Genomic DNA, 222852 nt, shown 5'->3' on the forward strand with positions numbered 1-222852 from the left:
AAGACCTCCGGGTTGAGGAATGGGACCTAGACAGCTCCACCCTCCACCGGAGGTCTTCATCATTTCAAGGGATCACACATCAACCAACGTCCCTGGGCAGTACAACTAGTGATGCGCATCCGCCCGGCCGCCGAATAATCTGCGGCCGCCGCCCGCACGGCAGGCCCCGGCGCACGGAAATCGAAACGCCTGAAACCAGTTTTTTCGTGATTCTTCGGTCGAAACGTGCAGGAAACGTTAAGCCACCACTATTTCCTGCAGGGAGCAGTTGATTGTTCGGGCTGAACCCGCATCCCTCACCTTCTTGAACTGGAGCCATCATGCGCGTCGGAGTCCCCACCGAAATCAAGAACAACGAAAACCGGGTGGCCATCACCCAGGCGGGAGTGTCCGAACTCACCCGCCGCGGCCACGATGTTGTCATCCAGCGCGGCGCCGGACTGGGCTCCTCGATCACCGACGACGCCTACGCGCTGGCGGGCGCCACCATCCTCGACACCGCGGCGGAGGTCTGGGCCACTGCGGACCTGCTGCTCAAGGTGAAGGAACCCATCGCGGCCGAATACGGCCACCTCCGCGCCGACCAGGTGCTCTTCACCTACCTGCACCTGGCCGCCGACCGCGCCCAGACCGACGCCCTGCTCGCCTCGGGCACCACGGCGATCGCCTACGAGACCGTGCAGTTGCCCAACCGCACCCTGCCGCTGCTCTCGCCGATGAGCGAGGTCGCCGGGCGCCTGGCCGCGCAGGTGGGCGCGTACCACCTGATGAGCGCCGCCGGCGGACGGGGCATCCTGCTCGGCGGCGTGCCCGGCACGCCCAAGGCCAGGGTCGTGGTGATCGGCGGCGGCGTCGCCGGCGAGCACGCCGCGGCCAATGCGCTGGGCATGGGAGCCGACGTCACCATCGTCGACCTCTCGGTGCCGCGACTGCGCGAGCTGGAGGCCCGCTTCGAGGGCAAGATCCAGACCCGGGCGTCGTCGGCGTTCGAGATCGCGGCCCAACTCGCCGATGCCGACCTGGTGATCGGCTCGGTGCTGATTCCGGGAGCGGCCGCGCCCAAGCTGGTGACCGACGAGATGGTCGCCGGCATGAAGAAGGGATCGGTGCTCGTCGACATCGCCATCGACCAGGGCGGCTGCTTCGAGGGCTCACGGCCCACCACCCACGATGAGCCCACCTTCGCCGTGCACGGCTCCGTCTACTACTGCGTCGCCAATATGCCCGGCGCGGTGCCGGAGACCTCGACCCGGGCGCTCACCAACGCCACACTGCCGTACGTGATCGCCCTCGCCGACAAGGGCTGGGAACGGGCGATCGCCGAGGATGCCGCTCTGGCGGCCGGGCTGAACATCCACGCCGGCGCCGTCACCAACGCCGGTGTCGCCGCCGCGCTCGGCCTGCCGCTGGCCACCGCCCGGCGCTGACGCGCCGGCGGATGCGTCCGCGTGCGGCGTGCGGGGCAGGCGCCGCTATGCGGGTGGCGCGCCACCCGCATAGCGGCGCGGCACCCGCGGAGCGCCCATCGAGGCTCGCAGGCGGGGCACATGCCACTGCGCGGGTGGGGCGCCACCTCGGCGCACTCCCTGCGCAATGGCGCGCACCCCACCGATCGAGCCACCACCGCGAGCAGCCGGAGGGCCGGGTGCCGGCCGGATGCCTAGACCTTCATGCGCAGCGCGGTGACAAAGGTGGGGATGGTGAGGATCAGCTGCCAGGAGATCACCGGGATGATCACCATCACCTCCATCGGAGCGGCCCACCAGGGGCTCTGGGCCAGGAGCATCAGCGCCACCGTGATCACGAAGACCACCGAGAGCACCCGGTACGACTGCGCATAGACCAGACCGCGGATCTGCGCCTGCCGTTCGTCGAGCACCTCGGGCGACAGCTCTTCGACGCCGCGGGTGGACGCCTTGAGACCACCGAGCGTGAACACCAGCGCGATGCTGAGCACCACCATGCCGCCGACGAAGACACCGATGGGCATCAGGGCGACGAAACCGATGATCACCCCCTCGGCCACCAGCACGGCGAGGAGCCCGGCTGCCAACAATCGGCGCGCGCGGGGGTTGCGCAGGCTCTCCATCGAGGGGTCATCGAGCCGGGCCGCGCGGCGTTGCTGGGAGGTCGGGGAGGCATTCATCGGTGTTCTCCTTCGGTGTTGTAGAGCTGGTCGGCCATGCTGGAAAACGGCGTCAGCGAGAAGACGGCGTCCAGCGGAACGGCAAGCGCCGCCGCGATCCGCAGGGCGAGCACCAGGCTCGGGCTGTACTCGCCGCGCTCGAGATAGCCGATGGTTTGGTAGTGCACCCCGGCCAGCTCGGCGAGCTCCTTGCGGCTGATACCGCGCTCGGCGCGCAGCACGGGCAGCCGCGTGTAGAACTGCGGCTGTTCATCCGCAACTTGCTTCTTCATGTAGTAAATATACTACATTCAACTGCAAACGCACAACTGATACCCCCGGGCACCGTTCGTTACGGCGCCGCGCGTCACGGCGCCGTAATCCGCGCAACGGCATCCACGGTGCGGCGCGAATCGGTCGGTTCGGTGTCGAGCGCCCGGTGAATGGAGAGGCCCTCGATCAGCGCATCGAGCTGGGCAGCCGCATCCGGCGAGAAGTGCCGCTCGAGGGCGGCACGGCTGCGGCGCATCCATCGGTGCGTGATCTGCCGATACTCGGGACTGCGCGCAGCCAAGGCATAGAGCTCGTGCGTGAGCACAAGGTCCCGGGGCGAGGCCAGGAGATCATCGTGGATGATGCCCACCACGGCCGCGCGCGCCTCGGCCACACTGCCGGCTGCCCCCAGTCGCTCTTCGAAGACGGCCACCACGGTGTCCGAGAACCGGGTGAAGGCCTCTCGTAGGAGCTCGTCCATGCCGGTGAAGTGGTAAGTCATCGAGCCGAGCGGCACATTCGCCCGCTCGGCGACTTTGCGATGCGAGGTGCCGGCCACCCCGGCCTCCGCGATCAGCTCCAGGCAGGCGTCGATGATCCGGTCGCGCCGGTCGGGGTCGAGTCTGCGGGTCACCGATCGTCGTCCGGCAGCGCACGGATGACCCGGGCCGGGTTGCCCACGGCGATCACGTTCGCCGGCACGTCCCTGGTGACCACGGAGCCGGCACCGATCACGCTGTTGTCGCCGATGCTCACGCCGGGCAGCACGATGACGCCGCCGCCGAGCCAGACGTTGTCGCCCAGCACGATGGGCAGCGCGGCCTCGAGCTTGTCCCGGCGGGGCTGTGCGGCCAGCGGATGCGTGGGGGTGAGCAGTTGTACGTTCGGGCCGAGCTGGCAGTCCTTGCCGATGGTGATCGTGGCCACATCGAGGGCGGTGAGGTTGTAGTTGATGAAGGTGCCGGCGCCCACGGTGATGTGCGATCCGTAGTCCACGAAGAGCGGCGGCTTGATGAAGGCTCCCTCGCCCAGATCGCCGATCAGGTCGTCCAGGATCAGCCCGGCCGCAGCCGCATCGGTCGCGAATGCCGCCTGGTACTCGGCGGCCAGCCGCACAGCGCGGTGGGCCGCATTCTCGAGGTCAGGATCGTCGGCGACATAGAGGTCTCCGGCCAGCATTCGCTCCCGGTTGGTGCGGTCGTCTCCCGCGAAATAGTCAATCATGCGTACGAACGTACACTAGTTGCGTGCGCAGCGCGGTCACGAAGGTGGGCATAGTGCGTAGACCAAACCGCGAATCTGCGCCTGTCACTCGTCGGGCACCTCGTTCAGTTCAGCGCGGTGTGCACGCAGATGGCGATCTGTACCCGGTTGGCCACCGCGAGCTTGTCCAGGATGCGCCCGACGTGGGTCTTCACGGTGGTCACGCTCACGAACTGGGCCAGGGCGATCTCAGCGTTGGAGAGCCCCTGGGCGATGGCGACCGCGACGTCCCGCTCGCGCGCCGTGAGCTGGTCGAGTCGCGCCCTCGCGTCGGCGCCCACCTGCCGTTCGGGCTGCCCGGCGACGGCCTGGATCAGCTGGGCGATCACAGGTTGCGACAGGGCGGTGCGGCCGGCGGCGACCTGGCGCACCCCGTCGATGAGCTCCGCCGGCGGGGTGTCCTTGAGCAGGAACCCGCTGGCGCCGAGGCGGAGCGCGGTGAGCACGAGTTCGTCGGTGTCGAAGGTCGTGAGCACGATGATCTTCAGGTCTGGCTGCCGCGCCAGCAGCTCCCGGGTGGCGGCCAGGCCGTCCAGGTGCGGCATCCGGATGTCCATCAGGATCACATCGGGGTGGCACTCGGCGATGAGCAGCATCCCGGCGCGGCCATCGCCGGCCTCACCCACGACCTGCAGCTCGGGGTGACCCTCGAGGATCAGCCGGAGCCCGGTGCGCACCAGGACTTCGTCGTCGACGAGGACGATACGGACGCGGGTCACTGCGTCCACGGCAGCCACGCAGCCACGGTGAACCGGCCCGGCCCGGCGGTATCGACGCTCAGTTCGCCGCCGGCCAGGCGGGCGCGCTCGCGGAGGCCGCCCAGACCCATTCCGGAGCGCGGCTGCCCGCCCGGCGCGGGCGATCCGGGCACAACGGTGTTGTCCAGGCGCAGCGTGACCCTGGTGCCCGGCGCCCCGCCCAGGTGCACCACCACGGTCTGCCCCGGAGCATGCTTCCGCGCGTTGGTCAGGCCTTCCTGCACAAACCTGTAGAGGTGCCGGCTGGTGGCCGAGTCGAGAGTATCGAGCTGCTTGGCCACCGCATCGTCGATCTGGAGCACGGCAGGCGTCCCCGCCAGCCGGCTCTCCTCGAACAGGGCGGGCAGGTCGGCCAGAGTCGGTTGGGGTTGCGTCCGCTGCTGGCCGGTGGTGTCTGGATCGTGGAGCACACCGAGGACGTCCCGCAACTCGCTCAGCGCGCGGTGGGCGTTCTCCCGCACGATGGTCACGGTGGCTGCCCGCTGCGCCTCCGGCAGATCGGGCCGGGACTCCAACACGCCGGCGTGCAGCGCCACCAGCGACAGGCGGTGAGCGAGAACATCGTGCATCTCCCGGGCGATGCGGGCCCGCTCAGCCGACTGCGCCTGGTCACGCTTGGCCTGCTGTTCCCTGCGGGCGCTGTCGGCCTGCTCCCGCAGGGTCGCCAGCAACTCCCGGCGTCCGCCGATATACATTCCGGTGATCGGCAGGATGCTGCTGAGCGCGGCGGCCACCAGGACGAGCTGCCAGGTGGCAACGGAGTCCCGCACCGGCAGCAGCAGATCGAAGAGTACCGTCGCGGCGACGAACAGCACAGTGGCCGCCGCCGTCTCGGGCCAGCGCCGCCGGGTGGACAGCGATACCAGCACCAGAGCCGCGGCTCCCGTGGCTGTCGCCGACACCGCGGCGACCGCGATGATGCCCAGCAGCACGGCCAGCGGTGCCCGGCGGCGCAGCGGGATCAGCCCCACCGCCACGAGGCCCAGCACGACGTCCAGAACCAGCCGGCCGCCCAGCGCCAGCGACTCGGGCGCGGTCGGATCCGTGGCCTCGAGCGCCGGTCCGTAGCTGAACAGCATTGCGATGAGGCCCGTACTCAGGGCCAGGGCCATCCGCCACAGGGTGCCCCAGAGGGCCGCGCTACGGCGGAGCGGCCTGATCGAGGGTGACGCTGTGCTCATCGCACCAACCCTAGTTCCGCCGCTGAACCCCGGGCACCACCACCGGGAGGAGCCCAAGGTCATCCTTTCGGTCAGCGCTGTCGGCGCCGACAGGGGATGCGACCGCCCCGCTTTCCCGCGAACATTGGATTCGTGACCCACCCCACTCAGACCGAAGCCCAGCCAGAGCTCCCCCTGGCCGCCCACACTGCCTACCACCGCCTCGGCCGCACGTCGCCGCGGTACCGCTGGTGGAAGCCGCTGCTCGTCGGCATTGTCGGATCGGTGCTCTACCTGCTCGCGCTCCTGGTGCTCTTCACCGCAGCGGTGGTCACCTCACTGATGGTGCCCGATGTCGCGCGCGTCTTCGAGGACCTCGGGGATGCGTCGCTCAACTTCGACATGTCCGACCCGGTGACCTTCACTCTGGTCATCCTCAGCATCATCCCGATGCTGCCTGCGCTGCTACTCGCCACCCGGATCATCGGCGCCCAGCGGATCGGGCTGCTGTCGTCGGTCCGGGGCCGGCTGCGCTGGGGGCTGCTGCTACAGAACACCCTGTTCGCGCTCGTCGTCTACGCAATCGGCTACCTGACCATGTTCTCGACCAGCGCGCTCACCGGGGGCACCGTGACCCTCGAGGTCGTGCAGCCACAGCTGCCGCTGATGCTCCTCCTCATCGTGCTGCTCATTCCGGTGCAGGCGGCCGCCGAGGAGTACGTGTTCCGGGGCTACCTGGCGCAGACGATCGGCGGCTGGCTGCGACACCCCGCCTTCGCCATCCTGCTGCCGATCCCGATCTTCGTGCTCGGTCACGACTATGGGCTGCTCGGCTCGATCGACGTCGCCTTTTTCGCGGCCGTGGCCGGCTGGCTCACCTGGCGCACCGGTGGCCTGGAGGCCGCCATAGCCCTGCACATCGTGAACAACGCGACGATATTCGGACTGGGCACCATCGGCCTGGTCGACCCCAACGCCACCGACGCGGCCCTGCCCGACCTGATCTACTCAGCGCTGATGACCGCCGCCTTCGTGCTCCTGGTGGAGCGCTCCCGGCGCCGCGAGCTCGCCGAGTGAGGTACTCGTAAGCTAGGCCCGTGGGGGACACCAGAGAACGCGCAGTGGTAGCCGGGGCATCCGGATTCATCGGCCAGAGGCTCGTTCGCGAGCTCCGCGACCAGGGGTACCAGGTCGCCTGCATCGGCCGCTCCGGTCCCGACGCGAGGTGGGGTGACGATGCCGCCGTGCGGTCGCTGGTCGACGGCGCCGACCTGCTGGTGAACCTGGCCGGGAAGATCGTGAACTGCCGATACACGGATGCCAATCGCACCGAGATCCTGCGCTCCCGGGTCGACACCACCAGAGAACTCCACGCGGCTGTCGCCGCGAGCGAGCGGCCGCCACGGCTGTGGCTGAACGCGAGCACGGCGACCATCTACCGGTACGCGCTGGACCGCCCGATGACCGAGAGCACCGGGGAGATCGGCTCGGGCTTCTCGGTGGACATCGCCCGTGAGTGGGAGGACGAGTTCTTCGGCGGCGACCTGCCCCAGACCCGGCGGGTGGCGCTCCGGATGGCGATCGTGCTCGGCGACGGCCCGGCCACCGCGATCCTCGAACGCCTGGCCAGGGTCGGGCTGGGCGGGCCCCAGTTCGACGGCCGGTGGTTCCCGCACCGGCGCTACCGCGGCATCGGCGCCCACCCCTCCGGCAACGGCAGCGCGCCGTCCCACCGCTCCCGCGGGCGGCAACGTTTCAGCTGGATCCACATCGACGATGTGATCGGAGCCGTCCGGTTCATCGTCGTCCACCCGGAGATCGCCGGGCCGGTCAACCTGGCCGCGCCGCACGCCAGCGACAATCGCACGCTCATGGCCACGCTGCGCCGCAAGGTGGGGGCTCCGATCGGTCTGCCGGCATTCCGCTGGATGCTTGAACCTGCCATGTGGCTGCTTCGCACCGAACCCGAGCTGGTGTTGAAGAGCCGTTGGGTTCAGCCGGAACGACTGCTCGCCGCCGGGTACACCTTCGTCTGGCCGCGCCTCGACCCGGCGATCGACGACGTCGTGCTGCAACGACGTGCCGCGCGTCGCACCAGCTGAGGCCGCCCGCGACTAAACACCGGCTATCTCCGCGAAAACGGTAATAGAGTGGCTTTCATGTCTCAGATACGGATCAAAGACGCCGCCGCGTTCCTCAGCGTCAGCGACGACACCGTACGCCGTTGGATCGACAACGGTACTCTGCCCAGCTCGAAGGATGCCTCCTCCCGCACCGTGGTCGACGGCCTCGCGCTCGCCCGGTTGGCCCGCACGAACGCCGTACTGCCCGAGGACCCGTCCGGGATCGGCCGGTCCGCCCGCAACCGGTTCGTCGGCCTGGTCACCGACATCGTCATGGACACCGTCATGGCCCAGGTCGAGATCCAGTGCGGCCCGCACCGGGTGGTGTCCCTGATGAGCAGCGAAGCCGTGCGCGAGCTCGGCCTGGAGCTCGGCTCCGTTGCGATCGCCGTCGTCAAGGCCACCACCGTCATCGTCGAAACCCCGGCGGGCAAGGCCTGATCGTGACCCGTCCCCTCCGGGCGCTGACACTGCTGGCCGCGCTCGGCATCCTCAGCGCCGGCCTCACCGGATGCGCCGCCCCGGCCGAGACCGCGCCACCCGCTTCGGCGTCCGCCGACATCCTCGAGGGCAGCATCACGGTCTTCGCCGCGGCCTCGCTCACGACCACCTTCACCGAGCTGGCCGACGCATTCGAGGCCCAGCACTCGGGAACCACGATCTCGCTCAACTTCGCCGGCTCCTCTGACCTCGTCACCCAGATCACCGAGGGCGCCCCGGCCGACGTGTTCGCCTCTGCCGACACCAAGAACATGACGAAGCTCACGGATGCCGACCTCCAGAAGACCGACCCGGTCGACTTCGCCACGAATGCGCTCGAGATCGCGGTCCCACCGGGCAACCCCGCGGGCATCGCCGACTTCGCCGACCTGGCCACGCCGGGGCTGAAGCTGGTCGTCTGTGCCCCCGAGGTCCCCTGCGGGTCGGCCACCGTCGCCATCGAGAAGTCCGCCGGCATCACGCTCAGCCCGGTGAGCGAAGAGTCGTCCGTCACCGATGTGCTCGGCAAGATCACCTCCGGCCAGGCGGATGCCGGCCTGGTCTACGTCACGGATGTCACGGCCGCCGGCGACGCCGTTGAGGGCATCGAATTCGCCGAATCCGCCGAGGCCGTGAACACCTACCCGATCGTGGCTCTGAAGGATTCCACCTCCCCCGATGTGGCCCAGGCCTTCATCGAGTACGTCACCGGCAGCGCCGGCCAACGCGTTCTGGCGGCCGCCGGGTTCGGGGCGCCGTAGCCGCATGAGCCCGGCAGCGAAGCAGTATTCAGGCGTCCCCGCGTGGGTCGCCGCCCTCGCCGTGGTCGGCGCGACCTTCGTGCTCTTGCCCCTCGCGGCGATGGTGCTGCGAGTCAACTGGGCCGAGTTCATCCCCCTGATCAGCTCGGAGTCCTCGGTCGCCGCGCTGCTGCTCAGCCTGCGCACCTCGCTCGCGGCCACCGTCCTGTGCGTGATCTTCGGCGTGCCCATGGCCCTCGTGCTGGCCCGCACCGATTTCTGGGGCCAGAAGCTACTCCGGTCGCTGGTGTTGCTCCCGTTGGTGCTGCCGCCGGTCGTCGGCGGCATCGCCCTGCTGTACACCTTCGGCCGGCGGGGCCTGCTGGGCCAGACGTTCGAGGTGCTGGGCATCGACATCGCGTTCACGACGACGGCGGTGGTGCTTGCGCAAACGTTCGTCGCGCTGCCGTTCCTGGTGCTCAGTCTGGAGGGGGCGCTGCGCACGGTGGGTACCCGTTACGAGGCGATCGGCGCCACCCTCGGCGCCGGCCCGTCCACGGTGCTGCGCCGCATCACCCTGCCCCTGGTGGTGCCGGCCGTGGTGTCGGGGGCCGTGCTCTCCTTCGCCCGCGCCCTCGGCGAGTTCGGCGCCACCCTCACCTTCGCCGGCAGCCTGCAGGGCAGCACCCGCACCCTGCCGCTGGAGATCTACCTGCAGCGGGAGACCGACCCGGACACCGCGGTGGCGCTGTCGCTGGTGCTGGTTGTCGTGGCGATCGTGATTGTGAGCCTTGCCCACCGCACGGGCCGGCCCTCCCTGCGCCGGGCACGGGAGCTGTCGTGACTTTCTCCGTCGACCTGCACGTCACCGACCGCGACGTTCGCCTGCACCTCACCGTGGCGGCCGGCGAGACCGTCGCCGTCCTCGGACCCAACGGCGCCGGCAAGTCCACCCTTCTCAACAGCATCGCCGGGTTGATCAGACCGGATAGCGGGCGGAGCCAGCTGGGCGGCACCGTCCTGTTCGACCTGCCGGCCGCCGGGTCCGGCCGCCGCGTCTGGCGGCCGGCGCACCGGCGGGGGGTCTCGCTTCTCGCACAGGAGCCGCTGCTGTTTCCGCACCTGAGCGTGCTCGACAACGTCGCGTTCGCGCCGCGGAGCGCGGGAGCGTCGGCGCGTCACGCCAGGGAGACCGCGATGCACTGGCTCCGTCAGGTGGATGCGGAGCCGCTCGCGGCCCGCCGCCCGGCCGAGCTGTCCGGCGGGCAGGCACAGCGGATCGCGGTCGCGCGCGCCCTCGCCTCCGACCCCGGCCTGCTACTGCTCGACGAACCGCTGGCCGCCCTCGACATCTCCGTAGCGCCGGCGGTGCGGCGGATGCTGCGCCGCGTACTTGTCGATCGCAGTGCCATCATCGTGACGCACGATGTGCTCGACGCGTACACCCTCGCCGATCGGGTGATCATCGTCGAAAACGGTCGGATCAGCGACGAGGGCACTCCTGCCGAGGTCTTCGACCGCCCGCGCGGCGCCTTCGCGGCCGGGCTGGCCGGGCTCAACCTGCTCACCGGCATCCGCCGGGGCACCACCCTGATCACGGCGGATGCCGTAGCCGCTGTCGCGAACCTCCCCGAGCCGGGCGTAACCGAGGGGTCGCCTCTGTCACTGGCGGTGCGTCCGGCCGCCGTGGCGGTGTCGATCGCGCCGCCGACCGATCCCCGGCTCATCAGACTCCAAGCCGAACTGATCGACCTCGAGCCCCGCGGCGATTTTGTTCGGGCGCGGAGCGCCGTGCTGGCCGCTGATGTGAGCCCGAAGGAGGCGGCGCAGCTCGACACCGCCGTGGGTTCGCCGGTCTGGTTCTCCTTTCCGACGAGCGCCGCCACGCTGTATCCCACCGTGCCCTCCGAGAATTCGGCACCGTAATACCGGCACCGTGATACCGGCACGGGGCAGGCGCGCTATTGTCGTGGCGAACCGTGGCGCCAACCGAGGAGGCCGCTCATGAGCGTCGGACTGACCATCACCCGCACGATCGCGGCGCCACCCGAGCGCGTGTTCGCCGCCTGGACCCGGCCGGAGGACTTCTCGGTGTGGTTCGGCGGCAACGCCGTCGACGTGCCCACCGAGTCCGTGCTGATGGACGTGCGGGTGGACGGCCGGTGGACGGCCGTGATGCACGTGCCCGACGGCAGCGAGATCTACTGGCACGGCCGGTACACCGAGGTCGACCCGCCCCGGCGGTTGGCCTTCACCATGGACGACGACCCGGCCTCCGACACCCTCGAGCCCGTGGTGGTGACGTTCGCACCGGCCGCCGGCGGCACCGAGATGCGGCTCACCCAGCCACGCGACGATCTCACCAACGAACAGCTGGCGCAAACCTTGCTCGGCTACAACTCGTTCTTCGACACCATGGAGATCCTGCTCGCCGGTCGCGATTGATCCGCCCTACTGAACTGCGGTGGTGATGAGGCCGCCCGGCGGCACGGATGGGTGTGTCAGGAGACGGCCACGATGCGGTCCGTGATGCTCTGAGCCATCTCAGCGCTGACAGAGTCGAGATTATGCACCTTGCTGGCATGCCGGGCGACAAGCACGAGAATCTCGTCGTCGGTGGAACTGACCCAACTCGCGGTGCAGCCGGGCACAACATCTCCACATGCAAAAGACTTCAAGACACTCTCCCCTTGTTGTCGTCGCCGGCAGGCGACTTCCTGACCTGGTCCGCTTCCGAGTGTAGTTCGGGGGCGACGCGGTTCGGGTTTGGAGCTAGTAGCGCACCTCGTCGACCGGCCCGCCGCCGGCGAGGTCTTCGAGCAACAGCTCCGGGTGGTCGCGCACGGTGTTGCGCAGCCGCCACGGGGTGCTGAACAGGGCCAGCAGGGTTCCGTCGCTGCGGCGGAGCACCTCCACCTGACGGTCGTGGCCGAGGATCAGCGCGCTCTCCTTGTCGGTGCGGCGGGCCAGCTGGTACGGCAGCACGTCGCTGCGGATGGCGGCGCCGAAGTCGTGCGACATCCGCTCTTCGACCACTTCGAACTGCATCGGGCCCACTGCACCGAGCACCGGAGCCTGGTCACCGCGGAGGTCGGAGCGCATCACCTGGATGACACCCTCGTGGTCAAGCTGGTCGATGCCGCGGCGGAACTGCTTGTGCTTGCTGGTGTCGGCAGGGCGCACGGCGCGGAAGTGCGCGGGCGCGAACATCGGCAGCGGCGGGAAGGTGACCGCGGGGGCGCCCTCGTGGATCGAATCGCCCACGCGCAGGGCTGAGGCGTTGACCAGGCCGACGATGTCGCCGGGCCAGGCTTCCTCGGCCACCTCGCGGTCCTTGCCGAACAGCTGCTGGGCGTACTTGGTGGCGAACGGCCGGCCGGTGGCGGAGTGGGTGACCACCATGCCGCGGCGGAACTGGCCCGAGCAGACCCGCACGAACGCGACGTAGTCGCGGTGCGAGGAGTTCATGCCGGACTGCACCTTGAAGACGAAGCCGGAGAACGGGCTGGTCACCGGGCGGTGGCCGCCGTCGGCGTCCAGGCGGGCCTCGGCGGGCGGGGCGAAGTCCACCAGGGTGTCCAGGATGTGCTGCACACCGAAGTTGAGCACGGCGGCGGAGAACAGCACCGGGGTGGTGATGCCGCCGAGGAAGGACTCTTCGTCGTGGTTCTGGCCTTCTTCGGCGAGCAGTTCGGACTCTTCGGCGGCGGCGACCCAGGCATCGCCCTCTGCTGCGGCGGCTTCGTCGGCGGTGGTGCGCTCGGAGTCGGCACGGGTGGCGCCGCCGGCGGTGCGGTTGAAGCGAATGAAGTCGCTGGTGCCCCGCTCGATCACACCACGGAAATCGCCCGCGATACCCACCGGCCAGGTGAGCGGGGTGGGGATCAGGCCCGTGCGGGTGCGGACCTCGTCCATGAGGTCGAGCGCGGCTGAGCCGGGCCGGTCCCACTTGTTGATCACGGTGATGACGGGCAGGCCCCGCTGCTTGCACACCTCGAAGAGCTTCATGGTCTGCACCTCGAGGCCCTTGCTGGCGTCCACGAGCATGACCGCGGCATCCACCGCGGACAGCACCCGGAAGGTGTCCTCGGAGAAGTCGGCGTGGCCGGGGGTGTCGACGAGGTTGATCACGCTGTCGCGGTACTCGAACTGGATGGCGGCGGAGGTGATCGAGATGCCACGCTCCTGCTCCATGGTCATCCAGTCGGACACGGTGCCGCGACGGCCGGCCTTGCCGTGCGTGGCGCCGGCGGTGGTGATGGCGCGCGCATGCAGCAGCAGCGCCTCGGTGAGCGTGGACTTGCCCGCGTCAGGGTGGGAGATGACGGCGAAGGTGCGCCGGCGAACGGCCTGAGCCTCGACCTCTTTCGGGGACACCTCGGTGCCCGGGGTCACGGTTGCTTCAGCCACTTGCTCAGTTTCCTGCCTGTATACGTCTGTCAATACGGCGCTTGCGCGCACGCGTCCTTCAAACCTAACCTGCGCGGCTGTTCAACTCCTCCCCGCTAATTGTTACCGTCCTTTACAAATAGCGCCGGCACATGGGATAATTTCGGTACCTACCGCTGAGGAGCCCCCCGCCATGACCGACGTGACCCTCACTTCGGTTGTCGGCCAGGCCCTCCCGCTCGGCAATGGCGAGGCCGTGATCGCCGTTGATGTCGGCGGCACCGACACCAAGGCCGCCCTCTTCGACACGTCCGGCCGCATGCTCGGCCTCAGCCGCACGCCGACACCGGTGGATGGCGAGCGCACGGCGTTCTCGGTCATCGCCCGGGTGCAGGAACTCACGCTGCAGTTCGCCGCGCACTTTCCCGATGTGCAGCCGCGCGCGGTGGGGCTGCTCGCCCCGGGGGTCGTCGACGACGACGCCGGCATCGGCGTGCTGTCCACCAATCTGCACTGGTCGAACGTGCCCTTCAAGAAGCTCACCGAAGACCTCATCCACCTGCCCACCACGTTCTCGCACGACGTGCGGGCTGCCGGCGAAGCCGAATTCAGGCTCGGCGCCGCCCGCCCGTATCGCAACGTGGTCGTGCTGGTCATCGGCACCGGGATCGCCGGGTCGCTGTTCATCAACGGCCGGGCGCACACCGGCGCCGGCTATGCGGGCGAAATCGGCCATTCGATCGTCGACCCGGCGGGCCCCCTCTGCGGCTGTGGGGCTCGCGGGTGCCTGGAGAGCATCGCCTCGGCCGGCGCGCTCGTGCGGCGCTACACCGAACTCACCGGCAGCCGCCCGAGCGGAGCCCGCGAGGTGCTGGCCCTCGCCCAGGCCGGCGATGCCGCCGCGACGGCGATCTGGAGCGATGCCCTCGACGCCCTCGCCCTGAGCATCGCCCAGCTGGCCGCGATCCTCGCCCCGGAGGCTGTCGTGATCGGTGGCGGGCTGGCGCAGGCAGGCGACCGACTGTTCGTTCCCTTGCGTGAGCGGGTGAATGCCCTGCTGAGCTTCCACCGTCGACCCGTGATCGTGCCGGCGTCGATCGGCGAGAACGCCGGCCTGCTCGGCGGCGCCCTGCGCGCCCGCGACCTGGTGAGCTAGGCCGGCGTAGCCACCAGCAGCTCGAGCAGCGCCCGCCCGGCCAGCCGGGACGCACCGAAGGTGGCGATGTCGGCGTAGGCGAGGTCATCCGACGGCCAGCCCATGTCGACCACGAGCACATCACGGCGCTCGGCCCGGAGGGCATCAACGAGGTCGCGAATGAACGGATGCCGGTGGTTGTCTTTGCCGATCACGACCACGGCTGACCGGTCCGAGATTTCCGGCGCCTCATGGTCGGCCGCCGTGCGGCTGACGAGAGGCCTGGCCCGCCACGCGGCCGCGAGGCCTGAGTCCGGGTGGGCTGCCACCTCGGCGAACGGCCCCCAGGGCGCGGCGCCGACGGCGATGTTCGTCACGGTTTCCAGCCGCACCACCGAGTAGGTTTCCGGTGCCGCCGCGAGCCACCGCTTCGCGTGGTCGCTGACGGCGAAGGACGCGATGATGCGCCCGGTGTCGAAGCGGGGTTCGGTCGCGGCCAGTGCGGCATCCGGCACCGGGATGTTCAGTGTCGCCGCGCTGATGCCGGCGGCCAGGCGGTGCACCCGGCCCGCGGCCTCGGCGAGCCGGCCCTGCGGGAGGGTTCCGTTCTCGACGGCGGCGAGGATCGCGGCCTCGATCTGGTCGAGCTGTTCGGCGGTGTTCTCGGTGCCGATGCAGAGCAGATCGCAGCCGGCCGCCAGCGCGGCGGCGGCGGCTCCCGGGATGCCCAGGATGCCGCTGGCACCCTTCATGTCCAGGGCATCGCTGACGATGACGCCGGTGAATCCCAACTCGGTGCGCAACAGGCCGCCGAGCACCCGCGGCGAGAGCGTCGCCGGGTTCTCCGGGTCGATCTGGGGCAGCAGGATGTGCGAGGTCATGATGGTCTGTGCGCCCGCGGCGATCGCGGCGCCGAAGGGCACCAGTTCCCGCTCCCGCAGGGTCGCCGTCGGCAGGTCGACGACGGGCATGGCCAGGTGGGAGTCGAGGGCGGTGTCACCGTGGCCCGGAAAATGTTTGGGGCAGGCGGCGACCCCGGTGGACTGGACTCCGCGCACCCAGGCGGCGGAGTGCAGGCCCACCCGGGCCGGGTCGACGCCGAAACTGCGCACACCGATCACGGGGTTGTCGGGGTTGGAGTTGACGTCGGTGTCCGGGGCGAACGTGAGGGTGCAGCCGGCCTTGCGCAGTTCCCAGCCGACCAGCCGGCCGACCTCCTCGGTGTAACCGAGGTCGTCGATCCGGCCGAGGATGGCGTTGCCGGGGTAGGGCGAGCCGGAGTGGAAGTAGAGCCGGGTGACGTCGCCGCCCTCCTCGTCGATCGCGATGACCGCGAGCGGGTTCGCGGCGCGGATCGAATCCGTCAGGGCCCGCAGCTGGTCGATCGAGACGATGTTCTGCCCGAACAGGCACACGGCGCCGAGACCGTCCCGCAGGCGCTGGCGCAGCCAGCCCGGCAGCTCCGTGCCCACGAAGCCCGGCATCAGGGTGGCCCGGATGTGGCTACGCACCGGGGTCTCGTCGCCGAGCAGGCCGGTCATCCCTTGACCGCCCCGCTGACCAGTCCACTGGTCATTCGGCCCTGCACGAAGAGGAAGAAGATGATCACGGGAATGGCCACCATCGTGGAGGCCGCCATCACCTGGCCCCAGTCGGTGGCCCGGCTGGCGCTGGCCTGGATGAACCCGCGGAGCCACAGCGGAAGCGTCTGGCTGGAGTTGTCCTGTAGCAGCACCAGGGCGACCGTGAACTCGTTCCAGGCCTGCAGGAAAGCGTAGACACCCGACGCCACCAGACCGGGAGCGAGGAGCGGGAAGGTGATGCGCATGAAGGCCTGGGTGCGGCTCAATCCGTCGATCATGCCCGCTTCCTCGAGGTCGGCGGGCACACCGGCGACGAAGCCGCGCAGCATCCAGATCGTGAACGGCACGACGGCGGCGATGTAGATGATGCTCACCCCCACGATCGAGTTGAGCATGTTCAGGCTGCCCATCAGCTTGTATTGGGCGATGAAGAGCCCCTCGGCGGGCAGCATCTGGATCAGCAGCACAGCCAGGACGAACGCCTTGCGCCCGCGGAACCGGAACCGACTGATCGCCAGAGCCCCGAGGAACGCGAAGAGCAGGCAGAACACCACGGTGATGATGGCGATGGCCGTGCTCATACCCAGGGCGGGCAGGAAGGTGCCGCCGGAAAAGACCGCAACGAAGTTGTCGAGCGAGCCGCCGAACGGCAACCAGGTCGGGGTGGTGCTCTGCAACACCACATTGGGCAGCAGCGACGAGTTGAGCATCCAGTAGACCGGGAACACCCAGATCAGCGAGACCACGATGCCCACAACTCCCAGCACGATCCGTCCGGGCCGGATGCGGCGGGTACCGCTCCGGCCACCCGGTCGCCGGGCCGGCGGAGCGCTCGGTCGGGACAGGGAGGCGGCCGAGGCGGTCTGGACTGTCGAGGTCATGATTCGTCCTCCTTGAGCATGCTGCGTACGTAGAACCAGCTCAGCGCCACGGTGAGCACGAGCACGAAGATCGAGACGGCGCTGGCCATCGCGAAGTCGCTGGAGCCGACGCCGAGTTGGTAGATATAGGTGCCGAGCAGGTTGGTCTCCGAGGCGATCGAGCCGACATCCTGCAGCAGCCGGATCTGGGTGAACACCCGCAGGTCCCAGATCACCTGCAGCAACAGGATGATGGCCAGCACCGGCCGGATGATCGGAACGATGATGAACCGGAGCCGCTGGGAGAGCGTGGCGCCGTCCAGCTGGGCGGCCTCGAGCACCTCGGTGGACACCTGGGTGAGACCGGCGTAGATCGAGAACGCCACGAACGGAACACTCATCCACACCACGATGACCATGGCGACGACGAAGAACGACAGCGGGTCGGCCAACCAGTTGTGGTTCTGGAAATCCAGGCCGATGCCGGTCAGGACCGAGTTCAGCACGCCGCGGCGCCAGTCGATGAGCCAGTTCCAGACCGTCATCGCCGCGACGACGGGCATCGCCCAGGCGAGCAGCATCGAGATCTGCAGGGTGATGCGAACGGCCGAGTGCACGGCGTTCATCAGGAGCGCCATGAGCGTACCGATGGCCATGGTGACCGCGGCCGTGACCAGACAGAAGGCCAGCGACCGAGCCACCACGGTCCACATGTACGGGTCGGTGAACAGGGTGACGTAGTTGTCGAACCAGACGAACTCCGGGGGCTGGCCGAACTGCTGGGAGAGTCCGAACCTCTGCATAGAGGTGATGAACTGCCAGACCAGCGGGTAGCCGAGCGCCAGGATCAGGATGCCGCAGGCCGGGATGACCAGCAGGTACGGCGTTGATCTGCCCTTTTTGCGGGGCCTGGCCTGGCGCGGCGGATCAGCCTGGCCCAGCACGAGGTTCTGCGTGGTCACGCCGGCCCTCCTTTCGTTGTTCGTCCGGTTCGACAGGTGCTTGTTACTCGCCGTTCAGCATCGGCGTCAGCTTCGCGTCGTATTCCTTCGCGAGGGCCTTGAGGTCGGTTGCACCCTCGATCTTGCTGAAGAACTCCTCCATCACGAGCGAGCCCTCCACCGTGGCCCAGCCTGGCGCCGCCGGGGTGAGCTTCGAGTTCGAGGCAGAGGCGATCAGCGCCTCGGCGAACTGGTCGTCACCGAGCGAGTCCACGTAGTCGCTGTTCGCCGGGCCGAGGCCGTTCTGGCCGAGCATGGTCTGGTAGTCCCCCGAGTAGATGATCTTGAGCAGGCTCTTGGCCAGCTCGGGGTTCTTGCTCGTCGCGGAGATACCGATGTTGGATCCGCCGGCGAAGACCGGGGCAGGTTTGCCGTCGTTGCCCGGCAGAGCGAAGACCGCGTTCTTGGTGTCATCCCAGGTGCGGGTGGCCTTGCCGTCGGCGTCGGTGCCGAGTGTTCCGATTGACCAGTGCGCCCAGGTGGGCGCCATGATCGTGGCGGCGGACAGCGAGGTGTTCGACGTGACCGCGCCCTCGGCATCCTTGATCTCGTCGCTGTCGTTGAGGTAGATGTACTGGTTGGAGTCCTTGGCGTCGTTGGGCGCGTTGGAGGCGGACTTGTACAGCTCCTGCAGCTGGGCGAGGCCCTTCAGGGTGTTCTCGGAGGCCAGCGTCGAGGTCCAGGTGCCGTCCTTGACGGTGGCGAGGTCGCCGTCGTTGGCGAAGATCCAGGAAATGCCGTTGCGCCAGTCCTGGCCGCCGAGGTAGAAGCCCGAGAAGTCGGGGATGCCCAGCGGGTCGGCGGCGTTGATCGCGGCGACGCCGGCATTGAACTCGTCGAGGGTCGTGGGCTGCTCGACGCCGGCTGCCGCCCAGACGTCGGCCCGGGTGAACACGGCGCGCGAACCGAAGTAGTACGGCAGGGCATAGTTCTTCTCGCCCACCTTGCCGGCGTCGACGAAGGACTGCAGCAGCTTCTCGCCGCCGAGCTCCTCGTACAGGTCCGAGATGTCCAGGAACGCCCCCACGTTGGTGAAGGTCGACGACTGGGTGTTGCCCAGCTCGGCGACGTCAGGCGTGTTGTTGGCGTCCGGCAGCGAGGTGGTCAGCTTCGTGACGAGGTCTCCCCAGTCCTGCTGCTGGATGTTCAGCGTGGCGCCGGTCTCAGCGGTGAATTCCTTCTTGAGGTAGTCGCGCAGTTCATCGGGGGTGTCACCGCCGGCGAGCCACAGGGTGATGCTCTTGTCGCTGTTGTCGGAGGAGGCGTCAGCGCCGTCATCGGCCGCGGATGAACATCCCGCCAGCACGAGCGCAGAGGCGGCGGCCAGTGCGGTGAGAGATACGAGCTTTCTCTTCATGAGCTTTTCCTTTCGTGGATTGCCGACGTTGGCGGGCGCCACATCGTTGGTGCAGGGGAAGCGTTGGGGCTAGGAGACTCCGAGTTGTGCGGAGAGAACCATGACGGCCGCGCCGCGGAGAACGATGTCCTCCCCCTGTGCGGTCATGCGCAGGGTGAGATCGCCGGTTTCGGTGGCCATGGTCCGGGACCGGAGGGTCTCGACGGTGGCCGTGGAGAGCGGGCCGTCGAGAAGTTCGGGTGGCCCGCTCAACACGATCTCGAGCAGGTTGAGGGCTCCGACGACGGGAGCGAGGATGATGCCGAGGCGGCGGCCCGCTTCGGTGAGGATGTCGGACACGGCGCGCTCGGCATCCGCCGGTGTGGCGGCCTGGGCGGTGGCGTCGTGGATCGCCGCGGTCAGCCGCGGGACCGAGAGCCACGCCTCGAGGCAGCCGGACTTGCCGCAGACGCAGAGCGGGCCGTCGTCGGTGCCGATGACGACGTGGCCGATCTCACCGGCGGCGAAGCGTTCACCGAAGATGGCCCGACCGCCGATCAGCAGGCCGGCGCCGACACCGTGGCCCACCTTGACCAGGAGCAGATCGTGGTCGGCGCCGCCGAAGCTGTGTTCGGCGAGCACGGCGGCGTTGGCGTCGTTGACCACCCGCACCGGCAGGCCGGTCGCATCCTGCAGCCTGGCCTGGAGCGGCTGGTCCCGCCAGCCCAGGTTGGGCGCGTTCCGCACGACGCCGGCCCGGTCGACGATGCCGGGGGACCCGATGCCGACACCGAGGATCGGGGCGGTGGCCCGGGCGATCACCTGGGCGAGGAGTTCGGCGACCTTGTCGAAGGCGGCCTCGCCGCGGGCTCCGGCCAGCTCGACCTCCGAGCTGGAGAGCACCGCACCGTCGAGGCTGAGCACGGCGCCGCGCAACCGGGTGTGCCCGGAGAGGTCGAGCGACACGATCTGGAACGCGACCCGGTTGATGTCCAGCAGGGTGGCCGGTTTGCCGGGGCGCGACTCCTGCCGCTGGCCGAGCTCGATGACGAGGTTCTCCCCCATCAGCTCGCTGATCAGGTCGGACACCGTCACCCGGGTCAGGCCGGTTTCCCGGGCCAGGTCCGCGCGGCTTTGCAGGCCGGAGCGATACAGCGTCTGCAGCACCAGGGTGCGGTTGTTCAGGCGGATGTGTTCGGGCAGGACCTTCGTCGTGGGACGGAGGGCCCGGTCCTGGATCATCCGCGGGGCGCCGGTAGCTGTCATGTTTGTTAGTAAACCTTACGAACGAAACGCGCGCAAGGGAGAACAAACTATTGGCCGAGTGTTTACCAAGTCGTGACGCGGCAGGGCCACCGCCCGCCGGGCCGGCCGTCCAGGCTCAGCGCGGCAGGCCGCGAAAGTGCGTGCGCTGCGAGGCCGATGAACACATCACCCTCGGCATACTGCCCCGGAGACCGACAGATCGGCCCGGACCCTGGTCTGCTCGATCAGGATCGCGTTTGCGCCGTCCACCGAGCTCGCCCAGGCGTCGGCCGCCTCGGGGCTCCGGCCGTGCCGGGTATGCCGGTCGACCAGGCGGGAGTGCCGTTCTTCAGCGGCGGTCCGGCAGAACCAGGTCTCGGCGAGAAGCCCCGGGATCCGGTTCCACGGTTCCTGGTCGACGAGGAGGTAGTTGCCCTCCGCGATCACGATCCGGGTGCCGGCCGGAATCGCGATCTCGCCCGCTATGCCCTCATCGACCGTGCGCCCGAAGCTCGGCGCGTAGACCGTGTGGTCCTGCTCGTCGAGCACCCGGTTCAGCAGGGCGACGAAGCCCCACCCATCGAAGGTGTCGATGGCGCCCTTACGGTCGTGGATGCCGAGCCTGTCCAGGGTGGCGTTGGCCAGGTGGAAGCCGTCCATCGGCAGGTACACCGCTCCCGGCTGCCCGTCCCCCTCGTTGAGGCGGTCGACGAGCTGTTTGGCGAGAGTGGTCTTGCCCGCGCCGGGACTGCCCGTGATGCCGACGATGATGCGGCCATGCTCGGCCGGCAGGTCGAGGACGCGCCGGGCAAGGTCCTCCAGGGTGAGGTCGTCCACGTCGTCCTCGTCGATGTTCATGTGACAACTATCCAGGTTGATGAGCACATTGTCCTGCTCGATGTCGTCGGCAGCGCATCCGCCGTCGGCTCAGTACGACCGGCCGCGTGCCCCTTCTCCCTGCGCCGAAGCGGTGGCACGATTGGCCTGAGCCGAACTGGAGGTGGCCCGTCGTGATCGTGGCATTCGGCGCGGTGCTGCCCGTTGCGGTCGCGGTCGCACTGAGCCCGTTCCCGATCATCGCCGTCGTTCTTGTCCTGCTCTCCCCGTCCGGACGCTCCGCCGGGCTGGCATTCCTGGCTGGTCGGGTCGTGGGCGTTGCGCTGATCGTTGTGCTCGTCGCCGCGATCTCGGACCTCCTGGAGCGATCGGAGGATGCCGCACCCATAGTCGCGCTGCTCCGCCTTCTCGTGGGTGCCGCCCTGGTGGTGCTGGCGGTGTGGAAGTGGCGGGGCCGGCCCAGAACCGCGGCCGACTCGGCCCTGCCCGCCTGGATGGGCGCGATCGAGGGCAGCTCGCCCGCCGGGGCCGCCAGGCTGGCGTTCCTGCTCTCGGTGGCCAACCCGAAGGAGCTGCTGCTCGGAGTAGGGGCCGGCGTCACCATCGGCAGCGCGGGCCTCCCCCTGGCCGCGACGCTCACGGTGGCCGCCGGGTACACGGTGATCGCGTGCCTGAGCGTCCTCGTCCCCGTGGGCGTCTTCGTCGTTGCCGGCGAGCGGATCCGGGAACGGCTGAACGAGGTCAGGGAGTTCCTGGTTCGCCACAACACAGCGATCATGAGCGTGGTGTTACTCGTGATCGGCGCCGCCCTCATCGGTGGCGGCCTGGCCGATCTGTGAGCTGACCTGACCCGGAGCGTGATCACCGGGCGCCGCTTCGCGATTCCGGAGCGACGTATTCACGCGCGCGGGCGGCAGAACACGGTGATTCCCTGCGAATCCCCGCATGAAAACACCGCCGAGCCCCGGATACGCTGGTGGCGGCGCGCACCGATGCGCGTCAAACCCGCCGCGCTCGCGGCATTCACGAGGACGGGAGGTTCCCATGTCGAATTACATTGCAGATGCACTGGTCGGTGAGCCCGAGGTTCTCGAAGACGCTGGCACCACCGGCCTGGTCGGATCCCCCGCTTGGCTGCGGCTGAAGAACGCCGCCACGGCCCTCCAATCGATGCAGGCGCAGGACGGCTCGATCCCCGAGCCCGGCGCTCACCGGGATGCCCGCGCATCCGTCGCCGAGATCACCACGGCAATCACCGAGCTCGCCGCAGATTTCCCGCACGACGCCGAATACCTGGCCGCCGTGGTGGTCGACTTCGACCGCTGGGCGGCCGAGAACTTCGGCGTGCCCGACTTCTACGACTCGCTGATGGCCTTCCAGCCTCAGCAACAGCGGGCGAACGGCATGCGGCACCTCGTGGTGTTCCCGATGTACACACAGAACGGCAGCACCAACCGGCTCGTGGAGGCGGTGCTGATCGAGGTGATCTGGCCGGAGTTCGTGGCCGAACTGGAGCTTGAATACACGAACAAGCTGTTCGTGCCCATCAGGTTCCTCGACTTCACGGCCGGTTACGACACCAATTCGGCTGTGCTGTTCCCCGAGACCGTCGCGATGCGGCAGATCCCCACCTTCACCTGGGGCGCGATCTTCGCCGACCGGGAGGCCGCGAGGTTCCGCCGCGTGGTGCGGGCCGCCGCCGAGATCACCAGGCTCGAGCTGCCCGCCGACGCCGCGGCGCTGCTGGACGATCAGCACCTCACCGAAGAGACCTTCGTGATGTGGGACCTCATCCACGACCGCACCCACATGCGAGGTGACCTGCCGTTCGACCCGTTCATGATCAAGCAGCGGATGCCGTTCTTCCTCTACTCGCTCGAGGAGCTGCGCTGCGACCTCACCGCGTTCCGCGAATCGGTGAAGATCGAACGCGACGACGCCGCCAGCCCCGAGGCGCGCCGGCACGCCAAGCTCGTGCAGTACGCGGTGATCTTCGACCGGATCTTCAGGTTCGCCATCACCGGCACGAGGGTGCGCAACTACGACGGCCTGGGTGGCCAGCTGCTGTTCGCCTGGCTGCACCAGCACCACGTTCTGCACTGGACCGACACGGCGCTCTCCTTCGACTGGGAGGCGGTGCCCGACGTGGTGATCGCGCTCGGCGCCCAGATCGACGAGCTGTACTGGGAGTCGATCGACCGGCCGAAGAAGGCGCACTGGCTGGCGGCGTACCAGATGCTCACGAAGACCCTCACGCCCAACCCGGCGTCGACCTGGGCGCGCGGGCTGCCGCTCGAAGTGCTCGCCGGGCCGCCGAAGGGCTACACCGACCTCGTCCTCGATGACGAGTTCCCGCTCTCGATGTTCTTCGAGGCGCTCGACAAGAAGATGAAGCCGGTCATCGAGTCGACCGTGGGCATCACCGCGGATGCCTGATCCCGTGGGTGATACGCGCGCCGTCGCCGGCCACACCGTGCTTCTAGCCGGGGCCACCAGCGCTGCCGGGGTGGCCGTCGCGGCCGCCCTGGCCGGCGCCGGCGCCCGGGTGCTTGCCGTGGGTTCCGACGCGGGTCGCCTGGAGCGGGTGCGCGCGGCGGCGCCGGACGCATCCGTGTACGTGTGCGACCTGGCCGATTTCACCGCTGTGACGGCCCTGGCCGCCACGGTGCACGCCGAGCACGGACCGATCGACGCTCTCGTGCACCTGGTCGGCGGCTGGCGCGGCGGCGGCGGACTCGACGGCCAGACCGACGAGGACTGGGACTTCCTGCACGAGCGGGTGATCGGCACGCTGCGGAACACCACCCGCGCGTTCAACGCCGACCTGCTCGCCTCCCTCGCCGGCCGGTTGGCGATCGTGTCGTCGGTGTCGGTGACGGCGCCCACTCCCGGCGGCGCGAACTATGCCAGCGCCAAGGCCGCCGCCGAAACCTGGACCAGGGCGGTGGGGCACGGCTTCGCCAAGTCCGGCAACACCGCCGCGGCCGTGATCTTCGCGGTGCGCGCCCTCGACGGGCTCGAATCCCGGCTGGCCGCCGAGGTCGTGGCCCTCTGGGACTCCCCCGCGGATGCCCTGAACAACACCCGCCGCATCCTCACCCCCTGACCGCGCCGCCCGACCGCGCCGCCCTCCCGAGTGGCTACGGCGCGTTGTGCGGGTGCCGCGCCGCTATGCGGGTGGCGTGCCACCCGCATAGCGGCGCCTGACCCGCACAACGACGACGCGGCCCAGTCCTGGAGAGGACTGGGCCGCGTAGGGTCAGCGTGGGCTGCGGTCTCGCCGGCTAGCTCCGCGGCGCCGCCACGGTCTCCTGCTCGGGCTCGTCCACCGGGTGCACCGGGTGGGTGCGCTCGAGGGACGCCCCCTCCACGTCCACGTTGGGCAGAATGCGGTCCAGCCACTTCGGCAGCCACCACGCCGCGTCACCGAGAAGGTGCATCACGGCGGGGATGATGAGCAACCGAACGACGAACGCATCCAGCAGCACGCCGATTGCCAGGCCGAAGCCGATCGACTGGATCATCACCGAGTTCGAGAACACGAAGCCGGAGAACACCGAAGCCATGATCAGCGCGGCAGCGATGACGACGGTGCGTCCGGCGTGGAAACCACGCTGCACAGCCAGCCGCGCCGGTGCGCCGTGCGCGTACGCTTCACGCATCCCGCTGACCAGGAACAGCTGGTAGTCCATGGCCAGCCCGAACAGCACACCGACCACCAGGATCGGCAGGAAGCTCAGGATGGGCCCCGGATCGTGGATGCCGAACAGGAAGCCGAGCCAGCCCCACTGGAAGACCGCCGTGATGGCGCCGAAGGAGGCGAACAGCGACAGCACGAAGCCCAGCGTGGCGGTGACCGGCACCAGGATCGAGCGGAACACGAAGATCAGGATGATCAACGAGAGTCCCACGACCACGAGCAGGTACAGCGGCAAGGCGTCGGCGAGCTTTTCGCTCACATCGATGTTGCCGGATGCGTTGCCCGCGACGCCGAGGGAGCTGACGCCGTCGATGTCGAGGCCCCGCAGGTCGCGCACGAGTTGTTCGGTCGACTCGCTGGTCGGCCCCTCCGCGGGGATGACCTGGAAGGCCAGCAGCAAGTCGTCGTCGGACGCTCCGATCGGCGCGACCGCGACGACGTCGTTCTCCGCCTTGAGCGCGGTTCCGATGCGTACCTGTTCGGCGATGAGGTCGTCGTCGGTTATGGCGGTGTCGAGGTCGGCGACCACGAGTAGCGGGCCGTTGATGCCGGCGCCGAACTTGTCGTCGACGAGCTTGTAGGCCCGGTACGCGCTCGAGTCGAGCGGCTCGGACGAGCCGGCGGGCAGGCCCAGCCGCATCGACAGCGCCGGGATCGCCACGATCAGCAGCACGACGATGCCCGCGATCACGGTGACGACGGCGCGCACCGTGTTCATCGGCTTGTCGGGCGCCACGACCTTCGCGTGCGGGGTGCCGATGTGCGCGCGGGCCTTCTTGGTGAGGATCTTGGTGCCGACCAGGCCCAGCAGAGCCGGTGTCAGGGTGATCGCGATGAGGATCGCGACGAAGACGCAGACGGCGCCGACGGTACCCATCAGCCCGAGGAACGGGATGCCGGTGAGGTTGAGGGCGAGCAGCGCGATGAGCACCGTGGCGCCGGCGAACACGACGGCGTTACCCGAGGTGCCGTTGGCCAACCCGATCGACTCCTGCATCGGCACGCCGTTCCGCAGCTGGGTGCGGTGTCGGTTGAGGATGAACAGTGAGTAGTCGATGCCGACCGCGAGGCCCAGCATCACACCCAGGACCGGGGTGACGGAGAGCATCTCGACGGAGCCGGACAGGGCGAGCGATGCGAGCACGCCGACGCCCACGCCGACGAGCGCGTTGATCAGGGGGAGTCCTGCACCGATCAAGGTGCCGAGCATGACGAACAGCACGACGGCCGCGATGATCACGCCGCCGATCTCGCCCGGGCCGAGGATCTCGGGAATGCTCGCGGCGATGTCGTTGGAGACCTCGGCCGTGACGCCGTCGATGCCGGCGTTGTCCATCTCCCCGACGATCGCCTCCTTCGACTCGGCGGGCACCTGGTTGAGCGAGGTGTCGAACTGCAGGCTCGCGACGGCGGTCGTCTCGTCAACCGAGACCTGGCGGATGCCCGCTGCCAGGTCGAGCAGGTCGGAGCCCTGCTCGAGCGTGACGCTCTGGGCCTCGAGTTCGGTGCGACTCGCATCCAGGGTGGCCTGCTGCGCGGCGATCGCCGCGGCGCCCGCGTCGATCTGGGCTTGCTGCGCGTCGAGGGTCGGCTGGGCGGCTTCAAGCTGCCCGGCGGCCTCGGCCTGGCCGCGGGCGGCGTCGAGCTGCGCCTGACCGGCCGTGAGCTGTGCCGTGGCCGCATCGATCTGAGCCTGACCGGCGTCGATCTGGGCGGTGCCGTCGGTGATCTGTGCGCGGCCGTCCACGATCTTCTGGGCCTGGTCGTCGATCTGAGCCTGGGTGTCGAAGGGGTTCGTGCTCGACTTCACGTTGTCGAGCCCGACGGTGTCGGTGAGCAGGTCGCCGATCGCGGTCTTCTGCTCGGCCGTGAACGCCGAGTCGTCGGTGGTGGTGAAAACGACGGTCCCCCGACCGCCGCTGGCAGCCGGGAACTTCTCGGCGAGCTCGTCGCTGACGGCCTGAGTGGCAGTACCGGGGATACTCACGGCGGAGGTGAGCGTGCCGCCGAACAGCGCGAACGCACCGCCGGCGAGGCCGAGAATGACCACCCAGGCCACGATGATCAGCCAGGCTCGGCGGGCGGAGAACCGGCCGAGTCGGTAAAGGAGGGATGCCATAGTCCTAGAGGTTCTTTCTTGATGTCGGGTTACTGATGGTGTCTCGCATCACGTCATCGGGAAGAGAGTTGGTGGTGGGGCAGGGAAAGGACGAGGTCAGGCCGCGGTGTAGCCGGCGCGAACCGAGGTGATGAGGCGGTCGAGCAGGTCGTCCCACACGGCCCGGGAGCGCTCATCGAGCGCGCCCTGCGTGCGGGTGATCCAGTGGCCGGAGACCACGGCGACGCCGTTCATCAACGAGCTGACCAGGACCGCCACCTCGAACTCGTCGATCGCGGGGTTGCCGGCGGCAATTTCGATGGACAGCTGCTCGGTTGCCCGCGTGAAGACATCGCCGAGGGCGTGCGGCGAGCGTCCGGTTTCGCAATCGGCGTCGAGCACCCCCCAGAGGTAGGCGACCACGGTGGGCAGGTCCATGGCTCGCACGGCGGAGGTGATCTTGTTGAAGAGTGCGACGAGGCTTCCGTCTCCCGAGGGAGTCGCCTGCGTCGCCGCCCGGAATTCGTCGACGACGGAACTGAGCAACCGTGTGCAGGTTGTCATGATCACGTCGTCCAGCGAGCCGAAGTGGTTGAACACGGTGCGCCTGGAGACATCCGCACGCTCGGCGAGCTCGTCGACGCTGAATTGCGGCCTGCCGCGCTCGCGAATGAGCGAGTCGGCGGCATCCAGGATCGCCTCGCGGTGACGCGCCTTGAGTTCGGCGCGGCGATCGGGGGCAAGGTTCACGGATATCACGTCATTACACTAAGTGCAACGACGCACGAAGTGCAAGCCAAATTTGTCCGGAGTTCGTGCGGGCCTTCGCCCCCGCTCCAGCGCGGAGCTGAGGCACCCACTCGCGGGCGGCGCTAGCGTGGTGACATGAGTACCGACGTCCACACCTTCAGGTCCGCCGACCCGCTGGCCGACGGATGGCTCCGGCCGCGCGGTCCCCGCTCCGGCTACCGGGTGGATGCCTGGGTGGCGCTGGCGCTGGCCGGCGGGACCGCGCTGAGCCTCACCCTCACCCGCAGTGCCGGCATCATGGACGACTCGCCCGTGTGGCTCGCTGTTTCGTGGGTGGCTCTGATCGCCCTGCCGCTGGCGGCTAGGCGGCGTTTCCCCGAAATCGTGGCGCTGACGGTAGCGGTCGTTTTCGGCGTCTTCGGGTCGATCGGCCTCACGGATGCCCTCTTCTCGAGCATCTGCCTCTACGTGGCCATCTACTCGGTGGGAGCGTGGAGCCACCACCGAACGGTGGCCAGGTGGTCCCGGTTGGGCATCATCACGGGCATGTTCATCTGGCTGTTCTGGACCTTGATCGAACAGGCCAACCAGGCCACCACCATTCCCGAGTTGTCCAGGGAGGGCTTCTTCTCGCCCTACGCTGCCTACGGTCTGCTCCAGGTGCTGATCAACCTGGTCTACTTCTGGGCCGCGTATTACTTCGGTGACGCCGCATGGCATGCCGCCCGGCGCTCCGCGGCGCTCGAGGCACGCACCCAAGAACTCGCCGAGGAACGCGAACGCACCGCCGCGCAGGCCGTGACCCTGGAGCGGTTGCGCATCGCCAGGGAACTGCACGATGTGGTCGCCCACCACGTATCGGTGATGGGCGTGCAAGCCGGCGCGGCACGACGCATCCTGGACCGCGACCCGGACGGCGCCGGCCGAGCGATCGCGGTGATCGAAGAGAGTGCCCGCACCGCTGTGGACGAGCTGCGCACGATGCTCGGCGCCCTCCGCGCCGACGACACCGACTGCGACGCCGCCCAGCCCGCCCATCAAAGCACCAGCACCCGCGGGGTCGACCAGCTGGCTGAGCTCGCCCAGGAGAACACTGACGCCGGTCTGAAGGTGCGGCATCAGGTGATCGGCGACCCACGCCAGGTGCCCGGCACCATAGGCCTCAGCCTGTACCGCATCGCGCAGGAGGCCCTCACGAACACCCGCAAGCACGCCGGCGCCGGCGCGACAGCCGACCTGCGGCTGCGGTACGAACCGGATGCCGTGGAAGTGGAAATCACCGACACGGGACGGGGATCCGTGCAGGCCGGGGCAGCGGCCGGAGGGCTCGGCCACCAGGGCATGCGCGAGCGCGTCGCCGCGGTCGGCGGCACCCTCGAGCTGGCCAACCGCCCGCGCGGCGGATACCTGGTGCGTGCCCGGGTGCCGCTCGCGGGCGCTTCCGCACCGAGCACCGCCGACGAGCTTCTGTCGACGTCCGAGCGGGCCGCCGAATGAGCGCGCCGATCCGGGTGCTCCTCGTCGACGATCAGGCTCTCGTGCGCGCCGGGTTCCGCATCATCCTGGAGTCCGAGCCGGGCATCCTGGTCGTGGGCGAGGCCGCGGACGGGGCCGCCGCGATCCGTCTGGCGGCCGCCCTGCAACCCGACGTGATCTGCATGGATGTGCAGATGCCGGGTATGGACGGGCTCAGCGCCACCTGCGCGATCGTCGCGGACCCGGCCAGCCGCGCTGCGGTGCTGGTGCTCACCACCTTCGACCGGGAGGACTACCTGTTCTCCGCCCTGCAGCACGGGGCCAGCGGATTCCTCCTCAAGAACGCCACCCCCGAGGCCCTCGTGGAGGCCGTGCAGGTGCTCGCCCGCGGTGATGCGTTGCTCTCGCCCGAGATCACCCGGCGGGTGATCGAACGGTTCGCCCGCGGCGCGCTGCCGTCCGCGCGGGCGCTCCTACCGGAACCCGCCGAGGTGGGCGAACTCACCGACCGGGAACGGGAAGTCTTCGAGCTGATCGCCCTGGGCCTCGCCAACGCCGAGATCGCCGCGCGGCTGTACCTCGGTGAAGCCACGGTGAAGACGCACGTGTCGAAGGTTTTGCAGAAACTCGAACTGCGGGACCGGATCCAGGCCGTTGTGTACGCCTACGAACACGGCATCGTTGTGCCGGGGGCGTCGCACCAGCGCTGACCACGGTTGTGCCGGCGCTCGGCGCACGGCTCTCGGGGCGCACCCCTCCTCCACAGGCGAGTATTCAAGTACTTTCCCACAGGTATCTTCTCGGGCCTAGGACTGCCGGTGGCGGGTGATTCACTGTCCCTATGGCCACCTCAGATGCCACACCCGGAGTAGACCCGATAGCGGCGGCGATCAGTGCGGTGATCGACCCGCTGATCGAGAACGAGAAAGTGATCGCCGCCGGTTATGCGGAGCGCACCCGGCTGCTGGCCGAGCTGGACCGGCTCGGCCACGAGCCGCGGATCATCGCGGGCCTGTGCGGTGACCCGGTCGAGTCCGGCCGGAACGACCCCGACACCGGCGCGCACGGCCCCGCCTGGGACGACGAAGAACTGGCCCGCCGATGCATGGCCGCCGAAGCCGCCGGGGCGTTGCGGGTGAAAGCGAGCACCGCGGGGATCCTGGTGTTCAACGCCGTCCGCCTCACCGACCAACTACCCCAGTTCCACGCCGCGTTGGCTCGCGGCAGCATCACCTGGGGTCACGCACTGAAGATGCTCGATCTCACCGACGGGGTGCCCGAGGAGATCCTGCCCGCGTTCGAAACGAAGGTGCTGCCCGCAGCGGAGAAACTCACCTCCACCCAGTTCGTCCGGGTCGCCGGCCGGATCTTGGAGCGGATGCACCCGGTGCCCTTGCAAACCCGCGCCGACGCCGGCTTCGTCACACGAAGGCTGCTACTGCGGCCCGACGCCGACGGCATGGCGTGGCTGAACGCCTACCTGAAAGCCGAGGACGCCCAGGCGATCTACGACAGGCTCAGCCGCATCGCCGCCACCCTCGACACCGACAGCACCCCAGCACCGGGCGCTGACCCAGCCAGCGCAGACCCAGCCAGCACTGACCCGACCGGCACCGGCCCGACCGGCACCGGCGAGCCGCGCACCAAGGACCAGCGCCGCGCGGACGCCTACCGCGACCTGCTCCTAGACGGCGTCGGACCGGCCGGGCTCGGCCACGGCATCCGCGGCACCGTGCACCTCACCGTCCCCGCACTGACGCTGCTGGGTCGCAGCGACGAACCCGCCATCCTCGAAGGCTACGGCCCGATCGACCCCGAGACCGCCCGCCGCATCGCCGGCACCGCGACCAGCTGGAGTCGTATCCTCACCCACCCCGAGACCGGCTGCCGACTCAGCATGGGCCGCGACCAATACACCCCACCGGCGGACATGCGCCGCTACCTCGACGCCCGCGACCAAACCTGCCAAGGCATCGGCTGCACCCGCCGCGCCACCCTCAGCGAAATCGACCACACCAGGCCCTGGAACACCGGCGGACCCACCGACGTGGACAACCTCGTCCACCTCTGCACACCCTGCCACCGCCTCAAACACCAATCCAGCTTCAGCACCAACCAAGGCCCCGGCGGCACCCTCACCTGGACCACCCCCAGCGGCAGAAAATACACCTCCGCCCCCGCCAACACCGACCCCACCACCTACGACCCAGCCACCCTCGGCACCGCCACCAACGACCCGGCGACCAACACCCCCACCACCTACGACAGCCCGCCGCCCACCCCGATCAACCCGGCACCCTCCCCACCACAGCGAAGCAGCTCCGACGCCCCTCCCCCGTTCTGACCGGTCCTGTCGACGATTCGTCGCCGTTCCACGGGGGCATCCCGGCTAGGGTCGGAGGAAGAGCCCGGCACCTGGGGAACGGCGCCGGAGCCCTTCGTCGCAAAGGAGCAGCCATGGTGCGCACACCCCCGCCCGTCGTCGTCGGTGTCACGCCAGGTCAGCCTGATGCCGTGGTCCTGGCCGCATCGGAATTCGCCGCCCAATTCGACGCCGAGCTCATCTGCGCATCGGTGGACCCGAGCCGTTACATGCTCGAAGAACGGCCCGACGGCAGCATGACCAGCGCATCGTTCGACCCGGACGCCCTCGAAACGGCCGTGGCCGAGTTCGATCCCGGCCTGCGGGCGCAAATCGAACGGGTCCTGCACGGCAGGCCCGTGGTCTGGTCCACCAGAGCCCTCGCGGGCGAGCCCGCCAAGGCACTCGGTCACCTCGCCGGCACGGTGCGCGCCGTCATGATCATCGTCGGATCCCGCGAACCGTCCATGCGGCACACCCTGCGCACATTCTTCATCGGGTCGGTGGCCGTGCGCCTGGCCCACGGACAGCAACGACCGGTGGTCATCATCCCGCTCAACCCGGTGCCGTTCGGCACCGAATTACCCTGGAACGAGGAGTAGACCGGCGACTGGGTAACCCGGCGGCTGCCTCACCCAGTGGCAGTCTCACCCTGTGGGCGGAGGCATCCGCTCACCCCGCAGACGGATGCGGCACCGGCGCCGCATGCCTAGCGTGGACATACGCACAGAAGGGGCAGACATGCTCGAGATCAGGGACATCAACAAGCACTACGGCACCCATCAAGTGCTCACCGATGTGAGCTTCACCGTGGGTGCCGGCCGCATGACCGGTTTCGTCGGGGCCAACGGCGCCGGCAAGACCACGTCGATGCGGATCATCCTGGGCGTGCTCTCGCCCGACTCCGGCAGCGTGCTCCTCCACGGCCGGCCGCTCAGCGACGGCGACCGCCGCCGGTTCGGCTACATGCCGGAGGAACGCGGCCTCTACCCCAAGATGAAGGTCGCCGAACAGCTGGTCTACCTGGCCCGCCTGCACGGCCTCACCACCAGCGCCGCCAAGCGCAACGCGAGCGAGCTACTCGAGCGCCTCGGCCTGGGCGAGCGCGCCAACGACCTCGTCGAGGCGCTGTCGCTGGGCAATCAGCAGCGCGCTCAGATCGCGGCTGCGCTCGTGCACGACCCCGAATTCCTGGTGCTCGACGAACCGTTCTCCGGCCTTGACCCCATCGCCGTCGAGGTCGTGCTCACGGTCCTCAAGGAGCGCGCCGCCGCCGGCGCCCCCGTGCTGTTCTCCTCGCACCAGCTCGACCTGGTCGAACGGCTCTGCGACGACCTCGTGATCATCGCCGCCGGCGAAATCCGCGCCAACGGGTCCCGCGAACGCCTGCGCGACCAGTTCAGCACCCCCAGGTTCGAGATCCACACGGATGCCGACGCCGGCTGGATCCGCGGCGTGACCGGCATCACCGTGATCGACTTCGACGGCGGCGAGGCCGTCTTCGAAGCCGACTCCGACGCCGCCAGCCAGCAGGTTCTCCGCGAGGCCCTCACTCGCGGCGCCGTGCACTCCTTCGGCCACCTCAGGCCGTCCCTCTCCACCATCTTCAAGGAGGTCGTGCAGTGAGCACCGAAACAACGCCGGGCACCCAGACCGGGTCCCAGCCCGACTCGGCCATGGCCACCCACACCGCGCCCAACTTCTGGGCCAGCGTCTGGCTGGTCGCCACCCGGGAGATCGTCTCGCGCCTGCGCAGCAAGGCGTTCCTCATCTCCACCGGCATCCTGCTACTGATCGCGGTCGGCTCCGTCGTCGCCGGCGGCCTGATGAGCGCCAACCCGTCCACCACCCAGGTGGCCGTGGTCGGCTCGGCCGGCGCCGTCGTCGGCGAGTCCCCCGGCCTCACCATGGTCTCCGCCGACAACGTGGCGGCCGCCGAAGAGCTCGTGCGCGACGGCACGGTCGAAGCCGCCGTGATTCCCAGCGACTCGCTCCTCGGCGTCAGTGTGATCGCGCTGGACTCACCGCCGAGCTCGGTCATGAACGCGCTCAGCGTCGCCCCCACCGTCGAGCTGCTCGAGCCGGCCGAACAGGGCGGATTCCTCGTCTACATCGTGGCGCTCGGATTCGGCCTGGTGTTCTTCATGTCGGCACTCACCTTCGGTTCCACCATCGCGCAGAGCGTCGTCGAAGAGAAGCAGACCCGGGTGGTCGAGATCCTGATGTCCGCCATCCCGGTGCGCGCCCTCCTGGCAGGCAAGGTGGTGGGCAACTCCATCATGGCGCTGGGCCAGATCGTGGCTATCACGCTCCTGGTGGGCATCGGCATGGCCGTCACCGGTCAACGGGTGCTGCTGGCCGACCTTGGGCCGGCGATTGGCTGGTTCGCGGTGTTCTTCGCCTTCGGCTTCGTGATGATCGCGGCCCTGTTCGCCGCGACGGCGTCGATGGTGTCCCGTCAGGAAGACGTCGGCTCCACCACCGCACCCGTGACGTACCTGGTGATGATCCCCTATTTCCTGGTGATCTTCTTCAACGACAACCCGGTCGTGATGGCCATCATGTCCTACGTGCCGTTCTCGGCTCCCGTGGGCATGCCGGTGCGCATCTTCCTGGGCTCGGCCGAGTGGTGGGAGCCGGTGCTGGCGCTGGGAATCCTCGCGGTGACCACGGCCGAGGTGATCGTCGTCGGCTCGCGCATCTACCGCAACTCCCTGCTGCGAATGGGCGGCCGCGTCACCATCAAGCAGGCCCTGCGCGGCTGATCGACCCGCGCAAGCGAATCCGGGCCTGACCCGGGGTGCACACACACTATCCGTGCGGCACCCCGGGGCAGACGCACAGATTCGCTACAGCGGTTTACGCCAAGATGGAGGGGTGACCTCCCTCCATGACCTACTCTCCCGCGGCTTCGCATCCGACAACTACTCCGGCATTCACCCGGAGATCCTCGACGCGATCGTGCGGGCCAACGGCGCCCACCAGATCGCCTACGGCGACGACGTCTACACCGCGGAACTCCAGCGGGTCTTCGCGCGGCACTTCGGCGAGGGAGTGGAGGCATACCCGGTGTTCAACGGCACCGGCGCCAACGTCACCGGCCTGCAGTCGATGCTGCCGCGCTGGGGAGCGGTCGTCTGCGCGAGCACCGCGCACATCAACACCGATGAGGGCGGCGCTCCAGAGCGGGTCGGCGGGCTCAAGCTGCTGCCGGTCGAGACCCCCGACGGCAAGCTCACCCCGGCACTGATCGACCAGGAGGCTTGGGGGTGGGGCGACGAGCACCGCGCCCAGCCACTGGTCGTGTCGATCACCCAGACGACCGAGCTGGGCACGCTGTACACCCCGGCCGAGGTGCGCGCCATCGCCGACCACGCGCACGCCAAGGGCATGCTGCTGCACATGGACGGCGCCCGCATCTCCAACGCCGCGGCCGCCCTCGGAGTACCGTTCCGCGAGTTCACCAGCGACGCCGGCGTCGACATGCTCAGCTTCGGCGGCACCAAGAACGGCATGATGCTGGGTGAGTGCATCGTGGTGCTGAACCCCGACGCATCCACCGGCCTGAAGTACCTGCGCAAGATCAACATGCAACTCTCGTCGAAGATGCGGTTCATCTCGGCTCAGCTGATCGCCCTGCTCGACGGCGACCTGTGGCTGCGCAACGCCGACCACGCCAACGCCATGGCCGCACGCCTGCGCGGCGCACTCGAACAGGGCTTGGCGGATGGTTCGGTGACCGGACTCTCCTTCAGCCAGCCCACCCAGGCCAACGCGATCTTCGCCGTGCTGCCCGCCGGCGTCGCCGACAAGGTGCGCGAGTTCTACAGGTTCTACGACTGGAACCCGGCCACCGGCGAGGTGCGCTGGATGTGCGGCTTCGACACGACCACCGACGACGTCGACGACTTCGTCGCCGCCCTGAAGAAGGAACTGATCAGCGCATGAACGTCTTCACGACCAAGCCCTGGTTGAGCTCTTACGCCGCGGGCGTGCCCAACACCATCGCGGACCCGACCGAAACCCTCGTGGACATGATCGAGGGCTCCACCCGGCGGTTCGCCGACAAGGTGGCGTTGGACTTCTTCGGCGGCACCATGACCTACGGCCAGCTGGGCGAGGAGATCTCCCGGGTGGCCAACGGTCTGCGCCGACTGGGCGTCAAGCCCGGCGACCGGGTCGCCCTCGTGCTGCCGAACTGCCCGCAGCACATCGTCGCGTTCTACGCGGTACTGCGCCTCGGCGCGATCGTCGTGGAGCACAACCCGCTGTACACCGAGCGGGAACTCCGCCACCAGTTCGAAGACCACGGCGCGAGCGTCGCCATCGTCTGGGACAAGGTCTACTCCATGGTGCGTGGTTTCCCCCGCGACATGGGCCTGCACACTGTCGTGGCCGTCGACGTCACCCGGTCGATGCCGTTGGCCACCCGGTTGGCGCTGCGGCTGCCGATACCCAAGTCCCGCACCGCCCGGGCCGCCCTCACCGTGGCCCAGCCGCTCAAGGATGCCATCGAGTGGAGCGCCCTGGTGGGCTCCCGCCGGCTGCGCACCGCGCATCCGCGCCCGCTGCTCGGCGACACCGCCGTGCTGCAGTACACCAGCGGCACCACGGGCTCGCCCAAGGGAGCCATCCTCACCCACTTCAACCTGCAGGCCAACGCGCAGCAGAGCGAGGCCTGGGTGCCCGGCCTCGAGCGCGGCAACGAGGTGTTCTACGGCGTCCTGCCGATGTTCCACGCCTACGGCCTCACCCTCTGCCTCACCGTGGCGATGTCGATCGGCGCCCGCCTGGTGCTGTTCCCCAAGTTCGACGAGGGCCTCGTGCTCAACGCCGTCAAGCGCACCCCACCCACCTTCCTGCCCGCGGTCCCGCCGATCTACGACAGGCTCGTCACCGCCGCCGCCAAGGCGAACATCAGCCTGCGCGGCACCAAGTACGCCATCTCCGGGGCGATGAGCCTGCCCTTGGCCACCGTGGAACTGTGGGAGACCGCCACCGGCGGCCTGCTCGTCGAGGGATACGGCATGACCGAATGCTCCCCCATCGCGGTGGGCAACCCGATGGGCCCGAGCCGGCGCCCCGGCACCGTGGGGGTGCCTTTCCCCAGCACCGAGATCCGGGTCGTCGACCCGGCCGACCCGTCGGTGGACCGAGGCTTCGACGAGGAGGGCGAACTGCTCATCCGCGGACCGCAGGTCTTCTCCGGCTACTGGGATCGCCCCACCGAGACCGCTCAGACGCTGCTGCCGGATGGCTGGCTGCGCACCGGAGACATCGTCAAGGTATCGCCGGACGGCTTCGTCACCATCGTGGACCGCATCAAGGAACTGATCATCACCGGCGGGTTCAACGTGTCACCGTCGGAGGTTGAGGCGGCCCTGCTGTCGCACCCCGACGTCGCCGATGCCGCCGTCGTGGGCCTCAAGAGCGAGCACGGCGGCGAGGATGTCGTGGCCGCTGTGGTGCTCACAGCCGGCGCCACCCTGGACGTGGCCGGACTGCGGGAGTACTGCCGCACTCGCATCTCCGCGTACAAGGTGCCCCGCCGCATCGTCGAGGTCGACGACCTGCCCCGCTCGTTGATCGGCAAGGTGCTGCGCCGCAAGGTGCGCGACAACCTCGAAGCGGCCGCCTGAGCAGCACCCCCGTTTCAAATATGTGAATGCATGGAATATCTCGGCGCGCCCAGCGTTGACTCGACTGGGACGATGATGCCCCGCCCCGATATCGGAATCACGCACGAGAGAAAGCCGGGCATCATGACCCTCATCACAGACACCCACAGCCGCGCCGCCGACACCACGGCGCCGATCCTGCCGGCGATGGCCGAGCGGTGGAGCCCCCGAGGCTTCGATCCGATCGCCGTCATCGACGAGGACACCCTCACCACCGTGCTCGAGGCCGCCCGCTGGGCTCCCTCCGGCAACAACAACCAGCCGGCCCGCTTCATCGTGGCCCGCCGCGGCTCGGAGAGCTTCCGCAAGATCCACTCCAACCTGATGGGCTTCAACCAGGCCTGGGCCGACAAGGCGTCGGTGCTGATCCTCAACATCGCCGAGGGTGACAACCCCTGGGCCCAGTACGACCTGGGCCAGGCCGTCGCGCACCTCACCATCCAGGCGCAGCACGAGGGCCTCGCCACCCACCAGCTCGGCGGCATCGACCGCAAGGCCCTGGCCGACGCGTTCCACCTCAAGGCCAACCAGGACGCCGTCACCGTGACCGTGCTCGGTGTGCTCGGCAATGCCGGAGACCTCACCCCGGAGCTTCTCGAGCGCGAGATCGCCCCGCGCACCCGCAAGCCGCTCACCGAGGTCCTGCTCGTCAACGACTGAGCATCCGCGGTCTCGCACAAACGCCCCCTCGCGCGAGCGAGGGGGCGTTCGTCGTTTGCGGTGCGGGCTACGGGCGCAGCAGCACCTTGATCGCGCGGCGTTCGTCCATGGCTGCGTAGGCCTCGGCGACCTCGGTCAAAGGCAGCTGCAGGTCGAAGACCCGGCCGGGGTTGATCGCACCCGACAGCACCTCGGGCAGCAGTTCCTCCACGTAGGCGCGCACGGAGGCGACACCGCCGTTCACGCCGACGTTCCGGCCGAACAGTGCCTTGATCGGCAGTTCCGCGCCGCCGTTCGGCACGCCGACGTAGCCGACCATGCCGCCGGGGCGAGCCGAGCGGATCGCCTGGTCCATCGACTCCTGGGTGCCGACGCATTCGAGCACGCAGTCAGCGCCGACACCGTCGAACATCTCGTGGATGCGGTCAACACCCGCATCTCCCCGCTCCTCGACGATGTCGGTGGCGCCGAACTCGCGGGCCACGGCCTGCCGGTCGGCGTGCCTGGACATGGCCACGATGCGGGATGCACCGAGGCGCTTGGCGGCGATGATCGCGCAGAGGCCCACGGCTCCGTCGCCGACCACCACAACGGTGCTGCCGGTGGTGACGCCGGCCGAGACGGCGGCGTGGTGGCCGGTGCCCATCACGTCGGCCAGGGTGAGAAGGCCCGGAACCTGGGCGTCCGTGGGCTGCACGGGGGTGGCGACAAGGGAGCCGTCGGCGTGCGGAACCCGCACGCGCTCGCCCTGGGCGCCGTCGGCGAAGCCGCCGAGCCTGTCATCGGAGCCCCACCAGCCGCCGTTCAGGCAGGAGGTGCTGACGCCGTTCCGGCAGTTGACGCAGGTGTTGTCGCAGTCGTAGAACGGGGCGATGACGAAGTCGCCCACCTTGATCGTGGTCACGTCCGGGCCGATCTCGTCGACGATGCCGACGAACTCGTGGCCGATCCGGTGCGGTTCGTCGGTGGGGGTCACACCGCGGTACGGCCACAGGTCTGAGCCGCAGACGCAGGCAGCCACGACCCGCACGATGGCGTCGCCGCCGGTGGAGAGGACGGGGTTGGGTACTTCATCGAGTCGGATATCCCGCTCGCCGTAAATCACTGTTGCACGCATCCCAAAAGCCTACGCCGTCTCGCGAACTGTGAGCTTTGCCCCTTAATTTCGTGATTTTTGGGGCTTTTCTCACAGTTCGCGGGCTGGTTGAGAACCCGCGCGGATGCGTCAGTACCAGTCGGTCGAGCTCAGGAGCCGCGCGACGATGACGGGAGAGCCGCCCATGCGGGCTGACATCACCGTGGCCTGGCCCACGGCCCCGCCGATCGAAGAGAACAGCTGCACTCTCAAGTGGCTGAAGATGGAGCCTTCGGTGATGGCGAAGTATCCTCCGTCCCGCGGGTCGAGCGCCGTTTCGTACCTCAGCGGCCAGAGCCGCGCGACCTCGCCGGACACGATGACCGCGCGCTTTTCGAAGAGACCCAGCACCGTCCGGTCCGGGGGAATCGACTTTCGCGGCTGTTCCGGGTCGAACTGACCGAGGATGGTCGGCGAGACGCCCGAGTTCGTTTCGTAGAGGCGAGCGGTTTCCTGGTGCTGGACGTCGAAGGGCGACGGTGCGTCGCTCAACCACTCGCTGTCATAGATGCAGCTGCGCAGCTTCGCGTCGATCTGTGGCAGCACATCCGCGTGCCATTCGTTGCTGTCGGTGAGGGAATAGCTCGGTGGCAGGGCCGTCATCTCTTCAGTCAACAGCACGTCACGGTGGTTCGGGGAACTCACGTCGACGCGACGGCAGGATTCGAACCTGCGAATACCGGAATATGAAACCGGTCCCTTAGTCCACTTGGGTACGCCGCGATGACGTCAACGCTAGGCCGGACCGCCGCCGGGCGGGGCCCAGATGTCGCCGGTTGACGCCATGTAACCGACTGTGTCGGCCCGACCTGGACCGGGCGCTGACCTAGCCGCGAACGCGCAGGGGCAGCCGCACCGTCACCGTGGTGCCCTCGCCCAGCGCGCTGGCGAGCTCGACGGTGCCGGAGTGCGCCGTCACGAAGGACCGCACGATCGCGAGGCCCAGGCCCATCCCGGGGATGGCCAGTTCGGTGGAGTTGCGGGCGCGGAAGAACCTGTCGAAGACCTGACGTTGATCTTCGGCGCTGAGTCCGATGCCGTCGTCGGAGACCCGCAACACCGCATCCGTGCCATCGTGGTCGACGCTGAGGGTGACCGTGCCCTGCGCACGGGAGAACTTGATGGCGTTGGTGAGCAGATTGTCGATGACCTGTTCGATCGCGACCGGGTCGATGTCGGCGCGCACGTCGGTGTCGGCGACGGCGCTGATGGAGACGCCGGCGGCCTTCGCGTGCGGCCGGGCGGTGTCCAGGCTGGAGCGCAGGATCTGGCCGAGATCGGAGTCGACCCGGCGGATCGGCGGCTGGCCATCGGTGGCGCTGAGCAATTGGGCGATCACCGACAGGAGGCGTTCGGCGTTGCGCTCGATCACGCGGATCTCCATGGTGATGCCGAGCTCCTCGGCGTCGATCAGGCCGAGGTAGCCGATGATCGAGGTCAGCGGGGTGCGCAGCTCGTGCGACACCGTGGCAAGGAAGTCGTCCCGCACCGCGATGGCCTCCACCAGCGGGGTGACGTCGGTGGCCACCACGACGGTGCCCAGCGGATACCCGGACTCCCGTTCGACCACCCCGGACGAGGCGATGATGGCGCTCTGGTCGTCATCGCCGCCGACCCAGTACACCCGCCCGGCGACCAGGTCGCCGCGCATAGCCCTGGCGGCGATCTGATCGTCCAGGGCGACCAGGGTGGTACGGTCCACGTCGAACACGAGCGACGCATCCCGGCCGTACGAGCCGGTGGCCGAGTCGGTGCGCACGGCCAGCGCGCGGGCGGCCGCGTTGCTCAGGATCACCTCGCCCTGCGGGTTGTACAGCTCGATGCCGGCATCCACGGTCTCCATCACCGCTTCGAAGGTGGCCTGCCTGTCGGTCGTCTCCAGCAACGCCGCGCGGAGTTCGGCGGACACCATCACCAATTCGCGTTGTTGCGCGCGCAGGGCGTTGGCGGCGACTCGGGCCGTGATGGCGATGAACGCCGTGATGGTGGGCAGCAGCAGCACCGAGCCCCAGCCGGCCGCGTCGGTGGGCCAGACGCCGGCCTGCACCAGCGGGAAGGCGCTCACGAAAAGCGCTCCGATCAGGGCCAGGCCGAGCGCCCACCAGGCGAAGCCGTAGGCCAGCCAGAGCACGGGCAGCACGATGAGCATCCCCACGGCGGGGAAGATGTCGCGCACCCCGTCACGGAGGAACGCGACCACAACCACGTCGAGCAGCGGAACGACGACCAGCCACTGGTGCCCGTGCCGGCGCCAGGGCACGAACATGCTCACCAGGGTGGCCACGACGACCAGGCCGAGACCCACCTGGAAGCCGGTCTCGAGCAGAGTGTCCGGCGCACCGGCGAGGACGAAGCCCAGCAGCACCGCCACCGCGGCCAGGAACGGTAGCTGGGAGTACGGGAACTCCCGGATACTCCGCGGGCTGACCGGCGGGGGTCCCTCGCGTAGCTGCGGCACTCGACGATCCTCACGGTCAGTGAGGCGTCACAGGCTCAGTTGCCGGCCCTCCCCTGAATTCAAGCAGGTCCGCACCACAATGTCCCCCATTGCGGGCACATGTCGCCCGATGGGGTCAGGCGTGCCCGATCGGAGTTGCCGACACTGTCAAGGAGTCACCGTCCTCATCGAGGTCAACCAGAACCGTCTCGCCGTCACGGATGGTGCCGCCGAGCAGCGCCGTGGCCAACCTGTCGTCGATCTCGGTCTGCATCAGCCGCCGCAACGGCCGGGCCCCGTAGATCGGGTCGTAGCCGCGCTCGGCGAGCCAGGCGCGGGCATCCGGCGTCACCGCCAGCTCGAGCCGGCGTTCGCCCAGCCGGCGCTGCAGCCGGTCGACGTAGAGCTCAACGATCTGCGCGAGGTCGTCGGTGGACAGCGCCGAGAACACCACGATGTCGTCGAGCCGGTTGACGAACTCGGGTTTGAACGCCTGCCGCACCATCTGCTGCACGGCCGCCTCCTTCTCCTCCCAGCTGAGGGTGGGGTCCACCAGGTACTGCGAGCCGAGGTTGGAGGTGAGCACCAGGATGGTGTTGCGGAAGTCGACCGTACGGCCCTGCCCATCGGTGAGCCGGCCATCGTCGAGCACCTGCAGCAGCACGTCGAACACCTCGGGGTGCGCCTTCTCCACCTCGTCGAAGAGGATCACCGAATAGGGCCGGCGGCGCACGGCCTCGGTGAGCTGGCCGCCCTGTTCGTAGCCGATGTAGCCGGGAGGGGCGCCGACGAGGCGGGAGACGGAGAACTTCTCGCCGTACTCGCTCATGTCGATGCGCACCATGGCCTTCTCGTCGTCGAAGAGGAACTCGGCCAGCGCCTTGGCGAGCTCGGTCTTGCCCACGCCGGTGGGGCCGAGGAAGAGGAACGAACCGGTGGGCCGGTCGGGGTCGGAGATACCGGCGCGGCTGCGGCGCACGGCGTCGGCCACGGCGCGCACGGCCTGCTTCTGGCCGATCAGCCGGTGGCCCAGCTCGCCCTCGAGGTTCAGCAGCTTCTCAGTCTCCCCCTGCAGTAGCCGGCCCACCGGGATGCCGGTCCACGCGGCGACGACGGCGGCGATGTCCTCGGCGGTGACCTGGTCGCCCACCATCCGGGCACCCTCCTGCTCGGTCTGCTCGGCCTCGGCGAGTTCGCGCTGGATCACCGGGATGTCGCCGTAGAGCAGCTTCGAGGCCTTCTCCAGGTCACCACGGCGTTCGGCCACCTCGGCCTGGCTGCGGGCGCTGTCCAAGCGCTTGCGCAGGTCGCCGACCCGGTTCAACGAGGACCGTTCCTTGTCCCAGCGGGCCTGCAGCTCACCGAGTCTCTCCTGGCGTTCGGCGAGGTCGGCGCGCAGTTTCTCCAGCCGCGCCTTGGAGGCGTCGTCCTTCTCTTTCTTCAGGGCCAGTTCCTCGAGCTTGAGCCGGTCGACGCTGCGGCGCAGTTCGTCGATCTCCACCGGTGAGGAGTCGATCTCCATCCGCAGCCGGCTGGCGGCCTCGTCAATGAGGTCGATGGCCTTGTCGGGCAGTTGCCGGGCGGTGATGTATCGGTTCGACAGCGCGGCCGCGGCAACGAGCGCGGCATCCGCGATAGAGACCTTGTGGTGCGCTTCGTAGCGTTCCTTGAGCCCGCGGAGGATGGCGACGGTGTCTTCGACGGTGGGTTCGTCCACGAGCACGGGCTGGAAGCGGCGCTCGAGCGCGGCATCCTTCTCGATGAACTCGCGATACTCGTTGAGGGTGGTGGCGCCGATCAGGCGCAGCTCGCCGCGGGCGAGCATGGGCTTGAGCATGTTGGATGCGGCGACGGAGCCTTCGCCGCCGCCGGCGCCCATCAGGGTGTGCAGTTCGTCGACGAAGGTGATGATCTGGCCGTCGGCGTCGTTGATCTCCTTGAGCACGGCCTTGAGGCGTTCCTCGAACTCGCCGCGGTACTTGGCTCCGGCCACGAGTGCGGCCAGGTCGAGGGCCACAAGCTGCTTGTCCTTGAGCGAGTCGGCCACGTCGCCGGCCACGATGCGCTGGGCCAGGCCCTCCACCACGGCGGTCTTGCCCACGCCGGGTTCGCCGATGAGGACCGGATTATTCTTGGTGCGCCGGGTGAGCACCTGGCTGATCCGGCGGATCTCCGCGTCACGCCCGATCACGGGGTCGAGCTTGCCGCTCTTGGCGATCTCGGTGAGGTTCACGCCGTATTGTTCCAGCGCGGTCTTCTGCTTTTCGTCGGTTCCGGGGGCACCCTGCATGTTGGCCATCAAAAACATCCTTCGCAAATACTTGAGTGGACTCGACTCAAGTTTAGACGTAGGAGGGCAGATGCGCTACCGGCTGCCTGGCAGCAGCCGGATGCTGTGGCCAGTTCAGTTGACCTCGTCACCCTAACCGGATGATGCGCGTGCGCTAGCGCCAAGCTGGAATGAAGGTCCAGCGAGGCGTGCCATCCTCGATTTTTGTCACGGGGTGCGACACATCGACGGCGACAAGGGCAGGGAGAAAACAGATGACCGCCACGACCGACGGACGGGGGAAGCCAGACGGCATCCTCGACCGCATCCAGAACTTCTCGGACCCGAAACAGGAATGGCGCCGGTTGTTCTCCGAGTTGTACGGCACGTTCCTGCTCGTCATCGTCGCGGCCGGTGGCGGCATGATGAGCCAGGCCTTTCCCGGAGTCATCAGCCGGCAGGCTGCCGTCGTGGCGCCGGGACTCATGGTGCTCGGCGTCATCCTCTTCATGGGCAAGGTGTCGGGTGCCCACCTGAATCCCGCCGTCAGCATCGCTTTCGCGTTGCGCGGTGACTTCCCGTGGCGCCGCGTTCCGGGCTACATCCTCGTGCAGCTCATCGGCGCAACGCTGGCCAGCTTGGTCCTGGCGGCAATCATCGGGGTGTCATCGAGCTACGGGTCGAACTACCCGGCCACCGATTACTCGGCCGGTGCGGCGTTCTGGATGGAGGCCCTGCTGACCCTGGGCCTCGTCAGCGTAATCCTCGGCACAGCCTCCGGCGCGCAGAACGTGGGGCTCTTCGGCGCGTTCGGTGTCGGCGCCTACATCGCCCTGGCCGGGCTGTGGGGCAGCCCCATCTCGGGAACCTCGATGAACCCCGCCCGCACGTTCGGCCCCGACCTCGTCAGCGGTAACTTCACCGACTACTGGGTCTACGCTGCCGGCCCCATCGTCGGCGCCGTCGTCGCCGTCGGCGCAGCCTTCGTGCTGCGGGGCCGCGGTGGCGGGAAGTCCGGTTCGGGGGCTGCCCAGGGCGCTCTTTTCACTGAAGTGAGGTAAAGCCGACGGACCCGGGGCTAATCCGTGACCGTCAGGCCACGTCACGCAGGGATGGTACTCACACCGACGTGCTGGGTGAGGAATTCACGCACGTCACCGAGCTCGGCATCGTTGATCCCGTGCGCGAGGCCCGGGTAGACCCGTTCCACGAGAGTGGCGTGCTGCGGCAGGTAGGCACTGGTGCGGGTGATCGCGGGCTCGCCGATCACCTTGTCCAGGGCGCCGCGACCCCAGAAGACGGGCGGGCGGCTGCCTGCGAGGGCCTCGTCGCCGGGCTGCGCCGCGCCCAGCACGAAGCCGCCGAGCACGACGGGGGCCAGCACCCGATCAGGCCGGGTGCGCAGCAGCTGGCTGACCATCAGGCCGCCCTGTGAAAAGCCGATCGGCACAACGAGGGTGCCGGCGGCCAGGTGCGTGTCGATCCAGGCCCAGATCGTCTCGGTGGCCGCGGCGACCGGTTCGACTCCGGGGTTTCCGGGGGTGGTGATCGGGAACCACGCCGCGCCGCCGTTGCCAAGCTCGACCGGTGCGCGCAGGGATGCCCACGGCAACGTGAGGCCCAGCGCCGGCATGAGGCCGGTCAGGTCGTGCTCGTTGGAGCCGTACCCGTGCAAGAGGATGACCACGGCGGGTGCCGCGGTGGTGCCGGCCGGCCAGTCACGGGAGCGCACGTCCCGCAGCGGCTGGCTCATCGGGCGATCAGTTCGTCGGTGGAGAGGTCGGGCAGCGAGACGGTGACCTGGGTGCCCCATGGGTCGGTGACCGAGACCGAGCGCCCGTCTCCGGCGAACGGAATCGACCGGGCCGTCAGGCGCGCGGTGAGGGCCTGCAGGTCTGCGGCCGCGGGCACCGTGACGGCTACATCGCCGAGCCCGAGGCTTGCCGCGCGGGGGCCGGAGCCACGGCTGTTCCAGGTGTTCATGGCGATGTGGTGGTGGTAGCCGCCGGCCGAGGCGAAGAGCGCGCCCGGGTAGTTGCCCTGGGTCGCCTCGAATCCGAGCGCGTCGACGTAGAAGGCGCGAGCGGTCGGGATGTCACCGACCTGCAGGTGCACATGACCGACCGCGCCGGGCAAGGCGGGGCCGGCATCCAGGATCATCTGGTCGAGGTGGCTCTGCAGGTAGGCGTTGGGGTCGAGGTACTCTGTGGCCATCCGGATCTGCTCACCGTCGTGGATCCAGGTGCTGCGGTCACGGTCGGTGTACAGCTCGACACCGTTGCCCTCCGGGTCGGTGAAGTAGAACGCCTCGCTCACCAAGTGGTCGCTGGAGCCGATGAAGCGGCTGCGCGGGTCCTGCGCGGCGCGGTAGACCGTGGCCGCGAGGCTGCCGGGGGTCTCGAAGAGGAACGCGGTGTGGAACAGGCCGGCCTGACGCGGGTCGACGCCGGGCAGGTCGGGGGTGTGGATCAGCCGGACGAGCGGCGTCGTGCCGCGGCCGAGCACGCGGTGCACTTCGCGGGCACGGCTCTGCTCCTCGAGGGGCTCCATCGCGAACGCGCCGGAGTAGTAGTCCGACATGGTCTCGAGGTCGCCGACCCGCAGGGTCACGGCGCCCATCGACGTGTCGGCATTGAGGATCTGCTCGGCGGATGTGTCGCTCATGACTGCCTCCCGGTAGTGCGATTAATTGCTTGTAGCTACAACCTTACAGCATGTGCACGCGCCTCGGTCCCTGCCGGTCGCGGAATAGCCCGAGTGCCCAGGTCGTTTACCTATGCGTACGCATGAATTTCAAAGCAGAACAGTAAGGAAGTGCTCCTCATGACCAGGTTCAACAACAAGGTAGCGATCGTCACCGGCGGCGGAAGCGGCATCGGCGCGGAGATCTCCCGTGAGCTCGCCGCCGAGGGCGCCTCCGTGGTGGTCACCGACATCAAGATCGAGGCCGCCCAGAGCGTTGTCGATGAGATCGTCGCCGCCGGCGGCCACGCCGCCGCCTTCAGCCAGAACACCGCCAAGTGGGAGGACTCCGAAGCGGTCGTGGCCTTCGCCCAGAAGACCTTCGGCGCCCTGCACCTGGCCGTGAACAACGCCGGCATCGGTGCCGCGCCCCAGAAGATCGGCGACTACGACATCGCCGCATGGGACCGCGTTCGCGCCGTGGACCTGGACGGGGTCTTCTACGGCCTGAAGTTCCAGCTGCCCGCCATCGTCGCCGCCGGTGGCGGCGCCGTGGTCAACATGGCCAGCGTGCTCGGCTCGGTCGGCATCGCTGAGAACGCCGCGTACGTCACCAGCAAGCACGCCCTGATCGGCCTCACCAAGGTCGCCGCCCTCGAATACACGGCGGATGGCGTGCGCACGAACGCCGTCGGACCCGGCTTCATCGACACCCCGCTGGTGCGCTCGAGCCTCTCCCCCGAGGCGCTGACCGCGCTCGAGAGCCAGCACGCGTCCCGCCGCCTCGGCACCGACAAGGAGGTCGCCGCGCTCACCCTGTTCCTGCTCAGCGACGCGGCCTCCTTCATCTCGGGCAGCTACCACCTCGTCGACGGCGGTTACTCCGCCCAGTAGTCGGCTCCATATCGCGGTGCGCCCGCACGATCTCGTCGAGGCGATAGACCCGACCTGACGGCGCCCGGGCGCGGCCGGCCGCGACGGCGTCGGCTTCCAACCGGGCGTTCAGTCCGTTCCGCGGCGCAGAATCAGGTTCATCATCACCTGGGACATCACGAGCTCACCGGCCTGATTGCTCAGCTCGATCTGGGTGCGCACGAGGCCCCGGTCCGGCTTAGACCCTGAGACGCGAGCGGACAGCACGGTGAACCGGGCCGAGAGGACGTCGCCGGGGCGCACCGGACGGTGCCAGCGGAGTTCGTCCACGCCCGGAGAGCCCAGGCTGGTGCGCTCGTTGAGGTAGTTGTCCACCATGATCCGCATCATCAGGGCCGTGGTGTGCCAACCGCTGGCGATGAGACCGCCGAACGGTCCGGCGAGCGCGGCGACCGGATCCATGTGCATCAGGTGGGGGTCGAACGTGGCGGCGAAGGCCACGATGCTCTCGCTGCTGATCCGCATCGCGCCGCACTCCACCACGACACCGGGTCGGTAGTCCTCGAAATAGCGGTCGATCAGGGGCACGGCCAAGAAATCATCCATAGGAGTACCACTGTAGGCACCGGACCGGGTCTGGATGCTCACGGCGTTTCTGGCGATTGTTCCGCCCGGCGGACCTTCGTTCCGAAAAATGCGTCCTGGAGTCACTTTTAGTGCTAGCGTCACTATGAAACGATTCAAAAGGGAATTGTTTAGCAGTTTCGATCACGACCGTACGTCCCCACGGGACAGGTTCGGTCCCTCGCCATTGGCGCCGAAGGAGATCTGTACATGAGCACGACAACAGCCGGGGAAGTCCGTCCCGAAGCCAGCATCGGGAAGCGCGACCCGAAGAAGGCCGCGATGAGCGGGTGGATCGGCAGCGCACTCGAGTACTACGATTTCGCGCTGTACTCGCAGGCCGCTGCCCTGGTCTTCCCCACTGTCTTCTTCCCGTCGGGAAACGCGACAGTCGCCATCATCGCCTCCCTCGCGACGTACGCGGTGGGCTACGTCTCCCGCCCGATCGGGGCCATCGTCCTCGGCGCGTGGGGAGACCGGCACGGCCGCAAGAACGTGCTCACCTTCGCGATGTTACTGATGGGCTGCGCGACCTTCCTCGTCGGGCTGCTGCCCACGTTCGGCCAGATCGGTATTCTCGCGCCCATCCTGCTGGTGGCGCTCCGCCTCATCCAGGGCTTTGCGGTCGCCGGCGAGCTCGGTGGCGCCAGCGCCATGATCGTCGAGCACTCGCCGGACTCCCGACGCGGTTTCTTCGCCAGCTTCAGCCTGCAGGGCACCCAGTTCGGCTCCATCCTGGCCACCGGCCTGATGCTCCCCCTCGCCGCGATCCTCAGCGACGAGCAGTTCCAGACCTGGGGCTGGCGCATCCCGTTCCTGCTCAGTGCCCTCGTCATCCTGGCCGGCTGGATCATCCGCCGCCGGGTGCAGGAGCCCCCGGTCTTCCTCGCCCAGTCCGACGCCGCCATGGCCAAGCGCCGGCTCCCCATCGTCGAGCTCGTGCAGACCCACCTCTGGGTCCTGATCCGCTGCATCCTGATGACCCTGACCAACGTCATCGGCATGGCGACCCTCGTCTTCGGCGTGGCCTTCGCCACCCAGGAGGGTTATGGCAACGGCTTCACCACGAGCGAGTTCCTCTGGGTCACCCTGGTGGCCAACGTCGTCGCAATCGTCACCATCCCGATCTTCGGCGCCCTGTCCGACAAGATCGGCCGGCGCACGCTGATGCTGATCGGCGGGATCGGCGGTGGCCTCCTCGCGGGGGTCTACCTCTGGGCGATCGAACAGGGCAGCCTGGCGCTGGTCTTCGTGTGCGTCATCGTCATCCAGGGCGTCTTCTTCCAGATGTGGAACGCGACGTTCGCGACCTTCTACCAGGAGCAGTTCCCGATGCGCATCCGGGTCACCGGCTTCGCGGTCGCCCAGAACGTCGGCCTGATGATCGCTGCCTTCTTCCCGAGCATCTTCACCGCGATCGCGCCTCCAGGAACGACGAACATCCCGCTGGTGATCGGATCGTTGGCGTTCGGCATCTGCCTCGTTGCTGCCGTCGCCGCGTTCCTGTCCGATGAGACCAAGGGCACCTCGCTCGAAGACCTGGAAACCAAGTCGATCAAGCTCCCCTGACCATCAGCGCCGATCCAACTGCACCACGAACGGATACCCCATGACGATCGCTCCCCAGAAGACCTGGCCGGTGAAGCACAGTGCGCTACTGCGGGCACCCCAGCGGCTCATCTCCCGCGAGGGTATCGATGACCTGGTTCACCGATTGTGCGACAACCTGGTCAACATCAGCGACGAGACCGGGGAGTTCCTGCTCCGTCTGGACGACGGCAGGGTCATCGACACCAAGGGCTGGGCGGGGTGGGAGTGGACCCATGGGATCGGCCTGTACGGCATCTGGCAGTACTACAACCAGACCGGCGAGCCGGGGATGCTGGACATCGTCGACTCCTGGTTCGGCGCGCGGCTGGCCGAGGGCACCACCAAGAACGTCAACACCATGTCGCCGCTGCTGACCCTCGCCTACCGGTACGAGGAGACGGGCGACCGCACCCTCCTGCCGTGGCTGGATTCCTGGGCAGAGTGGGCGATGCGGTCGATGCCGCGCACCCCGCACGGCGGCATGCAGCACATCACCCTGGCCGAGGAGAACCACCACCAGCTCTGGGACGACACCCTGATGATGACCGTCCTGCCGCTGGCCAAGATCGGCATGCTGCTGGGCCGGCCGCAGTACGTCCAGGAGGCGACATTCCAGTTCCTCACCCACGTCGCCTACCTCATGGACCGCGACACCGGACTCTGGTTCCACGGCTGGTCGTTCGACGGCGAGCAGAACTTCGCCCGGGCGCGCTGGGCGCGGGGCAACTCGTGGCTGACCATGGTGATCCCCGACTTCATCGAGCTGCTTGACCTGCCCGAGTCCGACCCGGTGCGCCGGTTCCTGACCGAGGTCCTGCGGGCCCAGGTCGCCGCCCTTGCCAGGCTGCAGGACGACTCCGGGTTGTGGCACACGCTGTTGGACGACCCGTCGTCCTACCTCGAAGCGTCGGCCACGGCGGGATTCGCCTACGGGATCCTCAAGGCGGTGCGCAAGGGCTACCTCGACGCCGGGTACGCCGCCACGGCCGAGAAAGCTGTGCGGGCGATCATCGCCAACGTCTCCGCTGATGGCGAGCTGCTGCAGGTCTCGTTTGGCACCGGCATGGGGTCGAGCCTCGACTTCTACCGGGAGATCCCCTGCACCTCGATGCCGTACGGGCAGGCGATGGCCATCCTGTGCCTTGCCGAGTACCGGCGCACCTATTACTGATGACACCACCGAAGGAACACCAATGAGACTCGTCAGCATCGACATCGACGGCATCGAACGACCCGGCGCCGTGCTGCACGGACCGGACGGCGTCGACCGCGTTCTGGATCTGGGGGCCGGCACTCCAAGCGCGACGCTGGTGCAGCTCCTCGCCGACGATGCCGCCCTCGCCACCGCCAGGGCCGCGATCGACCGGGCCGACCCGGTCACGCTGCCCCGACTGGCCGACCTGCGGCTCGCGCCACCGGTGAGGCCGCTCACCATCCTGTGCCTGGGCTACAACTACGGCGGACACATCGAGGGTCACACCGAAGGCCTCGTCGAGGGAGATCAGGGTGAGGAGGCTCCGCCCTACCCGAACGTCTTCATCAAGACGGCCAACACGATCGGCGGCCCGCACGACCCGGTCGTGATGCCGCCGGCCGCGACCGACGTGGACTACGAGGGCGAGATCGCCGTGGTGATCGGCCGCACGGCCCGCAACGTCGCCGAAGCGGATGCGCTGGCGCACGTGGCCGGTTACACCCTGTTCAACGACGTGTCAGATCGCGGCTGGCAGGACCGCTCGAGCCAGTGGGCCCTCGGCAAGAGCGTCGACGGCTTCGGCCCGCTCGGCCCCTGGATCGTGACCGCCGACGAGGTGCCGAGCCTGGCCGGCCGGCAAATGGAGGTCGAACTGAACGGCGTCGTGACGGTGCGAGCCAGCACCGACGCGATGGTCTACGGCGTCGCGTTCCTGGTTCACTACCTGTCCCAGATCATCACGCTGCAGCCCGGCGATATCATCTCGACCGGCACCCCCGCCCGGTCGGTGCAGGCGCAGTCGGCTCACCGGCCGCTCGCCGACGGGGACACGGTGACGATCCGGGTGACCGGGCTGGGCGAGCTGACCACGACGTTCGTGCGCTAGCTGTCCTGGGCCACCCCGGGCTCAGTTCCGCCGGCTGAGCAGGTCGGCGAGCAGGTGCAACTGCTGCGGGTCTTCGAGGGCGGAGCCGACGGCAACCACGCGCACCCCGGCATCCAGGAATTGCTGGGCGTTGGTGGCGTCCATGCCGCCGGTGGCCACGAATCGCAGCTGCGGGAACGGCCCGCGGATGTGCCGGAACCAGCCCGCGCCCAGCCACTGCGCGGGGAAGGCCTTCAGCCAGCCGAGCCCGAGTTCACTGGCGATCTGCACCTCGCTCGGTGTGGAGACGCCGGGCAGGATCGGGATGCCGTGCTCCTGGGCGGCGAGCACCACCCGGGGGTCGAGGCCGGGCGAGACGAGGTACCGGGCACCGGCGGCAACCGCGAGCGGGATCTGCCGGGGCGAGACGATGGTGCCCGCCCCCACGATCTTGCCGCGCAGCTCGGCCAGGCGCACGACTTCGCGCAGGGCCCGCAGGTCCTCGTCGGACTGCAGCGTGACCTCGACGGCGTCGATGCCGAGGTCCCAGGCGGTGGTGGCCAGCTGCACCGCCCGCTCGACGCCGGTGCCGCGGAGGATCGCCATCAGCGGCGCTGTGGAGAAGGCCTCATCGAACCAGGCGGCCGTCGAGGCCGGCGTGGGGCTGGTGATGCTCATGACAGGACTCTTTCGTCGATGGAATCTCCCGTGGTCAGGAGGGTGAGTGCTGCGCGCCGGTGCCCGGCCCGCAGTCGTTCGTCGGGCGACGCGCCCTCGAGCAGGGCGGCGAGGTAGCCGCCGGCGAAGGCGTCGCCGGCGCCGACGACATCGACCACGTCGACGACGAGGGCCGGCTCGAAGATCTCCCGGCCGTTCAGGTAGGCCGTCGCGCCCACGGCGCCGTCTTTCACCACGAGCTCGGGAATGTCCGTGAAGAGGGCGCGCACATCGCCGGCCCCTTCGGTTCCCCAGAGGCTCTCCGCCTCGTCGCGGCCGGTGAACACGAGATCTGCGCGACGGGCCAGCGCGGCGAGGGCATCCGCCGCCGTGGCGCAGTCCCAGAGAGCGACCCGGTGGTTGACGTCGAAACTGACCAGCACACCGGCGTCGCGGGCGCGGTCGATGATGCGGGAGAGGAACCCCGCCGCCTCTGATGAGATCGCCGCCGTGATGCCGGAGACGTGCAGAATACGCACGCCGGTCAACTCGACCCGGTCGGCGTCGGCAGCCGAGAGGTGCGCCGCGGCCGAACCTGCACGGTAGTACTGCACACCCTGCCCGGGATCCTTCACGTACAGCCCGGTCGGATGCGCCGGGTCGAACAGGACCCGTGACACGTCGACACCTCGTGCGGCCAGTTGTGCGTGCACCCGGTGGCCGAGCGCGTCGTCGCCGAGCCGGCTGAACCACGCGGCCCGGTGGCCGAGCGCGGCCACGTGGGCGGCGACGTTCGACTCCGCACCGCCGGCGTCGAGCCGGAACTGCTGCGCGTCGATCAGTCGGTCGCCGGTCTGCGGCGCGACCATCGCCATCGTCTCGCCGATAGCGAGTAGCTCGGTGGGCATGCCGGCGCTCATTTCAGGTCGGTGACCGGGGCGGCATCCATGTCGTCGAAGGCCTGGTTCTCACCGGCCATCGCCCAGATGAAGGAGTATGCGGCCGTGCCGACACCGGAGTGCAGCGACCAGCTGGGCGAGATGATCGCCTGCCTGTCGGCGACGACGAGGTGTCGGGTCTCGTCCCGCTCGCCGAGCAGGTGGATGACGCGGGCGTCGGCCGGCACGTCGAAGTAGAGGTAGCACTCGGTGCGCCGGTCGTGGGTGTGCGCGGGCATGGTGTTCCACATCGAACCGGGGTGCAGCTGGGTGACGCCCATCACGATCTGGCAGGACTTCACGCCGTTCTCGTGGATGTACTGGTTGAGCGTGCGCCGGTTGGAGGTGACCTGGTCGCCGAGCTCCCGCACGGTGCCCTCGCCGGGCGCCACAAGGGCCGCGGGGTAGCTGGTGTGCGCGGGAGCCGAGAACAGGTAGAACTGCGCGCCGGCATCGGCGGCAGCTTCCGGCGCATCGGCGAAGACGACGTCGCGGATGCCGCGGCCAAGATACAGGCACGCTCCGGTGGCCAGCTCGTAGACGTGGCCGTCCGCGGTCACGGTGCCCGCTGCGCCGACGTTGATGATGCCCACCTCGCGGTGTTCCAGGAAGTACTCGCTACGGATCTCTGGGTAGCCAGGCAGCACCAGGTCGGCACCGGCCGGCACGGCGCCGCCGAGCACGATGCGGTCGTGGTGGGTCAGGGTGACCCGCACTTCACCGGGCACGAAGAGGTCGGGCACGAGGTACTGGGCGCGCAGGTCGCCGGTGGTCATACCCGGGATCTGGGTCGGGTTGGTTGCGTATCGCTGTTCCATGGTTGCTCCTTGGTGGGTATCTGGTGGGCTCAGCGCACGAGCCAGCCGCCGTCGACCGGCACGATGGTGCCTGTGACGTAGGCCGACGCGTTGGACGCGAGGAAGACGAATGCGCCCTGCAGGTCGGCGGGGGTGCCCCAGCGGCCGGCGGGAATCCGGGCCAGGATCGCCTTCTCGCGCTCGACGTCGGCGCGGAGGGCCGCGGTGTTGTCGGTGGCCATATAGCCGGGGGCGATGGCGTTGACGGTGACGCCGGACGCCGCCCACTCGTTGGCGAGGGCCTTGGTCAGGCCCGCGACGGCGTGTTTGGAGGCCGTGTAGGCGGGCACGAAGACGCCGCCCTGGAAGGACAGCATCGACGCGATGTTGATGATGCGCCCGTGGCCCCGTTCCACCATGTGCCGCCCGGCGGCTTGGGAGAGGTGGAAGACGGCGTCGAGGTTGATCGACAGCACGTCGTTCCAGTTGTCGGCGGGGAAGTCCACGGCCGGCGCCCGGTGGATGATGCCGGCGTTGTTGACCAGGATGTGCAGGTCGCCGAGCTCGTCGATGACCTCGGTCACGGCCGAGGCGATCTCGGCCGGACTGGCCTGCACCAGGTCGCGTTGCACCAGGTGCACCCGGCGGCCGAGGGCGCGGATCTGCTCCGCGGTCTCGCTCGCGTCGGCGCGGTCGAGCAGTGCGACGTCGGCGCCCGCTTCAGCGAGGGCGATGGCGGCGCCCTGGCCGAGCCCACGGGTGGAGCCGGTGACGAGGGCGACCTGCCCGTCGAGGCGGAAGGAATCAAGAATCATGGGGGTCCCCGATCGGGTCGGTGCTCGTGGGATCGATGAAGGTGGTGGTCAGTTCGCCCAGGCCGGCGACGCGGATGGTGACGGCGTCGCCGTGCGCCAGCGCACGGTGGGTCTCGAGGGCCTCCGGCAGTTTCTGCGGTGTTCCGGTCGAGATGATGTCGCCCGGCTCCAGGGTCATCACCTGGCTGAGGTAGTGCACGATGAACGCCATCGAGAAGATCATCGTGGAGGTGCTCTGCGAGACCGTCACGACGCCATCCCGAACCACCTCGACGAGCAGGTCCTGAGGGTCGGGTACCGCGTCCGCGGTGACCAGTTCGGGCCCCAGCGGGCCGAAGCCGTCGAAGCACTTGCCGAGCTCCCATTGGCTGGACCGGCCCTGCCAGTGGCGGTCGGAGACGTCGTTGAACAGGGTGTAGCCGGCGACGTGGTCCAGGGCGGACTCCAGCGGAACGGCGTGGGCGCGTCGGCCGATCACGAGCGCGATCTCGCCCTCGTAGTCCACCTCGCTGCTCGCCACCGGCAGCAGCACCGGGGTTCCGGGCGCGCCGAGCACGTTCGGGGTTTTGACGAACACGTCGGGGTAGGCCGGGTCGCCGGCAGTCGGGTCTTCTCCGGCGGCCACGTGCCCCCGGTAGTTGTAGCCGAGGCAGAGGATCTTGCCCGGTCGCACCGGCGGGAGCAGCTGAACGTCGGCCAGCAGCGGCAAGACCTCGGGTGACGCCGTGGCACGCTCGACGACCTCGCGGGCGGCGGCGAGAGCCTTGGCATCGCTGATGATCTCCACAACGGTGAAAGGGGCCAGGGACACGATGCGGTCGCCGGCGCTGGAGGCGATGACGGCGCCGGCCTGCTCGCCACCGGACCGGTCGCCACCGGGCTGGGCGTAGCTGACGAGCCTCACCAGAACGGCTTCCGGCCCGGGAGGGCGACTCTGGTGAGGGCTTCGAGGTAGAAGTAGTCGCCCCACAGGGTGCCCTCGTCGACACCGTTGTTCTTCGGCAGGTCGTAGACGCTGTGCAGCAGCAGCGCGTCGGAGTCCTCGGGGCGCTCCGGAGTGTAGTTGTCGATGAGGGAGGCGAGCATGGTGTGCGCCGCGTCCGCGGCGCGCTCGGCGCGCTCGCCCGTGCCCTCGAGCTCGGCCAGTTCGAGCAGGCCGCAGACCGCGATCGCGGCCGAGGAACTGTCCCGGGGGGCGTCACTGCCGTCGACGTAGACGAGGTCCCAGAACGGGACGGAGTCGGCGGGCAGGTGCGCCAGGAAGTAGTCGGCGCAGCGCCACGCGGCGTCGAGGAGGAGCGGGTCGCCGGTGGCGCGGTAGTTGAGCGCGAATCCGTAGATCCCCCAGGCCTGGCCGCGGGCCCAGCAGGAGTCGTCGAACGCGCCCTGTTCGGTAGCCCCGCGCAGAGCCTCGCCGGTCTCGATATCCCAGTAGAAGGTGTGGAAGGTGGAGTTGTCGGCGCGCACGATGTGCTCGCGCAGCTGAGCGGTGTGCCGCTGCACGGCATCCGGGAAACGCGCCTCGCCGGTCTGTTCGCCGGCCCAGGTGAGCAGGGGCATGTTCATCAGGCTGTCGACGATGGTGCGGCCTCGCTGGCGGGGATCGGAGAGATCGCCCCACGCCTGGATGATGCCGGCCGGTTCGAGCAGCCTGAGCATGAGATGGTCGGCGGCGAGCAGCGCGGCTTCTCGGCCGTCGGCGTCAGCCAGCAACCGCCAGGCCGGCACGGTGGACAGGGTATAGAGAAAGCCCAGGTCGTGGGTGTCCAGGTCTTCGCCGGCCCGCACCCGCCGGGCAAAGTCTGCCGAGTGCGCCAGGGCGGCGTCACGGAAGACCTCCTCCTGGGTCAGTTCCCAGGCCAGCCACTCCATGCCGTTGAAGAAACTGGTCGTCCAGCCCCGGTTGCCGCCGAGCGGGAATCCGGCGGTGGCCGGACGCGGGAGGTACCGACCGTTCAGGGTGGTGTCGTCGGGGTAGCCCGCACCGAACGTTGTGCTGTTGCGGCGCACGGTTGCGAGCGCCGCTGCTAGCGCCAGGTCTACCGCGGTGGCGGTCGTGCCCGGCGTGGGTGAGGTCGTCATCGGTTGTGTCCTTAGCTGCGTCCCGGCGCCAGCGCCGGGACATCGTCGATGGTGAGAACGGGTCGAAGGGTGTACCGGGAGTTGGCCCAGGCGAGGTAGAACGCGGGCGCCATGGTCAGGCCCAGCGCGATGGCGGGCATGCTCGTGAACAGGGCGATCTGGGTGCCGATCATGAGCAGGGAGACCACGGTGAGGTACCACCGGCGCACGCCGAGGTAGAGGCTCGCCCTGATCACGTCGCCGAGGCGGGCACCGGGGGTGTCGGCGATGGCGACGAGGCTGATCAGACCGACGGCGATCACCAGTACGGTGAGCACCCCGAGAACGGGGACGACCGCGACCGAGATGGTGCTGTCGGCGAAGAACTTCAGGTCGACGAGCAGCACCACGACCACGGCGGTGACCAGGGCGCCGAGCTGGAACGCCCGGCGCCAGGTGGTGAGCCAGCCGGCGAGGAACGCCCGAGCCGGGGTGGCTCCGCCGCGGCTGAACTCTCGGAAGGTGGCGAATGCGGCGCTGACCCCGGGGGTGCAGAACGGCGCCGTCAGGGCCAGCAGGGGCCAGGACCGTGCCGGGTCGGTGGTGATGAGCAGTAGGACCAGCGGCAGACCGGCGACGACGAGCAGCACATTGGTGATCAGGGCCAGATAGAGAACGCCGGTGATCATGGTGAACGTGCCGTGCGCGAGAGGTTTCACCGGATCATCCCTTCATCCCGCTCGTGGCGAGTCCTTCGACGAAGTACTTCTGCCCGAGCAGGAAGATGATCGCGATCGGGATCACCGAGATGGTGAGTCCGGCGAACAGCAGGGCGTAGTTCGTGTCGAAGAGGTTGCTGACGAAGCTCTTGAGGCCGAGCTGCACCGTCCACAGGTTGGGGTCGCGCAGGTAGATGAGCGGTCCGAGGTAGTCGTTCCAGGTGTTCACGAAGGTGAGCAGGCCCAGGCTGGCCAGCGCCGGCACCGACAGGGGCAGCATGATGCGACGCCAGATGCCGTATTCGCTGAGCCCGTCGAGGCGGGCGGCCTCGGAGAGCTCCTCGGGGATGGTCTCGTAGAACTGCTTCATGAGGAACACCCCGAATGCGCCGAACGCCTGCAGCAGAACGATCGACCACAGGGTGTTCGACACCTTGAGCTCGCTCATCAGGATGAACTGCGGAATCATGTAGGACTGCCACGGCACCGCGATGGTGCCGATGTAGACCAGGAACAGGGCGTCGCGGCCGGGGAACCGGATCCGGGCGAAGCCGTAGGCGGCGAACGACCCGGTGAGCACCTGCAGGAACGTGACAACCACCGCGAGGAACATGGTGTTGCGGATCCAGGTGAGCATGTCCGACTTCGTCCAGATTTCGACGTAGTTGTTCCAGACGAAGATCTCGGGGAACCAGGTCACCGGCACCGAGAACACCTCGTTCGAGGTTTTGAGCGAGCTCAGCACCATCCAGATGAACGGTGCGAACAGCGCCAGCGCGGCGACGATGAGCACCGTGTAGCCGGTGACCCGGCCCGCCCGCTTGAGCGGCGACCCCGAGCGTGGGCCGCGCGGCGTGGCTTCGGAGTCGGCGAGCTTGCGTAGCCCGCGACGATCCTCGATGGGAACCATGAGACCGGTCATCAGGCACTCCTTCTCTTATTGGCGAGAAACTGCGCCACGGTCACGGTGATGCAGAGGAAGAACAGGGCAACGGACGCGGCCGAGGCGTAGCCGAACTGGCTCTCCTCGAACCCCTTGGTGTAGATGAACTGGGACAGCACCAGGGTCGACTGTCCGGGTCCGCCCTCGGTCATCACCAGGATCAGGTCGAAGATCTTGAACGAGTTGATGGTGAGCATCACCGTGACGAAGAAGGTGGTGGGCCGCAGGCACGGCATGGTCACGTTGAAGAAGCGCTGGATGGCGTTGGCGCCGTCCATGCGGGCGGCTTCGTGCAGTTCGCGCGGCACGGTCTGCAGCCCGGCGAGGAACAGGATCATGTAGTAGCCCATGTCGCGCCAGGTGCTGACGATGACCACGGCGGGCATCGCCCAGTCGGAGGAGGTGAGCCAGCCGGGCGGGTTGGCGAAGCCGAAGGCGCGCAGGATCTCGTTGATCGGGCCGTAGTCGGGGCTGAAGAGCAGGTTCCAGACGATGGCGATGGCCACGATGGACGTGATGTACGGGAAGAACGCGGCGGTGCGGAAGAACGCGACGCCGCGCAGCTTGCTGTTCAGCAGCAGCGCGAGGCCGAGGGCCACGACGAAGGTAAGCGGGATGTGCAGCACCGAGTAGTACAGGGTGTTGAACAGGGCGATGCGGAAGCTGCCGTCGCCGACCAGGCGCTGGAAGTTCGCCAGGCCCACCCAGTTGGCGGTGCCGAAGACGTTCCAGTTCGTCATGGACATGTAGAACAGCACCAGGATCGGCACCAGGGTCAGCAGGGCGAAGCCGAGGAAGTTCGGCAGGATGAAGCTCCACCCGATCAGGGCGTTTCTCCGGGCGAGCCGGGAGCGCCGGCGACGCAGCGACGGCGACGGTCCAACGGCGACGTCTGTGGCGGTTGTGGTCGCCATGGGTGGATCTCCTTCGATGAGGGGGAGGTGCTGGGGTGGCCGGCCGGCCCGGGTGAAGCCCAGGCCGGCCGTCCGGAGGGGAGTTAGTCGAGCCCGACTTCGTTCTTCACGCGGTCTTCGGCGCCCTTGATGGCGCTGTCGATCGGCTCTGAACCGGACATGACGGCCGTGTGCAGGTCACCGAGGATGCCCTGGATGGCCGCCGTCTTGGTGGACGTCGGGTTCTCCGGCAGGGTCTCGTGGGTGGAGATGGCGAACTTCGACAGTTCGTCGGTGGGGCTGCCTGCCACGGAGAAGTAGGTCTCGACGACACCGTCGTTCAGCAGGGCGGGGGTGATGCCGATGGCGGCCAGGGCCTGCGCTGCCTCTTCACTCGCCGCGTAGGCGAGGAAGTCCTTCGCCGCCTGCACCTTGTTGTCGGCGATGGCGGCGTTGATGCCGAGGCCGGTCGGGTCGCCGAAGGTCACCGGGACGTTGTCGGTTCCGGTGGTCTTCTTGTCGTACTGCGGCGCGGGAGCCACACCCCAGTCGAAGGTGTCGGCCTCGCCGGACGCCTGCTGGGCGATGAGGGTGGCGACGTACCAGGAACCCATCGGCAGCATCGCGGCCTTCTGCTTGCCGAACTCACCCTGGTAGGTGAGCTGGTTGGCGTTGCGGGTGTTGAAGTCCACCTGTCCGCCGTCAGATTGCATGCCGAGCACCCGGGTGTAGTAGTCCTCGAGGTGACCGAAGTCGCCGCTGAGAATGTCTGCCTTGGGCGTCTGAGCGTTGGCGAATCCCTGCACCGTGGACTGCCAGCTGTGCTGGTAACCGCCGAAGGCCGGCTTGGCCGACAGCGCGGTGGACAGCTCAGACTCCAGGTCGGCGTAGTCGTCCCAGGTCCAGGTTCCGTCGGGGTAGGCGACGCCGGCCTCGTCGAAGAGCGCCTTGTTGTAGTAGACAACCCAGGAGTCCTGGCGGTACGGCACCGCATAGCTGGCGCCATCGATCTCGTAGGCCTGCGTGCCGCCGATCCCGTCTGGCACTTCCACGTCGGAGACGTCGAGGAGCTGGCCGCCCTCCTGGTAGGTGGAGACGAACTTCACCTCTTTCTGGGTGATGATGTCGGGGCCGGACCCGGCCGCGAGGTCCGCGGTGAGCAGGGTGTTGTAGTTGACCGGGTCGTACTCCTTGAGTTCGACCGTCACGTCGGGGAACTTCTTCTCGAACCCGTCCGCCAGAAGCTGGAACTCCGGCGTGGTTGCGACGCTCCAACCCGAGACGCTCAGCGTCACCGGCCCGCTCGCTTCGGCGGTGTCGGCCGCCGGACTGGCGCTGCAGGCCGCGAGTGCCAGCGTGGCTACCATCGCCACGCCCGCTGCGGCTACAAACTTGCGCTTCATTGCTGCTCCTTTGTCATTTCTTTGTCTTTGCTGGGTGATTGCTCTCAGATCCCGCAACACGGGTTCTGTCGTTCTACCGTTCTGCCCAGGCGGCAGTGCGGTGGTCGGTGAGGCGGCTCGACGTGTGGGCGCCGTCCGGCCAAGTGATGTCGGTCGTCCAGGACTGCCCATCGGCGACGAGCTGCACCGAGATGTCGGGCTGAAGGCCCTGCCGCACCCCGGTGAGTTCGAGGACGGCTCCGGTCCACTGGCCGATCGTGACGGGGTAGTCGATCGCGGGCACGGCCGTCACGCCGGCCAGAGGGGTGGCGTCGGGGCGGATCGACACGCTGGGGACGCCCGCGCCGATCGCGGTACGGATGGTGCTGCTCAGGGTTCCGACGGCGGCGCGCGCCTCCTGGCCGAACGCCGTCGCCACTGGTGCCGGGCCGGTGACCGGCCAGCCACCGATCCGCAGGCGCAGGGTGTCGGCGGCGATGTCGGCCCCGAGCGACTCCACCCGGGCGAGGCGCACCTCCCACGCACCGCGCACCAGCGAGTGCACGGTGAGGCGGCCTGCCACGGTGACCACGCCGTCGAGGCCGGAGCCGTGCCGGCGGCCGGTGGTGTCCGCGGTGAGCCAGTGAGCGGCCGAGGTGGAGGCGCTGATACCCAGGGTGCCTGCGGCATCATCCTGGATTCGTACCTCGATGAGTTCAAGGGCGGCACGATGGCTGGCCCGGCCGGCCGCGTCGACGAGGGCAACGGACTGGTCCAGCGGGTACTCCCAGGCCTCGGCGTCGAGCAGGGGGCTGGTGGCGGTCGAATAGCCGATCCGGGCGTAGAGCGGCGAGTCGCCGACCAGGCTGTACTCCGTCGCGTGGTCGGTGCCGTGGTTGATGACACGCACGATACCGTCGGCCCGGGTGCCGGAGATGATCCAGCCGGCGGCACGCACTGTGCGCAGGGTGTCGCCGGTTTCCACGGGGAGGGGCTCGGCAGGGGCCGCCCAGACCGGATGATCCGCCGGGAGCAGCACGCCGATCAGGCCCTTGACCGCCCAGTAGGGCGAGCCGGGACCCGAGTAGGACTGCGCGAGGGCCCGCCATTCTTCGTGCCAGCCGAGCGTGAGCAGGCCGGCGGCGTTGGGCACCTCGTGGTCGTCGAAGTGGGCGACGATCCGGTTGGCCGCGTGGCGCAACAGGCCGGCGGAGAGGGAGGGCACCTCGGCGAGCACGCCAACCCAGAACGGTGCGGCCGCGGCAAAGCGGTAGATGAGGCTGCGGCCCTGCAGCAGCGGCGAGCCGTCGGCACCGATCAGCGCGACGGCGTCGAGCAGGTAGCGGTCCAGGGCGACGATGTCGGCGGCGGTGCGGCCGTCGGCGAGTTCTGCCGCGCCCTGCATCCGGGACCACAGCACCGGGTAGAGGTGTAGCGCCCAACCGACGTAGTGGTCGAAGGACCTCTCGTCGCCGTCGGACATCCAGCCGTCGGCCCGCGCGAACGAGTCGTGCCGCGCGAGGTCGTCGGCGATGTCGTCGGCCGACCAGGGCCCGCCGACCGAGCGGAGGAAGGTCTGCACGACAAGGCGGAACCACACCCAGTTGGTCTGCGGGTAGGTCGTGTCGCCCACCACGGGCGAGAAGTAGTCGATGACCCGCTGCTGGGTGACGGCGTCGAGGCGATCCCAGATCCACGGTCTGGTCAGGTCGAGGATCAGGGCGATCGAGGCCGCCTCCACCTTGGCCTGGGGATGTTCGTCCAGCCGCACCCAGCGGTCGGGTGCGTCGGGGTCCACCCCGGCGGTGATGCCCTGCAGGTAGAACTCGATGAGGGCGTCAAGGCCCGCTCCGCGTTCGCCGGCGATCCGGAATCCGGCCAGCAGGAAGGTGCGGGCAAAGCCCTCGAGTCCGTCGACCGCGTGGCCGTAGCCGCCCTCGGCCCCTGGCGGGGTGATGCGTGCGTGGCCGGGCGAAGCCCAGGCCATCGCTCCGGCGAGAACCCTGTCGGCATAGGCGACCCACTGGTCACGGGTCCAGTCGGGTTCGGTGATCACCGGGTTCTCCTTTGAATGGTGCGGTCCTACGCTTCAACGTGACCGTTGTGCGAACATATCAACCTTTTTCGTTCATTACAAGCTGTTTTTGATTGGGTATGATCGGTTATGATCGGTTTGTGATCACAAGCAAGGAAACGCAACCGTTCCGCGGGCCGCTCACCGCGCTGTTCGAGGAGCAGACCACGGCGCCTGTCGGCCGCCTCGGCCTCGTGCTGCCGACCGTGCTGCTCCCGGCCGCGTCGTGCCTTCCCGTGCCGCCGGCGACGGTACGCGAGGCCTGGTCGGCGATGGCCGACGGCGTCGATGCGGTCACCCTCGCCGACATCCTGACCAGGGCCGACCGGGATCTCGCCATGGACTGGCCCACCCCACTGGCAAGTTCGGCCGCCCGGGTGCACCGTGACGGCAACCGCGACGTCTGGGAAGCTGCGGCCTTTGCCCGTCAACACCGCCTGAGCCGGGCCGCGGTCGCCGCCGCCGTCACTCTTGACGAGCGCTGGATCGACGAGGTCGCCGACGGGATCGTGCTGCTCTGTGAGCAGAGCTCCTGGTGCTGGCCCGCCCACGACGACTCCAAGCGCGCGCACGGCGCCATCCTCGCCACGGTCACCGACCCCTATCTCGACCTCGGCGCCGGCGAAGTGGTGGGCCAGCTCGCCTGGATCGACCAGCTGCTCGCCGACCAGCTCGATGCCCGTTACCCGGGGCTGCGGGCCCGGATGCGCCACGAGGCCAGCACCCGGGTGCTGGCGCCCTTCGTCAACCGCCGGGACTGGCACTGGCTCGGCCTTGACGGTGACGTGCACAACTGGAGCCCGTGGATCCAGGGCAATGTGCTCGTCGCGGCGCTTCGATTTCTGGATGCCCCCACCGAGCGAGCCGAACGCGCCAAGGTCGTCGAGCTCGTCATCGAGGGCATCGACAGGTATGTCGCCGCGCTCCCGGCCGATGGCGCCATCGACGAGGGCTACTCCTATTGGTGGAACGGCGCCTGCCGGGCGCTCGAGGCCCTGGACGTCCTCACCTATGCCACCGGTGGTCGGTTGGATGCCGCCGCCCTGATCCCGGCGCTGCGCGAAACCGTGGCCTTCCCGCACCGTATGCACCTCGGCGGCGCCTGGTACGTCAACCACGCCGACGGCCAGGCCAGGCCGTCGGCCGACCAGCCGTGGCATTCCCTGTTCCGTGCGGCCCAGCGGGTCGGCGACCCGGCCGCCCTGGCGCACGCGGCGTCGCACCGCGTGGCCGGCCGGCCGGTAGCGAGCGAGGCCGAGGGCCTCGGGAGGCTGCTGCGGGGCCTGACCGACCCGGCCTGGATCGCCGCGGGCGAGGCTGACCTGCCCGTAACTCCCCCGCTGCCGGCCGCCGTGTGGTTGGCATCGGTGGAGGTATTGGTCGCCAGGGAGCACGGCGGTTCCTCGGCCGGCCTCACCGTTGCCGCGAAGGGCGGCAGCAATGACGAGCACCACAATCACAACGACGTCGGTTCCTTCCTGGTGGCAGCCGACGGCGTGCCCGTGATCGTGGACGCCGGCCGGCCCACCTACACGCTGGCAACGTTCGGACCCGATCGGTACTCGACCTGGGCGATGCAGAGCACCTGGCACAACGTTCCCGAAGTACGCGGCGTGCCGCAGCCCGCGGGGCGCCAGTACGCGGCGGCCGCTGTCGTCGCCGACCTGACGGCCGACCGCTCGGCCCTGTCCGTCGACCTCACCGCGGCCTATCCGGCACCCGGCCTGGTGTCGTGGCGGCGCACCGTGCAGCTCGACCGGGGCGCGGCTCTCGTCACCATCGCCGACTCCTGGACCCTCGAGCCGTGGGAGCACGGTTCGGCACTGAGAACCGCCGAACCCCCGACCTCGGTGCGGCTCCTGCTGGCCGGCGATGTCGTGCTCGACGACGGCACGGCCCTGATCTTCCCACTCGAAGGCGGCCCGCCCGTGCGGCTGCGATGGCCGGCGCAAATTCCAGCCATACTGACCATGCGTCCACTGGACGACCCCATGCTTTCCGACGTCTGGGGGAAGAGCCTCACCCGGCTCGACCTGGACGTCACCGGCCGTGACACCATCTCCGTCACGGTAGCCCGCGATCTTCCGACCACAGGGGACGAACGATGACCGACCAGATTCAGCACCCGCCGTTGGCCGCCCGCCGCCGGACTCACGTGCTTGACGCGCTGTCACGCAACGGCGTCGTTCGGGTGTCGGAGCTGATGGACGAGTTGGGAGTCGCCCCGGTGACGCTCCGGCGCGACCTCGCCCAGATGGAGCGCGAAGGCCTGCTCGTGCGTGTGCACGGCGGGGCAGTGCCGGCGGGCAAGGATGCCGCGGGCCGAGCCCGCGCGCCCATCGACGGAGGGCCGGATGACGTGGCGCCGGCGATCCCCGGATCGATCGCGGTGCTGGTGCCGTCGCTGAACTACTACTGGCCAGGGGTCATCCGCGGCATGGAGACCGAGGCGGAGAAGAACGGCATGCGGGTGCTCCTGCGCGGCGCGTCCTACGAGCTGCAGGACGAACGGCCGGTGCTGCAACGTCTCGTGCTGCGCGACGACGTGCTCGGGGTGATCCTCGCGCCGAACACCGAGACGATCCACGCCCAGGACGTGATCCAGTGGCTGGCCGACTGCGGCAAGCCCAGCGTGCTCGTGGAGCGGGACGGCCTGGTGCTGCCGGAGGGCACTCCGGTCGAATCGGTCACGACCGACCACGCGCTCGGCGCCATGCTCGCCGCCAGGCACCTGGCCGGCCTCGGCCACCGCAAGGTGGGCCTGATGCTGTCGCGGTTCTCGCCGACCTCGCGCAAGATCGCGGCGGGTTGGCAGGCCGCGTGCATCGAACTCGGACTCACCCCCACCGACCACTTCGAGCAGATGCTGCCCGACCGCAGCAGCCCGGACTTCTCGGCGGCCGTGGACGCCACACTGGACATGGCCCTCCGCACGGGCATCACCGGGCTCCTCGTGCACTCCGACCCCGAGGCCATGGCCTTCGTCGACCTGGCACTCACCCGGGGAATCTCGATTCCCGACGACCTGTCGATCATCGCCTACGACGACGAGGTCGCTCAGCTGTTCACGCCCGCGCTCACCGCCGTCAGCCCGCCGCGCGGGGCGGTCGGCGAGACCGCGGTCGACCTGCTGCTGCGGCGCATCAACGAACCGTCGCGGCCGGTGCATCGCGTCACCCTCAACCCCCGGCTCAACGTGCGCGGTTCCACGGCACCGCCGCGAGCGTCGTCGTGATCGATCCGCTCGACTACTCGCCCTGGAACTTCTGGTCCACGGCCGACGACGCGGCCCGCCGGCACCAGCTCGACGCCCAACGCGACGCCGCTGCCGCCCGGCCCGGCTGGTCGTTCGGTGCGGAGTGCTTCGTCTCCGAGCTCGCCTCGGTCGACAACGACGAGCTCCGGCTCGGTGACCGCAGCTACATCGCGGCGGGGGCGTACCTCACCGGCGCGTTCCGCACCGGGCGGGACTGCAGCGTGAACGCCTACACCGTCATCCGCGGCGACGTGCAGATCGGCGACGCGGTGCGGATCGGCGCGCACACGTCGATCATCGGTTTCAATCACACGATGACGACCACGGACATCGAGTTCTTCCGGCAACCGCTGGAAAGCCTGGGCATCCGGATCGGGAACGACGTGTGGATCGGATCGCACGTCGTGGTCCTCGACGGCATCACCGTGGGCGACCATGCAGTGCTCGCGGCCGGCGCCGTAGTGACCAAGAACGTTCCGGCCGGGGCGATCGTCGGCGGCAATCCGGCCAGGCTGATCCGGTCCCGCCTCACTCAGGCGGCGCCGACCGGGCCCGCTCCCGCGGCGCTCGGCCCGCGGGTCGCGGCCTTCGGCGACACCGCCAGGGCGCAGGCGCTCGACCTGCTCGATCGTTCCTTCGATGCCGCATCCGGCCTGTTCGCCGACCGCCCCGGTGTCGCCCCGACGGTGCGCGCCCAGTGTGACGCCGTGGAGATCGCCGACCTCCTGCTCGGCAGCGCTCCCCCGCAGCTGCCCACCGGGCTGCAGGTGGATCGCCTGCGCGGCTGGCAGGACACCGCCACCGGAGCCGTCGTCGGTCCGCTCGCGGATCCCGACCCGGCCTACCACGTGCTCTGCGTCGGCTACGCGCTGCGATTGCTCGGCAGCGGGTTCGACCGAGAGCTCGCCCTGGTCACGGAGGTCTCCGCCGCCGAGACCGCCGCGATCCTCGATGCCCTGCCGTGGCACACCGAAGCCTGGTCGGCCGGGCACCAGGTGGATGCGATCGGCACCGCGATGTATGTCAGTCAGTTACGCGGCGACCCGGTACCGGCCGGCGCCGCCGACACCCTGTTCGGCTGGTTGCTCCGGCACGCCGATCCCCGCACGGGCATGTGGGGCAGCCCCAACCCGGAGGACGGCCTGCTCCAGCTCGTCAACGGGTTCTACCGCACCGCCCGGGGCACCTTCGCGCAGTTCGGGCTGCCGCTGCCCTACCCTGAGCGGGTCATCGACACCGTGCTGCAGCATGCCGGCGACGACCAGTTCTTCACATCCGGGCGGCAGAACGCCTGCAACGTGCTCGACATCGTGCATCCGCTCTGGCTGACCCGGGCCACCGGGTACCGCGCCGACGAGGTGCGCGCACTGGCACTCCGTTTGCTCGAGGATGCCCTGGGCCATTGGACGGACCGGGCCGGCTTCGCCTTCCGCGCGCCGGGCCGGGAGACCGCCGGGCTGGCCGAAACCGCGCCGGGCCTGCAGGGCACCGAGATGTGGCTGGCGATCGTCTGGTATCTGGCCGACCTGGTGGGTGTGGCCGAGTCGCTGGGCTACCGCCCGCGCGGGGTGCACCGGCCGGAGCCGGCGCTGTGACCCGCGCTCTCATCCTGTCGGGCGCGGGGCGGTACGCCGACCCGTGGCATCCGTTCGCCCAGACGAGCGCCTGCCTGGCCGAGATCCTCACGGGCTGCGGGGTCAGCGTGACGATCGCGACGGATGTCGATGCGGCGATGACCCTGCTTGACGGCGTCGACCTGCTCGTCGTCAACGCGGGCGACCCGTCCCGGAACGACCTGCCGGTTCCCGACCTGAGCGCGGCCAGGGCCGGCTTCGCGGCGGCGCTGGAGCGCGGCATCGCGGTGCTGGGCACGCACACCGCGGCGGCCAGCCTCACGGACTACCCGGAGTGGGAGTCTGTGCTCGGCGGCCGGTGGTCGCCCGAGCGGTCGATGCATCCGCCGATCGGGCCGGCCCGCATCACGCTGCACGCCGACCGGCACCCCGTTGTCGCCGGGCTCGGGGACTTCGACACGGTCGACGAGCGCTACAGCCACCTGCGGGTGGCGGCGGATGTGGTTCCCCTGGCCGCACACACCCTGGACGAGGTGGAGCACCCGCTGCTCTGGGCGCGCACCGCCGGGTCCTCCCGCGTGGTCTACTCCGCCCTGGGCCACGACGCCCGCGCCTACGAGTCCGCCGAGCTGCGCGAGCTGCTCGCGCGCGCCACCCGCTGGCTCACCGGGCGCTGAGACTCCGCGAACTATTTCGCGTCGATGGGGAGCAGGATGCCCTTCACTGTGGGGTCGGTCGCCAGGAATTCCTGCACGGCCGGGTCGGCGAACGCGGCGACGAGGTTCTTGATGTTCTCGGTGTCGGCGAAGTCACTGCCGATGGTGAGCTGGCCGGCGAAGTCGTCGGGCGCGGCCGGGGCGAAGATCTGCTGCTCGATCGGGATGTTCGCGGCCAGGTAGTACTCGGTGTAGCCGGCGGCGAGGTCGAGGTCGGGCAGCGCGCGGGACTGGGCAGCGAAGTCGAGCAGCGTGAACTTCAGGTTCTTCGGGTTGGTGGCGATGTCGTCCTGGGTGGCCGTGCCGGGAGTGGTGCCGTCCTTGAGAGTGATCAGGCCGGCCTCCTTGAGCAACCAGAGGCCCTGCGCCTCGTTGGCGGGGTCGGAGTACAGCGACACGGTGCCGCCGTCCGGTATCTGGTCGACGCTGGTGTACTTGTCGCTCCACAGGCCGAAGCCCCAGCGGAAGACGGGCACAGCCGCGGTCTCCTTGAAGTCGGGGTTGGCCTCGAGCACCTGGCTCAGCCAGAGCTTGTGCTGGTACACCGTGCCGGCGATCTCACCCTCGCTGACCGCGCGGTTGATGGTGTTGCTGTCGGCCAGTCCCTTGAATTCGACGGAGATACCGTACTTGGGCGCCACTTCCTCGGCGACGAAGTTGACCAGGGCCTGCTCGGCGGCGTTGCCCTCCGCGGTGGCGACAACGAGGGTGGCGCCCTCGGTGGCGTTGGCGGAGGTGGGCGGGTTGAGCAGCGGGATCGTGATCGCAGCGGCGGCGCCGACGGCCACCACGGCGATACCGGCGATCCAGGGCCAACGGCGGCGCTTCTTGAGGGCGAAGCCGTGCGGTTCGGCGGCGGGGGTGGAGTTGCTGGGGGTGCTGGGAGTGCTGGGCGTAGACATGGGGATCCTTCGGGGTGAGGTCTGCGTGCTGTGCAGGAGGGAGGGGTGGGGGCATGGCTGACGAGCTCATGCGACAGAGCGGGAAAGAGCGGGGGCAGACGAGCGGGCGAGTCCGGCGTCAGGCCGGACAGGTCGCCTCGGGCATTCGGCGTGGCGCGGCGGCGGGCATCACACCAGGCTCGTTTCGCGGCGGCGGACGCGCGGCGCGCGGGCCTGCGTTCGGGCGTGCGGGGTGGTGAGTCGCACCAGTCGGTCGCCGATCAGCTGCACCGACGCCACCGTGGCCACGAGGATCACGATGGTGGCGAGCATCACGGTGTTGTCGAAGCGCTGGTAGCCGTAGGTGACCGCGACGTAGCCGATGCCGCCGGCGCCGATGGTGCCGGCGATGGCGGAGTACTCGATCATGGCGATGGTGTTGATGGTGAGGCCGCCGATGATCGACGGCAGCGCTTCGCTGAGCTGGGCGGTGCGGATGATCTGCAGCGGCGAGGCCCCTGAGGCCTTGGCGACCCGCACCAGGGTGGGCGGCACCCCGCGCAGGGAGTTCTCCACGATGCGGGTGAAGAACGCGATGCCGGCGATGGCCATGGGCACCACGGCGGCGGCGATACCGATGTTGGTTCCGGTGATGAACCGGGTGAACGGCACGATCGACGCCATCAGGATCAGGAACGGCAGCGACCGGCCGATGCTCACGATCCAGCTGAGCGTGGTGTGCAGGGGCGGGTTCTCGAACAGTCCGCCGGGGGCGAGGTTGTGCACCAGGGCTCCGAGCGGGATGCCCACCAGCACCACGATGAGCATGACGATGCCGACCATGATCAGGGTGTCGAGCAGTGCGGGGAAGACCAGGGCGGGGATCTGGTCGATCGGCACATTCAAGCTGCGGATGCTCATGCGACCTGCTCCAGGATCTCGGCAGGCGCGGACTCCCCGGCCGGTTCAGGGCGGGCATCGAGCCCGAGGCTGTGGGCCACCGCGATGAGGTGTTCGCGGTCGGCGCCGGTGACGCCGATGCTGGCGTGCCCCACGGTGGCGCCGTCGACGGTTTCGATCGACGCGCCGAGCAGCGACACCGTGGTGCCGAGCTGGTCGGCGAGGCGGCTGAGCCAGTCGGTGGGCACAGCGGCGGAGGTGTAGCTCACGAACCACTCGGTGGCGTCGGCGGCCGCACTCTCGTGGGAGCGCGCCGGGCGCAGGGCCCGGCCGAGCCCTGAGGCGGGGTCGCGCAGCAGTTCCACGATGCGACCGCTCTCGACGATGCGGCCGTGGTCGAGGCGTGCGACGGAGTCGGCGACCTGCAGCACGGTGTCCATCTCGTGGGTGATGAAAAGGATCGACAGGCCCAGGTCGTCGCGCAGTTCTTTGAGCAGGGCCACGATCGAGCGGGTGGAATCGGGGTCGAGGCCCGACGTGGCCTCGTCGCTGAGCAGCACGCTGGGGCGCAGGGCCAACGCACGGGCGATGCCCACCCGCTGCCGCTGGCCGCCGGAGAGCTGGTGCGGATAGTGCCCGGCCTTGTTGGAGAGCCCGACCCGGTCGAGCAGCTCCGCGGTGCGGGCGCGGGTCTCCGCGGCCGTCACACCGAGGTACTCCAACGGCAGCGCCACATTCGCAGCGGCGGTGCGCCGGGAGTAGAGGCCGTCCGACTGGAAGATCGTGCCGATGCGCCGGCGCGCCACCCGCAGCGCCTTCTCGCTGAGCTGGGAGAGGTTCTCGCCGTTCACCAGCACCGACCCGCTGGTGGGCCGCTCGAGCAGGTTGACGCACTGCGCCAGGGTGCTCTTGCCGGCCCCGCTCGGGCCGACGACGGCGAAGATCTCGCCGGCGTCGACGCTGAAGTCGAGGCGGTCGAGCACCACGGTTTGCGCGTCGCCATGGCCGTAGACCTTGGTCAGCTGTTCGAGGCTGATCATGCGGGGGCTCCTGTGTGCGGGTCGGTCAGACGGCGGGCACGCCGACGCGGTAGTTCGCGCCGCGGTGCTCGTCGGGCAGGCGGTCGCCGCGGCCGTGCAGCTTCTGCCGCAGGGTGCCCTTGGCGTACTCGGTGGGGTACACGCCGCGCTTCTGCAGCTCGGGCACCACCCAGGTGACCACGTCTTCGAAGGTGCCGGGCGTGATGGCGTAGGCGAGGTTGAACCCGTCCACGTCCGTCTCTGCGGCCCATTCCTCGAGCTGGTCGGCGATCTCCACGCCGGAGCCCACGATGAACGGGCCGAGGCCGCCGATGGCGCCGGCGCGGGCGATGTCGCCGACGGTCCATTCCGAGCCGTCGTGGTTCGCGGCCTGGAAGTTGGCCACGGTGGACTGGATGGCGTTGCTCTTGACGTTGCCGATCGGCTCGTCGAGCGCGTAGGCCGACAGGTCCACGCCCATCCAGCCGGACATGAAGACCAGGGCGCCCTCTTCGCTGGCATAGCTGAGGTAGTCGAGGTATTTGGCCTGGGCCTTCTCGCTGGTCTCGTCGGTGATGATCGTGAGCAGCGTGTAGATCTTGGCGCTGTAGCGGTCCCGGCCGGCGGCCTCGAGGGCGTCGCGCAGCTTGGTCACGGTGTCCTTGAGCACGTGCTTGGTCGATGCGGCCACGAAGATCGCCTCGGCGTTGCCCGCGGCGAACGCGATACCACGGCTGGACGCGCCGGCCTGGTAGATCACGGGCGAGCGCTGCGGGCTCGGCTCGGAGAGGTGGATGCCGGGCACCTGGAAGTGCTTGCCGGAGTGGCCGATCGAGTGCACCTTGCTCGGGTCGGTGAAGACGCCGGTCTCGGTGTCGCGCACGACGGCGTCATCCTCCCAGGAACCTTCCCAGAGCTTGTAGAGCACCTCGAGGTACTCGTCGGCGTAGTCGTAGCGGTCGTCGTGTTCGAGCTGGTCGTCCTGGCCCATGTTGCGGGCGGCGGAGGGCAGGTAGCCGGTGACGACGTTCCAGCCGACGCGGCCCTTGGTGAGGTGGTCGAGCGTGGACATGCGGCGCGCGAACGGGTACGGGTGCTCGTACGCGGTGCCGGCCGTGACGCCGAAACCGAGGTGCTCGGTGACATATGCCATTGCGGGAATGACCAGCAGCGGGTCGGCGACGGGGATCTGCGCGCCGTTGCGGATGGCCGCCTCGTTGGTGCCGCCGTAGACGTCGTAGGTGCCGAGAACGTCGGCGAGGAAGATGCCGTCGAAGCGGCCCTTCTCGAGCAGCTTGGCCAGCTCGGTCCAGTAGGCAAGGTCGGTGTAGCTCTGCGACCGGTCGTCGGGGTGGCGCCACAGGCCGGAGGACTGGTGGGCGACGCAGTTCATGTCGAAGGCATTGAAGCGGATCTGTCTGGGCATGGACCTATGCTCACCTTTTCAGAGGCCCGGCACATCCCCTGGTGAAACACGGCGTCACACACGGATCTGCCGCAGCATCTTCGAGATGACCTCACTGACCGATCGTCTATGCAAGATCCTGCACCGGGCAGCTGCGTCCCTGTGGCATTCTGCCGGAATCTCAGGGGTGCCTTTTTTCCCGGCCAAGTGCCATACTGGGCCCGAAACACCGCTCTTCTGCCCACCCGTAAACCGGTCCGCAAGACACAACCACTCGACGATCCACTCAACGATGAGGAGCACCGTGAGCACCCCGATCCTGTCCAATTTCATCGATGGCCGATTCGTCACTCCGGCCGGCACCGGGCTGCTCGACATCGTGGATCCGACGACCGGAACCATCGTGGCCCGGGCACCGGTGTCCACCGCCGGCGACGTCGACGACGCCATGCGCGCCGCCAAGACTGCCTTCCCCGGCTGGAGCCGGCAGACCCCTGGCGAGCGCCAGCGGGCCCTACTGCTGCTCGCGGATGCCGTCGAGGCCAACAGCGACGCCATTGTTGAGGCCCAGCACCGCAACACCGGCCAGCCGCGCGCCACGATCGCCGCCGACGAGGTGGCCGCCGGCGCCGACCAGCTCCGCTTCTTCGCCGGCGCCGCCCGGCTGCTCGAAGGCAAGTCGGCCGGCGAGTACCTCGAGGGAATGACCTCCTGGGTGCGCCGGGAGCCGATCGGCGTGGTCGGCCAGGTCACCCCGTGGAACTTCCCGTTCCTGATGGCGATCTGGAAGATCGGTCCGGCCCTGGCCGTTGGCAACACTTTGGTGCTGAAGCCCAGCGACACCACCCCGGAATCCACCCTGGAACTCGCCCGGATCAGCCAGGGCATCCTGCCCGACGGCGTGATGAACATCGTGCTCGGCGACGCCACGACCGGCGCGTTCATCGTGGAGCACCCGGTACCGGGACTGGTGTCGATCACCGGCAGCGTGCGCGCCGGCATCGCCGTGGCATCCGGTGCGGCACACACGCTCAAGCGCGCCCACCTCGAGCTCGGCGGCAAGGCCCCAGCAGTGGTCTTCGGCGACGTCGACGTGGCCAAGGTCGCCTCGGCGATCGCCGACTTCTCCTTCTACAACGCCGGTCAGGACTGCACCGCCATCACCCGGGTGCTGGTGCACGAATCCATCCACGACGAGTTCGTGTCGGCGTTCACGGCCGAGGCGGAGCTGCGCATCACCGGGTCGGCCGACGACGCCGAGAACTACTTCGGCCCGCTCAACAACATCCGCCATTTCACCGACGTCGTCGAGAAGGTGCAGGCCCTGCCGGCGCACGCGGTGGTCAGCACCGGCGGCCACCAGGTGGGCGATGCCGGCTTCTTCTTCGAGCCCACCGTGGTCACCCAGGTGCGTCAAACGGATGCGATCGTGCAGGACGAGACGTTCGGTCCGGTGATCACCGTGCAGAGCTTCGGCACCGAGGAGGAGGCCGTCACCATGGCCAACGATGTGCGCTACGCGCTGGCCTCGAGCGTGTGGACCCGGGACCACGCCCGCGCCCTCAGGGTCTCCAGGGACCTCGACTTCGGGGCCGTCTGGATCAACACGCACATTCTGCTCACCGCCGAGATGCCGCACGGCGGCTTCAAGTATTCCGGCTACGGCAAGGACCTCTCCATGTACGGCGTCGAGGACTACACGCGTATCAAGCACGTCATGAGCTCGCTCGAATAGCTCGCTCACATCGACAGAACGGGAACCCGATGACCTTCCATCCCCTCGACCCCCTGACCGGCCCCGAGTTCACCCAGGCGGCGGCCGTGCTCGCCCGCGAGCACGGCGTTGGCGAGGGGTGGCGGTTCGCCTCGATCGAACTGGTCGAGCCGGCCAAGACCGCCCTGGCCGAGTTCGAGTCCACCGGTGTGGCTCCCGAGCGCCGCGCCCGTCTGGTGGTGCTGCACCGCGCCGAGAACCGCACCTGGGTGGCCGTGGTCTCCCTGGACACCGACACTCTGCTCGAGTGGGGGCAGGTGGCGGGAGTGCAGGCGAACTTCACCGTGGACGAATGGGAAGAGGCGGACGCCGCGCTTCGGGCGCATCCGGAGGTCATCGCGGCGCTGGCCAAGCGCGGCATCACCGACCTCGACAACGTGTTCATCGACACCTGGACCTACGGCGACGCCGTGATCCCCGACGTCTACCGGGGGCTCCGCCTGGGGTGGGCGGATGTGTGGGTGCGCGCCCAGGCCGGAGCCAACCCCTATGCGGGGCCGGTGAGCGGGCTGCACTTCGTGATCGACGTGAACACCATGAACCTGCTCGAGATCGAAGACAGCTTCACCGTCGACCCGCCGAACGGGATGGGCGAGTACGTGCCGCACCTGGTGCCGGAGCGCATCCGCAACGCCAGCACCCGACCGCCGTTGAAGCCGCTGGACATCGTGCAGCCGGAGGGCCCGAGCTTCACTGTCGACGGCAACCGGGTGCAATGGCAGAACTGGTCGCTGCGGGTGGGCTTCAACTACCGCGAGGGTATGACGCTGCACCGGGTGACCTACACGGATGCCGGCCGGGAGCGCCCGATCGCCAACCGGCTGTCGTTCTCCGAGATGGTGGTGCCCTACCGCGACCCGAGCGTCGACCACTTCCGTCGCACCGCGTTCGACATCGGCGAGTGGGGCCTGGGGTTCATGACCACGTCGCTGGAGCTCGGCTGCGACTGCCTGGGCGAGATCCGCTACCTCGACGCGGTGCTGCACAACAGCGCCGGCGAGCCGTACACGATCCCCAACGCGTTCTGCATCCACGAGGAAGACAACGCGGTGCTCTGGAAGCACGTCGACCACGACGGCGGCGCCGAGGTGCGGCGGATGCGCCGGCTGGTGGTGTCGTTCCACGTGACAGTTGCCAACTACGAATACCTCGTCTACTGGCGGTTCTACCAGGACGGCAACATCGAGTGCGAGGTGCGCGCCACCGGCATCATGGTGGTCACCCACCTCGAGCCCGGCCAGCCGCACCCCAACGGCACCCTCGTCGACGAGCGCACCTACGCGCCGTTCCACCAGCACTTCATCGTGGCCCGGATGGACCTCGACATCGACGGCCCGGCCAACACCGTGTACCGCAGTGAGACCCGGATCGAACCGATCGACGCGGCGAACCCGCTCGGTCTGGCCATCACGCAGCAGAACACCCCGATCGAGACCGAAGGCTTCGATGACTTCGACTGGAACACCCAGCGGGCCTGGAAGGTGGTCAACGAACAGACCAGGAACGGTCTCGGCACCCCGGTGTCGTACAAGCTCGTGCCTGGCGGCGCCATCCCGTCGTTCTTCTTGCCCGAAGCCCCCGCGCTGCTGCGTGCCCAGGTGATCGGCCACACCGTGTGGGTCACCCCCAACGACGATGCCCAGCGCTGGCCGTGCGGCGAGTTCGTGAACCAGAGCGGTGTCGACCACGGCCTGCCCGAGTGGATCACGGCCGGCCGCAACGTGCGTGACACCGACCTGGTGCTCTGGTACACCTTCGGCATCCACCACATCACCCGGCCGGAGGAATGGCCCGTGATGCCCGCCGACATCGTGTCGTTCTGGCTCAAGCCGGTGGGCTTCTTCGACCGCAACCCGTCGCTCGACGTGGAGCCGAGCGCCCTGCACTGCGCCCCTGGCATGGACCACACCGAGCACGCCGGCCATGACCACGCCGGACACGACCACGAGCCGGATGCCGCCGGCACGGAACCGAGGAGAACAGCGTGACCCGAGTAGCGAATTATGTGGTGGCCTACGAAGCCACCGCCCAGGGCCGCGAGGCCCTCGAGCTGGGCATCGCAATGGCCAGGAGCACCGCGGCCGAACTGCGCATCTGTTTGGTGCTTCAGCGCCTCACCGCCGCTCCCGCCAAGATCCACGCCGCCAGCGGCGACTTCGAGGTTCTCCTGGCAGACCAGGCCAAGAAGTGGCTCGACCAGGCGGCCGGTTGGGTACCGGCCGACATCACGGCCACGACGCACATGCTCTGGGCCGATTCCACCTCCGAGGGCCTGATCCAGGCCGCCGCGGACCTCGAGTCCGACCGGATCGTGGTGGGCGCCGCCCGCGGCGGCCTGTTCAACAGGTTCACCATCGGCAGCGTCGCCAACGCTCTGCTGCATGCCTCGCCGGTGCCCGTGGCGCTCGCGCCGCACGGCTACCACGCCCCCGCCGAGTTGACCCGGATCACCTGCGCCATCGGCACCCGGCCGGGCTGGGAGACCCTGCTCGACTCCCTGGTGGCGTTCACCGACGGTCTGGGCATCGAACTGCGCTTCGTGACCCTGGTGGAGGTCGACGCGGCTAGGGAGAAGCACTCGCCGGTCGCCGCCGGCAGCACGGCCCACCTCGACGCCGTACTCGCCTACTACGAGCGGCACTCGACCAGCCACGGCATCATCACCACGGAGGTCGGCACCGGCAAGAGCGTCGAGGACGCCGTCGAGGCGCTCGACTGGCGCCCGGACGAACTCGCCTTTGTCGGCTCCAGCCGGTTGGCCGCGCCCCGCACGATCTTCCTCGGCATCACCGCACACCGGATGCTGCACGCCCTGCCGGTGCCCCTCGTCGTGGTTCCGACCTCCCCCGCCCGCAGTTGAACCGCACTCGCTGATTTCGACCCGTAGCTGATCCGATCAAAGGACAGGTCCATGGCACAGTCATCCGCATCCGGCGCCACGCCGGACACCACATCGACCAGCGCGGGCGGGCTTTCCGCGAAGGGACTGAGCGCCGGATCTGTCGGTCTGCTCGGCGCCACCGTGATCGGCATCTCCTGCATCGCCCCCGCCTACACGCTCACGGCCTCGCTCGGCCCCACCGTGGCCGCAGTGGGCACCCAGATGCCCGGCATCTTCATGGTCGGGTTCATCCCGATGCTGCTCGTGGCACTCGGTTACCGCGAACTCAACAACGCCATGCCGGATGCCGGCACCTCGTTCACCTGGGCGACCCGCGCGTTCGGGCCGTGGCTGGGCTGGATGGGCGGCTGGGGTCTGATCGTTGCCACGGTGGTGGTGTTGTCCAACCTTGCCGGGGTGGCGGTGGACTTCTTCTACCTGATGCTCGCGCAGCTGTTCGCCAACCCGTCCTTGGCCGACCTGGCCGGCAATGTCTGGATCAACATCTTCACCTGTCTGGTCTTCATGGTTCTCGCCTGTTACGTGTCCTACCGGGGCATGGAGGCCACCAAGATGGTGCAGTACGTGCTCGTGGCCTTCCAACTGATTGTGCTGGTCTGGTTCAGCGTTGCGGCGCTCGTGCACTTCTCCGACGGCACCGCGTTCGACGCGCTGGGCTTCAGCGCCAGCTGGTTCAACCCGTTCCTCACCCCGTCGTTCTCGGCGTTCGCCGCCGGGGTGTCGCTGTCGATCTTCATCTACTGGGGCTGGGACGTCACCCTCACCATGAACGAGGAGACCAAGGACCCTGAGCGCACACCGGGCCGGGCGGCCACCCTCACCGTCGGCATCATTTTCGTGCTGTACATCCTGGTCGCGGTCTCGGCGCTGATGTTCTCCGGTGTCGGCACCGGCGAGTTGGGCCTCGGGAACGAGGATATCCAGGGCAACGTCTTCGCCGCGTTGGCGGGGCCGGTGATGGGCCCGTTCGCGATCCTGATGTCGTTGGCCGTGCTGTCCAGTTCGGCGGCGTCGCTGCAGTCCACCTTCGTGGGACCGGCGCGCACGATGCTCTCAATGGGCCACTACCGAGCCTTCCCCAAGCGGTTCGCCTCGATCAGCCCGCGGTTCAAGTCGCCCGGCTTCGCCACCGTCGTCGCCGGCGTGGTGGCCTGGGGCTTCTACGCGGTGATGCGGGTGCTGAGCACCGACGTGCTCACCGACACCATCCTCACCCTGGGCATCATGATCTGCTTCTACTACGGCGTCACCGCGTTCGCCTGCGTCTGGTTCTTCCGCCGGGAGGTGTTCTCCAGCACCCGGGCGTTCCTGCTCAAGCTGCTGGCTCCGCTCGTTGGGGGCATCATCCTCGCGGTGATCTTCGCTACCACCCTGATCGACAGCACCAACCCCGACTACGGCAGCGGCTCGGAGATCGGTGGGGTCGGCCTGGTGTTCATCCTCGCGATGGTGCTCTTCCTCACCGGCATCGTGCTGATGATCATCATGCGCAGGGTCGACCCTGCCTTCTTCCAGGGCAAGACCCTCACGAAAGGCACCTCGCGCGACCAGTAGTCCTCAGCCGAGCTTCTCGGTCAGGCGCGCCAGCACGTCGCGCTGGGCCGGGTTGAGGGTGTCGGCCTGGTAGGCGTCAAGAAGGGACGTCGCCGCCGCCTCGTCGAGGAAGGCGATGCCTGGGGCGGCGCTGAGCTCCGTGATGAGCGGAGCGAAGAAACCGATGAAATCGGTGACGAGGCCTTCGATCACCGGCGCGGCCGCATCCGCGGGCAACAGATCGAACCGGGTGGCGAGCCGGGCGGTGTCATCCTGGAGGTGGGTTTCGGAGACGCGGTCGTAGACCTCGACCAGCCGATCCATGCCCCGCTCCCCCACCAGGTGAGCGAGCAGGAGCACCTGGTCCCGGTCCATCCTGGCCATCGCCGGCGACACCCCCAACCCGGCGTACATCGCCATGGCCCTGGCCAGCTGCGGCGGGAAATCGGCGGCGCCCTCGTTCTCCCTGATCAACGTGATGAGCGCTTTCTGAGCCTGCAGCCTCACGATCTGGGCGTCGACGTCGGTCTCGAGCTGGCTGAGCATCGAGGCCTGGTCGGCCGGGTCGGCCTCGAACATGGCGGGCATCCGCTCGAGGGGGATGCCGAGCGCGGCCAGCCGCTTGATCCGCAGCAGGCGCACCAGGTCGTGCACCGAGTACTCGCGGTAGCCGTTGGGACTGCGTTCGGGCTCCGGAAGCACGCCGACCTGATGGTAATGACGCAGGGCGCGCACGCTCACCTGGGCGAGCGAGGCGAGGTCACGGCTCTTCAACGACCAGGGTCCCTTCCTTCTCGGCAGCGGGTGCAGGTGCGGGTGCGGTTGTCTCCAGGCTACGCAGCGCGGGCTCTATCAGGGCCGCGCACGCCGCAAGCAGCCACACGGCGGCCACGCCGATACCGGCCGCGCGCAGGCCGAACTGTTCGCCGGCCAGGGCCACAGTCACCATGCCGATCGGGGCAGCGATCATCATCAGGGAGTTCTGGGTGCCCATGATCCTCCCCCGCATCTGCTCGGGGATGCCCTCGAGCATCAGCACCCCGATCAGGCTGGAGAACAGCCCAGACGACAGCCCGAACAGGAACGCGCCGCCGAAGAGCACCGGCAGCACCGGCAACACGGCGACGACGCCGATGCCGGCCACCGTGCCGACCAGCCCCACGACGAACCAGCCGCGGCGCCTGCCCCTGGCGCCGAAGACGGCGTAGAGGCCGCCGCCCACGATGGTGCCCGCGGCGATCGCCGTGAGCACGAAGCCGAGTAGCCCCGGCTGGTTGATGAAGGCGAAGTGCGCGGGTAGCAGCATGCCTTGCAGCGCGGTCAGCACGGCGACCATCGCCAGGCTGAGCAGCGTGACCGCCCGCAGGGCGCGGTTGCTCTGGAACAGCACCCGCCAGCCGGCCAGCAGCTGTGCCCAGACCGACAGTCCGGCGGGGGCAACCTGCTCGCCCCGCTGCGGGGCCGGCAGGTGCGCGCCGACGCTGCGCGGAATGAGCAGCGTCAGCAGTGCGGCGGCCAGGGAGGTGGCGGCGGTGATCCAGAGCACCGTCGACCCCTCGAAGAGCACCATCAGGGTGCCGGCGGCGGCAGGCCCGATGATGATCACCAGGGCGGCCAGGCTCTCGCGGAGGCCGATGAGCCTTTCGGCAGTGAGGGTGGAGTGGCGCATGATCGCCGGGAGCATCGCCTCCCTGGCGGTCATACCGGGCACGTCGCCGAACGCCCCGAGTATGCCGAACAGGATGAACCAGCCCAGGTCGAGCCCGGTGATCAGGTCCACGATCGGCAGGGCGGCGATGGATGCTGCCGAGATCAGGTCGGCCACCACCGAGGAGGTGCGCCGGTTCACCCTGTCGATCACGACACCGGCGAACAGGCCGGCCAGGAACGCCGGAAGAGCGGTCGCGGCCACCAGGATGCCCGTGGACAGCAGACTGCCGGTGAGCTGGAGCACGATCAGGGGGAACACGACGGCGGCGATCGAGTTGCCCAGCAGGGACAGGGTGTATGACGCGAGGTACAGCACGGGAATGGGTCTCATGGTGCCAGTCAAAACTATGACGCTACGACGGGGTCAAGCCCGGCTCCCACCGGCATCCACACCCGCCCCCTGAACGCACTCTCAGGCGCCGGCGCCCCGCGGACAGCTCCTGGTTGTTTGCCTTTCACCTTGGATTCGTACACTCCCCAGTGATCCGCCACTTGCGGGTGCGCTCCGGGCTCCACAAATCTGTGTCTGTCGAAAGTGATGTGTGCGATGTCGTATTTCGTCGAGCTGGTCGATCACCGCCTGACCAGGCTGCTCACCCCCGCCAGACGGGACTGGCTGCGAAGCCCCCGCACGCTGCTGCTGGGCTTCCTTGGTTTGCATGTGCTCTTCCTGTTCGCGCTGCTGCCCACCATCCTCACCGGCAGGGTGCTGGGCGACCTGCCGCTCTATCGGGTCTGGGCCGAGCAGGCCCTGGTGAACAACGTGTGGCAGGGCATCGACGTTGAGTGGGTCTACCCCATCGGCGCGATCGTGCCGATCGTGTTGGCGGATGCCGCCGGGCCGCTGCTCTACCAACTGCTCTGGTTCGTGCTGACCATGGCGCTGAACGGCGCAGCCATCGGCATCCTCACCGATTGGGGTCGCGATCGGGCCGGCTACCGGGCGGCCTGGTTCTGGTTGGCCTTCAGCCTGGTGCTCAGCCCGGTGGGGCTGCTGCGCCTCGAGGGGCTCAGCGCCCCGTTGGTGATCATGGGGCTGGTGCTCGTGGCCCGCCGACCCGTCGTGGCCGCTGCCCTGTTGACCGCGGCGACCTGGATCAAGGTCTGGCCGGCTGCGGTGATGCTCGCCGTCGTGGCGGCCAGTCGCCGCCGGGTGAGCGTGCTGATCACCGGCGGGCTGATCACGGCCGGCATCGCCGCCGCCGTCTGGGCCGCGGGCGGCTTGCGCTTTCTCACCGGCTTCGTCACCATGCAGTCCGACCGGGCCCTGCAGCTCGAGGCGCCCGTGACGACCCCGTGGGTGTGGCTGGCCGCGATGGGCCAGTACGGCACCACGATCTACCAGAACCACGCCATCGCCACCCGCGAAGTGAGCGGGCCGGGCTCCGCGTTCGCGGCCGCCGCGATGACGCCGCTGATGTTCCTGGTCATCGCGGGCATCTTCGTGCTGCTCCTGGTGGCGCTGCGGCGCAGCCGTGACAACGCCAGGCTGGTGCTGATGGGGGCGTTGGCGCTGGTCACCACGTTTGTGGTGCTCAACAAGGTGGGTTCCCCGCAGTACATGCTGTGGATCGCTCCTGTGGTGGCCGTCGGCGTGGCCAACGACTGGACGCACTGGCGGGCTCCGGCCTACCTCAGCCTGGTGATCGGCGGGTTGACCACGCTGATCTTCCCGATCTTCTACCTCCCGCTGGTGCACGGGGATGCCGGTGCGATCCTGCTGCTCACGCTGCGGAATGCTCTGCTCCTGGTGCTACTCGGCTGGTCGGTGCTGGCCCTCTGGCGGGCGGCGTTCGCGGGCTCGCCGGCATCCGCTTTCGGGCGTCAGCGCGCCGGTTCGCGGGGCCTGGCGGCCCACTGACGGCACCCGTTTGCGGGGCGGACCGGAAAGCACACGGCAGAATGGGGAGGTGACTGCTACAACGACCTTCGCCCTCGTCCGCCACGGCCAGACCGACTGGAACGCCGCCGGGCGCATCCAGGGGGCCACCGATGTGCCCCTGAACGACGTGGGTCGCGGCCAGGCCACCGAGGCCGCGGCGCCGCTCTCGCGGTTCGAATGGGACTTCGTCGTGGCGTCCCCGCTCTCCCGGGCTGCCGAGACGGCCGACATCATTGCAGCGGACCTCGGCCTTGAGGTCACCCGCCATCTGCCCGGTCTGGTCGAGCGCAACTACGGACCGGCCGAGGGGCTCTCTGCCGGACCGAAGCTCGACGCGCTGCGGGTCGAGGGCAGCTACGGCAACTTCCGCGGCGCCGAGCCCGAGCTCAGCGTGTCCAACCGCGGCCTGGGCGCACTGCGCCTGCTCGCCGAGGACTACCCGGGCGCCCGCATCATCGTCGTGTGCCACGGCACCCTCATCCGCCTCAGCCTGATGGCCGCCCTGGAGCGAGAGATCCCGCCCATTCTGAACGCTGCGATGTCGGTGGTGCAGTTCAGCCCCGAGGCCGGCTGGACCGCCTCGGTCATCAACAACGAGCTCCTCGAGGACGACGCCCTGGACGCGGTCGCCGCGCTGTAGCCGCCGCGCTTGGCGCTTGGCCCTTGGCCCTTGGCCCTTGGCCCTTGGCCCTTGGTACCGTAGCCGCGATTCCGTCGGTCGAGCCATCTCATCGGCAAGCCATCTCGTCAGTCGGGCCATCTCGTTGGTCGAGCCTGTCGAGACCACGTCAGCCGACCCCTCAACTCGAAGAAATCTCTGAAATTTTCCTGTGCACAACTTGACATTTCCTCACATTTATCTCTGATTCGTGAGAGAATGGGGTTATGGATGAAGAGCTACTCGGCTCCACCGCACCGACGGGAATCCCTCCCACCGGTCCGAATCCCCATGACTGGAACACCGCTCTGGCCGCTCCGGCGCCGGATGTCACTGGCCTGGGCGCCACTAGCCCGGGTGCAACTGGCCGAGCCGCCGCCAGCGTAGGCCACAGCACCGACACCGGGGTCGGTGCTGCGGACAGCTCTGGGACCGCAGTCGCCACCGGCACACAGGGTCGCGCGCGGGCCCGGGGTTCCCGCGGGACCCAGCCCGGTCAGCCGCGGAGTGGCCCGAGTCTGGGGCAGCCCGAGTGGCGGGATCCGGCCGAACTCCCCGGGGTCCAACGCGCCCACACCGGTGCGTTCGGTGACAAACTCCGGGTCCTCGAGGACGCGGCGGGGATGGTGCAGGCCGTGCTCGCGTCGATCGACCTCGACGCGCTCAGCGACGCGGAGGTGGTGGCGTTCACCCAGATGGTCGAACACGCCGGGCGTCCCGTGGACGCGGCCCGGGTCGGTGCCGCGACGGTGGTCGGCTACCGGTCCCGGGCCGGGTTGGGCCGGGACTCGATGGCCTGGCGGCTGGGCGCCTCGCACCAAAACGACCTGCTCACCCGGCTGACCCTCGCCTCACGCCAGGAGATGAAACGACGACTGGCGTTGGGCGAGAAGGTCGCCCCGAGGGTGCTCGGCGGTCAAGTGCTCGAGCCGGAGTTCCCCGCGGTCGCCGCCGCGCTCACAGCCGGCGAACTCGGGGTCGATGCAGCGGAAGCCATCGTGAAAGGGCTGACCGACTACAAGGTGCACGGCCGCTTCGACGCCGACCAGGCCGACGTCGAATCCGCCGAGATCAGCCTGGTCGAACGAGCCACCGGGTCGGTCTTCGACCGCATCCCCGGCCCTGGCGAGAGCGAGCCCGATACCGATACCGAGCCCGGCGTGGGCGGCGGTGTCCCGTCTGGGTTCACCGGGCCGATCCGCCGGCTCCGCGACTCGGACGGCTTCACCTACCCGGCCGATGACCTCCGGCCCCTGGCCGTGCGGATGCAAGCGCTGCTCAACCCCGACGGGCTCGCCCCGAACGAGACGACCCTCGAAGCCACATCCACCATCTCCTTCGGTGAGCTCGCCCGGGGCCTCCACCCCCTGCGCGGTGGCGTGACGCCGGAGTTGAAGGGGGTGATCCAGAACCTGTTCAACACCTTCCAATCGGCCCGCTCCGCACCCGCCTTCCCCTCCGCCGAGGAACAGCAGCGGATCGAGGCCGGAGAGTTGGTGCCGGGCGAAGTGATCGACGAGCGCACCGGCGGCGAAAAGCGCGCCGATATCCTCCGCGGCATCCTGGTCCAGGTCGCCCAGGACCCCCGCACCCCCACCATGGGCGGCATGCCACCCACCGTGATGGTGCACGTGAACGCGACCGACCTACTCGCACAGGCCGGGGTGGGCTGGATCGACGGCATTGACGGGCCGATCTCGATGAGAACCATCAACCAGATGATCGACAACGGCGGCTTCCAACCCATCTTCTTCGGCGGCACCGGCGCGGTCCTCGGCCTGGGCAACAAGGCCCGCTGCTTCAGCCCGATGCAACGCAAACTGATCACCGCCCGAGACGGCAGCTGCATCATCCCGGGATGCGACTGCCCACCCCAATGGACCGAAGTCCACCACGTCATCCCCTGGCAAACCGGTGGCACAACCGACGTGGGCAACGGGGTCCTGCTCTGCTGGTACCACCACCACACCATCAACACCGCCGGATGGAAAATCCGCATGGTCAACGGGCTACCCCAGGTGAAAGCACCACACTGGATCGACCCGACCGGACGATGGCGCACCCCCGAGAAACACCGGGCCCACGACCCCCAAACCCGCCGGCAAGACGAGTAGACCCACCGGCACGACGAGTAGACCCGCCATGCAGACACCCAGCCACGCCGCGCGAGCGCGTTACCCCGTCGGGATGCATTACCCCGCGAAAACGCATTACCCCGCGAGGACGCGTTACCCCGCAAAACCAGGGCTAGCGGCGGGTGGACACCGTCACGGTGAACTTGGTGTTCCGGCCCACCTGGTGGGTCGGGCCGACAATACGGGTGAGCGCCGGACGGTAGCCGAGGTGGGTGTTCCACACCGCCCACAGCTCGCCACCGGGACGCAGAACCCTGGCCGCATCCTCGAAGAGTTTCAGGGCGATGCCGGCATGCACCGAGGATCCGATGTGGAACGGCGGGTTCAGCATGATCAGTTCAGCGGAGGCGTCCGGCTGTGCGCTCAGGGCGTCGTCGCGGAGGACCTGCACCCGGTCCGCCACGCCGTTGGCCGTCATGGTGGCCGCGGCCGATGCGACGGCCGCGGCGGATTGGTCCGTCGCCAGCAGCTGCAGACCCGGGCGGCGCCGGGCCAGGGCGGCGGCGAGGACGCCGGTCCCGCAACCCAGGTCGATCGCGGTGGTGGCATCGGGCTTCATCCGGCCCTGGAACTCGAGCAGGTAGCGGGTGCCGATGTCGATGGTGGTGCCGGCGAAGGCGGCGCCGTGGGCGCAGACCGTGAGGCCCAGGTCGGCGTGCTCGACTGCGCGCGGCCAGGACGAGCCACCAGAGACTTTCGGCTGCGTGGCGATCAGGACCCGCGACTTCTGGCGCGCCGGAGTCACGTTCAGGTCACCGAAGTGCCGGAGCAGCACCGCGTTCATGGCCACGCTCATGTGCTTGACCCGGCCGCCGGCGACCACGGTCACGTCGCCAGCGGCGAAGCGGGCGATGGCGCCGGCCAATTCGTCGAGCGCGGCCAGGCTGCGCGGCAGCTGCATGAGCACCAGGCGGGCCCCGGCGAACAGCTCGGCGCCGAGCGGCAGGTGCCGGTACGCCCCGGTGAGACCGGCCAACCCGGCGACCGTGCCCTCAAGATCGGCCGCGTTGTGATCGAGGGCACGCTCGCCGGAGAGCGCATCCTGATTGACGCGAACATCCGGCCGACCGCTCAGCAGCGCCGCCGCCGCGAGCGTCAGGGCGCCGTAGTGGTCTTCGAGCACCACGACCTCGCCCGGACCGGCCTCGGCCAGCCAGACCGCAGCCTCATCCAGGATCAACCGGTCGCTCGCGTCGACCGCGAAGAGATTGGTCGCCTCGACGTCGGGCCAACGGCGCAGACGCTCGAACGGAAACTCAGACATCCGCTCAGAATAGCCGCCCAGCGTATCGGCTCAGGGAGGCCGGCGTGACGTGGGACAATAAGAGACCCCTTCACCCAACCGTCTCGGACACCGCACCTCATGGCCCACAACCTCAGCGATCTGCAGATCGCGCGCCTCGTCGGGCCACAGGCGTATTCGCGCGGGGTGCGGTACGCCAAGGAGGGCCGGGTCGAGGACCAGGTCTGGCAGCTGGGCGGCAGCCGCCTGCTCGGCACCGTCGGCGGCACCCAGGCCCGGCCCTACGACGTCATCGTGACCTTCCAGCAGGATTCCAACGGCACCGTGGTGCGCGCATCCGGCACCTGCAGCTGCCCGATGGGACTGAATTGCAAGCACGTCGTCGCCCTGCTGCTGGCCAGCCGGTCCACGGCTGCCGACCTCGCCCGCTCGACGCGTTCGGCGGATTCACAGCGATCCCGCACGGCTGCACCCGCCACCTGGCAGAGCGCACTCGCTCCGCTCACCCGGGCGCCGGAAGCCGAACCCACCACGGGCACCGCCCTCGCCCTGCAGTTCGAGTTGCTTCCGCCGCCGCGGGCCGCACGCCTGCCCACCCCCGCTGTGTCGCTCGCCCGCCTGGGCGTGCGCCCGATGGTGCGCGGCAAGAAGGGCAAGTGGATCAGGGGCAACCTCACCTGGGACAACCTCTCCTACTCCCGCGGCATGCTCAACCGCGCCCAGCTGCGAGTGCTCTCGGCGATCTTCGAGCTCTACTCCTCCGGCCAGCGCTACCACGTGACCACGGACCCGTGGCTGCACCTGGACGGCTTCGCCAACCGCGCCCTCTGGGGCCTGCTCGGCGAGGCCCGCGAGGCCGGCATCCCGTTCATCAGCACCACCCCGGGCCAGGACCCGGTGACGGTCCTGGACGAACCCGCCGACCTGTCCCTCGACATCCGCCGCGATCACGGCGGCCTCACCCTCTCCCCCATCGTCTCCCTCGACGGCCGGGTGCTCGACCGCAGCGCCCTGGGCTACATCGGCGACCCTGCGCACGGCCTGTTCACCTGGACGACCAGCAGCACCGACGTGCGCCTCACCCTCGCCCCGCTCGCCCGCCAGCTCGGCCGTGACCTGCGGGTCCTCGCCTCCGCGCACACCCCGATCACGGTTCCGCCCGACGAGGAGAATGTCTTCCTCGCCGACTTCTACCCGTTCCTGCGCGGCCAGCTCTCGCTGATCAGCACCGACGAGTCGTTCGAGCTGCCCGACACCGCCCGGCCGGTCCTGGCCCTCTCGATCAGCGCGCAGGCGGATGCCCGCATCAACCTGCACTGGGACTGGCAGTACACCGGCGGCGCCGGCAGCACCGGCGAACCCGCCATCGCACCACTGCGCGGCCCGGCCACCGAGGACGCTCCGGCCGGCTACCGGGACACGGCCGACGAGGCGCGCATCCTGCAGGTCGTGAGCGGCATAATCGCTGGATTCCCCGCGCACCAGCCGGCGCTGTTCGCCGCTGAGCTCACCGGGTCCGCCAGCGTGGCCGATTCCCCGGGCATTCTGCGCGCGGACGCGACGCTCGACGGCGCCCGCATGATCGAGTTCCTGTCGAACGTGCTGCCGGTACTCGAGGCGGAGGACGACCTGCTGGTGCAGTTCGTTGGTGATGCCCCGGAGTACCGCGAGGCCGCCGAGCCGCCCACCCTCACCTTCGCGACCTCGGCACGGGCCGAGAGCCGGGACTGGTTCGACCTCTCGGTGCGAGTCACCGTCGACGGCGAGGATGTGCCGTTCGACGAGGTCTTCCGCGCCCTGGCCACCGGCCAGGAACTGATGATCCTTCCGGACGGCACCTACTTCAGCCTGGACCGGCCCGAACTGCAGCAGCTCCGCCACCTGATCGAGGAGGCCCGCGGTCTGCAGGACTCTCCGAACGATTCGCTGCGCATCAACCGGGCCCAGTCCGACCTCTGGGAAGAATTGCAGGATCTCGGCAGCGCCGAAGCCGAGGCCGCGGCCTGGCGCGTCACCCTCGCCGGCCTGGCCGATGGTGCCGAGATCGCCCACCGGGAGCTGCCCGCCGGCGTGCAGGCATCGCTCCGGCCGTACCAGCAGACCGGGTTCGACTGGCTGGGTTTCCTCTACGACACCGGCCTCGGCGGCGTCCTCGCCGACGACATGGGGCTCGGCAAGACCCTGCAGGCCATCGCCCTCATCGTCGACGCCCGTGCCCGGCAGACCGAGCGCCGGCCGTTCCTGGTCGTGGCCCCCACCAGCGTGGTGCACAACTGGGCCACCGAATGCGCCAGGTTCGCCCCCGACCTCTCGGTCGCCGCCATCACCGAGACCACCGCCAAGCGCGGCGCCTCGCTCACCGAGGCCGTGACAACGGCGGATGTCGTGATCACCTCGTACACCCTGTTCCGCCTGGACTTCGACGAGTACGACGCCGTCAGCTGGGCCGGGCTGCTGCTCGACGAGGCGCAGTTCGTGAAGAATCACAAGTCCAGGGCGCACCAGTGCGCCAAGCGCCTGCAGGCGCCGTTCAAGCTCGCCATCACCGGCACCCCGCTGGAGAACAACCTGATGGAACTGTGGTCGTTGCTCTCGATCACCGCTCCGGGCCTGTTCCCCAGCGCCGCCCGCTTCTCCGACTACTACCAGCGCCCCATCGAGACCCAGGCCGACGGTGACAGGCTCGGCCAGCTGCGCCGCCGCATCCGCCCATTCATGCTGCGCCGCACCAAGGACCAGGTGGCCAGCGACCTGCCCGCCAAGCAGGAGCAGGTGCTCGAACTCGAGCTGCACCCCCGGCACCGCCGGGTGTACCAGATGCACCTGCAGCGGGAGCGCCAGAAGGTGCTCGGCCTGCTCGGCGACCTCAACCAGAACCGGTTCGAGATCTTCAGGTCCATCACCATGCTGCGCCAGCTCAGCCTGGATGCCAGCCTGTACGACGACAAGTACGCCGACATCCCCTCGAGCAAGCTGGATGTGCTCATGGAGCTGCTCGATGACGTCGTCGCCGAGGGCCACCGCACCCTGATCTTCAGCCAGTTCACCGGCTATCTCGCCAAGGTGCGCGCCCGCCTCGACGGCGCCGGCGTGAGCTACTCCTATCTCGACGGCCGCACCCGCAACCGGGCGGCGGCGATCGACGGGTTCAAGAACGGTGACACCTCGGTGTTCCTGATCAGCCTGAAGGCCGGCGGGTTCGGCCTCAACCTCACCGAGGCCGACTACTGCATCCTGCTCGACCCCTGGTGGAACCCGGCGGCCGAGGCCCAGGCCGTTGACCGGGCCCACCGGATCGGGCAAACCAAGAACGTGATGGTCTACCGCCTGGTGGCCACCGACACCATCGAAGAGAAGGTGATGGCCCTCAAGGCCGTCAAGGCCAAACTCTTCGACAGCGTCATGACCGATGGCGCGACCCGCGGAACCGGCCAGGGGCTCACCGCCTCCGACATCCGCGAACTGCTCGAGTAGCCCGGGTGACCGACCTTCCCGCAGACCCGGTGGCCGACCGGGTCGTCGAGGCGCGTGAGCGCATGAAGCAGGCCGCCCAGCGCGCCCACCGCAACCGGTCGGTGCGGGCGTCCGCCCGGATCGGGCTGCTCGCCAACGGCCTGGTGCACGCCCTGATCGGCGGCATCGGGCTGCGCATCGCGAACGGCCAGCCGGGCGAGGCCGATCAGCTCGGCGCACTGAGTGCCATCGCCAACGGCCCCGGCGGTCTCGCCGTGCTCTGGCTGTCCACGGTGTCGCTCTGGGGCCTGGCGCTCTGGCAGGGCACCAACGCCGCGTTCAGCGTGGCGCCGAATCGGCGCATCCTGGTGTTCCGCCGCTGCCTCAATGTGGGCAAGGCCCTCGGCTTCGCGCTGCTCGGCCTGGTCACCTTCGCGGTGGCGCTGGGTGCCCGCTCCGGCGGACCTGAGGTTGTGCGCGAGGCCGATGCCGCGATCGTGGAGAGCCCGGTGGGCCTGTTCCTCCTGCTGGCCATCGGCACCACGGTGGGCATCATCGGCGGTGGTCTTCTCTGGCGTGGTCTGCGCCGCAACTTCCGCGAGGAGCTGCGCTACCTCTGGGGTCCCACCAAGGTCGTGGTGCTCACCCTCGGCGTCTTCGGCCACGTGGCCAAGGGCATCGCCTTCCTGGTCACGGGTTCGCTGCTGGTCGCCGCGGCCGTGTTCGCCGACTCACGCTGGGTGGGCGGCCTCGACGCCGGGCTGCGCTACCTGCTCACGCTGCAATCCGGCCCGGTGCTGCTGAACGTGGTGGCCGCCGGCCTCATCGCCTTCGGCCTCTACCTGGTGGCCCGGGCGGCGTTCCTGCGGCACTGACGGGTCGCGGTCAGGCTGGGAGTTGGATGCGGACCGAGCCATCTGCTTCAATTTCGAAGTACTCTGTGGGTATGAACAACTCTGTGGGCATGAACATTCGCGAGATCCCGCTCACCGCCGCCGACGGCTCCACCACGTCGCTGGCCGCGTACGCCGACAAGGTGGTGCTCGTTGTCAACGTGGCCTCCCGCTGCGGCCTCACCCCGCAGTACGAGACCCTCGAGCAGTTGCAGCGCACCTACGCCGAGCAGGGCTTCACGGTGCTCGGCTTCCCGTGCAACCAGTTCGCCCTCGGCGAGACCGGCAGCGCCGAGAAGATCAGCGAGTTCTGCTCCACCACCTACGGCGTCACCTTCCCGCTGATGGAGAAGACGAAGGTGAACGGCGGCTCGCAGCATCCGCTCTACGCCGAGCTCACCCAGACGCCGGATGGCGCGGGCAAGGCCGGCAAGGTGAAGTGGAACTTCGAGAAGTTCGTGATCTCACCCTCCGGTGCGGTCTCCCGCTTCCGCCCGACCACGCTCCCCGACTCCCCCGAGGTCATCGCGGCGATCGAGTCCGGCCTGGCCGAGCTGCACCCCGCGTCCTAGCGGGTGGCGGGTTCGGCCGCGACAGCGATGCGGGCGCCGGCGTAGGTGCCGGCCACCGTGGTGATCTCGGTCGTGCCGGCCGGTTCGCTCTGGTAGCGGATGACCGGCTGGACGTCGACGGGCGCGCCGGCGGCCCAGGCCGGCCAGGCCGGCTCTCCGCCGGCGATGAAGGCCACCGCGTTGCCGTGCACCTCGTCGGCCAGCCGCTGCGACGGCGCGGGGCCGGCCAACACCTGAACCCGCGGCGCGTCCAGCGCGTCGAAGAAGAACGGCAGGTCGAGGCAGTGCAGCGCCCCGCCGAGGGTGGGCGAGCGCCACGCGAACGCCCAGAGCCAGGTGAGCGCGGCAACCCGCTTGGCCGCGAACGCGCTCCTGGCCTCGGCGACCTGGAGCATCACGCCGCGGATGGCGCGGTCTGAGGCGAACTGGCCGAGCAGATCCGCGGTGCCGAGTTGGTCGTGCGCCGAGGCATAGACGCGCGCGGCCGGGGCGGCGACGCCCAGCCGGACCAGCATCTCGGCGGCGTCTTCGCCGGCGAGCTCGTCGGTGAGGTCGTTCATGGCGAAGTTGAATTCGTGGTCGGTGCTGCCGAGCATCAACGGTTTGTCGGCGCCGAGACCCGCCAGAACGGCGTCGAGAGTGGCCAGCGGGATCAGGTCGCCGTCGACGACGGGGCCGAACGGCAGCCCGCCCACGAGGGTGTTCGCGATCTCGCCCAGCGGCCCGGCGGGGCTGTCGGCAGGCAAGGCCGTGGCCCGCGGCTGCTCGGCGAGGATCTGTTCCTCGGTGAGCGCACCGAGGCCGGCGCGAGTGGGCGCCACCCCGGCCAGCCCGGCGAGGCGGCGACCGGTCTGCTCGGCCTGGGCCGGTGTGAGGTGGGTGGCCACCCCGGAGATCACGATGGCCCGCGCGAACAACGGGTGTGCGCGCGGCATCGACAGCAGGGTGAGCACGGCACCGCCGCCGGCGGATTGCCCGGCGATGGTCACCCGGGCCGGGTCGCCGCCGAACCGGCGGATGTTGTCCCGCACCCACTCGAGCGCCAGCAGCCAGTCGAGCACCCCGCGGTTCAGCGGCGCATCCTCGATCCAGCCGAAACCGTCGAAGCCCAGCCGGTATGACACGTTCACGGTGACCACACCGTTCCGGGTGAAGCCGGCGCCGTCGTACCAGGGGCTGGCGGCCGACCCGGACGTGTAACCGCCGCCGTGGATGTAGACCAGCACGGGCAGGCCCTGCCCGGCTGGCACCTCCACGGGATCGGGCGTGAACACGCTCAGGTTCAGCGTCGAGTCGCCGGGGAAGCTGGGCTCGGGCACCAGGGTGGTGTCGCCGCCGTCGATGCGCTGCGGGGTGGCGCCGGGGCTACCGGCATCCAGCACACCGTCCCAGGCCGGATGCGGCACGGGCGCGGCTAACCGCAACTCGCCCACCGGCGGGGCTGCGTAGGGAATGCCGAGGAAGGCCGCGGAGCCGGATCGCCGACGGCCGCGGACGACCCCCGCTGTGGTGCTGACGTCGACGGTGTCCATCTGCGGCCTTTCCTGAATGGTGCGCTGCTGTGGGCTGCTGCTGCGCGGAGGCGACCAGAGTACCCGACGCCCAGGCCGGCGGATTGCACCGTCCGCCCTCTGGCTTCCACGGCGCCACTGCGAGCAGAATGGGTGCATGGCCAACCTGATCGCCACCTTCATCACCTCCCTGGACGGCTACGTCGCCGACGCGGAGGGCAAGTTCGACTGGAGCACCCCGAGCGACGAGGTGCACACCTTCGTCAACGACCTCGAGCGGTCGGTGGGCACCTACCTGTACGGCCGGCGCCTGTACGAGGTGATGGTGGCGTGGGAGACCATGCACCACGGCGACGACGACCAGCCCGCCGTGATGCGCGACTACACCGCGATCTGGCAGGCCGCAGACAAGGTCGTCTACTCCAGCACCCTGGCCGACGTGTCGAGCCGGCGCACCCGCATCGAGCGCGACTTCGACCCCGAGGCCGTGCGGGCGCTCAAGGCCTCAGCCACCGCCAACCTGTCGATCGGCGGGCCGCACCTGGCCGCGCAGGCCTTCGCGGCCGGGCTGGTCGACGAGTTGCACCTGCTGGTTTCCCCCGTCATTGTCGGCGGCGGCACCCGGTGCCTTCCGGACGGCCTGCACCTCGCTCTCGAACTGAAGGACGAGTACGCGTTCCGGAACGGCGTGGTCTACACCAGCTACACGGTTCTTCGATGACGCGCGCTCCGGGGACCCGGGCCCTCGTGATCGGGGAGGCTCTCATCGACATCGTGCGCCGCCCCGGCGCCGAGCCGGTCAGCCACGCGGGCGGCAGCCCGATGAACGTGGCTTACGGGCTGGGCCGGCTGGGCGTGCCCACCACCCTGGTCACCCAGATCGGCGCCGACCCATTCGGCGAGATCATCGCGGAGCACCTGCGCGTGGCCGGCGTCGACCTGCTGCCGGGGTCGGTCACGCCCGGTGCCACCTCGAGCGCCACCGCCATCCTGGATGCGACCGGAGCCGCCAGCTACGACTTCGACCTGCGCTGGGAGCTGCCGCAGGTGTCGCTCCCCGCCCCGTGCACCCTGATCCACACCGGATCGATCGCCGCGATCCTGCAGCCGGGCGGGCAGGCCGTGCTCCACGCGTTCACCAGCGCCCCGGCCGGCACCCTGCTCAGCTACGACCCCAATGTGCGACCGGGCATCATGGGCAACCGCGACGACGTAGTTCGGGCCGTCGAAGAACTCGCCAGAGCCGCACACGTCGTGAAGATGAGCGATGAGGATGCCGCCTGGCTCTACCCGGGGCAGAGCCTCGATGCGATCCTGCGGGACTACGTCGCGGCCGGGGTGGCGCTGGTCGCCATCACCCGGGGCGGCGACGGCGCCCTGTTGCGGACCGGCGGGGTCACGACCGAGCTGGCGGCGCATCCGGTGACCGTCGTCGACACCATCGGGGCGGGCGACTCGTTCATGTCGGGCCTGCTCTACGCGATCCTCGCCGGCGACGCCACCGAGGCGGTGCTGCAGAACGCTCTCGGTGCCGAGGACCTGGCCCGGCTGGGCCGGACCGCCCTGGCGAGCGCCGCGATCACGGTGTCGCGCGCGGGCGCCAACCCGCCCACGGTCGCGGAGCTGTTCCCGGGCTGATGCAGACGGGGTTCGGCAAGTCAATCCCCTTGAACACGGCACCCTCTTTGGCTTTACTGTGCGTACGTTGTCCCCATTGAGTGGGTCTCTGGCAACGGGTTACAGGAAGTTTGGTGCGACATGGTGGTCACAACAACCGATACGGCCGTGCAGGTCTCGGTGGAACTCACTCCCGCGGACGGCGTGGTGATCGAGGGAAATTCGCTGGGGGTCACCATCCGGATCAGGGCGCTCCGACCCGCGTCGATCGAGCACGCCGAGCTGACGCTGATCCGCAAGGTGAACTACACCTATGGTCGGGGCAACATCTACGGCGGCGTCTTCCCCGCCCGGGAACGCAGCACCGAACTGATCTCCTCGGTCACCGTGCCGGCGCCTGGCGCGATTCCGGCCGGTCAGACCCGGGTGCTGTCGGGCAGCCTGAGCATCCCCAGCGACGGCCCGGCATCGGTGCGCGGCGACCTGATCGATGTGGGCTGGTCGGTGCGCTGCGTCCTGCGGGCAGCCGGCGGGCAGATCATCAAGCGCGAACGCCTGATCGACGTGCAGTCCTGGGGCCAGACCAGCGCCACCGATATCGGCCATCCCCCCGTGGGCGAACACCTCGGCCAGGTCGCGCTGGAGTTCATCGCGCTGTCCTCCCGGGTGCTCGAACCCGGCACCCCGCTCACCGGCATCCTGCGGGTGCGCCCCCGCGAGGAAGTCACGACCAGGGGCGTGCGCGTGCAACTGGTGCGCTGCGAGGAGGTCTGGGGCGGACCCGGCCAGCTCGCCGACCCGGATGCGAGCGAGTCGGAGGGCTACCGGCATTCGGAGGCCGTGACGGCCGCCGTGACGCTCGGACCGGCCGGCCAGCTCACTCCCGGCAACGTCATCGATCTGCCCTTCACGGTCGAGACGCCCGCCGGCCTGCCCGCCCCGTCGCTGTCCATCGGCAACCTGCACGTGCGCTGGGAGATTCGGGCGATCGTCGACCTGCCTCTGCGCCTTGACCCCCGGCTGTCGCTCGACCTGCTCGCCGTCACGGCCAGCCGGCAGCCGAGCGAACCCGGGCAACGCGGGGACCTCGACACGGATTGAGAAACCGGATTGAGAAGGTGGAGTGCTGGATAGCATCCGGTTCTCCTGTTGGACAGTGGCCGCCCGGCGGAGCAGCCTGAAGGTATGGAATACACACACCTCGGTCGGTCCGGCCTCTCAGTCTCGCGCTTGTGCCTCGGGACCATGAACTTCGGGCCGGAGACCGACGAACCCACCTCGTTCTCCATCATGGACGCCGCCCGCGCGGCGGGCATCAACTTCTTCGACACCGCCAACGTCTACGGCTCCAAGCTGGGTCGCGGTGCCACCGAGAGCATCCTGGGCCGCTGGTTCGCTCAGGGCGGCGAGCGCCGCGAGGACACCGTGCTGGCCACCAAGGTCTACGGCACGATGTCCGACCGCCCCAACGACGGCAAGCTCTCGGCGCTCAACATCCGTCGCTCGCTCGACGAGAGCCTGAAGCGCCTGCAGACCGACCACATCGACCTGTTCCAGTTCCACCACGTGGACCGGGACACCCCGTGGGACGAGATCTGGCAGGCCATGGAGACCGCCGTGGCGCAGGGCAAGATCCTCTACGCCGGCAGCAGCAACTTCGCCGGCTGGCACATCGCCACCGCGCAGGCCGAGGCCCGTAAGCGGGGCTTCACCGGCCTGGTGAGCGAGCAGTCGTTGTACAACCTGCTCAAGCGGGACATCGAACGCGAGGTCATTCCGGCGGCGCAGGCCAACGGGATGGGCATCCTGCCCTGGTCGCCTCTGGAAGGCGGCCTGCTCGGCGGGGTGCTGCGCAAGGAGAGGGACGGCAGCCGCCGGGTCTCCGGGGCGAACGCCGAGAAGCTCGAGAAGAACCGGACGGCCATCGGCGCGTACGAGGACTTCGCTGCCGAACTCGGCCATGAGCCCGGCGACCTGGGCCTGGCCTGGCTGATGCACCAGAAGGCGGTGACCGCGCCCATCATCGGCCCGCGCACCATGGCGCAGCTCGAGGCCGGGCTGCGCGCCGTCGACATCACACTCGACGACGCCGCGCTGAGGCGGCTCGATGAGATCTTCCCCGGTTACAAGACCGCGCCGGAAGACTACGCCTGGTGAGCCACGCCTTGAACGTTCTTTTCATCGGCGGCAGCGGCGTGATCAGCGCGGCCGCGGCCGAGCTGGCCGTGGCCCGCGGCCACAAGCTCACGGTGCTCAACCGTGGCGAGTCGGCCCTGCGCGCGGTGCCCGACGGCGCCGAGGTGCTCACCGCGGACGTGCGGGATGCTGCCGCTCTCGGCAGCGTGCTCGGCGACCGCTCCTTCGATGTCGTCGTGGACTTCGTGGCGTTCACGCCCGAGCACGTGCGGGCCGACATCGCCCAGTTCGCCGGTCGTGCCGGCCAGTACCTGTTCATCAGCTCGGCTTCGGCGTACCAGAAGCCGCCGGCCGCGCTGCCGGTGCGGGAGTCCACGCCGCTGCACAATCCGTTCTGGCAGTACTCCCGAGACAAGATCGCCTGCGAAGACGTGCTGCTGGCGGCCTACCGCGAGCAGGGCTTCCCGGTCACGATCATCCGCCCGTCGCACACCTACGATCGCACCCAGATCGCGCTTCTGAACGGCTGGACCGATATCCACCGGATGCGCACCGGGCAGCCGGTGGTGGTGCACGGTGACGGAACCTCGCTCTGGACCCTGACCCACAGCACCGACTTCGCCAAGGCGCTGGTCGGACTGTTCGGCCGCTCCCAGGCGATTGGCGACAGCTTCACCATCACCTCGGACGAGTACCTGCCCTGGGACGCCATCTACGCCGAGTACGCCCGCGCCGCCGGGGCTCCGGCGCCCACGATCGTGCACGTGTCCAGCGACACCATGGCCGCCGCGAATCCCGAGTGGAGCGGCCCGCTGCTGGGCGACCGGTCGCACTCGGTGATCTTCGACAACACCAAGGTGAAAGCCCTCGTACCCGACTTCGTCTGCAGCACCCCGGTTGCCCTCGGCTTTCGCGAGGCGATCGCCTGGTACGACGCGCATCCGGAGCAGCAGGTCGTGGACGCGGTGTTGAACGCCACCCTCGACCGGCTCGTCAGCGCACACTCCACCCTCTCCTGACACCCCAGATTGGACACCCTATGAAGACCCGACTCATCGGCGACCGCGCCGTCAGCTCCATCGGCCTGGGCGGCATGCCCATGTCGATCGAGGGCCGGCCCGACGAAGCCCGCTCCATCGCCACCATCCACGCCGCCCTCGAGGTGGGCGTGACCCTGTTCGACACCGCGGATGCGTATCACCTTCACGCCGACGAGGTGGGGCACAACGAGTCCCTCATCGCCCGCGCCATCGCGTCCTGGGGCGGCGACACCAGCCAGGTGATCGTGGCCACCAAGGGCGGACACCTGCGACCCGGCGACGGCAGCTGGTACGTCGACGGCCGCCCCGAGTACATCAAACGGGCCGCTCTCGCGTCGCTGAAGCGGCTCGGCGGTGACGCGATCGACCTGTACCACCACCACCGGCCCGACCCGGCGGTGCCGTACGCCGACTCCATCAGCGCCATCCGGGACCTGCTCGACGAGGGCGTCATCCGCCTGGCCGGCATCTCCAACGCCAACCCCGAGCAGATCCGCGAGGCCTACGAGATCCTCGGCGGCCGGCTCGCCAGCGTGCAGAACCAGTACTCGCCCGCGTTCCGCAGCAGCCAGCCCGAGCTGGACCTCTGCACCGAACTCGGCATCGCTTTCCTGTCCTGGAGCCCGCTGGGCGGCATCAAGTCCGCCGCCGATCTGGGCACCAGGTTCGCCCCGTTCCAGCAGGTGGCGGATGCGCACGGCGTGAGCCCGCAGGTCGTCACGCTGGCCTGGCACCTGGCCGCGTCGCCCCGGGTGATCCCCATCCCCGGGGCGAGCCGGCCGGAGAGCATCCGTGATTCGGTGCGGGCAGCGGAGCTGACGTTGTCGGCGGAGGAACTGGCCGCGCTCTCCGAAACGGTGACCGTATGACGGCCATCGTGCACCTCGACCTGCGCCTCGACCCGGCCAGACTCGACATCGTCCCGGCCCTCCTCAACGAGGTGCTCGCCGCGACCCGCGCGTGGCCGGGCAACGAGGGACTCGAGGTCATCGTCGACGACGCAGACCCCGCCCATGTGATCGTCGTCGAGCGGTGGGCCACCGCCGCCGACCACGACGCGTACGCCGCCTGGCGGAACACTCCCGAGGGCGTCAGCCGGTTGGGCGAGGTGCTCGCTGCCCCTGGGGTGAAGTCCGTCTTCTCCGGGCGTATCCCGCTGGACCTCTAGGCCGTTCAGTCGCCGAGCGGTCAGGCCGCCGAGCCGAAGGCGTCTGCCGGTATGCCGGTCGCGAGCGCGTCGGAGGCAGCCTGCGCGGCGGCGACGTCCTCGAGCAGCTGCGCGAGGAACGCCGACGCGGCCGGGCTCGGCTCGTCGGCGACCGCAACGGCCACCGTCCACTCGGGCACGCTCGGCGGCAGCGGCACCGCCACCAGGTCGTCGGGGCGCTTCTGCGCGAAGCTGGTGGGCACGATCGCCACACCCAGGTTGTAGCCCACCAGTTCGAGCAGCGGATGCACGTCGTTGACCTCCATCGCCGCCCGGTACTCGAAACCAGCGGCCGCGAAGGCCCGGCGGGCGAGCATGTGCGCGCCCCAGCCGGCCTGGAAGCCGATCAGCTCCTCGGCGCGCAGGGTCTCCAGGTCGGCCTCGGCCAGGGCCGCGACCGGGTGGTCGGGGTGGCAAAGCACCACCATCTTCTGGCTGCTCAGCGGGTGCAGCCGCACCCCGGGCGGGGTGTCCCCGGTCACCACGACGAGGGCCACATCGGTGGTGCCGCTGGCCACACCCTCGATCAGTTCCACGGAGCCCAGCTGGCGCAGCCGCACCTCCACACCCTGGTTGGCGGTGCGGAAGCGGGCCAGTTCGGCGGGCAGGTCCACGGAGCCCAGGCACGGCTCGGCGCCCACGGTGAGGCGTCCGCGCATGAGGCCGCGGACCGCCGCGACAGCGTTCTGGGCCGCCGCGGCGCTGGCCAGGGTGCGCAGCGCATCCGTCAACAGGGCCTGGCCGGCGGCCGTGAGCTCGACCCGGCGGGTGCTGCGGATGAACAGCGACGTGCCCAGCTCGATCTCGAGCGCCCGAATGGAGGCGGACAGACCCGACTGCGAGATGTGCAGCAGCTCGGCCGCCCGGGTGAAGTGCCGCTCGTCGGCGACGGTCACAAAATGCTCAAGCTGGCGCAGTTCCATTCAGCAAGCGTACAACTCAGTCACCCGATGGCCAGAAGGCCGCGCACTGGCTCTGCTACTTGTCGAGGGGGCGCCAGATCACGATTTGGTTGGATCGGCGGGTGCGGGTACCGGCGCGCATCGAGATGACGTCACCGGCCGAGCCGGCCGCGAAGACGCGCCGGCCCGGACGGTTGAGCAGTTCGTCGGCCAGGGCCGCTTCCAGATCCCCCACCCGGCTTTCCAACGCCCGCACGGTGTCTTCCAGCGCGAGAATGCGCCGGATGCCTTCCAGGCTGACCCCTTCGGCGCCCAGGTCCGCGATCTCCCGCAGCCGGGCGACGTCGCGCATCGAATACCGACGCGAACGGCCCGGCGTGCGCCCGGGGCTCACGAGCCCCAGCCGGTCGTACTGCCGCAGGGTCTGCGGGTGCATACCCGCCAGCTCTGCGGCACTACTGATCACGAAGACCCGGGAGTTCTCATCCATGGTGGAGCTCAGCCCTTGGCCCTGGCGAGGAGTTCGTCACGCGGGTTCTCCTTGGGCAGCGCCTCGTTGAACGCGAGCAATTTCTCCTCGGCGTCCTTCGAGAGGTGTGACGGCACGGCCACCTGAACCTCGGCGAGCAGGTCGCCGGTGCCCTTCGGGGTGACCACACCGCGGCCCTTGACCCGCAGCACACGCCCGCTGGGGGTGCCGGGGGCAACCCGCAGCTTCACCGGGGGCCCACCCAGGGTAGGCACCTCGATGGTCGCGCCGAGGGCGGCCTCGGCGAAGGTCACCGGCACGTTCACCCGCAGGTTGAGACCATCACGTTCGAACACCGGATGCTTGCGCACGGTGACGGTGAGCACGATGTCGCCGTTCTCGCCGCCGTCCGGGCTGGGTTGCCCCTGCCCGCGCAGCTTGATCTTCTGGCCGTCGGCGACGCCCGCGGGGATCTTGACCTTGATCGGCCGACCCTCCTGCGTTTGCAGGGTGATCTGATCGCCGTGGGTGGCGGTGATGAAGTCGACCGTGGTCGACGCGATCACGTCGCGCCCCCTGGTCGGCCCGCCGGCGCCCCGGAAGCCGCCGGTGGAGGTGCCGAACCGGCCACCGCCGCCTTGAGCCCCGCGGCCGAACATGCCGCCGAGGATGTCGTCGAAGCCGGCCTGCTCGTAGGAGTAACCCTGTTGCCGGGCTCCCCCGCCGAACATGCCGCCGAAGACGTCGTCGAAGCCGCCCTGCTGGCCGCCTTGCCCGGGGGCGGTGAAGCGAGCTCCACCGCCCATGGCGCGCACGGCGTCGTACTCCTTGCGCTGTTCGGGGTCACCGATGACCGAGTGGGCCTCGCTGATCTCCTTGAACTTCGACTCCGCCGCAGGGTTGCCCGGGTTGGAGTCCGGGTGGTACTTGCGGGCGAGCTTGCGATACGCCTTCTTCAGGTCGGCCGCCGAGACGTCTTTCGACACCCCGAGAACCTTGTAGAAGTCCTTGTCGAACCAGTCCTGGCTAGCCATCGCTCGGTACCTGCACGACGACCTTGGCTACCCGCAACAGCGAGGATCCGAGGTAGTAGCCGGTCTCGACGACGTCGCCGACGGTTTCCACGTCGATGTCAGGAGTTGGCATCTGGAAGATGGCCTCGTGCACGGTGGGGTCGAACACGTCGCCGACAGAGCCGTAGGGCTTCAGGCCGATGCGCTCGGTGCTGGCGCGCAGCTTCGCGGCGATGGTCGCGAAGGCGGTGTCGCCCTCGAGGTCGCCGTGCTTCTCGGCCCGGTAGAGGTCGTCGAGCACCGGAAGCAGCACCTTGACGACCTCGCCGGTGACGCGCTCGCGCTCGATCTCCCGGTTGGCCTCGGTGCGCTTGCGGTAGTTGGCGTACTCGGCGGTGACCCGCTTGAGGTCGGCCAGGTGCTCGCTGGAGGGATCTGAGGCCTCGAGGTCGGCCGCGTCCAGGATGTCCTGCACGGTCAACTCGTCTTCCTCGATGCCCTCGGCAGAGGCCGCGTCGGTGGCCTCCGCGTCAACGAACTCGGCCTCCACGGCCGGGTCGGAGTCGGCCCCGCCCGCCGCGGGGGCACCCGATTCGGGTGCTCCCGCAGCAGCAGCGGCGTCTTCAGGACGGTTCTCGTCCGGGCGGTTGGCGTCTGTCATTACTTCTTCGCTTCGTCCTCGTCGTCGACAACCTCGGCGTCGACAACGTCTTCGTCGGAGTTGGCCGACTCGGCGGTGGGCTCGGCGGGCTCGGACGTGCCGGCCGCGGCATCCGCCTGGCTGGAGGCGTAGATGGCCTCGCCGAGCTTGCCCTGGCTTTCGGTGAGTTTGTCGAACGCGGTCTTGACCGCGTCGTCGTCGTCGCCGGCGAGGGCGGACTTGAGGGCGTCAACGTCACCCTGAACCTCGGACTTGACCTCCTCGGGGAGCTTCTCGTCGTTCTCCTTGATCAGTTTCTCGATCGAGTAGGCGAGCTGCTCTGCACCGTTGCGGGTCTCGGCGGCCTCGCGGCGGCGCTTGTCCTCTGCGGCGTGCTCTTCACCCTCGCGCACCATGCGCTCGATGTCTTCCTTGCCGAGCGCGGTGCCGCCGGTGATGGTCATCGACTGCTCCTTGCCGGTGCCCTTGTCCTTGGCGGACACGTGCACGATGCCGTTGGCGTCGAGGTCGAAGGTGACCTCCACCTGCGGGATGCCGCGCGGCGCCGGTGCGATGCCGGTGAGCTCGAAGGTGCCCAGGTTCTTGTTGTCGCGGGTGAACTCGCGCTCGCCCTGGAAGACCTGGATGGCCACGGACGGCTGGTTGTCGTCGGCCGTGGTGAAGGTCTCGCTGCGCTTGGTGGGGATGGCGGTGTTGCGCTCGATGAGGCGCGTCATGATGCCGCCCTTGGTCTCGATGCCGAGGCTCAGCGGGGTGACGTCGATGAGCAGAACGTCCTTGCGCTCGCCCTTCAGCACGCCGGCCTGGAGTGCGGCGCCGACGGCGACGACCTCGTCCGGGTTGACACCCTTGTTCGGGTCCTTGCCACCGGTCTCGGCCTTGACGAGCTCGTACACGGCGGGCATGCGGGTGGAGCCACCGACGAGGACGACGTGCGCGATGTCCTCGACCTTGACGCCGGCTTCACGGATGACGTCCTGGAACGGCTTCTTGGTGCGGTCGAGCAGGTCTTCGGTCATCTTCTCGAACTGGGCGCGGGTGAGCGTCTCGTCGAGGTTGGCCGGGCCGTTCTCCGTGAGGGAGAGGTAGGGCAGCTGGATGCTGGTGGACATGCTCGAAGAGAGTTCCTTCTTGGCCTGCTCCGCGGCTTCCTTGAGGCGCTGCTTGGCGATCTTGTCCTTGGAGACGTCGACGCCGGTGGAGTCCTTGAAGCGCTTGATCAGGTGATCGACGATGCGCTGGTCCCAGTCGTCGCCGCCGAGGCGGTTGTCACCGGCGGTCGAACGCACCTGGATGGTGCTGAAGTCGTCGTCCTTGCCCACTTCGAGCAGGGAGACGTCGAAGGTTCCGCCACCGAGGTCGAAGACCAGGATGAGCTCGTCTTCCTTGCCACGGTCCAGGCCGTAGGCGAGGGCGGCCGCGGTGGGCTCGTTGATGATGCGCAGCACGTTGAGGCCGGCGATCTCGCCGGCTTCCTTCGTGGCCTGGCGCTCGGCATCGTTGAAGTAGGCGGGAACGGTGATGACGGCATCCGTCACCTTGTCGCCCAGGTACTGCTCGGCGTCGCGCTTGAGCTTGGCGAGGATACGAGCGGAGATCTCCTGCGGGGTGTACTTCTTGTCGTCGATGCCGACGGTCCAGTTCGTGCCGACGTGGCGCTTGACCGACGAGATGGTGCGGTCCACGTTGGTGACGGCCTGACGCTTGGCGGTCTCGCCGACGAGTACTTCGCCGTCCTTGGTGAATGCCACGACGGAAGGCGTGGTGCGGAAGCCTTCAGCGTTTGCGATGACGGTGGGTTCTCCACCCTCGAGAACGGCCACCACCGAGTTGGTGGTTCCGAGGTCAATTCCGACTGCACGAGCCATGTGAGAGTATCTCCTTCAAAAGATTGGGTTCAAGGCGTATTTCTAAGACTTGAGTGTTGCTGACTCAAGTGTGGCACCGCCCGAAAACCGAGTCAAGCTGAGGCCGGCAAAGTTGAGTCGATGAGGCTCAACTCTCAGCATTCTCCCAAGATGGGAGGAGGACAAGATGGTGGGAGAATAACGTGTGCCACCCTCTCCGTCCCCCTCCTCCGATCCCTCCGCGGACTCCGTGCGCCGGCGGGCCGTGCTGGCGAAGCTGCCGCGGATCTCCCGGCTGGACGGCTCGGCCATCCGGGTTCTGCTCGTCGACGACGAAGCCACCCTCACCAACCTGGTCAGCCTGGCGCTCAGCTACGAGGGGTGGCTGGTCGACGTGGCCCACACCGGTCAGGCGGCCCTGCAGTCCTACCGGGACAACCGGCCGGATGTGGTGATCCTCGACATCATGCTGCCGGATACCGACGGCCTGAGCGTGCTGCGGCACCTGCGCTCGGCAGGCTCCACCACGCCGACCCTGTTCCTCACCGCCAGGGACTCCGTGGACGACCGCATCATCGGCCTCACCGTGGGCGGCGACGACTACATGACCAAGCCGTTCAGCCTGGAGGAACTGGTGGCCCGGCTGCGCGGGCTGCTCCGCCGCGCCGTGCAGGCCGTGCCCGACGAGCAGGTCGCCCTGGTGGTGGGCAACCTGACCCTGGACGAAACCAGCTACCAGGTGCGCCGCGGCGAGACCGACATCATGCTCACCACCACCGAGTTCGACCTGTTGCGGTTTTTCATGCGCAACCCCATGCGGGTGCTCAGCCGGGCCCAGATCCTCGACGAGGTGTGGAACTACGACTTCGCCGGCCGGGCCAGCATCGTGGATCTCTACGTGTCGTACCTGCGGAAGAAGATCGACGCCGAGCGCACCCCGATGCTGCACACAGTGCGCGGGGTCGGCTACATGCTGCGGCCCGCAGAGTGAGCGGGATGAGCACGGTCGAGCCGGACGCCATCGCCCTCGGGCGCGGGCCGGCGCCCTGGACGCTCCGCCGGCGCCTGGTGGTGGGCATCGCCGGCGTCGTGGCCGCCGTACTACTCGGCACGGGGCTCTTGAGCATCGTCGTCCTGAGCACCTCCACGAACACCGTGGCCGACACCCAGCTCACGGCCTCCCTGTCGGCGTTGAGCCGGTCGGTCGACAAGTACCGCGGATCCCCCACCGTCGGCGGGCGCGAGCACGTGCACGAGCACGGCGGCGGCACGGTCAAGACCTTCGTCGATTTCGTCGGGCACGGCCGCGGCACCGTGATCGCGGTCGTGGCCGCCGAAAGGGTCGCCGACTCCGCCCTGTTCTCGGACACCGGCGCCGTCCCGCTGACCACCGAGGTGACCCGGGCGATCGAGCTGATGGCCGCCGACCCCGACTTCACCGAGGCCAATCGCAGCCTGGACCTGGGCGAGCTCGGTACCTACCGGGTCGCCACTGTCGTCAACGACGGCGAACTGCTGGTGGCGGGAGTGCCACTGGAGGCCGCCGAAATGGCGCTGCTGCGCCAGGGCCTGGGCATCGCGATCTTCGCGGTGCTGGCACTGGCCGGCACCGTGGTGGGCACGATCCTGGTGGTGCGCCTGGCCCTCCGCCCGCTGGCCCGCGTGGTCGACACCGCCGTGGAGGTCACCGCGCTGCCGCTGGACGTGGGCGATTACGGCATCTCCACCCGCGTCGCGGCCGCCGACACCGACCCGCGCACCGAGGCGGGCAAGGTGGGCGAAGCCCTCAACCAGCTGCTCGACCACGTCGACACGGCGCTCACCGTGCGGGCGGCGACCGACCGGCGGATGCGCCGGTTCGTGACGGATGCCTCCCACGAGTTGCGCACGCCGCTCGCGGCCATCCAGGGGTACGCCGAGCTGACCCGCCAGGACAGCGCCGAGCTGCCCGAGGTCACCGAGTACTCGCTCGCCCGCATCGAATCCGAGGCCCGACGGATGAGCTCGCTGGTGAGCGACCTGTTGCTGCTCGCCCGCCTCGACGAGGGCCAGGACCTGCACGTCGAAGACGTGGACCTCGCCGACCTGCTGTTGACCGCGGTGAACGACGCCAGGGCCTCGGCGCCGGCGCACACCTGGCTCGCGGCAGTGCCGGACACCGCGGTGGTCGTGCGCGGCGACCGGGAGCGGCTGCACCAGCTGGTGGCGAACCTGCTCTCCAACGCCAGGGTGCACACCCCGCCCGCCAGCACTGTGACCGCCCGGCTCCGGGTGGGCGCGCCGGGCATGCCCCTGCAGCTGAGCGTGCAGGATGACGGGCCGGGCATCTCCGACGCCCTGCTGCCGGTGATCTTCGAGCGGTTCGCCCGCGGCGACGCCTCCAGGGCCCAGGGCTCAGGCGGCACCCCCAGCACCGGCCTCGGCCTGGCCATCGCCCTGTCGATCGCCGAGGCGCACGGCGGCACCATCCGGGCCTACTCCACCCCCTCGGGCACCATCCCCACCGGCACCACCTTCACGGTCACCCTCCCCACCCCCGCCCCCTCGTCCCCGCCCTCCCGCGAGCTGTAAAGTTTGGGCCATGCCCCGCCTTGTTGTTGTGCTCCCGGTCGAGCCGCTGCGAGTGGGTGACAGTTTCGCGGTGGCCGAGTGGCCCCTGCACGTGACGGTGCTGCCCCCGTTTCTCACGGATGCCGCCCCCGGCGACATCATGGACGCCATCCGCGCCGCCGTTCTCGGCCGGGAGCCCCTCACCGTCGTCGCCGGCGACGACGCGCTGTTCGGCCGGCGGCACAACATCCCCGTCACGCTGATACTGCCGCACGACGGTCTCACCGGGCTGCACCGCACCTTCGTCGAGGCCCTGCGCCCGTTCGCGACCGAGCCCGACGAGCCCGCGTTCACCGGCAGCGGCTTCCGCGCCCACGTCACCCACAAGCCCCCGGCCCGCCTCCGCCCCGGCGCCCAGGTCACCCTCACCCAGCTCGCCCTCGTGGACATGCTCCCCCGCGCCCACACCTCCGGCCGCACGGTCCTGGCCACCCACGCCCTCTCCGCCTCGCGAGCTGTGAGCTGAGCCCCTAAAAACCCGTGTTTTCGGTGCTTAAGTCACGGTTCGCGGAACGGTAATTTGGGGGAATGGAAATACGGGAAGCCCGCGAGGGCGACTGGGCCCAGATCTGGCCCTTTCTGCGGGACGTCGTGGCGGCGGGCGAGACCTATTGCTGGCCGCGGGACACCACCGAGGAGGCCGCGAAGGCCTGGTGGATGGCCAAGCCCGGCGGCCGGGTCTTCGTGGCCGACGACGGCGGGCGGGTGCTCGGCACCGCCGAGCTGCACCCCAACCAGCCGGCGGCCGGCGGCCACGTGTGCAACGCCGGATTCATGGTGGCCCAACGGGCCGCCGGCCGCGGCATCGGCCGCGCCCTGGCCGAGCATGTTCTCGATCAGGCCCGGAACGCCGGCTTCCGTGCGATGCAGTTCAATGCCGTGGTCGAGACCAACCACAACGCCGTGCGCCTGTGGCAGTCGCTGGGCTTCAGCATCCTCGCCACGGTTCCCGGCGCCTTCAGGCACCCGGTGCACGGGTTCGTGGGGCTGCACGTCATGCACCGGTCCCTCGAGGCGGAGACGCACGGGGTCTGAATCCGTCGCCCATTGTTCACCGCCCGGCCGTAGGGTGAACGCATGACCGAGACACTCGACGGCGAGGGCGCCGCCCACACCGGCTCAGCGCCGACTCCCACCCGCGGCGCCGTGCTGGCCTGGAGTCTGTGGGACTGGGGCTCGGCCGCGTTCAACGCCGTGGTCACCACCTTCGTCTTCGCGGTGTACCTCACCGGGTCGTCGTTCGGTGACGAGGACGCCGTGGCCGCCCAACTGGGCTGGGCGCTTGCGATCGCCGGGTTGCTCATCGCCGTGCTCGCACCGGTCACCGGCGCCCGTTCCGACTCCTCCGGCCGGCGCAAATTCTGGCTGGGCGTGAACACCTTCATCGTCGTGGCGCTCACCGCCGGCATGTTCTTCGTGCTGCCGAGCCCCGAATACCTGCTGCTCGGCCTGGTGCTGCTGGCGGCCGGCAACGTGTTCTTCGAACTCGCCGGGGTGAGCTACAACGCCATGCTCGCCCAGGTGTCCACGCCGCGCACCATCGGCAAGGTCAGCGGCTTCGGCTGGGGCATGGGCTACATCGGCGGCATCGTGCTGCTGCTGATCGTGTACTTCGGCTTCATCAGCCCCGAGGTGGGTCTGTTCGGCGTCACCAGCGAGAACGGCCTGGCGGTGCGGGTGACCATGCTCATCGCGGCCGCCTGGTTCGGTCTGTTCGCACTACCGTTGCTGCTGCGGGTGCCCGAGTACCGGGCGCCGGATGCCGCGGCGCGCGCCAAGGTGGGCTTCTTCCAGTCCTACGTCGAGCTCGGCCACGACGTGGCCAGGCTCTGGAAGACCAACCGCCAGGTGGTCTACTTCCTCGTCGCGAGCGCCATCTTCCGCGACGGCCTGGCCGGCGTGTTCACCTTCGGCGGGGTGCTCGCAGCCTCGGTCTTCGGCTTCTCCCCCGGCGAGGTGATCATCTTCGCCATCGCCGCGAACGTGGTCGCCGGCATCGCCACCATCAGCGTGGGAGTGCTCGACGACAGGCTGGGCGCCAAACCCGTCATCGTCACCGCCCTGGTGGGCCTCATCATCAGCGGCAGCCTGGTGTTCCTGCTGCACGACGGCGGTCAGATCGTGTTCTGGACCGCCGGCCTGGCGCTGTGCCTGTTCGTCGGCCCGGCGCAGTCGGCCAGCCGCACCTTCCTGGCCCGGATCATCCCGGCCGGTCGTGAGGGCGAGGTGTTCGGCCTGTACGCCACCACCGGTCGCGCCGCGAGCTTCCTGGCGCCAACGGCGTTCGCGCTCATGGTGACGTTCTTCGGCGCAACCTACTGGGGCATCCTGGGCATCGTGCTGGTGCTTGTCATCGGCCTGCTTCTGCTGCTGCCGGTGAAGGCCAGGCAGAACCAGATGGGCTGATCCGGGCTACGGCGTCGGCAGGATGGCGAGCACGGCCGCCCAGACGACCGGATCGTCTCCGCTGCCCGTTGCGGTCAGCGTGACTTCGGTGTCCTCCAGGGAGTACGGCGCCGTCTGAGTTCGCTCGTCGCAGGGCGCCGTGAGCACCGCCGGCCCGGTACCGGCGGATACCGCGGTGATCGTGATGGAGCTGTCGGCGCCGCCTCGACAGGCCAGTCGCAGCTCGTAGCTGCCGGGATCGGCCTCGGTCGTCACCCCGGTATTGCTGTCCTCGGCGACCGTGAGTTGGCCGTTGTTGTAGACCATGTACTGGCCGGTACCGGTGAGCGGGAAGACCTCTTCGGCGAAGTCCGGCGCCGCGTCGGGATCAAAGGTCGCGGTGGGGGTCGGTGGGGTCGTAGGCGTCGGGGCGGCGCTGGCGCTGGATGTCGGCGGGGAGCTGTCGTCGGCGCCCGGGCTGCCGGCGCTGCAGGCGGTGAGGACGGCAAGGACAGCGACCACCGTCAGCCCGGTGGCCAGGGCGCGGCGGGTGGATTCGGTCACGGTCTCAGCCCTCCGCTCGCGGCAGCCGGTCGGTGACGGCGAGTGCCCACTCCACCGGCTGGTCGCTGTCGCCGAGCAGCGTGAAAGTGGCACCGTCGGCGGGCAGGGAGAGATCCATACCCTGCGACTCACCCACACAGCCGCCGGCCAGCGTCGCCGGCTCGGCGTTGTCGATGGTGAGAGTGAGGGTGGTGTCGGCGTCACCGCGGCAGGCGAGGTAGACCGAATAGCTCCCGGCCGCCAGGGTCGACGCCGTGAGCGTGAAGGAGCCGGGTGCGCCGGCCTGGAATGCTCCGCTCTGGGCCATGACGAACCCGTCGGCTCCGCCGGTGGGCACGGCCTCGGCGGCCCAGGCCGCCGTCACGGCGGGGTCGACGGTGGGGTCTGCTGCGGGGTCGACGGCGGGCGTCGGGCTGGCTGTCCCGGTGGCGGTGGCGGACGGCGGTGGCGTGCCGCCCGCGGCCTCGGGCCCGGCCGCCGTGCAGGCGGCCAGTCCGGCAACGAGGGCCACTCCCCCTAGAACTCTCAGGCCGCTTCGACAGGTCTTCGGTGTGTTCCCCATCGATTCAGTCAAGCGCAGTCGGGCAGCCGAAGACAGGGTCGGCCGAGCCCGGGCGTGTCGGCTGGGCCTGATCCGCGGCACATGGGCGTGCTGCGCGCCGCACCCGGTGGCACGACCGAAACCCTGACGTCCGCGGTCAGATGGCGCGCAAATTGCATACACCGGCGGCGGCGACCGGCCCGGCTAGAAGTCGAGGTCGTCCGCGGCGAGCCACGGCACCGGCACCGACGGGTCGATGATCGCGCTCGGGTCCACCTCGTGGGTCTCGAGAACCACGCTGACGCCCGGCGACACGAGCACCTGAACGCTGACCTCGCCGACGACGGGCAGGTCGACCATGCCGCCGCCCTGCCGCACCGCGGCAGTGAGAGTGGCCGCGAGCTCTGCCACGTCGCACGAGGAACGCAGACGAAACAAGCGCTCGCCGATTGTGAGGGTATGCGCCTGCATGAAGCCTCCCTCGGTCGCCCCCTCAGGCTAGGGCTAAAGTCCGTACGTGTATACACAGTGACAGGGCGCCGTCATTGTCTGAAATCGTCCAGCTTTCACCCCGCCACAGCGGGCACACTGGACCGATGACAACCACACTGCTCCAGAAAGCCGAACTCCTCAACGCCCTGCACGTGCCAGGCACGCCGCTCATCGTCACGAATGTGTGGGACGCGATCACCGCGAAGATCGTCGCAGAAGCGCCCGGCGTGAAGGCGCTGGCCAGCGCGTCGCACTCGGTCTCCAACGTGCGCGGCCTGCAGGACGGCGAAGGACTCAGCGTCGACGAAGCCATCATCGCCGCCCGGATCATCACCGGCGCCACCGACCTGCCCGTCTCGATCGACTTCGAGAAGGGCTACTCCGCGGATGCCGCGGGGGTGGCCCGGAACGTCCGCCGCCTGATCGAGGAGGCCGGGGCCGCCGGCATCAACCTTGAAGACTCCGTGGGCGCCGCGAAGGCCCCGCAGTTCGACATCCCCACCGCGGCCGCCCGGGTTGCCGCCGCGCGTGAGGGCGCTCAGGCGGCCGGGGTGCCGCTGGTCATCAACGCCCGCGTGGACACCCTCGCCGGTGGCGGCGAGTGGGCCGAGGCCGTGCAGCGCGCCAACGCCTACCTCGACGCCGGTGCCGACGTGATCTTCTTCCTGGGCCTCTCCGACGAAGACAAAGTCAAGCGCGCCCTCGATGAGGTGAACGGCCGCATCTCCGTGATCGGGCACCCCGGCGCCGTGCCGCTGACGCGCCTGGCCGAACTCGGCGTCTCCAGGGTCAGCTTCGGCCCCGGCACCCTCGGCCTCGCGCTGGCCGCCCTGCAGCGTGCGGCGACCACCCTCACCGGCCTGGGCGACTACCCGGAGGACCTCGGCTTCCCGTTCGAGCTCTAGACCGGTTCCGCCGCCGCCCGTTCCGCCGAACGGGCGGCGGTGACAGGATGCTCCGGACACAACCCGCGGACCTGGAGCGAACATGACGACGTTCGGCATCGAGGAGGAGTATTTCCTCGTGGATCCCCAGACGTTGCGGCCGGTCAACCTCGCCGACCCCGTCCTGGACGATCTCACTCCGGGTCCCGGCGTGGTCACCCGGGAGTTCCTCGCCTCGCAGCTGGAGCGGGCCACGGCGGTCTTCACCGAGCTGGCCGAGGCCGAGGCCGACCTGACCAGGTTTCGCGCCGACCTCGCGTCGGCCGCCGACAGGCACGGCGTGCTGGCGATCGGCGCCGGCACGCCCTTCGACGCGCATCCGGTGCCGACCCTCACCGATGCGGCCCGGTACCACCGGATCGAATCGGGGGTGCGCGGCGTGGTGCGGGATCATCAGATCTGCGCCACCCACGTGCACGTGGGCGTGCCGGACCGGCAGTCCGGGGTGCTGGCGCTGAACACCGTGCGCCTCTGGCTGCCCACGCTGCTGGCGCTCACCGGCAACTCGCCGTTCTGGCGCGGCCGGTCCACAGGTTTCGACTCCTGGCGGGCGGTGATCATGCGTCGCTGGGCGACGACAGGATGCCCACCGGCCTTCATCGACGCCGACGACTACGATCGGCGCCTCCGACGCCTGATCGGGGTGGGTGCCACCGTCGACACGGCCACCGTGGCCTGGTACGCCCGGCTCTCCGAGGTGCATCCGACGTTGGAGGTGCGGGTGGCAGACGCCCAACTCGACCTGGCGCCCACCCTGCTGCTGGCCGCCCTGACCCGGGCGCTGGTCGTGTCCGCGCTGGCCGAGCCGCGGGCCCGCCCGCTCGAGGTGGAGCCGGAGCTGTTGGACGCGGCGTTGTGGCAGGCCTCGCGCGACGGGATGAACGGGCAACTGCTCGATCCGGCCACCCGCACCCTTCAGCCGGCCGGGGCTGTGGTCGCTTCGCTCCTCCGGCAGGTTAGCGGTGCGCTGGAGCAGGCCGGGGACCGGCCGCAGGTCTCAGCCCTCCTCGACCGGGTCGGGCAGACGGGCACCGGCGCCAACCGGCAGCAGCAGGCGTTCCGGAGCGGCGGGCTCACCGGGCTGCGCGGGTTGCTGGCGAGATCGTTCACCCAAGCGGCGATCTCGGGTGGCTAGGGTGAGGCATGCCCACCTTCGCCAGCCACGACGGCACCGCCCTGCACTACGACCTGCTCGGCCAGACTGCGCCGGGCGCGGCTGACCGCCCGCCGTTGATCGTGCTGGCCGGCGGTCCGGCCCGGCATCCGGTCTACCTGGGCGATCTGGCCGGGCTCAGCAACGCGCGCACCCTCGTGGTGCTGCACCAGCGGGGCGTGGGCGAGTCGCCGCCGTCGCCGACCGCGGCCGCCGCGGCGTGGCCCGAACTCGCCGACGACGTGGAGGCGCTCCGTCGCCACCTGGCTTTGCCGGCGATCGAGCTGCTCGGCCACTCGGCCGGCACCCGGGTGGCTCTCTCCTACGCCGCTCGGTACCCGCAGCGCCTCACCAGCCTGTGCCTCGTCACCCCGCCGGTGCAGTGGATCCGTTCCAGTCCCGACGACAGTCCGGGCATCATCGCCGCCCACCGTGACGAGCCCTGGTACGCCGACTACGTGGCGCACCGACTGGCGGCGACGGCCGCGAAGAGCGCTTCAGATCTCAACCACCTCTTCCCCTACCTGGCCCCGATCGCGTGGGCACGGTGGACGCCGGCCGCCCGGCAGCACGAGGCGACGGGCGCGTGGCATCCCGCCGCGCAAGACCTCTTCTTCGCGGATGCCGACCCCGCCGGCATCGTCGACGGCCTGGCGCAGGTGCGCTGCCCGGTGCTGGTCATCGCGGGCGCCGCGGACGGGCTCACCGGGCACGCCCCGGTGCTGGCTCTGGCCGGGCTGTTCGCCCACGGCCGGGCAGTGAGCATGGCCGACGCCGGGCACTACCCGTGGGTGGAGCAGCCCGCCGCGTTCGCGGCGGCCCTGGCCGGCTTCTACCCCGGGGCCGCAGCGGCTGCTTAACTCGGGGCGAGGATCTCCGCGGCGAACCCCGCGGAACGCTCCCGCAGCATGGCCATCCGCTCCTCGCGAGCGGCGTCGACATCGAAGCCGATGTAGGCCATGGACGGCAGCTTCCGCACGTTGACCGAGCATTGGAACTCAGCGCAGATCCAGATGGCGACCGTGTCGCCGTTGCGGCCGGCGGCACCGGCCCGCTGCGCGCTGAAGAGCACCACGTCGTTGGGCAGCTTCACATCGCGGCACCACGAGCACTGGGCGCGGCGCGGCGGGGACGCATCCGCCTGGCGAAGCACCAGGCCCACCGGCTCGCCGTCGACGGGCACGACCACGTACGAGCGGCGCTTCATCTTGGGGTCCACCCAGCCGAGGTAGTCCAGCTGGGCCCAGTCGGTCGTGTCGAGGCCGGCCGGCAGGGTGATGTCGGACACGACCTTGCGCGACGCGTTCACGAAGGTGGTCGTGATGGTGGTGGTGTCGAGGGGAAGCATGGTGGGTCTCAATCGGTGGTGGGGTCGGGATGCTGCGGATGGGCCCTGGGCCAGTTGCGCAACGACGTGTCGATGGCGTCGAGCACTCTGCTCCAGCTGGCGGCCGCGGAGGGTTCGGAGTGGTCGAAGCCGCCGCCGGACTCGAGCGCGACGAAACCGTTGATGGCGCTGCCGAGTAGCCGCACCGCGTGGACCTCGTCGTGCGGGCTGAGGCCGTAGCCGCTCACGATCGCCCGCGCCGCACGGGCGATGACCCGGCCAGCGCCGCCGTCTGCCGCCTCCGCCGAAACACGCCGCTGCGCCGCCTCCCACCGGCCGGGGTGGGCGGTGGCGTAGTCGCGGTGGGTGTCGGCGAAGGCGAACAGGGCCGCCCTCCCGGCTTTGCCGGGCAGCGCCTCGGCCAGGGCATCGGCCAGTTCCTGCAGCGCGCGGGCGGCGGTGAGGTCGAGCAGACCGTCGAGGCCGGTGATGTGCGAGTAGATGCTCGCCGGGCGCACGTCGAATCGGCGGGCCAGGGCCGACACCGTCACGGCCGGCAGGCCGGCCTCGTCGGCGAGGTCGGCTGCGGCCTGCACCAGCTTGGCCTCGGTCACTCCTGGGCGCTTCACGTACACTCCTATGGTTTGTAGTCAATAAACTACACACTATAGGAAAACCGTCAAGCCGGCGTGCCCGGTTCCGGCAGCAGGACGAATTCCGCTCGGCCGGACGCCACCCCGTTCACCTGCACCACGAGGGCGTGCACGCCCGGGTGGTAGCGCCGGGTGGTGATCGCGCGGAACGAGTGGGACCGGGTGAGCTGCACGGTCTCGCCGGGTGCCAGGGTCACCGTGGTGAGCTTGAAGGTCTTGCCGGTGAGGCTGCCGTTGGCCTTCTGGTGGTGCATCACGTAGTCCACGGCCAGCCGGGCCGGCTCGGCGCCGGTGTTGCGGATGTCCACGGTGAAGCCGATCGTGCCGCCGAAGACGAGAGTGTCGGCGTCGAGCACCGGGCCGGCCACATGCACCTCGGCCGGGTGGAAGCCGAGCTGCGCCAGCGCCTGCTGGTTGCCCTTCTTGACCAGGGTGCGGAGGGCATGCCGCACCAGCCGGGTGGTGTTCTCGTCGGGCGCGGCCAGCCAGGCGGCGGTGGTGGCGGTGACCAGCTCGGGTTGTTGCCGGCTGAGGTCGTTGAGGTGGTTGGCCACCGACCGGCGCACCACCTCGTTCTCGTCGCGGTAGAGCGCGTGCAGCACCGGCAGGGTCAGGCTGGGCTCGGCCAGGATCGCGGGCACCCGGATCGCCCAGGGCAGGAACGGGCGGGTGCCCTCCGAGGCCAGCCGGCGCACATCCGGGTCGGGCGAACCGGTCCAGCCGAGCACGATCGGCAGGGCCCGGTCGATGTTGTGGGCGAGCAGCGGCCGGATGGCGAACTCCGAGGTGAGCCGCGGCGTGAGTTCGGCGAGCATCCGCATGCCGTCGTCGAACGCGGCGTCGGTGCCGGCGTCGATGGCCTTGACCGCGATCGCGCTGGTGACCGGCCAGATCAGCCAGCCGCCGAAGGGCAGGTCGCCCGCCGCGGCGGTGCGGATGGTGGCCGCGAACGAGTCGTAGTCGCCGGGCAGGTCGGCCATGAGGGCGTCCCGCAGCAGGTCGCTCCGCTCCCGCAGCGACAGGGGGCCGAGGGCATCGACGGCGGCGGGCAGGGCAGCGAGCGGGGCCCCCGGCGCGGCGGCCTGGATCGCGGCGGCGAGCGCGCGGGCGGTGGCGACTCCGATGAGTTCGTCGGCGAAGGGCATGGGACTCCAGATGGTTGGCGGCGCGGTGGTCTCCAGCGTGGCACACGGCGCGATCGGCGCCGCCTACCACGCGAAGTACGACCGCTACGGGCCCGCGATCGTGGGGGTCGGTCAGTTAAGGCGGAGTTTTTCGCGACTCGCCGTGTTCTCGGGCTGCGCAGGCGGCGTTTCGCGAAAAACTCCGCCTTTACGTTCGGGCGTGCGGGTGCCGCGGCCGGGCGCGATGACCAACGCGATCGCGCCGGCTCCGAGCAGGAGCCCCGCGAGGGTGGCGGGCGTGAACGGGTCGCCGAACAGCAGCGCGCCGGCGACGGCGGTGGTGGGCGCGACCAGGAAGAGCAGCGCGTTCAGGGCGGTGATGCCCAGGCGGCGCAGCAGATACCAGTACAGCGCGTAGGCGATGAGAGCGGGGAACACTGCGCTCAGCACCGTGGAGACCCAGAAATCGGGAGCGGCCGGTGGGCTGAGGGTGCCCGTGAGAGCGGCCAGAACGGTCACGACTGCCAGCGTGATCCCGGCATGGATGACCAGGGTGGCGAAGACGCTCAGCCGGGCTGTCGTGCGTCGCTCGAGGAAGGTGGCGGTGACCAGGCTGGCCAGCGACACCAGCGGCAGCAGGTACGCCGGGGTCGGCGATATCGAGGCCGACGCATCCGTCGCCACGATCAGCACCACCCCGATCGCGCCGAGCACCAGGCCCAGCCACTGCAGCGCCCGCACGCGCAGGCCCAACAGCGGACCGACCAGGGTCGCCACCACCAGGGGTTGCACCGCATCGATGAGGGCCGTGGTGCCGGCCGAGACGCCGGCGCCGACGGCCAGGTAGATGGGCAGGATGTAGCCGAACTGGGCGAAGAGCCCGATGGTGAGGTGCGGGCGGATGTCCCGCCAGGCCGGGAGCACGGCGGGGCCCGAGCGGATCCGGAACCAGGCCATCCCGATGAGCAGGATGGCGCCGACAACGAGGAACCGCCACACCAGGACGGTCAGCACCGGGGCCGTGGCCGTGCCGGTCTTCGCGATGATGAAGCCGGAACTCCAGGTCAGCACGAAGGCGGCCGCGGCTCCGACCAGAAGCAGGCGCCGGGGTATACCGATCTGTTTACTCATTCGACCGAGTATACAGATCTGTATAGCGTGCGCGGTATAGTTGGCGCATGAGCGTTGAGAATCTGCCCGAGATGATCCCGCATTACACGCCGGGGGCCGAGCGGCTGTTGGCCGCGGCGTCCGACCTCTTCTACCGTGACGGGATTCACGCCGTCGGGGTGGACACCATCGCCGCGGCGGCCGGGGTGACCAAGAAAACCCTCTACGACAGGTTCGGGTCGAAGGAGGCCCTGGCCGTGGCCTACCTGCGCGGCCGGGACGCGCGCTGGCGGGAGTACCTGGAGCAGGAACTCGCCCAGGCACCCGCCGGCAGCGTCGAACGAATCCTCGCGGTGTTCGACATCTCGGCCCGCTGGGCGCTCACCAACAGCGACAAGGGCTGCAGCGCCATCAACGCGCGCGCCGAGATGGACGACGCGACGCATCCGGTGGCCGTCGAGGCGATCCGGCAGAAGAAGTGGATGCGCGACGTGTTCGCCGGGCTCTGCCGGGAGGCGGGCCTCGCCGACGCGGACCGGGTAGCCGACATCCTGATGCTGCTCTACGAGGGCGGCCTGGTGACCGTGGGGATGGGTACCTTCGCCGACCCGTTCGCGGCCGGGCGTGAGGCTGCGGCGGCGATTCTCGGGGCCGCTCGCGGCAGCGACCACTAACACCCTCCCCCTGGGGGAAGGGCGAAGATAGTCACGTGAGCACCATGATGACGATCGGGGACTTCTCCCGGGCGACCCGCCTCAGCGCGAAGACGCTGCGGTTCTACCACCAGGTCGGCCTGCTGGCTCCGGCCCGAGTGGATCCCGGCAACGGCTACCGGCTGTACAGCACAGCGCAGATCGGCGACGCCCAGGTCATCCGGCATTTCCGGTCCCTGGGTATGCCCGTGCAGATCATCGGCGAGGTCCTTGCCGCTGACGGGGTCGCGAAGCGCAACGAGCTGATCGCCGGGCACCTCACCCGGCTGGAGGTGCAGCTCGATCAGACGCGGGCGGCCGTGGCCGGGCTGCAGGGCCTGCTCGCACCAGCGGAGGCTCCGTTGGCGGTGACGCACCAGAGCGTGCCGGAGATGCCGGCCCTCGTCATCCGCGACACCATCGACCTGGCCGACCTCGGCGACTGGTGCACCGGAGCCACCCGCGACCTCGAGCAGGTGCTGCGGACCACGGCGATCGTTGCGACGGGTGCGCGCGGCGGCTTGTGGAGCACCGAGCTGTTTGTCGACGAACGCGGCCCGGCGGCCCTGTTCGTGCCCGTGGCCTCTCTCGACGACTCAGGGGCGCCGCTCGGCCGGGCGCGGCTGGAACTGCTGCCACCGGTGGATCTGGCCGTGGCCACGCACCGGGGCACCGGGGCACCGACGACACCATCGCCCAGGTCTACGGCGCGCTGGGAGCGTACGTCACCGCACACGAGCTGGGCATCGACGGCCCGATCCGGGAGACCTACCTGGCGGAGACTGCAGACGGTGTCGGAACCACCGAGATCGGCTGGCCGATCTTCCGCACCGGGCACTGACCCGGCTTGACCCTCCCGTTGGGGGAAGGCCCACGCTGATGACATGACTCCCCTGAACAGCGCCACCGCCACCGTCTCCGAGTACTTCGCCCGCATGGCCGGCCCCGACAAAAAAGCCGGTATCGGCCTGTTCGCCCCGGAGTCCCGGGTCACCGACGACGGCCGAACCTACTCCGGGCCCAGCGAGATCCTCGGCTGGCTGGGCGCCGCAGCCAGCGAATTCGACTACACGACCCGCGTGCTGTCGACCGAGGTCGCCGGCGACACAGTCACCGTCACCACCCGGCTCGAGGGCAACTTCCCGGGCGGCGTGGTCGATCTCCGACACGTCTTCACACTGAACGCCGCGGGGCAGATCGCCACCCTGCTGATCGCGCCCTGACCTAGCGTTTCTCGACGCCCCGCCTACGGTGGAAGCAAACTTCCGACTCGACGAGAGGCAGCACCGATGAACGCATCAACCGGCATCCTGCGAGGCATGAGCAATGTGAGCTACTGGGCCGCGGACCACGCCGCAGCGACGGCCTGGTACACCGAGCTACTGGGCATGCCGCCCTATTTCCAGATGCCCGGCTACGCGGAGTGGCGGGTGGGCGACTACGGCCACGAGCTCGGCCTCATCGACGCCAGGTATGCCCCGCAACCGTGGGCGGATGTGCCCGGCGGCGCCGTGCTCAATTGGCACGTTGATGACATCCGGGTGACCCTCGACCGACTGCTCGGGCTTGGTGCGACCATGCGCGAGGAGATCCGCGAGCGCGGCGAGGGATTCACCACGGCCGCGGTGCTCGACCCGTTCGGCAATGTGCTCGGCGTGATGACCAACCCGCACTACCTGCAGGTGCTCGCCGACGCCACCCCCGACGGTGATGCGGCCCGCGCCGGGCATCCGGCAGGCTGACCGGCCGCCCGGGTCAGTCGAGCGTGGCCAGCTGCTCTCCCGCGGCGAGGAAATCGCCGGGAGCGCTCCGGTGCCGCAGGGTGCCCGGGCCGGTGGCCACGATGGTGGTCTCCATCTTCATGGCCTCCATCACCACCACCGGGTCTCCCTCGGCGACCTCGGTGCCGTCGCCGATCAGCCAGGTGATGAGGGTGCCGGCCATCGGGGCCACCAGACCCGCCACGGATGCCACGGCCGCGTCGGTCGATTCAGGCGCGGGCGCAGCGCCGGCGGGCGCGGCGATCGGGAGGGCGGCCGGGGTCGAGCCGGCGGGCATCCGCAGGGTGTGCCGGCGGCCGTCGATCTCGATCCAGCTGCTGGTGACGCCGGGCTCGACCGGTTCGGCGCGGAGCGTGTCGGCGGGGATCCGCTCGGCGAAGACCGTCTCGATCCACTGGGTGTGCACCTTGAGACCCTCGCCGGTGAAGTCGTCGTCGCGGAGCACTGCCCGGTGGAACGGCAGCACCGAGGCGACGCCGTCGAGCACGAACTCGTCCAGCGCGCGGCGGGCGCGGCGGATGGCGATCTCGCGGGTCGGCCCGGTCACGATGAGCTTGGCCATCATGGAGTCGAAGCGGCCGGAGACCAGCGTGCCGGTCTGAACGCCGGAGTCGACGCGGACGCCGGGCCCGGTGGGAGGTTCGAACCGGGTGAGCAGGCCAGGGGTGGGCAGGAAGCCGCGCGCGGCATCCTCGGCGTTGATGCGGAACTCGATCGAATGCCCGGTGGGGTCCGGGGTGGCCTGCACCGACAGCGGCAGGCCCTCGGCGATGCGCAGCTGTTCGGCGACGATGTCGACGCCGGTGGTCTCCTCGGTGACCGGGTGTTCCACCTGCAGTCGGGTGTTCACCTCGAGGAACGAGATGGTGCCGTCGACGCTGAGCAAGTACTCCACGGTGGCGACGCCCCGGTAGTGCGCGGCGGCACAGATCGCGGCGGCCGAGCCGTGCAGGCGGTCGCGTTGCTCGTCGGTGAGGAACGGCGCGGGGGCCTCCTCGACGAGCTTCTGGTTGCGGCGCTGCAGCGAGCAGTCCCGGGTGCCCAGCACCACGACGTTGCCGTGGCTGTCGCTGAGCACCTGCACCTCCACGTGCCGGGGCGCGTCGAGGAACTGTTCGACGAAGCATTCGCCGCGGCCGAACGCCGTGACGGCCTCACGCACGGCGGCGTCGAACTGCTCGGCCACCTCGTCGAGGCTGCGGGCCACGCGCATGCCGCGACCCCCACCGCCGAATGCCGCCTTGATGACGATGGGCAGACCGTGCTCCTCGGCGAACGCCACGGCCTCGGCCGCGGTGGCCACCGGGTCGGGCGTGCCGGCCACGAGGGGCGCGCCCACGCTGGCGGCCAGCTGCCGGGCGGCGATCTTGTCGCCGAGCAGGTCGATGGCCTCGGGGCTCGGGCCGATCCAGGTGAGGCCGGCGTCGATCACCCGGCGGGCGAAGGCCGCGCTCTCGGAGAGGAATCCGTAGCCGGGGTGCACGGCGTCGGCGCCGCTCGTGACGGCCAGGGCGATGAGTTTCTCGGCGTCGAGGTAGGTCGCCGCCGGGCTGTCGCCGTTCAGACCCCTGGCCTCGTCGGCGAGGCGCACGTGCACGGCATCGGCGTCGCTGTCGGCGTAGACGGCCACGGTGGCCAGGCCCCGGTCGGCGCAGGCGCGGATGATGCGCACGGCGATTTCGCCGCGGTTGGCGATCAGGACTTTCTTCATGGTGTGACCTCGGGGTTGACTGCGGAGTACTCGTCGAATGGACCGATGGGGTTGAAGCGGATGCGCGCGCCCGGCGGCAGCTGGCCGGCCAGAGGCAGGTGGTGCGTGGCGACCGCCCCGATCACCGGGTACCCGCCGGTGAGCGGGTGATCGGCGAGGAACAGTACGGGCTGGCCGTTCGGCGGGATCTGGATCGCACCGGACACGGTGCCCTCGCTGGGCAGCTCGGCGTCGACGACGCGGGTGAGCGACTCGCCCTCCAGGCGCAGGCCCACCCGGTTGGAGCGGGAGCTGACCAGCCAGCTCTGCCCGGTGAGAACGTCGATGGCGTCGGCGGAGAACCAGTCGGTGCGGGGGCCCAGCACGACGTCGAGCACCACTTCGGTGGTGTCAAGGGGGCCGGCGCCAGTGAGGTCGGGGAGGGTGACGGCAGGGACGGCGCCCGCGGGCATGCCCACCGGCAAGACGGCTCCGGCAGTCACCGGCTCCGGCCCGAGCCCGGCCAGCACGTCGGTGGAGAGGCTGCCGAGCACGGGCTCGAGGGCAAAGCCGCCGCGCACGGCGAGATAGCTGCGGAGCCCGGCGGCCGGGCGGCCCAGCAGCAGCTCCTCGCCCGATCCGAGCGCGAACGGGTGGCCGAAGGTCACACTGCGCGTGCGAACGCGGCCGGTCGCCTCGGCTGGGGTCGTGACGCTCAGCGGCACGGGCGCCCCGGTGACGGCGAGAACCTGTTCACCGCGCGCGCGGAGCCGCAGCCCGCCGAACGTCGTCTCGAGGGTGGCCGCGGCGCTGTCGTTGCCGACCAGCCGGTTGGCCGCGCGAAGTGACACCGGGTCGAGGGCGCCGGAGCTGGAGACGCCCATGCTCGCGTAGCCGGGCCGGCCGAGGTCCTGCAGCAGGGTGAGCATGCCGGGGTCGAGGATCTCCAGAGCGTGCTCGGCCGCAGCCGCAGAGGTGTGGATTGGCGCCGCCGTCTCAGCCGAGGTCAACGAAGTGGCCCGCCCGCCGCCGGCCACGTCCACGAAACGCACCCGGTCACCGGGCAGCAGCAGGGCGGGGCGGTCGCGCGACAGGTCCCACATCCGTGCCTCGGTGGTGCCGATGAGCTGCCATCCGCCGGGGCTCTCGCGGGGGTAGACACCGCTGAAGGTGCCCGCGAGGGCCACCGACCCGGCGGGAATGCGGGTGCGCGGGGAACTGCGGCGCGGCACGTCGAGGTCGGGGTGGCCGCCGGAGAGGTAGGCGAAGCCCGGGGCGAACCCGGTGAACCCCACCGCGTACTCCGCCACCGTATGCAGCCGCACCACCTCGGCGGCGCCGATTCCGAGCAGTCCGGCGACCTCGTCGAGGTCCTCGCCGTCGTAGGTCACCGGGATCTCGATGAGCGACCCCTCCCCCGCGACCCGGCCGCCCAGGTCGCGGGAGCGCACGGCTCGCACGATCTGCGCCGGGCTCACGGCGCTCGGCCGGTAGAACACCAACAGGGTGCGGGCGCCCGGGATGAGCTCGCCGGTACCGGCGACCGGGTCGCTGCTGAGCGAGTCGAACAGCGCCAGGGTCGTCGGCAAGTCGTCGAGCTCGATCAGCAGCGCGTCGTCGCGCACGGGGAGGAACCGCATGGTGCCGCTCACCCTAGGGCGCCGCCGGGTCGCCCGCCCGCGGGGCGAACGCGGTGATGTTGATAGCTGCCGCGGTGAGGGCGGCACGCACCTGCCGGGCCAGTTCGGTGGCGCCCGGGCTGTCTCCGTGTACGCAGATCGAGTCCGCCGCCACGGTGATGGTGCTTCCGTCGATGGCGGTCAGGGTGCCCTCGGTGGCCAGCTGCACCATGCGCGCGGCCACGAGCGCGGCGTCGTGCAGCACCGAACCGGCCTCCTTCCGCGACACCAGGGTGCCGGACGGCGTGTAGGCGCGGTCGGCGAACGCCTCGGTCACGCTGCGGAGGCCCGCCTTATCCGCCGCCCGCAGCACCTCAGAGCCCGGCAGGCCCAGGATGGCCAGGGTCGGGTCGATCTCGCTGATCGCCGTCACCACATCCTGGGCCTGACGAGCATCGTGCACGATCGTGTTGTAGAGGGCTCCGTGCGGCTTCACGTAGGTGACCGTGGTGCCGGCCGCCCGGGCGACGCCCTGCAGCGCACCGATCTGGTAGATCACATCGGAGATCAGCTCGGCGCTGGAGACGTCCATGTTGCGCCGGCCGAAGCCGGCCAGGTCGCGGTAGCCCACGTGCGCGCCGATCGACACCCCGGCGTCCCGGGCGCCGAGCACGGTCTCCCGGATCACCAGCGGGTCGCCGGCGTGGAAGCCGCAGGCGATGTTCGCGCTGGTGACGATGCCGAGCATCTCCAGGTCGTCGCCGAGGCTCCAGCGGCCGAAGCCTTCGCCGAGGTCGCTGTTCAGGTCGATGATGCTCATGAGGGAGTCCTTCGGTTGTACCGGAAAGCTACAGGGTCAGCAGCGAGAAGATCGGGCCGACGGCCATCGCGGCCATGTACCAGGTGAGCAGCGTGGCCAGGGTGCCGATGATCAGCAGCCACTTGGGGTAGCGGTAGCCGTTCATCAGGTCGCCGCGGAACCAGCCGATGTACATGAAGATGGTGAGGCCGATCGGCAGGATCAGACCGTTGAAGCCGCCGACGAACACCATCAGGGTGGCCGGGGCGGTGCCGATCAGTAGGTAGACCGCGAGTGAGACGACGATGAAGACGATGGTGGCGAAGTCGGCGGCGCGGCCGACGATCTTCTTGGAGAAGACGGGCAGGAACGACACCGAGGTGTACGCGGCGCCGATGATGCTGGTGATCGCGGCGATCCAGAAGATCGCGCCGAAGACGCGGAGGCCGAATTCGCCGGCCGCGGCCTGGAAGGCCTGGGCGGCCGGGTTGGCGGCGGCACCCGTCGTGTCGATGACCACGCCGCTGGCGACGACGCCGAGGATCGCCAGGAACAGGACGTACCGCATGATGCCGGTGACCAGGATGCCGTTGAAGGCCGCGCGGGAGACCTCCTTGACGTGTTCAACACCGGCGGTGCCGCTGGCGAGCAGGCGGTGGGCGCCGGCGTAGGTGATGTAGCCGCCGACGGTGCCGCCCACGATGGTGGTGATGGTGGCGAAGTTGATCTCGTCGGGCAGCACGGTCTGGCGCAGCGCATCCCCGATGGGCGGCTGGGAGAGGAATGCCACGATCACGGTGAGCACGATCATGACGAGCCCAGCGATGACCACGACCCTGTCGACGACGGCGCCGGCCCGCTTGGCGAGGAAGATCGTGATGGCGAACAGGGCGCTGAGCAGCCCGCCGATCTTCGCGTCGAGTCCGGTGAGCACGTTCAGGCCCAGGCCGGCGCCGGCGATGTTGCCGATGTTGAAGACCAGTCCGCCGAGGATGACGAGGAAGGCGAGCACGAAGCCGCTGCCAGGGATGGCGAGGTTGGCCAGCTCGGGGGCGCGCTTGCCGCTGACCGTGATCATGCGCCAGATGTTCAGCTGCACGGCGAAGTCGATCAGGATCGACGCGAGGATGCCGAAGGCGAACGCGGCGCCCATCTGCGCGGTGAAGGTGGCCGTCTGGGTGATGAAGCCGGGGCCGATGGCCGAGGTGGCCATGAGGAACAGGGCGCCGATCAGGGCGGTGCGGCGGCTCTTGGCGACGCTGCGGATGCTGGCCTGTTCGGTGGGTTCCGCGGATGTGGTGGTCGGGGTGGGGTCGGTCACTGAGGCACATCCATTTCGTCGGGGGGGGGGGGGGGGGGGGGGGGGGNTGCTACTCGCGGGGACCGGAACCCCACGCAACGAGCCTAAGCGCGTGAACGACAGGTTAGCGATTGTTGAACAATCAATCGAGTAAATACTGTGTTTCAGTCATGTTTCGGTGAACGGAGGCCAGAGCATCGCTGCCGGGGCGGGGGCCGGTTTGGGTAGAGTGTCGTGGTGGCTCAACTCGATGAAGCGGAAGACAGCAACTCGCGTGCCGACCAGGCCGCCGAGAGGCTGCGCCGGCTGCTCATCGCCGGGGACCTGGTGCCCGGACAACGCCTGTCCGAGACCGCCGTCAGCGAGCGCCTCGGCGTCTCCCGCAACACCTTGCGCGAGGCGTTTCGCATGCTCACCCACGAGCGTCTGCTCGTGCACAAGCCGCACGCCGGCGTGTTCGTGGCGGTGCCGTCGCTCGCGTCGATCATCGACATCTACCGGGTGCGCCGCATGATCGAGTGCCAGGCGTTACGCTCCTCCCCCGCCCGACACCCCGCCAGCCGACGGATGCGCGCCGCCGTGGAGTCCGCCCAGGCCAGCCGCGATGCCGACAACTGGGTCGCCGTGGGAACGGCCAACATGGAGTTCCACTCCGCCATCGTGGCCCTGGCCGACAGCGACCACCTCGACCGGCTCTACGCCAACATCTCCGCCGAGCTGCGCCTGGCCTTCGGCCTGCTCGACGACCCGGAGTACCTGCACCGGCCGTATGTGGACCGGAACGCCGCCGTGCTCGCGCTCTACCTCACCGGCGACACGGCCGGAGCCGCATCCGTTCTGGAGGACTACCTGCTGCTCTCCGAACGCACGATAGTGGCCGCCTACGCCCGGCAGCTGCCCGCCTGAGCCTGCTGCGGCCCCTCTTGCGCGCGGGCCGCACTCTAGTAGCGTGACAGCAGGTACCGCCGCTACGGGAGGGGAACGAGAATGGACACTTTCCGGGAACTCCACCACGCCGATGCGCCCTTGCTGCTGCCCAATGCCTGGGATGTCGGCTCCGCCCTGGCCTTCGAGGCGGCAGGTTTCGCCGCCATCGGAACCACCAGTTTCGGTATCTCGGCCAGCACCGGCCTGCCCGACGGCGGCGGGTCCACCCGCGCGGCAACCGCGGCCCTCGCGGCGCTCCTGTGCCGTCTGCCCGTGCACATCACCACCGACATCGAAGACGGTTACTCGGACGACCCGGCCGAGGTCGCGGACGTCGTGGCCGAGCTGGCCGCCCTGGGGGTCGTCGGGGTCAATCTGGAGGACAGCAGGGACGGGCACCTGGTGGATCCGGCGGTGCTTGCCGCCAAGGTCGCCGCGATCAAGCGACACAGCCCTGACGTGTTCGTGAACGCCCGGGTGGACAACTTCTGGTTCGACGAGGAGGCCACGGTGCAGGCCGTGCTGCTCCGCGCCCTCGCCTACGCCGATGCCGGGGCCGACGGGGTCTTCGTCCCCGGCGTGACCGACCCGGTGGACATCCAGAGCATCACCGCCGGCATCGGCCTGCCGGTCAACGTGCTGGCCCACCCGACTCTGACAGTGGCCGAGCTCGGTGACCTGGGCATCCGCCGGGTGAGTTCGGGCTCGCTGCCGTACCGCGCAGCCGTGGATGCGGCGGTGAACGTTGCCGTCGCACTCCGCGACAACCAGCGGACGCCGCCGGCGACGTCGTACTGGGAGATGCAGTCGCGCCTCGAGGCTTTCAGCGACTAACGGCGTCGCACCGAACAGGGTCGAGGGCCATCAGCGGTTCACCGTGCGGAGGCTACGCGACCTCGGCGCGGGTGATCCGCAGGCGCAGAGCGCTGTGCTCACCCACAGCGGGGAGCCGGGCCGCGCCATCGAGCGGATCGGAACTGCCGATCCTCACCACGGCGGCCGGCAGCGCTGCGTGCACCCGCTCCTCGAATTCTCGAGCCAGCGCGGTCGAGCGGAACACGCCGCCGATCCCTCGCACCTGCGGCACGTCGGCGGTGTCCTGGCCGACTCGGCGCAACCCGGTCAGGGCGGCGTGGGCGAGTTCCTCGGCGGCCGCTGCGATGATCCGCGCCGCAACAGCGTCGGTCGCGGCGAGCTCGGCAACGGGGGTGGCGTAGCGGGCAATCCGGCGCACGCGCTCGTCGTCGGCCTGCAGTTCGATGTAGGCGTCTTCGAGCGCGGGGAAGTCGGCGAGTACCACCGGGGAGAGCGCCGTTTCCGGCCCGCGCCCGTCGTAGGCACGCATCACTGCCTCGAGTGCGGCCCGCCCGATCCAGTAACCGCTTCCCGCATCACCCATCAGGTACCCCCAGCCGTCGATGCGCGCAACGTCACGCTCGCCCACCGCCAGCGACACGACGCCCGTACCGGAGGCCACAACCACGCCGCACTCGTCGTCAAGGGCACCGAGATACGCCGTGATGGAGTCGTGGGCCAGAGTGAGCGAGCGCGCGCCGAGCGGGGCCGCGTCGGCGAGGAGCGATTGTGCGTCGGCGGCACCGTCGGTGAGTCCTGAGACGCCGATGCCGATCCGTGTAGCCACGCCCCCGCGGCGTGCCGCGTCGGCGAGCACCGCGGACAGCTGCGGCATCAGGGGCAGGTCGGTTCGGATGCCGGGTCCCGTCCACTCCCGGACGGCTCCACCGTCGGTGTGGCGAATCTTGATGCCCGACTGCCCGGCATCGATGGCGAGAATACTGCTCATGGGTGGCATGTTGCCTATCATCTCGTGATTCATTGAGCTGGGCCGCGGGGATGCCCGATCGTGGGTGCTCTCACAAAACCGGCCGGCCCCGCGGGGCCGGCCGGTTTCGCTGTGACCAGGGTCCGCTACTTGGTGAGCGCGACCAGGTCGGGGTTCTCGGCGTACGCCTCGGCGGCGTTGTCCTTGGTGACGATGACCGGCGAGAGCAGGTCGGCAGGGACGATCTTGTTGCCGTTGTCGTACGACTCGGTGTCGTTGACGGTGGGCTCGTCACCGGCCTGCAGGGCGGTGGCCATGGCGATGGCTTCCTTGACCAGCGCGCGGGTGTCCTTGTAGATGGTCGAGTACTGCTCGCCGGACATGATCAGCGGGATGGACGCCGCTTCGGAGTCCTGACCGGTCACGACGGGGAGGACAGCCTGTCCGGCATCCTTCACCGAGGTGATGATGGCGCGGGCCAGGGTGTCGTTCGGCGACAGGACGCCGTCGACGGCCTCGGCCTGGTAGGTACCCTGCATGAGGGTGTCCATGCGGCGCTGGGCGTTCTCCGGCTTCCAGCCGTCGGTTGCCGTCTGGGCGATGTCGGTCTGGCCGGAGACGATCTTCAGGGTGCCATCGTCGATCTTCGGCTGCAGCACGTCCATGGCGCCATCGAAGAAGACCGCGGAGTTCGAGTCGTCGGCGGAGCCGGAGAAGAGTTCCACGTTGTAGGTGGTCTTGTCCGGGAACTTCGCCGCCATGCCGTCGAGGAGGGCCTGACCCTGGAGCTGGCCAACCTTGAAGTTGTCGAAGGCCACGTAGTAGTCGACGTCGTCGGTGTTCAGGATGAGACGGTCGTACGCGATGACGATCGCGCCGGCGGCCTTGGCGTCGGCCACCTGGGTGCCGAGCTGCGCGCCGTCCTTGGCGCCGACGATGATGACCTTGGCACCGTTGGTGACCATGGTCGAGATCTGCTGCTGCTGGTCGGCGACAGCGTTGCTGGCACCGGCGTACTGCACGTCGCCTTCGAATCCGGCGTCGGCGAGCCCCTGCTCGAACAGGCTGCCGGCCAGAACCCAGTTCTCACTGGTCTTGTCCGGGAGGGCGACACCGATGAGCGAACCGGCGTCGAAGCCGCTGGCGGCTTCCTCGGTCCCGGCCTCGGCACCGCGACCGGTGTCGGAGGAACAGCCGGTGAGGCCGAGTGCCGCGACGGCCATGATGGCTGTCGTGGCGAAAAGGATCTTCTTCATTGGGATCTCTTTCTTTTTCTATGTGTGGTGCTGTGAGTGGTGCTGAAGGGTGGTGCTGTGGATGGTGCTGTGGGAAGTGCTGGTCGCCCGCCGAGCGGCTACGCGCGGCGGAGACTCAGCGTGGAAGCTAATTCTTGAGGTCGGCCGGCACCACGGTGTCGGGGGTTCCGCCACCCGGGGAGACCTGGGTCGATGTGGGCTCCTCGGCCAGCTTCTGGCCGCCCCGACCGCCCTGGTTCCGCGTCATGAGTCCGATGATCGACGGGCGTCCCTGCGACTTGTTGAAAACGTCGACGCCCACGGCGATCAGGAGGACGAGGCCCTTGATGATCTGCACGAGGTCGGACGAGATGCCCTTGAGCGCCAGTCCGTTCGACAGCACAGCCATCACGAGTCCACCGATGATGGAGCCGGCGACGGTGCCGATGCCGCCCGAGACCGCGGCACCGCCGATGAACACGGCGGCGATCGCGTCGAGCTCCCAGCCGGTGCCGTCGAACGGGCCGGAGGCCTGAGAGCGGGCGACGAAGATCATGCCGGCCAGCGCGGCCAGCACCGACATGTTCATCATCACGAAGAAGTTGACCCGCTTCGAGTTGACGCCAGACAGCTCGGCAGCGTGCTTGTTGCCGCCGACCGCGTAGATGTGCCGGCCGATGGTGGTGCGGTTCGTGAGGAACGAGTACGCCACGACGAGCACGGCGAGGATGATGCCGGAGACCGGGAAGCTGGTGCCGACGCGGCCGGTGGCGAACAGGTAGGCGGCCACCAGGACCACCCCGCCGAGAACGACGACGCGGGCGACGCTGGTCCAGGCCGGCGCGGACGTCGCTCCCATCACCGCACGGGTGCGGCGTCCGCGCACCTCGAGGCCGATGAGGATCAACACGACGACGATTCCCAGGAGCATGGTGAGGTTGTTCACGCCCAGGTTGGGGCCTAATTCGGGCAGGTAACCCTTGCCGATGACCTGGAACCCCGCGCCGACCGGCACAGTGGCCGAGTCGCCGATGAACTGGTTGCCGCCGCGCCAGATGAGCATGCCGGCCAGCGTCACGATGAACGCCGGGACCCCGATATAGGCCACCCAGAACCCCTGCCAGGCGCCGATGAGGCCACCCACGACGAGGCCGAGGATGATGGCGGCCCACCACGGAAAGTTCCAGTCCTTCATGGCCAGGGCCACGATGATGCCGGTGAAGGCCGCGACCGAACCGACCGAGAGGTCGATGTGGCCGGCGATGATCACCATCACCATGCCGATCGCCAGGATCAGGATGTAGGAGTACTGCTGCACGATGTTGATGATGTTGCCGGGCTGGAGGGTCTTACCGCCCGTCCAGAGCTGGAAGATGATGATGATCGCGACGAGGGCGCCGAGGATGCCGAACTGCTTGAGCGAACCACCGCCGCCGAACAGACTCTTCAGGTCACGGATGTCGAATCCGCTGCGCTTGTCAGTAACGGGTGCACTCATTACGCGACTGCTTTCTGTGAGGAGGAGGTCATGCTCCGCATGAGGGTTTCGGGATCGGCCTGGGCGACCGGGAGTTCGTTGGTGATCTTGCCTTCGAAGATCGTGTAGATGCGGTCGGAGACACCGAGGAGCTCCGGCAGCTCTGACGAGATCATGATGATGCCCGTGCCCCGAGCGGCGAGGTCGCGGATGATCTGGTACACCTCGGCCTTGGCACCCACATCGATGCCGCGCGTCGGTTCGTCCAGGATCAGCAGGTCGGGATCGGTGAACATCCACTTGGCCAGCACAACCTTCTGCTGGTTGCCGCCGGAGAGCTTGGTCACCCCCTCTTCTACGGTGGGCGTCTTGATACGCAGGCTCTTGCGGTACTGCTCGGAGACCTGCGCCTCCTCGAGCTCGTTCACGACGACGCCGCGAGAGATCTTGCTGAGCTTGGCCGAGACGATGGACCGCTTGATGGTGTCGAGCAGGTTGAGGCCCAGGGACTTGCGGTCTTCACTGACGTAGGCGATCCCGTGCCCGATCGCCTCGGCGACGGTACGGAGTTTGATCTCCTCGCCGTCCTTGAAGACCTGGCCGGAGATGAACTTGCCGTAGGAACGGCCGAACAGGCTCATCGCCAGCTCGGTGCGCCCGGCGCCCATGAGGCCGGCGAAGCCCACGACCTCACCGCGGCGAACGGTGAAGCTGGAGTTCTTCACCACCAGGCGCTCTGCGGTGAGGGGGTGCTGCACGGTCCAGTCGCGCACCTCGAAGAAGACCTCGCCGATGGTGGCGGTGTGTTCGGGGAACCGATTGCCCAGCGTGCGCCCGACCATGCCGCGGATGATGCGGTCTTCGTCGACCCCGTCCGCCACCACGTCGAGGGTTTCGATGGACTTGCCGTCGCGGATGATGGTGATCTGGTCGGCGATCTGCTCGATCTCGTTGAGCTTGTGGGAGATCATGATCGACGAGATGCCCTTGCCCTTGAGGCCGCGGATCAGGTCGAGCAGGTGCTGCGAGTCGCTCTCGTTGAGGGCGGCGGTGGGCTCGTCCAGAATGAGCAGCTTCACGTTCTTGTTCAGCGCCTTGGCGATCTCCACCAACTGCTGCTTGCCGACACCGATGTTCTTCACCTGGGTGTCCGGGTCGTCATCGAGCCCGACCCGGGCGAGCAGTTCGACAGCCCGGCGCTGGGCGTCGACCCAGTTGATGATGCCGCGGCGGCCGGGCTCGTTGCCGAGGAAGATGTTCTCGGTGATCGAGAGCTCGGGGATGAGCGCGAGTTCCTGGTGGATGATGACGATGCCGGCGGCCTCGCTCTGCTTGATGTCGCGGAAGCGCACCACCTGGCCTTCGTAGACGATGTCGCCGTCATAGGTGCCGAAGGGGTACACGCCGGAGAGCACCTTCATCAGCGTGGACTTGCCGGCCCCGTTCTCGCCGCAGATCGCGTGGATCTCTTCGGCCCGCACGGTGAGTGACACCTTGTCGAGCGCTTTGACACCCGGGAATTCCTTGGTGATGGACCGCATCTCCAGGATGGTGGGGTGAGCGTTGTGAGCTGTCTCCACGTCTGACCTCCTCGTCTGACCAGGCCTTGTTGAGCGGCCCTGATCTGAACGCTAGACCTAGAGAACCGTTGTCGTCAACTTGTTAACGCAAGGACTTGGCAACGATCAGCTAACGGTGGGTTTGATCCCCGCCTGTTGCAGCACGAGAGCCGCGCCACCGAGCGCTTCGGCCCGCTCCCCCAGCGACGACATCACCAGGTCGGTGGTCTCCATGATCATCGGCACTGCATAGCGCTGGAGTGCGCTGCGGATCGGGCCGAGCAGCATTTCGCCCAGCCCGGTCAGCGGGCCGCCGACGATGATGGTGTGCGGGTTGATGAGGTTGGTGATCGCGGCGATCGATCGGCCCACGGCCAGGCCGGCCTCTTCCACCACCCGGATGGCGCGCTCGTCGCCCTCGAGGGCCAGCCGCACGATCTCCTTCGTGCGCACCGGGCGGTCGAGGGTGCGCGAGAGCAGTTCGATCATGATGGTGGTGGAGGCCACTGTCTCGAGGCATCCGCGGTTGCCACAGCGGCACAGCAACCCGTGCTCGTAGATGGGGGTGTGACCGATTTCCCCGGTCAGACCGATATTTCCGGCGTATGGCACGCCGTTCAGAATCAACCCCGCGCCGATTCCAGTACCCACCTTGACGAACACGACAGTGGGGGTGCCTGCATGTGATCCCCAGGTAACCTCGGCGAGCGCGCCCAGGTTCGCGTCGTTCTCCAGATACACCGGCAGCTCGAAGATCTCCTCGACCATGCCGACGGTGACGCCCACCCACTCGGGCAGAATGGCGCCGTCGACCACGGTGCCGGTGCGCCGGTCGATCGGGCCGGGCACTCCGACGCCGACACCGAGCACCGACGTGCGCGACACCCTGGCGTGGTTCAGGGTCGAGGTGAGCAGGTTGGCCGCGATGTCGAGCGCCTCGGCCGCGGTGTACCCGGCGGGGATCTCGATCTCCTTCTCTGCGATCACCCGGTAGTCGAGCGTGGCCACGATGATGCGCACGTGGCGGCGCCCGAAGTCGATGCCCACCGAGACCGCACCGTCGGTCGAAGACAGGCTCACCAGCTGGGCTCGCCGGCCGGAGCTCGTGGTCGGCGACGTCGCGACCAGACCGAGGTCGACGAGCACCTTGACAATGTTCGAGACGGTCGCGGTAGAAAGCCCGGTGGCACGGGCAATTTCAGCCTGCGTCGTTGGTCCGCCGGAGACTGTGGAGAGGATTCGTTGCTGGTTCGAGAGCCGCAGGGCGCTCTGCGACCCTGGATTGCTGCGTTGGCGCACCGGCATGTATACAAGACTGCAGCATTTCGCTGGTGTCGTCAATAATTGAACGCAATCGGGGGGTCCCGCGCAAGGCTCAGCTGGCGATCGCCGGGATGATGGCGCCGGAGAAGACCTGCCAGGCCAGTGCCGTCTTGGCCACGAGGCTCAGCGTGATGTAGGTGCGTTCGCCCTGCAGGTAGCTCTTCCACTTGCCCACCTGCTTGTACTGCAGCCACTGGTTGATGGCGAAAGTGTTGAAGAACACGAACAACGAGATCACGATGCCGACCACGAAGCCGGGGGCCGCCACGTCACTGGCGCTGCCGGGCCGCAGGAAGTAGATCAGGATCAGGATCCACGGAACGATGCCGACCATGGAACCGAAGATGAAGGGCAGCATCCCACCCGACCCCGGCTGCTCATATTTCTCCTGCAGAGCACCGAACATGATCATGGCCGCGTTGACCGCGAAGACGGCGCACAACGCTCCGATGTCGGTGACGCCGTTGATCGCCAGGATCAGCCAGATCATGATCGATGAGCTCAGGGAGTACTCGACCCAGCGAAAGTAGTTGTGATTGTTCAGGAGCCCGGTCTTGTAGCGGTTGAAGAACCAGGGGCTCGAGATCAGGAAGTGGAAGAAGGCGCTCAGCGCGAGGAAGGCGACCACGCCGACACCGATGTTCACTTCGAAGAGCGTGACCCGTTCCGGCGGGATCGGCACCCCGGGCGGGCCGGCCAGGTAGTCCGTGGTGACGGCGAACAGAACCTGCGAACTGAGCATTGTGAGGATCACCGCGAACAGGATGGCCTGAACCAGGTGCAGGCTGCCGGCGACGATGTTGTAGATTCGCAGCCGATCGATCTGCTGGTCCGCTGTGTAGTCCCTCTTGGCCATGGGTCAGCTCCTTTGCATCCCGTGGGCGTCATGCGCCCGTGTGGTCATCTTGGCAGTTCCCGCAGGCTATCGGGGCCGCCGGGCGGCCACCGGGCTGAGGTTGGCCACCTCCTCCGGTGTGGCATCGCGAAACAGCTGGGCTCCGGTCGGCTCGACCGCTCGCCGTCCTTGCCCGCGGGTGGCGATGAGACTGGCGCCAACCGCCGTGGCAAGGATCACGATGATGACCGTCAGCGAGACGGTGGTGGGGACCTTGACCAGGTCGTGCAGCGCCATTTTGACGCCGACCCAGATGAGGATGGCGGCCAACCCGATCTTGAGGTAGATGAAGCGGTGGATGAGATCGGCCAGCAGGAAGTACATGGCGCGCAGTCCCAGGATGGCGAAGGCATTCGCGGTGAACACCAGGAACGCCTCATCGGTGACGGCGAAGATCGCGGGGATCGAGTCGATGGCGAAAATGATGTCGGTGAATTCGATGAGAACCAGCACCGCCAAGAGCGGTGTCGCCACGAGTACCCCTCCGGTTCTCACGATGAGCCGCTGCCCGTAGAACGTGTCGGTCATCGGCACGACACGGCGGAAGGCGCGGTAGATGCGCGAGTGGGTGGGGTCGGCGTGTTCGTTGCGGCGGCGCAGCATCTGAATGCCGGTGACCACCAGGAGGGCGGCGAAGACGTAGAGGATCCATCCGAAGCTCTCGATCAGCGTGGCGCCCGCGGCGATGAAGATGCCACGGAACACCAATGCACCCAGCACGCCGAGGAAGAGGATGCGGTGCTGATACTTGGCGGGCACGCCGAAGCTGGCGAAGATGATGGCCCACACGAACACGTTGTCGATGGCCAGCGACTTCTCGATGAGGAAGCCAGCGAAGTACTGCTGCCCCAGCTCGCCGCCGAAGAGCAGCCAGATGATCACGCCGAAGCTGACCCCCGAGGCAACCCAGAAGATCGACCACCCGGCCGCTTCCCTCACGCCGATGACGTGGGCGGTGCGATGGGCGAGCAGGTCGATGGCCAGCATCACAAGGATGACGGCGAAGACGGAAAGCCAGGCCCAGAGCGGAACGTTCATGGTGATAACCCTTCCGAGAGGACGCACGCTGCGTCGTCTCGGAGGTCTTTCCCGCTCGGGTCGAGCTCACATCACCGAGCCGAGGGGCTGTACTGGCGACGATGTGATTCGGGGATACTCCCCTCCTGAGACCAATCAGATCATGGGTTTTCCCGACCGGTCAAGAGGCCAGGATCAGAATCCGCTGAGTGCCGCCGGCACCGTGTCCAGCCTGACGTTCACCGAACCGGCACCGGCCTCCAGGTCCACCTCCGCCGACCCGGCCGGGGTCTCGAGTCGATACCGACCAGCGAAGCCGCGCACCAACACGACACCGTCGACATCCGTCGTCGCGCGCGTCTCGGGGTACCACCACTCGCCGCGCACCAGCGCCTGCAGCGCGTCGTATGCGGGCTTCTTGCTGCCGTCCCGGCGGATCAGACCGGACGGAGCCCCGAGCCACGCCCCGTGATCGGTGAGGCCCCAGTAGGTCAGCGACTCCACCGCGGGGTGCGACACCACCGTTCGGTAGTGGCGCACGATCTCGTCGGCCTGGCGGGCCTCCCCCTCAGGTGTCGACGGCCACGACTCCGGCTGGTAGTCGTTGAGATCGACGATATGTGACGGCATCAGGTCGCCGGACAGCAGCGTCGTTTCGGTCAGTTGCAGGGGAAGTCCGAACCGGGCGAACCGTTCCAGGATCCCCCACACCTGCTCTTCGCCCCGGTAGCCCTGATGCATGTGGGTCTGCAGTCCGATCGCGTCGATCCGGATGCCCGCCGACAGGCAGTCGTCGATCAGCCTTTCGTAATCGGCGGAGAGGTCGAAGTCGTTGAGCACCAGCCGGGCGTTCGGGTTCGCGGCCCGCGCCTCCTCGAACGCCAGCCGCACCATTCCCACCTGGCCGCGGCGCTGGGCGAGCCGGGTCACGGCGTTGTCCTCGGCAGTGAAGTCCGGCAGGATCACGACCTCGTTGATCGCGTCCCACAGGTCCACAACACCCGCGAAACCGGTGACCTCGCGGCGGATTCGCTCACGGATGGCCGCTTCGACCTCCGTGTCGTCGAGCTCGAGCAGCCACTCCGGGGCCAGGGTGTGCCACACCAGCGGGTGCCCCTTGACGGTGACCCCGCGCGCGGCGAACCACTCGGCCGTGCGGCGGAGACGCTTGGTGTCAGGCCGGCCGCGCTCCGGCTCGAAGCCGCGCCAGTAGAAGGGCAGCGTCATGGTGTTGAACAGGCCCAGCCAGTCTTCAGCCAGGGCTGCAGGGTCCGGCGCCGGCTGGCCACCGAACCCGTCCGACGCGTGTGCCCCACCAGAACGCGAGGGCCCGCCGAGCCAGTCGATGAAGTCGAAGCCGATGTTGCCGAATCCGAACGCCTGCCGGGTCTGTTCGACGGAGACCGTGCTGTCGGCAACGGGCCGGCCCAGCGAATCGACCAGGCGAACGCGTGCATCCGCACAGCGGTGGGTGAGTTCAGGCACGACGGTGTCCTTAGGTACGGGGGCGATCTCCCTGAAACCTACAGGCCAGTGCCCGAGCAGCCCAGGCTTTTCGGCGCACTTTCGAGGTGTGGGCACGGCGTCGGGCGGCTCCCGCTGCACCGGGCGCGAGCGCTAGATCAGCGGGCGCTTCTCCACCTGCTCGTAGCTCCGGCTGGCGTCGACCCGGGCCGCCCAGAGCACGGTCCGGCCGGTGACCAGGGACTTCTGCACATCGATGATGCGCTGGTTGCTGCTGCCCCGGAACTGCAGCCGCAGGTCCTTCAGCGCCTCATCGAACGGGCCGTCCACGAGCACGTCGATCAGGCCGAGCAGTTCGAGCTTGTCCGGGCTGTCCTGCAGCAGCTCCTCGAAGATGTAGCCGGTCCACGACCAGATGTCCTTGGCCCGGCCGAACTCCGCACGCACCCGGCGGGCCAGCGACAGGCACACCCCGGTGTTCAGGAACGGTTCGCCGCCGAGCAGGGTGAGGCCCTGCACGTACGGCTGGGCGAGGTCGGCGAGGATCCGGTCTTCGAGCTCAGTCGTGTACGGGGTGCCGTAGCGGAAGTTCCAGGTGGCCCGGTTGAAGCAGCCTTCGCAGGCGAACAGGCATCCGCTCACGTAGAGGCTGCAGCGCACGCCCTCACCGTCGACGAACATGAACGGCTTGTAGTCGCCGACGAAGCCCTGGCTGAGCTTGTCGGCGAGCCACTCGCCGGGTTGCGGATGACGCATGTCGGTTTCCTAGTGCGAGCCGCTGCTGCCGGTGGCGCCGGCCATGTGCTTGACCCTGGAGACGATCTCCTGGTGGCGGCCGTGCACCATCGGGCGGGCCTGCGGGTTACCGAGGTAGCCGCAGGTGCGCTTGACCACGTCACAGCTGGCCGGGTCGTCGTTGCCGCAGTCGGGGCAGGCGAAACCGCGGTCGGTGGGGGTGAAGTCGCCGGCGAAGTCGCACTTGTAGCAGCGGTCGATCGGGGTGTTGGTGCCCAGGTACCCCACCCGGTCGTAGGCGTAGTCCCACACGGCCTCGAGGGCCTTGGGGTTCTGCTGCAGCACCGGGTACTCGCAGTAGTGGATGAAGCCGCCGGAGGAGAACACCGGGTAGTCCTTCTCGAAGTCGAGCTTCTCGAACGGAGTGGGGTTCTTGCGCACGTCGTAGTGGAAGCTGTTGGTGTAGTAATCCTTGTCGGTGATGTTCTCCACCGAGCCGAACTTAGCCTTGTCGAGGCGGGAGAACCGGTCGGTCAGGCTCTCGCTCGGGGTGGAGTAGACGCTGAACTGGTAGCCGTATTCGGCGGTCCACGCCTTGGTGTGTGCGTCGAGAGACTTGAGGATGTCGAGGGTGAACGCCTTCGCCTCGGCATCACCCTCCCAGGCACAGCCGAAGAAGGCCGCGGCCACCTCGTAGAGGCCGATGTACCCCAGCGACACCGTGGAGCGGCCGTCCTTGAAGAGGGTGTCGACCGAGTCGGTGCGCGCCAACTGCTGGCCGAACGCTCCGTAGACGTAGAGGATCGGGGCGTTGGCGGGGGTCGCCTGCTTGCACCGTTCGATGCGGTAGACCAGGGCGTCGCGGGTGATGGCCAGGCGTTCCTCGAGGATGCTCCAGAACTTGGCCTGGTCGCCGGCGGCCTCCAGTGCGATGCGGGGCAGGTTCACCGTCACCACGCCCAGGTTCATCCGGCCCTCTGCGACGTCGTTGCCGTCGGCGTCGGTCCAGCCCTGCAGGAACGAGCGGCAGCCCATCGGAACCTTGAAGCTGCCCGTGATGTCGACGAGCTTGTCGTAGCTGAGCACATCCGGGTACATCCGCTTGGTCGAGCACTCCAGGGCGAGCTGCTTGATGTCGTAGTTCGGGTCGCCCTCGGCGAGGTTGAGGTCGCGCTTGAGGGTGAAGATCAGCTTGGGGAAGATTGCGGTGCGCTTCTCGCTGCCGAGACCGTCGATGCGGATCTGCAGGATGGCCCGCTGGATCTCCCGTTCGAACCAGTCGGTGCCCAGGCCGAAGCCGAGCGACACGAACGGGGTCTGGCCGTTCGAGGTGAACAGGGTGTTGATCTCGTACTCGAGGCTTTGCATCGCGTCGTAGATGTCCTTGCGGGTCTTCTCCTCCGCATAGGCAGTGTGCAGGGTCTCGTCGCCGATCCACTTCTGGGCGTCGGCGAGGTGCTTGGCGAAGTTGGCCCTGGCGTAGGGGGCCAGGAGCTCGTCGGTGCGGTTGGCGGAGCATCCGCCGTATTGGCTGGACGCCACGTTGGCGATGATCTGCGAGATCTGCGCGGTGGCGGTCTGGATGGAGCGGGGCGGCTCCACGTCGGCGTTGCCGATGCGGAAACCCCGGCTGAGCATGCCGGCGAAATCGATCAGGCAGCAATTGGTCATGGGCGCGTACGGGCTGTAGTCCAGGTCGTGGAAGTGGATGTCGCCCTTCTGGTGGGCGTTCGAGACGTGGGAGGGCAGCATCTTGTGGCCGATGGCCTTGCCCACGGCCCCGGCGGTGAGGTCGCGCTGGGTGTTGAAGACGTCGCTGTCTTTATTGGCGTTCTCGTTCACCACGCTCGAGTCCTTGCTGAGCAGGTTGATGATCGAGTGGTTGATGTCGGTGGACTTGCTCCGGGCGAAGTCGCGCTGGGTGCGGTAGCCGATGTACTTCTCGGCGAGGTCGTACTCGTGGCTTTCGAGCAGCGCGTGCTCCACGATGTTCTGCACCTCGTAGATCTTGATGTCGGTGGCGAAACGGCCGGCGATCTCCCGGTTGACGGCGACGACGATGTCGCCGATCGCGCGGTGCACCAGCGGCGTCATCTCGCGGTGGATCTCCACCGCCGCCTTGACCAGGGCCTCGTAAACCTTGGTGTCATCGAAGTCCACCCGGCGGCCGTCGCGTTTGACGACCCGGATGGTTTTGGGTGCCGGCGCCGGCGTGGTCTGGTCGACGACGTCGTCGCGGGTGGCGGGGATCTGGGCCGGGGCGCTGATGGGTGAATTCACGCTCTCAGCATAGGGACGGGACTACCCGGAAATCACTACATTTGGGTGGCCTTGGTCCCAAGTGCCGCTATATGTAGTGGTTGTGTCGTGCGGATGGCCGGAAAGACGCCACGCGATCCGGTCCCGGTTTCGGGTGCACATTTGTGCATCTCCGACGCCTCGGCGTGTCTACCCTGACGCCCGGGATCCACAAGATCGCGGGCGCGATCGATACCGGATATCCGCCAGAGCGGCAAGGATGGAAGGGGCGGGCGCCGGCCGCGTGAGACCCACTGAACGGAAGGAACCGAGCCCATGACCCGCACCACCCCGACCGTGATCGTCTTCGATGTCAACGAAACCCTCTCGGACATGTCGGCCATGAAGGCCAGGTTCGTGCAGGTCGGCGCGCCGGCCCACCTCGCCTCGGCGTGGTTCGCGACGCTGCTGCGGGACGGTTTCGCCCTCGCAGCGGCGGGCGGCACGGCGTCGTTCTCGGTGATCGGCTCCGAGCTACTGCGTCAGGTGCTGCGCGATGTGCCCCTCATGCGCGAGCCCGACGAGGCCGTGGAGCACATCATGGCCGGGTTCGGGCTGCTCGAGCTGCACTCCGATGTGCCCGAAGGCGTGCGCGCCTTGACCGGCACCGGCATGCGCCTGGTCACGCTGTCGAACGGATCTGCCGAGGTGGCCCGGTCGTTGCTGGCCTCGGCCGAGCTCGACGGCCACTTCGAGGCGCTGCTCAGCGTCGAGGACGCCGGGGCGTGGAAGCCGATGCGGGCCGCCTATGACTACGCGGCTGCGGCGTGCGGCGTGCGCCCGGCCGAGCTGCTCCTCGTGGCTGTGCACCCCTGGGACATCCACGGGGCCGCAGAGGCCGGCCTGGCCACCGCCTGGCTGAACCGCGGCGGCGATACCTACCCGAGCTACTTCACGGCCCCCGACTACACGGTGACCCGGCTGGCCGAGCTGGCCACTCTGCTGGCGGATGCGCCGGCGTCGGCACCTGCAGATCCGGGGGCGGTCGACTCCGCGGACCCGGCCGAGGGCCTCGTCGTGGTGACCGAGGGCGGAACGGGCGGCTACGCCCAACAGATCACCGTGGGCCCGCACCGGCTCACCGCCGACGAGCCCCAGCCCATCGGCACCGACACCGGGCCGTCCCCCTACGATCTGGTCCTGGCCGGCCTCGGCGCGTGCACCTCGATGACCGTGCGCATGTACGCGGAGCGCAAGAAGTGGCCGCTGGAGAAGGTCACCGTGACCCTCCGGCACCACCGGGTGCACGCCAAGGACTGCGCCGACTGCGAGACCGTGGTCGGGCAGATCGACCACATCGAGAGGCTCCTCCACTTCGAGGGGGACCTCGATGAGGATCAGCGTCAGCGGCTGGCCGAGATCGCCGACAAATGCCCCGTGCACCGCACGTTGCACTCGGAGATCATCGTGCACACCACCGTCGCGGACGCATCCGAATAAGGGTCGGTCAGTGCACGCGCACGGCTTCGTTGTGCTCCACAAGGTGCCAGGTGGCGCCCTCGTCGTCGCTCACCCAGCCCTCCCAGGTGTAGCCGTCCTCGGTGATCGAGGTGAAGTTCCAGCGCACCGGGCGACCGTCGGTGCCGGTGCCGTCCTGGCGCAGCCCGTTGCGGTACGGGGTGGCGACCAGGTGGCAGTACTCGCCGAGGGTCGGGGCGAAGTAGCTCACCCGCCAGGCGCCGGCCAACTGGTCGTAGACCCGCACGGCGGTCGCCACCGTCTCAAAGCCCGACGGATGCGTGTCGCTGGACACGATCTCCACGTCCTGCACGGCGCGCCCGTCGAGGATGAACTGCACGATCCAGGTGAAGTCGCGTTCGGTCCACTCCCCCGTGGCCTCGTCGAGCCGGCTGCCGTGCGCGGCCCAGGTGCCCACGAGCTGGCCGAATCGGCGCATACGCCCGGGGTACTCCGGGGTGGGACCGTCGGCGATCAGCGCCTCGGCAAAGCGGGACTCTGAGGTGGTCATACCTCGATTTTACCGGGCGCACGTAACACGCGCGTGAACAGGGTGTTCCACATCCCGCGAACTGTGACTTAAGCACCTAAAAACGCGCCCGAAAAGGGCTTTTCTCTCAGTTCGCGAGGGGTTCTGTCGTGTCGGTGCGGTGGAAGTTCAGGTGCGAGCGGGAGGCGGTGGGGCCGCGCTGGCCCTGGTAGCGGGAGCTGTAGGCGGCGGAGCCGTAGGGGTTCTCGGCCGCGGAGCTGAGCTGGAAGAAGCACAGCTGGCCGATCTTCATGCCCGGCCAGAGCTTGATCGGCAGGGTGGCCACGTTGCTCAGCTCCAGGGTGACGTGCCCGGTGAAGCCGGGGTCGATGAAGCCGGCGGTGGAGTGCGTGAGCAGTCCCAAACGGCCGAGCGAGCTCTTGCCCTCGAGCCGGGCGGCCACGTCATCGGGCAGGGTGACAGCCTCGAAGGTGGCGCCGAGCACGAATTCGCCCGGGTGCAGGATGAAGGGTTCGTCACCCTTGGCCTCGATCAGCCGGGTCAGTTCGGGCTGGTCCTCGGCCGGGTCGATGAACGGGTACTTGTGGTTGTCGAACAACCTGAAGAACCGGTCCAGCCGCACGTCGATGCTCGACGGCTGGATCATGTCTGGGTCATAGGGGGCGAGCGCGATTCGTTCCGCGTCGATCTGGGCCTTGATGTCACGATCCGAGAGAAGCACGCTGCCAGCCTATCGGCGCAAGTCTTGATAGGCTGGCACGGTTCCATGCGGCTTCGGCGGCCTGGACGCGCGGATGTAGTTCAATGGTAGAACTTCAGCTTCCCAAGCTGATAGCGCGGGTTCGATTCCCGTCATCCGCTCCAGTCACCTTCACACCGCCCCTGCTCACTGTCGGACGCCCGTTGTCGCGGCCCGCTGGATGCGCGCGACCAGGCGGCTGTTGTGCGCGGCGCGATCGAATCCCGGGGTCTCATGCGTCCCGTTCCGGATGTCGCGGGCCAGGCTGGCGTACACCTCGCCGACGTTGATCGAGGCGCCGTTCCAGATGGCTGCCGCGGTCGGACCGGTGCCGTTCGCAACCGGCGCATCGGGCGCGGTGAAATCCACGCTCGACGTCAACGTCAGGTCACCGACCTGCACGCCCGCCGGGTGGTTGCCGGTCAGCCTCAGCCAGCCTTTCGAGCCACGCACCTGCAGGTCGAAAACGGCGTCCGGCACCGGGACGCCGGCCAGGATCTGGATGTTGACCGACGCCCCGGAGGCCGTCTTGACGATCGCGTCCAGGTGATCCGGGACCTCGCGGACGGTGGTCTCGCCGGTGTCGGCAAGCATGACCTCCGGCCAGAGGAGTTCCGTGCGCGCATCAATGTCGGTGATGTCACCGAGCACGGTCTCGACGATCTGCAGGACGTGACCGACTGCGATCTGCATGAAGCCGGCGCCCGCCGCGGCCTTGTCGAAATACTCGTACACGCTCATCGACTCCGGACCGTTGCCGAAAGTCGTGCCTGTGACCCGTGCCGAGAGCACCTGGCCGAGACCTCCCCCGGCGATGATCTCTGCCGCGCGCCGCACGGAAGGATTGAGCGCGCCCTGCAGGCCGATGGCGGTGTGCAGGGATCCGGCGGCGGCTGCCATCTCCTCGGTTTCCTCGAGTGTTGCACCCAGCGGGGACTCCGAGTACACCGCCTTGCCCGCCGCGAGTGCCGCAAGGACAAGGTCGCGATGGGCGGGGACCTTCACCGCGACGGTGATCACGTCGATGGAGGGATCGGCGATCATCTCCAGCGGGTCGGAGAACCAGCGCTCGGCGCCGAAAGCCTCGGCTGCGGCTCGGGCACTCTCCTCGTGGCGCGTTGCCACTGCCGCCAAGACGAGGTCAGGTTGTGCGGCCAGTGCCGGGATGTGAGAGGCAGATGCCCAGCTCGCCTTGGTGTCGGCACCGATGATGCCGACCCGAATCTGGTGTCCTGTCATGATGTTCCGTTCCATTCTTGTGATGTGTGCGTGGTGTGGTGTGGGGTGTGTCGGGCGCGACCGTCAGCGGTTGACGGTCGTCATGTCGCTCTCCTGGTGGCGCTGACCGGAAGGGGCCTGCACAGCGTCCAGCCGGGCGAGCTGCTCCACCGTCAGGTGGACGTCGACCGCTGCTGTGTTCTCTTCGACCCGCGGGATCTTGGTCGTGCCCGGGATGGGGGCGATGTCTTCGCCCTGGGCGAGCAACCAGGCCAGGGCGACCTGTGCCGGGGTCGCGCCGACCTCTGCGGCAATGGCCTGCACCTCGTCAGCGATGTGCAGATTGCTTTCCAGGTTGCCGCCGGTGAAGCGCGGATTGGTGCGTCGCCAGTCGTTGGCGTCCAGGCCGTCGAGCGAGCGGATGTGACCGGTGAGGAATCCGTGTCCGAGCGGGGCGTAGGGCACCAAGCCGATCCCGAGCTCGCGCAGCACGGGGAGAACCTCGGCCTCCGGATCACGCGTCCACAGCGAGTACTCGGACTGGACCGCAGCCACCGGGTGCACAGCATGTGCGCGGCGGATCGTCGTGGCGCTTGGCTCGCTCAGCCCGATGTGCAGGACCTTTCCGGCAGTGACGAGCTCGGCGAGCGCCCCGATGGTCTCCTCGATGGGGGTGTCCGGGTCCACCCGGTGCTGGTAGTACAAATCGATGTGGTCTGTTCCGAGTCGCCTCAGCGATCCCTCAACGGCGAGACGGATGTTGGCCGTCGTGCTGTTGAGGCCGGAGTGACCGGTGTGTGACACAGTCCCGAATTTGGTGGCGAGGACGACGTGGTCACGGCGTTCCCGCACCGCCCGGCCGACCAGTTCCTCGTTGATGAACGGGCCGTACGCCTCGGCGGTGTCGATGTGGGTGACCCCGAGGTCGAGGGCGCGATGGATCGTGCGGATGGAGCTGTCGTCCGCCTGTCTGGCGCCGGTGTAGAACGCGGACATCCCCATGGCGCCGAAGCCGATGCGTGAGACCTGGAGGTTGCCTAGCTTGATGGTGTTCATATCTCATCCCGTCCTGGTGGGGCGCCTGTCTGCGAGCGTCGCGTCAAGCCGCCCAACTTGATGTGTCAACAACTACCACATGCGAACTTGATGCGTCAACAACACGGTAGAGTGATGGCATGAACGAACTGGGTACGAGATGGCTGCGGGCCGATGAGCGGGACGCCTGGCTCGCCAACTCCGCGTTGATGATCAGCCTGCCGGCGGCACTCGATGCACGGATGCAGCGCGAGTCCGGAATGACGTTCTTCGAGTACATGGTCCTCTCCGTCCTGTCCGAGGAGCCCGACCGGACAATGCAGTTGAGCCACCTGGCCGCCCGCACATCGTCATCGCTGTCGAGGTTGTCTCACGTGGTCGGCCGGCTGGAGAAGCGCGAGCTGATGTCCCGCGCGCGTATCCCCGGTGCGGGCAGGCGCACCAGCGCAACCCTGACCGATGCCGGCCTCGCGGAAGTCGTGGCCGCCGCCCCCGGGCATGTCGCAGCAGTCCGTGAATACCTGATAGACCGGCTCGAACCCGACGAGCTGGCAGTCTTGAGCCGCATCGGGAGTGCGGTCGATGCCGCCATCAGAGCCGCACCGGACGTCAGCTGATTTTCGAGCCGGCAGCCCGTAGCTTCTGACCCCGCTCGGGCTCAGCCCCAGTGGGACGGGCCCGCACTGCCCGCCGGGTACTCGTCGAGCGGCACTCCGCCCTCTTTCCACGCCTCCAGGATCGGGCTGATGATCCGCCAGCACTCCTCGGCGACGTCCCCGCGAACCGAGATCGATGGGTCGCTGGTGAGGATGCCGGCGAGAACCTCACCGTAGGCATCCAGCTGCCCGGCACCGAGCTCGGTCTCGAGGGACACCGTCTCGAGGGTGAAGGGATCGCCCTCGCCGTTCACGTTGATGTCGAGCTTCACCCCGTTGGGGCCGAGCGCGATGTGCAGCTTGGTGGGGGCGGTGGGGCCGGTGAGCCCGACGGGCAGGTGCGGCACGGGTTTGAAGGTCACGACGATGTCCTTGCGCGTGTCATCGAGGGCCTTGCCAGAGCGCAACACGATGGGAACCCCGGCCCAGCGCCAGTTGTCGACGGCGAGGGTGATCTCGGCGAGGGTCTCGGTTTCGAGCGCCGGGTCGACGCCCTTCTCGTCGGCGTAGGAGGGCAGGTCGCGGCCGTCGATCGTGCCGGCGGTGTACCGGGCGCGACGGGCGACCAGGTGCGGCTCGCCCGGCCACAGGTGGGTCGCGCGCAGCGCCTGCGCCATGGCCCCGCGCAGGTCGTCGGAGTCCAGGGTCGACGGCGGTTCCATGGTGGCCAGGGCCAGCACCAGCAGCAGGTGGCTCTGGATCATGTCGACGAGCGCGCCCGCCTTGTCGTAGTAACCGGCGCGACTCTCCAGGCCGAGTTTTTCGTCGTAGTGGATCTCGATCTTCTCGACGTTGTCCGCGTTCCAGTTCTGCTCGAAGATCCGGTTGGCGAAGCGCAGGCCGAGCAGGTTCAGCACCGTGGACTTGCCGAGGAAGTGGTCCACCCGGTGAATCCTCGACTCGGGCACGAGGCGCGAGACCAGGCGGTTGAGGGCGATCGCGCCGGCCAGGTCGGTGCCGAACGGCTTCTCCAGGGCGAGCGAGGTGCCCTCGGGGAGCTCGATGGTGTCCAGCGCACGGCAGCTGGCCTCGGTCACGGCCGGCGGCAGCGCAAAGTACAGGGCGGGCGCGGTCTCGCATTCGTCGAGGACGCGGCGGAGATCCTCGGCGTCGGTGGCATCGGCGACGACGTAACGGCTGCGGGAAACGACCGCTTCGGTGGCGTCAGGGGCGGCCCCGCCCTTGGCGAAGGCGGTGCGGAGCAGCTCCTGCCACGCATCCGGCGTGATCGTCGCGTTGCTCGCCCCGATCAGCTCAAGGTCGATGTCCCGGTCGGCGGCGAGCAGCTGGCCGAGGCCGGGCAGGAGCAATCGGGTGCTCAGGTCCCCGCCCGCGCCGAAGATGACCAGGGTCTTGCGGTGTAGAGGCATTGTTCGAACCTAGTCGAACGACCCCCGGGAAGGGGACATTCGGCGCAGTCAGACCGCGGAGCCGGAGGCGATGTACAGCGCGCTCAGGGCGCCGCGGGCGGTGATGCCGACGTTCTCGGGGTAGTCGGCGAGCACCGGCGGCCGTCTCTGGCCGGGCTTGGGGGTGAACCCCCAGGCCGAGTGCTGCCGGATGTCCAACAGCACGGTGGCCCGCGGGTCCTCAGCCGACGGCGCCCGGTCGATGCGGGCCATCAGGTCCTCCCGCAGCGCCAGGTCCAGCGGTTCAAGGTGACTGCCGCGATCCCGCATGGTGCCGTTCGTGGTCAGTGCCCCGCGGGCCACCAGGCTGGCGGTGGTCGCTTCCGACACGACGGCCCAGAGCGCGGTGACGGCGGGGTAGATCTTCCACGGCTTGCCGCGCTCGACGAACGCCTGAAGAACCGCGTCGAGGGGCCCGTTTCCGGTCGGGGACGCATCCACCAGGGTGAGTTTCGCGTTCGACGACGGACCGAAACGAGACCTCGTGGCGACGAGCCGTCCTCGAAAGGCCAGGTCGATGAGTGCGGCGACCGCGATGTCCATCGACCCGAAGCGGAGTTGACCGGACATGGCGGGCAGGGCCAATTGCAGCTCTTCGGGCAGGCTCAGCTCGGTGGTGCGCGTCAGATCGGGGATCGTGCAGACGTTGACATCTGTCATGGGCGAACTCCTTCGGTAGGCGCGGGTGCTGAGTCACTAGATACAACGCACCGACGTGCCGTCTATTCCCTATCCGGCGGCAACCCTTCAGTTGTGATGCCCCTCCCCGGTGGCCGTCAGCCGTTCCAGGCGGCGAGGAACGCGGCGTCGCGGGCGTACTCCTCCGCTTCGTCCAGCAGGTGCGGCTTGCCCAGCTCGTCGGCCTTCAACCGAGACATCTCGGCCAGGTCGTGCAGGCGGATGATCGCGACCCGCAGCACATCCGCCCAGGTCGCATCCGACCCGTAGGCGTCGAGGATCAGCTGGGTGCGCCGACGGGCGTGCTCCATGCCGGGCGCGGTCGGCGGGGTCGTGCCGGTGAGCGGCACCGACCGGGTGGCGAAATAGGCGAGGTCCCAGAGACGGGGTCCCGGTGAGCACATGTCGAAGTCGATCGCGCCGATGAGGTGTCCGTCGGCGAACGCGAGGTTGTGCGGGGCGAAGTCGTTGTGGCAGATCACCTCACTGGGCACCTTCGCGCGCGACTGCCAGATCCGGTCATCCAGCGCGAAGCCGATGCTGGCATCGTGCAGCTGGCGCAGGAACTGGGCGCCCTCGGTCAGCAGACGCTCCGCCCACACCCACTCGGGCAGCGGGTACACCGGCACATCCCCGTCGATGAAGGTCAGCCGCTCGCGGTCGCCTTCCACGCCGAGCGGTCGCGGTGCCCACGTCACGCCGGCCAGGGCGAGGTAGTCCAGGTAGGCGTGCACGGTGGGGGTCCAGGGGCCACCGGTGCGCAGAACGGTGTCGCCATCCCGGCTCACCTCGTTCATATTGCCGCCGGCCAGGATGATGGGCGGCATGGCGGGCGGGATGACGGTCGGGCGTTCCGCGTTCATCCGCTCAGGCTACGCGACCGGGTACCGCGACCTAGGTCGCGGCCCCGCAGAAGAGGCTGAAGAGTCAGTACAGGCAGATTCCCCGGTTGGGGGGCCGGTCGTGGGGCAGAATGGGCCAACGAGTACCTGCGAGCGGAGAACAGCATGAGCAACAACACCCAGGACGAACCGGTTCAGGACCAGAACAGCACGACCGAGAACGACAAGGTGGCGGGCATCCTGCAGCAGCAGGAAGCCGACCTGGCCGGCCATGACGAGGCGCAGGTGCTGGCCGCGTTGCGTCAGCGTTTCGCCGACGGCGGTCACGAGGTGGCCGACGATGTCGTCGCGGAGCACGCCCGTCGCATCGCCGGCATGGAGCCGAACAGGTTCTCCCAGGAGTAAGCACCTCGAGCCCCGGGTGTGCCGGGGCTCGAGGCGCGCGGTCAGCTCTCCCGGCCGAAGAACCGGCCCAGGTCGCCCAGCCCCGGGATCTCGAAGTTCGAGGCGAGGTCGGAGAGTGCGGGCGCTTCGACGTTTGAGCCGAGCTCGCTCAACTGGTCGCCCGCCGCGCCGGCGTAGTCCTCGGCACCCGCGGTGAGGTCGCCCAGGCCGCCGGCCAGGTTCTCGAAGTCCACGCCGAGCCCGGCGGCCTGGTCGAGGATCGGTGCGGCCACACTGCTGAGCACGGCGCCACCGGCCACGGCGGCGAGCAGGCCGCCGGCCGCTCCCAGACCGGCGCCGGCGACCGCGCCGACCCCCACTCCAGCAAGGGCGCCGGACCCGCCGCGCCCGGTGGACTTGGCGAACAGCCCGCGCAGAAAGCCGGGGTTGTGAGCCTCGCCGCGGGCTGCGGCGCGTGCCAGGTCGCCGGGGGCGGCGGATGCGGGGTGTTCGCTGGCCGGCAGCTCCGCGCGCAGGTCGGCGTTCACCTGGTCACGCTGCGCGGGAGTCAGCCGGGCGAACGCATCCCGGTGCACCTGCTCCAGCTGCTCGGGCTGCGCGGTCTTGAGAAGGTAGTCGTAGCGGGCGATGGCCGCCGCGTCGTCAGGGTTGGCGGGGCGCACTCCTGCGGCCGGCTGGGCTGGTGCCGGGCTCTGCCGGGCAGCGGATGCCGGCTGCGGGGCCCGCGTGGACGGGGCGGCGGCAGCTCGGGAGTCGCCGGTGACCTTGTCGGCGGCGGCGCGCACGACGGCGCGCCAATCCGCGTTGCCGGAGCCGTTGGCCGATGACTGCCCCGACTTGTCGAGGGCTTTTGATGCCATGTTCAGAATGCGCTGGAAATTGCTCACAGGAGGCCCTTCAATTTGGCTGGAGTACCAGTTTTCCTGATTTCACCTGAGCAAACCCTCCTAGCCGACCGGGTGAATCAGCGCCCTACCGGCCCCGGTAGGGGCGGAAGAAGTCGCGCAGCTCTCTGGCGTAGAGCTCGGGCTCTTCGAACGCGGCGAAGTGGCCGCCGCGGGCAGGTTCGGTGGCGCGCACCACATTGGCGGTGCGTTCGAGCCAGGCCAGGGGTGGGCGCACCAGGTCGGCGGGAAACAGGGCGAACCCCGACGGCACCTCCACCCGGCGGGCGAGTTGGGCAGGCGGGATGGCGGCATTCGCGGCGTACATTCGCATAGACGAGCCGATCGTGCCGGTGAACCAGTAGATGCTGAGGTTGGTGAGAATCTCGTCCCTGCTGAAGGCACTCTCCACGGTGCCGTCGTTGTCGCTCCAGGCACGGAGTTTCTCGACGATCCAGGCGGCGAGCCCCGCCGGGGAATCGGTGAGCCCCACCGCGATGGTCTGTGGTTTGCTGCGGTGCATCGCCGCGTAGGCGCCCTCCGCCACTGCCCACTCCGCGCCGGAGTGCAGCCAGGCGCGTTCCTCCGGAGCCAGATCGGCGGGATCGCCCTGATAGTGCGGCAGACCCGCATCGGTGCGGTGCACGGCGACCACCCGGTCGGGATGGTCCAGCGCGAGATAACGGCTGACGTGACTGCCCAGGTCGCCGCCCGCCGCGCCGAATCGGGCGTAGCCCAGCCCGGTCATCAGTTCGGCCCAGAGCCCGGCAACGTCGATGGAGGTAAGCGGGTCGCCGGTGGGGATGTCGGAGTAGCCGAAGCCTGGCAGGTCGGGCACCACCACGTCGAACGCGTCGGCGGGATCGGCGCCGTGCGCGCCCGGGTCGGTGAGCAGCGGGATCACCTTGGCGTAACGCCAGAACGAGTCCGGCCAGCCGTGGCTGAGCACCAGCGGTAGCGCGGGCGCGACCGGGGTGGCGGCTCGGGCATGCACGAAGTGGATGCCGAGGCCGCTGACGTCCGCCCGAAACCGCGGAAGGCGGTTGAGCGCGGCCTCCTGCGCGGGCCAGTCGAAGCCGTCCGCCCAATAGGCGACCAGCTCGCGGAGAAACGCGACATCGGTACCGAGCGACCAGCCGGCGCCCGCCGGTGCATCCGGCCACCGGGTGGCACGCAACCGCGCCCGCAGGTCGTCGATCGCTGCGGGCAAGGTCACGGGTGAGAACGGGATGGGCCGCAGGGTGGCATCCGCTGTGGGAGTCATGCCCGCAAAACTACCGGGAAGAACCGACACACAGAAGGCACACGAGGTGAGGCCCAGGGATAAGAACGTCACCGGGCGTTTGCCAGCCCCTGCGACCGGCAGCCCCTACGCGCGCACCGATTTGCGCTCGTAGATGACCATTGACCAGACGTAACCGATGATCGTGATCAGCACGCACCAGCCCAGTGCGAGCAGCGCGTTCCAGCCGAGCGGGGTGCCCAGCAGCAGCCCGCGCAGGGTCTCGACCATGGGCGTGAACGGTTGGTACTCGGCGAAGAACTGCAGACCGGCCGGCATGGACTCGGTCGGCACGAATCCGCTGCCCAGGAACGGCAGCAGCACCAGCAGGAGGGGCAGGTTGCTGGCGGTCTCGACCGACTTGGCCTGCATGCCCATGCCCACGGCGAGCCAGGTGATGGAGAACGCGATCAGCGCGATCAGGCCGAAGGCGGCGAGCCACTCGAGTGGGGTGGCGGTGGGCCGGAAGCCGATCAGCACACCTACGGCGAGCACGAGCGCCACGGCGATGATCGCCTGGATGGTGTTGCCGAGCACGTGCCCGGCGAGCACGGCCGCGCGGGAGATCGCCATGGTGCGGAACCTCGCGGTGATGCCCTCGGTCATGTCCATCGAGACCGTGGTGGCGGTGCCGCCGGCCGTGCCGGCGATGGTGATCGCCAGGATGCCCGGCATCACGTAGGCGAGGTAGGCCTCGCGGCCCCCGGCCGGGTCCACGCCCGGCAGGCCGGCGCCGAGGGTGCCGCCGAAGACGAACACGAACATCAGCAGGATCACCACCGGCCCCACGATGGTGAACACGGACAGGCCCGGGTACCGGATCATGTGCAGCAGGTTGCGCCGCAGCATGGTGATCGCATCGGCGACGACGTAGGACTGACGGGAGCCCTGCGCGGTGGGGCGCGGGGCCGTGATGGTGGTCATGACTCACGTTCCTTTCTGTCGGCCCGGCCGGGTACGGTCTTCGCGCCGGTCAGCGCGAAGAACACGTCGTCGAGGTCGGGAGTGTGGATGCTGAGGTCGACGACCTCGAGGTGGCCCGCGTCGAGCCGGTCCAGCACCGCGCGCAGGGCGCCGACGCCGCCGGCGCTGGGCACGGTGAGCGTGAGCCCGGTGTCGTCGGCCTCTGACTTGTCGAGCAGGCGGGCGGCGGTGTCGAGCGCCGCGGCATCCGCGAATCGAAGCCGGATGTGCCCGCCGGGGACGAGGCTCTTGAGCTCGTCCGGCGTGCCGTCGGCGACGATGCGGCCGCCGTCGAGCACTGCGATGTGGTCGGCGAGCTGGTCGGCCTCCTCGAGGTGCTGGGTGGTGAGCAGCACCGTGGTGCCCTCAGCCACCAGGTCGCGCACGATGTCCCACATCGTGTGCCGGCTGCGCGGGTCGAGGCCCGTGGTGGGTTCGTCGAGGAAGATCACGCTCGGTGCGGCCACCAGGGTCATCGCCAGGTCGAGGCGACGGCGCATGCCACCGGAGTAGGTGGCGAGCGGCTTGCGGGCGGCCTCGACGAGGTCGAACTGCTCGAGCAGCTCGGCCACCCGTGCCGCGCCGCGTTTTGCGCCGAGGTGGCGGAGCCGAGCCATCAGCAGCAGGTTCTCCTCCCCGGTGAGCAGGCCGTCGACCGCCGAGAACTGCCCGGTGAGGCCGATCGCGGCCCGCACGCCATCCGGGTCACGCACCACGTCGCATCCCGCCACGGTGAGGGAGCCGGCGTCCGGCCGCACCAGGGTGGAGAGGATGTGCACGGTCGTGGTCTTTCCGGCGCCGTTGGGGCCGAGCAGTGCGGTGACGGTGCCGGCAGTGACGGTGAGGTCGACGTTGTCGAGCACGATCTTGCTGCCGTAGTGCTTTCGCAGTCCGTGGACGGCGATCGCGGTGGTGGTCATGGTGTCATTCCCTTCGTTTCGGTTTTCGCGCGGTGGATACCGATGTCACCGAACGCGGTGCGGGCACGCACCGCGACGGTCTGTTCGGACGGGTCTGGGGCGCTGTCGCCGGCGAGTTCGTTGCGCAGTCGTCCGTTCTTGGCGGCCAGGTCGAGCCAGGCCGGAACGCCCGCACGTACGCCGATGCTGATCTGGCCGAAGCCGCTCTCCACCTGCACCGAGCCGCTCGAGATCTCCCCCAGCTGGATGCTGCCGTACGCCGTCTTCGCCGACACCGCGGCGAGCGCCCGGGCGATCTCGAGGTCGCCGTAGGAGAGTTTCGCGTCCAGGTCGCCGCCGGCCTGGCCGACGGTGATGCTGCCGTGTGATGCCTTGAGGCTGGCGTCGCCTGTGACGGTGCCGATGCGGATTTGACCGTGGTCGGCGGTGATCTCGATGTCGCCCTCCGCGGCACCGAGGGTGGCGTTGCCGTTACCGGCGCGCAGCCAGAGGTCGCCCGTGCTGTCGATCTCCGCCGCGCCATTCGAGCATTTGATGCGGGTGGCGCCGAGACGTCCGGTCGCGCGCACATTGCCCGAGGAGATCTCGGCCGTGAGCCGCGATCCTGTCGGCAGCTCGATGAGCATGTCCACCGACTCGCTGGGGCCGATGATGCTGAAGCGTGGCTTCGGAGCGGTGATTGTGAGCCGCTGACCGTCGAACTCCACGGTGGTCTCCTCAGCCCCGCGACGGTCGACCGCCTTGGCCGGGCTGGTGGGTGACACCGTCACGACGGTGTCCGTTCGGTCGCTGGCAATGACCTCGATCGCGCCGACAGGCAGGTGGATGGCGACATCGATGGGGGTGGGGGTTGAATAGGTGGGCATGCTGATGCGTCCCTCTCTGGGCTATGCAAATGGGTACAACGGACCGACCCCGCGGGTGCGCGGAGCTGGTGTTACCGGCCTGCTGGGCGGGCTAGCGCGCCCAGCCGGCGAAGTTGTCGCCGGTGCGCAGCGTGCGCTGCGCGGTACGGCGTTGTTTGGGTTGCAGGGCGGCCGCGGTCGCGCGCACCAACCAGGTATTGACCGACAGGCCGTCTGCCGCGGCGGCTTCGTCGACCCGCGCCTTGAGGGCATCCGGCAGGCGAAGCGTCGTGCGCGAGGTGCTCACCTCGTCGAGTTCGACGGATGCGGCGGCCCGCTCGTCGGTGTCCGGCTCGCTGTGCGGCGCCGTGACGACCAATTCGATCTCGCGGCCGCGCAGTCGCAGGTCGACCGAGCCGGGGGCGAGCTCGCGGGTGATCTCGCCGACCGCGGCCGACAACACATCCAGGAGCACGAGCCGCGCGGCGGAATCCAGTCCGGCGGCGAGACGCTCGGCGACGGCGCGAGTGTCTTCCGCGCCGTATTCTGCGGCATCCACCAGCTGGCGCTGGAGGTCGTTGACGTACGGTCCAAGTTCCATGCCACCATCATGACACCATCGTGGTGTCACGTCAACACTTGGTGGTGTCATTGTTGACGTCAGGCGTCGGTGGCGCGTGCCCACTCGCTCTCGCCCCGGTGCCAGACCTGGTCGGTGGAGTGGTCATGGTCCACATCGGTGAGCCAATAGGTCTGGTCCGGGTCCCAGCCGGCCAGCACCGAGGCGACGTCGCCATCGACCTGGATGGTGCGTCCCGCGGTGGCCAGATAGCCGGCAACCGTGAGGTGCACAGCGTCGACGTCCTGCGCCACTCCCGCCCAGTCGGGCATGACCCAGAGCCCGATACGGCCGGTGGTCTGATACCAAACCTGCCGGCGTGCAGCCGTGACGCGCACCGGGTACCGCCGGCACAGGTGCGCCCAGGCGTCGGGGCCGTCGATCTCGTAGACGCGAGTATCTCGGGGCGGGCGGATCCGGTGGACCGTCGCGGCCTCCCACCCCAGGGCGTCTTCGACCAGGGCGAGTCCAGCGGGCCCCACGCCGGCCAGGGCGCGGGTCGTGCGGGTAAGCGCGGACGGCGGCTTGGACCACCACGGGCCACTGAACGACGCTCGCGGGTCGGCCGGCCAGTCGCGCTCGGCGAGCGCCTCCTCCTCCACCCGGCCGACGCGCGAGAGTTCCAGGATCTCGGCGGCGTTGCGCACCAGTTCACCGTCGACCGTGGTGCCGGCGAACTCGACGGACCACTGCTCCGCATCACGAGCAGGGCCGCCAGCCGGGGTGGTCCACCAGGAGGCCTGCGGCGACCCGGCGAGGAGGTGCGCCACGCGCGCCAGGGCGGCACGCATTTCCGGCGCCGCGGCGAGGACGTCCTCACCGTCGGGTGGCTGCCAGTAGCGGGCGTTGCCAACAGCAGCGGCGAGCGCGCTCATCACGGCGGGGCCGCCCGGCTCGGTGAGCGAAGCGTCGGCCAGCAGCCGCGCCACGTCGCCGGGGGCAGGAGGCTTGGACCCGTGATCGGCGTCGCGATCGCTGCCGTCGGTGCCGACACTGAAGAGCACGCGAGAGACTCCCCGCCCCGGGTCGAGATTGTGGGCGGCGTAGAAGATCGCGCTGCTCAGCCGCTCATCGTCGTTCTGAGACCAGGTGCGTGCCCACTCCAGACACAGCCGGCGCCCTCGAGGGCCGGCGAGCAACACTGCAGGGTCGAGCGCTGCGGGGTCAACGGCCATACGTCACCCTATCGGCGCCCGATCAGGATCGGGCCGCTTCCTCCACCGCGGCGACGGCCGCCGCAACGCCGGCATTCCACGGCGTGCCATGGCCGGGCAGCACCCAGGTGGCCCCCGTGGGCAGGAGCGCCCGCAGCGATGCGATCGCCTGCTCCGGCTCATCCGTGAACGGCGCCGGCTGGGGCCCCGTCGTGCCCGTGAGCACGTGCCGGGTGGTGAGGCCGTCGCCCACGAAGACCGCGTCGGCGATCGGCACGTGGATGGCGATGCTGCCCGCCGAGTGGCCGGGCAGGCCGATGATCCGGGGCGCGCCGGGCAGGTCGAGGGTCTCCCCGTCGTGAGCGTCCACGGTCTCGGTGAGGTAGGTGGTGCGCACGCCACCCTTGCGCAGCGAATAGGCCGCGAAACCCAGGGTGGCCCCCAGCTTCATCGACTGGCGCGCGGTCGCCGGCTTGGCGCCGCCCTTGGCGCGGTCCGCATCGCCCGGGTGCACGTAGACCGGCACTCCGTGGTCGCGCCGCAGCCTCTCGGCGAAGCCGAGGTGATCACTGTCGCCGTGCGTGAGGATGACACCCTTCACATCGGCGAGAGTGCGACCCATACTGCTCAGCTCGGCCAGGAGTTCCTTCCACAGGCCGGCGAGGCCGGCATCGATCACGGTCACCCCCTCGGGAGTGTCAACGAGATAGACGGCCACGATGTCGTTGCCGATGCGATGGAGGTGAGGACCTAGTTTCATGATGGCTATGCTACATAGCCATCATGGCTACCGTCAATAGCTATACTTCACATATGCCCACGCCAGACCGCACCTCTCTTGACGCCATCGTGCTCGCGGCACGCGACCTACTCGAGAAGGACGGGCTGGCCGGCATCACCATGCAGGCCGTCGCCCACCGGGTGGGCGTGCGCGCACCGTCCCTGTATAAGAGAGTGCAGAGCCGCGACCGGCTGATCCAGTTGGTGGCCGAGACCACGCTGACCGAACTCACCGAGCGGCTTGCCATCGCAACGACCGCGGCCCAGCTGGCCAACCTGCTGCGCGCGTTCGGCCGGCAGCAGCCCGCCGCGTTCCAGCTGGTCATGACGCCCGAAGCGGGCACCCCCGTTGCCGACCACTCGTTCCGGGTGGCCCTGAGTGCGCCCCTCCTTCGGGTCGCCCGCGACCTCGCCGGCGACGAGCTCGCCCTCGAGGCCGCCCGCACGCTGACGGCGTGGGCCGCCGGCTTCATCACCCTGGAACTGAACGGCGGCTTTCAGCTCGGCGGCGACATCGATCGGGCCTGGGACTTCGGAGTGGAACGAATCGTCCAGGCGATCACCACAGCGCCCGCCGCCGCCCCGTCCCCCGGCGAGATGAGCCCGGCACGGGCACCGCAACTGGCACCGGGCGGCTAAGCGGACCGCCGGATGAGGCGCGGCACCACGATCCACAGCATCACGACGGTTATGAGAATCAGCACGCCGAAGACCAGACCCCACACCCGGCCGAGCACCACGTCGAAGATGAGCAGTCCGATGCCGGCCACGGTGATCGCCACGCCGGCCAGGGTGGCCTGCACGAAATAGTCGGTGTAACGCACGATGCGGCCCTTCGCGTGCTGCCGGAAGAGCACCCGGTGCAGGCTCACCGGCGCCAGGCCCACCAGGGTCGTGATCACCGAGGTGACCACCAGAACCAGGTAGCAGTTGCGCTGAAAGTCATCGAGCTCCTCGAACCGGGACTGGAACACAGCGGCCAACAGAAAGCCGGTCAGAATCTGGGTGCCGGTTTGGATCACCCGCAGCTCCTGCAGCAGCTCATTCCAATTGCGGTCCAGCCGCTCCTCGGGAGTTTCCACGCGGCCGCCGCGACCGGCGCCTGGTGTTTCGGGAATCGGCGAGGCGTGGGACATGGCGGGACCCCTTCGTGACATGAGCCGGCGGCCCGGGCAGCCCCGGGTCGAACACCACGACAGTAGCGCCGGGCATCCGTTGTCGCAGCGGGTCAGGCTGGTCGTCTCGTGCCCACCGGGACTAACGTTGGGTTGGGTAAGGACTGGAAAGAAAACATCTGCCCGCCAGGAAGACGACAAGGGATAGGCAGGTGGTGCTGATGAGTGAGGTCTCGGGAACGCCGCTGACGTCGGGCGGGCTGGCCTCGCCGTTCGTCGAGCTGCTGCCTATCACCGGCGCGGCCATCTCGGTGTTCGATCAAGGCCGCCGCGCCTCGCTGATTCACGCCACCGACGCCACGGCCGCCCGGTTGGAGGAGATGCAATTCGATCTGGGCGAAGGGCCCTCGTTCGACGCCTTCAAGACCGCGGCACTCGTGTCGGCTCCCGACCTCACGGCCACGGAGCAGTGGCCGGCGTTCCTGCGCAGCGCCGCCGAACTGACCGTCGGCGCCATTTTCACTTTTCCCCTGATGCTGGGAGCCGCGTGCACCGGAACGGTCACCTGCTACCGCAGCACACCCGGAAGCCTCGATGAGCGCTCCGCCGAGATCGGCACGTCGTTGTGCCGCGCCGTCGCCGGCCCCGCCTTCCGCCGCGCCATCCTCCTGGCCGAGCACGAATCGCCCGACCAGGATGCCCCGATCGAATCACGCCGAGAGATCCACCAGGCCACCGGAATGGTGCTGGGCCAGCTGGAGGTCAACGCAACGGATGCGTTCTCACGAATTCGGGCCTACGCTTTTTCAAGCGGATACACCGTCCAAGAGATTGCCCACGCCGTCGTCAGCCGGCGACTCAATTTCGCAGAACTTCCAGAGTAGGCAGATATGCACGACATTGAACACGCGGCTGACAGCCCACGTGAAGAGAGAATCAACGACGCTTTTGTGCGCGTGGCCGGCACTTTGGTCGAAAGCTACGATGTCGTCGACCTGCTGTCGACCCTCGTTCACACGTGCACCGAGCTGCTCTCGGTGCAGTCCGGCGGCATCCTCCTGGCCGACGGCGCCGGCACCCTCGAGCTGGTGGCCTCGACCAGCGAAGAGGCCGAAACCGTGGAGGTCATGATCGTCGCCGCCGGGGCCGGCCCGTGCATCGACTGCTACGCCACAGGTTCGGTGGTGAGCATTCCCGATATCGCCACGGACTCCGACCGGTGGCCGCGGTTTCGCCGCACGGCGCTTGACCAGGGTTTTCGGGCCGCCCACGCCACCCCGCTCCGGCTGCACGGTGAGGTCATCGGCGCGATGAACCTGCTCAGCACGGTGCCTGGCGTCCTCAGCGAACGTGATGCCCAGCTCGCCCAGGCGTTGGCGGATGTCGCGACCGTCGGCATCCTGCACGAACGCAGCTTTCGCCAGCCCGAGGTCGTGGCCGCTCAGCTGCACCTCGCGCTGGACACCCGGATCCTGGTGGAGCAGGCCAAGGGCGTGCTCGCCCAGGTGCGCTCCTGCACCATGACCGAGGCGTTCACGGCCTTGCGCGACTACGCCCGGGTGCACGAGATCACCCTGCGAGCCGCGGCCGCGGGCGTGGTGAACCGCAGCATTTCGGCGGAGGCCCTGGTCAGCTTGAACCGCTAGCGCCGGCCGGCACTGGCTCAGACCAGCACTGGCTCTGACCGGCACGGCTCAGACCGGGGCTGGCAAGCCCCACTGGCGCCGGAGGTACCCGCCGACGAAGACGTTGGCGATGAGCGGGACGATCGCGAATGCGGCCGCGCCGATCAGCCACACCTCGGTACCCCGGAACACCACCAGCGCAACTACGGCCACAAGGGCGGCAGCCACCGAGGCGCACACCGACGCCACGCGAACCTGCGGCGCCCACCGGCTTCCGGCACCGATCATCACCAGCCCGACGATCCAACCGACGATCGGCACGAGGTACCAACCGGCCGTCAGCACGATCGCGGCGGCCGTGGGATAGGCCAGGGACACCGGCATCCGGGCGTCTATCGGCTGAGCTGTTGCCGTCTGGGCTGCTGCCGTCTCGGCTTCGGCGGACGCGTCGGCAGCAATGGCGCGGGGGTCGCCGAGTTCGACGATCCGGGCGGCCGCGGCACCCTCGTCGAGCCCACGCAGTTCGCCGGCCAGGTCCGCTGTGATCTCGGCGCGCAGGTCTGCGGGCACTCCCGCCAGGGCCGACTCGAGTTCGGCCAGGTACTGCAGGGCCGCGGCGCTATACGAATCGTTGGTGCTCATTGGTCTGTGCCTTTCACTGAAGTTACCGACGCATGCGGGTCCTGGGCGGGTGACTCGTCGAGAGCGATGATGGTGCTGACCGCGACAGAGAACGGCTGCCACTGCGCCCTGAACTGCTGCAGTTGCTCCCGGCCTTCCGGCGTGAGGCTGTAGTACTTCCGCGGCCGAGCAGAATCCGACGTGTCGGCCTGCGCGATGATGAAGCCCTGGTCGCGCAGTCGTCCGAGCAGGGGGTAGAGCGTGCCGATGCTCCCGATCAGGCCCAGGGAGACCAGGCGTTCCGAGATCTTCCACCCGTAGGTGGGGGCGCTCTGCAGCAGCCCGAGCACGCAGTATTCGACCACGCCCTTGCGGAGTTGCGACCCTACGTCATTTGCCATGCACAACAGCATATGCTGCATTGCACGCTATAGCGAGCCCTCCGCGGCGACGTGCAGCACGGCGGCACCACGCTTGTGGCCGGCGTCGACGAAACGGTGGGCGGCCACGATCTCGGCGAGGTCAAAGCGCCGATCGATCACGGGACGCAGTCGGCCAGACTCCGCGAGCGCCACGAGATACTCCAGGTCCTCGGCGCGGTACTGCACGCCGTTGGCGCTGACGAGCTTGCCGCTGCGGCGGCTGCGGGACTTGGCGCGCAGGATGCCGTCGAGGTCGGTGATGACCGCCAGGAGCGCGCCGCCCGGGGCGATCAGGTGCTGCACCCGGTCGAAGGATGCGTTGCCGACGCAGTCGACAATGACGTCATAATCATCGGAGCCGGCAGTGAAGTCCTCGCTGGCGTAGTCGATCACACGGGTGGCGCCGAGCGACGTGACGAGCTCGGCGTTCCGGACCGCGCAAACCGCGGTCACCTGCGCACCGAGGACCGCGGCCAGTTGCACCGCCGCCGTGCCGACCGCACCGGATGCGCCGTTGACCAGCACTCGCGTGCCGGGTCCGATGTCGGTGCGGTTCAGGTACGCCCGCGCCGTGATGCCGCCGAAGACGAGCGCGACGGCCTCGCCGAAGGCCATCCCGGCCGGCTTGAGCGCGATCGCTCCGTCTTGCGAAACACGGGCGTACTCGGCGTGACCGCCGAACGAGCCGCCGAGCATCGCGATGACCTCGTCGCCGGGGCTGAACCGGGTGACCTTCTCCCCCACCGCCTCGACGACGCCAGCGGCATCCATGCCGAGCACCCGGTGCCGCGGGCGAAAGAACCCGAGCCCCACGGAAGCCAGCAGGCCGAGCCCCTTGGGCACTTCGCGGGAGCGGGCCCGGTGGTCGGCGGCGCTCACCGTGCTGGCGACCACCTTGATGAGCACGTCGTGCGGCCCAGGCGTCGGCGTGGTGATCTCGGCAATCGTGACAACCTCGGGCTGGCCGAACCGCCGGTACACGGCGGCCTTCATGAGGCCACCAGCACCTGGCCGGCGCCGACGAGAACCGCTGGATTGGGTGGAAGTCATGCGAACTCCTCAAGGGTGAAGGTGTACACCGTACACTCGGATGCCACGACCCTAAGGTGTACGCTGTACTCCTGTCAATAGGCGAGGCCGATCTCGTCTCGAAGGAATCTCCATGGCTCAAGTTCTGGTCGCCCCACGGCTGCGTCTCAACCGCGACCGCGTCCTCCAGGCCGCCGTGCAGCTGGCCGATCGGATCGGCATTGACGCGCTGAGCATGCGCCGGCTGGCCGAGGAGCTCGGCGTGGTGCCGATGGCGCTCTACAAGCACGTGGCGAACAAGGACGAGCTACTGGACGGGATGGTCGACGTGATCGTCGCCGAGATCGACCCGCCAAACGGGGACCTCGGCTGGAAGGCGGCGGTGCGCCTGCGGGTGCTCTCGGCCCGACAGATGCTGCTGCGGCATCCGTGGGCCCGGTCGGTGCTCGAGTCGCGCACCCGCGAGACGCCTACCGTGCTGGACTACATGGAGTCCACGATCGGAATGTTCCTGGCCGGCGGGTTCTCGGCCGACCTCACCCACCACGTGATGCACGCTCTGGGCAGCCGGATGTGGGGATTTACCCAGGAGCTCTTCGACGCATCCGCCGGGCCCGACCGCCCGCCCGTCGACATCGCCGCGCAGGTCGCTCAACTGCAGGCGATGGCCGAGCGGTACCCCCACATCCTGCAGATCAGCGAAGTGGCCACCCACGACGACTCGGTCGTGGCGCGCGGCTGCGACGACAGATTCGAGTTCGAGTTCGCGCTCGACCTGCTCCTGGACGGCTTCGAGCGACTGCGGGACGCTGGCTGGTCGTCCGACGCCCGCCCGACGGCGTAGCCAGGGCTCCGCTGATCAGGCGCTGGTGATCAGGCGAAGCTGAAGACGAGCGGGAACACCGCGACCACGATGAGCGCCCAGACCCCGTAAACCGGCAGGTACCGGGTCTGCCATCGCTCGAGCGCCGTGAACGGGCGCCGCCCGCGCAAGAACCCGATGGTGAGCCAGGCCGAACGCGTCAGGTGCACGAGCAGCAGCAGGTTGAGGCCGAGCGCGGCGATCTTGTTGGGGCTGAAGCCGAACTCGGTGATGCGGGCCAGCATCGCGGTGAGCATCACGGCATCCACCGCGAGAGCCACGACCACCAACACCAGCTGAAGGGCGTCGAACAGGCCGGGCCGCGCGAGCGAGTCGCGCGCTGAGATCGAATAGAGCAGCAGGCTGAGCACGAGCACCAGGATGGCGTCCATCAGGATCAGCAGGTCGCGGTCGACGGCGCCCAAACCGCCGGCGGTGGCCAGCACGACGAGAACAGCCAGGAGCATGATGATCGTGAGCGGCGTGAACACCCGGGTGAGCACCGGAGCGATGTTCTCCACGACGTTCTGCTTGGCCTCCACCAGCCAGGCGGCCACCACGAGGGCGCCCGGCACCGCGAGGGGCAGCACCCAGTCGCCCAACACCGGGCCGGGTTCGATGCCCACGGCGGACAGAACCGCGACAGTGAGCCCGATGAGCACACCGCCGCCGAGGGCGAGCAGCGTGTAGTAGATCGCGAGCTCACCGGTGAACCGCACGAAGTCCATCCGCCGGGCATCAGAGCGCCACCGGCCGCCGACATAGGCGATCCCGACCAGCACCCAGAGCAGCACAGGGGCGTGCAGTGCGGCGAGCAGTTCGGTGGAGCCGCCGGTCACGAACGGGTAAACATTGAGCAGCACCGCGAGAGCGGCGAACGAGACGATGAGGGTGGCCGCAACGGGCAGGGTGAGCCGGCGCTTCCAGCCGAAGTAGGCGGCCAGGAACGGGAAGACGAGCAGGCCGAGGTTGCGGATCAGACCAGTGCCGCCATCCGACCAGGCCAGGCCGGCCTTGACGGCGAGGCCGGCGCCGAGGGCGAAGCCGATCACCACGGTGAGCTCCCGCCAGGCCCGCGCCCGGTTCTCGTCGGCGTCGTCGGGCACGAGCACGAGCTGCTTCCAGAGCCGGTCGGAGTGCTCACGGGCGAACTCCCGAGAGACGGCGTCGAGATTGCCCAGGCGCTTGATCGCCACGAGGAAGGCCTCGTCGTGGTCCAGTCCGGTGGCGAGCAGGTCTTCGATCTGCTCGCGCAGGTGATCTTCAAGCTCTTCCACGTCGGCGGTGGCGATCGCCTGGCGGCGTTGCACGTAGCCGCGCCAGCTGTCGATCTGGGCTTCGAGGTCGGCGTCCAGGTCCATCAGGCCCACCCCTCCGTCAGACCGGTCGGCCGGGGCGCGGCCTGCCAGACCTGGCGCAGCGCATCCGCCACAACGGTCCACTGCTCCTGGCGTTCGGCCAGCTGCTCCCGACCCGAATCGGTGATTGCGTAGTGCTTGCGGCGTCGGCCGGCGTCGGAGGTCACCCAGAGCGAGGTCACGTAGCCGAGCCGCTCCAGCCGATGCAGGAGGGGATAGAGCATCCCGTCGGTCCACTGCATGCTGCCGCCGGAGAGCTCGCCCACCCGCTTGAGAATGGCGTAGCCGTACAGGTCGCCGTCCATCAGGATCCCCAGCACCAGTGGGGTCGCCGCGGCGGCCACCAGGTCTTTCTCGATGCGCATGGCTCCTCTTTCTATACCTAGAGCTGCAATGTATTGAACCCTAGCAGCTCTAGGTATCGGCGGGAGTGCCGCCGAGCTGGTGATCTGAGTTAGAGTGCCGGATTGAACACATTGGAGGAACGCATGACGGCTGGCCCGATTCCCTTCGAAGTACATGAGTCGGGGGCACTGTTCCACGGCACCAAAGCCGATCTGGCGGTGGGTGATGTGCTGGTGCCCGGACGCGAATCGAACTTCGCCGCCGGCCGCATCATGAACCACGTCTACCTGACGGCCACACTGGATGCCGCCACCTGGGGCGCCGAGCTGGCCGCCGGCCAGGGCCGTGGCCGCATCTACATCGTGGAGCCGCTCGGCACCCTCGAGGACGATCCCAATGTGACGGACAAGAAGTTCCCCGGCAATCCCACCCGGTCGTACCGCACCACGGAACCGGTCAAGGTTGTCGGCGAGCTCTTGGACTGGGTCGGTCACTCGCGCGACCAGGTTCAGGCCATGCGGAATGGCCTGGCCGCACTGCAGCAAAGCGGCGAGGCCGTCATCGACGACTGATTTGCTCTAGCCGGCCGTAGCCATCCGCACCCCGATGATCGTGCCTGGTCTGGATCCGGCCTGTCCGATGTGGCAGGATGCCGCCGTGACCACTCAACCCGAACGCCGGATGCTCCTCGACTCCGCCTCGCTCTATTTCCGCGCGTTCTTCGGGGTACCCGACACCGTGCGGGCGCCGAACGGCGAGCCCGTGAACGCCGTGCGTGGGCTGCTGGACATGATCGCCCGGCTCACCACCGAGTTCCAGCCCACCGAGATCGTGGCCTGCTGGGACGACGACTGGCGCCCGCAGTGGCGGGTCGATCTCATCCCCACCTACAAGACCCACCGGGTGGCCGCCGAACCGGCCACGGATGCCGATCCGTCGATCGAGGTCGTGCCCGACCTGCTCAGCCCGCAGGTGCCGATCATCCGCGAGGTGCTCACCGCACTCGGCATCCCCATCATCGGCGCCGCCCACCACGAGGCAGACGACGTGATCGGCACTCTCGCCTCGCACGCGGACATCCCCGTGGACGTGATCACCGGCGACCGCGACCTGTTCCAGCTCGTCGACGACTCCCGCGACGTGCGGGTGATCTACACCGGGCGCGGCATGGCCCGGCTGGAGATCCTCACCGACGCGTCGCTCACGGCCAAGACCGGGGTCACCCCCCTGCAGTACGCGGACTTCGCCGCAATGCGCGGCGACGCCTCCGACGGCCTGCCCGGGGTGGCCGGGGTGGGCGAGAAGACCGCGGCGACGCTGCTGGCCGAGTTCGGCGACCTGGCCGGTATCGTCGCGGCCGCCGCCGACCCCGAGGTGAAGCTGAGCGCGTCCGTGCGGGCGAAGATCCTCGCCGCTACGGACTACCTGTTGGTGGCGCCGGCGGTGGTGAACGTGGTGCGCAACCTGGAGCTGCCGGCGTTCGACGCCCGCATCCGCCCCAGTACGCCCGAGCAGGAGGCTGAGCTGGAGCGCCTGTCGGCCGAGTGGGGGCTGGAGTCCTCGATGAAGAGGGCGCGCGCGGCGCTGGCCGCGATGGCCTGACCCTCCCCCTCCCATCCCGCGAACTGTGACTTAAGCACCCAAATTCTGGGTTTTTTGGGGCTTAGCTCACAGTTCGCGAACGTATCGAGGGCGCCATCGCGTTCACGAGGGTGGCCTAGGGTTCACTACACGGCAGATGTGCGGTTCCTGCCGTCGGGAGGACCCACGATGACCACCAGAACGAGCGCGTCGGCCGCCGCTGCCGCGCCTGAACACCTCGGTCTCGGCCTTCCCGATCGGGTCGACGACTTCGCCAGATTGCTGCAAAACCCGTCGTTCAGCGACGTGCGGGACGACGGGCAGGCCTGGCTGCAGCGGTGTTACGCAGAGATCGTGCCGCTGGTGCTGCCCGCGGCGCTGCACGCTGTCGAGTCCGGTGAGCCGCTTCCGGCCGAGTGTCTACTCGCTTTGCGCGCGGTGGCGGCGGGGTCGGCCAGTGACACGGATGTGCAGTTGTCGGTGATCCTCCGCGGGGCGTTGCCGGCGCTGCGTGTCTTCGCCGCCTTCATGCACGAGACCGCTCCGGCCGACCCCCGCCAGACCGTGCTGGCCATGGCCCGGGCCGCTCGCGTGGCTCACGAACTGGGCAGCTGCTGGGTGGAGGCGTGGAGCGACGCGCGCGCGGCCAAGGGACACCTTGCGCCCGAGCCGGCATCGGCAACAGCGCCGGAGGCATCCGTCGCCGGCCGCCCGGCCACATCCGTCACGGCTCTCGACGGCGGCTTGATCGAACTGGTCGCCGTCGATCCCACCCTTACCGACGCCGAAGCGCGGATGCTGACCCTCGCCGCCTACGGGCACTCCAACGACCACATCGCCCGGGCCACCAGCTACAGCCGCCAGGCCGTTGGCTGGCACCTGTCCCGCATCATGCGGGCCTGGAAGACGCCCAACCGCACGGCGCTGGTGGCGCTGGCGTTCGTGAAAGGGGTGCTCGTGGCCAGATCAGCACCACGAACACCCCGGGCTCTGCCGGCGTCAGATCAAGCGGGGACCCGGAAGTCGCTGTCGCATCCGACCTCGTCCTGACCCTTCTCGGTGTACCCGGTGGGCACCGTGCGGTGCACGTCATCGATGTAGTACGCCTTGGTGCCGGTCCAGCGCGGTCCCCAGCGCGCCCCGTTGTCCCACGTGTCGACGTCCACACGGATGCGTCCGGTCTGGTCGGCGAATCCGGTGCCGAGCGTGACGGCGGTCTTCCGGCCCGGATTGGCCGTCACCGTGTCGCGGCGTTCGCTGGTGGTGGTGCGGGTCTGCGAGTACTCCGCGCCGCCCTCGATGGTGAGCACGTTCTTGATCTCCAGGCTCACGCCGCCGCCGGACTTCCACGTCTCGGCGAAGGAGCGCACATCGCCGACCTGTGAGCTGATCGCGGTGGTGGTGCCGGCGTTGCAGTTGCTGACCGGTTCGCCGTAGCGCAACCATTCAACGCGCTCTCCGGATTCGCTCTGCACCTCGAAGGTGCAGTCGCCGGTGATGCCGCTGGTGTACATGCCGGCGTCGCCGTTGCAGACGCGATAGAGGTTGTCGGGCTCGAATCGGTCGTCGGCCGAGGCCGCGGTGGCCGGCACCAGGGCGCCCGCCAACACCAGCCCGGCGATGCCCGCGGCGGCGGCGAGGCGGCGACGGCCCTTCGCCAAGGTGCGTATCGGGGAGTGTGTCGGTGTCATCGTGTTCGTGTCGGTGTGCATGACGTGTCCTAACCAATTCGATGTGCGGTCGCTCCCCGGAACTGGTTCATCGCTTCCCGGGAACGGGAGTGACTCTTCTACCTCGGCGGCGCGCACGCCAGAAGATCGGCCAGCTGTTAGTCGACCTACTCACGAGTGGCCCGGCGCGGCTGCCCTCCGGACAGGATGCTGACGCCATCACCCCTGCACCCCCTCCCGCGAACTGTGAGCTAAGCACCAGAATCTCGCGATTTTTGGGGCTTTTCTCACGGTTCGCGGATGGGTCGGGTGGGGTCTGCGGGCGGGCGGTGCAGTGTCGGTGGTAGGTGAGACGATCTCATTATGAGTAACCCCGACCAGGCAACACCGCCCGCTCCGGATGATGACCACTACTCTCCGGAGTCCGCTCCACCTGGCAACACCCCGCCCGCCGTCTCCCCCACCGAATCTCGGTCGATGCCAGCGGCCTCGGCCCAACCGGCCGAGACTGCCCCGCCTGAACCCGGCTCGACCGGACCAGGCTCGACTAAACCCGGCCCGGCCGAACCCGGCTCGACTAAACCCGGCCCGACTGAACCCGCTGATCGTGAGCCCTATGTCCCCGATCCGGCCCTGGACGAGTTGGTCTGCACGGAGCTGGCCCGCCGCACGGAACTGATCGCGGCCGAGGCCCGGGCCATCGCCCACGCGCAAGCCCGCCAGGCCGAGTTCCTCGTGGAGCTGCAGTGCTGGAGCGAGGACCCGCAGGTGTCTTCCCGGCTGCACGGCAACCCGGAGAGCATCCGGTTGGCCGACGTGAACGCGGCCACTCTGACCGAGGATCAGGCCCGGGCGGCCGCGTATGGCCGGTGGGAGGACCGGGAGGTGGCCCGCCGCACCATCGTGAGCGAGACCGCGTGTCTGCTGCGGATGCACGAACGCACCGTGGAACACCTGATGGAGCAGTCGCTCTGGCTGCTGTCGGCCCCGGCCACGTTCGAGGCCCTCTCCAGTGGGGAGATCAGCTACCGGCACGCCACCGTGCTCATCGACCAGATGCGCACCCTGCCCGCCGAAGACCAGGAGGCCTTCGAAGACAAGGTGCTGCCGGATGCGAAACGACTGCCGGTCGCCCGGTTCAAAGACCGGGCCCGCCGACTCCGGGAAAGGCTGCACCCGGAATCGATCGTGACCCGCACCAGCCACGCCCTCGCCGAACGCCACAGCCGCTGGGAGGCCGCCGCGGACGGGATGGGCTGGTTGCACTGGTACGGCACCGCCCACGACACCAAAGCCGCCTACGACCGGATCAACGCGATGGCGGCGAGCCTGAAGAAACTTGGCGACCCCACCCGGGCCGGCGCCGCGGCCGGAGAAGCCGGCGCGCGGGCAGGCGCGGACGCGAGCGCGGCGACAGGCACGGAGGCGGGCGCGGTTGCGGGCGCTGAAGAGGACGCGGAGGAGAAGAAACGCACCCTCGACCAACTCCGCGCCGACATCACCCGCGCCCTGCTCCTGGACGGCATCACCCCGGACGGCATGGGCGCCGGGATCCGCGGCAAGGTAATGATCACCGTGCCCGTGCTCACCCTGCTCGGCCTGGACGAGGAACCCGCCACCCTCGAAGGCTACGGGCCGATCTCCCCCGACGTCGCCCGGCAAATCGCCGGCCACGCACCCAGCTTCACCCGTCTGCTCACCCACCCCGAAACCGGCGTCGTGCTCTCGCTAGGCAAAACCCAGCACAAGAACACCAAAGCCATGAAGAAGTGGCTGCGGGTGCGCGACGAAACCTGCCGCTTCCCCGGCTGCTCCCGGCCCGCCGTCACGAGCGACGTCGACCACACCGAAGACTGGGCCGGCGGCGGGAAGACCGACTGCGACAACCTCGCCCATCTCTGCGAACCCCACCACCGACTCAAGCACCTCTCCCAGTGGCGGGTCAGCCAGGAACCGGGCGGGATCTTGCTCTGGACCTCCCCGGGCAAACGCAGCTACCGCACCGACCCGGCCAACCCGATGGGACCACCCCGGCCACTCCCACCCGTGGCGGGGCCCAAAAACAGGAAGCGACCCGCTGAGGAGAGCTACCTGATGCCGCCCCGGCACCGGCCGACCCGGACACCGACAGCACCAGTGCCCGAGAACCCGCCGTTCTAGGCGTTCGCCGGGTGGTCCGAGACGGGGTTCCGTACACTCGGATGCATGTCCCCGATGAACGCAGAGTACGAGATCCGTCGGTTTGAGCCGGCAGCCCCCGGCGAGCCCGGATACCCCGAAGCCGTGGCCTGGGATAACGCGGTCTCCTTCGGGTTCCATGAGGAGCGCAGCACCGACGAGCGCATTCAGGAGTCCATCGCGAGGAGCCGTGTGGACGGCGCCGTCTACACGGGCGCCTACCAAACCGGGCAGCCCGCGCCGCATTCGCTGGGCAGCGAGGTGCCGGTGGCCACGTTCGGGTCCCAGCAGAGCACGCTCAACATCGGCTTCGGCAGGTTGCTGGATGCGCATCTGATCACCGGTGTGACTGTGCGCACCTCACACCGGCGTCGCGGTCTGCTGCGCCGAATGATGACCGAAGATCTCGCCCTGGCCAACGGCAACGGCATCGCGATCGCGGCCCTCACTGCGTCGGAGGCGTCGATCTACGGTCGATTCGGTTTCGGCATGGCCACCGCAGAGCAGAGCATCACGGTGGATACCGGTGCCAAGTTCCGGCTCGACCATGTGCCGGAGGGAACCGTGGAGGTCGCCGACCCCACGGTGCTTCTCGAGCTGGCACCGCAGGTCTTCGCCCGGGTACACGGCGAACAGCCGGGCTCTATCGGCCGGCAGGAGTTCTACCGCCAGCTGGCCGCCGGAGCGTCGAGCCGCGAGGGCGGCCCAGACGCCAAGGTGAAGGCGGCACTGCACTACGCGCCCGACGGAACAGTCGACGGCTACGTCTCCTACCGTTTCGGCGGCTGGGACAAGACGCCCGCAACCATGGAGATCATTGACCTGGTGGCGGCGACCCCGGCCGCCTACCTCGAGCTCTGGCAGTATCTGGCGGCCATCGACCTGGTGGAGCGCATCACCTGGAACGAGGCGCCGGTGGACAACCCGCTCACCTGGGCCCTGACCGACCCGCGCTGCGTCGCGGCGTCGAACCCGCGCGATCTGCTCTGGTTGCGCATCCTGGATGTGCGCCAGGCGCTCGAAGCCCGCCGGTTCGCCACCGACGGCACCCTGGTTCTCAAGGTCACAGACGGCCTGGGTCTCACGGCGGGCACCTTCGCGCTCGAGGTGCAGGACGGCACGGCGCGAGTCACCGCATCCACCGAGGCGCCCGACCTGGAACTGGACATCGCCGCGCTCTCCTCCATCTACCTGGGCGCGGTGAACCCGGTGTCACTGGCGGCGGCGAACAAGGTGCGCGAACACACCGCGGGTGCCGCGTTCCTGGCCGCCAGGCTCTTCGCCGTGGAGCGACCCGCCCACTGCCTGACGCACTTCTAGCCCGCGGCGCCCGGGTGCTCCCGGGCGACCGCGGCGCGCAGGGCCGGCGCCACCTCGGCTGCGAAGCGCTCAAGCACCGCAGGCTCGTCGCCCAGCACGATGAACGTGCCCACGCCATCCTGCAGAACGTAGGGCAGCAGGTCGTCGACCCACTGACTGCTCGGCCCCGTGAGGAACCCGCCGCCGACCGGGGTGAACGTGCCGCTGATGTTCACCAGCCGCCGGATCGCTCCGGGGTCGCGCCCGGCGTCCGTGGCGGCCTGGTCGATGATGGTGCTGGCCCGTTGGAAGTCGCCGGGCTCCATTCGCCCCAGCGACGGCAGCCATCCGTCGGCCTTGCGGCCGGTGAGGCGCAGCATCCGCGGTTTGTAGGCGCCGAGCATGATCGGGATGTCGTGCGCCGGGGCGGGCCCGCGCTTGGCGCCGTCGAGCCGGTAGAACTCGCCGCCCACGTGCAGCACCGACCGGTCGTCGACGTTCCAGATGGCGCGGATGACGTCGATCGCCTCGCTGAGCGCGTCAACGCTCTGCCCGGCGGTGAGGGTGCGGCCGCCCATGGCACCGATGGCGTCCCAGAAGCCGCCGGCGCCCAGGCCCAGCTCGAACCGGCCGCGGGAGAGCAGGTCGAGGCTCGCGGCCGCGCGGGCGAGCACCGCCGGTGGGCGCAACGGCAGGTTGAGCACATTGCCCGACACGAGGATGCGGTCGGTGCGGGCGGCGACCCAGCTCAGCAGCGTCCAGGTGTCGAGGAATCGGGGTTGGTACGGGTGGTCCTGGAAGGTGACGAGGTCGTAGCCGAGGTGTTCGCTCAACTCGGCCAGCCGCACTGGTTTCTCGGGGTCGGCGTTACTCGGAGTGAGGAAGGTGCCGAATTGCAGCGGGTGCCCGTGGAACATGAGTGTCCGTTCGGTATGCGGAGCTGATCAGGCCTGCCGGTCGAGCAGCACGTAGGTGTAGGCCGCGATGGTCGCGGCGTCCACGATATCGCCGGCACGGATCATCCGCCGGAAATCCTCTTCGCTGAACCAGCGGTGCACCATGTCCTGCTCGGTGACCTCCCGCTCCGGCGGCCCGGGCGTCAGCTCGGTGGCCAGATACAGATCGCAGCCCTGACTGCTGTGCCCGTAGGCGCTGTAGAAATGCGCCAGGTGCCGCACCTCGCCGGCGCGCATCCCGGTCTCTTCCTGCAGTTCGGCCCGCGCCAGGTCTTCCTGGCTGCCGTCGTTCGCACCGGGCCAGGAGCCCTGTGGAAACTCCCACGCGCGCCGCCCCACGGTGTACCGGAACTGCTCGACCATCCAGAACCCACCGTCGACAAACGGCACGACGATGGCGAAGTCGGGCTTGTCGATGACGCCGTAGATGCCCGTGGAGCCGTCCGGCCGGCGCACCACGTCCTCCCGCACGGTCATCCAAGCGTTGCTGTATACCTCACGGGTCGATACGGCTGTAGTCATGGGCACCGCCTCTCGCACCCATCCAACCATGCCCGCCTGTCGGGCTAGTCGATACGGAGCCCGTAGCTGAGGATGGTGTTGCCCTTGCTGGTCAAGCGAGATTTCTGCAGGACCAGCTTGGTGGCGGGATCGCTGGGCTCGAAGAGATGCCGGCCCTGCCCCGCCACCACCGGATGCATCATCAGAGTCAACGAGTCCAGCAGGCCGGCGAACAACAACTGCCGCACCAACGAGATGCTGGCCATGACACTGATCTCGCCGCCTTCAGTCTGCTTGAGCGCAGTGACGAAGTCCTCCAGCGGCGCATCCATCAGCTGGGAATTCTGCCAGTCGAGATCCCCGGTGAGGGTGCGGGAGGCGACGAACTTCGGAATCGAGTTGATGAATCCGCCGAACGGGTCGTCAGCGGCGGCCTTCGGCCAGTACTCGGCCCACTCCTGGTAGCCCGCCCGGCCGAGAAGCACCGTGTCGACGCGACTCATCATGGCGCCCATCTCCTCGCTCATCTCGGCATCGAAGCTGTCGAACTGCCAAAGGTTCGGCGACTCCACGACCCCGTCGACGGAGTAGAAGAGGCCCGCAGTGAGTGTGCGCATATCGGATTCTCCACAATCTGAGACGTCCCCCGCCTCGCCGGTCAAGCCTGTCTCGCTGGTTTTCGCTGGTTGAGCTGGTTCTCTCGCTGGTTGAGCTTGTCGAAACCAGGTGACCTAACCCGCGAACGACGCCGATCACACACTCACATTCGCACCACTCGGGTGCCGACGGCAAGAAGTTCCTCCGAGGACTTCGTCAGCGGGAGCTGCTCACCGCGACAGTCAGCCACCAGCGAAACGGCCGGCCGGGCCCGAGCATCCGAATGCGGCCCTCGGCCAGGGCTCGCGCTGCCGAGTCACCGAAGGCCGTAGACGGTTCGATCGCCACGACGGGTGTGTCGGTGAACTCGGCGCCGTCCCAGTACAGGCCGAGGTAGGGCAGCAGCACCGGGTCCCAGCTCAGGTTGAGGGTGTCGCCGTTGCCGTGCACGACCGACGCGGTCGACTGCGGCTCCGCAGCGAAGGCCTTGATCGCGGCGGCTCCCACCGCGCTCGGCCAGTCCCCCGACCTGCCCCGGCGCGGGTACTCCTCGATGAGCGCGGGTGCCGACTCGGGCAGCACAATTCGGGTGCCGGCATCCGCGGCGAAGAGCGGATGCGCGCACCAGGCCAACGGCACCGGCGCCGCCGCATCCGTGCTCGCCGTGTAGCCCAGCCGGATGCCCGTGCTGGTGGCCTCGATGCGCCGCGTGAAGGTGATCGGCAGGCTCGCCAGCCGCACGCTGGTCTGCAGGTGGGTGTCGTCGTGGGAGTCGAGCGACCACAAGGTCTGCCAGGCGTCGCCGTGGTCGGGGAGTTCAGTGCCCGCACAGGCCGTGCCGTCGGCCAACACACAGGCGGCAACAGTGGGAACCACCTCATCCCACCCGCCGCTCCCAGGCTGTACGAACACCCCCGGCAACCGGGGGCCGCCGAGGGCGAGCCACTCCCGACCGCCGGAGGTGAGACTAGTGAGGCGGGCACCGTCGGCGACATCGACCTCAACGGTGATGCCGCCGCCGCTGACCGACTGGATCAACCGGGCAGGCCGATGCGGCGTTCGCCCGAGCGCAGCTGTTGGATGACCACGGCCAGTACGAGCAGGGCGCCCTTGGCCACGTTCTGCCAGAACGAGTTGACGCCGAGCAGCGTCATGCCGTTGGTGAGGATACCAAGCAGGATCACCGCCAGAATGGTGCCGGCGATGGTGCCCTTGCCGCCCTTCAGCGCCGCACCACCGAGAGCAGCGGCGGTGATGGCCTCGAGCTCGAGCCCCTCCGAACCGGAGACCGGCTGGCCCGACCCGGTGCGGGCGGTGATGAGCACCCCGGCGATGGCCGCAACGGCCCCCGTGGCCACGTAGACACCAATGAGGTAGCGGTTGATGTTGATGCCGGCCAGGCGGGAGGCGATGTCGTTGCCGCCGACGGCGTAGATGTTGCGACCGATGCTCGTGTAGCGCAGCACCACGTGGGCGAGCAGGGCGATGATCACGAGCACCAGGATCAGCGTCGGCACGCCCAGGATCGAACCGCGCGCGAGGAAGACGAAGAAACCGTCGGCACCCGTGTAGCCCTGGGCGCGGCCGTCTGATATGAGCTGCGCCACGCCCTTGTAGGCGGCCAGGGTAGCCAGCGTCGCGATCACCGGGTTGACCCGGCCGAACACGATGATGCAGCCGTTGAGCAGGCCGCAGAGCATCCCGATTCCCACAGCCCCGACCACGCCGAGGAACGGCCCGGTGGCCGTGAAGATCATGGCCGACGACACCGACGTGAGGCCTGCGATCGAGCCCACCGAGATGTCCAGGGCGCCCATGATGATCACGATGGTCTGCACCACGGCGAGGAGCCCGGAAATCGCGATCGCGGTGCCGATCACGCGCAGGTTGCCGACGGTGAAGAACAACGCGTTCTGGCTGCCGATGACGGCCACGACCAGTGCGATGGCCATGAGCAGGGAGATGTTCTGCACTCCCACGACCTCCAGCACCCGCCGGAAGACGCCCGGTCGGGCGCCGGTCTCGATGGGAGGCTGCGACCGCAGTGTCGCGGTGGACTGTGTTGTGGGCACCGGAGTGCTCCTTTCCAAGGGGCGGCTCATGAGAGGGAGGTGCTGAGATCGGGGTCGGCGGCTGATTCGTCCATGGCGAGCGCCAGGATCTGCTCTTCGGTGACGTGGTCGCGGGCCAGTTCGCCGGTGATACGGCCACCGGCCATCACGTAGATGCGGTCGGAGAGCCCGATCACCTCGGGCAGCTCGCTGGAGACCACGAGCACGGCCACACCGGCCTGGGCGAGTTCGTCGATGATCGCGTAGATCTCCGATTTGGCGCCCACGTCCACCCCGCGGGTAGGTTCGTCGAGCACCAGCAGGCGCGGATGCGTGGCCAGCCAACGCGCCAGCACCACCTTCTGCTGGTTGCCGCCGGAGAGGTTGCCCACCAGCTGTTCGCTGGAGGGAGTGCGGATGCCCAGCCGGGCAATGTACTCGGCGGCGAGCGCCTTCTCGTCGGCGGCGCGAACGAAGATCCAGCGACTCAGGCTGCGCAACCGGGCGAGCGCCACGTTGTCACGCACCGACCGCTTGAGCAGCAGGGCCTCGGCCTTGCGCTCCTCGGGGGCGAAGCCGATGCCGGCGGCGATCGCATCCGCCGGGGCCTTGAAGCTCATGGTGGTGCCGCCCATCAGCAGCTCGCCGCTGTCGACGCGGAGGTCGCCGACGATGGTCTTCATCAGTTCGCTGCGCCCGGCGCCGACCAGCCCGGAAACGCCGACGACCTCGCCGGCTTTCACTTCGAGGTGGATATCGGTGACGTGGCTATTGGTGACGCCGCGGAGCTCCAGCACGGTCTCCCCCGGCAGGACAGGGTCGCGGTGGAAGAACTGGGACAGGTCGCGGCCCACCATCATCCGCACCAGGTCGTCGTGGTTGGTGTCTGCGGTGGTCTTGGTGCCCACGAACTTGCCGTCGCGCAGCACGGTGATGTTGTCGGAGAGTTCGAAGATCTCCTGCATGCGGTGTGAGACGTAACCGATGGCCACGCCCTCGTCACGCAACTGGCGGATGAGCGTGAACAGGATCACGACCTCTTCGTCACCGAGGGAGGAGGTGGGTTCGTCGAAGCAGATCACCGAGGGGCTGTCTACCAGCGCCCGCATGATCTCCACGATCTGGCGTTGCGCGGGCGAGAGGGCGCTGCCCAGGGTCTCCGGGCGGATCACCTTCTCGAAGCCGTAACGGCGCAGGTCTGAGTCGGCGCGGGCGAGCAGGGCCGCCCGGTTGAACATGAGGCCCTGACGGCCGATGGCGCCGACGTAAAAGTTCTCGGCCACCGAGACGTGCAGCAGCACCTCGGGCTCCTGGGCGATCACGCGGAGGCCCGCGAGCCGGGACTGCCGGGGATCGGTGAAGCGCACCTCGGTGCCGGCCAGGGTGAGCGTGCCGGCATCCGGCTGCAGGTCGCCGGTGAGGATCTTGAGCAGTGTGGACTTGCCGGCGCCGTTCTCGCCCATCAGCGCGGTGACCTCGCCGGCGCGCAGTTCGAGTTGCACGCCCTGCAGCGCGCGCACCGGACCGAAGCTCTTCTCGATGCCCGTGGCGCTGAGCATCACGGTGCCGGGCGGCGCCGGGTCGATGCCGGATGCCGCCGGTGCGATTGTCTTGACCATGGCTGGATGTGCCTTTCGGGTAGCCGGATGGCTGAGGTGCGGGGACAGCAGGGGTGACACGGGGTGAAGCGACGAGCACCGGGGCGGGGGCGACGGATCGTCCCCGCCCCGTGACTCACATACGGTTGCTCAATCGAGCGGAGCAGGTCGGCCTAGGTGCAGACCACGCCCTTCTCTTCCCAGTTGTCGGCGTTCACGATCTCGGTGTTGGCGATCGACACGGGCGGCAGTGCGGTGCCGTCGCGCAGCAGGCCCACCATCGAGTTGATGGCGGCCTTGCCCACCTCGGCGCCGGAGATGAACAGCGACGCCTTGTTGCCGGTGTCCTGGCCAGCGGCCCAGTCCTTGCAGGTGAGGTACGCGCCCAGGCCCACGCCGATGATGTTGGCCGGGGCCACACCGGAGTTCTGCAGCGCGGTCACGACGCCGGTCTCGCTCTCGTCGTTGCAACCCCAGACCACCCAGTTCTTCACGCCGGCGTTGGCGGTGATGATCGCGCCGGCCTTGTTCTGGGCATCCGTAGCGGAGTTGTCGGTGCCGATGTCGACGACCTCGGGCATGTCAGACACGGCGTCACCGAACGAGGCAGCGGCACCTTCGACGCGCTGGGTGCACGCGGTGAGGTCCTGCTTGTACGCGGAGATGATACGGGTGTCAGCGGCGGTCCAGCCGGCCTCTGCGTAGAGGCGGGCAGCCTCGCCACCGACGAGTTCACCCATCGAGGTGCCGTCGAAGCCGGAGAACGGGGCCTCGGTGCCGCTGGCATCGGCGATGATGTCGTCCGATGCCATCAGGGGGATGCCGGCGGCCTTGGCGGCCTCGATCACCTGCGGGCCGATCTGCTGGTCGGGCACCACGATGACGATGCCGTCCACCTTCTGGGCGATCACGGAGTCGAGCTCGCTGATGGCCTTGTTCGAGTCGGTGCCGAGGTTCACCACCTTGATGTCCACGTCGCCGAGCTCGGCTGCGGCGGCCTTGGCGCCGTCGGCCTGGTCGACGAAGTACTGCTGGTCGCCCTGCTTCTGCAGGTACGCGATGGTGAGCTTGCCGCTCTTGGGTCCGGCCGCGGCCGGTCCCTCGGTGGTCTCCATGCCCGACGAACAGGCGCTGAGCCCCACGATCGCGATCACGGCGACGGCGAGAGCGCCCATGCGGCGTCGCTGCCGGGTTGAGCTCCTACTGATTACGTTCATGCTGTGTTCCTTCTTCCCTAGGTTGCTCATCGGCGTCACTGCCGGTGAGGGGCGGCCGCCGAAACGGCCGAAGCGGTTGAACTCGCGGTGAGTTCGCCCAATTTGCTGCGCAGGGTGTGCACGTAGGTGTCGTGCACGCTCTGGGGATCGTCGTGGAAGAGCAGCATCGCTGGCAGCGATGTCGCGAAGTAGTCGACGCGGGCGGGCGTGCCTGCGAGCTCGACGAGGTAGTCGTCGAATTCGTCAACGAGCGTATCCGCCGCAACGTGGTCGCCGAGACGGCGCAGGGCACGAATCGAGAACAGTGTCTGCTCGCTGAACCGGCGGGTGGTCATGTCGATGAAGTCGCCGGTGGCGTGCGCGGCCAAGGTCCAGGCCGCGCGGGCGCCCGGCTCGTCGCCGGCCGCGAGCAGCGCTTCGCCGAGCAGCCAGTGCAGATCGGCCGAGTTGGCGAGCGGATGCCGCGCCTCGCCAAGCGATTCTGGCGGCGTGATCGCCGCGTGCACGTGCGCCAGCGCGGCGGTCGGTTCGCCGGCGGCGAGGTCCTGCTCGGCCAGGGCGGTGCAGGCGTTCTGCCAGGCCAGGAGCACCTGGCCTTCGCCGCCTTCCCAGGGCTGGAACACCCGGCCGAGCATGAGCTCGCGCGCCTCGTTGGCTCGGTCGACGGCGGTGAGCAGGCCGGCGTGCACCACGGTGAGGTCGTCGCGGCGACCGGCCAGCAGCCGGTGCGCCTCGAGACGGTCGAGCCGGTCGGCCGGGGTGGCGCCGGTGCGGGCGAGCAGCTGGTCGTATTCGTAGAGCAGCTTGGCGTCCTGGGGCGCGTGGCCGACGGCGACGGCGAAGTGTTCGAGTGCGGCGGCCGGGTCGCGCTGCACGTTGTAGGCGGCGATACCCAGGTTGCGGTGCACGAGCGCGGCGGTCTGGGCATCCGGAGCGTGCTCGGCGGCGGCCTGCCAGACGGTGATGGCGTCGGTGTAACGCTTCTTGTCGTAATACCAGGAGCCCAGCAGCGCGGCGGCGCGGGCATCGGTGCCGTCGGCGCCGAGGGCCGCTTCGAGTGCGGCGACGTCTGCGAGCCGGGAGGGCAGGCAGTGCCGGGAGTCGGCGGCACGGGCATCCTGCCGGGCGGAGGCAGCTTCGTCGGTGCGGCCGGCCGCGTCGAGCAGCCGGGCGCGGTGGTAGTGCGCGAGGGGGGCTACCTGCACCTGGCCGAGCGCGGTGTCGGTGGAGGCGCTCACGGCAGTGGCCAGCAGTTCGATCGCGGTGTCGGTGTGCCCGGTCTCGGCGTACTCCAGGGCCACGTCGAGCAAGGTGGGCGCGTCGGTGGACAGCTCGAGGCCGGCCAAGTGCCGAGTCCACTGGTCGAGCGGGTCGCGGGCCAGCTGCTCGGCGAGCACCCGGTCTGCTTCGGCGACGGCGCCGCTGCCACGCAGGGCGAGGGCGAGTAGCGCGTTGGCCTGTAGGTGTTCGGGGTTGTGGCGCAGCAGTTCGAGCAGCGCGTCGCGGCTGGCGGCGAGGTCGCCGGCACGGGCGTGCAGCCGGGCCAGGGCGTGGCCGGCGGGCACCCGCCAGGCGTCGTTCCAGGTGGCCTTGGCCAGGTAGTCCATGGCCTCGGCGTCGCGGCCCTGGTGCACGAGCGTAATGCCGAGTCGGTAGTGCGCCTCACCGTCGGCGGGGTTGGGCACCCGGGCGAGCAGCCGGTCGATGGCGGTGCGCAGGTGCGCCTCGGCGTCGGCGTGCCGGCCGGCGCGTTCCCGCCGGGCGGCCAGGGCCACGTTGCAGCGCACGTCGCCGGGGTCGCGGCGCAGGGCCTCCTCCCAGTACGGCTCTGGAGCGCGGGTGGCGTGCCGGTACTGGTCGAGGTACTGCCCGGTGTAGAAGAGTTCGTCGATCGAGGCGATGCTGGCGGGGTCGGCCGGTTCGGTGGCCGGGGCTGGGGTCGCGGTGTCCTCGGCGGGATCGCGCGGGGTCCACGTGACGAGCACGGTGTCGCCGTCACGCACGGTGAGGGTGAGTTCGCTGGCGCGATAGCCGCCATCGAGGCGCAGCTCGTGCCGGTAGGCCTGGCTAGGAGCGAGATCGGCGGAGGCGGTGAAGACCGCGCGGCCGCCGGCATCCGTCACCTCGATGGTGGCGCCGGCGACGACCCGGGTGGCGGCCACGCCGATCACCACGGTGGTGCCAGCGTCCGCACCAGCGGTCACATCGAGCCGCACGGCGGCGTCGCGGGAGGCCTGGTGGGCGGCGCCGATGCGGGTGATCGGGTACCAGAACTGGCTGAAGGTCTTGGTCTCGCCGGGGGCAATGAAGCTGAAGTCGGGCTGGTTGTCGGTGAAGGCACCGGCCATCAGCTCCACGTAGGGGCCGTCGCCGTCGGTGAGGTTGCGGTCCCAGGCCCAGCCGAACTCGGCGTTGCCCCAGGTCCACTGCTTCTTGCCCGGTGCCACGGTGTGGTCGGCCCAGTAGACGAAGCCGGCCTCGAGGCCGTGGTCGTAGCCGCCGAAGAAGTCGTCCTGGGTGGCCACGACCATATAAGAGGTGGGCACCGGGATGTTGCGGTACCAGTCGAGCCGGTCGCCGTCGGGGCGCTCGGCAGTGACCTGGGCGGGGTAGTCGACGCCGTAGTAGTGGCCGTCGACGGCGGGGAAGGTGGCGACGGCGCGCTTGGCGTGGTCGGCGACGAACTCCACGTCGGTGGGGAAGAACGACTGGTAGTCGTCGTTCACGGCGGCGGCCACGTTGGCCCACCAGAGAAAGGTCTGGGTGGCGTCGGTGCGGTTGTAGAGCCGCACGCGGGCCTCGACCACCGAGCTGTCGGGGCGCAAGCGGATGCCGTGCATGCCCTTCATCCGGTTCATCGGGTCGTGGTCGCTGCACCAGACCGTAATGGCGCCGTCGGCTTCGCGTTCGATCTCCCAGTCGGTGGGCAGGAACGTGCCGGGCCGGTGGTGCTGCGGCCAGTTGAACTCGACGCCGCCCGAGATCCACGGGCCGGCCAGGCCAACCAGAGCCGGCTTGATCACGTTGTTGCGGTAGAAGAAGTCGTAGTCGGCCACCTTGTCGTAGCCGATGTGGATGCGGCCGCCGAGCTGCGGCAGGATCACCAGGCGCACCCACTCGTTCTCGAGGTGGATGGCGTCCCAGGCGTACGGGCGCTTCTCCTGCTCGATCCGTTCGTGGAACGGCAGCGGGTAGACCTTGCCCGAGGAGCCCTGGTAGACCCGGTTCTCCAGGAAGGCCGGGTAGTCCTCCGGTTCCACCGGGAGGTAGGTATCGATGATCAGGGGCTCGGACCAGGCCGCGACCTTGTCGCCGGCGAACTCTGCCGGAACGGGCGGAAGCTCAATCGTCGACTCCCCATCGGTGACCGTGGTCTCGCCGCTGATGGGCGGAATCACGAGGTCAGGCGTAGCGGGGAAGTCGTTCTCGGCATTGAGCATGTTGAAAGATTATGAGGTGCTTTCGCGGATGCGTAGGAGATTTCTCCGGGCTTTCTGGACGAAACGCTGATTTACCGTCACACTGAGCGAATGACGATCGCCGACGGTTTCCCCGGCCAGCGCATGCTGGTGCTCCCCCGCCCCCGCGTGCGGGAGGCCCTGCAGCAGCCCGGCACCTCCCACCTGGTGGTGACCGACTGCGGCTACTTCCCCGAAGCCCACTCGCACGGCCGGGTGCGCTCAACACCGATCTCGCAGGCGGTGATCATCGTGTGTGCCAAGGGCGGCGGCTGGTGCGAAACACCGGCCGGACGGTTCCCGGTCACCGCCGGCCAGGTGATCATCCTGCCGCCGGGGCATCCGCATTCATACGGCTCGAACGAGGACACCCCGTGGACGCTCTGGTGGCTGCACGTCACCGGCCGCGACCTGCCCGAGTTCCTCACCGCGGCCGGCATGACGCCGGATGCCCCGATCCGCACCCCGTCGGACGTGTACCGGGTGGTGGCGTTGATCGCCGAGGTGCTGCAGTCGATGGAGCGCGACACCACCACCGCGAGCCTGCTCGCCGCCGCGGGTGCCGCCTGGCATCTGATGGCCCTGCTCGCCTCCGACCGTTCCACCGGCGACGGCCGCTACGCCGCCATCGACCGCGCCGCCGAATACCTGCGCACCCACATCGACGACCACGTGAGCGTCGCCGAGCTCGCCGCCATGTCACGCCTGAGCGGCTCCCACTTCGCCGCCCTCTTCAAGAGCCGCATCGGCTACCCCGCCCTGCAATACCAAACCCAGCTAAGGATGGCCCGCGCCCGCGAACTCCTGGACACTACCGACCAATCCATCGCCGCGGTCGCCGCCGCCACCGGCTACCCCGACAGCTTCTACTTCGCCCGCCAGTTTAAAAAGGTGCACGGGGTGACGCCGTTCGGGTATCGGGGGCAGCGGAAGGGTTGAAGCCCGCCGAATCGGCGCGATCGAGATTTATGGTTTCGCGCCGGCTTGCTTCCCTTCAAGATCAGCTCAGATCAGGCCAGCCTTGCGCCCGACTTCGATCACGTGGGAGACGAACGCGGAGCAGGTTACGAGCATGTACTTGGCAAGTGCTTGGTCCGCATCCGGCGCCTCAATGCTTCCGTGCCGGATTCCATCGGCGTCTGACACCCACCCATACATTTTCGACCACGCAACGGCTAATGCCGGGTGAATACTGACGCCTGATACCTCAAGTCGCTTCAGAGCGGAGCCTAAAGTGTGTTCCCCTGTGACCGAAACGCAGACAGCTTCGACCGCCGAAATCGATTCCTTGATCGAGTTAGGGAAGTCAGGATTATGGCGATCTGCGAGGAGTTCCACTGCTCGCTCTAAATGATGCCGTGCTCCGTTGAAGGCCGCCGTTGCATCGAGTGCACCTGTGACAGCCCCGGCCTCTGCGCTACTGGCTATTGGCGTGACTTCCAATCCGATGAAGCGATACTCAACCAGGAATCGCTCAAATCGATCGTTGAAGGCGCCAACAATAGCTGGGACGGCGCCTTGGGTGTACTGGTCCTCAAATCGTTTAACGTAGCCCACGATTGCCTCGACCAAGTCAAGCGCATCAAACCATTCCTCGGTGAGAATCGTGCTCTTAATGCGTGACCACACTGCGGAATCCGAAGGCTGCTCGTCGGCGGGTCGCCTGAACTCCCAAGTCCAGACTGCGCTCAATATGTGGTCACAGGTTTTGCTCCGGTACCTTCGCGTTTGGTCATTAAGGACGGTGCGAAGGGTGTTTGTTACGTTCCAGATTTCAGTACGTGTTTGCTCATCAAGCGCGTCTGTTTGAGTGATGGAGCGGACCGCGCGATAGCCCTGCCGTTCCGCGAATGATGTCATGTGGATAGATTAGCGACGGCTGCGGACAGCCCCGGGCCATCCGCTTTCGGACAGTTCACGAGAATGGGTCTGTGCACCGCTCGAGCCAGTTCGCTGGCGCCTACATGTTTGCACGCCCGCGCACCTCCGAGGTAGAGATTTCGGGAACGGGCGCAGGCGCTAATCACCTAACCCTCTAAACGTTCACTCCCTTATGAAGGGTGAGGGCATTGGAGAGCCGAAGGCGGTGCTCGAAGCATCCACCGTTCGCGGACCCTGCCTGCAGGCCGCCAGACACATTGAACGACTCCGAGCCCAAGCCGATGCCCTCCCGTCGCCAGATGGCCGCCCCGGACGTGTACGTGTACGCAAGGCTTACTGACCATGCCCGCAGTGCCGCTGCCCTGTCGTCTCGGTAGCCGATCCAATTCTTAGACCAAGTGCAAAGATGAAGCATGCTCTCCCCACAATCATTGAGCGAGAACGACCGCCGAGTCGTCGCCGCTTGGGCCGCGGATTGCGCTGAACGCGTTCTGTCCTTGTTCGAGCACGAGGCGCCAGGCGACGAGCGAGCACGGGATGGAATCGAGCGCGCCCGGGCTTTCGCCCGCGGAGAGTTGGACACGGCAGGCGAGATTCGTCGGCGCTTCGTCGCGGGCCGTGGCGCCCAGGTTGCCGCATCCCCCGCTGGCAAAGCTGCAGCCTGGGCGGCCGGCCAAGCATCCGGTGTCGCGCATATGGGCGCGCACGCTCTCGGCGCTGCTGCCTACGCGGCCAAAGCGGCCCAGTTGGCGGCCCCCGACGGCGGAGGTGCAGCTGAGATTGTGTGGCAGTTGGCCAACATGAGTCAGGCCGTGAAGATCGCACTCCGACAACTGCCACTCCTCGGGGAGGATTCGTCCGGCCCGCTCGGTTCTGGGCTACTTGCCTCTGGTGTTCTCGGAGAGAACGTCCGATCCCTTCAGTCCTCACTTAACGGCACTGCGTAGCTCGCGTGCCTCAGTGCCCGAGAGCCGGTAGCCCTGCGGACACGTGACTGGCCGCGTTCCACCGGCCGGGGGATGTGTTACCGCCAACTGGCGGTTAGCTTTGGTTCGAATCGAGCATTGTGCTTCGGAGACACGGATGGGGAGGGCTCATGGATTTTGTGATCGCCGGCATGGTCGTGGTGCTTGTTATCTTCCCGTTTGTCTATCCGCGGTGGCGAAAATTGGAGATTGTGCGCAAGAAGAAACGCAACCCGCGCAAGGTCTCTGCAGGCGGGCTGGTGGCTCCTTTCGATGAAGTGTTCCATCCGACGGCATACTCAGCGATCCTCCTATGGGAAGCAGAGAAGTCGATTCCGGCCCCCACACCGGACGCGGACGGTAACTGGCCAGATCTAGAGTGCGGTCGGATCACGATCTCTATTGGCGAGACGGAGAACAGGGCCACTTCTGGCAATTGAAAACAGACCCACTGTTGTGTGGTTCTAGCCTCGACCGCGCCGCCGAATACCTGCGCACCCACATCGACGACCACGTGAGCGTCGCCGAGCTCGCCGCCATGTCGCGCTTGAGCGGCTCCCACTTCGCCGCCCTCGTTAAGAGCTGAATCGGCTACCCCGCCCTGCAATACCAAACCCAGCTACGGATGGCCCGGGCCCGCGAACTCCTGGACACCACCGACCAGTCCATCGCCGCGGTCGCCTCCGCCACCGGCTACCCCGACAGCTTCTACTTCGCCCGCCAGTTCAAGAAAGTGCACGACATGACGCCGTCCGGGTACCGGGGCAGCGGAAAGGCTAAGCACAGCCAGGCATCGCCCTGGCGCTTGTTGGCATCTGAACGGAATAAGACACAGTCTGAACGGCTCTCAGTATCCGCATGAGTACGGTCTGAACAGGCGATGACTGCTGCTGTTTGTGCTTAGCCATGATTTCTCCATCTACTGCGGAGCTGCCCGGCGGGAAGCTCGTCGCGATGTACATTCGCGGGCAGCATCTGTCCCCTGGGCGGCGCTAGCCGCCATCGCGCTGAAGGAGAGCATTGGACGGCGCGTCACTACCCGAGCTGGGGTGGGCGATCTACCAGTTAGGGACCGCTTTTCAGGCGCGAACATAGATACCAGCTTCAACCGGGCAATCGGTTCTATCTGACTGGGCTCGTGCCGGGCGGAGCTGCCACTAGTCTCCGAAGTATGTCCAAGTTCGATTTCTCAATACCTGCGGCCAAGGTCGACGCGGCCAGCCTTCGTCGGATCATCGAGGGCATTCGCCCGATCGCCGTGGAGGTAGCGCAAAGTGACCTCCTCCGTGTTCAAGAAGACAACGAAACCGGGATCCATTTGGGCCGGAGTCATATCGAAGAGGCGAAAGACGCTATTGCCGCTGGTGGCGAGGTTTCAATGCAGATAAGGAAACTGAAAGAACTCAGCGGTGTGGTGCACGAATTTGATGCTTTGGGAGAGCATCTGCCGTTGGAGAGGATCGACAACTGTGACAGTGCCGAACTAGTGGCGGCTAGCTACAACGGGGGCTATTGGGGACAGCTGAAGTTGAAAATCTCTGAGTGGGGATGCGACGTGTCGATCGACGCTGCCACCGCTGTTATCGAGCGAATTGGGGCAGTGGCAAAAAATGCCCTGGCCGCCACGGTCGATGCCAGCCGACTCGCTGCGACGCAACGCCCCTTCAAAGTCTTCATCGGGCACGGCTCAGACCCTCAGTGGAAGTACCTATACGAGATGTTCAGCAAAGTGCACGGCTTTAATGTCGAAGCGTTCGAGTCGTCCGAGCGTGCCGGCACCCATACCCTGTTCGTCGTCGACAAAATGATTCGGTCAAGCAGTGTCGCTTTGGTCGTAATGACTGGTGAAGATGAAATGGCCGATGGGTCCATGCGAGCCCGTGAAAACGTCGTCCACGAACTCGGTTATTGCCAAGGAGCGCTAGGGATAGATCGAACGATCGTTCTTTTGGAGGAAGGAACTAGCGAGCCCTCCAACATTGCAGGGCTAACGCAAATCCGGTTCGCCAAGAATTCGCTGATCGATGCCCAGGACAAGATCCTTAATACGCTGAATCTCCACAAACGAGCACAGGACTTCAGCGAGATTTAGACGACCGACAAGGGATAGCTGAGCGGTCACAGCTGCCAACGCATACAACCCTCTCTGACGCTTGCGCGATCGCTGCTCGATGGGAGGCAGGGGGTAGATGCTCCAGAAGGATGTGTACTACGCTTGAATCAAATGCAGCTGCCCTGATTCAATCCGGGCGAATTTTTGGGGAGAATGACATGACAACCGGGACGCGAATCAGAAAATACCGTGATCTGGCCGGCTTGTCTCAGCGAGAACTCGAAAAACTAACTGACATCTCTCAATCCAGCATCGCCCGGCTTGAGAGGGACGAGAGGATCGCCAAGCCTTACGAGCTTTCGGCGCTTGCGTTGGCACTTGGGTGCCTTGACTCGAACCTCATCGAGAATCATCCAGTGCGCGAGCGTCTTCGATACGCCGCTCGAACAACACCATTGACCACTCCCAACGTCGAACCGGTCAAGGATCATCTCTTCTACCTGCTGGAAATGGACACGTACCTCGCACGAGCGCTCAGCACTCTCACTTCTGCCTGACGCGAGGAATGAACATGACACGAAGCAACGAGTCCGTCGGGTCCGACGCCGCGAGGGGTTTTCGTAAACGTCACGACCTTGGGAACGCACCGATCAGCGATCTCAACGACCTTGTCGAGAGCCGATTGGGAATCGATGTCGCGATTATGCCCATGGATGAAGGGCTAGACGGCATGGTCGTGCAAGACCCGGCGACGAATCAGCGGATTATCGCGATTGCTTGCACCACTTCGCTAGAGCGCCAAAGGGCAACGCTCGCACATGAGCTTGGGCACCTAGAGCTAGGTGATTTCGCCGCAGATGGCATCATCGAGTGCACTCGCGGTAGCAGTGAAATTAAGGCCGATGCTTTTGCACGCAACCTGCTCGTTCCGACCGCCGGGGTGATTGAGTTCTTTGACAGGCCTGGGGGAAGTGCGCCTCTAAGCGAAGCTGACCTCTCACGCGGGGTGCGCTACTTTGAGGTCTCGCCGAGGCTGCTGCTCATCCAGATGGAAAATACCAGGCAAATTTCGAAGATGCAGAAAGACTCTTGGTGGGCTCTCTCGACAGGCGCATTGGCTGCCCGCTACGGCTGGGCCGAAGAACATATCGCCTCCCAGAGGAAGGCCATGACACCACAGGCTCCCATGCGCATCGTCAGCGAGGCTATGGATGCCTATATCAATAACATGATCGGGCTGGAGGCGGTGGCTCGCATCAGGGGCATTCCGGCGGCGGACCTTGCCGTTGAACTTGAGCTGTACGACATTCGACCGATCCCCACCGTTGCTCCAAAAGCGCGCTTTGGTCAGAGGTCATGACAGTGGAGCCCGGCCCTGACGAGAAGAGTGACCTGATCGTTCTGGACGCGGGCCCAATTCTGAACTTCATGTCGCGCCATGAAACGTGCACCTTGTACCTGAACACCCTGAAGCATATGACCGGAACCGTAGCCGTTCCGGATGCAGTCCTTGACGAGGTCAACCACAAGGCGGCGAGAGATCGTCGATTTACGTTATGTCAGCGGAAGCTTCAGGGCATCTTGTCAAGTGGCCATGCGAAGAAGCTCGAGACACCAGCGCGTGTCGACGACGAAGACTATGCGTTTCACTGGACTTGGGTGACAAATGCGTGTTCGCCTTCAATGCTGCAGAGCGGTAAGCATCGCGGTGAAATGGTTCTTATCGCCCATGCGCGGCTGCTGATTTCGAGGGGTTATGACGTTGTCGCGATGATCGACGACCAAGACGCGATCAAACTAGCCCATAAGGCCCAGGTGCCAACTTTCACGACCGTGGATCTGTTCTTTGAGAGCATCTCTGCGGGTCTGATAAGTACGAGAGCGGAGCTAAGGCGACTGTATGGTCTCGTTCAGCCAAACGACGATGGGCTGCTTCCTTTTGAGCGCACTGAACTCGAGCATTTTTCGTGGCCTGCCACTAAAGCCGCCTAAGGCTGGACCCGCCATACCAGGCATCTACGCTGTATCTTCTTCACTGCGGAGCCTTAGCTAGTCCCTAGCTGACGGACGCAAGCCGTCAAGCGACAAACCCGCGGACTGACGTCTCCGCGGGTTTGCATCCCGCGCTTGACATCCACAAAAACGTTTATGTAAGCTCTCACCCAGATCAACAAAAACGTTTTTGGGAATGGGTTCAATGATGAGCAAGCGTGTGGGTATTCGAGAGGTCGCGGCCGCGGCCGGCGTCTCCGTGACGACCGTGTCGCACTCGCTCAGCGGCGGCGGACAGCTCAGCGACGCCACCCGGGAACGCGTGAAGTCGGTGGCCGAGGGCCTCAACTACGCACCCAACCGGCTCGCCAGCGGCCTGCGTAGCAAGCGCTCGCAGATCATCGGCTTCGTCAGCGACGAGATCTCCACCACGCCCTATGCCGGCAACGTTTTGCTCGGCGCTCAAGAAGCTGCCGCCGCCAACGACCAGGTGCTCATGGTGGTCAACTCCAACCGCAATTCCAAGGTTGAAGACCGTGGAATCGAGGCGCTGCTGCAGCACCGGGTCGACGGCATCATCTACGCCCGCATGTACCACCAGGCCGTTGAGCTTCCCGCGGCGCTGAGCGGCATCCCCACGGTGCTGCTCGACGCATCCAGCGACCGCACCGACTTGTCCTCGGTGGTGCCCGACGAAGAAGGCGCCGCCCGCACCGCCATGGCGCACCTGCTCCAGGCCGGACACCGCCGCATCGGCTACCTGGGCAATATCGACGACATCCCCGCCACCCGCGGCCGCCTCGCCGGGTACCGTGCCGCTCTGGCCGAACAGGGCATCGCCTACGACGAGTCCCTTGTCACCGCGAGTGAGTCGATGACCGGGCCGGGCCGCGACGCCGCCAGCCGGCTGCTGGCCCTGGCCGACCGGCCCACCGCGCTGTTCTGCTTCAACGACCGCATCGCCATGGGCGCCTACCAGGCGGCACACCTGGCAAGCCTGGAGATCCCCCGGGACCTGAGCATCGTGAGCATCGACAACTTCGAGGTGTTGGCCGACGCGCTGCTGCCCGGGCTCACCTCTATCGCGCTGCCGCACTACGAGATGGGCCGCTGGGCCATCGAGCGGCTCGCCGCCGAACTGGCCGATGACGCCGATTCGGCACCGCAGCAGATTCAGATGCCCTGCCCCCTGGTGCTGCGGCAGTCAGTCGGCCCGCCTCCGCGATAACGCGGCGACGAGCCAACCTCCACACTTCGCAACCGCTGGAACGGTCGCGACGATCGGCTCCCCTCGCCGATGTACTCCCCCACAACCCCCGATTAGAAGGAATGAAGATGAGACACGCAAAGAAGCGCCTGATCGTAGCGAGTGTACTCGCCACGAGTCTCGTTGCCGCGTTGACTGGCTGCGCCAACGGCACTGCCGCCAGCGGCTCCGACGGTAAGAACGGCGAACTGACCATTTGGACCCACAACGGCGGCAACACCGAAGAGCTCGCCGCCGTGCAGGCCATCGTGGACGGCTACAACTCCAGCCAGGACGAGACCACTGTGAAGCTGCAGGCGTTCCCACAGGCCTCCTACAACGACTCGGTGATCGCGGCCGCCGCATCCGGCAAGCTGCCCTGCATCGTCGACATCGACGGCCCCAACGTGCCCAACTGGGCCTGGGCCAAGTACCTCACCCCGCTCGACCTCAGCGTGGACCTGGACGAGAACCTGCCCAGCACGCTGGGCATCTGGAATGGCGAGACCTACTCGGTGGGTTACTACGACGTGGCGTTGGCGATGTTCGCCCGCAAGTCCGTGCTCGCCGAGAACGGCATCCGCCAGGCCACCATTGACCAGCCCTGGACCCAGGAGGAGTTCGACGACGCACTCGCCAAGCTCAAGGCCACCGGCAACTGGAAGAATCCGCTCGACATCGGCACCGGCGACGTGGGCGAGTGGTACCCCTACGCGTTCTCCCCGCTGCTGCAGTCCTTCGGCGGCGACCTGGTCAACCGCGATGACTACCAGTCGGCGGATGGCGTGCTCAACGGACCGGAAGCCCTCGAGTGGGCCGAGTGGATGCAGTCCCTCGCCACCGACGGTTACATCGCCACCAAGAGCGGCGCCGACTCCGCGCTCGACTTCCAGAACGACGTGACCGCCATCCAGTACGGCGGCAGCTGGGCCGCGGCCAACAACGCCGCCGCACTCGGCGACGACTTGGCCGTGATGCCCTCCGTCGACCTCGGCGAAGGCACCAAGATCGGCGGCGGCTCCTGGCAGTGGGGCGTGACCACCGGCTGCGCCGACCCCGAAGCGGCCATGGACTACCTCTCCTACTCGCTCTCCCCCGAGAACATCGCCGCGGTCGCGGTGGCCACCGCCACCATCCCCGCCACGGATGCCGCCGCCGCCCTGGTGCCCGGCTTCGAGGAGGGCGGCAACCTCGCCATCTTCCGCGAGTTCTCGGCCACGAGCGCGGTGCTCCGCCCGGAGACCCCGGCGTACCCGTTCATCGCGACGGAGTTCACCAAGGCCACGCAGGACATCATCAACGGCGGTGACCCGCAGGGCACCCTCGACTCGGCGGTCAAGGCCATCGACGCCAACATCAAGTCCAACGGCGGCTACACGCAGAAGTAGTCGACCGCGGGGGTGCGGCTCAGTGCCTCAACTGACAGCCGCGCCCCCGCCCTCGCTCAGGGAGACTCTCATGACCAGCACGATCGAACGACCCCCGGCGGCCCCCGCCGCCGGCGGCCCGGCCCGGCCTCGCCGGCCCAAACGGGACCGCACCAGCAAGACCGAGAACGTCGCCGGGCTGGCCATGCTGGCCCCCGCGGTACTGCTGCTGGCCCTGTTCATCTTCGTCCCGGCGATCCTCGCATTCGGGCTCGCCTTCACCAACGCCCGGCTCATCTCGCCCTACCCGGCCGTGTTCGTGGGCCTCGACAACTTCGTGCGCCTGTTCGCGGATGCCGCCTTCTTCCGCGCGCTGCTCAACGTGGGCTACTTCGCCGTGGTGGTCGTCCCGCTGCAGGCCGGCCTCGCCCTGGTGATGGCCATCCTGGTGAACAAGCAGGTGCGCGGCACCACGTTCTTCCGCACGGTGTACTTCCTGCCGGTGGTCACCTCCATGGTCGTCGTCTCGCTGCTCTGGCTGTTCATGTACCGCCAGGACGGCCTGATCAACGTGATCATCGAACGGGTCACCATGGGCATGGTCACCGGCCCCGACTGGCTCAACGACACCTCCACCTCGATGCCGGCGATCATCCTCATGTCGGTCTGGCAGGGTGTGGGCTTCCACATGATCATCTGGCTGTCCGGGCTGCAGACCATCCCCGCCGACCTCTACGAAGCCGCCGACCTCGACGGCGTCACCGCCTGGCAGCGCTTCCGGTACATCACCTGGCCGGGCCTCTCCGCCACCCGCAGCCTGATCCTGGTGACCATCACCATCCAGGCCCTCAGCCTGTTCACCCAGATCAGCGTGATGACCCAGGGCGGCCCGCTCAACTCCACCACCACCGTGGTCTACGAGGCCGTGCGCAGCGGCTTCGCCCAGCAGGAGACCGGCTACGCCTCGGCGATCTCCCTCGTGTTCTTCGTCATCGTGCTGCTGATCTCGGTCGTGCAGCGCTTCCTCAGCAGAGAGAAGGCCTGATCATGGCGATCTCACAAGTAGCGATTCCCGAAGTGGCCGGCACAAAATCGGCGCAGGCATCCGCCCCGCACGCCGTGCTCGGACGCAAGACGGCCAAGAAGAAGCGCGTGATCGGCATCGGCGGCTGGATCCTCCGCATCGGCCTGACCGTGCTGTTCCTCTTCCCGATCCTGTTCATGTTCGTGTCGTCGCTGAAGCCCGACCAGCAGATCTTCGGCGACCTGTCCTCGATCGCGGCGTTCCTGCCCATCGGCAACATCTCGATGGACAACTACGCGGCCGTGTTCGACCGGGTGCCCGCCGCCCGGTTCCTGGTCAACTCCATCGGCATCTCGGCGATCACCGTGGTCGCCGGCATCCTGGTGAACAGCCTCGCCGCCTTCGCGCTCAGCCGGATGCGCGTGCGCGGCAAGACCGTCATCCTCACCCTCATCATCGCCACCCTCATCGTGCCGTTCGAGACCCTCGCGCTGCCGCTGGTGTGGTGGGTGAACCAGCTGCCCTCGTTCGAACTGACCGAGTTCGGCTTCCTCTTCACCAAGGGCTGGATCGACACCTACCAGGTGCAGATCATCCCGTTCATCGCCAACGCGTTCTCGATCTACCTGTTCCACCAGTACTTCGAGTCGATCCCCAAGGAGCTCGACGAGGCCGCCCGCATGGACGGCGCAGGCTGGTTCCGCATCTACCGGCAGGTGGTCATGCCGCTCTCCGGCCCGGCCATCGCCACCGTCGCCATCCTCACCTTCCTGCCCGCCTGGAACTCCTACCTCTGGCCGCTCATGGTGGTGCAAACCGAGGAGCTTCGCCCGGTGATGGTGGGCGTGCAGTACTTCTTCCAGCTCAACGTCTCCTGGGGCGAGGTGATGGCGTACTCCACGCTGATCACCCTGCCCGTGGTGGCCCTGTTCATCGCGTTCCAACGCTCATTCGTCAACAGCATCGCGTCCAGCGGTGTGAAAGGTTAGGCCCGGTTATGTCGCTCCAACTGCCCGATAAGTGGATCTGGGACTCCTGGTACGTGCAGGTCGACGGCGTCACGCACGCCTTCTACCTGCACGCCAGCAAGGCCCTGGGGGATCCCGACCGCCGGCACCGGCATCCGATCGTGGGCCACGCCGTGAGTACCGACCTGACCAACTGGACGGTCGTGCAGGATGCGCTGATCATCTCGGATGCGCCCGCCTTCGACGACGGCACCACCTGGACCGGCTCCGTGGTGCAGAACGACGACGGGCTCTGGTGGATGTTCTACACCGGCACCTCCCGCGCGGACGACACCATGGTGCAGCGGGTGGGCGCGGCCACCTCGGCCGACCTGCTCACCTGGACGAAGGTCTCGACCGAGCCGCTGGTGGAGGCCGACTCCGCTTATTACGAGAAGCTCGACCTCTCTCTGTGGCACGACGAGGCCTGGCGCGACCCGTGGGTGTTCCGGTTCCCCGGCGAGAGCACCTGGCAGATGCTGATCACCGCGCGCGCCTCCACCGGCGACCCGCTCGTGCGCGGCGTGCTCGGCCATGCCACCAGCGACGACCTGCTTAACTGGACGGTGCAGCCGCCGCTCAGCCAGCCCGGCCAGGGCTTCGGCCAGCTGGAGGTGTTCCAGTTCGAGATCGTCGACGGGGTGCCCGTGTTGTTGTTCTGCTGCGGCGTCAGCGAGCTCTCCCCCGAACGCCAGGCCGCCGGCGAGGTGGGCGGCGTCTACAGCGTGGCCGTGGATGCCCGACTGGAGCAGGTGGACTTCACCGGGTCGGTGCTGTTCGACCGCACCGATCTCTACGCTGCCCGACTGCTGCGGGATGCCGACGGCGGCTGGGTGCTGCTCGGCTTCATCAACATCGTCGACGGCGAGTTCGTCGGCACACTGAGCGACCCGATCCCGGTGACGGCGGATCCGGTGCTCGGGCTGGTGCACCGGACGGGTGCCGGTTCCGCCGTCGCCGACGGCGCGTTCGCCGCGGCAACGCTGTGACCGGGACCGTGGCCGATGCGTCCGAGCGTCAGGTGCTCGTCGTGGGCGAAGCGCTGGTGGACCTCGTGCAGCGGGCCGACGGCTCCCGGCACGAGGCGCCCGGCGGCAGCCCGGCCAACGTGGCGCTGACGCTGGGCCGGTTGGGGCGGCATCCGCAGCTACTCACCAGCCTGGGCGACGATGCGCGCGGGCTCGTGCTGCGGGCATGGCTGGAGGACTCGGGGGTACGGGTGTCGGCGGGGAGCGCGACAGGGGCGCACACCTCCACCGCCACGGCTCTACTCGATGCCACGGGGGCGGCCACCTACGAGTTCGCCCTGGACTGGTCCGTTGACGTGTCGCTGGCCGGCGCGGCCGACGTGCTGCACGTGGGGTCGGTCGCCACGGTGATCGAGCCGGGCGCCTCCGACGTGGCCCGCCTGGTCGAGGCCCGGCGGGCGACGGCCACCATCACGTTCGACCCGAACATCCGGCCCGCGCTGATCGACGACGCCGCGGCCGCACGGGCGCGGGTGGAACAGCTCGTGGGCCTCGCCGACGTGGTGAAAGTCAGCGACGAGGACCTGCTCTGGCTGCACCCCGACCGCGATCTCGCCGAGACGGCGGCGTCCTGGCTGGCCGCCGGGCCGGCCGTTGTGGTCGTCACCCAGGGCGGCGAGGGCGCGTTCGCGCTCACCGCTCAGGGCCGGGTCTGGGCGTCAGCGCCCCGGGTGAGCGTGGTCGACACCGTCGGTGCCGGCGACACGTTCATGGGCGCGCTCATCGACGGACTGATCGGCGCGGACCTGATCGGCGCCGACCGCCGCCAGGCGCTCCGCGACGTGCCGCTGGGTGTGCTGGAGAGCATCATGCGGCGAAGCGCGGATGCGGCCGCCGTCACGGTGTCCCGCCCCGGCGCCGACCCGCCCACCCGCACCGAACTCGCCGCGGTGTAGTCCACCGAGCCCTCAACCACCCGCACTACCCAACTGCGATCCACCCGCAACACAACGGAGTCAATGATGACTGCACCACTCGTGTTCCCCCGTCCGACCCGTCCCCTCCGGCGGACCGCCGCGATCGTGATCGGTGCCTTGGCCGTCGCGGCGCTCATTCCGGTGGCCGCACCGGACAGCGCCCCACCGGACAGCGCCGCACCGGACAGCGCCGCCTCGGACGGCAACCGGGCGCAGTACCACTTCACGGTTCCGGACCATTGGAAGAACGACCCTCAACGACCGCTCTACGTCAACGGCGAATTCAACTACTACTACCTCTACAACGGTGACTACGACCAGAAGGTCGGCACCGCCTGGCGGCTGGCCACCACCACCGACAACGTGATGTTCGCCGACCAGGGCGTCGTCGCGGACAAGGGCACCAACGCCAACTACGACCTATGGTCCGGCTCGGCCGTGCTCGACAGCGCCAACACCGCTGGGTACGGTTCGGACGCCATCATCATGCTGGTCACCCAGATGGACCACCCCACGCCCGCCCAGATCGCCAATGCCTCCGGCCCGCAGGCACAGTTCCTCTGGTACTCCACCGATGGCGGCCTGAACTTCCAGCCGGCCGGCGACACCCCGGTGATCGCCAACGGCGGGCGCACCGACTTCCGCGACCCCAAGGTGATCTGGGACGCGGACCGCGGCCGCTGGGTGGCGCTCATCGCCGAGGGGCAGAAGATCGGCTTCTACACCTCGCCCAACCTCAAGGACTGGACCCGCGCATCCGAGTACGTGAACACCGGGCTGGGCACCCTGGAGTGCCCCGACCTGTTCCAGATCACCGCGGACGACGGCTCCACCCGATGGGTCATGGGGATCAGCGCGAACGGCTACGCCACCGACGAGCCGAACACCTTGGCCTACTGGACGGGAACGTTCGACGGCACCACCTTCGTTCCGGACGTGACCGCGCCCCAGTGGCTCGACCACGGCTTCGACTGGTACGGGGCGGTCACCTGGGCCGACCCGGCGAATGCCGCGAACGACAGCCGGTTCGCGATGGCGTGGATGAACAACTGGTCCTACCCGCACGTCACGCCCAACTGGCCGGCCGATGGCTTCAACGGCACCGATTCCATCGTGCGGGAGATCAGCCTCAAGCGCTACGGCGCCGGCTACAGCCTCGTCTCGCAGCCGGTCGCCGCCCTCGAGGACCACGCCACCAGCGTGAGAAATCTGGGTACCTTCGCGGTGAACGGGCAGCTTCCCCTGGACTATGAGGGTTCGGCCTACCAGCTCGAAGCTGACATCAGTTGGGCCGACCTCGACAATGTCGGCCTGCAGTTGCGGTCCTCCGCAGACGACAGCCGGCACGCCGACGTGGGCGTCTTCGATGATTTCGCCTACCTGAACCGCGGCGGCACAGGCAACCCGGATGCCTCCGGCCAGAAACTCGAGAGCCAGGTTCCGTTCGATCCGGCCGCGACGAACGTGCACCTGCGGATCCTCGTTGACCGCACCACCGTCGAGGTCTTCGTGGACGACGGGCGCTACGTGATGTCGAGCCAGGTGTTCGCCGACTCGGCGGATACCGGGATCAACCTGTTCAGCAGTGGCGGCACGGCGACCTTCTCCGACGTGACCATCACGGAGTTCGCCAGTGTCGACCAGCGGCCCGCCCGGGTGATCGGAGACTTCGAGGGCCCCACGTGGGGAGAGGGCTGGACGGCGACGGGCAGCTTCGCCGGGCAGGGGCCGAGCGGCTCCACCGCACCCGGAACGGTGGGCAGCCAGGTGCTGGACAGCTACGTCGGTGGCGGCGATGCCGCCACCGGCACCGTCACCTCGGCGCCGTTCACCATCGATCGCAGCTTCCTCCGATTCCTGATCGGCGGCGGCGCGCATCCACTCGGCGTGGAACCGGCGACCTCGGTGAACCTGCTGGTCAACGGCCAACCCGTGCGCACCGCCACCGGCAACGACGACGGCACCCTGCGCCCTGTGAGATGGGATCTGAACGACCTCGCCGGCCAGACCGCCCAGCTGCAGGTGCTCGATGACGCGACCGGCGCCTGGGGGCACCTGATGGTGGACCAGGCGGTGTTGAGCGACTAGCTGCACCCTGCTCGAGCGCTGCGGGTCGAGGGGTTAGCCGGGGGCGTGCTCGCCGATGGCCTGGTCGAGGATTTCGAGGCCGAGGGCGATTTCGGCCTCGGTGCTCGTGAGGGGCGGCGCGATGCGGAAGGTGCCGCCGATGCCGGGCAACTGCACGATGTTCATGTGCAGCCCCAGCTCGAGGCACCGGCGGGTGATCGCGGCGCCCAACTCGTCTGAACCCTCCTTGGTCTCCCGATCGAGCACGAGCTCCACACCCTGCAGCAGGCCACGGCCGCGCACATCGCCGACCACCGCGTGCCGGTCCTGGATCGACAGCAGGCCGGCGCGGAGCAGCGCACCGAGCTCGGCCGCGCGAACATCAAGCTGATCGCGCTGCAGAACGTCGAGCACTGTGTTGCCCACGGCGGCGACCAGGGGGTCGGACACGTGGGTGGTGAAGAACAGGAAACCACGGTCGGCGGCGGCCTGTTCGATCTCGGCCGTGGTGATGACCGCGGCCAGCGGCAGGCCGGCGCCCAGGGTCTTGGAGAGGGTGAGGATGTCGGGCACCACACCGTCGCGCTCGAAGGCGTACCAGGTGCCCGTGCGGCAGAGTCCGGTCTGGGCCTCGTCGAGGATGAGGAGCATCCCGCGCTCCTCACACTTGCGCTTGAGTGCGGCGAGGTAGCCGAGCGGCGGTTCGATGATGCCCCCGGAGCTGAGGATCGGCTCGACGATGCAGGCGGCCAGGCTGCCAGTGGACTGTGCGTCGACCAGCGCGAAGGCCACGTCGAGTTGGCGGCGCCAGTCGAGCCGACCCTCGGCATCCACGAAGTCGGGCCGGTATTCGTAGGGCACGGGGATGGCGATGTTGCCGGGTGCCGCCGGCCCGTAGCCCTTTCGGCCCGAACTGTAGGTGGCGCCGGCCGCGCCCAGGGTCATGCCGTGCCAGGAGCGCGCGAACGAGACGATCTCGTGCTTGCCGGTGACGAGTTTGGCCATCCGGATGGCCGCCTCGTTCGACTCCGCGCCGGTGGTGAGCAGCAGGGTCTTGGTCAGCGGATGCGGCAGCGTCTCGGCCAGCCGCCGGGACAGCTCCACCACCGGCCGGGAGAGCATGCCGCTGTAAAGGTGGTCGAGGCTGGCGATCTGGCGCTGCACCGTGGCCACGATCTCCGGATGCGAGTGGCCGAGAATGGAGCTCATCTGGCCGGAGGTGAAGTCCAGGATCTGGCGGCCGGCCTCGGTGTAGACGAAGCTCCCTCGCGCACGATCGATGATCTCGGGCACGAACGGGCTGCCGTAGCGCACGACGTGACGGTCGATATCCGCCCAGAAGGCGGCGTCGGATGAGGCGCCGGACGTGGCAGCGGGGGTGATCAGGCTCGAGGACATGGGTCGACGGTAACGACGAGCCCCTGTGCATGTCTAGACCATCTTCTCCACCATGCTGTTCGATTCTGCCGAACAGTAGACTCGGGCCATGACCCTGAATCCGTGGCGGTTGCGGCTCCTCGACGTGTTCGCGCGGGTGGGCACCGTGCGGGCGGTGGCGGCCGAGCTGCTGCTGAGCCCGTCGACGGTGTCACAGCAGCTGTCAGCGCTGGAGGCCGAGACCGGAGTGGTCCTGTTCGACCGGGTGGGCCGCACCCTCACGCTCACGGCGACCGGGGTGCTCCTGGTGGAGCGGGCGCGGGAGCTGCGCGACCACATGGACGCCATCGAGGCGGAAATCGCCGAGATCAGCACCGAGCCCGCCGGGCACCTGCGAGTAGGCGGCTTCGCCAGCTCGATGGCGCCGATCCTGATCCGGGCGGCGAAGGAGCTGGCGCGCACGCATCCACGGCTCACGTTGGAGCTGCTCGAGATCGAACCGCGCGCGGCCACCACGGCGCTGGACCAGGGCCGGTGCGACCTCATCGTGACCGTCGACGAGGCTGACGGCACACTGCTGAGCCCCACCATCACGGTGATCCCGCTGGCCACCGACCCGCTGATGGCCGTCGCCGCGACCGGCCATCCCCTGGGTGAGCTCCACAGCGTGTCGCTGGCCGATCTGGCCACCGAGCGGTGGGCGCTGGACGAGCCGGGCACCTACCTGGGCGAACTCGTTCCCCGGCACTGCCGGCTGGAAGGATTCGAACCCGTCGTGGCCGGCCGGTTCTCAAGCTACGGGGTGCTTCTGGACCACGTGGCCGCGGGCCTGTCGGTGGCCGTGCTCCCCGAGCTCGCGGTGGAACCGCGCGCGGGCATCGTGGCCCGCCCGGTGCTCGGGCTGGCCGACCGGCAGATCGTGGCGGCGGTGCGCACCGGCAGCGCACGACGGCTCGCCATCGGCACGGTGATCGCGGCGCTGCAGCGGGCATCCGCCGGCCCGGTGGATGCCGCGCTGCAGCCCTCGGGCCATGAGCCGGTGCAGGCGGTGGGGCAACGGAACGCCGGGTCACTGGAGGGCTGACCCATGCTGCTCCCGCTCACACCGCCCACACCGGCGACTCAGACGCGGGCGGGTTCCTCGTCGAGGGAACGCTCGACCTCGGCGAATTCGGGGTCGTCGTCGAAGGACTTGATGCGGGCGACCCTGAAGATGATCAACGCATAGACGGCCTTGGCCAGAATGTCGGCGATCGAGTAGCCGACCTGCTTGAAGACCCAGGCATCCGCGCCCTCGAGGTTCAGCATCGGCAGCAGGTAGGCGATCGGGTAGACGCCCCAGCTCAACAGCAGCAACCAGCGCAGCTGGCTGAGGATCCTGCGCACCCCCACGGGCTGCTTGTTCAGCGACTTGGTGAGCTGCACGAACAGAACGTAGAGGATGTAGGCGAACGGGATGGTGGAAAGCAATCCGAACAGGCCACGGATGCCGTTGTCGCCGCTGATCTCACCGGGGTAGCCGAGCAGGATCATGAGCGCGGCGGCGGGAACCAGCCGCACCAGCAGGCCACGCTGCACCGACCGGGCCAGGGCGAGAACCGCGATGAGCTCCACAAGCAGCAGCGGAACTGTGAGCAGCCAGTCCACGTACCGGTAGCCCTCGTTGAACCCGGCTCCGGCAGCCTGGGCGTAGTCGCCCTGCCCACCGGCGGCCTCGGTCACGAAGGCTTCCCTGAACGAGTCGAAGATGCGGAAGTAGTGGTACGCAGCGATGCCGCAGACAATGATCGCCACCGTGATCGCCTGCCGGTACCGCGGCAGGATGCGTGGCAACGCGATGAGCAGGAAAACCGCCGTGAACAGCTGCGCGGCGATCACCAGCGAGAGGGAATTGTAAACAGTGTCGTATTGTCCGGGCGAGAGGATGTCGGGAATCATGAGCTACTCCATCGGGGGTTGACGGTGCCTGATATCGCTTAGCAAGTAATTTGCTTAGTCATTAAACTACATTCTCAGCTAGTTTGGGAAGGATTCGGTACAATATTTTCCACACCACGAATTCGCACCCACCGCGAGTGACTCACCTCGCTCCGCCCCGGCCGGAGACGCCATGCCCGCACCCGCACCGCCCGCGCACACCCTCACGGGCTTTCCGGCCGCCGCAACGGCGTTCGTGAGCGCTCTCGACGCCAACCGGCAGCGCATCGCCGAGGATGCCGGCGTGAGCGCCACCGAGCTGCGCACCCTCTTCAAGGTGGCCAGGTCGGTGAGCATCACGCCCAAGGAACTGGCCGACTATCTGGGCATGACCACCGGGGCGATCACGGCCATCGCGCGCCGGCTGGTGGAGGCCGGCCTGCTGCACCGAGTGGACCATCCCGGCGACCGCCGCAGCCTTTACCTGGAGCTGACCCCGCACGGGCACGACGTGATGGGCGGCATCCACCACGACTTCTCCGAGATGCTCGCCGCCTCCACCGCGAGCCTGGATGCCGATCAGCTGGCCGCTTTCACCGACGCGTTGACCTCGGTCGCCGCCGAGGTGCGCACCCGGTTGACCCGGTCCTGACCGCACGCTGCACCCGGGGCGCGCCCCACGGCATCCGCATCGGCGGCCACCTGCTCCATACTTGGATGGATGGGCACACGCCCGCCACGATCCACGGAGATGAAACCGGTGTCAGACCCCAGCCTTCGCCTGCCCAACACGCAGTTCTGCGCTGTGCTCAATCTGGGCGTGCTTCCCCTGGTGGCACCTCCGCTGCCGCCGCGTTTCGCGTACCCGGTGCTGGATGCCCAGTGGCTGGAAGACGGCGCCGCGGTCTACATCGGCTTCGAAGAGGGTGAGCTGCACTTCGACGTGACCGAGCGCGGCATGGAACACCACTTCCACAACGCGGACGGCATGGATAGCGACATCAGCCCGTGGCCGCGCGCCGACACCGAAGCCCTGCTGGCCTGGTCGGTGCCGTTCGTGAACCATGTCAGCGCCTTGCTCGAAGAACTCACCATGGACGCCGCCGAGGCGGCCGAGTGGAGCGCGCTCGGCCTCACCGTCTACGCGACCAGCCCGGAAGAACCGACCCAGCTGGAGGTCGTGGACCTCGAGCTCGAGGGCGAACAGTTGATGCTGCCGTGGCTCGGCGCCGGCCACGTGGGCCACGACCACATCGACGGGCCCAACCACCCCATCGCGCTGCTCTGGAACGCCGCGCACGAGGAGCCCGACCTGCCCCTGGCCTCGGCCTGGACCGACCCCGCCAACGGCCAGCCCGCCGTGCTCGCCCGGCCCGGTGTGGACTGGGACGCCGTGGGCCTGCCCGAGGCCGAGGTGCTCGAGTGGCTGGAGGGCCTCTACCTCAACCACCACCTGCTGGCCGACCCCGAAGAGCTCATCCTGCGCGCCGGACTGGAGCGCATCGCGGGCATCCGCTAGCCGCACCCCGTCCCGCCTCACCGCCCCGTTCCGCTTTATCGACAAGGAGCAGTCATGACGCAGCGCCGCAGCTCACCCTCAGCCAAGGCACGCACCGCGGGCCGGATCGCACTCGGGGCAATTCTCGTCTTAGCGGGCACGAGTCACCTCACCTTTGCGCGCGACGACTTTCGCGCCCAGGTGCCTGAGTTCGTGCCACTGAAGGAAGACACCACGGTGTTGCTCTCCGGAGTGGCCGAGATCTCGCTCGGCAGCGCGCTGCTGTTCGCACCGACCAGCCTGCGCGGCAAGGTCGGGCTGCTCGCCGCCACCTTCTTCACCGCGATCTTTCCCGGCAACATCGCCCAGGCCGTGCACCACAGGGATGCGTTCGGGCTGGACACCGACGCCAAGAGGATCGGCCGCTTGTTCGGCCAGCCGCTGTTGGTGGCCTGGGCGCTGTGGTCGACGGCCGCCCTGGTGCGACGCTCGAAGTAGGGCGTTAGCCAGGCGTGATGCCGTTGTACTCGTCGTCGGTGATCTGCTCGCCCCACCAGGTGGGCGTCTCGGCACCGTCATCGCCTTCGAGGATCGCGTAGTGCTCCATGAAGACGCCGGGCGCGGCCGCGTGCCAGTGCTGTTCGTTCGGCGGCGTGTACAGGGTCTGCCCGGGATGCACCTCGATGATGTTGCCGGCGCGATCCCCGAAGCGGGCGACACCGTCGGTGACGTGCAGGTACTGGCCGCGGGCGTGGGAGTGCCAGGCGGTGCGCGCCCCGGGCTGAAAACGGACCTTCGCGACCGTGGTGCGCTGCTCGGGGCCGTGCGGAACGGCGATCAGGTCGAGCCAGACCCCGCCGGGGAATCTGTCTTCGGGGTTGAGAATGGTTTCGCGGGTGGGTTCGATCTCCATGGTGTTCCTTTCGGAGGCGTCGTCGTCGCCGTCCATGCCCTCGACGCTACGAGTCGGGCGGCGGATGAGGGAGACCCTGTCAGTACGCGCTTCGTCAGGGTGTCGGCCCAGACAGTTGACCGGCTCAGCCGGGGAGAGGCCGCTAGGAGGCGGACACGCCCTGACGGGTGCGGCTCCAGGTGACCAGGGGGTGCAGCAGCGAGATCAGCTGGAGGCCGGACGCGGTCAGGTTGTAGCTGATTGACACCGGGGTGGTGGGCTGCACATGGCGTTCGATCAGGCCTTCCTGCTCCAACTCCTTGAGCCGGGCGGCGAGCAACCGATCGGAGATGCCCTCCACGAGGGTGCGGTACTCGGAGAACCGGCGAGCGCCACGGGCTCCGGCCATGAGGATCGCTGCGCTCCACTTGCGGCCGGCCAGCTCCACGGAGATTTGGAACCGGCGGCACTCTTCCTCGTCGAGGGCGAAGGTGGACTCGGTCACGCTGTCGTTGAGAACACTGCCTTCGACGGAGTGGTTTACGGGCTGGCTCATTGTGGTCCCCTGCTCACTAACTATTGATTAGCAGCTTACCACCGGTTGGCGCTCGTCCGCGAGGTTTGCCATTGTTGAATATCGGCGTTCGCACTCCGGCGCCCGCAATTCTGCAGAAAGGCCCCCATGGTCACCACGATCGGCATCCTCGGAGCGGGCCGCGTCGGCTCCGCCATCGCCCGCACAGCCCTCGAGGCGGGCTACGCCCTGCACATCGCCGGCTCCGGCCCGGCCGCCGATATCCAGCTGATCGTCGACATCGTCACCCCCGGCGCCGTGGCCATGACAGCCGCCGAGGTCGCCGCCACCTCCGACCTGGTGGTGCTCGCCGTGCCGATGCACAAGTTCCGCTCGGTCGACCCGGCCACCCTGGCCGGCCGCCTTGTGCTCGACACCATGAACTACTGGCAGCCCATCGACGGCCAGCTCGACGAGTTCGCCGGCGACCCGCGTGGCAGCAGCGAGGTTGTCGCCGAGTACTTCGCCGGCGCCCGCCTGGTGAAGACGCTCAACCACATCGGCTACCACGACCTGGAGACCGACGCCCGGCCCGCCGGCGCCGACGACCGGCACGCGCTGGCCATCGCGGGCGACGCGGATGCCGCATCCGTCGTGGCCGAGGTCATCGAGCGCTTCGGCTTCGATGCCGTCTACGCCGGCCCGCTCGAGGCCGGCGTGGCGTTCGAGCCGGGCTCCCCGGTTTTCGGCGGCCGGCACACCGCGGCCGAGCTCACCGCCGAGCTGGAGCTCGCCGCGCGGGAGACCGAAGCGGCGTAGCCCGCCCACACGGGCCCGCGCCCGAGCGCAACTGTTGCCCGCGCGGACAAGTGCGGCCGGTACGCCGGCCGCAGAAGTCCGCTTCGGGAACAGTTACGCAGGCATCCACCACAGACAGAGGACAGACTCATGGAAATCGGCGCCTACAGCTTCGGCGACACCCCGTTGAACCCCGACGGCAGCCCGCGCAGCACGGCGGAGGGCATCCGCAACCTCTTCGACGCCATCGTGGTGGCCGACCGGGCGGGGCTGGACTACTTCGGCATCGGCGAGCACCACACCGTGAGCATGCCCGCGTCCTCCCCCGGCGCCGTGATCGCCGCGGCGGCCGCGGCCACCAGCCAGATCATCCTCGGCAGCGCGGCGAGCATCATCAGCACGGATGACCCGGTGCGGGTGTTCCAGCAGCTCGCCACCGCCGATGCCATCTCCGGCGGCGGCCGGGTGGAGATCACCGCGGGTCGGGGCTCCTCCGTCGAGACGTTCCCCCTGTTCGGCTACGACCTGGCCGACTACGACCGGCTCTACGCGGAGAAGCTCGACCTGCTGATGACCATCAACAACAGCCCCACCGAGACGGTGAGCTGGTCGGGCACCGTGCGCCCCACGCTCGACGAGTTGGCCGTGGTTCCCCGGCCGTTCGCCGGCCGGCTGCCGATCTGGCTGGCCACCGGCGGCAACGCGGCGTCGTCGGCCCGGGCCGGCAAGCTCGGCCTGCCGGTGTCGTACGGCATCATCGGCGGTGAGCCGCACCGATTCAAGCCGCTCACCGAGCTGTACCGCCGGTCGGCCGCGCAGGCCGGACACACCGAGGGCGTCGATGCGGAGAACATCAAGGTGTCGGTGGCCACGTTCGGCCTGGTCGCGCCGACGAAGCAGGAGGCGCTGGACCGGTTCTACCCCGGCTGGCACAACCTCAACGTGGAGATGGGCCGGCTGCGCGGCTGGGGTGCCCCCGACCGCCGCCAGTACCTGGCCCAGAGCCACGCACCTGGCGCGTACTACGTGGGCGACCCCGACGACGTCGCTGAACGCATCGTGCACCTGCACGGCTACCTCGGCCACATGCGGCACTTCCTGCAGGGCGACCTGGGCGGTCTGCCGCACGAGCACCTGCTGGAGTCGCTCACCCTGCTGGCCACCGAGGTGAAGCCCCGCGTGGCCCGGCTGCTCGCCGCGAAGTAGGCGGTGAGACCGGGTCACCAGGTCTCGACAAGCTCGACCGACGACGAGTTCGGCGAGACCGCCTAGGTGGGTTGTGTCACCTCAGCGGCGCGGGCGTATCAGCGCAACGGCTTCGCAGTCGTAGCTCTGGGAGCTGGCCATGGTGCCGCGGAACCAGAGCAACGTGACCCGGGTGCGATCGCCGGGCGCCACGATCGGCCGGAGGTTGTCCACGGCGGAGTTCTCGGTGACCGGCGTCCACGACCAGGTCCGGCCGGCGTCCCCGGTGCGGCCGTGGAAGATCTCGTGGTGCGGCAGCGGCGTTTCGTTGCGCGGGTCGATCGGCAGCGACGCGTACACGGAATCCAGGTCGTCCGGGTCGATGGCGACGAGCCCCGTGTAGTCCTGCTCGTGCGGGAGCAGCCCCGCTCCGGCCCGAGCGAGCGGATGCGCCCGCCAGGTGCCCCCTGGCGTGTGCCGGGCGTAGAAGAACCGGTGGTCCGGCACCGGGCGCATCCGCTCGTAGGCCTCGCCGGGGTTGCCCGAATCGGGGGCGCCGGGCCCTGGGCCGCCGCGCGTCGACAGCACCGCCGCGAGCGTGCCGTCCGCGGCCCGGCGGATGTCGACGGTCCAGGCGTGCGACATGCGCTCCCCGCCCCAGACCGAGCTGGAGGTCAGCACTGTGCTCGCGGCGAGCACCGTCGTCAGTCTCACCTGCGACGGCGCCTCGCCGGTGAGTACGCGGGTGTCGATGACCGTGCCGTCGGTGCCGTGCAGCGCTCCCTGCTCGAGGTAGCCGTGGTAGATGCTGTTGTCGTAGTCCCGGGGATGGTGGTCGGTGGTGACCAGATCGATGCGGGTCTGCGTCGACACGTAGCGGGTGTACCCGTTGACGTAGCCGATCTTGGGTCTCGTGAAGAGCTTGCCCGAATAGTTCCAGGTATCGCCGTCGTCGTCGGAGACGAGGGCACATTGATCGTCGTTCACCGCGCGCGCGAAGCAGTACAGCCGGCCGTCGAGCTTATGCAGGTTGGAGTAGGTCACCCCGATGCCACCGGTGTGCGGGCTCCAGTCGAAGCGGCGCTCTGGCCCCCAGAGTCGCGGATCGCCGGGTTCGCTGATACGCCAGCGGGTGAGGTCGTCGGTCTTGTGCTTCGTATAGACGGCGAGCCAACGACCGTCGGCCCGGCGCCAGAGGGCGGGCGCGTTGTGATCGTCGGCCTCGAGGTTCTCGTGCAGCACGACGACCTCACTCGCCCCGGTGCCCAGGTCCACCACGGCGAGCTCGATGTTGCCGTCGCGGCGGGCGCCGTCCGGGCCGTCGGCCGAAGCGACGGAGCCCACAAGGAGAAGGCCGGCGCCCGGGTCCACGACCGCGCGTTCGTCTTGGAACCAGCACCAGGCGGCGTTGTCGTTGATGACAACCGGTGGTGACGGAACGGGTGTCGGCGTCCTCATCGGGTGACCTCCCGGGGAGCACGGAACAGCTCCTGCATCGGGCTCACCTCCATCGGCTTCGGCCAACGGTAGCCGATTGCGGCGATGCCCGGCAAGCCCTTTCCCAGATGCTCGCGGGCGTGGCCGGGCCCGGGATGGCACCCCGGCCGACCGGGGGTACGGTGGGTCGCATGACGGATGCGGCGCTGATCGGTGCGGTGAGCGCGCCCGACCTGCAGGTGATGACCTACAACATCCGCCGCCGGGTGCCCACCCTGAGGGCGGGCAGCCCCGACCGGTGGGATGCCCGCAAACTGCTGCTGCATCGCCTGCTCACGGCGGAGCAGCCCACGCTACTGGGCGCACAGGAGGCGCTGGTCGACCAGGTGGATTTTGTGGCCGACGCGCTCGGCCCGCACTACCGGTGGGTGGGCCGCGGCCGGCATGCCGCCGGGCGCGACGAGCACAATCCGATCTTCTACGACAGCCGGCGCCTGCATCTGACCGCATGGCAACAGCGGGCGCTTTCGGCCACGCCGCACGCGCACGGGTCGCGCTCCTGGGGCAATCTCACCCGGCGGGTGGTGGTGTCGGCCGACTTCACCGATCTCGCCACGGGCACCCGCCTGCTGGCCTTCAACACCCACTTCGACCACCTCTCCTGGCGCTCCAGGCTCACCTCGGCAGAGTTCATCCTGGCCCTGGTCAACAGCGCTCACGCCGCCGAACCTGACGCCGCGATCGTGGTGACCGGTGACCTGAACGCCACCGTGGAATCCGCCGTCTACCGGCGTCTGACCGGGGAAGGTGCGCTTCGGGACTCCTGGTTGGTGGCCGCCGAACGCCTGACCCCGCAGTGGGGCACCTTCTCGGGATACCGGCGCCAGCGGCGCGGCGGGGCCCGCATCGACTACGTGCTGGTGGGGCCCGGCGTCGAGGTGGCGAGCACGGGTATCAACGCCGCCAGGTTCGACGGCCGGTCGGCGTCCGACCACGAGCCCGTGCAAGCGGTACTGCGGCACGCGGCACCCCACCCGGCGCGCTCCTCCGCCGGCCGCCAATCCGACTAGTGTGCTGGCCATGATCCATACATTGCTGCGACGGCCGTCCGGCGTCGCGGAAGCCACGGCCGACGCGCTGCGGGCGCTGGCCGTGGTCGGCATCGTCGTCGCCGGCATCGGCTGGGGCCCGATGTCGGGGCTGAGCCTGGCGGTGGTGGCCGTGGCCATGCTGCTCCCCCGGTTCCTGGAGCTCCGGCCGAGCGTTGACATCGCCTTCGGCGCCGTGGTGCTCGTGGCGGTTTGGAGCAGCGTGCTGGGGATCTACATCACCACTCGCTGGTGGGACCTGCCGGTGCACTTCCTCACCAACGGACTCTGCGCCGCGCTTCTCTACATAGTCCTTGTGCAGTTCGGCATCCTGGCCGACGCGGGCACGCTCCCCCGGCCCGTGCTGTCCGCCGCCGTGGTGACCACGGCGCTGGGCTTGGCGCTCGGCGTGCTCTGGGAGGTCTTCGAGTGGGTCGGGCACACCTTCCTCGACCCGGAGATCTTCGTCGGCTACAACGACTCGATCGGCGACCTCGTCTGGGGCGGCGCCGGGGCGCTGCTCGCGGGGTGCGGCATGCACTATTTCACCGGTCCGTCCACAGACCGGGCCGGACGCACCGCCGGACTCGACCCTGCGGACTTCTAGCGGGTCAGCGCGCGACCGATTCCGCGAACCAGGTGGTGATGGTCGTCGGATGCGTGATGGCCGTGCCGACGACAACGGCGAACGCCCCGGAGTCGATGCAGGCCGACGCTTGGGTCGGGGTGTGAACGCGGCCCTCCGCGATGACCGGGATCGGCAGGACGGCAGCGAGGATACGCAGCACCTCGAGGTCGGGTCCGTCGGTCTTCGTCCGTTCCCCGGTGTAGCCGCACAGGGTGGTGCCCACACAGTCGGCGCCCGCTGCGTAGGCGGCGATGCCGTCAGCCACCGACCCCACGTCAGCCATGACCAGGGCGGTCGTCTGCTCGTGGATGCGGTCGATGGTTTCCGCCAGGCTCAGGCCGTCGGGCCGGGCGCGACGGGTGCCGTCGATGGCGACGATTTCGGCGCCGGCGGCGATCACGGCCAGTGCATGTTCGAGGGTCGGCGTGATGAACACGTCATCATCGCCGTCCTTCCAGAGGCCGATCTGCGGCAGCGCCACGCGCTCGTGGATCAAGCGGATGTCGTCGAGACCCTGGGCGCGGATGCCCACGGCGCCGCCGCGCACGGCGGCTTCGGCGATCTGGGTCATGGTCTCGGGGTGCCGCATGGGCTCGGCCGGGTAGGCCTGGCACGACACGATGAGGCCGCCCTTGAGCGCGGCGAGGTGGGCGTGCGTCATGGAATAGATCCGTTCACGGTGTCAGAGATGCGGTGTTGGGGAGTGCGGGGGCGGCGGTGTTGATGAGGGAAGCCGCGCCGACGATGGCCGAGTTCGCGCCCAGGGAGGTCGGCACGATCCGGCAGCCGGCCAGCAGGCCCATCGCTTCGGCGCGGGCCTGGCTCTCCACGGTATTCCACCAGCGGGAACCGGCGGCAGCGAGGCCCCCGCCGACGATGACGAGGTCGGGGTCGACGCTGTTGATCGAGCCGCCGATCGAGCGGCCCAGCGCGGTGGCGGCGACGCCGATCACCTCTGCCGCCAGGGCGTCACCGGCGTCGGCTCTGGCGAAGATCTCCCGGGTGTCCCCTGGCTCGGTTCCGCCGCGGCGCAGATACGCCTGGAGGATCGCGGGCCCCGAGGCGATGACCTCAAGGTGGCCGGTACCGCCGCAGGTGCAGGACAGCCCCGCGGCTTCCGTGGCGGGGACGTGGCCGTAGTGGCCCGCGGCCCCGTGCCGACCGGCCTGCAGCACGCCGTCGATCACGAGCGCACCGCCGATCCCGGTGCCCGCGGCGATCACGAGCACCGTGCGCTCGCCCCGGCCGGCGCCGTGCACCGCCTCGCCGATGGCGTGTGCGTGCACATCGTTGACCGTGGCCACGGGCATGCCCAGCCGGCGCTCGATCTCGGCGCCGAGCCGCGTTCCCGCCCAGCCGGGCAGGGAGCTCGTGGCGAACTGCACGGTGCGGCTCACCGGGTCGATCACACCCGCCGCGCCGATCCCGCACCCGGCGATCACGACGCCGGGTGCGGATGCGGTGAGGCTGGTGGCGAGGTCGACGATGGTCTGGAGAATGGCCTCCGGACCCTCGGCCGCCGGCGTCGGCGCTGAGCGCTGCCGGGTGACAACACCACCGGGGGTGACGAGTCCCGCCGCGATCTTGGTGCCGCCGAGGTCGACGCCGAGTGTGACTGTCATCGCACCAGCAGGCCTGCGCGGTCGACGATGGCCTGGATCCGCTCGACGGTGTCGCCGGTGAGGGCGGGTACCGGCGGCGACATCCGGTTGGTCGAGATGATGTCCAGGTGCGCGAGGGCGGTCTTGAACGCGCCGAGACCGGCCGCTTCACCGCTGACGCCGGAGGCCTGGAAGACGATCTCGAACAGTTCGGACAGTTCGTCCTGGATGCGGCGAACGGCCTCCCAGTCGCCCTCCTTCGACGCGGCGAACAGGTCGACGTAGCGCTTCGGGTCGACGTTGCCGAGGCCGGGCACCACACCGTCGGCGCCGAGCAGCAGGGCGCCGTCGACGACGACCTCGTGGCCGGTGAAGACCACCAGGGGGCTGCCGGCGGCCCGGTTGGCCATCACCAGCCGGCGGAAGCCGACGTCGTCACCGCTGGAGTCCTTGACACCGGCGATGATGCCCTCGGTGCCCAGGCGGATGAGCATGTCGAGGCTGAGCTTGTTGTGCACCCGCACCGGGACGTCGTAGGCGAAGATCGGCAGCGTCGTCGCGGCGGCGAGCAGACGGAAGTGGGTTTCGATCTCGGCCTGGTTCGGCAGCGTGTAGAACGGGGCTGTCGCCACGATCGCGTCGACGCCGGCGGCCTCGGCCAGGCGGATCTGCGCCACGACGCGCGCCGGGGTCATGTCGTTGACGCCGGTCATGACCTTGACGCGGCCGGCGGAGATGCGCACGGCTTCGGTGAGGACGAGGGTGCGGTCGGCGTCGGAGAGGAAGGCGACCTCGCCGGAGGAGCCCAGCACGAACAGGCCGTCGACGCCGGCGTCGATGAGGTGGTTGACGAGCCGCTCGAAGGACTCGAGATCGATGGCTCCGTCAGCTGTGAGAGGGGTGACAAGAGGGGGAACGACTCCGCCGAAGGTGGGTGCTGACATAGTTGGTGCTCCTGTTTTCTTTAGTTATGGATGAGAAGGCTGGGGGCCGCACCGAGGAGGGTGCGGGTGTAGGGATCGGTCGGGTTGGTGAAGACCTGCTCTGCAGATCCTTCTTCGACCACGGAACCGGACTTCATGACGACGATCCGGTCGGAGACGTAGCGCACGGTCTGGATGTCGTGGGAGATGAAGGCCATGCCGAGGTTGAGCCCCACCTTCAGGTCGCTCAACAGGTTGAGGATCTGGGCGCGCACCGACACATCCAGGGCACTGGTCGGTTCGTCGGCGATGATGACGTCGGGTTCGAGCGCGAGTGCCCTGGCGATGGCCACGCGCTGACGCTGACCGCCCGAGACCTGACCGGGGAAGACGTCGCTGGTGGAGGCGGGCAGCCCGACGAGGTCGAGCAGCTCGCGCACCCGGGCCTCTCGCTGCGCCAGGGTGCCGATGCCGTGCACCCGGAGCGGGTCCATCAGCACATCGTGCACGCTCATGCGGGCGTTCAACGCGGTAGAGGGGTCCTGGAAGATGATGGACACCGACTTGCCGTAGGCCCGGGCCGTGGCCCGGTCACGCTTGACGATGTTGCGTCCCTTGAACGACACCGTGCCGCTGGTCGGCTCCTGCAGTCCCACCATCACCCTGGCGAGGGTGGACTTGCCGCAGCCGGACTCCCCGACGATGCCGATGGTCTCGCCGCGGTTGAGGGTCAGACTCACCGCGTTGACGGCGTGCACCTTGTCCCGGCGGAACAGGGTTCCGGTGCGGGCGGTGTGGATGACGTGGATGTCGTCGAGCCGCAGAATCTCGTTGGCGGTGCTCATCGTGTGGTCTCCAGTTCGTCATCCGGTGCCAGCAGGGCATCGTTGTGGGTGGACACAAGGTGCAGGGTGCCCGTGACCGGCCGCAGCTCCGGGCGGGTGGCCCGTACCGCGTCGCCCGACCTCGACCGTGGCGCGAACCTGTCGCCGGTGGCGAAGTCGCGCGGCGAGGGCACCGTGCCGGGGATCTGGTGCAGCCGGGTGGCGCCGTCCTCGATGGAGAGCACCGAACCGAGCAGGCCCCGGGTGTACTCGTGGCGGGGGCTCATCAGCAACGCGGTGGTCGGAGCGGACTCCACCACCTGCCCGGCGTACATGACCGTGATGCGGTGCGCCAGCTCCGCGACCAACGCGAGGTCGTGGCTGACGAACACCATCGCGAAGCCGAGCTTCTCGCGCAGGTCGTTGAGCAGGTCGATGACCTGGGCCTGCACCGTCACGTCCAGCGCGGTGGTGGGCTCGTCGGCCACGATCAGCTTGGGGTCCCGGGTGAGAGCCATGGCGATCAGCACCCGTTGGCGCTGTCCGCCGGAGAGCTCGTGCGGGTAGCTCTTCAGGGTGCGCACGGGGTCCAGGCCCACGAGTTCCAGCAGATCCTTGGCGCTGCGGGTACCGCCGCGCTTGATCAGCTGGCCGAGCTGGGCGCTGACGAGCATCGACGGGTTCAACGAGCTCAACGCATCCTGGTAGACCATCGCCATCTCGTGTCCGAGCAGCGCCTGACGCTCCTTGCGGGGCATGGTCAAGAGGTCGCGTCCCTCGAAGAGGATCTGGCCGGTGATCTCGGCGGTGTCTGGCAGCAGCCCCATGATGGCGAGGCTGGTGATGCTCTTGCCGCAGCCGGACTCGCCGACCAGGGCCATCGTTTCGCTGGGCCGAACCGAGAAGCTCACGTTGTCGACGATGGCGATGTCCCCGTGCCGATCCGGGAAGCGGATGCTCAGGTTCTTCACCTCGAGCAGTGGGGCCGCGTCTCCGGTGTACACGAGCCGGTCGGTGCGGGTGGATTCGATCAGTCGCAGCTGGGCCAGGTGAACTTCCAGGGGCACGGATGCCGCGGCGACCTCCACCACGGACACCGTCATGGTGGTGGCGCTGTCGGCCGCTGACACGGCCGCAACGGCCTTGGCGTTCTTCGTGGCCGGCTTCACCAGGGCGTCGGTGAGTCCCTCGGCCAGGATGTTCAGCGACAGCACCGTGATCAGGATCAGCATGCCGGGGAAGAAGGTGGCCCACCAGCCGCCGCTGAGCAGCAGGTTGCGGCCGGAGGAGATCACGTTGCCCCAGGACGGTGCCGGGTCCTGCACGCCGGCGCCGATGAACGACAGGCTGGCTTCGAAGACGATCGCGTCGGCGACGAGCACGGTGACGAACACCATGATCGGGGCGGCGCAGTTGCGGGCGACGTGCCAGAACAGGATGTGCGGCAGCCGGGCGCCCATCACCCGCTCGGCCGAGACGTAGTCCTCACCGAACTGGGCCATCACGTTGGCGCGCACGATCCGGGCGATCTGCGGAACGTAGAGGAACGCGATCGTGCAGATCAGGATCGGCAGTTCCTTGCCGAAGACGGCAACGAAGACGATCGCGAGGGCGATGCCGGGGAACGACATGATGATGTCGAGGATCCGCATGATGGTTTCGCTCAGCCACTTGGATGCGGTGGCTGCGATCGACCCGATGATCGCACCGGCGATGAGAGCCAGCGACGTGGCGCCCAGGCCGATGGCCAGGGAGAACCGGGCACCGTAGAGCAGCCTGGAGAAGATGTCGCGGCCGTTGCGGTCGGTGCCGAAGAGGTGCTCGAACGAGGGCGGCAGTGCCGGGATGCCCGATTTGAGCGGGTCGTACGGGGCGATGACCGGCGCGAGGATGGCGAGGAGCACAACCAGGCCGAAGAACGCGAGGGCGATCTTGGAGCCGAGCGGCATGGCGCCGAAGCGCTGGGCGGGCACGCTCAGTCGTGCGTTGAGTGATCGACGCATCGTTACACCGTCCGAATCCGTGGGTTGATGAGCAGGTAGAGCATGTCGACGACGATGTTGACGAGCACGAAGGCCAGCGCAACGGTGAGGGTGACGCCCTGCACCAGGTTGATGTCGTTGTTGGTCACACCGTTGAGGATGAGCTTGCCCATTCCGGGCAGGTCGAAGATGACCTCGATGATGACCGCGCCGCCGATGAGGTAGCCGACCCGCAGGCCGAGCACCGTCACCGGGGTTATGAGCGCGTTCCGCAGTACGTTGCGGCTCACCACGACGCTGCGCGGCAGGCCGCTGCCGATGGCGGTGCGCACGTAGTCCCGGTCGAGTTCTTCGACCATCGAGGTGCGCACCACCCGGGTGAGGGAGGCGGCAACCGGAATGCCGAGCGAGATCGCCGGCAGGATCATGGTGCCCAGCCAGCCCGTGAAGGAGTCGTTGATGTTGACGTAGCCGCCGGTGGGCAACCAGCCGAGTCCGAGGGCGAAGTTCTGGATCAGCAGGATGGCGAGCCAGAACGACGGCACCGCGATGCCGGCGATGGACACCACCCGGATGAGCTGGTCGGGCCAACGGTCGCGGTAGAGGGCCGCGGTCACGCCGAGCGTGAGTGAGAGCACCACGGCGATGAGCAGGCCCATGATGGTCAGCTGCACGGTGAGGGGGAAGGCGGAGCCGATCAGGGTGGTCACCTTGCTGGCCGGCGGCACGGTGACACCGAGGTTGCCCTGCACCAGATTGGCCAGGAAGGTGAGGTAACGCACGATCAGGGGGTCGTTGAGGCCCGCGTCTTCGCGATACGCCTCTCTGGCGGTCTCTGACGAGCTTTCCCCGAGGGCGTTGATGGCCGGGTCTCCCGGCGCGAGTTGCATAACGAAAAAGACGAGGGCGGTGATGCCCAGGATCATAATCGGGAGCACGGCGATTCGTCGGGCCATGAGCCTGAGCAGCGCGGTCACAAATGTCTCCTCTAAGAAGGAATGGAGTGGGGGCCGGCCAGGCGGCCGGCCCCCGTTGGATTACTGAGCCGTGCGAGCCACGTCGAGGAAGGACAGGCCGGTGAAGGCCACCGGCTTGAAGCCGGTGATGGCGTCTTCATTCCAGGCCGTCGGCAGCTTGCGGTGCACCAGCGGGTACACCGGGCATTCTTCGGCGATGAGATCGAACGCCTTGCCCCACAGCTTCTTCTGCTCGGCGGCATCCGACGTCGCCATGGCGTCGTCGAGGTATCCGGTCAGTTCGGCGAACTCGGCGGAGTCGGCCCAGCGGTACCGCTTGGTGGGCCAGACGGTGGCGGCGCCGTACCACCAGCGCAGCAGAAGGTCAGCGTCGTTGCCGAACACCGACGGGTCACCGGGGGCGACCATCACCGTGTAGTTGCCCTCATCGACGGTCTTGTACTGCGCCCCGGACTGGTTCGTGTCGATGGTGGTGGCAATGCCGGCGGCGTCGAGGTCCTCCTTGATCAGCGGCAGCACGTCCTTGACCCAGCTGGTGTCGGTGGCCAGCAGCGTGATCGACAGTCCGTCGACGCCGGCGGCCTTGAGCATCTTCTTGGCCTTGGCCAGGTCGTAGGTGTAGACCGTCTTGGCCTTCTGGTACGACGGGTGTTCCTTCTGCAGGTAACTGGTGGCCGCGGTGGCCTGGCCGAGCATGCCCGTGTTGATGAGCTTGTCGTAGTCGATGGCGTACCGGAATGCCTGACGAACGCGCTTGTCGTCGAAGGGGGCGACCGAGGTGTTGAACATCATGAACAGCTGACCGAACGACTGCACGGACTCCACCGTGGCATCCTTCAGCGATGCGACGTCGATGTAGGGCACATCCTCGATGGCCTGCACCCGGCCGGACTGCACGGCGGTGACGCGGGCGGCGGCATCCGAGAGCAGGTTCCAGGTCATCGCCGCGGCCAGGGCGGGGCGGGCGCCCGTGTAGGCGTCGAAGCGCTCGAACATGATCTTGTCGTCCTTGACTGCGGACAGCATCTTGTACGGGCCGGTTCCGGTGGGCAGGGAGTCGAAGGCGACCTTGTCGGCCTCGACCAGAGCCTGGGGAACGATCTTGACGACCGACAAACGCTCCAGTGCGAGGGCGGTCTCCTGCTTGAGTGTGATCACGACGGTGCTGTCGTCGACCTTGGCGATGGAGTCGACGAACGGCAGGAAGGTCAGGTACAGCGACGCGTTGGCCGGGTCGAGCACGCGCTGGAACGAGAAGACGACGTCGTCTGCCGTTACCGGGCTGCCGTCGTGGAAGACCGCTCCCTCGCGCAATACCGCTGTGATGGTCTTGCCCTTGACCGTGGGCAGCTCGGACGCGAGTGCCGCGTAGACCTCGCGGGTGACCGGGTCGAGCTCGACGAGACCTTCGAGCACGTGCCAGTTGGCGGCGACGGTGACGGCGCCGGTGGTGGTCATCGGGTCGAAACCGGTGGAGAGGGCGTAGGAGATGCCCGCTTCAATGGTTCCGTTTTTGTCAACGCCCGGGCCGTCGGCGGTGGCCGGTGCCACGCTGTTGGTAGAGGCGGGGCCGCTGCAGGCTGACAGTGTTGCCACCAAGCCCATTGCGCCTGCGACCTGGAGGAAGGCCCTACGGCTAGTCTTCCCCTGAAGTGTTTCGTGAAGCATCGGATTGCCTTTCGTTCATGTTCGGAAAGCTTAATCAGACGTCAGACGTCCTACGTGTTAGATTGAAGTTATACATACTCGAGTGAAAGGTCAAGCACGGATGCTGAATATCGACGATTCGAAAGCAGGAGTTTTCGCCTCCGACACATCCCGGAAACGAAGCTCCGTGACCGACCAGATCAAGGATTTCATCCTCACCAAAGGCCTGAAGTCCGGCGATCTCATGCCCACGGAGACCGAAATCTGCGCTGAACTGGGGGTTAGCCGGTCCAGCGTTCGTGAGGCCATCCGAACCCTTGCGGCGCTTGACATCGTGGAAGTCAAACACGGTTACGGCACCTATGTCGGCCAGCTCTCCCTTGCCCCCCTGGTGGAGGGTTTGGTCTTCCGCGGCGTTCTGCGCCCGCAGGATGACTTCGCGGCGCTGCGCGAAGTGATCGAGGTGCGCGAGGCCCTCGACATCGTCATGGCCCAGCAGATCATTGACGCCTTGCACGGCGAAACCGACGAGATCCTCGAGGGCCTGGTGTCGACCATGGTGGAGAAGTCGGCGTCCGGCACGGCCTTCGCCGAGGAAGACCTGGCCTTCCACACCCGGTTGCTCGCGTATCTCGACAACACCCTGGTCGGCCAGCTCGTCACCGCATTCTGGGAGATCAACACGGTGCTGTACCCGAAGCTCGGCATCGCCCCGGCCGCGGACATCGACGACACCGCCCGCGCCCACGGCGCGATGCTGGAGGCTGCCAAGGCTGGCGACCTGGAGGCTTATCGGGCTGCGGTTGTGGCTCACTACCAGCCGCTTCGTCGCTCCCTGGAGAAGGCCGCGCTGAAGAGCGTCGTCGACTAACCGTTCGCCAACGTCCGTCGCGCGATGTCGAGCACCAGCTGCTCGTCATCGACACCACCGCCCTCGTGGCCGTTGAACGGCCACACGGTGATCTCCTTCGGTCCGTCGTAGGCGTTGAATGCACCGAAAACGGTCGAGGGCGGGCAGATCGGGTCCATCTGAGCCGCCGAGAGCCACACCGGCGCTGAGGCGCGCCTGATGAAGTTCACGCCGTCGAAGTAGGCGAGCGTCTGCAGTACCGCGCCGGCTCGGTCGCGGTACCAGGACAGGTAATTCGCGATTTCCTTGTAGGGGTTGGAATCGGTGATCATGATCGCCCGGGGGAAGTCGCAGAGGAACGGCACCCGGGCCGCCACCGCTCGCAGGCCCGGCACCAGCCCGGCCACGGCCAGCGCGAGTCCGCCGCCCTGGCTGATGCCGGTGACGAGTACCCGGGCCGGATCGGTCAGCGGCAGTTCCCCGGCCGCGTCGACCAGCCGCACGGCATCGACGATCAGTCGCCGGTAGTAGTACGTCTCCCGGGAGTCGATCCCGCGGGTGAGGAAGCCGGGAACCTGGGGCCCGGAGCCGGTGCGGTCGGGCGTGCTCCCCCGTGAGCCGCTCCAGGCTTGACCCCGGGTATCCAGTTCCAGATGCGCGTAGCCCGCCGAAGCCCAGAGCAGGTTCTCGATGGCATCACCCCGCCCGCGTCCGTAGCCGTGGAACTGCACGATCGTGGGCAGGGCATCCGTGGTGCCGGCGGGCACCCGCAGCCAGGCCTTGATCCTCTCCCCCTCGAAGCCCGAGAAGGTGAGGTCGTAGACGTCAAGGGTGGCCAGGCCGGCGTCGACCTTCTGAACGGCCAGCGCCAGCGGATGCCGGCGGGACGACCGCAGGGTGTCCGACCAGAACTCGTCGAAGTCGTCCGGGTCGACCTGGGCGCTCCGGTAGGCGTGGAGCTCCGCTTCGGGCAGGTCCAACAGCATCCGTACGCTCAGCGGACCGTGTTGCGAAGGGTGCCGATGCCGGGGATGGTGATCGCCACCTCGTCACCCGGATTCAGCTCCGCCGCGGTGTTCGGCGACCCGGTCATGACCACGTCGCCCGGCTCCAGTGTCATCCACCGGGTGACGTAGACGAGGGTGTCGACCACCCGGGAGGGCAGGTTGAAGGTGCCTGAGCTGGCCACGACCTGGCCGTTCACCTCCACGACGATCTCGAGGGCTTCCGGGTCGGCGATCTCGGTCTCGATCCACCCGCCCAGCGGCGTGTAGTTGATGCCGGCCTTGCTCTCGAAGTTCTTGTTGTCCACGGCGTTGCGCTCGGCGCTGGTCACGTCGTTCACGATCGTGTAGCCCAGCACGTGCTCGAGCGCGTTCTCCACCGTCAACCGGCTCGCCGTGCGGCCGATGACGACCGCGAGCTCTCCCTCGGCCACGACGGTACCCGCATCCGCCGCCAGCACGATCTCGTCGCCGTCGTTGGCCACGGTGCGCACCGACTTGAGCCACGCCTGTACGGGTAGAGCGGCCTGGGGGTCGGCGTTGTGACCGATGCCTACAACGAGGCCGGGGGTGCTGGTGCGGGCGATCTTCACGGGGTGGAGCCTTTCCTGGAGGGGGTGGAGGGGGTGGAGAGGTCGGGCGGCGTTTCGTCCAGCAGGGCATCGCGGATGATCCGGCGGGGGTCGTACTGGCGTGGGTTGAGCTTCTTCCAGTCGATGTCGTCGAATTCCGGGCCCATCTCGTCCTTGAGGCGGTCCTTGGCACCGTTGGCCAGTTCTTTGGCCTTGCGCACGAACCGGCCGAGCACGGCGGCGTAGTGCGGAATGCGTTCGGGGCCGAGCAGGAACGCGGCGATGATCACGATGATGATGAGCTTGTCGAACGTCAATCCGAACATGGCGGCAACTCCTTCACTGGCTTGTCTTCAATCACTGTCTGGTCTTCAAGCTCGCTGGAGCAGCTCGGCCGGTCATCGGAGGCCGGCCAGTTCTTGGTCGATCCGGTCGGAGGCCTTTCGGGCCCGTCGGTCGTGGATCCAGGCGATGAAGCCGGCCACGAAGTAGAGGAGCATCATCGGGACGGCGAGCAGGAACATCGACATCACGTCGGCGGCGGGGGTGGCCACAGCGGTGAAGACGATCACCACGACGATGGCCATCCGCCACGAGCCGAGGATCGATCTGGCGCTCAGGACGCCGGCGAAGTTGAGCAGCACCAGGAACACCGGCAACACGAAGGCGATGCCGATGGCGACCACGAGCTTGAGCACGAAGTCGTAGTAGCCCTTGGCACTGATGATCGCCGCCGAGTCCTCCGGGGCGAACGAGGTGAGCAGGGCGACCATATTGGGCAGCACGAACCAACCTGCCGCGCAGCCGGCCAGGAACAGCGGCACCGCGGAGGCGACGAACGCGATCGCGAACTGCTTCTCCCGGCGGGCAAGGCCGGGCATGAAGAATGCCCAGATCTGGTAGAGCCAGATCGGTGAGGAGACCACGACGCCCACGGTGACGGCGATCTGCATTCGAAGATCGAACGCCTCGGAGATGGTGGTGAAGTTGAGCTCGGAGGTGCGCCCCTGGGCCTGGGCGATGTTCCCGATCGGAACACGAAGGGCGTCGAGCACAGGCTCGGAGAGCAACCAGCCCACAACGGCGCCCACGAGGACTCCGATGGCTGCGCGGGTAATCCGCTTGCGCAGCTCGATCAGGTGTCCGCCCAGCGTCATCCTCCCGTCGCGGGCGGACTTCACCTTCGTGACGGTGGTCACGATGGGTCAGATCCGGGTGGAGGCGCGCGTCGGGAGGGGGATGGGCTCGGCAACCGGAGCGCCGGGGTGGGCCGGTCCGGCCGTCGGGTCGGGCGCATCGGTGCTGTCGTCGTCTTTCAGGGTCTTGACCTCGCTCTTGAAGATGCGCATCGACTGACCGACGCTGCGGGCCAGGCCCGGGAGCTTGGGAGCGCCGAACAACAACAGGACAATCGCCAGGATGATGACCATGTGCCATCCGGTGAGGTTTGCAAGCATGATTTCGCCTCTCGTCTGTGGGATTCATCACGGGGGGTAGAACCGGGATGTAGAACGTCTGACGTCATACGCTACTGGAATTCGGTGGGAATGCAAGAGGATGCCGTTGATTGGTCAGACATGCGAGGTTCACCCCTCCCGGATGAGGCGCGCCTGCCTGCTCGGGGGAAGTGTCCCCATCAGACAACCGAGGGCGTCCGCAGGGCGTGCCCGCCGAGAGGAGCCGAGATGACCGGCAGCGACCTACCGAGCTGGACCGATGGGCCGGCCGAGCGCGCCGTGCGCGCGTTCGTGGCGGCGGCGACCACTGCAGGCCCCGCCTTCATCGACGTGGCCGATCGCATCGCCGCCTTCGACAATGACGGCACCCTGTGGAGTGAGCAGCCGGTTCCCCCTCAGTTCGATTTCGTCTTTCGCCGGTGGGGCAGGGAGGTCGCCGCTGACCCGTCGCTGGCGGGCATCCAGCCCTACAAGGCGCTCGTGGAACACGACAAGGCATTCTTCGCCCGGGTCCTGGCGCAGGACCCGGAGACCATCACGGCGCTGCTCTCCGCGTTCGGGCGCTCCTGGAACGGAGTGACCCCGGCGGACTTCGACGCCGAGGTGCGGGTCTGGCTTGAGACGGTCAAGCAGCCCAAGTTCGACAAGCCGTATATCGACCTCGTATACCGGCCGATGCTCGAGCTGATCGAGTTTCTCCGGTCCCATGACTTCAGGGTCTTCGTGTGCTCCGGCGGTGGGCGCGACTTCATGCGCACCTTCGCCGAAGAGACCTGGGGCATCTACAAGGAGAACGTGATCGGCACGGCGGCGGACTACCGGTACGTCGACGGCACGATCGTCCGAACCGATTCCGTGCTCGGCGGCCTCGACATCGGCCCGGGCAAGCCGGAGCACATCTTTGCGCAGACCGGTCGACTGCCTGTCTTCGCCGGCGGCAACGCGGATGTCGACGTCGAGATGCTTGAATCCGCGAAATTCTCGATGATCATCCGGCACGACGACGACCGGCGGGAATTTGCGTACACCTCGGGGGCCGAAAGGGCCCTCGGCCGTGCTGCTGTGCTCGGTTGGACCGTGGTGAGCATCGCAGAGGACTGGTCCACGGTCTTCACGGGCGGTCGCTGAGGGTCGTTGAAGGGGGGTCGCTTCTGCGCTACATATCTGATAGATATATGTAGAGCGAATCAAGGAGTCACCCATGGCAGCGTCAGACCAGACCCAGATGGCCGTTCTCGGCGGCCTCAGCATCGCCCCGATGACCGGCTACGCCCTGCGGGAGCAGATCCGCGACGCCCTCGGGCAGTTCTGGGCGGAGAGCTTCGGGCAGATCTATCCGGCCCTGGCGACGCTCGAACGCCAGGGGCTGATCGAGCGCCAGGCGGCCCTCCGGGCGGGCTCCTCCACCTTCGCCATCACCCCGCAGGGCAGTGCGCGCCTGCGTGAACTGCTCGCCGAGGCGCCGCAGCCGGTGAAGCCGCGGAACGGCGTGCTGCTGCGACTGTTCTTCGGGCGCCAACTGGGCGAGGAGGCCTGTCGGCGGCTCGTGATGAACACGCGGGCCAAGGCCGAGGCCGAACTCTCCGGGCTGCGGGACATCCGCGCCGAGCTGCAGTCCGACACCGGCCCGGATGCGCCGTACATCCTGCTCACCGTGCTGGCCGGTGAGCACTCCGCACGCGCGTCGCTCGCCTGGGCGAATGAGGCGCTGGGCGTTCTCGACGGCATCTCCGGCGCGAGTGCTGCCGGCTCGAGTGCGGTGCCGCGGTGAGCGCCGGCCTCGTGGCGGGCGCCGCCGTGACCTTCTGCGTGCTGATGGTCGCACTGATCATCTTCCAGGCCGCGCTCATCGCCGGAGCTCCGCTGGGGCACTTCGCCTGGGGCGGGCAAGACCGGGTCCTGCCGATCCGCAAGCGCCTGGGCAGCGCCACCTCGATCGGTCTCTACCTGATCTTCGCGGTGCTCATTCTGCAGCGGGCCGGGCTGGCCGAGGTCATCCCGTGGCCCGCGGTCGTCAGTATCGCGAGCTGGGTTCTGGCCGGGTACTTCCTGCTCGGCATCGTTCTGAACGCGGCCTCCCGGTCACGGCCGGAGCGGTGGACCATGGCGCCGCTGTGCGTCGTCTTGGCGGGTCTCACGGGGCTGGTCGCCCTGAGCTGAGGGCACGCTGTCAACCACAAGACGGGAACCACTTGCGGAGATCCAGAGAGTGAGTGTACAGTCACTCTTATGTCAACCCTCTCCACCGCCGAACTGCGGATGCCCGTCGTCGCGGCGAGCGCCGTGCGCGAGTTCGCCCGCGGCGGCTATCACGGCACCACCATCGCCGACGTGGCCCGCGACGCCCAGATCTCGCCCGCGTACGTTTTCAAGCTCTTCCCGAGCAAGGAACGCCTCTTCGTGGCGGCGCTCGACGACTGCTTCGAGCGCATTCTCGAGACCCTCGCAGCCGGGGCCGATGCCGCGGGCAGCCAGGAGGCTGAGGCGGTGTTAGACGCCATGGGCGGCGCGTACGCCGAACTGATCAGCGACCGCACCCTGTTGCTGCTCCAGGTGCACGCCCAGTCCGTCGCCGAGATCCCGGAGATCGGCCAGGCCCTTCGTGCGGGACTGAAACGGGTGACCCGTTTCGCCAAGATCCGCTCGGGGGCGAGCGACAGCGCCGTGCAACGCTTCGTCGCCTACGGACAGCTCTGCCACCTCATCGTCACGGCCGGCATCGACGGCGTGCCCGACGAGTGGGCGACGATCCTCTCGCACGGCATCCGTCACCCCCGCTGAGCCACTCCCTTTCCGCTTCGCCACGCCACCCCAGCCCACCCCGCTCTCCCCAGTCACTCCATCGTCCCTGTTGTCCAATTTAGTGAGTGGTCAGTCACTCTCCTCTCGAAAGGTGTTCATCATGAACCGCAACACCCGCCCGACGCCTGTCCTCCCCACGGCGCTGCCGCCCGGCCCACCGCCCATCTCGCGGAGCACCCATCGCTGGGCGGCGCTGACCGTGCTAGCCCTGGCGCAGTTCCTCGTCGTCCTCGACGCCTCCATCGTCAACATCGCCCTCCCCGTGCTCGGCGACCAGCTGGGAATGGACACCGTGGCCCTGGCCTGGGTGATCACCGCCTACGTGCTGCCCTTCGGCGGGCTCCTCCTCCTCGGCGGCCGACTGGCCGACCGCTACGGCCACCGGCGACTGTTCCTTGTCGGCACGGCGGGCTTCGTCACCGCCTCGGCCCTCGCCGGACTCTCCGTCACGGGCGGCATGCTGCTCGGCGCCCGCGCCGTGCAGGGAGCATCCGCTGCACTGCTCGCCCCCGCCGCTCTGGCGCTGCTCACCCAGCTGTTCCCCGCGAGCACGGACCGAGCGAAGGCCCTGGGCATCTGGGGCGCCGTGGCCGGCATCGGCTCGGCCGCCGGCGTGCTGCTCGGCGGCGTGCTGACCGCTGGGCTCGGCTGGCAGGCCGTGTTCTTCGTCAATGTGCCGGTCGGGCTGCTCGTGCTCATCGCCCTCCCGCTGCTCATCAGCCGCGACCCCGCCTCGATCCCCGGCCGGCTCGACTTCCCCGGCGCGGCCACCATCACGGGTGCGCTGGTCGCGGCGGTCGGCGCCCTCAGCAGCATCGAGCAGGTCGGCTTCGCGCATCCACTCACCCTGGGACTGGCCGTCGCCGCCCTCGCGCTCGGCACCGCGTTCATCCTCATCGAGCGCCGCACCGCCGAGCCGCTGGTGCCGCTGGGTGTCTTCCGCAACCGCAACCTCAGCTCCGGCAACCTCGTGATGCTGCTGCTCGGCGCGGCGATGGTGGCCCTGTTCTTCGCACTGTCGGTGTACCTGCAGGCCGTGCTCGGCTACGACGCCCTGACCGCCGGACTCAGCCAGCTGCCGCTCG

218 protein-coding genes, 2 tRNA genes and 1 pseudogene (1 of these 221 only partly in view) are annotated in these 222852 nt (G+C 68.5%); 104 read left to right on the forward strand and 117 right to left on the reverse strand.

Going from position 1 to position 222852, the window contains the following annotated elements:
* Positions 1–320: 320 nt before the first annotated feature.
* Entirely contained in the window at positions 321–1427 is a 1107-nt protein-coding gene (gene ald / locus E3T61_RS03915) for an alanine dehydrogenase (RefSeq protein ID WP_134639597.1), read from the forward strand.
* Between the two features lie 233 nt (positions 1428–1660).
* Here ald and E3T61_RS03920 read toward each other — a convergent pair whose 3' ends face one another.
* From E3T61_RS03920 to E3T61_RS03945, 6 genes are all read right to left on the reverse strand, one after another.
* The gene (locus tag E3T61_RS03920; RefSeq protein ID WP_134639598.1) at positions 1661–2146 is read right to left on the reverse strand and encodes a hypothetical protein; all 486 of its coding nucleotides are present in this window, start codon (positions 2144–2146) and stop codon (positions 1661–1663) included.
* Complete coding sequence (locus tag E3T61_RS03925) at positions 2143–2418, reverse strand: helix-turn-helix transcriptional regulator (RefSeq protein ID WP_134639599.1); 276 nt, start codon at positions 2416–2418, stop codon at positions 2143–2145. The genes E3T61_RS03920 and E3T61_RS03925 overlap by 4 nt, the downstream gene beginning before the upstream one ends.
* Before the next feature lie 74 nt (positions 2419–2492).
* On the reverse strand, positions 2493–3032 hold the full coding sequence (locus tag E3T61_RS03930) for a TetR/AcrR family transcriptional regulator (protein WP_134639600.1): 540 nt from the start codon (positions 3030–3032) through the stop codon (positions 2493–2495).
* Positions 3029–3622 carry a sugar O-acetyltransferase gene (locus E3T61_RS03935; RefSeq protein ID WP_134639601.1) on the reverse strand — a complete coding sequence of 198 codons (594 nt, stop codon included), beginning with the start codon at positions 3620–3622 and terminating at the stop codon, positions 3029–3031. The genes E3T61_RS03930 and E3T61_RS03935 overlap by 4 nt, the downstream gene beginning before the upstream one ends.
* Positions 3623–3726: 104 nt before the next feature.
* Positions 3727–4398, reverse strand: a complete 672-nt coding sequence (locus E3T61_RS03940; RefSeq protein WP_134639602.1) for a response regulator — start codon at positions 4396–4398, stop codon at positions 3727–3729.
* Complete coding sequence (locus E3T61_RS03945) at positions 4377–5600, reverse strand: sensor histidine kinase (protein ID WP_166793134.1); 1224 nt, start codon at positions 5598–5600, stop codon at positions 4377–4379. The genes E3T61_RS03940 and E3T61_RS03945 overlap by 22 nt, the downstream gene beginning before the upstream one ends.
* Before the next feature lie 132 nt (positions 5601–5732).
* Between E3T61_RS03945 and E3T61_RS03950 the strand changes: the two genes are divergently transcribed.
* From E3T61_RS03950 to E3T61_RS03980, 7 genes are all read left to right on the forward strand, one after another.
* Positions 5733–6656, forward strand: coding sequence for a CPBP family intramembrane glutamic endopeptidase (locus E3T61_RS03950; protein WP_166793135.1), 924 nt, complete (start codon positions 5733–5735; stop codon positions 6654–6656).
* A 20-nt stretch (positions 6657–6676) separates the two neighbouring features.
* Positions 6677–7681 carry an epimerase gene (locus tag E3T61_RS03955; protein ID WP_134639605.1) on the forward strand — a complete coding sequence of 335 codons (1005 nt, stop codon included), beginning with the start codon at positions 6677–6679 and terminating at the stop codon, positions 7679–7681.
* Between the two features lie 57 nt (positions 7682–7738).
* Positions 7739–8143: a TOBE domain-containing protein gene (locus E3T61_RS03960; protein ID WP_134639606.1), complete on the forward strand. Its 405-nt coding sequence runs from the start codon at positions 7739–7741 to the stop codon at positions 8141–8143.
* The gene (gene modA / locus E3T61_RS03965; RefSeq protein ID WP_134639864.1) at positions 8140–8943 is read left to right on the forward strand and encodes a molybdate ABC transporter substrate-binding protein; all 804 of its coding nucleotides are present in this window, start codon (positions 8140–8142) and stop codon (positions 8941–8943) included. The genes E3T61_RS03960 and modA overlap by 4 nt, the downstream gene beginning before the upstream one ends.
* Before the next feature lie 4 nt (positions 8944–8947).
* The gene (locus E3T61_RS03970) at positions 8948–9766 is read left to right on the forward strand and encodes an ABC transporter permease (protein ID WP_134639607.1); all 819 of its coding nucleotides are present in this window, start codon (positions 8948–8950) and stop codon (positions 9764–9766) included.
* Positions 9763–10848, forward strand: coding sequence for a sulfate/molybdate ABC transporter ATP-binding protein (locus tag E3T61_RS03975; RefSeq protein WP_134639608.1), 1086 nt, complete (start codon positions 9763–9765; stop codon positions 10846–10848). The genes E3T61_RS03970 and E3T61_RS03975 overlap by 4 nt, the downstream gene beginning before the upstream one ends.
* 78 nt (positions 10849–10926) lie before the next feature.
* The gene (locus tag E3T61_RS03980) at positions 10927–11367 is read left to right on the forward strand and encodes an SRPBCC family protein (protein ID WP_134639609.1); all 441 of its coding nucleotides are present in this window, start codon (positions 10927–10929) and stop codon (positions 11365–11367) included.
* 56 nt (positions 11368–11423) lie between these two features.
* Here the strand turns inward: E3T61_RS03980 and E3T61_RS03985 are convergent, their stop codons facing one another.
* Together E3T61_RS03985 and E3T61_RS03990 are read right to left on the reverse strand one after the other, a co-directional pair.
* The gene (locus E3T61_RS03985; protein WP_134639610.1) at positions 11424–11600 is read right to left on the reverse strand and encodes a DUF1059 domain-containing protein; all 177 of its coding nucleotides are present in this window, start codon (positions 11598–11600) and stop codon (positions 11424–11426) included.
* 94 nt (positions 11601–11694) lie between these two features.
* The gene (locus tag E3T61_RS03990) at positions 11695–13332 is read right to left on the reverse strand and encodes a peptide chain release factor 3 (RefSeq protein WP_241992375.1); all 1638 of its coding nucleotides are present in this window, start codon (positions 13330–13332) and stop codon (positions 11695–11697) included.
* Positions 13333–13504: 172 nt separating this feature from the next.
* On the opposite strand from E3T61_RS03990, the gene E3T61_RS03995 reads away from it, so the two are divergent.
* Positions 13505–14467: an ROK family protein gene (locus E3T61_RS03995; RefSeq protein WP_134639611.1), complete on the forward strand. Its 963-nt coding sequence runs from the start codon at positions 13505–13507 to the stop codon at positions 14465–14467.
* On the opposite strand, the gene E3T61_RS04000 is transcribed toward E3T61_RS03995, so the two are convergent.
* The 6 genes from E3T61_RS04000 to E3T61_RS04025 all read right to left on the reverse strand — a co-directional run bounded on the left by E3T61_RS04000 (position 14464) and on the right by E3T61_RS04025 (position 21329).
* Positions 14464–15987 (reverse strand): glycoside hydrolase family 3 N-terminal domain-containing protein, encoded by a 1524-nt coding sequence (locus tag E3T61_RS04000; RefSeq protein WP_134639612.1) that lies wholly within the window; start codon positions 15985–15987, stop codon positions 14464–14466. The genes E3T61_RS03995 and E3T61_RS04000 overlap by 4 nt on opposite strands.
* Positions 15984–16910: a carbohydrate ABC transporter permease gene (locus tag E3T61_RS04005; RefSeq protein WP_134639613.1), complete on the reverse strand. Its 927-nt coding sequence runs from the start codon at positions 16908–16910 to the stop codon at positions 15984–15986. The genes E3T61_RS04000 and E3T61_RS04005 overlap by 4 nt, the downstream gene beginning before the upstream one ends.
* On the reverse strand, positions 16907–17851 hold the full coding sequence (locus E3T61_RS04010) for a carbohydrate ABC transporter permease (protein WP_134639614.1): 945 nt from the start codon (positions 17849–17851) through the stop codon (positions 16907–16909). The genes E3T61_RS04005 and E3T61_RS04010 overlap by 4 nt, the downstream gene beginning before the upstream one ends.
* Before the next feature lie 43 nt (positions 17852–17894).
* On the reverse strand, positions 17895–19247 hold the full coding sequence (locus tag E3T61_RS04015) for an extracellular solute-binding protein (RefSeq protein WP_134639615.1): 1353 nt from the start codon (positions 19245–19247) through the stop codon (positions 17895–17897).
* A 69-nt stretch (positions 19248–19316) separates the two neighbouring features.
* Positions 19317–20492 carry an ROK family transcriptional regulator gene (locus E3T61_RS04020; RefSeq protein ID WP_174776985.1) on the reverse strand — a complete coding sequence of 392 codons (1176 nt, stop codon included), beginning with the start codon at positions 20490–20492 and terminating at the stop codon, positions 19317–19319.
* A 165-nt stretch (positions 20493–20657) separates the two neighbouring features.
* The gene (locus E3T61_RS04025; RefSeq protein ID WP_134639616.1) at positions 20658–21329 is read right to left on the reverse strand and encodes a nucleoside/nucleotide kinase family protein; all 672 of its coding nucleotides are present in this window, start codon (positions 21327–21329) and stop codon (positions 20658–20660) included.
* Between the two features lie 152 nt (positions 21330–21481).
* Between E3T61_RS04025 and E3T61_RS04030 the strand changes: the two genes are divergently transcribed.
* The 3 genes from E3T61_RS04030 to E3T61_RS04040 all read left to right on the forward strand — a co-directional run bounded on the left by E3T61_RS04030 (position 21482) and on the right by E3T61_RS04040 (position 24414).
* Positions 21482–22147, forward strand: coding sequence for a GAP family protein (locus E3T61_RS04030; RefSeq protein ID WP_166793137.1), 666 nt, complete (start codon positions 21482–21484; stop codon positions 22145–22147).
* A gap of 205 nt (positions 22148–22352) precedes the next feature.
* Positions 22353–23744: a DUF6421 family protein gene (locus tag E3T61_RS04035; protein WP_134639618.1), complete on the forward strand. Its 1392-nt coding sequence runs from the start codon at positions 22353–22355 to the stop codon at positions 23742–23744.
* A 4-nt stretch (positions 23745–23748) separates the two neighbouring features.
* Positions 23749–24414 carry an SDR family NAD(P)-dependent oxidoreductase gene (locus E3T61_RS04040; protein WP_241992376.1) on the forward strand — a complete coding sequence of 222 codons (666 nt, stop codon included), beginning with the start codon at positions 23749–23751 and terminating at the stop codon, positions 24412–24414.
* Between the two features lie 178 nt (positions 24415–24592).
* On the opposite strand, the gene E3T61_RS04045 is transcribed toward E3T61_RS04040, so the two are convergent.
* Both E3T61_RS04045 and E3T61_RS04050 read right to left on the reverse strand, forming a co-directional pair.
* Positions 24593–27127 carry an MMPL family transporter gene (locus E3T61_RS04045; RefSeq protein WP_134639620.1) on the reverse strand — a complete coding sequence of 845 codons (2535 nt, stop codon included), beginning with the start codon at positions 27125–27127 and terminating at the stop codon, positions 24593–24595.
* A gap of 96 nt (positions 27128–27223) precedes the next feature.
* Positions 27224–27865, reverse strand: coding sequence for a TetR/AcrR family transcriptional regulator (locus E3T61_RS04050; RefSeq protein WP_134639621.1), 642 nt, complete (start codon positions 27863–27865; stop codon positions 27224–27226).
* A gap of 126 nt (positions 27866–27991) precedes the next feature.
* Here E3T61_RS04050 and E3T61_RS04055 point away from each other — a divergent pair, with 126 nt between their 5' ends.
* The 9 genes from E3T61_RS04055 (at position 27992) to E3T61_RS04095 (ending at position 38032) form a co-directional block, all read left to right on the forward strand.
* Positions 27992–29353 (forward strand): sensor histidine kinase, encoded by a 1362-nt coding sequence (locus E3T61_RS04055; RefSeq protein ID WP_134639622.1) that lies wholly within the window; start codon positions 27992–27994, stop codon positions 29351–29353.
* Positions 29350–30042, forward strand: a complete 693-nt coding sequence (locus E3T61_RS04060; protein WP_134639623.1) for a response regulator — start codon at positions 29350–29352, stop codon at positions 30040–30042. The genes E3T61_RS04055 and E3T61_RS04060 overlap by 4 nt, the downstream gene beginning before the upstream one ends.
* Before the next feature lie 131 nt (positions 30043–30173).
* The gene (locus E3T61_RS22235; RefSeq protein WP_134639624.1) at positions 30174–31676 is read left to right on the forward strand and encodes an HNH endonuclease signature motif containing protein; all 1503 of its coding nucleotides are present in this window, start codon (positions 30174–30176) and stop codon (positions 31674–31676) included.
* Positions 31677–31789: 113 nt separating this feature from the next.
* Positions 31790–32296, forward strand: a complete 507-nt coding sequence (locus E3T61_RS04070) for a universal stress protein (protein ID WP_134639625.1) — start codon at positions 31790–31792, stop codon at positions 32294–32296.
* A gap of 139 nt (positions 32297–32435) precedes the next feature.
* The gene (locus E3T61_RS04075; RefSeq protein WP_134639626.1) at positions 32436–33320 is read left to right on the forward strand and encodes an ABC transporter ATP-binding protein; all 885 of its coding nucleotides are present in this window, start codon (positions 32436–32438) and stop codon (positions 33318–33320) included.
* Positions 33321–33370: 50 nt separating this feature from the next.
* A complete protein-coding gene (locus tag E3T61_RS04080) occupies positions 33371–34459 on the forward strand; it encodes an ABC transporter permease (RefSeq protein ID WP_134639867.1) in 1089 nt (362 codons plus the stop codon).
* Between the two features lie 112 nt (positions 34460–34571).
* On the forward strand, positions 34572–35642 hold the full coding sequence (locus E3T61_RS04085; protein WP_134639627.1) for a threonine aldolase family protein: 1071 nt from the start codon (positions 34572–34574) through the stop codon (positions 35640–35642).
* Complete coding sequence (locus E3T61_RS04090; RefSeq protein WP_134639628.1) at positions 35639–37333, forward strand: long-chain-fatty-acid--CoA ligase; 1695 nt, start codon at positions 35639–35641, stop codon at positions 37331–37333. The genes E3T61_RS04085 and E3T61_RS04090 overlap by 4 nt, the downstream gene beginning before the upstream one ends.
* 123 nt (positions 37334–37456) lie before the next feature.
* A complete protein-coding gene (locus tag E3T61_RS04095) occupies positions 37457–38032 on the forward strand; it encodes a nitroreductase family protein (RefSeq protein ID WP_134639629.1) in 576 nt (191 codons plus the stop codon).
* Between the two features lie 67 nt (positions 38033–38099).
* Here E3T61_RS04095 and E3T61_RS04100 read toward each other — a convergent pair whose 3' ends face one another.
* The 5 genes from E3T61_RS04100 to E3T61_RS04120 form a co-directional block, all read right to left on the reverse strand.
* A complete protein-coding gene (locus tag E3T61_RS04100) occupies positions 38100–39149 on the reverse strand; it encodes a zinc-dependent alcohol dehydrogenase family protein (RefSeq protein WP_134639630.1) in 1050 nt (349 codons plus the stop codon).
* Between the two features lie 108 nt (positions 39150–39257).
* A complete protein-coding gene (locus E3T61_RS04105) occupies positions 39258–39770 on the reverse strand; it encodes a hypothetical protein (RefSeq protein WP_134639631.1) in 513 nt (170 codons plus the stop codon).
* 46 nt (positions 39771–39816) lie between these two features.
* A tRNA-Met gene (locus tag E3T61_RS04110) sits at positions 39817–39890 on the reverse strand.
* Between the two features lie 103 nt (positions 39891–39993).
* On the reverse strand, positions 39994–41625 hold the full coding sequence (locus tag E3T61_RS04115) for a sensor histidine kinase (protein ID WP_134639632.1): 1632 nt from the start codon (positions 41623–41625) through the stop codon (positions 39994–39996).
* Positions 41626–41740: 115 nt separating this feature from the next.
* On the reverse strand, positions 41741–43903 hold the full coding sequence (locus tag E3T61_RS04120; protein ID WP_134639633.1) for an ATP-dependent Clp protease ATP-binding subunit: 2163 nt from the start codon (positions 43901–43903) through the stop codon (positions 41741–41743).
* 245 nt (positions 43904–44148) lie between these two features.
* On the opposite strand from E3T61_RS04120, the gene E3T61_RS04125 reads away from it, so the two are divergent.
* Positions 44149–44934, forward strand: a complete 786-nt coding sequence (locus tag E3T61_RS04125; protein WP_134639634.1) for an MIP/aquaporin family protein — start codon at positions 44149–44151, stop codon at positions 44932–44934.
* A gap of 41 nt (positions 44935–44975) precedes the next feature.
* Here E3T61_RS04125 and E3T61_RS04130 read toward each other — a convergent pair whose 3' ends face one another.
* Together E3T61_RS04130 and E3T61_RS04135 are read right to left on the reverse strand one after the other, a co-directional pair.
* The gene (locus E3T61_RS04130; RefSeq protein WP_166793138.1) at positions 44976–45626 is read right to left on the reverse strand and encodes an alpha/beta hydrolase; all 651 of its coding nucleotides are present in this window, start codon (positions 45624–45626) and stop codon (positions 44976–44978) included.
* Positions 45623–46537, reverse strand: coding sequence for a VOC family protein (locus E3T61_RS04135; RefSeq protein WP_134639636.1), 915 nt, complete (start codon positions 46535–46537; stop codon positions 45623–45625). Before E3T61_RS04135 ends, E3T61_RS04130 begins: the two co-directional genes overlap by 4 nt.
* Positions 46538–46696: 159 nt before the next feature.
* Here E3T61_RS04135 and E3T61_RS04140 point away from each other — a divergent pair, with 159 nt between their 5' ends.
* The gene (locus tag E3T61_RS04140) at positions 46697–47449 is read left to right on the forward strand and encodes an SDR family NAD(P)-dependent oxidoreductase (RefSeq protein WP_134639637.1); all 753 of its coding nucleotides are present in this window, start codon (positions 46697–46699) and stop codon (positions 47447–47449) included.
* Between the two features lie 108 nt (positions 47450–47557).
* Here the strand turns inward: E3T61_RS04140 and E3T61_RS04145 are convergent, their stop codons facing one another.
* Positions 47558–48034: a MaoC family dehydratase gene (locus tag E3T61_RS04145; RefSeq protein WP_134639638.1), complete on the reverse strand. Its 477-nt coding sequence runs from the start codon at positions 48032–48034 to the stop codon at positions 47558–47560.
* A gap of 228 nt (positions 48035–48262) precedes the next feature.
* Between E3T61_RS04145 and E3T61_RS04150 the strand changes: the two genes are divergently transcribed.
* The 3 genes from E3T61_RS04150 to E3T61_RS04160 are packed head-to-tail and all read left to right on the forward strand — an operon-like array spanning position 48263 to position 51723.
* Positions 48263–49621, forward strand: a complete 1359-nt coding sequence (locus tag E3T61_RS04150) for an MFS transporter (protein ID WP_134639639.1) — start codon at positions 48263–48265, stop codon at positions 49619–49621.
* 40 nt (positions 49622–49661) lie between these two features.
* Positions 49662–50813, forward strand: coding sequence for a beta-galactosidase BglB (bglB, locus tag E3T61_RS04155; RefSeq protein WP_134639640.1), 1152 nt, complete (start codon positions 49662–49664; stop codon positions 50811–50813).
* A 22-nt stretch (positions 50814–50835) separates the two neighbouring features.
* Positions 50836–51723 carry a fumarylacetoacetate hydrolase family protein gene (locus tag E3T61_RS04160; RefSeq protein WP_134639641.1) on the forward strand — a complete coding sequence of 296 codons (888 nt, stop codon included), beginning with the start codon at positions 50836–50838 and terminating at the stop codon, positions 51721–51723.
* A gap of 21 nt (positions 51724–51744) precedes the next feature.
* Here the strand turns inward: E3T61_RS04160 and E3T61_RS04165 are convergent, their stop codons facing one another.
* From E3T61_RS04165 to E3T61_RS04215, 11 genes are all read right to left on the reverse strand, one after another.
* Positions 51745–52380 (reverse strand): bifunctional 4-hydroxy-2-oxoglutarate aldolase/2-dehydro-3-deoxy-phosphogluconate aldolase, encoded by a 636-nt coding sequence (locus tag E3T61_RS04165; RefSeq protein WP_134639642.1) that lies wholly within the window; start codon positions 52378–52380, stop codon positions 51745–51747.
* On the reverse strand, positions 52377–53267 hold the full coding sequence (locus E3T61_RS04170) for a sugar kinase (protein WP_134639643.1): 891 nt from the start codon (positions 53265–53267) through the stop codon (positions 52377–52379). The genes E3T61_RS04165 and E3T61_RS04170 overlap by 4 nt, the downstream gene beginning before the upstream one ends.
* Positions 53268–53275: 8 nt before the next feature.
* Positions 53276–54115, reverse strand: coding sequence for a 5-dehydro-4-deoxy-D-glucuronate isomerase (gene kduI / locus E3T61_RS04175; RefSeq protein WP_134639644.1), 840 nt, complete (start codon positions 54113–54115; stop codon positions 53276–53278).
* Positions 54116–54144: 29 nt separating this feature from the next.
* Positions 54145–54909: a 2-dehydro-3-deoxy-D-gluconate 5-dehydrogenase KduD gene (gene kduD, locus E3T61_RS04180; RefSeq protein ID WP_134639645.1), complete on the reverse strand. Its 765-nt coding sequence runs from the start codon at positions 54907–54909 to the stop codon at positions 54145–54147.
* On the reverse strand, positions 54899–55813 hold the full coding sequence (locus tag E3T61_RS04185) for a fumarylacetoacetate hydrolase family protein (RefSeq protein WP_134639646.1): 915 nt from the start codon (positions 55811–55813) through the stop codon (positions 54899–54901). Before E3T61_RS04185 ends, kduD begins: the two co-directional genes overlap by 11 nt.
* Positions 55810–56991 (reverse strand): glycoside hydrolase family 88 protein, encoded by a 1182-nt coding sequence (locus E3T61_RS04190; RefSeq protein ID WP_134639647.1) that lies wholly within the window; start codon positions 56989–56991, stop codon positions 55810–55812. Before E3T61_RS04190 ends, E3T61_RS04185 begins: the two co-directional genes overlap by 4 nt.
* Before the next feature lie 11 nt (positions 56992–57002).
* Positions 57003–57689 (reverse strand): ferredoxin-NADPH reductase, encoded by a 687-nt coding sequence (locus E3T61_RS04195; RefSeq protein WP_134639648.1) that lies wholly within the window; start codon positions 57687–57689, stop codon positions 57003–57005.
* Between the two features lie 4 nt (positions 57690–57693).
* Positions 57694–58611, reverse strand: a complete 918-nt coding sequence (locus E3T61_RS04200) for a carbohydrate ABC transporter permease (protein ID WP_241992377.1) — start codon at positions 58609–58611, stop codon at positions 57694–57696.
* Positions 58611–59546, reverse strand: coding sequence for a carbohydrate ABC transporter permease (locus tag E3T61_RS04205; protein ID WP_134639649.1), 936 nt, complete (start codon positions 59544–59546; stop codon positions 58611–58613). Before E3T61_RS04205 ends, E3T61_RS04200 begins: the two co-directional genes overlap by 1 nt.
* A gap of 83 nt (positions 59547–59629) precedes the next feature.
* Complete coding sequence (locus E3T61_RS04210) at positions 59630–60928, reverse strand: ABC transporter substrate-binding protein (protein WP_134639650.1); 1299 nt, start codon at positions 60926–60928, stop codon at positions 59630–59632.
* 73 nt (positions 60929–61001) lie between these two features.
* Entirely contained in the window at positions 61002–62963 is a 1962-nt protein-coding gene (locus E3T61_RS04215) for a DUF2264 domain-containing protein (RefSeq protein WP_241992378.1), read from the reverse strand.
* Positions 62964–63082: 119 nt separating this feature from the next.
* Here E3T61_RS04215 and E3T61_RS04220 point away from each other — a divergent pair, with 119 nt between their 5' ends.
* The 4 genes and pseudogenes from E3T61_RS04220 (at position 63083) to E3T61_RS04235 (ending at position 68488) form a co-directional block, all read left to right on the forward strand.
* Entirely contained in the window at positions 63083–65089 is a 2007-nt protein-coding gene (locus E3T61_RS04220; RefSeq protein ID WP_241992379.1) for a heparinase II/III domain-containing protein, read from the forward strand.
* Complete coding sequence (locus E3T61_RS04225) at positions 65086–66216, forward strand: substrate-binding domain-containing protein (RefSeq protein WP_134639651.1); 1131 nt, start codon at positions 65086–65088, stop codon at positions 66214–66216. Before E3T61_RS04220 ends, E3T61_RS04225 begins: the two co-directional genes overlap by 4 nt.
* Positions 66217–66608: 392 nt before the next feature.
* A pseudogene (locus E3T61_RS22620) lies at positions 66609–66764 on the forward strand (DapH/DapD/GlmU-related protein); the annotation flags it as partial.
* Between the two features lie 1064 nt (positions 66765–67828).
* Positions 67829–68488, forward strand: a complete 660-nt coding sequence (locus E3T61_RS04235) for a ThuA domain-containing protein (protein WP_134639653.1) — start codon at positions 67829–67831, stop codon at positions 68486–68488.
* Between the two features lie 11 nt (positions 68489–68499).
* Here the strand turns inward: E3T61_RS04235 and E3T61_RS04240 are convergent, their stop codons facing one another.
* The 4 genes from E3T61_RS04240 to E3T61_RS04255 all read right to left on the reverse strand — a co-directional run bounded on the left by E3T61_RS04240 (position 68500) and on the right by E3T61_RS04255 (position 72753).
* Positions 68500–69429: a MetQ/NlpA family ABC transporter substrate-binding protein gene (locus E3T61_RS04240; RefSeq protein WP_134639654.1), complete on the reverse strand. Its 930-nt coding sequence runs from the start codon at positions 69427–69429 to the stop codon at positions 68500–68502.
* 168 nt (positions 69430–69597) lie between these two features.
* Complete coding sequence (locus tag E3T61_RS04245) at positions 69598–70329, reverse strand: methionine ABC transporter permease (protein WP_134639655.1); 732 nt, start codon at positions 70327–70329, stop codon at positions 69598–69600.
* Positions 70326–71348 (reverse strand): methionine ABC transporter ATP-binding protein, encoded by a 1023-nt coding sequence (locus tag E3T61_RS04250; RefSeq protein WP_134639656.1) that lies wholly within the window; start codon positions 71346–71348, stop codon positions 70326–70328. The genes E3T61_RS04245 and E3T61_RS04250 overlap by 4 nt, the downstream gene beginning before the upstream one ends.
* A 25-nt stretch (positions 71349–71373) precedes the next feature.
* Entirely contained in the window at positions 71374–72753 is a 1380-nt protein-coding gene (locus E3T61_RS04255) for an LLM class flavin-dependent oxidoreductase (protein WP_134639657.1), read from the reverse strand.
* Between the two features lie 271 nt (positions 72754–73024).
* Here E3T61_RS04255 and E3T61_RS04260 point away from each other — a divergent pair, with 271 nt between their 5' ends.
* From E3T61_RS04260 to E3T61_RS04275, 4 genes are read left to right on the forward strand one after another with little or no spacing between them, the layout of a single operon-like run.
* Entirely contained in the window at positions 73025–74467 is a 1443-nt protein-coding gene (locus E3T61_RS04260) for a gamma-aminobutyraldehyde dehydrogenase (protein ID WP_134639658.1), read from the forward strand.
* Positions 74464–76494: a primary-amine oxidase gene (locus E3T61_RS04265; protein WP_255455650.1), complete on the forward strand. Its 2031-nt coding sequence runs from the start codon at positions 74464–74466 to the stop codon at positions 76492–76494. The genes E3T61_RS04260 and E3T61_RS04265 overlap by 4 nt, the downstream gene beginning before the upstream one ends.
* Positions 76491–77366, forward strand: a complete 876-nt coding sequence (locus E3T61_RS04270; RefSeq protein WP_134639660.1) for a universal stress protein — start codon at positions 76491–76493, stop codon at positions 77364–77366. Before E3T61_RS04265 ends, E3T61_RS04270 begins: the two co-directional genes overlap by 4 nt.
* A 51-nt stretch (positions 77367–77417) precedes the next feature.
* Complete coding sequence (locus E3T61_RS04275) at positions 77418–78962, forward strand: APC family permease (RefSeq protein WP_134639661.1); 1545 nt, start codon at positions 77418–77420, stop codon at positions 78960–78962.
* 3 nt (positions 78963–78965) lie between these two features.
* Here the strand turns inward: E3T61_RS04275 and E3T61_RS04280 are convergent, their stop codons facing one another.
* Positions 78966–79715: a MerR family transcriptional regulator gene (locus E3T61_RS04280; protein WP_166793139.1), complete on the reverse strand. Its 750-nt coding sequence runs from the start codon at positions 79713–79715 to the stop codon at positions 78966–78968.
* The gene (locus E3T61_RS04285; RefSeq protein WP_134639663.1) at positions 79702–80982 is read right to left on the reverse strand and encodes an MFS transporter; all 1281 of its coding nucleotides are present in this window, start codon (positions 80980–80982) and stop codon (positions 79702–79704) included. Before E3T61_RS04285 ends, E3T61_RS04280 begins: the two co-directional genes overlap by 14 nt.
* Before the next feature lie 216 nt (positions 80983–81198).
* On the opposite strand from E3T61_RS04285, the gene E3T61_RS22250 reads away from it, so the two are divergent.
* The 3 genes from E3T61_RS22250 (at position 81199) to E3T61_RS04300 (ending at position 85305) form a co-directional block, all read left to right on the forward strand.
* On the forward strand, positions 81199–82512 hold the full coding sequence (locus E3T61_RS22250; protein WP_241992380.1) for a glycosyltransferase 87 family protein: 1314 nt from the start codon (positions 81199–81201) through the stop codon (positions 82510–82512).
* Between the two features lie 49 nt (positions 82513–82561).
* Entirely contained in the window at positions 82562–83173 is a 612-nt protein-coding gene (locus tag E3T61_RS04295; protein WP_241992381.1) for a histidine phosphatase family protein, read from the forward strand.
* Between the two features lie 641 nt (positions 83174–83814).
* Positions 83815–85305, forward strand: a complete 1491-nt coding sequence (locus tag E3T61_RS04300; RefSeq protein WP_166793140.1) for an HNH endonuclease signature motif containing protein — start codon at positions 83815–83817, stop codon at positions 85303–85305.
* A gap of 133 nt (positions 85306–85438) precedes the next feature.
* Here the strand turns inward: E3T61_RS04300 and E3T61_RS04305 are convergent, their stop codons facing one another.
* Entirely contained in the window at positions 85439–86590 is a 1152-nt protein-coding gene (locus E3T61_RS04305; protein WP_134639667.1) for a class I SAM-dependent methyltransferase, read from the reverse strand.
* A 99-nt stretch (positions 86591–86689) separates the two neighbouring features.
* On the opposite strand from E3T61_RS04305, the gene E3T61_RS04310 reads away from it, so the two are divergent.
* The 3 genes from E3T61_RS04310 to E3T61_RS04320 all read left to right on the forward strand — a co-directional run bounded on the left by E3T61_RS04310 (position 86690) and on the right by E3T61_RS04320 (position 91487).
* Positions 86690–90043: a DEAD/DEAH box helicase gene (locus E3T61_RS04310; RefSeq protein ID WP_134639668.1), complete on the forward strand. Its 3354-nt coding sequence runs from the start codon at positions 86690–86692 to the stop codon at positions 90041–90043.
* 5 nt (positions 90044–90048) lie between these two features.
* The gene (locus E3T61_RS04315) at positions 90049–90897 is read left to right on the forward strand and encodes a DUF1206 domain-containing protein (RefSeq protein WP_134639669.1); all 849 of its coding nucleotides are present in this window, start codon (positions 90049–90051) and stop codon (positions 90895–90897) included.
* An 89-nt stretch (positions 90898–90986) separates the two neighbouring features.
* Complete coding sequence (locus E3T61_RS04320) at positions 90987–91487, forward strand: glutathione peroxidase (RefSeq protein WP_134639871.1); 501 nt, start codon at positions 90987–90989, stop codon at positions 91485–91487.
* Here E3T61_RS04320 and E3T61_RS04325 read toward each other — a convergent pair.
* Complete coding sequence (locus E3T61_RS04325) at positions 91484–93019, reverse strand: carboxylesterase/lipase family protein (protein ID WP_166793141.1); 1536 nt, start codon at positions 93017–93019, stop codon at positions 91484–91486. The two genes, E3T61_RS04320 and E3T61_RS04325, sit on opposite strands and share 4 nt — an antisense overlap.
* Before the next feature lie 136 nt (positions 93020–93155).
* On the opposite strand from E3T61_RS04325, the gene E3T61_RS04330 reads away from it, so the two are divergent.
* The 7 genes from E3T61_RS04330 (at position 93156) to E3T61_RS04360 (ending at position 98959) form a co-directional block, all read left to right on the forward strand.
* Positions 93156–93719: a dihydrofolate reductase family protein gene (locus tag E3T61_RS04330; protein WP_134639671.1), complete on the forward strand. Its 564-nt coding sequence runs from the start codon at positions 93156–93158 to the stop codon at positions 93717–93719.
* Entirely contained in the window at positions 93716–94636 is a 921-nt protein-coding gene (locus E3T61_RS04335) for a carbohydrate kinase family protein (protein ID WP_134639672.1), read from the forward strand. The genes E3T61_RS04330 and E3T61_RS04335 overlap by 4 nt, the downstream gene beginning before the upstream one ends.
* 120 nt (positions 94637–94756) lie before the next feature.
* Positions 94757–95716, forward strand: a complete 960-nt coding sequence (locus tag E3T61_RS04340) for a hypothetical protein (RefSeq protein ID WP_134639673.1) — start codon at positions 94757–94759, stop codon at positions 95714–95716.
* A gap of 84 nt (positions 95717–95800) precedes the next feature.
* Positions 95801–96772 (forward strand): aldo/keto reductase, encoded by a 972-nt coding sequence (locus E3T61_RS04345; RefSeq protein WP_134639674.1) that lies wholly within the window; start codon positions 95801–95803, stop codon positions 96770–96772.
* Entirely contained in the window at positions 96769–97770 is a 1002-nt protein-coding gene (locus E3T61_RS04350; RefSeq protein ID WP_241992382.1) for an NAD-dependent epimerase/dehydratase family protein, read from the forward strand. The genes E3T61_RS04345 and E3T61_RS04350 overlap by 4 nt, the downstream gene beginning before the upstream one ends.
* 20 nt (positions 97771–97790) lie before the next feature.
* Positions 97791–98660, forward strand: a complete 870-nt coding sequence (locus E3T61_RS04355; protein WP_134639675.1) for an aldo/keto reductase — start codon at positions 97791–97793, stop codon at positions 98658–98660.
* A complete protein-coding gene (locus tag E3T61_RS04360) occupies positions 98657–98959 on the forward strand; it encodes a putative quinol monooxygenase (RefSeq protein WP_134639676.1) in 303 nt (100 codons plus the stop codon). The genes E3T61_RS04355 and E3T61_RS04360 overlap by 4 nt, the downstream gene beginning before the upstream one ends.
* A gap of 20 nt (positions 98960–98979) precedes the next feature.
* Here E3T61_RS04360 and E3T61_RS04365 read toward each other — a convergent pair whose 3' ends face one another.
* Genes E3T61_RS04365 through dnaK form a run of 5 tightly spaced genes read right to left on the reverse strand, consistent with a single transcriptional unit; the run spans position 98980 to position 103911 of the window.
* Positions 98980–99921 carry a LysR family transcriptional regulator gene (locus tag E3T61_RS04365; RefSeq protein ID WP_134639677.1) on the reverse strand — a complete coding sequence of 314 codons (942 nt, stop codon included), beginning with the start codon at positions 99919–99921 and terminating at the stop codon, positions 98980–98982.
* 55 nt (positions 99922–99976) lie between these two features.
* On the reverse strand, positions 99977–100390 hold the full coding sequence (locus E3T61_RS04370) for a heat shock protein transcriptional repressor HspR (RefSeq protein WP_134639678.1): 414 nt from the start codon (positions 100388–100390) through the stop codon (positions 99977–99979).
* A gap of 8 nt (positions 100391–100398) precedes the next feature.
* Entirely contained in the window at positions 100399–101403 is a 1005-nt protein-coding gene (locus E3T61_RS04375) for a DnaJ C-terminal domain-containing protein (RefSeq protein WP_134639679.1), read from the reverse strand.
* Positions 101396–102043: a nucleotide exchange factor GrpE gene (locus E3T61_RS04380; RefSeq protein WP_134639680.1), complete on the reverse strand. Its 648-nt coding sequence runs from the start codon at positions 102041–102043 to the stop codon at positions 101396–101398. The genes E3T61_RS04375 and E3T61_RS04380 overlap by 8 nt, the downstream gene beginning before the upstream one ends.
* Positions 102043–103911 carry a molecular chaperone DnaK gene (gene dnaK / locus E3T61_RS04385; protein WP_134639681.1) on the reverse strand — a complete coding sequence of 623 codons (1869 nt, stop codon included), beginning with the start codon at positions 103909–103911 and terminating at the stop codon, positions 102043–102045. Before dnaK ends, E3T61_RS04380 begins: the two co-directional genes overlap by 1 nt.
* Before the next feature lie 229 nt (positions 103912–104140).
* On the opposite strand from dnaK, the gene E3T61_RS04390 reads away from it, so the two are divergent.
* From E3T61_RS04390 to E3T61_RS04410, 5 genes are all read left to right on the forward strand, one after another.
* Entirely contained in the window at positions 104141–104881 is a 741-nt protein-coding gene (locus tag E3T61_RS04390; protein WP_420898466.1) for a response regulator transcription factor, read from the forward strand.
* Positions 104882–104886: 5 nt separating this feature from the next.
* Positions 104887–106461 (forward strand): sensor histidine kinase, encoded by a 1575-nt coding sequence (locus E3T61_RS04395; RefSeq protein WP_134639683.1) that lies wholly within the window; start codon positions 104887–104889, stop codon positions 106459–106461.
* A gap of 10 nt (positions 106462–106471) precedes the next feature.
* Positions 106472–106966: a 2'-5' RNA ligase family protein gene (locus E3T61_RS04400; protein ID WP_134639684.1), complete on the forward strand. Its 495-nt coding sequence runs from the start codon at positions 106472–106474 to the stop codon at positions 106964–106966.
* A 62-nt stretch (positions 106967–107028) separates the two neighbouring features.
* Positions 107029–107535, forward strand: a complete 507-nt coding sequence (locus E3T61_RS04405; RefSeq protein WP_134639685.1) for a GNAT family N-acetyltransferase — start codon at positions 107029–107031, stop codon at positions 107533–107535.
* Between the two features lie 42 nt (positions 107536–107577).
* Positions 107578–108906: an MFS transporter gene (locus E3T61_RS04410; RefSeq protein ID WP_134639686.1), complete on the forward strand. Its 1329-nt coding sequence runs from the start codon at positions 107578–107580 to the stop codon at positions 108904–108906.
* Between the two features lie 6 nt (positions 108907–108912).
* Here the strand turns inward: E3T61_RS04410 and E3T61_RS04415 are convergent, their stop codons facing one another.
* The 3 genes from E3T61_RS04415 to E3T61_RS04425 form a co-directional block, all read right to left on the reverse strand.
* Positions 108913–109449 carry a hypothetical protein gene (locus E3T61_RS04415; RefSeq protein WP_134639687.1) on the reverse strand — a complete coding sequence of 179 codons (537 nt, stop codon included), beginning with the start codon at positions 109447–109449 and terminating at the stop codon, positions 108913–108915.
* Positions 109450–109453: 4 nt separating this feature from the next.
* Complete coding sequence (locus E3T61_RS04420) at positions 109454–110011, reverse strand: hypothetical protein (protein WP_134639688.1); 558 nt, start codon at positions 110009–110011, stop codon at positions 109454–109456.
* Between the two features lie 183 nt (positions 110012–110194).
* Positions 110195–110461 (reverse strand): hypothetical protein, encoded by a 267-nt coding sequence (locus E3T61_RS04425; RefSeq protein ID WP_134639689.1) that lies wholly within the window; start codon positions 110459–110461, stop codon positions 110195–110197.
* Between the two features lie 125 nt (positions 110462–110586).
* Between E3T61_RS04425 and E3T61_RS04430 the strand changes: the two genes are divergently transcribed.
* The 3 genes from E3T61_RS04430 to E3T61_RS04440 all read left to right on the forward strand — a co-directional run bounded on the left by E3T61_RS04430 (position 110587) and on the right by E3T61_RS04440 (position 113439).
* Positions 110587–111387, forward strand: coding sequence for an isocitrate lyase/PEP mutase family protein (locus tag E3T61_RS04430; RefSeq protein WP_134639690.1), 801 nt, complete (start codon positions 110587–110589; stop codon positions 111385–111387).
* 82 nt (positions 111388–111469) lie between these two features.
* Positions 111470–112561, forward strand: a complete 1092-nt coding sequence (locus E3T61_RS04435; protein ID WP_134639691.1) for a carboxylate-amine ligase — start codon at positions 111470–111472, stop codon at positions 112559–112561.
* A gap of 8 nt (positions 112562–112569) precedes the next feature.
* A complete protein-coding gene (locus E3T61_RS04440) occupies positions 112570–113439 on the forward strand; it encodes an alpha/beta fold hydrolase (RefSeq protein WP_134639692.1) in 870 nt (289 codons plus the stop codon).
* Here E3T61_RS04440 and E3T61_RS04445 read toward each other — a convergent pair.
* From E3T61_RS04445 to E3T61_RS04460, 4 genes are all read right to left on the reverse strand, one after another.
* Entirely contained in the window at positions 113436–113927 is a 492-nt protein-coding gene (locus E3T61_RS04445; protein WP_134639693.1) for an FBP domain-containing protein, read from the reverse strand. The two genes, E3T61_RS04440 and E3T61_RS04445, sit on opposite strands and share 4 nt — an antisense overlap.
* A gap of 8 nt (positions 113928–113935) precedes the next feature.
* On the reverse strand, positions 113936–114535 hold the full coding sequence (locus tag E3T61_RS04450; RefSeq protein ID WP_134639694.1) for a TetR/AcrR family transcriptional regulator: 600 nt from the start codon (positions 114533–114535) through the stop codon (positions 113936–113938).
* Positions 114536–114585: 50 nt separating this feature from the next.
* Positions 114586–115704: a DNA alkylation repair protein gene (locus tag E3T61_RS04455; protein WP_134639695.1), complete on the reverse strand. Its 1119-nt coding sequence runs from the start codon at positions 115702–115704 to the stop codon at positions 114586–114588.
* A 111-nt stretch (positions 115705–115815) separates the two neighbouring features.
* Positions 115816–116814: a DMT family transporter gene (locus tag E3T61_RS04460; protein ID WP_134639696.1), complete on the reverse strand. Its 999-nt coding sequence runs from the start codon at positions 116812–116814 to the stop codon at positions 115816–115818.
* A 47-nt stretch (positions 116815–116861) separates the two neighbouring features.
* Between E3T61_RS04460 and E3T61_RS04465 the strand changes: the two genes are divergently transcribed.
* The 4 genes from E3T61_RS04465 (at position 116862) to E3T61_RS04480 (ending at position 119227) form a co-directional block, all read left to right on the forward strand.
* Entirely contained in the window at positions 116862–117467 is a 606-nt protein-coding gene (locus tag E3T61_RS04465; protein ID WP_134639697.1) for a TetR/AcrR family transcriptional regulator, read from the forward strand.
* A 44-nt stretch (positions 117468–117511) separates the two neighbouring features.
* Entirely contained in the window at positions 117512–118336 is an 825-nt protein-coding gene (locus E3T61_RS04470; RefSeq protein WP_241992402.1) for a MerR family transcriptional regulator, read from the forward strand.
* A gap of 33 nt (positions 118337–118369) precedes the next feature.
* Positions 118370–118708 (forward strand): nuclear transport factor 2 family protein, encoded by a 339-nt coding sequence (locus E3T61_RS04475; RefSeq protein WP_134639699.1) that lies wholly within the window; start codon positions 118370–118372, stop codon positions 118706–118708.
* A gap of 66 nt (positions 118709–118774) precedes the next feature.
* Positions 118775–119227, forward strand: a complete 453-nt coding sequence (locus E3T61_RS04480; RefSeq protein ID WP_241992383.1) for a VOC family protein — start codon at positions 118775–118777, stop codon at positions 119225–119227.
* Positions 119228–119240: 13 nt separating this feature from the next.
* On the opposite strand, the gene E3T61_RS04485 is transcribed toward E3T61_RS04480, so the two are convergent.
* From E3T61_RS04485 to E3T61_RS04500, 4 genes are read right to left on the reverse strand one after another with little or no spacing between them, the layout of a single operon-like run.
* Positions 119241–120977, reverse strand: a complete 1737-nt coding sequence (locus tag E3T61_RS04485) for an acetyl/propionyl/methylcrotonyl-CoA carboxylase subunit alpha (RefSeq protein WP_134639700.1) — start codon at positions 120975–120977, stop codon at positions 119241–119243.
* A complete protein-coding gene (locus tag E3T61_RS04490; protein ID WP_134639701.1) occupies positions 120974–122596 on the reverse strand; it encodes a 5-oxoprolinase subunit B/C family protein in 1623 nt (540 codons plus the stop codon). The genes E3T61_RS04485 and E3T61_RS04490 overlap by 4 nt, the downstream gene beginning before the upstream one ends.
* A gap of 13 nt (positions 122597–122609) precedes the next feature.
* A complete protein-coding gene (locus E3T61_RS04495) occupies positions 122610–123395 on the reverse strand; it encodes a LamB/YcsF family protein (RefSeq protein ID WP_134639702.1) in 786 nt (261 codons plus the stop codon).
* A 28-nt stretch (positions 123396–123423) separates the two neighbouring features.
* Positions 123424–124695 carry an NRAMP family divalent metal transporter gene (locus E3T61_RS04500; protein WP_241992384.1) on the reverse strand — a complete coding sequence of 424 codons (1272 nt, stop codon included), beginning with the start codon at positions 124693–124695 and terminating at the stop codon, positions 123424–123426.
* Positions 124696–124911: 216 nt separating this feature from the next.
* Here E3T61_RS04500 and E3T61_RS04505 point away from each other — a divergent pair, with 216 nt between their 5' ends.
* Positions 124912–125580 carry a GntR family transcriptional regulator gene (locus E3T61_RS04505; protein ID WP_134639703.1) on the forward strand — a complete coding sequence of 223 codons (669 nt, stop codon included), beginning with the start codon at positions 124912–124914 and terminating at the stop codon, positions 125578–125580.
* An 81-nt stretch (positions 125581–125661) separates the two neighbouring features.
* Positions 125662–126435 (forward strand): isocitrate lyase/PEP mutase family protein, encoded by a 774-nt coding sequence (locus tag E3T61_RS04510; protein ID WP_134639704.1) that lies wholly within the window; start codon positions 125662–125664, stop codon positions 126433–126435.
* Positions 126436–126487: 52 nt separating this feature from the next.
* On the opposite strand, the gene E3T61_RS04515 is transcribed toward E3T61_RS04510, so the two are convergent.
* The 10 genes from E3T61_RS04515 to nrdD form a co-directional block, all read right to left on the reverse strand.
* Entirely contained in the window at positions 126488–127405 is a 918-nt protein-coding gene (locus tag E3T61_RS04515; RefSeq protein ID WP_166793142.1) for an N-acetylglucosamine kinase, read from the reverse strand.
* A gap of 125 nt (positions 127406–127530) precedes the next feature.
* Positions 127531–128640, reverse strand: a complete 1110-nt coding sequence (locus E3T61_RS04520) for a substrate-binding domain-containing protein (RefSeq protein ID WP_134639706.1) — start codon at positions 128638–128640, stop codon at positions 127531–127533.
* Between the two features lie 127 nt (positions 128641–128767).
* The gene (gene mmsB, locus E3T61_RS04525; protein ID WP_134639875.1) at positions 128768–130078 is read right to left on the reverse strand and encodes a multiple monosaccharide ABC transporter permease; all 1311 of its coding nucleotides are present in this window, start codon (positions 130076–130078) and stop codon (positions 128768–128770) included.
* A gap of 38 nt (positions 130079–130116) precedes the next feature.
* A complete protein-coding gene (mmsA, locus tag E3T61_RS04530) occupies positions 130117–131637 on the reverse strand; it encodes a multiple monosaccharide ABC transporter ATP-binding protein (RefSeq protein ID WP_134639876.1) in 1521 nt (506 codons plus the stop codon).
* Positions 131638–131781: 144 nt separating this feature from the next.
* Entirely contained in the window at positions 131782–132960 is a 1179-nt protein-coding gene (locus tag E3T61_RS04535) for an ROK family transcriptional regulator (protein ID WP_134639707.1), read from the reverse strand.
* A gap of 70 nt (positions 132961–133030) precedes the next feature.
* The gene (gene heR / locus E3T61_RS04540; RefSeq protein WP_134639708.1) at positions 133031–133834 is read right to left on the reverse strand and encodes a heliorhodopsin HeR; all 804 of its coding nucleotides are present in this window, start codon (positions 133832–133834) and stop codon (positions 133031–133033) included.
* A 66-nt stretch (positions 133835–133900) separates the two neighbouring features.
* Positions 133901–134911, reverse strand: a complete 1011-nt coding sequence (locus tag E3T61_RS04545) for a TerC family protein (RefSeq protein ID WP_134639709.1) — start codon at positions 134909–134911, stop codon at positions 133901–133903.
* A gap of 174 nt (positions 134912–135085) precedes the next feature.
* On the reverse strand, positions 135086–136375 hold the full coding sequence (locus tag E3T61_RS04550) for an endo-1,4-beta-xylanase (protein WP_134639710.1): 1290 nt from the start codon (positions 136373–136375) through the stop codon (positions 135086–135088).
* Positions 136376–136507: 132 nt separating this feature from the next.
* Complete coding sequence (gene nrdG, locus E3T61_RS04555) at positions 136508–137110, reverse strand: anaerobic ribonucleoside-triphosphate reductase activating protein (protein ID WP_134639711.1); 603 nt, start codon at positions 137108–137110, stop codon at positions 136508–136510.
* 9 nt (positions 137111–137119) lie between these two features.
* A complete protein-coding gene (gene nrdD / locus E3T61_RS04560; protein WP_241992385.1) occupies positions 137120–139369 on the reverse strand; it encodes an anaerobic ribonucleoside-triphosphate reductase in 2250 nt (749 codons plus the stop codon).
* A 294-nt stretch (positions 139370–139663) separates the two neighbouring features.
* On the opposite strand from nrdD, the gene E3T61_RS22255 reads away from it, so the two are divergent.
* Positions 139664–140827, forward strand: coding sequence for a haloacid dehalogenase type II (locus E3T61_RS22255; protein ID WP_134639712.1), 1164 nt, complete (start codon positions 139664–139666; stop codon positions 140825–140827).
* Between the two features lie 7 nt (positions 140828–140834).
* Here the strand turns inward: E3T61_RS22255 and E3T61_RS04570 are convergent, their stop codons facing one another.
* Together E3T61_RS04570 and dcd are read right to left on the reverse strand one after the other, a co-directional pair.
* On the reverse strand, positions 140835–141356 hold the full coding sequence (locus tag E3T61_RS04570) for a hypothetical protein (protein ID WP_134639713.1): 522 nt from the start codon (positions 141354–141356) through the stop codon (positions 140835–140837).
* Positions 141357–141462: 106 nt separating this feature from the next.
* On the reverse strand, positions 141463–142056 hold the full coding sequence (gene dcd, locus E3T61_RS04575) for a dCTP deaminase (protein ID WP_134639714.1): 594 nt from the start codon (positions 142054–142056) through the stop codon (positions 141463–141465).
* 69 nt (positions 142057–142125) lie between these two features.
* On the opposite strand from dcd, the gene E3T61_RS04580 reads away from it, so the two are divergent.
* Positions 142126–142199 (forward strand) — tRNA-Gly (locus E3T61_RS04580).
* 22 nt (positions 142200–142221) lie between these two features.
* Here E3T61_RS04580 and E3T61_RS04585 read toward each other — a convergent pair.
* The gene (locus tag E3T61_RS04585; protein WP_134639715.1) at positions 142222–143313 is read right to left on the reverse strand and encodes a Gfo/Idh/MocA family protein; all 1092 of its coding nucleotides are present in this window, start codon (positions 143311–143313) and stop codon (positions 142222–142224) included.
* 63 nt (positions 143314–143376) lie between these two features.
* Positions 143377–144348 (reverse strand): aldo/keto reductase, encoded by a 972-nt coding sequence (locus E3T61_RS04590; protein ID WP_134639716.1) that lies wholly within the window; start codon positions 144346–144348, stop codon positions 143377–143379.
* A 119-nt stretch (positions 144349–144467) separates the two neighbouring features.
* Between E3T61_RS04590 and E3T61_RS04595 the strand changes: the two genes are divergently transcribed.
* A complete protein-coding gene (locus tag E3T61_RS04595) occupies positions 144468–144944 on the forward strand; it encodes a MarR family winged helix-turn-helix transcriptional regulator (protein WP_134639717.1) in 477 nt (158 codons plus the stop codon).
* Between the two features lie 41 nt (positions 144945–144985).
* Here the strand turns inward: E3T61_RS04595 and E3T61_RS04600 are convergent, their stop codons facing one another.
* From E3T61_RS04600 to E3T61_RS04610, 3 genes are all read right to left on the reverse strand, one after another.
* A complete protein-coding gene (locus E3T61_RS04600; RefSeq protein ID WP_134639718.1) occupies positions 144986–146353 on the reverse strand; it encodes a glucose-6-phosphate dehydrogenase in 1368 nt (455 codons plus the stop codon).
* Positions 146354–146401: 48 nt separating this feature from the next.
* The gene (locus E3T61_RS04605) at positions 146402–147052 is read right to left on the reverse strand and encodes a GPP34 family phosphoprotein (RefSeq protein WP_134639719.1); all 651 of its coding nucleotides are present in this window, start codon (positions 147050–147052) and stop codon (positions 146402–146404) included.
* Between the two features lie 116 nt (positions 147053–147168).
* Positions 147169–147933 (reverse strand): phosphotransferase, encoded by a 765-nt coding sequence (locus E3T61_RS04610; RefSeq protein ID WP_241992386.1) that lies wholly within the window; start codon positions 147931–147933, stop codon positions 147169–147171.
* Positions 147934–148077: 144 nt separating this feature from the next.
* On the opposite strand from E3T61_RS04610, the gene E3T61_RS04615 reads away from it, so the two are divergent.
* On the forward strand, positions 148078–148317 hold the full coding sequence (locus E3T61_RS04615; RefSeq protein ID WP_134639720.1) for a hypothetical protein: 240 nt from the start codon (positions 148078–148080) through the stop codon (positions 148315–148317).
* A gap of 41 nt (positions 148318–148358) precedes the next feature.
* On the opposite strand, the gene E3T61_RS04620 is transcribed toward E3T61_RS04615, so the two are convergent.
* The 8 genes from E3T61_RS04620 to E3T61_RS04655 form a co-directional block, all read right to left on the reverse strand.
* The gene (locus tag E3T61_RS04620) at positions 148359–149177 is read right to left on the reverse strand and encodes a cation-transporting ATPase (RefSeq protein WP_241992387.1); all 819 of its coding nucleotides are present in this window, start codon (positions 149175–149177) and stop codon (positions 148359–148361) included.
* Between the two features lie 112 nt (positions 149178–149289).
* Positions 149290–150465, reverse strand: a complete 1176-nt coding sequence (locus tag E3T61_RS04625) for an epoxide hydrolase family protein (protein ID WP_134639722.1) — start codon at positions 150463–150465, stop codon at positions 149290–149292.
* A 105-nt stretch (positions 150466–150570) separates the two neighbouring features.
* Positions 150571–151407: an ABC transporter permease gene (locus E3T61_RS04630; RefSeq protein ID WP_134639723.1), complete on the reverse strand. Its 837-nt coding sequence runs from the start codon at positions 151405–151407 to the stop codon at positions 150571–150573.
* Positions 151404–152366, reverse strand: a complete 963-nt coding sequence (locus tag E3T61_RS04635; RefSeq protein WP_134639724.1) for an ATP-binding cassette domain-containing protein — start codon at positions 152364–152366, stop codon at positions 151404–151406. The genes E3T61_RS04630 and E3T61_RS04635 overlap by 4 nt, the downstream gene beginning before the upstream one ends.
* Positions 152363–153232, reverse strand: coding sequence for a DUF4097 family beta strand repeat-containing protein (locus E3T61_RS04640; RefSeq protein ID WP_134639725.1), 870 nt, complete (start codon positions 153230–153232; stop codon positions 152363–152365). Before E3T61_RS04640 ends, E3T61_RS04635 begins: the two co-directional genes overlap by 4 nt.
* 91 nt (positions 153233–153323) lie before the next feature.
* Entirely contained in the window at positions 153324–153812 is a 489-nt protein-coding gene (locus E3T61_RS04645) for a toxin-antitoxin system HicB family antitoxin (protein ID WP_134639726.1), read from the reverse strand.
* 59 nt (positions 153813–153871) lie between these two features.
* On the reverse strand, positions 153872–155005 hold the full coding sequence (locus E3T61_RS04650) for a hypothetical protein (protein WP_134639727.1): 1134 nt from the start codon (positions 155003–155005) through the stop codon (positions 153872–153874).
* A gap of 22 nt (positions 155006–155027) precedes the next feature.
* Complete coding sequence (locus E3T61_RS04655; protein ID WP_134639728.1) at positions 155028–155744, reverse strand: MBL fold metallo-hydrolase; 717 nt, start codon at positions 155742–155744, stop codon at positions 155028–155030.
* 53 nt (positions 155745–155797) lie between these two features.
* Between E3T61_RS04655 and E3T61_RS04660 the strand changes: the two genes are divergently transcribed.
* A complete protein-coding gene (locus E3T61_RS04660; protein WP_134639729.1) occupies positions 155798–156403 on the forward strand; it encodes a TetR/AcrR family transcriptional regulator in 606 nt (201 codons plus the stop codon).
* On the opposite strand, the gene E3T61_RS04665 is transcribed toward E3T61_RS04660, so the two are convergent.
* Complete coding sequence (locus E3T61_RS04665; protein WP_134639730.1) at positions 156400–156900, reverse strand: DUF6328 family protein; 501 nt, start codon at positions 156898–156900, stop codon at positions 156400–156402. The genes E3T61_RS04660 and E3T61_RS04665 overlap by 4 nt on opposite strands.
* Positions 156901–157100: 200 nt before the next feature.
* On the opposite strand from E3T61_RS04665, the gene E3T61_RS04670 reads away from it, so the two are divergent.
* Complete coding sequence (locus tag E3T61_RS04670) at positions 157101–157763, forward strand: GAF and ANTAR domain-containing protein (RefSeq protein ID WP_134639731.1); 663 nt, start codon at positions 157101–157103, stop codon at positions 157761–157763.
* Positions 157764–157769: 6 nt separating this feature from the next.
* Positions 157770–158525: a GAF and ANTAR domain-containing protein gene (locus E3T61_RS04675; protein ID WP_134639732.1), complete on the forward strand. Its 756-nt coding sequence runs from the start codon at positions 157770–157772 to the stop codon at positions 158523–158525.
* A 48-nt stretch (positions 158526–158573) separates the two neighbouring features.
* Here E3T61_RS04675 and E3T61_RS04680 read toward each other — a convergent pair whose 3' ends face one another.
* The 3 genes from E3T61_RS04680 to E3T61_RS04690 are packed head-to-tail and all read right to left on the reverse strand — an operon-like array spanning position 158574 to position 160597.
* The gene (locus E3T61_RS04680) at positions 158574–159146 is read right to left on the reverse strand and encodes an HAAS signaling domain-containing protein (protein ID WP_134639733.1); all 573 of its coding nucleotides are present in this window, start codon (positions 159144–159146) and stop codon (positions 158574–158576) included.
* Positions 159143–159526, reverse strand: coding sequence for a PadR family transcriptional regulator (locus tag E3T61_RS04685; RefSeq protein WP_134639734.1), 384 nt, complete (start codon positions 159524–159526; stop codon positions 159143–159145). Before E3T61_RS04685 ends, E3T61_RS04680 begins: the two co-directional genes overlap by 4 nt.
* 27 nt (positions 159527–159553) lie before the next feature.
* Positions 159554–160597 (reverse strand): NAD(P)-dependent alcohol dehydrogenase, encoded by a 1044-nt coding sequence (locus E3T61_RS04690; protein ID WP_241992388.1) that lies wholly within the window; start codon positions 160595–160597, stop codon positions 159554–159556.
* A 112-nt stretch (positions 160598–160709) separates the two neighbouring features.
* Between E3T61_RS04690 and E3T61_RS04695 the strand changes: the two genes are divergently transcribed.
* Positions 160710–161420 carry a TetR/AcrR family transcriptional regulator C-terminal domain-containing protein gene (locus E3T61_RS04695; protein WP_134639735.1) on the forward strand — a complete coding sequence of 237 codons (711 nt, stop codon included), beginning with the start codon at positions 160710–160712 and terminating at the stop codon, positions 161418–161420.
* 29 nt (positions 161421–161449) lie between these two features.
* On the opposite strand, the gene E3T61_RS04700 is transcribed toward E3T61_RS04695, so the two are convergent.
* Both E3T61_RS04700 and E3T61_RS04705 read right to left on the reverse strand, forming a co-directional pair.
* Positions 161450–162799 (reverse strand): permease prefix domain 1-containing protein, encoded by a 1350-nt coding sequence (locus E3T61_RS04700; protein WP_134639736.1) that lies wholly within the window; start codon positions 162797–162799, stop codon positions 161450–161452.
* Positions 162799–163161, reverse strand: a complete 363-nt coding sequence (locus E3T61_RS04705) for a PadR family transcriptional regulator (protein WP_134639737.1) — start codon at positions 163159–163161, stop codon at positions 162799–162801. Before E3T61_RS04705 ends, E3T61_RS04700 begins: the two co-directional genes overlap by 1 nt.
* 123 nt (positions 163162–163284) lie before the next feature.
* Between E3T61_RS04705 and arr the strand changes: the two genes are divergently transcribed.
* From arr to E3T61_RS04720, 3 genes are all read left to right on the forward strand, one after another.
* Positions 163285–163713, forward strand: coding sequence for an NAD(+)--rifampin ADP-ribosyltransferase (gene arr / locus E3T61_RS04710; protein WP_134639738.1), 429 nt, complete (start codon positions 163285–163287; stop codon positions 163711–163713).
* Between the two features lie 109 nt (positions 163714–163822).
* On the forward strand, positions 163823–164743 hold the full coding sequence (locus E3T61_RS04715; protein ID WP_134639880.1) for a 5'-3' exonuclease: 921 nt from the start codon (positions 163823–163825) through the stop codon (positions 164741–164743).
* A 168-nt stretch (positions 164744–164911) separates the two neighbouring features.
* Positions 164912–165772, forward strand: coding sequence for a helix-turn-helix transcriptional regulator (locus tag E3T61_RS04720; protein ID WP_134639739.1), 861 nt, complete (start codon positions 164912–164914; stop codon positions 165770–165772).
* Here the strand turns inward: E3T61_RS04720 and E3T61_RS04725 are convergent.
* The gene (locus tag E3T61_RS04725) at positions 165727–166434 is read right to left on the reverse strand and encodes a hypothetical protein (RefSeq protein WP_134639740.1); all 708 of its coding nucleotides are present in this window, start codon (positions 166432–166434) and stop codon (positions 165727–165729) included. The two genes, E3T61_RS04720 and E3T61_RS04725, sit on opposite strands and share 46 nt — an antisense overlap.
* 321 nt (positions 166435–166755) lie before the next feature.
* Here E3T61_RS04725 and E3T61_RS04730 point away from each other — a divergent pair, with 321 nt between their 5' ends.
* Complete coding sequence (locus tag E3T61_RS04730) at positions 166756–168552, forward strand: hypothetical protein (protein ID WP_134639741.1); 1797 nt, start codon at positions 166756–166758, stop codon at positions 168550–168552.
* 54 nt (positions 168553–168606) lie between these two features.
* Positions 168607–169890: a GNAT family N-acetyltransferase gene (locus E3T61_RS04735; RefSeq protein ID WP_420898467.1), complete on the forward strand. Its 1284-nt coding sequence runs from the start codon at positions 168607–168609 to the stop codon at positions 169888–169890.
* On the opposite strand, the gene E3T61_RS04740 is transcribed toward E3T61_RS04735, so the two are convergent.
* The 8 genes from E3T61_RS04740 to E3T61_RS04775 form a co-directional block, all read right to left on the reverse strand.
* On the reverse strand, positions 169887–170786 hold the full coding sequence (locus tag E3T61_RS04740; RefSeq protein WP_134639743.1) for an LLM class flavin-dependent oxidoreductase: 900 nt from the start codon (positions 170784–170786) through the stop codon (positions 169887–169889). The two genes, E3T61_RS04735 and E3T61_RS04740, sit on opposite strands and share 4 nt — an antisense overlap.
* Positions 170787–170813: 27 nt before the next feature.
* Positions 170814–171347, reverse strand: a complete 534-nt coding sequence (locus tag E3T61_RS04745; protein WP_134639744.1) for an NUDIX domain-containing protein — start codon at positions 171345–171347, stop codon at positions 170814–170816.
* 44 nt (positions 171348–171391) lie between these two features.
* Positions 171392–171943, reverse strand: a complete 552-nt coding sequence (locus E3T61_RS04750; RefSeq protein ID WP_134639745.1) for a dihydrofolate reductase family protein — start codon at positions 171941–171943, stop codon at positions 171392–171394.
* 196 nt (positions 171944–172139) lie between these two features.
* On the reverse strand, positions 172140–172961 hold the full coding sequence (locus E3T61_RS04755; RefSeq protein ID WP_134639746.1) for an aldose epimerase family protein: 822 nt from the start codon (positions 172959–172961) through the stop codon (positions 172140–172142).
* Entirely contained in the window at positions 172958–173995 is a 1038-nt protein-coding gene (locus E3T61_RS04760) for an ABC transporter permease (RefSeq protein WP_198418635.1), read from the reverse strand. Before E3T61_RS04760 ends, E3T61_RS04755 begins: the two co-directional genes overlap by 4 nt.
* Before the next feature lie 26 nt (positions 173996–174021).
* Positions 174022–175593: a sugar ABC transporter ATP-binding protein gene (locus E3T61_RS04765; protein ID WP_198418636.1), complete on the reverse strand. Its 1572-nt coding sequence runs from the start codon at positions 175591–175593 to the stop codon at positions 174022–174024.
* A gap of 152 nt (positions 175594–175745) precedes the next feature.
* A complete protein-coding gene (locus E3T61_RS04770) occupies positions 175746–176789 on the reverse strand; it encodes a substrate-binding domain-containing protein (RefSeq protein ID WP_198418637.1) in 1044 nt (347 codons plus the stop codon).
* 35 nt (positions 176790–176824) lie between these two features.
* On the reverse strand, positions 176825–180229 hold the full coding sequence (locus E3T61_RS04775; RefSeq protein ID WP_134639747.1) for a tetratricopeptide repeat protein: 3405 nt from the start codon (positions 180227–180229) through the stop codon (positions 176825–176827).
* Positions 180230–180319: 90 nt separating this feature from the next.
* On the opposite strand from E3T61_RS04775, the gene E3T61_RS04780 reads away from it, so the two are divergent.
* Complete coding sequence (locus tag E3T61_RS04780; RefSeq protein WP_134639748.1) at positions 180320–181186, forward strand: AraC family transcriptional regulator; 867 nt, start codon at positions 180320–180322, stop codon at positions 181184–181186.
* 66 nt (positions 181187–181252) lie between these two features.
* Here the strand turns inward: E3T61_RS04780 and E3T61_RS04785 are convergent, their stop codons facing one another.
* Positions 181253–182107, reverse strand: a complete 855-nt coding sequence (locus E3T61_RS04785; RefSeq protein WP_134639749.1) for an AbiJ-NTD4 domain-containing protein — start codon at positions 182105–182107, stop codon at positions 181253–181255.
* A gap of 434 nt (positions 182108–182541) precedes the next feature.
* On the opposite strand from E3T61_RS04785, the gene E3T61_RS22260 reads away from it, so the two are divergent.
* The 15 genes from E3T61_RS22260 to E3T61_RS04860 all read left to right on the forward strand — a co-directional run bounded on the left by E3T61_RS22260 (position 182542) and on the right by E3T61_RS04860 (position 195815).
* Positions 182542–183075: a putative immunity protein gene (locus E3T61_RS22260; protein ID WP_134639750.1), complete on the forward strand. Its 534-nt coding sequence runs from the start codon at positions 182542–182544 to the stop codon at positions 183073–183075.
* 149 nt (positions 183076–183224) lie between these two features.
* Positions 183225–183533 carry a hypothetical protein gene (locus tag E3T61_RS04795; RefSeq protein ID WP_134639751.1) on the forward strand — a complete coding sequence of 103 codons (309 nt, stop codon included), beginning with the start codon at positions 183225–183227 and terminating at the stop codon, positions 183531–183533.
* 14 nt (positions 183534–183547) lie between these two features.
* Positions 183548–183679 carry an AraC family transcriptional regulator gene (locus tag E3T61_RS04800; protein WP_134639752.1) on the forward strand — a complete coding sequence of 44 codons (132 nt, stop codon included), beginning with the start codon at positions 183548–183550 and terminating at the stop codon, positions 183677–183679.
* A gap of 15 nt (positions 183680–183694) precedes the next feature.
* Entirely contained in the window at positions 183695–183955 is a 261-nt protein-coding gene (locus E3T61_RS04805; RefSeq protein ID WP_255455651.1) for a helix-turn-helix transcriptional regulator, read from the forward strand.
* A gap of 309 nt (positions 183956–184264) precedes the next feature.
* Positions 184265–185185 (forward strand): TIR domain-containing protein, encoded by a 921-nt coding sequence (locus tag E3T61_RS04810; protein WP_134639754.1) that lies wholly within the window; start codon positions 184265–184267, stop codon positions 185183–185185.
* A gap of 179 nt (positions 185186–185364) precedes the next feature.
* Positions 185365–185703 (forward strand): helix-turn-helix domain-containing protein, encoded by a 339-nt coding sequence (locus E3T61_RS04815; protein WP_166793144.1) that lies wholly within the window; start codon positions 185365–185367, stop codon positions 185701–185703.
* A gap of 14 nt (positions 185704–185717) precedes the next feature.
* The gene (locus tag E3T61_RS04820) at positions 185718–186506 is read left to right on the forward strand and encodes an ImmA/IrrE family metallo-endopeptidase (protein ID WP_166793145.1); all 789 of its coding nucleotides are present in this window, start codon (positions 185718–185720) and stop codon (positions 186504–186506) included.
* The gene (locus tag E3T61_RS04825; RefSeq protein WP_134639757.1) at positions 186503–187138 is read left to right on the forward strand and encodes a PIN domain-containing protein; all 636 of its coding nucleotides are present in this window, start codon (positions 186503–186505) and stop codon (positions 187136–187138) included. The genes E3T61_RS04820 and E3T61_RS04825 overlap by 4 nt, the downstream gene beginning before the upstream one ends.
* 208 nt (positions 187139–187346) lie before the next feature.
* On the forward strand, positions 187347–188366 hold the full coding sequence (locus E3T61_RS04830) for a LacI family DNA-binding transcriptional regulator (RefSeq protein WP_241992389.1): 1020 nt from the start codon (positions 187347–187349) through the stop codon (positions 188364–188366).
* 107 nt (positions 188367–188473) lie between these two features.
* Positions 188474–189772 (forward strand): sugar ABC transporter substrate-binding protein, encoded by a 1299-nt coding sequence (locus E3T61_RS04835; protein ID WP_338145508.1) that lies wholly within the window; start codon positions 188474–188476, stop codon positions 189770–189772.
* A 70-nt stretch (positions 189773–189842) separates the two neighbouring features.
* Positions 189843–190796: a carbohydrate ABC transporter permease gene (locus tag E3T61_RS04840; protein ID WP_134639760.1), complete on the forward strand. Its 954-nt coding sequence runs from the start codon at positions 189843–189845 to the stop codon at positions 190794–190796.
* Between the two features lie 176 nt (positions 190797–190972).
* Complete coding sequence (locus tag E3T61_RS04845) at positions 190973–191764, forward strand: carbohydrate ABC transporter permease (protein ID WP_420480701.1); 792 nt, start codon at positions 190973–190975, stop codon at positions 191762–191764.
* An 8-nt stretch (positions 191765–191772) separates the two neighbouring features.
* Complete coding sequence (locus tag E3T61_RS04850) at positions 191773–192771, forward strand: glycoside hydrolase family protein (protein ID WP_134639762.1); 999 nt, start codon at positions 191773–191775, stop codon at positions 192769–192771.
* Entirely contained in the window at positions 192768–193706 is a 939-nt protein-coding gene (locus tag E3T61_RS04855) for a carbohydrate kinase family protein (RefSeq protein ID WP_241992390.1), read from the forward strand. Before E3T61_RS04850 ends, E3T61_RS04855 begins: the two co-directional genes overlap by 4 nt.
* Before the next feature lie 66 nt (positions 193707–193772).
* The gene (locus E3T61_RS04860) at positions 193773–195815 is read left to right on the forward strand and encodes a glycoside hydrolase family 32 protein (protein WP_241992391.1); all 2043 of its coding nucleotides are present in this window, start codon (positions 193773–193775) and stop codon (positions 195813–195815) included.
* 33 nt (positions 195816–195848) lie between these two features.
* On the opposite strand, the gene E3T61_RS04865 is transcribed toward E3T61_RS04860, so the two are convergent.
* Positions 195849–197192 carry an aspartate aminotransferase family protein gene (locus tag E3T61_RS04865; RefSeq protein WP_134639764.1) on the reverse strand — a complete coding sequence of 448 codons (1344 nt, stop codon included), beginning with the start codon at positions 197190–197192 and terminating at the stop codon, positions 195849–195851.
* A gap of 88 nt (positions 197193–197280) precedes the next feature.
* Here E3T61_RS04865 and E3T61_RS04870 point away from each other — a divergent pair, with 88 nt between their 5' ends.
* Complete coding sequence (locus E3T61_RS04870; protein WP_134639765.1) at positions 197281–198255, forward strand: LysR family transcriptional regulator; 975 nt, start codon at positions 197281–197283, stop codon at positions 198253–198255.
* Between the two features lie 38 nt (positions 198256–198293).
* On the opposite strand, the gene E3T61_RS04875 is transcribed toward E3T61_RS04870, so the two are convergent.
* A complete protein-coding gene (locus E3T61_RS04875; protein ID WP_134639766.1) occupies positions 198294–199109 on the reverse strand; it encodes a bacteriorhodopsin-like in 816 nt (271 codons plus the stop codon).
* A 172-nt stretch (positions 199110–199281) separates the two neighbouring features.
* Between E3T61_RS04875 and E3T61_RS04880 the strand changes: the two genes are divergently transcribed.
* The 3 genes from E3T61_RS04880 (at position 199282) to E3T61_RS04890 (ending at position 201084) form a co-directional block, all read left to right on the forward strand.
* Positions 199282–199740 (forward strand): MarR family winged helix-turn-helix transcriptional regulator, encoded by a 459-nt coding sequence (locus E3T61_RS04880; protein WP_134639767.1) that lies wholly within the window; start codon positions 199282–199284, stop codon positions 199738–199740.
* Between the two features lie 108 nt (positions 199741–199848).
* Positions 199849–200607, forward strand: coding sequence for a hypothetical protein (locus E3T61_RS04885; RefSeq protein ID WP_134639768.1), 759 nt, complete (start codon positions 199849–199851; stop codon positions 200605–200607).
* Positions 200608–200661: 54 nt separating this feature from the next.
* Positions 200662–201084 (forward strand): DoxX family protein, encoded by a 423-nt coding sequence (locus E3T61_RS04890; RefSeq protein WP_134639769.1) that lies wholly within the window; start codon positions 200662–200664, stop codon positions 201082–201084.
* A gap of 4 nt (positions 201085–201088) precedes the next feature.
* Here the strand turns inward: E3T61_RS04890 and E3T61_RS04895 are convergent, their stop codons facing one another.
* Entirely contained in the window at positions 201089–201499 is a 411-nt protein-coding gene (locus E3T61_RS04895; protein ID WP_134639884.1) for a cupin domain-containing protein, read from the reverse strand.
* Positions 201500–201641: 142 nt separating this feature from the next.
* Positions 201642–202034, reverse strand: a complete 393-nt coding sequence (locus E3T61_RS04900) for a winged helix-turn-helix transcriptional regulator (protein ID WP_134639770.1) — start codon at positions 202032–202034, stop codon at positions 201642–201644.
* Between the two features lie 126 nt (positions 202035–202160).
* Here E3T61_RS04900 and E3T61_RS04905 point away from each other — a divergent pair, with 126 nt between their 5' ends.
* Together E3T61_RS04905 and E3T61_RS04910 are read left to right on the forward strand one after the other, a co-directional pair.
* Positions 202161–202811, forward strand: coding sequence for an NADPH-dependent F420 reductase (locus E3T61_RS04905; RefSeq protein WP_134639771.1), 651 nt, complete (start codon positions 202161–202163; stop codon positions 202809–202811).
* Positions 202812–202940: 129 nt separating this feature from the next.
* Positions 202941–203996 (forward strand): LLM class flavin-dependent oxidoreductase, encoded by a 1056-nt coding sequence (locus E3T61_RS04910; protein WP_134639772.1) that lies wholly within the window; start codon positions 202941–202943, stop codon positions 203994–203996.
* A gap of 81 nt (positions 203997–204077) precedes the next feature.
* On the opposite strand, the gene E3T61_RS04915 is transcribed toward E3T61_RS04910, so the two are convergent.
* Entirely contained in the window at positions 204078–205433 is a 1356-nt protein-coding gene (locus tag E3T61_RS04915) for a BNR-4 repeat-containing protein (protein WP_134639773.1), read from the reverse strand.
* Positions 205434–205603: 170 nt separating this feature from the next.
* On the opposite strand from E3T61_RS04915, the gene E3T61_RS04920 reads away from it, so the two are divergent.
* Both E3T61_RS04920 and E3T61_RS21835 read left to right on the forward strand, forming a co-directional pair.
* Positions 205604–206482: an endonuclease/exonuclease/phosphatase family protein gene (locus E3T61_RS04920; protein ID WP_134639774.1), complete on the forward strand. Its 879-nt coding sequence runs from the start codon at positions 205604–205606 to the stop codon at positions 206480–206482.
* A 10-nt stretch (positions 206483–206492) separates the two neighbouring features.
* Positions 206493–207107: a DUF2238 domain-containing protein gene (locus tag E3T61_RS21835; protein ID WP_166793146.1), complete on the forward strand. Its 615-nt coding sequence runs from the start codon at positions 206493–206495 to the stop codon at positions 207105–207107.
* A gap of 4 nt (positions 207108–207111) precedes the next feature.
* On the opposite strand, the gene E3T61_RS04930 is transcribed toward E3T61_RS21835, so the two are convergent.
* From E3T61_RS04930 to E3T61_RS04960, 7 genes are read right to left on the reverse strand one after another with little or no spacing between them, the layout of a single operon-like run.
* Positions 207112–207789 (reverse strand): N-acetylmannosamine-6-phosphate 2-epimerase, encoded by a 678-nt coding sequence (locus E3T61_RS04930; protein WP_134639775.1) that lies wholly within the window; start codon positions 207787–207789, stop codon positions 207112–207114.
* 13 nt (positions 207790–207802) lie between these two features.
* Positions 207803–208750 carry an ROK family protein gene (locus E3T61_RS04935; RefSeq protein WP_134639776.1) on the reverse strand — a complete coding sequence of 316 codons (948 nt, stop codon included), beginning with the start codon at positions 208748–208750 and terminating at the stop codon, positions 207803–207805.
* Entirely contained in the window at positions 208747–209673 is a 927-nt protein-coding gene (locus E3T61_RS04940; RefSeq protein WP_134639777.1) for a dihydrodipicolinate synthase family protein, read from the reverse strand. The genes E3T61_RS04935 and E3T61_RS04940 overlap by 4 nt, the downstream gene beginning before the upstream one ends.
* A 20-nt stretch (positions 209674–209693) precedes the next feature.
* Entirely contained in the window at positions 209694–210497 is an 804-nt protein-coding gene (locus tag E3T61_RS04945; RefSeq protein WP_134639778.1) for an ABC transporter ATP-binding protein, read from the reverse strand.
* A complete protein-coding gene (locus tag E3T61_RS04950) occupies positions 210494–212479 on the reverse strand; it encodes a dipeptide/oligopeptide/nickel ABC transporter permease/ATP-binding protein (protein ID WP_134639779.1) in 1986 nt (661 codons plus the stop codon). The genes E3T61_RS04945 and E3T61_RS04950 overlap by 4 nt, the downstream gene beginning before the upstream one ends.
* A gap of 2 nt (positions 212480–212481) precedes the next feature.
* Positions 212482–213435, reverse strand: a complete 954-nt coding sequence (locus tag E3T61_RS04955) for an ABC transporter permease (protein WP_134639780.1) — start codon at positions 213433–213435, stop codon at positions 212482–212484.
* 60 nt (positions 213436–213495) lie between these two features.
* A complete protein-coding gene (locus E3T61_RS04960) occupies positions 213496–214986 on the reverse strand; it encodes an ABC transporter substrate-binding protein (RefSeq protein WP_338145509.1) in 1491 nt (496 codons plus the stop codon).
* 283 nt (positions 214987–215269) lie between these two features.
* Between E3T61_RS04960 and E3T61_RS04965 the strand changes: the two genes are divergently transcribed.
* Positions 215270–215953, forward strand: coding sequence for a FadR/GntR family transcriptional regulator (locus E3T61_RS04965; protein ID WP_241992392.1), 684 nt, complete (start codon positions 215270–215272; stop codon positions 215951–215953).
* Here the strand turns inward: E3T61_RS04965 and E3T61_RS04970 are convergent.
* The 5 genes from E3T61_RS04970 to tatA all read right to left on the reverse strand — a co-directional run bounded on the left by E3T61_RS04970 (position 215950) and on the right by tatA (position 218965).
* Complete coding sequence (locus E3T61_RS04970) at positions 215950–216918, reverse strand: acetylxylan esterase (RefSeq protein ID WP_134639783.1); 969 nt, start codon at positions 216916–216918, stop codon at positions 215950–215952. The two genes, E3T61_RS04965 and E3T61_RS04970, sit on opposite strands and share 4 nt — an antisense overlap.
* 8 nt (positions 216919–216926) lie before the next feature.
* The gene (locus E3T61_RS04975) at positions 216927–217529 is read right to left on the reverse strand and encodes a fumarylacetoacetate hydrolase family protein (protein WP_166793147.1); all 603 of its coding nucleotides are present in this window, start codon (positions 217527–217529) and stop codon (positions 216927–216929) included.
* Complete coding sequence (locus tag E3T61_RS04980; RefSeq protein WP_134639785.1) at positions 217526–217834, reverse strand: twin-arginine translocase TatA/TatE family subunit; 309 nt, start codon at positions 217832–217834, stop codon at positions 217526–217528. The genes E3T61_RS04975 and E3T61_RS04980 overlap by 4 nt, the downstream gene beginning before the upstream one ends.
* A gap of 72 nt (positions 217835–217906) precedes the next feature.
* Positions 217907–218707, reverse strand: a complete 801-nt coding sequence (tatC, locus tag E3T61_RS04985; protein WP_338145510.1) for a twin-arginine translocase subunit TatC — start codon at positions 218705–218707, stop codon at positions 217907–217909.
* A gap of 6 nt (positions 218708–218713) precedes the next feature.
* A complete protein-coding gene (tatA, locus tag E3T61_RS04990) occupies positions 218714–218965 on the reverse strand; it encodes a Sec-independent protein translocase subunit TatA (protein ID WP_134639786.1) in 252 nt (83 codons plus the stop codon).
* A gap of 228 nt (positions 218966–219193) precedes the next feature.
* On the opposite strand from tatA, the gene E3T61_RS04995 reads away from it, so the two are divergent.
* From E3T61_RS04995 to E3T61_RS05015, 5 genes are all read left to right on the forward strand, one after another.
* A complete protein-coding gene (locus E3T61_RS04995; RefSeq protein WP_134639787.1) occupies positions 219194–220093 on the forward strand; it encodes an HAD family hydrolase in 900 nt (299 codons plus the stop codon).
* A gap of 73 nt (positions 220094–220166) precedes the next feature.
* Positions 220167–220736: a PadR family transcriptional regulator gene (locus tag E3T61_RS05000; RefSeq protein WP_134639788.1), complete on the forward strand. Its 570-nt coding sequence runs from the start codon at positions 220167–220169 to the stop codon at positions 220734–220736.
* Positions 220733–221125 carry a hypothetical protein gene (locus E3T61_RS05005; protein WP_241992393.1) on the forward strand — a complete coding sequence of 131 codons (393 nt, stop codon included), beginning with the start codon at positions 220733–220735 and terminating at the stop codon, positions 221123–221125. Before E3T61_RS05000 ends, E3T61_RS05005 begins: the two co-directional genes overlap by 4 nt.
* 69 nt (positions 221126–221194) lie before the next feature.
* Entirely contained in the window at positions 221195–221746 is a 552-nt protein-coding gene (locus E3T61_RS05010; protein WP_134639789.1) for a TetR/AcrR family transcriptional regulator, read from the forward strand.
* A gap of 121 nt (positions 221747–221867) precedes the next feature.
* Positions 221868–222852, forward strand: partial view of an MFS transporter gene (locus tag E3T61_RS05015; RefSeq protein WP_134639790.1) — the 5' portion only. Its footprint extends 491 nt past the window's final position; the window shows 985 of its 1476 coding nt (coding positions 1–985); it begins with the start codon at positions 221868–221870; its stop codon lies off the right edge, out of view.

It is taken from the genome of Cryobacterium lactosi (assembly GCF_004403945.1).
GTDB classification, from domain to species: Bacteria; Actinomycetota; Actinomycetes; order Actinomycetales; family Microbacteriaceae; genus Cryobacterium; species Cryobacterium lactosi.

Bases quoted from the DNA above. Each gene is read 5' to 3' on its own strand.
- E3T61_RS04915 (WP_134639773.1), bottom strand. From the start codon at position 205,433: ATGAGGACGCCGACACCCGTTCCGTCACCACCGGTTGTCATCAACGAC.
- E3T61_RS04080 (WP_134639867.1), top strand. From the start codon at position 33,371: ATGGCCACCCACACCGCGCCCAACTTCTGGGCCAGCGTCTGGCTGGTC.
- E3T61_RS04000 (WP_134639612.1), bottom strand. From the start codon at position 15,987: ATGACCGGCCTGCTCGGCGACGAGACCCCGGTGCGTAGCCACATCCGG.
- arr (WP_134639738.1), top strand. From the start codon at position 163,285: ATGACGGCTGGCCCGATTCCCTTCGAAGTACATGAGTCGGGGGCACTG.
- E3T61_RS04820 (WP_166793145.1), top strand. From the start codon at position 185,718: ATGACACGAAGCAACGAGTCCGTCGGGTCCGACGCCGCGAGGGGTTTT.
- E3T61_RS04735 (WP_420898467.1), top strand. From the start codon at position 168,607: ATGAACGCAGAGTACGAGATCCGTCGGTTTGAGCCGGCAGCCCCCGGC.
- E3T61_RS04240 (WP_134639654.1), bottom strand. From the start codon at position 69,429: ATGTCTACGCCCAGCACTCCCAGCACCCCCAGCAACTCCACCCCCGCC.
- E3T61_RS04570 (WP_134639713.1), bottom strand. From the start codon at position 141,356: ATGACCACCTCAGAGTCCCGCTTTGCCGAGGCGCTGATCGCCGACGGT.
- E3T61_RS04335 (WP_134639672.1), top strand. From the start codon at position 93,716: ATGACGCGCGCTCCGGGGACCCGGGCCCTCGTGATCGGGGAGGCTCTC.
- E3T61_RS04650 (WP_134639727.1), bottom strand. From the start codon at position 155,005: ATGGCCGTTGACCCCGCAGCGCTCGACCCTGCAGTGTTGCTCGCCGGC.
- tatA (WP_134639786.1), bottom strand. From the start codon at position 218,965: ATGCTTGCAAACCTCACCGGATGGCACATGGTCATCATCCTGGCGATT.
- E3T61_RS04260 (WP_134639658.1), top strand. From the start codon at position 73,025: ATGAGGAGCACCGTGAGCACCCCGATCCTGTCCAATTTCATCGATGGC.
- E3T61_RS04055 (WP_134639622.1), top strand. From the start codon at position 27,992: ATGAGTACCGACGTCCACACCTTCAGGTCCGCCGACCCGCTGGCCGAC.
- E3T61_RS04310 (WP_134639668.1), top strand. From the start codon at position 86,690: ATGGCCCACAACCTCAGCGATCTGCAGATCGCGCGCCTCGTCGGGCCA.
- E3T61_RS04200 (WP_241992377.1), bottom strand. From the start codon at position 58,611: ATGACCGGTCTCATGGTTCCCATCGAGGATCGTCGCGGGCTACGCAAG.
- E3T61_RS22260 (WP_134639750.1), top strand. From the start codon at position 182,542: ATGCTCTCCCCACAATCATTGAGCGAGAACGACCGCCGAGTCGTCGCC.
- E3T61_RS04590 (WP_134639716.1), bottom strand. From the start codon at position 144,348: ATGAACACCATCAAGCTAGGCAACCTCCAGGTCTCACGCATCGGCTTC.
- E3T61_RS04485 (WP_134639700.1), bottom strand. From the start codon at position 120,977: ATGAAGAAAGTCCTGATCGCCAACCGCGGCGAAATCGCCGTGCGCATC.
- E3T61_RS04330 (WP_134639671.1), top strand. From the start codon at position 93,156: ATGGCCAACCTGATCGCCACCTTCATCACCTCCCTGGACGGCTACGTC.
- E3T61_RS04150 (WP_134639639.1), top strand. From the start codon at position 48,263: ATGAGCACGACAACAGCCGGGGAAGTCCGTCCCGAAGCCAGCATCGGG.
- E3T61_RS04405 (WP_134639685.1), top strand. From the start codon at position 107,029: ATGGAAATACGGGAAGCCCGCGAGGGCGACTGGGCCCAGATCTGGCCC.
- E3T61_RS04095 (WP_134639629.1), top strand. From the start codon at position 37,457: ATGACCCTCATCACAGACACCCACAGCCGCGCCGCCGACACCACGGCG.
- E3T61_RS04585 (WP_134639715.1), bottom strand. From the start codon at position 143,313: ATGACAGGACACCAGATTCGGGTCGGCATCATCGGTGCCGACACCAAG.
- E3T61_RS04420 (WP_134639688.1), bottom strand. From the start codon at position 110,011: ATGGGGAACACACCGAAGACCTGTCGAAGCGGCCTGAGAGTTCTAGGG.
- E3T61_RS04480 (WP_241992383.1), top strand. From the start codon at position 118,775: ATGAACGCATCAACCGGCATCCTGCGAGGCATGAGCAATGTGAGCTAC.
- E3T61_RS03960 (WP_134639606.1), top strand. From the start codon at position 7,739: ATGTCTCAGATACGGATCAAAGACGCCGCCGCGTTCCTCAGCGTCAGC.
- E3T61_RS04825 (WP_134639757.1), top strand. From the start codon at position 186,503: ATGACAGTGGAGCCCGGCCCTGACGAGAAGAGTGACCTGATCGTTCTG.
- E3T61_RS04890 (WP_134639769.1), top strand. From the start codon at position 200,662: ATGACGCAGCGCCGCAGCTCACCCTCAGCCAAGGCACGCACCGCGGGC.
- E3T61_RS04685 (WP_134639734.1), bottom strand. From the start codon at position 159,526: ATGGCAAATGACGTAGGGTCGCAACTCCGCAAGGGCGTGGTCGAATAC.
- E3T61_RS04920 (WP_134639774.1), top strand. From the start codon at position 205,604: ATGACGGATGCGGCGCTGATCGGTGCGGTGAGCGCGCCCGACCTGCAG.
- E3T61_RS04770 (WP_198418637.1), bottom strand. From the start codon at position 176,789: ATGAACGTAATCAGTAGGAGCTCAACCCGGCAGCGACGCCGCATGGGC.
- E3T61_RS03935 (WP_134639601.1), bottom strand. From the start codon at position 3,622: ATGATTGACTATTTCGCGGGAGACGACCGCACCAACCGGGAGCGAATG.
- E3T61_RS04510 (WP_134639704.1), top strand. From the start codon at position 125,662: ATGGACACTTTCCGGGAACTCCACCACGCCGATGCGCCCTTGCTGCTG.
- E3T61_RS04860 (WP_241992391.1), top strand. From the start codon at position 193,773: ATGACTGCACCACTCGTGTTCCCCCGTCCGACCCGTCCCCTCCGGCGG.
- E3T61_RS04815 (WP_166793144.1), top strand. From the start codon at position 185,365: ATGACAACCGGGACGCGAATCAGAAAATACCGTGATCTGGCCGGCTTG.
- E3T61_RS04655 (WP_134639728.1), bottom strand. From the start codon at position 155,744: ATGAAACTAGGTCCTCACCTCCATCGCATCGGCAACGACATCGTGGCC.
- kduI (WP_134639644.1), bottom strand. From the start codon at position 54,115: ATGGAACAGCGATACGCAACCAACCCGACCCAGATCCCGGGTATGACC.
- E3T61_RS04380 (WP_134639680.1), bottom strand. From the start codon at position 102,043: ATGACAGACGCCAACCGCCCGGACGAGAACCGTCCTGAAGACGCCGCT.
- kduD (WP_134639645.1), bottom strand. From the start codon at position 54,909: ATGATTCTTGATTCCTTCCGCCTCGACGGGCAGGTCGCCCTCGTCACC.
- E3T61_RS04425 (WP_134639689.1), bottom strand. From the start codon at position 110,461: ATGCAGGCGCATACCCTCACAATCGGCGAGCGCTTGTTTCGTCTGCGT.
- E3T61_RS04445 (WP_134639693.1), bottom strand. From the start codon at position 113,927: ATGCTTCCCCTCGACACCACCACCATCACGACCACCTTCGTGAACGCG.
- E3T61_RS04090 (WP_134639628.1), top strand. From the start codon at position 35,639: ATGAACGTCTTCACGACCAAGCCCTGGTTGAGCTCTTACGCCGCGGGC.
- nrdG (WP_134639711.1), bottom strand. From the start codon at position 137,110: ATGCGTCATCCGCAACCCGGCGAGTGGCTCGCCGACAAGCTCAGCCAG.
- E3T61_RS04130 (WP_166793138.1), bottom strand. From the start codon at position 45,626: ATGAGCCAGCCGCTGCGGGACGTGCGCTCCCGTGACTGGCCGGCCGGC.
- E3T61_RS04015 (WP_134639615.1), bottom strand. From the start codon at position 19,247: ATGAAGAGAAAGCTCGTATCTCTCACCGCACTGGCCGCCGCCTCTGCG.
- E3T61_RS04460 (WP_134639696.1), bottom strand. From the start codon at position 116,814: ATGAGTAAACAGATCGGTATACCCCGGCGCCTGCTTCTGGTCGGAGCC.
- E3T61_RS04715 (WP_134639880.1), top strand. From the start codon at position 163,823: ATGCTCCTCGACTCCGCCTCGCTCTATTTCCGCGCGTTCTTCGGGGTA.
- E3T61_RS04490 (WP_134639701.1), bottom strand. From the start codon at position 122,596: ATGCGGTTCCTCCCCGTGCGCGACGACGCGCTGCTGATCGAGCTCGAC.
- E3T61_RS04190 (WP_134639647.1), bottom strand. From the start codon at position 56,991: ATGACGACCTCACCCACGCCGGGCACGACCGCCACCGCGGTAGACCTG.
- E3T61_RS04935 (WP_134639776.1), bottom strand. From the start codon at position 208,750: ATGACAGTCACACTCGGCGTCGACCTCGGCGGCACCAAGATCGCGGCG.
- E3T61_RS04730 (WP_134639741.1), top strand. From the start codon at position 166,756: ATGAGTAACCCCGACCAGGCAACACCGCCCGCTCCGGATGATGACCAC.
- E3T61_RS04740 (WP_134639743.1), bottom strand. From the start codon at position 170,786: ATGTTCCACGGGCACCCGCTGCAATTCGGCACCTTCCTCACTCCGAGT.
- E3T61_RS04375 (WP_134639679.1), bottom strand. From the start codon at position 101,403: ATGGCTAGCCAGGACTGGTTCGACAAGGACTTCTACAAGGTTCTCGGG.
- E3T61_RS05000 (WP_134639788.1), top strand. From the start codon at position 220,167: ATGGCAGCGTCAGACCAGACCCAGATGGCCGTTCTCGGCGGCCTCAGC.
- E3T61_RS04995 (WP_134639787.1), top strand. From the start codon at position 219,194: ATGACCGGCAGCGACCTACCGAGCTGGACCGATGGGCCGGCCGAGCGC.
- E3T61_RS04620 (WP_241992387.1), bottom strand. From the start codon at position 149,177: ATGGCATCAAAAGCCCTCGACAAGTCGGGGCAGTCATCGGCCAACGGC.
- E3T61_RS04285 (WP_134639663.1), bottom strand. From the start codon at position 80,982: ATGAGACCCATTCCCGTGCTGTACCTCGCGTCATACACCCTGTCCCTG.
- E3T61_RS04025 (WP_134639616.1), bottom strand. From the start codon at position 21,329: ATGAACATCGACGAGGACGACGTGGACGACCTCACCCTGGAGGACCTT.
- E3T61_RS04395 (WP_134639683.1), top strand. From the start codon at position 104,887: ATGAGCACGGTCGAGCCGGACGCCATCGCCCTCGGGCGCGGGCCGGCG.
- E3T61_RS03995 (WP_134639611.1), top strand. From the start codon at position 13,505: ATGACCGACGTGACCCTCACTTCGGTTGTCGGCCAGGCCCTCCCGCTC.
- E3T61_RS04070 (WP_134639625.1), top strand. From the start codon at position 31,790: ATGGTGCGCACACCCCCGCCCGTCGTCGTCGGTGTCACGCCAGGTCAG.
- E3T61_RS21835 (WP_166793146.1), top strand. From the start codon at position 206,493: ATGATCCATACATTGCTGCGACGGCCGTCCGGCGTCGCGGAAGCCACG.
- E3T61_RS04465 (WP_134639697.1), top strand. From the start codon at position 116,862: ATGAGCGTTGAGAATCTGCCCGAGATGATCCCGCATTACACGCCGGGG.
- mmsA (WP_134639876.1), bottom strand. From the start codon at position 131,637: ATGCGGTCCATCACCAAGGAATTCCCGGGTGTCAAAGCGCTCGACAAG.
- E3T61_RS04600 (WP_134639718.1), bottom strand. From the start codon at position 146,353: ATGCCTCTACACCGCAAGACCCTGGTCATCTTCGGCGCGGGCGGGGAC.
- E3T61_RS04745 (WP_134639744.1), bottom strand. From the start codon at position 171,347: ATGACTACAGCCGTATCGACCCGTGAGGTATACAGCAACGCTTGGATG.
- E3T61_RS04705 (WP_134639737.1), bottom strand. From the start codon at position 163,161: ATGCGCATCGAGAAAGACCTGGTGGCCGCCGCGGCGACCCCACTGGTG.
- E3T61_RS04100 (WP_134639630.1), bottom strand. From the start codon at position 39,149: ATGCGTGCAACAGTGATTTACGGCGAGCGGGATATCCGACTCGATGAA.
- E3T61_RS04900 (WP_134639770.1), bottom strand. From the start codon at position 202,034: ATGAGCCAGCCCGTAAACCACTCCGTCGAAGGCAGTGTTCTCAACGAC.
- E3T61_RS04225 (WP_134639651.1), top strand. From the start codon at position 65,086: ATGACCGACCAGATTCAGCACCCGCCGTTGGCCGCCCGCCGCCGGACT.
- E3T61_RS04455 (WP_134639695.1), bottom strand. From the start codon at position 115,704: ATGCCCTTCGCCGACGAACTCATCGGAGTCGCCACCGCCCGCGCGCTC.
- E3T61_RS04360 (WP_134639676.1), top strand. From the start codon at position 98,657: ATGACGGCCATCGTGCACCTCGACCTGCGCCTCGACCCGGCCAGACTC.
- E3T61_RS04670 (WP_134639731.1), top strand. From the start codon at position 157,101: ATGAGTGAGGTCTCGGGAACGCCGCTGACGTCGGGCGGGCTGGCCTCG.
- E3T61_RS04005 (WP_134639613.1), bottom strand. From the start codon at position 16,910: ATGACCTCGACAGTCCAGACCGCCTCGGCCGCCTCCCTGTCCCGACCG.
- E3T61_RS04325 (WP_166793141.1), bottom strand. From the start codon at position 93,019: ATGGACACCGTCGACGTCAGCACCACAGCGGGGGTCGTCCGCGGCCGT.
- E3T61_RS04980 (WP_134639785.1), bottom strand. From the start codon at position 217,834: ATGTTCGGATTGACGTTCGACAAGCTCATCATCATCGTGATCATCGCC.
- bglB (WP_134639640.1), top strand. From the start codon at position 49,662: ATGACGATCGCTCCCCAGAAGACCTGGCCGGTGAAGCACAGTGCGCTA.
- E3T61_RS04795 (WP_134639751.1), top strand. From the start codon at position 183,225: ATGGATTTTGTGATCGCCGGCATGGTCGTGGTGCTTGTTATCTTCCCG.
- E3T61_RS04850 (WP_134639762.1), top strand. From the start codon at position 191,773: ATGTCGCTCCAACTGCCCGATAAGTGGATCTGGGACTCCTGGTACGTG.
- E3T61_RS04205 (WP_134639649.1), bottom strand. From the start codon at position 59,546: ATGGCGACCACAACCGCCACAGACGTCGCCGTTGGACCGTCGCCGTCG.
- E3T61_RS04615 (WP_134639720.1), top strand. From the start codon at position 148,078: ATGAGCAACAACACCCAGGACGAACCGGTTCAGGACCAGAACAGCACG.
- E3T61_RS04930 (WP_134639775.1), bottom strand. From the start codon at position 207,789: ATGACGCACGCCCACCTCGCCGCGCTCAAGGGCGGCCTCATCGTGTCG.
- E3T61_RS04660 (WP_134639729.1), top strand. From the start codon at position 155,798: ATGCCCACGCCAGACCGCACCTCTCTTGACGCCATCGTGCTCGCGGCA.
- E3T61_RS05010 (WP_134639789.1), top strand. From the start codon at position 221,195: ATGTCAACCCTCTCCACCGCCGAACTGCGGATGCCCGTCGTCGCGGCG.
- E3T61_RS04680 (WP_134639733.1), bottom strand. From the start codon at position 159,146: ATGAGCACCAACGATTCGTATAGCGCCGCGGCCCTGCAGTACCTGGCC.
- E3T61_RS04950 (WP_134639779.1), bottom strand. From the start codon at position 212,479: ATGCGTCGATCACTCAACGCACGACTGAGCGTGCCCGCCCAGCGCTTC.
- E3T61_RS04020 (WP_174776985.1), bottom strand. From the start codon at position 20,492: ATGACAGCTACCGGCGCCCCGCGGATGATCCAGGACCGGGCCCTCCGT.
- E3T61_RS04520 (WP_134639706.1), bottom strand. From the start codon at position 128,640: ATGAAGAAGATCCTTTTCGCCACGACAGCCATCATGGCCGTCGCGGCA.
- E3T61_RS03920 (WP_134639598.1), bottom strand. From the start codon at position 2,146: ATGAATGCCTCCCCGACCTCCCAGCAACGCCGCGCGGCCCGGCTCGAT.
- E3T61_RS04135 (WP_134639636.1), bottom strand. From the start codon at position 46,537: ATGAGCGACACATCCGCCGAGCAGATCCTCAATGCCGACACGTCGATG.
- E3T61_RS04665 (WP_134639730.1), bottom strand. From the start codon at position 156,900: ATGTCCCACGCCTCGCCGATTCCCGAAACACCAGGCGCCGGTCGCGGC.
- ald (WP_134639597.1), top strand. From the start codon at position 321: ATGCGCGTCGGAGTCCCCACCGAAATCAAGAACAACGAAAACCGGGTG.
- E3T61_RS04250 (WP_134639656.1), bottom strand. From the start codon at position 71,348: ATGATCAGCCTCGAACAGCTGACCAAGGTCTACGGCCATGGCGACGCG.
- E3T61_RS04690 (WP_241992388.1), bottom strand. From the start codon at position 160,597: ATGACTTCCACCCAATCCAGCGGTTCTCGTCGGCGCCGGCCAGGTGCT.
- E3T61_RS04895 (WP_134639884.1), bottom strand. From the start codon at position 201,499: ATGGAGATCGAACCCACCCGCGAAACCATTCTCAACCCCGAAGACAGA.
- heR (WP_134639708.1), bottom strand. From the start codon at position 133,834: ATGGCCAAGAGGGACTACACAGCGGACCAGCAGATCGATCGGCTGCGA.
- E3T61_RS04430 (WP_134639690.1), top strand. From the start codon at position 110,587: ATGACAACCACACTGCTCCAGAAAGCCGAACTCCTCAACGCCCTGCAC.
- E3T61_RS04635 (WP_134639724.1), bottom strand. From the start codon at position 152,366: ATGACCACCACCGCGATCGCCGTCCACGGACTGCGAAAGCACTACGGC.
- E3T61_RS04535 (WP_134639707.1), bottom strand. From the start codon at position 132,960: ATGCCGGTGCGCCAACGCAGCAATCCAGGGTCGCAGAGCGCCCTGCGG.
- E3T61_RS04875 (WP_134639766.1), bottom strand. From the start codon at position 199,109: ATGATTCCCGACATCCTCTCGCCCGGACAATACGACACTGTTTACAAT.
- E3T61_RS04940 (WP_134639777.1), bottom strand. From the start codon at position 209,673: ATGTCAGCACCCACCTTCGGCGGAGTCGTTCCCCCTCTTGTCACCCCT.
- E3T61_RS04475 (WP_134639699.1), top strand. From the start codon at position 118,370: ATGACTCCCCTGAACAGCGCCACCGCCACCGTCTCCGAGTACTTCGCC.
- E3T61_RS04410 (WP_134639686.1), top strand. From the start codon at position 107,578: ATGACCGAGACACTCGACGGCGAGGGCGCCGCCCACACCGGCTCAGCG.
- E3T61_RS04355 (WP_134639675.1), top strand. From the start codon at position 97,791: ATGAAGACCCGACTCATCGGCGACCGCGCCGTCAGCTCCATCGGCCTG.
- E3T61_RS04610 (WP_241992386.1), bottom strand. From the start codon at position 147,933: ATGAACGCGGAACGCCCGACCGTCATCCCGCCCGCCATGCCGCCCATC.
- E3T61_RS03980 (WP_134639609.1), top strand. From the start codon at position 10,927: ATGAGCGTCGGACTGACCATCACCCGCACGATCGCGGCGCCACCCGAG.
- E3T61_RS03970 (WP_134639607.1), top strand. From the start codon at position 8,948: ATGAGCCCGGCAGCGAAGCAGTATTCAGGCGTCCCCGCGTGGGTCGCC.
- E3T61_RS22250 (WP_241992380.1), top strand. From the start codon at position 81,199: ATGTCGTATTTCGTCGAGCTGGTCGATCACCGCCTGACCAGGCTGCTC.
- E3T61_RS04120 (WP_134639633.1), bottom strand. From the start codon at position 43,903: ATGGCCAACATGCAGGGTGCCCCCGGAACCGACGAAAAGCAGAAGACC.
- E3T61_RS04870 (WP_134639765.1), top strand. From the start codon at position 197,281: ATGACCCTGAATCCGTGGCGGTTGCGGCTCCTCGACGTGTTCGCGCGG.
- E3T61_RS04545 (WP_134639709.1), bottom strand. From the start codon at position 134,911: ATGAACGTTCCGCTCTGGGCCTGGCTTTCCGTCTTCGCCGTCATCCTT.
- E3T61_RS04305 (WP_134639667.1), bottom strand. From the start codon at position 86,590: ATGTCTGAGTTTCCGTTCGAGCGTCTGCGCCGTTGGCCCGACGTCGAG.
- E3T61_RS04725 (WP_134639740.1), bottom strand. From the start codon at position 166,434: ATGCACACCGACACGAACACGATGACACCGACACACTCCCCGATACGC.
- E3T61_RS04905 (WP_134639771.1), top strand. From the start codon at position 202,161: ATGGTCACCACGATCGGCATCCTCGGAGCGGGCCGCGTCGGCTCCGCC.
- E3T61_RS04845 (WP_420480701.1), top strand. From the start codon at position 190,973: ATGTTCGTGTCGTCGCTGAAGCCCGACCAGCAGATCTTCGGCGACCTG.
- E3T61_RS04125 (WP_134639634.1), top strand. From the start codon at position 44,149: ATGACCGCCACGACCGACGGACGGGGGAAGCCAGACGGCATCCTCGAC.
- E3T61_RS04165 (WP_134639642.1), bottom strand. From the start codon at position 52,380: ATGAGCATCACCAGCCCCACGCCGGCCTCGACGGCCGCCTGGTTCGAT.
- E3T61_RS04515 (WP_166793142.1), bottom strand. From the start codon at position 127,405: ATGAGCAGTATTCTCGCCATCGATGCCGGGCAGTCGGGCATCAAGATT.
- E3T61_RS04810 (WP_134639754.1), top strand. From the start codon at position 184,265: ATGTCCAAGTTCGATTTCTCAATACCTGCGGCCAAGGTCGACGCGGCC.
- E3T61_RS04045 (WP_134639620.1), bottom strand. From the start codon at position 27,127: ATGGCATCCCTCCTTTACCGACTCGGCCGGTTCTCCGCCCGCCGAGCC.
- E3T61_RS04780 (WP_134639748.1), top strand. From the start codon at position 180,320: ATGACGATCGCCGACGGTTTCCCCGGCCAGCGCATGCTGGTGCTCCCC.
- E3T61_RS04140 (WP_134639637.1), top strand. From the start codon at position 46,697: ATGACCAGGTTCAACAACAAGGTAGCGATCGTCACCGGCGGCGGAAGC.
- E3T61_RS04720 (WP_134639739.1), top strand. From the start codon at position 164,912: ATGACCACCAGAACGAGCGCGTCGGCCGCCGCTGCCGCGCCTGAACAC.
- E3T61_RS04880 (WP_134639767.1), top strand. From the start codon at position 199,282: ATGCCCGCACCCGCACCGCCCGCGCACACCCTCACGGGCTTTCCGGCC.
- E3T61_RS04245 (WP_134639655.1), bottom strand. From the start codon at position 70,329: ATGAGCATCCGCAGCTTGAATGTGCCGATCGACCAGATCCCCGCCCTG.
- E3T61_RS04695 (WP_134639735.1), top strand. From the start codon at position 160,710: ATGGCTCAAGTTCTGGTCGCCCCACGGCTGCGTCTCAACCGCGACCGC.
- E3T61_RS04470 (WP_241992402.1), top strand. From the start codon at position 117,512: ATGATGACGATCGGGGACTTCTCCCGGGCGACCCGCCTCAGCGCGAAG.
- E3T61_RS04320 (WP_134639871.1), top strand. From the start codon at position 90,987: ATGAACATTCGCGAGATCCCGCTCACCGCCGCCGACGGCTCCACCACG.
- E3T61_RS04645 (WP_134639726.1), bottom strand. From the start codon at position 153,812: ATGGAACTTGGACCGTACGTCAACGACCTCCAGCGCCAGCTGGTGGAT.
- E3T61_RS04060 (WP_134639623.1), top strand. From the start codon at position 29,350: ATGAGCGCGCCGATCCGGGTGCTCCTCGTCGACGATCAGGCTCTCGTG.
- E3T61_RS04145 (WP_134639638.1), bottom strand. From the start codon at position 48,034: ATGGATGATTTCTTGGCCGTGCCCCTGATCGACCGCTATTTCGAGGAC.
- E3T61_RS03945 (WP_166793134.1), bottom strand. From the start codon at position 5,600: ATGAGCACAGCGTCACCCTCGATCAGGCCGCTCCGCCGTAGCGCGGCC.
- E3T61_RS04300 (WP_166793140.1), top strand. From the start codon at position 83,815: ATGGTGCAGGCCGTGCTCGCGTCGATCGACCTCGACGCGCTCAGCGAC.
- E3T61_RS04835 (WP_338145508.1), top strand. From the start codon at position 188,474: ATGAGACACGCAAAGAAGCGCCTGATCGTAGCGAGTGTACTCGCCACG.
- E3T61_RS04970 (WP_134639783.1), bottom strand. From the start codon at position 216,918: ATGCTGTTGGACCTGCCCGAAGCGGAGCTCCACGCCTACCGGAGCGCC.
- E3T61_RS22255 (WP_134639712.1), top strand. From the start codon at position 139,664: ATGACCCGCACCACCCCGACCGTGATCGTCTTCGATGTCAACGAAACC.
- E3T61_RS04075 (WP_134639626.1), top strand. From the start codon at position 32,436: ATGCTCGAGATCAGGGACATCAACAAGCACTACGGCACCCATCAAGTG.
- E3T61_RS04255 (WP_134639657.1), bottom strand. From the start codon at position 72,753: ATGCCCAGACAGATCCGCTTCAATGCCTTCGACATGAACTGCGTCGCC.
- E3T61_RS04765 (WP_198418636.1), bottom strand. From the start codon at position 175,593: ATGGTCAAGACAATCGCACCGGCGGCATCCGGCATCGACCCGGCGCCG.
- E3T61_RS04370 (WP_134639678.1), bottom strand. From the start codon at position 100,390: ATGGATGAGAACTCCCGGGTCTTCGTGATCAGTAGTGCCGCAGAGCTG.
- E3T61_RS04675 (WP_134639732.1), top strand. From the start codon at position 157,770: ATGCACGACATTGAACACGCGGCTGACAGCCCACGTGAAGAGAGAATC.
- E3T61_RS04160 (WP_134639641.1), top strand. From the start codon at position 50,836: ATGAGACTCGTCAGCATCGACATCGACGGCATCGAACGACCCGGCGCC.
- E3T61_RS04495 (WP_134639702.1), bottom strand. From the start codon at position 123,395: ATGAGCATCATCGACCTGAACAGCGACCTCGGCGAAGGCTTCGGCCGC.
- E3T61_RS04700 (WP_134639736.1), bottom strand. From the start codon at position 162,799: ATGGACCTGGACGCCGACCTCGAAGCCCAGATCGACAGCTGGCGCGGC.
- E3T61_RS03925 (WP_134639599.1), bottom strand. From the start codon at position 2,418: ATGAAGAAGCAAGTTGCGGATGAACAGCCGCAGTTCTACACGCGGCTG.
- E3T61_RS22235 (WP_134639624.1), top strand. From the start codon at position 30,174: ATGGCCACCTCAGATGCCACACCCGGAGTAGACCCGATAGCGGCGGCG.
- E3T61_RS04785 (WP_134639749.1), bottom strand. From the start codon at position 182,107: ATGACATCATTCGCGGAACGGCAGGGCTATCGCGCGGTCCGCTCCATC.
- E3T61_RS04775 (WP_134639747.1), bottom strand. From the start codon at position 180,229: ATGCTCAATGCCGAGAACGACTTCCCCGCTACGCCTGACCTCGTGATT.
- E3T61_RS04830 (WP_241992389.1), top strand. From the start codon at position 187,347: ATGAGCAAGCGTGTGGGTATTCGAGAGGTCGCGGCCGCGGCCGGCGTC.
- E3T61_RS04170 (WP_134639643.1), bottom strand. From the start codon at position 53,267: ATGCCCACCGAGCTACTCGCTATCGGCGAGACGATGGCGATGGTCGCG.
- E3T61_RS04035 (WP_134639618.1), top strand. From the start codon at position 22,353: ATGTCGAATTACATTGCAGATGCACTGGTCGGTGAGCCCGAGGTTCTC.
- E3T61_RS04345 (WP_134639674.1), top strand. From the start codon at position 95,801: ATGGAATACACACACCTCGGTCGGTCCGGCCTCTCAGTCTCGCGCTTG.
- E3T61_RS04865 (WP_134639764.1), bottom strand. From the start codon at position 197,192: ATGTCCTCGAGCCTGATCACCCCCGCTGCCACGTCCGGCGCCTCATCC.
- E3T61_RS04840 (WP_134639760.1), top strand. From the start codon at position 189,843: ATGACCAGCACGATCGAACGACCCCCGGCGGCCCCCGCCGCCGGCGGC.
- E3T61_RS04945 (WP_134639778.1), bottom strand. From the start codon at position 210,497: ATGAGCACCGCCAACGAGATTCTGCGGCTCGACGACATCCACGTCATC.
- E3T61_RS04440 (WP_134639692.1), top strand. From the start codon at position 112,570: ATGCCCACCTTCGCCAGCCACGACGGCACCGCCCTGCACTACGACCTG.
- E3T61_RS04630 (WP_134639723.1), bottom strand. From the start codon at position 151,407: ATGACCACCATCACGGCCCCGCGCCCCACCGCGCAGGGCTCCCGTCAG.
- dnaK (WP_134639681.1), bottom strand. From the start codon at position 103,911: ATGGCTCGTGCAGTCGGAATTGACCTCGGAACCACCAACTCGGTGGTG.
- E3T61_RS04605 (WP_134639719.1), bottom strand. From the start codon at position 147,052: ATGACAGATGTCAACGTCTGCACGATCCCCGATCTGACGCGCACCACC.
- E3T61_RS04625 (WP_134639722.1), bottom strand. From the start codon at position 150,465: ATGACTCCCACAGCGGATGCCACCCTGCGGCCCATCCCGTTCTCACCC.
- E3T61_RS04275 (WP_134639661.1), top strand. From the start codon at position 77,418: ATGGCACAGTCATCCGCATCCGGCGCCACGCCGGACACCACATCGACC.
- E3T61_RS04210 (WP_134639650.1), bottom strand. From the start codon at position 60,928: ATGAAGCGCAAGTTTGTAGCCGCAGCGGGCGTGGCGATGGTAGCCACG.
- E3T61_RS04435 (WP_134639691.1), top strand. From the start codon at position 111,470: ATGACGACGTTCGGCATCGAGGAGGAGTATTTCCTCGTGGATCCCCAG.
- E3T61_RS04105 (WP_134639631.1), bottom strand. From the start codon at position 39,770: ATGACGGCCCTGCCACCGAGCTATTCCCTCACCGACAGCAACGAATGG.
- E3T61_RS04640 (WP_134639725.1), bottom strand. From the start codon at position 153,232: ATGCCCACCTATTCAACCCCCACCCCCATCGATGTCGCCATCCACCTG.
- E3T61_RS04365 (WP_134639677.1), bottom strand. From the start codon at position 99,921: ATGGAACTGCGCCAGCTTGAGCATTTTGTGACCGTCGCCGACGAGCGG.
- E3T61_RS04340 (WP_134639673.1), top strand. From the start codon at position 94,757: ATGGTGGTCACAACAACCGATACGGCCGTGCAGGTCTCGGTGGAACTC.
- E3T61_RS04750 (WP_134639745.1), bottom strand. From the start codon at position 171,943: ATGCGCACACTCACTGCGGGCCTCTTCTACTCCGTCGACGGGGTCGTG.
- E3T61_RS04400 (WP_134639684.1), top strand. From the start codon at position 106,472: ATGCCCCGCCTTGTTGTTGTGCTCCCGGTCGAGCCGCTGCGAGTGGGT.
- E3T61_RS04595 (WP_134639717.1), top strand. From the start codon at position 144,468: ATGAACGAACTGGGTACGAGATGGCTGCGGGCCGATGAGCGGGACGCC.
- E3T61_RS04910 (WP_134639772.1), top strand. From the start codon at position 202,941: ATGGAAATCGGCGCCTACAGCTTCGGCGACACCCCGTTGAACCCCGAC.